This window comes from Psychroflexus aestuariivivens, from assembly GCF_004010055.1.
GTDB lineage: Bacteria > Bacteroidota > Bacteroidia > Flavobacteriales > Flavobacteriaceae > Psychroflexus > Psychroflexus aestuariivivens.
The window spans coordinates 57,672-288,357 of the sequence record NZ_RQVT01000050.1 but is presented as its reverse complement, the minus strand read 5'-3'; the positions used below and the strand labels follow the sequence as shown (position 1 = coordinate 288,357).

Sequence of the window (230,686 nt, the reverse complement as noted above, 5' to 3'; positions counted from 1 at the left end):
ACCTTCCACTTGATTGAAACCGCGTGTACGAAGTCGCCTTTTATGCAAAGGGACAGGAATTACAATATCTATTTGATTTTGCCAACCTGCCTGAAAGAGTATTTCTCCAATCCATTGGCCAAGAAAAGCACTTATAGCACGATTTTTTCTGTACTTCAAATCATGGATCAGCTGTTGAACATTGTTTTTCTTTTCAAAATAAAACAAACTTGCTGCTTGATGAAGCCTGACACGCCCGTATAAAATTTTATGCAATTCGTGATCACCGTCAAAATAATTTTGACAAAGCGGTAATTCGTTTCTACAAAATGTGCAAATTACGTCTTCAAACTTCATCAAATTTTCGTCACAACATGCACAAAGTCTAGGAAACAAGAGATTTTTGAAATCCTGGATCATGTTTTCTAAAGATTGGTTATTGTAAATTTAAAAAATATTTTCTTTCAAACGACCATTATTTGAAATAATATTTAGAGGTAAGTGTCTTAATAATTTTTAAACTAATGAAGCTTATAAACATGGTTTTTTTATTTTTGCTGAATGGCAAAAGAACAAGACAAATTCAAACAAGTAATAGCCCACGCAAAAGAGTACGGGTATATTTTTTCTTCCAGTGAAATTTATGACGGTCTGAGTGCCGTTTATGATTACGGTCAGAATGGTGTAGAACTGAAAAATAACATCAAAAACTATTGGTGGCGGAGCATGGTGCAAATGCACGAAGAAATTGTTGGTCTAGACGCCGCAATTTTGATGCATCCAAAAACTTGGAAAGCATCTGGACATGTGGATGCATTCAACGATCCAATGATAGATAATAAGGATTCTAAAAAACGATATCGCGCCGATGTTTTGGTTGAAGATTATGTTGAAAAAATAGAGCAAAAAGCACAAAAAGAAATTGCTAAAGCAAAAAAACGCTTTGGAGATAAATTTGATGAAGCTGAATTTGTTAGCACTCATCCTCGTGTGGTGAAATACAGAGCTCAGTCTAAAGAAATCTTGGGACGCCTAGCAAAATCTCTTACAGAAGAAGATTTAGACGATGTCAAAGCTTTAATTGAAGAGTTAGAAATTGCATGTCCAGTAAGTGGATCCAGAGACTGGACAAATGTAAAGCAATTCAACTTAATGTTTGGAACTAAGCTTGGCGCTTCTGCAGATTCTGCTTCAGATTTATACCTAAGGCCTGAAACCGCACAAGGTATTTTTGTGAATTTTGCTAATGTTCAAAAAACTGGTCGGATGAAAATTCCATTTGGCATCGCCCAAATTGGAAAAGCTTTCAGAAATGAAATCGTAGCTCGACAGTTTATTTTCCGCCAACGCGAATTCGAGCAAATGGAAATGCAATATTTTGTTAGACCAGGAGACGAACTAAAATGGTTTGAACACTGGAAAGAAGTGCGAACAAAATGGCATCAATCATTAGGCTTGGGCGAAGAAAATTATCGTTTTCACGATCACGAAAAAATGGCGCATTATGCCAATGCTGCCACAGATATTGAGTTCAATTTTCCTTTTGGTTTCAAGGAATTAGAAGGCATACATTCCAGAACAGATTTTGACTTGAAAGCACATGAAAACTTATCGGGCAAAAAACTTCAGTTTTATGATCCTGAAATGGAAAAAAGCTACGTACCTTACGTTATAGAAACTTCTATTGGTTTGGATAGAATGTTCCTGGCTGTCTTTTCTAGCGCCTTGAAAGAAGAAACTTTGGAAGACGGCAGCTCTAGAACAGTTTTGAAAATTCCATCGATTCTAGCGCCAGTTAAAGCCGCTATTTTCCCATTGTTGAAAAGAGACGGTTTACCAGAAATCGCTCAAGAAATTATGGATGACTTGAAATGGGATTTCAATGTTATTTATGATGAAAAAGACGCTGTCGGTAGACGATACCGTAGACAAGACGCAGCTGGAACTCCATTTTGTATTACAGTAGACCACGATACTAAAGAAGACCATAGTGTAACTATAAGACGTCGAGATACGATGGAGCAAAAACGTGTGAAAATCACTGAATTGAAATCAATTATTCAAAAAGAAATTGATTTTAGACATTGGCTGGACATTTGATTTTTTAATCGTATTTTTTAATTAATATCATGAGTTTTTTAGAAACTATGCACAATTACGCTTTAAATTTTATACAAAAACTATTCTTTTCAGGCCTGTTAATATTTACTATTTTAGCCTGCAAAAGCGATTCTTCTGAAAATTATAACCAAGAAAATACTGGTCAGAGTGAACAATCAAAGAATCTGGAAGAAACATTGCAAACTGATACAATTTCTGTCACTTCTTTAAGCAAAGCCTCTGAAGAAGTGACACGAGAATGGATGAGTTACATTGCCCTAAATTCTGAAATAGAACGTATGGACAATTACAGTTTACAAGATTTGGTTAATAATTCTGAAACGATTCTGAAAGTTACTGACTCTTTGCAACAAACCGTACCAAAAAAAATAAACACTAATGCGTTGCAAGCCAGAATTAGAACACTTTATACGCATGCCAGATTATTGGAAGAAAATGCAAAGCGCAATAAACCAAATCCTGATCAACTTAAAGAATTGGGCACCAAATTAAAACTTGATTTTAATAATTTCAACATTCAAATTAACGAGGTTTTTATTCAACAAGAAGATTCTATTCAAACAAGAAATCGATTATAATTTGAATTTCAAAATTTGTTTTAATCGAGAATAAGTAAATCTTTTTTGGTGTAATTTTGCAGCACAATTATTTGAAATAATTAATGAGCGCAAACTTATTAACCGATGCTATTCCTACTACGGAAAACCCATTATACGAGCAGATTATCAGTGATTTGGTATCTCAAAAATTCAGTATAGTTGACCACTTTTTCCCTTCAAGTTTGATTTTAGAATTAAGAGAAAAACTGAATTTTAAATATCAAAATGAGGATTTGAAAAAAGCGGCAATTGGTAACCGGGTCAACGAAGCAATCATAGAAGAGATTCGCGGTGATTTTATACGCTGGATTGATGAAAAAAATGCTGATGATACTGAGATTAAATTCTTCCAATATATTAATCAATTTATAGAATACCTGAATCGAACTTGTTTCTTAGGAATTTTACATAGAGAATTTCATTACGCTGTGTACCCTAAAGGCAAATTTTATAAAAAACATCTGGATACTTTTCAAAATGATGATCGTAGAAAATTATCTATGGTCTGTTACCTCAACGACGATAATTGGTCATTGAAAAATGGTGGTGAATTGGTGATTTACCCAAAAGATAATGCTGAAATTGTCATCAATCCTATTCCAGGTCGTTTGGTGATTTTTGAAAGTCAAATTTTGGAACACGAAGTGAAACCAGTAATATTTGGAGACCGCTTGAGTATTACTGGTTGGCTGAAAACTAGATAAAATTTTGTGACTACATTTTCAGAATAAACATTTATGTTTTCATCTAAAAACCAAATCTATATGAACCTGATTTCAAAAATATATATGAATCAATACAAAATTCTAGCTTTTATAGTGTGTTGTATACTTTTCAATTCCTTTAAAGCATCTAATGAGTCATTTTTGGAAATATCCAACACTACATATCCTACTTCAAAATTTGTGCTTAAATATTGACCTAAAATATTGACGTTTAATTTTGAGATTTTAGAATTAATCTCGGAAAGTACACCTGAAACGTTTTTATGAATATGTAAAATTCTATGCGTTTCTTCCATCTTAGGCAAGGATAATTCTGGTATAGAATGGCTACCAATGCTGGCACCATTTTCAATATATTTTATCAATTTTGCAGAAACATCCAAACCTATATTCCATTGGGCTTCTTCCGTAGAACCACCAATATGTGGCGTTAAAATTACATTAGAAAGATTTTGTAATGGTGAAGTGAATTTTTCAGCTTTGCTTTTAGGTTCTTCAGGAAAAACATCCAATGCTGCACCACTAATTCTTTTTTCCTCTAAAGTTCGTTTTAAATTGTCAATATCGATGACATCTCCACGACTCATATTGATCAGTATTTGTTCATTTTGAAACCAACCCAAGACTTCTTTATCAAATAAATTTTTAGTTTGTTTTGTGCCAGGAACATGAATTGAAATGATGTCACAACTTTCTATCAAAGCCTTGAGACTGCTTACTTCTTCAGCATTTCCAAGTGGAAGTTTGTTTTCTGTGTCATAATAAAAAACACGCAAGCCAATAGCTTCTGCTAATATGGAAACCTGAGAGCCAATATGTCCATAACCTACTATTCCCAAGCGTTTGCCACGAATTTCATGAGCATTTGTAGAATCTTTCTCCCATTCACCGGCGTGAGCTGCTTTGTTCTTGTCAGGAATTTTTCTTATCAACATTATTGCAGAAGCTATAACCAATTCTGCCACAGATCTTGTGTTACTGAATGGCGCATTAAACACACAAACACCAGCTTTATTCGCTGCTTCAAGATCTACTTGATTTGTGCCAATACAAAAACAACCAATTGCCACTAGCTTTTTTGCTTTATCAATAACTTCTTTTGTCAGTTGAGTTTTAGATCTTATACAAACTACTTTTGCATCCTTCAAAACGCGTTCTAGCTTTTCTCCAGAAAGCGCACCAGAATATTCTTCGATTTGCGTATAACCTGCATCCTTAAAAGCATTTATAGCTGATTGGCTGATGCTTTCTAAAAGAACGATTTTCATTTTATCTTTTGGAAATGAAGTAGTTGATGTTGTCATAAAGTTTAGGTTAAAATTTAATCTACTAAATTATTAAATCAAAACGAGGCATTATCCATATCTTTTCACTTTTAACTGAAAATATTTTGAACACTTCACTATTCAATAAAATTTGATGCTTAAATTATCCTAACCCATTTCCATCTGAAGTTGAATTAGCTTTTGATATAAGCCACCTTCTTTTTGAACCAAATCCTGATGCGTTCCGGTTTCTAAAATTTCACCATGTTCTAAAACTAAAATTTGATCTGCATTTTTAATTGTAGATAAGCGATGTGCTATGACAAATGAAGTGCGGTTTTTCATAAGTTTATCCAAAGCATCTTGCACCAGTTTTTCAGATTCAGAATCCAAAGAACTCGTGGCTTCATCTAATATTAAAATTACAGGATTTTTGAGTACAGCTCTGGCAATAGCAACGCGTTGTCTTTGCCCGCCTGAAAGTTGAACACCACGCTCACCAACCATTGTATCGTAAGCTTCGGGAAAAGACATAATGAAATCGTGTGCGTTGGCTTTTTTTGCGGCTTCAAAAATTTCATCTTCCGAAGCATCTGGATTTCCGTAAGCTATATTTTCTTTAATTGTTCCACCAAAAAGCAAAATATCTTGCGGAACGATTGCCATCTGATTTCTCAATTCATGCAAACTAAATTCTGAAGCCGGTATGCCATCAAACTTTATTTGGCCTTTTTGCGGATCGTAAAATCTTAGAATTAAAGCAGCCATGGTAGACTTTCCAGCACCACTTGGACCAACAATAGCTAAGGTTTCGCCTTGATTGGCTTTCAGACTGATTTGTTTCAAAACTTTCGATTCTGGTCGAGATGGATAGGAGAATTCTAGGTTTTTAAACTCAAGGTTTCCTTGAAGTTGATTTTGATTGCTTTTGGTTTGTACATCTTCGGGCGTTTCATCGATCAAATCGAAAACACGTTCGGTGGCACCAATTGCTTTTTGAATTTGCGCATATTGAATCGGTAAACCACCAATGGAAGCCCCTACAAAAATGGTGTACAAAATGAATGTAATTAATTCTGCTTGAGTAAGTTCACCAACATTTTGCAACTTAACGGCGTACCAAACCAAAAGCACGATAGCTCCAAAAATGCAAAAAATGATAAAAGATGAAAACGCACCACGAGCCAAACCGCCTTTAATAGCGATTTTTTTAATTTTTTCAACAGCAGAATTATACCTCAGTATTTCAAAAATTTCGTTAGTAAAAGCTTTCACATTAGCAATTCCTTGTAAGCTTTCTCCGACAATCGTATTGGATTCTGCCACTTGGTCTTGCGCTTGTTTGGATAATTTTTTGATGTATCTCCCAAAAAATACAGCCACAATCGCAAAAACTGGAATGGTAGCAATCATCAACAAAGATAATTTCACTGAAGTAAAAAATAAGGCGGTAATGCCACCAAAAACGATTATAATTTGTCTTAAAAATTCTGCAATTCCAGTGGTAAATGTATCTTGGATTTGCGTAATATCTGCTGCAACTCTACTGTTCAATTCATTAACACGCCGAGATGAAAAAAACTGCATCGGCATTTTAATCAAGTTGTTGTAAGTATCATTTCTAATGGCTTCCAGCATATTTTCTGTTACATTAACAAAAAGTACAACTCTGAAAAAAGAAAAAATGGCTTGGGCGGTAAACAATGCCAAAAGCAACAATCCCATTCTGTTGATATCTTCTGTAGAAAAATCTGCAGTTTGAATCAAATCGCCCATGAGTTTTGGAAATAACAAGGCTGTAACACCAGTTAAACCAAGAAAAAACATACCTAAAATTAATTTCCACTTGTGTGGACCAATGTATTTAAATAGTCTCAGGGACTTTTTAAGGTTGCTTTTGGTAAGCTTTGTTTTAGGTAAATCTGAATCATTTTTTTTTCGCTTGGCCATGCTTAGAGTAAAATTTTGTGCAAATTTAATTGTTCATACTTCTGAATCCTGAAAACTAAGCTTAAAAGTGTGACAAATTCTTATAATGTTATATTTCACTTGAAATAAAATTTCATGACTTTATAAACTATTCGTTTTTAAAATATGATAAATGTAATTTCATTAACAAAATGTTGATTTATGTTGAATATTTTTATTACTTTAATGTCAAATTAAAACATTATGGGTATTAAAAGTTTTCAAGGCAAGCATGTTGGTGAAGCAAACGTAAAAGCAGAGAAAATAACGGTCAGAGATTGTATGTCAAAAAATATGATTTTATTCACCGAAGATCAAAATATCTTGGAAGTTGTGGATGCACTCATTAAATATCGTGTTTCTGGTGGGCCAGTGGTTAACAGGCAAAAACAAGTCATCGGTATTATTTCTGAAGGCGATTGCATTAAACATATCTCAGAAAGTCGATATTATAACATGCCAATGGAAGATACAAGCGTCTCTAAATACATGTCGAAAAATGTTGAAGTAATTTCTCCTGATGTCAATTTATTTGATGCTGCCAATTCGTTTTTGAGTTCAAAACGCCGCCGATTTCCAGTAGTTGAAGATGGAATTATTATTGGTATTGTGAGTCAAAAAGATGTTTTAAGAACAGCTTTAATGCTGAAGGGTGTAAGTTGGAAACGCTAATTCAGAAAAACATATATTGTGCAACTCTATAAGTATTGGCATGAGCATCTATAATGGTTTTGATGTCTTTTGAATAACCGCCTCCCATGCTTACTTCTACAGGAATTTGATGTTTCTGGCATGTTTCAAATACAAACTCATCTCTTTGTTTGCAGCCTTTTACCGTGCATGCTAATTTTCCTAATTTATCCGTTTCTAAAATGTCTACACCAGATAAGTAGAAAATAAAATCTGGTTTCACTTTATCAATTAGTTTCGGTAAATTTTGTTCCAATTCAGAAAGAAATTCATCGTCTTTACAAGAATCTGGAAGTGGAATGTCCAAATCTGAAATTTCCTTTTTGAATGGGTAATTACTTTTGCCATGCATAGAAAATGTAAACACACGATCATCGTTTTGAAAAATTTCGGCCGTACCATTGCCCTGATGAACATCTAAATCTACAATTAGAATTTTGTTGAATCCTCTTTTGGACAACACATAATGTGCACCAATCGCTTGGTCATTAAGCATGCAAAAAGCTTCGCCTCGATTGGAGTAGGCGTGATGTGTTCCGCCTGCAATATTCATAGCAATGCCATATTCTAAAGCAAAATCGCAGGCTTTCAAAGTGCCATCGGCAATAATTCGTTCCCGTTCCACCAATTCCTCGGAAAGTGGAAAGCCTATTTTTCTGGCAACCCTTGGTTCAATTTTTAAATTGTAAAGTGCTTCAACGTAAGATTTGTCATGCGCTTTCAGAATAAATTCATCTTCAGGAATTTGTGGCTGGAAAAAATTATCTTCCACACAAGTACCTTCGTATAACAATTGTTTTGGAAGTAAGTCATATTTTTCCATCGGAAAACGATGTCCTTCTGGCAAAGGATGTTTGTAGATGGGATGAAAAGCGATTTTGAGCATAAAAAGCAAATTAGCTTGTCAAAGAAAACATTTTTGAGAAAAAATAAGTTTTCAATACATTCTAAATAAATGTGAAAATTGCATTTTCAGAAAGACTAAAAATGCAATTTCCACAAAATATTGAAATTAGAATTTATTTGAAAAAATTACTTTTTCCAATTGTCGCGTAATGTCACAGTTCTGTTGAAAACCAAGTGGTCTGAAGTAGAATCTTGATCTACACAAAAATAACCAATGCGCTGAAACTGAACTTTGTCTTCTGGTTTTGCGCTTTTCAAACTTGGTTCTACATAAGCTTTGGTAACTTCTAAAGATTCAGGATTGATAAAATCGATGAAATCTTTGTCTTTGTCTGCGGTTGGATCTTCTACGCTAAACAAACGATCGTACAATCTAACTTCAGCTTCTACTGCTTCAGGAATAGAAACCCAATGCAATGTGCCTTTCACTTTTCGTTTAGAAGCTTCTGTGCCGCTTCCGCTTTTACTTTCAGGATCGTAAGTGCAGTGAACTTCTAGAATATTTCCATCTTCATCTTTCACCACATCTTCAGCTTTGATGATGTAGGCGTTTTTCAAACGGACCTCTTTACCAAGTTTCAATCGGAAAAACTTACGATTGGCTTCTTCTCTGAAATCTTCTTTTTCGATGTAAAGTTCTTTGGAAAACGGCATTTCTCTTGAACCAGCAGATTCATCTTCAGGATTATTTTCTGCTTCTAACCATTCAGTTTGGTCTTCTGGATAATTGGTAATAACGAGTTTTAGAGGATCTAAAACGCCCATTACACGTGGCGCTTTTTTATTCAGATCGTCTCTAACACAAAATTCCAAATGCGCCACGTCTATCATATTTTCACGTTTGCCAATTCCAATACTATCGGCAAAATTTCTTATAGATTCCGGCGTGTATCCACGACGACGCAATCCAGAAATGGTTGGCATTCTAGGATCGTCCCATGACGACACGATATTTTTTTCTACGAGTTGGGCAAGTTTTCTTTTACTCACTACAGTATGACTCAGATTTCTACGTGCAAATTCACGTTGTTTTGGTTTCAAATCTTCGGGTTTGCCAACACGCTCTACAAACCAATTATACAATTCACGATGAGGCAAAAACTCCAAAGTACAAAATGAATGAGAAATCGATTCTATAAAATCAGATTCACCATGTGCCCAATCGTACATTGGGTAAATTTTCCAATCGTTTCCTGTGCGGTGATGCGCTTTGTGTAAACAACGATACATTACAGGATCACGCATAATCATATTTGGTGAAGACATGTCGATTTTAGCTCGTAAAACGTGAGCTTTTTCAGCAGTATCTCCATTTTTCATGTCTTCAAAAAGCGATAAATTCTCTTCAACAGAGCGCGATCTATATGGACTGGCAGTGCCAGGTTTTGTTGGCGTACCTTTTTGTTCAGCAATGGCTTCAGAGGTCTGGCTGTCAACATAAGCATCGCCAGTTTTAATCAAATCTACCGACCAATTGTATAACTGTTCAAAATAATCTGAAGCATAACATTCTTCAGCCCATTTGAAACCAAGCCAAGCCACATCTTTTTTAATAGAGTCTACATAAACAGTTTCCTCTTTAATCGGGTTGGTATCGTCGAATCTCAGGTTTACTGGCGCTTTGTATTTTTCACCTAAACCGAAATTGAGACAAATTGAAGAGGCGTGTCCTATGTGAAGAAAACCATTGGGTTCTGGAGGAAAACGAAACTTTAAATCGCTGATTTTATAATCGTTTTTCAGATCTTCTTCGATGATTTGCTCTATAAAATTCAAAGGTTTTTTCTCTGTTGACATAATTGAAATTTAGTTTACAAATTTACTTAAATTCGTTTCACAAAAAACAGATATTAATTCTATTATTGAATTGGTAAAAGTTTAAATGAAACACCTAATTGAAATTGTTTAAAATTTAAAATATGAAGTTATTTTTTCAGATTTTATTGATTCTTGGCTTTGCAAGTGCAAGTCAAGCACAGGAAGAGAATTCACAAATTAACCAAGTCATCGACGCTTGGCATGAAGCTGCTTCTGAAGCTAATTTTGAAAATTATTTTGGGTTGATGACCGAAGATTCTCATTTCATAGGCACAGATGCGTCTGAAAATTGGTCTTTTGAAGAATTTAAATCTTTTTCAAAACCATATTTCAACAAAGGAAAAGCGTGGACATTTTCACCTGTAGAGCGTCATGTTTATATAAGTTCTGCTCAGAATTTTGCTTGGTTTGATGAATTGCTCAATTCTGACCATATGGGGATTTGTCGTGGTTCTGGCGTTTTGGTTTTGAAAGATGGGCAGTGGAAAATTCAACATTATGTTTTATCCATTGTCGTTCCTAACGAATTGGTGAAAAATCTAAACGAATCGAAATCTGAGCACGATCAAAATTTCATGAAAAATCAACAAAACTGAAATTCATTATTAATTTAATAAAAAAGCGTATTTTTATCAAAATATTTCAAATAAAAATAAGTATGAAAAAGCTTAAACTATCGCTGATGTCAATGACAGCAGCAACTTTACTGTTTTCTTGTCAAAGTAATGATAAAAGCAAGGAAACAAAGGAGGAAAAAACCCACGGTATTCAGGTTAAATATATGGATACAACGGTGCAGCCACAAGACGATTTTTATAGTTATGTGAATGGCAATTGGATGAAAACTGCTGAAATTCCTGACGATAGAACGTCTTGGGGTGGATTTCAAATTTTAAGAAAAAATACAGATAATGATGTTTTAGAAATTTTGAAAAAAGCAGAATCTTCTGGTAAATATGATGCAAAATCGGACCAAGGCAAAGCCATTCAGGTGTTCAATTCTATCATGGATACTGTGTCTAGAGATGAAGCTGGTGTGAAACCAATCATGCCAACTTTAGAAAAAATTGATGCTGTTAAAAACGTAAAAGATATTCAGAATTTACTAGCTGAACATCCTTCTACTGTTTCTGCACCATTTTTTGGTTTGTCTGTCTATTCTGACCCAGATGATAGTAATATGAATGTTGCTTACATCGGGAATGGAAGTTTAGGCTTACCAGATCGTGATTATTATCTTGAGGATGATGAGAATTCTAAGGAAATACGAGAAAAGTATAAGTTACATATAGCAAAAATGTTGCCTTATTTCGGTATTTCTCAAGAAGAAGCAAATAAAAAAGCAGAAACTATTTTGGCTTATGAAACCAAATTAGCTGAACCAAGATTAGACAAAGTTGCTAGAAGGGATTTTAGAAATTTCAACAATAGATATGCGGTCAAAGATCTAGGAACTGTTGTATCTTCTATAGATTGGCAGGATTTCATAACCCGATTGGGGATTGAAAAACAACCTGATACAGTTTTGGTTATGGAACCGAAATACATGAAAGCACTTGATCAAATAATGATGGAAAGTGATATTGAAGATTTAAAAACTTTGATGCAATGGGCAACTATCAATGATGCTGCAAGTCAACTTTCTACGGAATTAGCAACCAGAAACTGGGAGTTCTACAGTAAGACTTTGAGTGGTGCAAAAGCACAAAGACCACTTGATGAACGAGCGCTTTCTGTAGTCAACGGGACAATTGGTGAAGCGGTTGGAAAACTTTATGTTGACCAAAAATTTCCACCAGAAGCCAAAGAAAAAGCAGAAAAAATGGTAGACAATGTGATTCTGGCTTTTAAAAATAGAATTAACAACTTAGATTGGATGACTGAAGACACTAAAGTACAAGCCATAGAAAAGCTAGATAAATTTACTGTAAAAATCGGCTATCCTGATGAATTTGAGGATTACAGTGAATTGGAAGTAAATCCTGAAAACACTTTTTACGAAAATATGTTGGCTGTTTCTGAATGGAATTATAGAGATAATTTAAGCAAAATAGGCAAACCTGTTGACAAAACTAAGTGGGGTATGTCACCACAAACTGTCAATGCGTATTTCAATCCTTTGTATAACGAAATTGTTTTTCCTGCGGCTATTTTACAACCTCCGTTTTATGACTATGAAGCAGATGATGCTGTTAATTATGGTGGAATTGGTGCCGTTATCGGTCACGAAATATCTCACGCATTTGATGATAGTGGTGCTAGATTTGATGCAAACGGTAACTTGAAAAATTGGTGGACAGACGAAGATTTAGAAAAATTTACTGAAAGGGGTGAAAAGTTAGCTGAACTCTACAGTAGTATTGAAGTTCTAGATAGCGTTTACATCAATGGAAAATTCACTTTAGGAGAAAATATTGGTGATTTAGGTGGTGTTTTAGGCGCTTACGATGGTTTACAAATGCACTTGGAAAAAACTGGCAAGCCAGGTAAAATTGATGGTTTCACACCTGAGCAAAGATTTTTTATGTCATGGGCAACTGTTTGGAGAACCAAAATGAGAGACGAAGCTTTGGAAACAAAAATCAAAACAGATCCACATTCTCCAGGAATGTACAGAGCTTATGTGCCGTTACAAAATGTAGATGCATTTTATGATGCTTTCGATGTGAAAGAAAGCGATGAGCTTTACATTGCTCCAGAAGATCGTGTGAGAATTTGGTAGTTCCAAAAATTAAATTAACTTTACTTAAGTTATGATACAAATCAATTTAAATAATAGCAATAATAACAATTCAAATTTTGAATTGCGGATAGGCTATTGATTTAAATAAAGTATAAATTTATTAAAAGCCTTTCCGATGTGGAAAGGCTTTTTTTGTTGAAAAAAAATGAGAAACGCAATCAATTATAATGTAAACTTCAGTAATTCACCACCGTGAAACGAGCAAATATTGTCAAAATTTTCCAGCTCGTTTTTAGTAAAACGGGCTTTTTTTATACCTCAAAACAAATAATAATTTAAAAACAAAAGTCATGATTACACAAACTCAAACCTCATTTTTAGTTAAAGAAAAAGCCATCCAATTAGTCAAAGATGAATTTTCAAAAGCCTTGGCAGAAAAGCTACATTTATCGAAAATTTCTGCTCCGATAATTGTTCAAAAACACACAGGAATCAACGATGATTTATGTGGCGTTGAGCGTCCAGTAAAATTTCCCATAAAATCTATGGGGGAAGAATCTGGCGAAGTGGTACAATCTTTAGCCAAATGGAAACGCCAAATCCTTGGCAAATATGATATTCCAGTAGGACAAGGTATTTGGACAGATATGCGTGCTTTAAGAACCGACGAAATCCTTTCTCCAATTCATTCACTTTATGTTGACCAATGGGATTGGGAAAAACACATCTTACCAGAACATAGAAATCTTCAAACTTTGAAAACTACTGTACAGAAAATTTATGAAGCTATAACCGAAGTTGAAAAACTAGTAGAAATACAATTTCCAGATTTAAAATCAACTTTACCGAAAAATATTACATTTATTCATAGCGAGGAATTACGCCAACTTTATCCAGATTTGACCCAAAAAGAAAGGGAAGATCGAATCACCAAAACTCACGGCGCAGTATTTATTATCGGAATTGGCGGTAAGTTGGGCGATGATAAAATTCATGACGACCGAGCACCAGATTACGACGATTGGAGTTCAACCAGTGAAACTGGGATGAAAGGACTCAACGGTGATATTTTAGTTTGGCATCCTAAACTAGAAAAAGCTTTTGAAATCTCTTCAATGGGCATCCGAGTCAATGCTGAATCATTAATGCATCAATGCAAATTACAGGAAAAAACTGACCGTCTGAAATTCCCTTTTCATCAAATGCTTTTGAAAGATGAATTGCCCCAAAGCATCGGCGGCGGTATTGGTCAATCCAGACTTTGTATGTTTATGCTGAAAAAGCATCACATAGGAGAGGTTCAAGTCAGTATTTGGCCAGAAACTATGCGCAAAACACTAGCTGAACAAGGCATTCATTTGCTTTAAATTAAAAAAGGTCTTTAAAAAAGCCTTCATAATTCAAAAAATGAAGGCTCTATTTTTTGGGATTTTCAACTAAAAATTAAACCCAATTTTTTGGGGATTTTAAAACTTCTAAAAGTTTGGCTTCATCAGAATTTGGCTCTGGATGGTGATTATATTGCCACTGAACATATGGCGGCAAACTCATCAAAATACTTTCTATTCTGCCATTGGTTTTCAAACCGAAAAGTGTGCCTTTGTCGTGAACTAAATTAAATTCAACGTAACGGCCACGTCGTATTTCTTGCCAGTCTCGTTGCTTTTGGTGGTAAGACAAGTTTTTCCGTTTTTCCACAATTGGAACATAAGCTTCCAAAAACTGATTGGCAACTTCAGTGACAAAATCATAAATATTTTGTAGAGATTTATTTTCAGTAGGTTTCAAATAATCAAAAAATAAACCGCCAATTCCTCTGGCTTCATCTCGATGTGAATTCCAGAAGTAGTCGTCGCATTTTTCTTTATAAGTTTCGTATAAATTATCGCCATGTTTATCACAGGCATTTTTAGAAACTTTATGGAAATGAATGGCATCTTCTTCAAATAAATAATACGGTGTTAAATCTTGACCACCACCAAACCACTGATCTACAATATTATTCTGCTGATCGTACATTTCAAAATATCTGAAATTAGCATGAACAGTAGGAACCATTGGGTTTTTAGGGTGTAAAACCAAACTCAATCCACAAGCAAAAAAATCGCAATCCCTAACGTTGAAATAATTTTGCATGGCTTCTGGCAAATGACCATGTACAGCAGATATATTCACGCCTCCTTTTTCGAAAACATCACCATTTTCAATCACTCTGGTACGACCGCCACCGCCTTCTTTTCTTTTCCAAATATCTTGTTGGAATTTCACTTTACCATCTACAGCTTCAAGTTTTTCAGTGATTTCGTCTTGCAGGTTTTCAATATATTTATAGAAAGTGTCTCTCATGGTTTCAAATTAAAATATAGTTGCAATTTAAATTTTGCTTTTGAAAATACCAGCATTTTGTTAATAATTGACTAAACTAAATTTCATAACTTTATTTAGTCTATTCTAGCTTAAATTTGTGTAAAAGCGTTTCTATGAAATTCAATACTAAAACAATACACGGCGGTCAAGAAAATACAGATCCAGCTTACGGCTCAGTAATGCAACCCATTTACCAAACATCAACTTACAGTCAAACCTCGCCAGGTCAGCACAAAGGTTTTGAATATTCAAGAAGTGGAAATCCAACGCGTTCAGGTTTAGAGCAAGCCTTGGCTTCTATTGAAAATGGCAAACATGGTTTAGCTTTCGGTTCTGGTTTAGCTGCGATTGATGCTGTTTTGAAAATGCTAAAACCGGGTGATGAAGTTGTTTCTACAAGCGATTTATACGGCGGAACTTATAGATTATTCAATAGTATTTTTAAGGGTTTTGGTATTAAATTTCATTTTGTTGGGATGCAAGATTCCGAAGCTATTGAAAAATATATAAATCCAAAGACTAAGTTGATTTGGGCAGAAACACCATCTAATCCTTTGATGAATATTACTGATATTTCAGCTTTGTCAGAAGTGGCAAAAAAACACAAAATTCTTTTGGCGGTAGACAATACTTTTGCAACAGCATATTTACAAAAACCGCTAGATTTAGGCGCTGATATTGTGATGCATAGCGCTACAAAATATCTTGGCGGTCACAGTGATTTGGTACTGGGTTCTTTAGTTGTAAATGATGAAAAATTGGCTGAGCAGTTATATTTTATACAAAAAGCAAGCGGTGGAATTCCTGGTCCGATGGATTGTTTTTTAGTTTTGCGAGGTATTAAAACTTTACATCTTAGAATGCAAAGACATTCTGAAAATGGACGTGCCGTTGCTGAATTTCTGAAATCACATCCTAAAGTAGAAAATTTGTATTGGCCTGGATTGGAAGACCATCCAAATCATGAAATTGCTAAACGGCAAATGAAAGACTTTGGAGGAATGGTTTCCTTCACAACAAAAGGGAATTCTAAGCAAAATGCCATCAGATTTGTTGAAAAATTGAAAATATTTACCTTGGCAGAATCTTTAGGCGGTGTAGAGTCTTTGGCCGGTCATCCAGCAACAATGACTCATGCCAGCATTCCAAAATCCGAACGTGAAAAATTAGGCGTGGTTGATTCTTTAATTAGATTGAGTGTCGGGATTGAAGATGAAGAAGATTTATTAAAAGACTTAGAACAAGCTTTGGCTTAAATATTGTGTTGAATTAAATTCTTTGGAATAAAAATTTCCAAAATTTATGAGTAAAATTTAAACAACATTTGAATTCTAAGCTGTTGGTAAAAATTATATCAAAGTCTCTAAGCACTGTTAAAAATTCATTACAAATCCTAAAATTATCTGTGAATTAATACCTTAGCAAAGCCTAAAAACAGATTCATCAATAAGCATGCAACAATTTAAAATAATACAAGAAAAGTTAGAACAATTTATACGCAGATTTTATGTCAATGCATTAATTAAAGGATTAATCATCTTTTTTGCAGTTGGCATATTAGCGTTTCTGGCTATTCTAGCATTGGAATATTTTCTCTGGTTGAATTCAACTGGACGCCTTATTTTATTTTACCTAGCCATCACTTTTGAAGTTTTATTGTTTTACAGGCTAATTCTGATTCCTATTCTGAAACTAACCAGAATTTCAAAAGGCATCGATTATAATAAAGCATCGCAAATCATCGGTAAGCATTTTCAAGAGGTAAGCGATAAATTGACAAATATTCTTCAACTTAAACAAGAAGACCAAGATAATGACTTGATTATTGCCAGTATAGAACAAAAATCTAAAGAATTGAAACCTGTACCGTTTCAACTCGCCATCGATTTTAAACAAAACCTGAAATACGCCAAATTTGCGATTATTCCAGTATTGATCATTTTAGCTATTTGGATTTCTGGACAAGGCGAATCTTTTTCTTCTAGTTACGAACGTGTCGTGAATTACAAAAATTTCTACGAACCTCCAGCACCTTTCAAATTTGTGATTCTGAATAAAAATTTGAATGCTGAAGAAGGACAATCATTTCAACTGAAGGTGTCAACAATCGGTGATATTGTTCCAGAAGAGGCTAAAATTCACATTGGAGACGAAGCCTATTTTTTGAAATCAACTTCTGGAAATGAATTTGTATATGAATTTAAAAATGTAGTAGGAAACCAAACATTTCACCTTACTGCAAACGAAGTGAAATCGAAAAATTTCAACCTTTCTGCTTTGGAAATTCCCATCATAGAAGATTTCAAAATGAATTTGGAATTCCCAAAATATACACGACAAAAGGACAAAAGTATCTCTGGCACTGGAAACGCAGTTGTTCCAGAAGGGACCAAAATTACTTGGGAAGTAAAGGCAAATTCTACTGAAAAAATTAAATTTCAATCTAAAGACACAACCCAATTTTTCAAATCTGAAGGTTCACAATTCAGTTTTGACTTTTTAAGTCGCAAAACTTTGAATTATCAAGTCTCAACCTCAAATTCACATTTTGAAAATTATGAAAATTTAAATTACAATATCAAAGTCATAAAAGATGAATACCCAAAAATTAAACTCTCAAAAAAACAAGATAGCATTGATTTAGATCAACAATATTTTTACGGCAAATTGACTGATGATTACGGCTTAACACGCTTAAAATTAGTGTATTACCCGATTAATAACAGAGATTCTATTCAACGTGTGCAACTGCCTGTTTCTAATAGCAATTATTCTGAATTTACCTATGCATTTCCAAATAATGATTTGAATTTTGAACCTGGGCAAGCTTATGAATATTATTTTCAAGTTTATGATAATGATCAATTTAACGGTCGCAAATCTTCTAAATCTGAAATCTTTAATTTTCGTAAAAAAACTGAAATAGAAGAAGACGCAGAAAATTTGGATAGACAAAAAAAGTCAATTGAAAAACTTTCAGAAGAACTCAAAAAGAAAAAAGAAGATAAAAAGGAGTTTAAAGATTTGAAAAATTTGCAAAAGCAAAATTCAAAATTAAACTACAGTGAAAAACAGAAGCTGGAAAAGTTTGTCAAAAGACAAAAACAGCAAATGCAAATAATGAAAGACTACAATAAGCAACTGAAAGAGGATCTCAAAAATTTAGATGAAAAATCTGAAGATAAAGAGAAAGAACAACTAGAGGAACGCTTAGAAAAAAACCAAGAACAACTAGACAAAAACAAAGAACTTCTTGACGAGTTAGACAAATTAAGAGAAAAAATAGACCAAGAAGAATTAAATGAAAAGCTAGATGAATATGAAAATGAAAGTGAGAAACAAGAAAAAAATCTAGAGCAATTATTAGAACTTACTAAAAGATATTATGTTGAAAAAAAGACAGAAAAATTAGCTCAGCAATTAGATAAACTTTCTAAAAAACAAGACGATTTATCTAAAGCTGAAGAGAATAATTCTGAAAAGCAAGATGAACTAAATAAAGAATTTCAAGAGCTAAAAGAAGAACTAGAAAATTTAGAAAAGAAAAATCAAGAACTAGAATCGCCAATGGAAATTGGTAAAGATGAAGATTTAGAAAAGGAGGTTGAAGAATCACAATCTGAAGCCAAAGAAAAACTAGAAGATTCTGAAGAAGAGGAAAACTCTGAAAAAGAGCAACAGAATAGCAAGTCTGATGCCCAAAATAAGCAGCAAAATGCGGCAAAAAAAATGAAAGAAATGTCGCAAAAAATGCAACAATCTATGATGGCAGGAGGTATGGAACAAACTGCTGAAGATGCAGAAATGCTAAGGCAAATTCTTGAAAATCTAATTACATTTTCTATTCAACAAGAGGAATTAATGAATGAATTTGAAGGTATTTCAAACAGCAACCCGTCTTATGCTAACAAATTGCGCCGACAAGCTGAATTGCGAGAAAATTTCAAGCATGTTGATGATAGTTTGTATGCTTTAGCAATGCGTACTCCAATGATTACTGAATCTGTAAATAATAGAATCTCAGATATTAATTTCAATATAGAAAAAACCTTAGAAAGACTTGCTGAAAACGAAGTCAGGTTAGGAACAAGCAATCAGCAATACACGATGATGTATGCAAATGAGCTGGCCAACATGTTAGACGGTGCACTAGATCAAATGCAGATGCAAATGAGTGCCTCAGGTTCTGGTAAAGGGAAAAGCGGAAAGGGTAAAAGTGGTGATAAACCTGGCGACCAACTTTCTGACATTATAAAATCTCATGAAGAATTGCAAAAACAAATGCAAGGTCAAGGTAAAAAAGGTAAAGGAGAAAAACCCGGCGAAGGTGAGAAATCTGGTGGAAACCAAAGCGGCGGACAAAGTGGGAAATCTTCTGAAGGTGAAAGTGGAAAACAAGGTGAAAATGGCGAAAGCTCTAAAGGAGAAAACGGCAATTCAGGAAGCAATGGTGGAGATGGAAATAGCGGAAAAGATGGTGAAGAAGGTTCGAAAATGGGAGATTCTGAACAAATGAGTGGAGAAATCTATGAAATTTACAAAAAGCAACAAGAACTTAGGAATCAGCTTGAAAATGAAATTAAGCGTCTCGGTTTAGATGCAGATAGTCGAAATCTAAATAAAAGTCTGGATAAATTAGAACAAGAATTATTGATGAAAGGTTTCAGTAGTGAAGTTTTGAAACAAATGGAAAATGTCAAGCATCAACTTTTGAAACTTGAAGAAGCTGCCAATCGTCAAGGTCAAGATAGCAAACGACAAGCAGAAACAAATCGGAAAGAATTTATTCCTAACCAAAAAGATTGGGAAGAAAAAGCTAAAGAATACTTTAACACGACTGAAATTTTAAACAGACAACAATTACCTTTGCAACCAGAATACAAACAATTGATAAAAAAGTATTTTAATGGAGAAAACAATTGATTTTTATAGCACAAATGATTTCAGCTTTAACAACGAATCTAATTACAAAAAAGCTTTGCAAGAAGTTATAGAAAGTGAAAATTTTGAGCTAGAAAGCTTAACTTATATCTTTTGTACAGATGAATATCTTTTGGAGATTAATAGGGATTTTTTGAACCATGATACTTTGACAGATATTATCACATTTGACTATTCTGAAGATCAAAAAATTTCAGCTGAAATTTATATCAGCACAGAACGCGTTGCTGAAAATGCAAAAACTTATGAAGTAGGATTCGAACAAGAATTACAACGCGTTATGGTACATGGCGTTTTGCATTGTTGCGGTTACAAAGACAAAACAGAAAACGAACGCCAATTGATGAGAGCAAAAGAAAACGAAAAAATTAAATTGTTCCACGTGGAACAAAACTGAGATTTATGTTTACAAATACTTATGATGTAATAGTAGTTGGTGCCGGGCATGCCGGTAGTGAAGCCGCTGCGGCATCAGCAAATATGGGTCAAAAGACACTTTTGATTACCATGAACCTACAAAATATTGCACAAATGTCATGCAATCCGGCGATGGGAGGAATTGCTAAAGGTCAGATTCTGCGAGAAATTGATGCATTAGGCGGTTATAGTGGATTAGTTTCTGACACAAGTGCAATACAATTCAAAATGCTTAACAAATCGAAAGGACCTGCGATGTGGAGTCCAAGAGTTCAAAGTGATCGCATGATGTTTTCTCAACATTGGCGTGATCGTTTGGAGCAAACTGAAAACTTGGATTTTTACCAAGAAATGGTATCTGGTATTATAGTCAAAAATAATAAAATAGAAGGTGTCAGGACTTCGCTTGGTTTAGAGATAAAGGCAAGAACAGTTGTGTTAACCAACGGAACATTTTTGAATGGATTAATTCATATAGGAGATAAGAATTTTGGTGGTGGTAGAGCAGGAGAACGGGCTTCTACGGGAATTACAGCAGAATTAATCAATTTAGGATTTGAAGCTGGCAGAATGAAAACTGGAACACCTCCAAGAGTCGATGGACGTTCATTAGACTTTTCGAAAATGGAAGAGCAACCTGGTGATGAAAATCCTTGGAAATTTTCTTTTTCTGATGAAACAAAACCACTTCAAAAACAAAGATCTTGTTGGATGGCTTATACGTCTCCTGAAGTTCATGAAATTCTGAAAGAAGGTTTTGATAGATCGCCAATGTTTAATGGTGCAATTCAAAGTGCTGGGCCAAGATATTGCCCAAGTATTGAGGATAAAATTCACAGATTTGCAGACAAAAGCAGGCACCAAATGTTTGTAGAACCAGAAGGCTGGACAACAGTCGAGTATTATGTCAATGGATTCTCAACTTCATTACCTGAAGACGTTCAATACAAAGCATTAAAAAGTGTTTCCGGATTCGAGAATGTAAAATTTTTCAGACCAGGTTATGCCATCGAATACGATTATTTTCCACCAACACAACTTAAACATACTTTGGAAACAAAGTTGGTTGAAGGATTATATTTTGCTGGTCAAATCAATGGAACAACAGGATATGAAGAAGCCGCATCTCAAGGATTAATGGCAGGAATAAATGCAGCTTTGAAAGTTCAAGAAAACGATGAATTCATTCTGTCAAGAAGTGAAGCTTATATTGGCGTTTTAATAGACGATTTGATTACAAAAGGAACAGAAGAACCATATAGAATGTTTACTTCAAGAGCTGAGTATAGAACTTTATTGAGACAAGATAATGCCGATTTTAGATTAACTGGTAAATCTCATGAAATAGGTTTGGCTTCAGATGAACGCTTAAAGAAAATGGAAGAAAAGCAAAAAAAATCAAATGACTTTGTAGAATTCTTTAAAAACCAAAGTGTAACAACAGATGAAATTAATCCAATTTTAGATTCTAAAAAATCTGCAAATGTAAATCAACAAGGAAAGCTTTTTAAAATATTTGCTAGACCAAACATTGAGATGACAGATATGCAAAATTAAAATCTGTGGATGAATATGTGAAGAAAAACAAGCTTGACAATGAAGTCTTAGAACAAGTAGAAGTTCAAGTTAAATATGCTGGTTATATTGAAAAAGAAAAACAAAATGCAGACAAACTTAATAGATTAGAAAATGTTAGAATACCTAGCAATTTTGATTATAGTCAATTGAAATCAATGTCATTTGAAGCTAGAGAAAAATTAAATAAAATACAACCTAGAACTGTCTCGCAAGCCTCACGTGTAAGTGGTGTAAATCCAAGTGATGTTTCAGTGCTTTTAGTTCATATGGGCAGATAATGTTCCACGTGGAACAATGAGAATGAAACTAGAAAAACTGAAAATAGTAGATTTTGCAAATACAGGTGAGATATTTCATCTTGTAAAATATAAAGATGGTATTTACAGAACTCAACCTAAACCAGAAAATTTAGATAAGTACTACGAGTTTGATGACTATATTTCACATACAAATAAAAATAAGACGGTAACTGAAATTGTTTACAGTTTTGTAAAACAAATAATGTTTTCAAAAAAGTACAAACTCATAAAAAAACACAAACCTGAGATAAATAGTGTTTTAGATTATGGTTGTGGAACTGGTGATTTTGTAGATTTCCTGAAATCAAAGAAAATAAAAGCGATTGGTTTTGAACCAACCAGTCAAGCTTATGAAATTGCAAGGAAAAAAAATAGAAGTACATATCAGTCCTTAGAAAAAATAAAAAGTAAAGTTGACGTTATTACACTATTTCATGTTTTAGAACATGTAGAAAATTACAATGAGGTAATTCAAAATTTAAAAGAGTATTTAAATCCGAATGGATTAATTTGTATAGCAGTTCCGAATCATAAATCTTACGATGCTGAATACTATGAAGAACACTGGGCTGCATGGGATGTTCCTCGGCATGTATGGCATTTTTCAATAGAAGGAATGATTCAAGTGGCTAATGAGAATAATTTAGAATTGAAACAAATAAAACCAATGCCTTTTGATGCGTTTTATATTTCAATGGTTTCAGAAACATACAAAGGACAATCCAAATTGAAAGGAATTTGGCATGGATTAGTTTCTAACTTAAAAGCTTTACATACACAATCATATTCATCAAATATTTTTGTCTTTAAGGTTAAATAAGCGCTTCTAATGTAGTTTTAGCAAAATAAGGTAAAGTTTATTGCTTTATCGAAAAAAGTACCTCAAAACTGAAATAAATAGTACAAATAATATTTGATAATATTATAATTATTCTAAATTCAATAAGCTAAATCAATTAATAGAAAGACTGTGCTAATTGATTAACTTTTATACATTTGCTTAAAATTTAAACTTATGAAAAAAATTATTTTATCATTAGCTGTCGTCGCTTCACTGATGTCTTGTCAACAACAAAAAACCGCTTATGTGGATAATACTGTTCTAATTCAAGATTATTACAAAATGGAATCCACGGAAGCAAAATATGAGGAAAAAAGTAAAAAAATGTCCGATGAGCTTGATGCTAATGTGATGGAATTTCAAAAAGAAGTTCAGGAATTTCAAAAAAATGAAGGTTCAATGTCTAAGGCAGAACTAGAAAGAGAACAAAACCGTTTGATGCAGAAACAACAAATGTTACAGCAGCAACAGCAACAGCAAAGCCAGGCTTTAAGACAAGAAAGCGACCAAGCCATTGATTCACTGATCAAAGAAGTTCGCGATTTTGTTGAAGATTACGGTAAAGAAAATGGTTACACATATATTTTCGGTTCAAATGAATCTGCCAATATCATGTACGCCAAAGAAGGTCTTGATATCACTGATGATATTCTTGAGGAATTAAACAAGGGACATGAAAGTGATTCTGAAGAAAAAGAAAGTACTAATTCAGAAGAATAGTCAAATTAAAATATATTCTAATAAAATTGAGTCGATTCTAATGAGTCGGCTTATTTTTTGTGCAAAAGTCTGGTCAATTCAAAGGACAAATCTGAAAAAATTATCTTAGCGTTCCCGTTTCTTTCAATATGAAAAATGGCGGTTTCTAAAGCAGAAAATATCTTACTGATATTGGCGCCATGTATGAATTGACTAAAAGCATCAAATTTGAAACCTGAATCGTAGGTTTCAAGAAACACAAGAGAATTAGCTTTATAATTTTTCAACAAAGCCTGTCTAAAAAAATTTATACAATAGTGTAAAAATCGCTTCTGGGTTTCTCTAGTTTCATTTGACAAAGTGTCCGACCAATTCAATAATTCTAACACAACATGTTTATTACCCTTAGCACGAAAAGCTGATCTGACCCAAGTTATGAACCACTTTTCAAAATGTTCATCATCCGAATTGTGTTCAGCAATATGAAGTGCTTTGGTAAAACTGGCATCAGATTGTTGAGCAAATTTTGTGGCTTCAGCTTCAGAAATATCAAATTTATCCAAAAGACCTTCAATGATATCAGCTTCACCAAGTGGAGGAAAGTCCAAAATCTGACAACGCGATTTTATAGTCTGCAGAATATCGGAAGGATGTTCTGTAATCAGAATAAAAAAAGTATTGGTTGGTGGCTCCTCAATAAGTTTAAGTAATTTATTTGAAGAAGCAGTATTCATCTTATCAGCACACCAAATAATCATGACTTTAGCGCCACCTTCATAAGACTTTAAAGACAAGGATTTTACAATATCGGTAGCTTCATCGACGTTGATATTGCCTTGCTTTTTTTCAATTCCGATAAATTGATACCAATCATATAAACTTTGGTAAGTATTCTGAACCACAAACTTGCGGAAATCTTTTACAAAATCTTTAGAAACAGGTTTTTTAGGCGAATCTGGAGTTTTATTTATAGGATATACAAAATGCAAATCAGGATGCGTTAACTGGTCAAAACTATGGTGAAGATATTTTTGCTTGGTTTCTGGCAAAGAATCAGAAATTAAAGCTCTTGCAAAGGCAATAGCCATCGGCAAAGTACCAGAACCAGATTGACCTACAAACAATTGAGCATGAGCTACACGTCTGTTTTCTATACTGGAAATCAAATGGTTTTTGATATGTTTTAATCCTAGAATATCATCGAAATGCATCTGGCTAAAATAACAAAGCTTAGCATGATTTGAAAATTATTTGACTAAATTTGAAAACGAAAAAACAAAATTCAATTGATATGAAAACAATCAAAGATTTTAATTTTAAAAACAAAAAAACACTGATCAGAGTTGATTTCAATGTGCCACTAGATAAAGAGTTAAAAGTTGGAGACCGAAGTAGAATTATTGGCGCTAAACCAACAATCATAGAAGTACTTGAAGAAGGTGGAAGCGTAGTACTAATGTCGCATTTGGGTCGCCCTGAAGGTAAAGAAGATAAATATTCGTTGCGTCATATTGTTGCTGATGTCTCTGATGTAATCGGCGTAAAAGTAAAATTTGCAGAAGATTGTATTGGTAAAGTTGCAGAAGAAGCGGTAAAAAATCTAAAACCTGGTGAAGTTTTATTGTTAGAAAATCTGAGATTTCATGATGAAGAGAAAAAAGGTGATGAAGAATTTGCTGAAAAACTCTCTAAATTGGGTGACATTTACATCAATGATGCATTTGGAACAGCACACAGAGCTCACGCTTCTACAACAATAGTTGCCAAATATTTTGAAGATAAAGCAGTTGGTTTGTTACTTCAAAAGGAAATAGAAAGTTTGGATAAAGTACTTCATTCCGAAGAAAAACCAGTTACTGCGGTTATTGGTGGTGCGAAGGTTTCTTCAAAAATCACCGTAATTGAAAATATCTTACCAAAAATTGATCATTTGATTATTGGGGGCGGTATGGCATTCACTTTTATAAAAGCCAAAGGCGGAAAGATCGGAGAATCTTTAGTTGAAGATGATAAGCAAGATTTGGCTCTGGAAATTTTAGAAAAAGCAAAAACACAAAACGTTCAAGTTCATTTACCTGTAGATACAATTTCAACACAAAAATTCGATAATGATGCCGAAACTAAAGTTGAAGACATCACGGCAATTTCTGATGGTTGGATGGGTCTAGATGCTGGTCCAAAATCAAGAGAAAATTTTGCAGAAGTCATCAAAAAATCTAAAATAATTCTTTGGAATGGTCCTTTAGGTGTTTTCGAGATGGAAACATTTTCTAAAGGTACAATTGCATTAGCAGAAGCTATTGCAGAAGCTACGGAAAAGGGAGCATTTTCGTTAGTAGGAGGTGGAGACAGCGTTTCAGCAGCAAAACAATTCGGTTTTGATAAAAAAGTAAGTTATGTATCTACTGGTGGTGGTGCCATGCTAGAAATGTTAGAAGGAAAAAGCTTGCCGGGAATAGAAGCTCTAAAATAATATTCGCATACATATTTCACTTACAAAGTAATATTCGATATTCGGATATTACTTTGTTGTTTTAAAGCAAATCATGTCTAGTCAAAATTTAACGTTCAATTCTTCAGAAAAACTGAAATCCAGAAAATTAATTCAAAGTCTTTTTGAAAGTGGACAAAGTTTGAAAAAGTATCCAATTCTAATTCGTTTTCAAAAAATAGAAACAGAACTGAATTCAGTTGGAGTAAGTGTTTCAAAGAGAAATTTTAAATCTGCTGTGGATCGCATAAGAATCAAAAGGCAACTTAGAGAAGCCTACAGACTGAACAAACATAAAATTTATAACAGAACAGATTCAAGGTTTGCAATAATGATTATATTTATTGGTCGAAAACATTTGCCTTCAGAAACAATTCACGAACAAGTAGCACATTTGCTTCAAAATATAGAATAAAATGATTCAGAAATTAAAAATAGCCTTATTGACAATAGTTGTTGCCAGTATAACTTTTGGGTTTACAACTTATAAAAACGACTTTTTTGAAATTGCAAAACAAATTGAAATTTTCACCAATTTGTACAAAGAAGTCAATATGAATTATGTGGACGAAGTCAGTCCTTCAGAATTGATGGACACTGCGATTGAAGCCATGTTGAAAGATTTAGATCCGTACACGGTTTACTGGAATGAGCAGGAAATCCAGAATGCTAGAATTCAGAATTCTGGGAATTATACAGGTATTGGAGCTGATATTCAAACTGAGGCAGAAGATATTTTAATTATAAATATTATAAAAGATTCGCCTGCTGACAAAGCTGGATTGAAAATCGGAGATAAAATCACTAAAATCGGTAATATTTCAGTTGAAAATTATAATGAAGACGCCGGAGAATTACTAAAAGGTGCACCAAATTCCGAAGTTCAATTGGAATTTTTTAGAAATGGCAATAAACAACAAACTACTCTGAAAAGAGGCGTTGTGAAGATAAAAGCAGTACCATATTATGAACTTTTAGAAAACAAAACTGCTTATATCGTATTGTCACAATTTACTAGAAGCGCTTCAGCAGAAGTTATCGATGCTTTTCAAGAATTGAAAGAAAAGGGAGCTGAACGTGTGATTTTAGATTTAAGAAATAATCCTGGTGGTTTGCTTTCAGAAGCCGTGAATGTAAGTAATATTTTCATTGAAAAAGGAACAACAATTACGTACACAAAGTCTGTTATTGAAAAATACAATAAAACCTATCCAACTCGAAATAAGGCTATAGATACTGAAATTCCTGTGGCAGTATTGATCAACGAAAAAAGTGCTTCTGCAAGTGAAATTGTATCTGGTAGTATTCAGGATTTAGACCGTGGCGTGGTGATTGGCAGCCGAAGTTTCGGAAAAGGTCTGGTACAACGCCCAAAAAAATTGAACTACGGCACGCAAGCTAAAATTACTATTTCTAGATATTATACGCCAAGTGGCAGATGTATACAAGCGCTAGATTACAAAGATGGAGAATCGGTTAGAAAAGACGAAAGTGAATACACAGAATTCAAAACAAGAAGTGGCAGAAGTGTTTACGATGGTGGCGGTGTAAAACCAGATATTGAAATTGAAGTTGAAAAAGAAAGTGATGTAGTGAAAGCGCTTCAACAAAAAGATATGATTTTTGATTTTGCTAATAAGTTTTACTACGAAAATAAAGATCTTAAAATCGATGATTTCACTTTCGAAAGTAACTTGATAAAAGACTTTCAAAAGTTTTTGAAAAAAGAGAATTTCATTTATGAAACTGAAACTGACAAGGCTTTAGATGTTTTAAAAAACAAAGCTAAAACTGAAAACAACACTTGGCAAAATATTTCTAAATCCGTAGCAGATCTAGAAAAAGAACTTCAAAAAGAAAAGGAAAAAGCCATTGAAAACGAGACTGAAACTATTCAAAAAATGCTTACTGAAGCCATAATTCGACGATATGGATATGACGATCGGGTATATCAATATTATACTGAAAAGGGTCAAAATATTCAGACCGCAATAAAAATTCTGACAGATAAAGATCAATATAACAGTATTTTGAAAATTTAGTTCAGTTTCAAATCAGTTGAAAAAATTTCAATTTCAGGCTAATAATTTCAAAATATGAAAAGTTTATACAATCAAAAAGATTTTGAAGGAATTTTGAATCGATTAAATGATCTGAAACCAGATGCTGATAGAAAATGGGGAAAAATGAATATAGCGCAAATGTTAGCACATTTGAACACAGCTCTGGAAACTGCTTTGGGATTGAATTTCCCTAAACGAATTTTTATTGGTAGAATTATTGGAAAATATATGAAAAAGAAGTTTTTTGATGAAAAGCCAATGGCTAAAAATTTACCAACCGTAAAAGAGTATACTTTTACAGATTTTAAAGATTTTGAAAAAGAAAAATTGAAAACAATAGAACTTGTAAAACAATTTTATAAAAAAGGTCCTAAAGAATGTACAACACATCCACATTCTTTTTTTGGTAACTTAACTCCTGAAGAATGGGCAATCTTGCAATGGAAACATTTTGACCATCATTTGAGACAATTCAGCAGTTAAAATTAAAATTTATTGCGTTTGATTTATAAATATAAAATTATTTAAATAACTTAGCTTAAATGCTTTGATAAACGAAAATAAAAAATGAATACAAATATCATAATACATGACGATTATATAGAATTTACAGACAAAACATGGACTAAAAAATTATTGTTTATTATCGTTTTTATATTAGGAACTGCTACATTAGTTTCTGTTATTAAAAGTGGTTTTGATGATTATTTGAAAATATTTTGGAGTACTGTTTATTTGGCATATTCAATTTACTATTCTTTAACTTCAAGTTATAGAAAGACTATAAAGTTTGAAGACATCGAATCTGTACATATCAATAAAACTTGGAATCAAAGAATAAAATTCAAATTGAAAAATGGCAAAAGCCGCAGAGTATTTATAAAATGTGATTCAAAAAGTTATGAACTCATCAAAGAAAGCTTGAATGTTGATGTGAAATACTCAAAAATATAAATAATTGATAATCAATATTATAATTTGTTTTTTTTCAGAATTTAAGTCTACTTTTAGAATAAGTAAAAAAATCCTTTAAGAATCAAAATATTAATTATATTTGTATCTTTATGGATACATTTTTAAATGATAATTACGGAAAAAACATCTGAATTTGACAAGTGGATTAGAAAGCTGAAAGACATTCGGGCAAAATCTAAAATACTTTTTCGAATCCAAAAACTTGAAGCGGATGAATATTTAGGAGATTGTAAGCCTGTAGGAGACGGAATTAGCGAAATGAGAATTAATTACGCTAAAGGCTATCGAGTTTATTTTAAGGAAAAGGAAAAAAAATTGTAATTCTTCTAATTGGTGGAGATAAATCGACTCAACAAAAGGATGTTGAAAAGGCGAAAAAAATTTGGAATAAATTAAAAAAAGATTGAAATGGAAACCACAAAATTTGACATTGCGGACTATTTGGACAGCGAAGAAATGATTGCTGAATATCTGAATACAGTTCTCGAAGATGGGGACAGTTCTGATTTAATAGTTGCAATCGGACATATAGCAAAATCAATCGGAATGACTAAAATTGCGGAAAAAACTGGGATGAGCAGACCAAGCCTTTATAAAGCATTATCCGACGGAGCAACACCACAATTTGGAACAATAATGAAGGTATTAAAAGCCATTGGCGGACAAATCAATGTGAAACCAATGTCAGCGTAAAAAAAGACACCTCACTAATGGCTAAGTGTAATTGCTTATTCTTACGTACTTCTGAATACCGAAGCCTTAAAGACTTGTTAGTATTCAATTTGGTGTTATTTCATAAACCCTATAAAATTCAAATTGAAAAATGGCAAAAGCCGCAGAGTATTTGTAAAATGTGATTCAGAAAGTTATGAACTCATCAAAGAAAGCTTGAATGTTGATGTGAAATACTCAAAAATATAAATATTGATGATTTAGAAAATTTCAGTATTCCTGAAAACAAACACAAGCAAATTTTAAAGAATCATAAGAAAAAAATGTGGTTGGCCTTTGTATTCGGATTACTTATAGGTTATGGATTTGTATCATTGATTTTTTGGGAATTCGAATTAGATTTGCTAATTATCCTGATTCTCACATCAATAATTATGTTCTTGGTTTCGCTCGGTAAAATTAAAAGAGATTTAAAATCTATAGAATTGAGTATCCTCGATGAAAAAGTGCATTTCTCTAGCAGAAATCAAAATCATGTTTTCAAAAACCGTGAGGATATTTTAGTAAAAGACAAGAAAAACGTTTTGGTTTTAGAAGATAAAAATGTTTCAAATTTCAATAGAAAAATGTGGGGAACAGGAGTAGTAAATATTCCGAAAGAAATCCAAAATTATGAAGCTCTGAAAACTTATTTGAGAATTTAAATTAGTATTTCAATCTCATTTTAATGTGTGGAATATCATCTTCCAAATAACCTTCACCTTCAATTTTAAAAGCATGTGATTCGTAGAATTTAATTAAGTATTGCTGGGCAGAAATCACAATATCCTGATTAGGATATTTTTTTTGGGCAAAATCGATGCTTTCTTTCATTAATTTATGACCAAGTTTTTGACTACGAAAACTAGATTTTACAATCACTCGACCGATACTCAATTCATCGAAATATGCATTTGCTGGCAGAATTCTAGAATAAGCCGCCAAAACTTTGCCTTCATAAAAAGTTAGATGAAAAGCGGCTTCGTCGTGGCCATCAATATCTTGATAAACGCAGTCTTGTTCAACTACAAAAACTTCTGAACGCAGTTGCAAAATGTCATAAATTTCTCTTGTAGAGAGTTCCTGAAAACTTCTTATTCTTGTTGTCATCAATCCTGAACAATTATGTTTTTATTATCTGACTTATTATATTCTGGCTGAATAGTAATGTGATTGATACCAAATTTATCTTTCAATATAGATTCAATTTCTAATAAAATATCATCGAATTCTGAAAGCGAAATATCATTCATAAAGTCAATTTCAGCTTCCAAATGTACTTCTTCTTCATTGAGTTGCCACAAATGAACATGGTGCATATTTTTCACAGATTCCATGGCATTTATGGTTTCCACAATTTTGTTTATATCTATATCATTTGGTGTGAAAAGCATCAACACTTTAAAGGAGTTTCTGAACAATTTGTAACCCACAATAATGAGGTAGACGGCAATAGCAAAAGTCAATACACTATCTAACCAATAAATCTGATAATATTTCATCAAAATTCCACCGATCAGAACAGCAACCGAAGCCATTAAGTCGGTCAGTAAATGAAAATAGGCTGAAGACAAATTCATATTGTTTTTACGGTCTTTCATCAAAAGAAAAACACTAAAACCATTGCCTAAAATGGCTAAAATGGATAACCAAATCACTAAAGTAGAATCTATGGATTGTGGATCTAAAAAACGCTCGACAGATTCCTTAATTAAGATTAAAGCAATAATAATAAGACTCGCAGAATTGACAAATGCTGCAATTATCTCAGCACGTTTATAGCCAAAAGTTCGATCAGAAGTGGCATTTTTTCTACTGAATTTAGAAGCAACATAACTGATAACTAGAGAAACTACATCGGTGAAATTATGTAAAGCATCAGATAATAATGCTAAGCTTCCGCTCATTAAACCTCCAATAATTTGTGCAAGCGTAATTCCTACATTCAGAAAAATAGAAATCAGTAAATTCTTTTGACTTTTTGGATGTGCGTGTTGATGGCTCAAAATTAAATTATTGACAAGCTATTTTGTCGATACGACGTTGGTGACGTCCACCTTCAAATTCAGTATTGATAAATAATTTTACAAATTCCAAAGCTTCCTCTTCGGAAATAAAACGAGAAGGAATACTCAGTATATTTGCATCATTATGTTCTCTAGCCAAAGTGGTTATTTCTTTGTTCCAACACAAAGCAGAACGTACAAATTGGTGTTTGTTGGCGGTCATATTTGCCCCATTACCACTTCCACAAATTATAATTCCAAAATCTACGGATTTGTCTGAAACATCTTTAGCTACTGGATGTACAAAGTCTGGATAATCAACACTTTCGTCAGAATCTGTACCATGATTGATTACTAAATGACCCAAAGATTTTAGGTATTTAGAAATTAGATTTTTGTAATCTGTGCCAGCGTGATCATTTCCTATAGAAAATTTCATAAATTCAGTTTTGAGTTGTGAATATGCAAAGTTAAGATAATCACACTTCTAAAATGAAAATTTAAAAAACAAAATATAATTGAGTCAATATTTATAATAAAAAAACTAAATCAGTTAGACACCAATACTTTAGATGAAATCAACAGTTTTATACACGATTGTGGATAACTTTTAAGTAACATTTGATTTCCAATTGCTTAACAATTCAAAACTTTGTGGATAAATAGACTGTAAAAAATAGAGATTAAATTTTGATTCTAAAGTTTAAAATTCAGATATACGAAAAGTCAAATAAACAAAATTTATTTAGCTGAAATTTCAAAAAACTTATCAGCACTTTTTAAACAGTTTTCCACAAGTGTGAACAGAAAAGTTTTCATTAGAATTGAAATTATAAAAGAAAGTAAGATTGTGGATAAGATTTAAAAAACATTTAAATTTCAAAGACTTAGATTCAAAATAGACACGCATAACTTGTGGATAAAATCTTTTTCCTGAAATTCAAAACAAAAAATGAAAAACTTATCCAGTTTTCCACGCTATATATTAATGCTGTTTTAGATTTAAAATTTATTAAAAAAGAAAAATAATATAATATTAATTGTGGAGAACTATTTTGAAAACCATTTCTGAATTCTGATTTTAAAAATAATTTGAAACGAATGAAGAATTGATTTAAAAATCAGAAATAAAAAACTATTAGAAGTCAGATAAAAACTATTTAAACTGAAAATCTAAACAATGCTAAGATGATTTTGATAGTTGTGATCCTCAAGAATTTTTTTAGCCTCTACAAGATCGTCTGGATGCACTTTAAGGAAAATTCCACCTAAGGCATTGGAATAAAAAGGAATGACGCCAATCACCGTTTCATTTTGAAAGAAATAACGAATATTTGCTTGTTCCAAAAGCAATCTTAAAACAGCATATTCATTTTGAAATGTAAACACTGCGATTTTTATAAATTCTTGCATTTTCTTTCAAAAATAAGAATTTTTAGACAGATATTTTTATAAATATTTAAATTGAAGATGAAAATAATGTAGAAACCAAATTGACACCTTTCACAGCTTCAATCTCGTGAGTAACTTGCTGGTTCAATAATAGTTTGAGATAAAGGTACACACCAAGAGTCCCAATCAAAAAGATAAGAAAAAAGACAAGATATATTTTGGTGATTTTCGACATTGTAATAAAGTATAAAACAAAAATATAAAAATTTTTAACATAATTTTATAAATTGACAATAAATTTAAGTAAAGTTTAGATTATTTATTCTTTAAGTCTTTGTAACTAGCGACTTAACAAAGATTTATTATACTGAAGTTGAATTCAATTTATAATGTGTTACATTTATCCAAGATTTAAATAATTTATGAGTAAAAATAATAAGCGTAAGAAAAGCACGCACGCCAGACCAGGAAACGACGATGGTCTATCAAGAAAAATTTTAAATATTTTCAAAAATAAGCCAGATCAGGCTTTCGATTTTCAATATATTTCAGAAAAATTAAATATTAAAGATACCAAAACGAGAAACAAAGTTATCCGTTTATTAGGTCAACTTACCGCCAAAGATCAACTGAAACAAGTTGACAATAAAAAATTTCAAATCAATGCTACTGATAACTTCTACACCGGCACTTTAGACATGACGTCCAGAGGCGATGCATATGTTGTGGTAGAAGATTTGGAACATGATATTTACATTTCAAATAAAAATCTAAACCATGCTTTAGACGGCGATGAAGTTCGTGTTTTTGTATTTAAAAAACGAGAAAAAACGAAATCTGAAGGTGAAGTTACCTCAGTTTTGACACGTCACAAAACAGATTTTGTCGGTGTGTTGCACAAGAAAGAAAAATTCGGTTTTGTAGTTGTCGCTGGTACAAAAATGTACACAGACATTTTTATACCAAACAATAAAATGCACGATGCTGAAGATGGTTTATTGGTGAAAGTCCGATTGATCAGATGGCCAGAAAAAGACGATTCTCCGATCGGAGAAATTACTGAAGTTTTAGGAATTCCTGGTGAACACCAAACCGAAATGCACGCCATTTTAGCTGGTTACGGATTGCCAGAACAATTTCCACCCGAAGTTGAAGAATACGCCAATCAAATTGACACTAAAATTGATAATTCTGAAATTAAAAAGCGTCGCGATTTACGTGACACGCTAACCTTTACGATAGATCCGGCCGATGCCAAAGATTTTGACGATGCCTTGAGTTTTAAAAAAATGGATAATGGCAATTTTGAAATTGGTATTCATATTGCCGACGTGTCGCATTATGTGAAACCTGGGACTATTCTTGATGATGAAGCATTCAACAGAGCAACGTCTATTTATTTAGTAGATCGTGTGGTACCAATGTTGCCAGAAGTGCTTTCCAATGGCGCATGTTCACTTCGACCTAATGAAGAAAAATATACCTTTTCAGCGCTTTTTGAAATGACGCCAAAAGGTCAAATAAAAAGCGAGTGGTTTGGCAGAACGGTAACCTATTCCGATGCTCGTTTTGCTTACGAAGAAGCCCAATATATTATCGATTCTGGCGATGGGCAAATTCCTGCAGAAACATCCTTGACGAACAAATCTTATAAGGTAGATGAAAATATTGTAGAAGCTGTGACCACATTGGATTCCATGGCTAAACTGATGCGAAAAGAACGCATGAATCAAGGTGCTATTTCATTTGATAAAGTTGAAGTTAAATTCAATTTGGACGAAAACAACAATCCACAAGGCGTATTTTTCAAAACAAGTGAAGATGCCAACAAAATGATTGAAGAATTTATGCTTTTGGCCAACCGAAAAGTTTCAGAATTCATCGGCAAACAGAAAACTAAAAAAACTTTTGTGTATCGTTGTCACGATGAACCACAAGAAGATCGTCTAGATGCTTTGAATACGGTGGTTTCTAAATTCGGTTATAATTTGAATTTTCAAAATAAAAAAGAAGTTACCAAATCTTTGAACGATTTATTGGAAAAAGTAAAAGGCAAAAAAGAACAAAATCTTGTCGATACTTTGACGATTCGTACCATGAGTAAAGCATATTATTCTACAGAAAACATTGGTCACTACGGCTTGGCATTCGACTATTATTCGCACTTTACATCGCCTATAAGACGTTATCCAGATGTTATGGTACACAGACTACTTCAGCAGTATTTGGATCAAAAAGAAAGCGCCAATGAAGCTGAATACGAAGATAAATGCAAACATTCCAGTGAAATGGAAAAACTGGCGACCAATGCAGAGCGCGATTCTATAAAATATATGCAAGTTAAATATATCCAAGATCAGGAAGAACAAGAATACAAAGGCGTGATTTCTGGCGTTACAGATTTTGGCATTTTTATAGAAATCATAGACAACAAATGCGAGGGCATGGTTCGTCTGAAAGATATTTCTGACGATCATTACGATTTCAACGAAGAACATTACGCCATCATTGGTCGAAAAACAAAAAAAATGTACCAATTGGGCGATGAAGTTTACGTCCGAGTAAAAAAAGCAGATTTAGTAAAACGCACCATTGATTTTGAATTGTTAGGCAGCGTGGAAGAAGTGAAAATGATGGACTAAATTTTTATATAGATTTAATTGAAAAATCCTGCTCATTGGCAGGATTTTTTGGTTTAAAAATGTTAAAAACTAGAATTATAGTTTTATAACTATTTTTATAGTTTACATTTGAATCAAAATTGAATTTATGTCAACGATTGAAAAATTAACTGCCAAAGAAGAAGAAATAATGAGTGTGTTGTGGCAACTCGGTCATGCTTTTGTCAAAGACATTGTCGCAGAGCTGGACAAAGAATTACACTACAACACCGTGTCTACCATTGTGAGAAATTTGGAAGACAAGGGTTTTGTGGCGCACAAAACCTTTGGCAAAACGCATCAATATTATGCTATTGTAGATCGTGAAGTTTACAGTGGTGAAGTTTTAAAACAAAATTCGCAGCGATTTTTTGACGGTTCTTATAAAAATATGGTTTCGTATTTCGCTAAAGAAAATAAAATTTCCCAAACTGATTTGGAAGATATTCTGGAACTCATCAAACACCAAAAATAATGGAACTTTTTATATATCTTGGTAAAGCTTCGCTCCTACTCACCGTCTTTTGGTTGATTTATAAACTGTGTTTAGAACAGGAAACTTACCACAAATTCAAACGGATTTATTTGAATACTGGATTTGTTGCCAGTTTGATTTTGCCTTTGATTTATTTCACGAAAATTGAAATTGTAAAGAGTTCAAAATTTTTCTCACCTACAGCCTTTTCCAATACAGCAGAAATTTCGGAAGTTGAAGTTACTACTTCACAAAATTTCATTGATTTCATATTGAATTATTCACTTTTGGAAGTGCTTTATTTTAGTGTTGTGGCGGTGTTTTTAATTCAGTTTTTAGTGAAATTCTTTAAATTGAAAGCTTTGCTAAATGCACAAGAATTCACAGAGTCAAACGGGATAAAATACATCCAAACAACAAGCAAAATCGGTGCTTATTCATTTTTGAATTATGTGGTTTTCAATCCAAAAATGTATTCAGCAAAAGATTTAGAAAGCGTTTTGGCACACGAAGAAGCGCATGTGAATTCTAAGCATTCCTACGACATTATTTTTGGCAATATTTATAAATCTCTATTTTGGTTCAATCCGTTTGCGTGGTTTTATCAGCAAAGTTTGAGTCAGAATTCAGAATTTGAAGCCGATGCTTTAGCGACGGAAAATCATGAAGTAAAAGCTTATCAAATGGCATTGTATCAGATTACCAAACAACAAGTAGAACATCAATTAAGCCATTCATTTCATCAATCACCTATTAAAAAACGTATTATTATGTTGAACAAAATTGAAAACAGAACCAAAAATTTTTGGAAGTTATTTATCATTTCACCGCTATTATTAGGTTTCTTTATGTTGTTTCAAATAGAAACGAAAGCTCAGGAAAATAACATTGAAGTTGTAAGCACTGAATCTGAAATTACCAAAATTGAAAGCACCTATAATGGAAGTTCAACCAAAGCGAATTTGGAAGAAGACATCAAGTTTTTAAAATCAGAATTGAACATTGATTTGACTTATTCAAATATTAAATTAGAGTCAGACGGAACCATCAAATCAATAACTTTGAATGTAGATTGCAACGACGGTTTTAGCGGTTCGGTTAGTTCTCCAGATTTGGAGACACAACCCATTTATTTTTATAGGGATTTTGCTGAAAATTCAAAAAAACCATTTGACATTGGGATACAGACAGCAAATACAAATACAACAGAATTCAACACTGAAAGTATAAGTTTTGAGAACTTTGAAAATGTAGAAACCATCATTATTAATGGAAATTCTTATGCTAAATCCGAATTAAGAGACACTTATATTTCAGTAGATCAGATGAACTATGATGAAGCTTCTAAAACTTTGAAAATACAGACCATCGAGAAATTACTTAGTGAATTTTATGTCGATATTTCGTCTTTATTTGATGAAGTAAAATCTCTTTATGGAGATTCTTTAAATGAAAAGATAAGTTTCATTCGGATCAATAATAATTTAGAAATACTACAGATTTCTCTCAACGAATGGAATATTAACTCATCTTCAGAACCTGCTTTTGAAAACTACAACCAAAGTTTTTCCTATTTCAGTAGCGATGAAAATATTCTGTTAATTGTCAACGGAAAAGAAATTGATCGAAAGACATTAAAAAACTTATCTTCAGATCAAATTGAATCGGTCAATGTCATCAAATCTCCATCCGAAATCAAAGCCCTAGGTTACAATCCTAAAACTTACTCTAGCGTGATACAGATTCAGATGAAGGAGTAGGAATTAAAATTCTAAAAACCCACAAGTTTTCCAAAATCTTGTGGGTTTAGTTTTTTCTAATATTAATTTTCTATATTCCTTTGATTACTTTCTCATGAAAACTTCCTTTGTCCGTTTTTACTTTCAAAATATAAATTCCATTTTCAATTTGACTAACATCTAAAACTTTTTGATTTTCAAAAGTTTTGATAAGTTTTCCATTGAGGTCATAAAGACTTATAGACTCTACATTTAAGTGTGAAGACCAATCAAAATGAAGCATATTTTCAACTGGATTTGGATAGACATTTATTTCACCTAGGTTAAAATTCTCTACACTCAACTCATCAACCACTGTTGTTGTGGCGGTGTTGGTAACAATCGGTAAATTAAAATCAAAATAGATATAAGCCGTATTTTCTATAACATCACTGATTTGAACATTCGATTTGGGTTTGATTTTGTAAGTGATATAGCCGTTACTACCTTCTTCGTCTAAATCTTCGTACGGTAAATTGATATTATCAAAATAATAATTAATTTGCTCACCATCCACAATTTCTACTCGGAAATCATGACTTGAACTGATCGGCTGAAAAGTCGTCCAGTCTAACTTATCGCTGATTGTATCTGTAATCTTGACGTTAAGCGCATTAGCCGTCCCTAAATTTTGAAAACGAATTCTGTAATCGAGATATTGGTTGATGTCTTCATCTACAATTTCCTCACCTTGAACCACCATTTTGTCATTAGGGTCATAAGAATTAACAACAGTTTGATCGTAAATAGCTGTATTATCTTCAGCATTCTCATCATTTACATCTGGCGTTACTTGCGCTGTAAAGGTCAAGATTTCACCGCCATTTAAGGTTGGCGGCACAACATTAATTAAGGTGATTTCAAAGACTTCCTGAGAAAAAGGTTCAATATCAGTAAAATCGAAAGTTAATAAATCAGTAGTATTTCCTGAAGGTGTTTCAGTAGCAGACATAAAACTTTGGAAATTTCCATCATAGGCAAAAGTAACTTGAACATTAGGAACCGTTTGCGTGCCATTATTGCTGACTACAATTTGATAATCCGTTTCAAAACCTGGAATTGCATCTTCAAGCGGGAAAATATCTACAGATAAATCTTCAAATTGCTGGTTAGCGGTAATACAGAAGTCTATATTTTCTATAATTTCATTTTGACCAGAGAAGTTGATAGATTGACTGGAAGGTGTCGCGGTAAAATTAGAATTTAAGTTTAAAATACTTAAGGTATAATTTCCTGAATTTAATGGAATAAGAAATTGACTATTTTCATCTATGGCAAAGCCTAGATCTTCAGTTCCATTATTGACATTGATCAAATAACCCGACAAATTGTTATCACTAGCATCACAGCCATCATTCATTTCATCATACAATATTTGACCAGAAACATAATTTAAATCACATCCATCAGCTGTGCCAGCATCTGTAATGGTCCAACCAGCATTAATAAGTTGCTGACGTGAAAAAGCATCACAGTATTCTATATTTTCTGCTCCTAAAGTGCCATTATTTATATTTAGTTCAACAAGTCTATCGATAAGTAGGTCATAATTTGAACTACTCATACCAGACTCACTTATAAAATCAGTTAAATCATTTGTTGCAAAATCCCAGTTTGATAAATTTTGATTAAAACTTTGAGCATTTTCAAACATATCCTCAAAATCAATCACATTAGCTGTGTCCCAATTGCTGATGTCTTGATCGAATTCCCAAGCAGAACCAAACATACTACCCATATCAGTCACATTAGCCGTATTCCAATTACCGATGTCTTGATTGAATGCAACAGCATCAAAAAACATAGCATACATACTAGTAACACTAGAGGTGTCCCAAGAACTGATATCTTGATTGAATGCATTTGCACTAGAAAACATTCCAAACATATTAGTAATATTAGAAGTATCCCAAGATCCGATATCTTGATTGAACAAAAAAGAAAAAGAAAACATACCTCTCATATCAGACACATTAGAGGTGTCCCAACTGCCGATGTCTTGATTAAATACATTAGCATCTTGAAACATATAATTCATATCAGTTACACTAGAAGTATCCCAATTGCCGATGTCTTGATTGAACCAATAAGCCCAAGCAAACATCTCACTCATATCCGTCACATTAGAAGTATCCCAATGGTTGATATCTTGATTAAAATCAGTTTGTTGAAATAAACTGTTCATATCCGTAATCCCTGATGTACAGGTCAGTGCAATTTGTGGGTCAGAAATATAATTATCTATTAAAGCATCAAGTTGAGCTCTGGTTCTTTTAGTAAAGGTGTTGGTTTCGCCATTTATGGTCAATGTTCCCGTATCGCCAATTGCAGCATCCGGGCATTTACAGGTGCCGTTTTCTACATAAAAATCTGGATTGTTCTGAGCCTTTAAACTGGTTGTTGTCAATAATAGGAACAGGATGGAAGAAAAAAATAATTTAAAATTCATAATAAATCGTTTTGCTTTGCTTTTCAAATTTTAATCAAAAATAGATATTTTTTAACAGACATTAAGATTTTATAGTATTGGTTTTAAATTTTTTTAAATGCCTGTTCGATTTTAAACTATGGATATAAAAACTTACTAAAATATAAAGCATAAAAAAATCCAGCTCATTGCTAAGCTGGATTTTTAATGAAATAAACAAATTTTTATAAGCTTAAGACCCGCACATCAGGCAATCATCACCTTCAGATTCTTTAGATTGCTGTATCAAAGCTTTCAGCTCTTCTGGACTCAAAGAAGAATCGTCAGAGACTTTGACTTGCTGTTGTTGTGCATTTTGATAAGTTTCTGCCGCATGTTCTGCCACTTGACTTGGCGCTACTTTTTCTTTCTTTTCATTTTTCAATGTAAACTTAATTGCATCTACTGCAGATTTTGTTCTCAGGTAATACATGCCGGTTTTCAAGCCACTTTTCCAAGCGTAGAAATGCATAGAGGTCAGTTTTGCCATCGTTGCGCCTTCCATAAATAAATTCAAAGATTGCGATTGGTCGATGAAATAGCCACGATGTCTGGACATGTCAATAATATCTTTCATGGACAATTCCCAAACCGTTTTATACAATTCTTTGATGTCGTCTGGAATAATATCGATGCCTTGTACAGAACCATTAGCACGCATAATGGCGTCTTTCACATCGTCGTTCCAAAGTCCTAATTTTACCAAATCTTTCAATAAATGTTTGTTGACGACAATAAATTCACCTGAAAGTACACGTCTGGTGTAAATATTGGATGTGTAAGGTTCAAAAGCTTCATTATTTCCAAGAATTTGAGACGTTGAAGCTGTTGGCATTGGTGCCATCAATAATGAATTACGAACGCCGTGTTTCATCACTTGTTCTCTCAATTTGTTCCAGTTCCAACGACCACTCAAATCATCGTCTTTCAATCCCCAAAGGTTATATTGAAATTCACCTTGGCTAATTGGCGAACCTTCGTAAGTAGAATAAGCACCTTCTTTTTGTGCCAATTCCATAGACGATTCAACAGCGGCGAAATAAAGCGTTTCAAAAATCTCCTGATTTAGCGTTTTAGCTTCATCTGAAGTAAATGGCAAGCGCAACATAATAAATGCGTCTGCCAAGCCTTGAATTCCCAATCCAACAGGTCTGTGACGCATGTTAGAATTTTCAGCTTCTTTAACCGGATAATAATTTCTGTCGATCACTTTATTCAAGTTTCTGATAACTTGTTTGGTGATTTTGTATAATTCTTTGTGGTCAAAACTGTTGTTTTTCACAAACATTGGCAAAGCGATGGAAGCCAAATTACAAACCGCAACTTCATCTGGACTGGTGTACTCCATAATTTCTGTACACAAGTTGGACGAACGGATGGTACCCAAATTTTTCTGGTTGGATTTTCTGTTGGCAGAATCTTTGTAAAGCATGTAAGGCGTCCCCGTTTCGATTTGAGATTCTAGGATTTTCTCCCACAATTCTCTCGCTCTTACTGTACGTCTGCCTTTATTTTCACTTTCGTATTTTAGGTACAATTCTTCAAATTCTTCGCCGTGAACGTTAAAGAGATTTGGACATTCATTTGGACACATTAAAGTCCAATTGGCATTTTCTTCCACACGTTTCATAAACAAATCTGGAATCCACATGGCATAAAACAAATCACGCGCTCTCATTTCTTCTGCGCCGTGATTTTTCTTCAAATCCAAAAAGCTAAAAATATCGGCATGCCAAGGTTCTACATACATTGCAAAAGAACCTTTGCGTTTGCCACCGCCTTGGTCTACATATCTTGCGGTATCGTTGAAAACTCTCAACATAGGAACAATTCCGTTAGAAGTTCCATTGGTGCCGGCAATATACGAGCCTGTAGCACGAATATTGTGAATTGACAAGCCAATGCCTCCTGCCGATTGTGAAATCTTGGCGGTTTGTTTCAGCGTGTCGTAAATGCCGTCGATACTGTCGTCTTTCATCGTTAATAAAAAGCAAGATGACATCTGCGGTTTTGGTGTGCCAGCATTGAAAAGTGTTGGCGTGGCGTGTGTAAAAAACTTTTTAGACATCAACTCGTAAGTTTCTAACGCCGAGTCCAAATCTTCACCATGAATTCCTATAGAAACACGCATCAACATGTGTTGCGGACGTTCTGCAATTTTACCATTCAATTTCAATAAATAAGAGCGTTCAAGTGTTTTGAACCCGAAATAATCATAATTGAAATCGCGACTGTAAATCAATCTAGAATCTAACAAATCTTTGTTTTCTTCGATAATTTTATACACATCATCAGCGATGAGTGGTGATTTTTTGTTGGTTCTCGGATTCACATATTTGTACAAATCCGTCATCACTTCACTGAAAGTTTTCTTTGTGTTTTTGTGAAGATTAGAAACCGAAATTCTTGCAGCCAAATGTGCATAATCTGGATGACTAACAGTCATTGTCGCGGCAATTTCTGCAGCCAGATTATCCAATTCGCTCGTGGTTACGCCATCATAAAGTCCTTCGATAACGCGCATTGCCACTTTTGGCGGTTCTACCAAAGGATTGAGTCCGTAGCATAATTTTCTAATTCTGGCGGTAATTTTGTCGAACATTACCGGTTCTTTCTGACCATTTCTTTTGATGACGTACATAGTAGATATTATTTTGGGCGCCGAATATTTCAGCAGTTATTGTATGATGATTCTGATTTTAAGTGATTTATGTGAATGGAATAAATTAAAAATCAGCGTCAAAACTAATTTGATCTTCTTCTTTATTCTTGTTCATCACCCCAGCTTTTTGGTACTCTCCTACTCTTTTTTCAAAGAAATTTGTTTTCCCTTGGAGTGAAATCATATCCATAAAATCAAATGGATTTTTGGTGCCATATTCTTTGTCGCAACCTAATTCTAGTAATAATCTGTCTGTAACAAATTCCAGATACTGCGTCATTAAATTTGAATTCATACCAATTAAACTTGCTGGTAAAGATTCTGTAATGAACTCACGTTCTATATTTAGCGCATCTACAATAATACTTCGGATGCGTTTTTTAGGAACTTGATTGACTAGATGTTCGTTGTGCAAATGCACAGCAAAATCGCAATGTACACCTTCATCTCTAGAAATCAATTCGTTAGAAAAAGTAAGTCCTGGCATCAAACCACGTTTTTTCAACCAGAAAATAGAACAAAATGCACCAGAAAAGAAAATTCCTTCCACAGCAGCAAAAGCGATCAATCGCTCGGCAAACGAGTCAGATTCTATCCATTTCAAAGCCCAGTCGGCTTTCTTTTTAATTGCAGGAAAATTTTCGATGGCTTTAAACAATTGGTCTTTTTCTTTTTCATCATCGACGTAAGTATCGATAAGTAAAGAATAAGTTTCAGAATGAATATTTTCCATCATAATTTGGAAACCATAGAAGAATTTGGCTTCTGTATATTGAACTTCGTTGACGAAATTTTCTGCTAAATTTTCGTTCACAATACCATCTGAAGCGGCAAAAAATGCCAAAATATGTTTGATGAAATATTGCTCATCTTTATTCAGTTTGGTTTTCCAATCTGTCAAATCTTGATGCAAGTCAATTTCTTCTGCAGTCCAAAAACTCGCTTCGCATTTTTTGTACCATTCCCAAATATCGTGATGTTTGATAGGAAATAACACAAATCTGTTTTCATTTTCTTCTAAAATAGGCTCTACCTTTGACATATTCTTATGGTTTTGAGAAGGTTATTATGTAAAATAATTCTAAACAAATATCAAAATAAATCACCTATTTTTTTTCGAATTCGACAGAAAGTTATCCACAGAGTTTTCCACAATTTGGTTTGTTGCCTATTATCAAAAGCTTTATGGAAATGGAAATGAAAAGTTTTATGAATTGTTGAATTTATCTTCTAAAAAATAGATCAAAATTCTCTACATTTTTTCTGCAATAGTTTCTAAATCTTTATACCATTCATGTCCAAATTTGCGAATTAAAGCATCTTTTGTAAAACGATACACTGGCATTTCTAAACTCTTGCCGAGCGTACAAGCATCGCTACAAATCTCCCAACGGTCGTAATTGACAGCCTGTAATTCCGATAATTTCTGAACGCGAATCGGATAAAGTTCGCAAGACACAGGTTTTTTGAAATCGATCTCACCAGCTCTGAATGCTGATTCTATACCGCACAATGCAGTGCCGTTTGCAGCAAAAGTGACGTAAGCACATTCTTTACCGTCCACAAGTGGCGTTTCTGGTTCGCCGAAATCCGACATGATGTGTTTGCCTTGCGCTTCAATGGCATTGATTCCTTCTTGACGCAAAAAGGGTTTGACTTTTGGATAAATATCCTCCAAGATTTGCAATTCTGACTCTTCTAATGGCGCGCCAGCATCACCAGCGACACAACATTCACCTTTACAAGCTGAAAGATTACAAGCAAATTCGTTGTCGATTATTGAATCTGAAATAAGTGTTTTTCCAATTTGAATCATGTTGCAAATTTAGTGAAATCTTGCTTTGAACGATATAAAATTACATCTATTTCAAACCTGAAAATATTAACTTTTATTTCATATTAAAAGGCAACTAAGCATGATTTAAAATCAATTTTCAAGAATTACTTTTGCAAAAATTTTTGAGTATTTTATTATGTTTGATTTTAAACAAATTTTTACCGCTGGAATGATTCTTTTTGCTGTAATAGATATCATTGGCAGCATTCCTATTATTGTTGATTTGCGAAAAAAAGCAGGCCATATTCAGAGTGAAAAAGCTTCTATTGTGGCTTGTATTTTGATGATTGCATTTCTGTTCGTTGGCGAAACTATTCTGAACCTAATCGGTATCGATGTGAATTCGTTTGCTGTTGCTGGAGCTTTTATTATTTTCTTTTTGGCTATCGAAATGATTTTGGGCGTTCAGCTTTACAAAGATGATGCGCCAGAAACTGCAGCAATTGTTCCGCTTGCTTTTCCATTAATTGCTGGTGCTGGAACAATGACGTCTATTTTGTCTTTGAAATCTGAATTTGAGACGCCAAATATTATTGTAGCAATAATTCTGAATGTGATTGTAGTTTATGCTGTCTTAAAATCTTCTAAAAAAATTGAAAAACTTTTCGGAAAACAAGGAATTTCTGTAATTCGCAAAATATTTGGTGTAATTTTGTTAGCCATAGCAGTGAAATTGTTTGCAGCTAATATTCAGAATTTATTTAATTAAAGTCATGAAGTATTTTATTTATTTCCTTATTATATCTGCCGTTGGACTAATGATCTTAAGTGCTACTTTTTTGAATTTTGAGAATCTACTCGGCGATGAACAAAGTTTTACAGCATTAGTTGGTGTTTTGGTTTGTCTTTGCACCATCATACTTTTATTTATTCTTTTGTTGTCTAAACAAATCAAAGAAAAATACGACGGCTAAAAATCCGTATTTAACCTTATTATAAAATTAAAAAACACTTCAGAAAAATGAATTCTGAAGTGTTTTTTTATGATTTATTATTTAATAAATTATTCTTCTGAAATCTCTACCCGATTGTCATCAGAATCAGTGTCAATTAGTTTGTTGTAAGGATCAATCCCAACTTCCACTGGTTTTTCATTTACAATAATACTGAATTCATTTTCAATTTCAGAAATCAAATGCTTTTTCAGATAAAGCACATTTTCTTTTTTGATGCCATCGATGGTGTCGTTAACTTCTCCAAAAACACCAATTTCAATATAATCTTTCAATGGCAAGGATTCTAAAGTTTCATTTTCCTTTTCAATTACTAAACTTTCACCTTCTGAATTTGTGTATTCTTTTTCTCCTTTTTCTGAAGATCGATATTTCATCGCTTTAGCTTTAAAAGTAACTTCGTATTTGCCATTCTCCAAAGTTTCATAATTAGCATGAAAAGCGCGATTATCATAAAGCGTAATGGTTTCAAACATATCTTTAACCAAATACTGAAGCGAATCTGGCGTTTTTGTTTTCAAAAGGTTTACAAATTCAACGGAAGTCGTGTACGGCGGTTCCTGAAAAGCGACTTTATCAATATAATCTTTTAAAATACTGTTCATCCGTTTTTCACCTAAATAATCACTCATGGCGTAAAGCACCAACGAACCTTTGTTGTAATGGATGTATTGTTGATTCTCGTTATACATCAAAGGCAATTCTTTTTGGCGTTCAAAACGGCGACTTCTTAAATACTTATCCAAAGCATCTTTCAAAAAAGTACGCATTTGTCCTGCACCATACTCTTTTTCAAGAACTTTCAGTGAACTGTATTCAGACATGCTTTCAGAAAGCAGAGTTGCACCGCGAACATCTGCGCCAATCACTTGATGCGCCCACCACTGATGCGCAACTTCATGTGAAGTTACACTAAATGGATAATCCACACTTTCATTGTCTTCTTCATCAACTTTAGCAATAAAACCAATCGCTTCAGAATACGGTACAGTGTTGGCAAACGATTGTGCAAACGAGCCGGAAGTGAGCGGAAATTCCAAAATCCGGAGTTGATTGAACTGGTACGGACTGAAATTTTCTGAATAATAAGCCAAAGATTTTTTGGTAGCATTCACCATTCTTTCAATGTTATAATCGTGCGGTTTATGATAAAACACCTGAATATCGACATCCTTCCACTGATCTTCATAAACTTCATATTCGGCAGAATTGAAGGCATAAAAATTCAATATTTTCTTATCCATTTTGTAGTGAAAATATCTTCTATCGCCTTCTGTCCATTCTTTTTGAAGATAACCAGGTGCAATGGCTGTTTGATTTTTGGAGGTCGAAACCGTGGTTTCAAAATCAATCCAATCGGCATCACTAGAAATATAAGTGTTGCCTAAAGCCGTAGAATCATGTGGTGATTTCATGCGTTCTTTTGGCTCCAAGCCGTATTTTTCACGGATTTGATTACTGGTAATTTCATAATTCTCATTGTAACCAAAATTGGGAAAAATGCTGTTATTGATAAAAGTGCCATTTGCCCGTATTGGTGAATTTGAACGCAAAATGGTATTGGGTTCATTTTCCATTTCAAAAGTAAATGTAACTTCTTCTCCCGGTGCTAATGATTCATCGAATTTGAATATTTCAAAATTATAAATGCTGTCTTCAAATACTGACTTTCCAGTTTTATTGAATGCATAAGATTGCGGATAGTCATTCATTTCAATAAATACTGAATCGATTGGGTTTTCAGTTTTATTTTTTAAAATGAATTCACCTTTAACTTTGAAATCTCTGGTTTCAGGAAACAATTCTAAATCGATATTAACATCCGTAATTCTAGGATTTTCTAAATTACCATATTTTGAATATTGTTTTTCAAAATCGACCCTGAGCTGTTCAAATTCATTTCCAGAATATCTCTTGTTGGCGATATTGTCGGTATAATAAATCCAAGTGCCGATACCAACAAATATAAGTAAACAAACGGCAAGCACAGATTTTTTCAACGGGCTGAAATGTTGTTTAGCACGCTGAATGCGTTGTTTTGCTGAATAAGATTCGCCTCTGCGATAAAACAAAAGGGCGATGATATACAAAGCTACAGCTAAAGCCAACCAATAAATTCTATACACATAAAAAACTTTCAGTCCTGGACCATAACCAGCCATATCAGAATAGGTTGCGCCGCCGCCAGAATTGAATCTGAAAATACTCTGCTCGATGCCAAAATCTGGAAAAAATCCAAGCAGAATCATAAACGCCAAAAGCGATACAAATCCAACAATGTGATTTTTGATAAGCGTGTGAAAGAAAAACGCCATGACTGTCCAAGCCAACACACGCAAATAATCTATAGCGAAAAATTGAAACAGATACAAATCGATTTCCAATTTGTAATATTCATTATAAATCTGAACGCCAACTGCTAAAATCAAGGCCATGATGTAGAAGAAAGCTTGCATTTTGAAAATAGCAATAAACTTTGCCAACATAAATGACCAATTTGGAAAAGGTGTCACATCAACCAATTGATTCATATTCGTATTTTGAGCACGATTGATGAGCATTCCGGCGATTAAAAATGTAATGATAATCATAAAACCACTGATAATGCCTGAAGCAGTTTGCATCATTTCTCGAGTAACTGGATAGGTCGATGTTCCATAAATAGGAAAACGCATGGAAAGATTAGACAAAGTTACCAGTAAACTCACCAAAGCAAACGAAATAAATACCCAGTTTTTGAAAATATATGCAACTTCAAAACGGCTGTGTTTCCAGGCCATTTTCAACCAATGTTTGAAATGATAAGTTTTGCTAACTTCTGGCAATTTAATGCGAATCACGATACCAAAATTCTTTTTGATGACACGTTCAGCTTTGCTTTTGAAAAGTTTAAATTGTATGGCTTGCTGGTTAAATTTAAATTTCCAAAATACAAATGCAAAAATCAAAACACTGACTCCAGCCCATAATAAACGGTTATAAAGTACGTAATTTTCAAAAGGCAAATAGTTATTGTTTCTATCGAAAACAGTCCAGTATTCAGTTTCATAAGACAATGCTTGAGAGCCAAGCGGATCAATTAGTGCAGCGAGCGTTTTATTATCAATATCTGCAGTTAAAGATTGTGCAAAACCCTGAATGACAATTAAGATCAAAACGCTAATAAATCCTATAAAGATATTTCTTGAAAAAGTCACCACAGCAAACACAAAAGCACCGAAGAAAATGATGTTTGGTAAAATGAAAATTAACAGCGGTTGAAGATAATTCCAAATGTCAAAATCCATAAAAAGTTCTGGATTTGTTCCTGGGAAAATAGTACCGAGATACAGACCAAAACATGCAAATACAATAATCATTACGACAATACTCAAAGAACTCAAAAACTTTCCAAAAAGATAACTGAATTTTGAAATCGGATAAGAAAACATCACTTGATGCATATCGTATTTGAAGTCTTTACTCACAGAAGCGCCAATGATGGAAGGCAGCAGAAAATATAGAAAGACAGATAATCCATTAATCATACTATTAATGGCTAAAGCAGAATTCTGAAAAGTAGGCGAAGTAGTCATCACCGTAAAATTGTCGAAAAGTCCACCTGAAGATGCCATCATAATCATGGCAAAAACAAACATGACTACTGTGTAGATATATGTAATTGGTGTTTTAAACCAAGTTTTGATTTCGAATTTAAATATACTTGAAAACATGAGGATTAAGATTGAAGGTTAGTGGCTTCAGTTTCGTCGGCTTTAAGATGCACAAAATATACATCGGCCAAATCTGGCTGTACTTTTTGAAAACCTTCTCCGGGTTGAGAATCGCCATAAACCCGAATATTCAAAGAATTATCTTGGTTATAATTAGAAGAAATCAAATTGAAACTAGACTCGTAAGTTTCCAAGTTTTCACGATCGATCGTCATTCCCCAGATTTTACCTTCCAAATCTAAAACAGCATCAATCGGTTTTTTATGGCTCAATAATTTTCCACCGTTCAGAATTGCCATATCTGTGCACAATTCTTTCACATCGTCCACAATATGTGTTGAAAGAATAACGATGTGGTTGGTTCCAATTTCTCTTAAAACATTTAGGAAACGGTGGCGTTCCGCAGGATCCAGACCGGCGGTTGGCTCATCGACAATAATTAGTTTTGGATTATTCAACAACAATTGCGCAATTCCAAAACGTTGTTTCATCCCGCCAGAATAGCCAGCGACATGTTTATTTTTAACCGTATAAAGATTCGTAACTTCAAGCGCATAATCTACAATTTTATTTCGCTCAGCTTTGCTGGACAAACCTTTCAGTTCAGCAAAATAATGCAATAATCTTTCTGCTGAAAGTTTTGGATACACGCCAAAAGATTGTGGCAAATAGCCCAAAACTTTACGTAATTCCATTTTTTGATTTAAAATATCAATATCATCCAAGTAGATTTCACCAGAATCTGGTTGTTGCAGAGTTGCTATGGTTCGCATTAGTGTAGATTTGCCAGCGCCATTTGGACCAAGCAAACCAAACATGCCCGAATTAATTTCTATTGAAATATCGTCAAGCGCTTTAACGCCATTTTTGTAGGTTTTGGAAACATTGTGTAGTTGAAGTTGATTCATGAGTCTAGTTTTTGATGATAGAAAATGTTTAACTTATTTGTAGTAAACTTATTAAAATGTTACAAACAATCATCAATTTCTAGTAATTCAAATAAAAACTCAACTAAATTCAAGAGTCAAAAGATTGACAATCTATTGATCAACGTCAGCAGCTTCGCCTTCGTATTGCGTCGCTTCCGTCCTGGCGTCGTAACCTATTTCTCGTAAATATTTAGAAAAAATTTCAGTGTAGCCGTGTGTGCAAATTACTTTTTCGCACTTTGTAGCTTTTATGCTGGAAAGTAATCCATCCCAATCGCAATGGTCGCTCATTACAAAACCTTTGTCGATGGCACGTCGTCGTCTTGCGCTACGAAATGTCATCCAGCCACTTGCAGACGCAGTGACAAATGGGACCATTTTACGAATCCAGGTACTACCATGTGCGCTTGGTGGTGCTAAAACTAAATTTCCGTTCAGTTCTTTTTTAGTGGTTTCCTTTGTAATGAGTTTTGTTGACGGAAAATCAATCATTAGGCGCAAAACATCAGTCATATTTTCAATGGCGCCATGCGTGTAGATTTCTCCAATATCAGTGTCCAAATGTTTCAATAAGCGCTGCGCTTTTCCAAGAGAATATCCAAACAATACCGACGTTCGCTCTTCAGTTTTATTTTCTTTCCACCAGTTGTTAATTTCTGACATAACTTCAGTCTGTGATTTCCATTTGAAAGCTGGTAAACCAAAAGTACATTCAGTGATAAAAGTGTGACATTTTATGGGTTCAAAAGGTGTAGAAACGCCGTCATCTTCAGTTTTGTAATCACCAGAACATACCCAAACTTCACCTTTGTATTCAACTCGAACTTGTGAACTTCCAACAATATGTCCGGCAGGATGCAAACTGAACTTTACATTGTTGATCGTAAATGTTTCACCATAATTTTTGCCTCCAACATCAATATCACCCAAACGATGTTTCATAATTGGAATATTATGATGGTGTGTGATATATTTTTTATTACCCCATCTGGAATGGTCGGCGTGTCCATGCGTAATAATCGCTTTATCTACGCGTTTCCACGGATCGATATAAACATCTGCTACAGCGCAATAAATCCCATTTTGGTTGAAAGCTAAAAGGGGTGTTTTCATAATTTTATTTTACTCCATTTCTTCAATATTTCCGCCGAGTTTTATGACCTGAGTTAATTCTTTCGGTTGTCCAAAAATTTTAATATTTCCGCCTGCTGTAACTTTAGCATCACATTTTTTGCTTGCAAATATTTTTGCTTCACCACCATAACTAACTTTTACCTCTGTATTTTCGGATTCAACCGCTTTGCTGTCATAAATCCCTCCCGAATTGATTGTAATGTCTTGAGAAACCACCTCTCCATAAAGATTGAAAATACCTCCGGTGACGGCTTTAATATTGAGTTGCTGCAAATCGATTTCACCAGAAATAAGACTGCCTTCAGAAGATTCTAAATCTAATGTTTTCCTATTGATTTTATTTTTGAATTCAACTTCAGCACCTTGATTGGCGTTGATTTTTGAAAAATCTATAAGCGATAAAACGATGCTGATATCCGATTCAGAAAAAATATGATTTATCGGTAAGCTGAGTTTTAATTTCCCATTTTTGATTTTAACTTTTACATCACCGCGATCCTCACCTTTAATTTCGATTTTGTTTTCTGAAGCATCAGAAACAATTTCAACAAAAAGACCGTTGAAAACTGAAACTTCATTTATATTTTCTGAAATTTTTTCAATTCTGATTTGGGCAAATATTGAAAACGGAATAAGCCAAAAAACGAGAAAGGAGAATGTTATTTTTGAATACATTTTATTTGAGTTTAGTTGAAAATTAACTTCAAAAATAAAGTATTCTGAGTTGCGATGATTTTAAAATTTCGCCAAAACTGAAAATCCTGATGTTTTCAGATGTTTAGTATATTTGACGCAGAATTTGAAGTATGACAATTCCCGAAAGCAAAAAAGTTTATTTTTCCAGTGACAACCATTTGGGTGCGCCAAATCATGAATCTAGTTTGGTGCGCGAAAAGAAATTTGTGGCTTGGCTGGATGAAATTAAAAAAGATGCACACGCTATTTTCCTTTTGGGCGATTTGTTCGATTTTTGGTTTGAATACAAAGAAGTTGTGCCGAAAGGATTTGTTAGAACTTTAGGGAAATTGGCTGAAATCCGTGATCAAGGGATTTTGATTTATTTTTTTGTCGGCAACCACGATTTGTGGATGAATGATTATTTTGAAAAAGAATTGAATATTCCTGTTTTTCATAAACCTCAAGTTTTCCATTTGAATAAAAAAAAGTTTTTGATCGGTCATGGTGACGGGCTCGGTCCTGGAGATAAAGGTTACAAACGCATGAAAAAAGTGTTTACAAATCCGCTATCTAAATGGCTGTTTCGTTGGTTGCATCCAGATTTGGGCGTGCGTTTGGCAAGACATTTATCAGTAAAAAACAAACTGATTTCTGGCGATGAAGATGCCAAATTTTTAGGCGAAGACAATGAGTGGCTGGTGCAATATGCAAAACGAAAATTAAGCCAAGGACATTATGATTATTTTATTTTTGGTCACCGACATTTACCGATGAAAATTGAAGTTGACAACAAGGTTTTTTACCACAATTTGGGCGATTGGATTTCTTATTATACCTACGGTGTTTTTGATGGTGAAAATTTCGAGCTTAAAACTTGGACATAAAAAAACCTGAGTGTTTCAACTCAGGTTTTGTATATAATTTATTGAAATTTTTTATTTCAAAGATTTCGATTCTGCATTATTTTTGTCACCATCTTCATCCTTGGAAGCATCTTTGAATTCTTTGATGCCGCTGCCCAAACCACGCATCAATTCTGGTATTTTCTTACCGCCAAAAAGGAGCAAGATAGCAACGCCAATAATCACCCATTGCCAAGGACCAACCATTCCCATTATTACATTCAGTATATTCATGACTAAAAATTTGCTACAAAAATAATAATAAAAAACTAAACCAAAGGTTTATACAACTAAAACCTGCATAAATTAACTTTATTCTATCTTTGCAGAAGTACAAATTTATGGAACAACCAAAAGAAAATAAACGCAAAGTCAAGCAGAAGCTGCTTCATAAGTATCGTTTAGTCATCCTCAACGAAGACACTTTTGAAGAGCGTGTCTCTTTCAAATTATCTAGACTCAACGTGATTTTACTCGTGGTTTTTTCGTCTATAATTTTAATTTCAGGAACGGCACTATTAATTGCTTTTACACCAATTCGTGAATATATTCCAGGATATTCCTCCACCGCTTTAAAACAAAAAGCTACAAGATTAGCTATTACTGTAGATTCTTTGGAAACAGAGGTGCGAAAAAATGAAGCTTATTTCAAATCTATACGGAGAATGCTCACCGGAGAATTGGATTCTGTAAGTCGTCAGGATATTGAAATTTTAGATGAAGCTAATTCTTTAGAATCAGAAATTGTTAACCTTCAGGCTTCCAAGGAAGATTCTCTTCTGCGTGCAGAAGTTGAACAAGAGGACAAATATAATTTATTAGAAAAAGCAACTTTTCAACCTAATTTCACATTATTTCCGCCTGTAGATGGCGAAATTTCTGAAGGATATGATGCGGACAAAAAACATTATGCAGTCGATATTGTTACTCAAAAAGATGAACCAGTAAAAGCAACTGCAGATGGTACAGTTATTTTTTCTGAATGGACCGCAGAAACAGGTTACGTTATAATTATTGAACACAGTTTCGGATTAATTTCTGTTTATAAACACAACGATTCTCTGTTGAAAGCTCAAGGCGACTTGGTCAAAGCTGGCGAAGTTATTGCTATTGTTGGTAATACTGGAGAGTTTTCTTTTGGCCCACATTTGCATTTCGAACTTTGGGTCGATGGGTATCCGATTAATCCAGCCGATTATTTAAATTTTGAATAAAAAACATGTCTATAAAATCTATAGGAGCAAAAATATTTGCTAAAATAAAAAAATATCAAATTGATAAGTGGGCAGAAAAACCGCTTCAAACTCAACAAAAAGTCTTTGAAAATCTGATAAAAAAAGGCAAAAAAACACATTACGGTAAAGATTTCAATTTTGAAAATATCACAGATTTCAAATCTTTTTCAGAACAACTTCCAATTCAAGATTATGAAAGCCTTAAACCTTACATAGAAAAATCTGTAGAAGGCGAAACGGATATTTTATGGCCAGGAAAACCACTTTATTTTGCCAAAACTTCTGGCACAACTAGTGGTGCCAAATATATTCCTTTGACCCGAGATTCCATTCCGACACACACCAAAGCTGCTAGAAACGCCATTTTATGTTATGTCGCAGAAACAGGAAATGCAGATTTTGTGAATGGGAAAATGATTTTCTTGCAAGGCAGTCCCAAGTTAGACAAAAAAAATGGTATTTACTTTGGCCGATTATCTGGAATTGTGGCGCATTTTGTTCCAAACTATCTTCAACAAAATAGAATGCCTAGTTGGAAAACCAACTCTATTGAAGATTGGGATCAAAAGTTGAAGGCAGTTGTTGAAGAAACCTACAAAGCGAATATGACACTCATTAGTGGAATTCCGTCATGGGTTCAGATTTATTTTGAAAAGTTAAAAGAAAAGTCAGGAAAGAAAATCGCAGACTTATTTCCTAATTTTCAACTTTTCATTTATGGTGGCGTCAATTACGAACCTTATCGCGCTAAATTTGAAAACCTAATTGGAAAACCAGTCGACAGTATAGAATTGTATCCAGCTTCAGAAGGATTCTTTGCCTTTCAAGATTCACAAAAAGAAGACGGGATGTTACTGCAATTAGATTCTGGAATTTTTTATGAATTTATCAAATCTTCAGAATTTTTTGACGAAAACCCCAAAGTTTATACCATTCAAGATGTAGAAAAAGACGTCAATTATGTCATGATTGTGTCCACAACTGCCGGTTTGTGGCGTTATAATGTTGGTGATACAGTAATGTTTACATCTTTGAAGCCCTATAGACTTAGAGTTTCTGGAAGAATTAAACATTTCACTTCAGCATTTGGTGAGCACGTTATTGCACAAGAAGTTGAATATACAATTCAAAAGGCTTCTGAAGAATTTGAAGCTCAAATCAACGAATTTACTGTTGCACCACAAATCACACCCGAAAGCGGATTACCTTATCACGAATGGTTTATAGAATTTGAAAAAACACCTGAAGATTTGGAAGATTTCGCTTTGCGTATGGATCAATTGCTTCAAAAACAAAATTCTTATTATAAGGATTTAATTGAAGGAAATATGTTGCGAACTCTTGTGATTACTAAAGTTCCTAAAAACGGATTTCAAAAATACATGAAATCAATAGGCAAATTGGGTGGACAAAATAAAGTGCCACGATTATCCAACGATAGGAAAATTGCAGAAGCTTTACACAAAATTATATCTTAAATAATTACATTTACACCAATGATAGATCAATTAAATTTAGGAAGAAACAGAGCGCAGGAAAGCACAAACGCCATCGAGCGAATGTACATCACAATGCGACATCTTTTTATCCGTGGTTTTTATAAACCTATGGGTGTTTCGGGTGAAACTCTAAGAGAAGCTTTGTTAACTCTAAGACCTGAAATATATGGTTCTATAGCTGAATCTAAAGTTGAACTGAACGGTTTGCAATATATTATTGAACGTTTACCAGAAGGCATAGAAGAATGTAGTTACATCAATTTAACTAGCGACGAAGGCTATTCTAATTCTCACTTCAAACCTATCGTACCACCAAAACGTCGCAGAAATTGCTATCGTATCGATGATGAACAGATGAATATCGAAATCACTCGAGGACGTTCAGAGATTTATGATATTCTTACTCATTTGACTTTCTTGTTTATAGAATCTCATAAAATAATGCAAAGTGTCGTGATAAATGACAGCGGGCAAACTTCTAGAGATTGGGAAAAACTTAGAAGTGCGGTTACTCAAAAAGGGCAACTTAGTCAACAAGATAAAGAAATCGCCATTACACATACAGCCAATATTTTAGGTCGAACTTTTGCTGAAATAAATGCCGTTTACAACAGGTTTTCAACAGAAAAGAATCCTGATAAATTCCTGCACATTATCTATAATTTAGGAAAATTAGCAATAAAAGAAACAATTCAAGGTGAAAAACGAATAATTACTTTTAGTCCAGTAGTTCGTGAGCGTTTGGGGCACCACATTCATGGTGAAATCTGGGCTAACAAAATTAAACAAACTCTTTTCGAAAACGATTTAATGGACAGAAAGATTCATATCATCAGTGCAAATATGCATAGTGTAATGAATACATTGTATGCATCCTTGTCACTACCGAAAATGTGTGAAGAAAAATCCAGATTTCAGGTATATGAAGCACTGAGTAGTGCAACCAATCAAAAATTAAGACAAACTGTGACCGAAAAAGCTTTGTCTAAAGGCATGATTTCTATCGATGACCAAAGTGGAACAAACATAGATGTTCAAATTTTCGATTTGGCAAAACTGAATCATCCTGAAGAAAAATTTAAGTTGAAAACTAAAGATGCGCCCGTCATTATAGTGATGGATTATGCTTTTGGAGAACAAGCATATGAGACGATGGACGAACTGCTGAAGCCTTATAAAAAGGAAAACAAGCAAGTCTATATGAATGTCGATTCCATATCAATTATGGGAAAAGCTGGGATTTTGCAAGGAGGAAAAGGCGATTTGATGATTCCAGACGCCCATTTATTTGAAGGCACAGCAGACAATTATCCTTTTCATAATGAATTGAAAAAAGACCAATTTGAAGGCGAAGGACTTCAAGTTTTTGACGGTTCTATGGTTACTGTTTTAGGAACGTCACTTCAAAACAAAGATTTGTTGAAGTTTTTTCACGATTCTACATGGAATGTTATCGGTTTGGAAATGGAAGGCGCACATTACCAAAAAGCCATTCAAGCCGCTTCAAAATTGAGAGGAAACATCAATGCAGACGTCAAAGTCAGATATGCCTATTATGCCAGTGATAACCCTTTAGAAACAGGAAGCACTCTGGCTTCTGGTGGTCTTGGTACAACTGGTGTAAAACCAACTTATTTAATTACAGAAAAAATTCTTGAACAAATTTTTAACGACGCCAGAAACTAACATCTCTAAATAAAAAACAATGCAAAATATTCTTGTCACAGGTGGAGCCGGATTTATCGGTTCAAATTTTATCAATCATTTTGTACCACAAAATAAATATCATTTTGTCAATTTAGATTTGCTTACCTATGCTGGCGATCTCGATAATATAGAAGTTTCAGATGCAGAAAATTACACTTTTATAGAAGGTGATATTTGCGACAAGTCACTTTTAAAATCGCTTTTTGAACAATATGAATTTCAAAAAGTAATTCATTTTGCAGCAGAATCTCATGTGGACAATTCAATTTCCAATCCAGATGCTTTCATCAAAACAAACATTACAGGAACTTTTAATTTGCTTCATGAAGCCTATCAATTGTGGATGTCTGAACCATTTCAATTCAACGCTGAATTTGAAAATGCCAGATTTTTACACATTTCTACAGATGAAGTTTACGGCACTTTAGAAGACGACGAAAGTTTGTTCACAGAAGAAACAGCTTATGCACCAAACAGTCCGTATAGCGCATCCAAAGCATCTTCAGACTTTATTGTTCGGAGTTTTTTTCACACATACGGCATGCCCGTAATTACTACAAATTGTTCCAATAATTACGGACCGCATCAGCATGATGAGAAACTCATTCCAACCATCATCAGAAAAGCTATTCATGGTGAAGATATTCCGATTTATGGTGATGGTAAAAATATCCGTGACTGGTTGTATGTTTTGGATCATTGTAAAGGTATTAATTTGGCAATTCATGAAGGTAAAATTGGTGAAACCTACAATATTGGTGGTAAAAATGAAAGAAACAATTTATACATAGCTCATAAAATTTGTGAAATCCTTGACGAGTTGAAACCATTAGATTCAAATTATAAAGATCAAATATCTTTTGTTAAAGATCGCCCAGGACACGATTTTAGATATGCTATTGATGCCAGTAAAATCGAAAATAATTTAGGTTGGAAAGCAGATGAAAACTTTGAAAGCGGAATTAAAAAAACCGTAGATTGGTATTTGAAAAAATACGAAAAGTAGAATTGTAATAATGAGAAGTGAAAAAATGACAATAGAACAGACCACACTAAAAGATTGCTTTATTGTAATACCTCTCGTATTTAAAGACGAAAGAGGTAGTTTTTTTGAAATATTCAACAAAAAAGAATTTTCGGCAGCTACAGGATTAGAAATAAATTTTGTTCAGGATAACCAATCGGTTTCTCAATACGGTACAATTCGCGGACTTCACTTTCAAGTCGGAGATTTTGCTCAGGCGAAACTCATTCGAGTTGCCAAAGGCGAGGTTTTAGATATTGTCGTAGATATGCGACCAGATTCTGAAACTTATTTGAAACATTTTAGTTGCCTGCTAAATGACGAAAATAACCACCAACTTTTTGTGCCACGTGGATTTGCACATGGATTTGCCACTTTATCAGAAGAAGCAATTTTTGTTTATAAGTGCGATAATTTTTATGACAAAACTTCTGAACGCGGTATTTTATACAATGATTCCCAGTTGAATTTGGATTGGCAAATTCCAAAGGATCAGCAAATAATTTCTGAAAAAGACCAACACCAACCAACTCTAGAAACTTATTTGAAACAATGAAAGTTTTAGTCACAGGCGCAGAAGGACAACTCGGACAATGTTTGCAAAAACGTGCCAAATCTATTCCAGAAATTCAATTTTTATTTGAAAACCGCTCGACTTTAGATATTTCTTCTCCTTTTGAACTCAAAACTTTTTTCAACACACATCAACCTGATTTTTGTGTGAATTGTGCTGCTTATACCAGCGTAGAACAAGCTGAAACAGAAACTGAAACGGCTTTTGAAATCAATGCTAAAGCGGTGAAAAATTTAGCTGAAATTTGCAAAACCCACCACACAAAACTAATTCATATTTCCACAGATTACGTGTTCAATGGCGTTTTGAATCGACCTTATACTGAAGACGATTCTACCCAACCGATTAATGTTTACGGGGCTTCAAAACTTCAAGGTGAAGCTCATATTCAACAAACTTTAGCGGAATATTTCATTTTAAGAACCAGTTGGTTGTATTCAGAATTTGGTCACAATTTTTTCAATACAATTTCAAAAAAAGCAAAATCAGGTGAAACGCTAAATATCACCACAGAACAAACCGGAACACCAACTAATGCAAATGATTTGGCGGTTTTTATTTTGAAAATTATTCAGAATCAAAGTGAAACATTTGGATTGTATCATTTCAGTAATTTGGGTGAAGCTACTTGGTACGATTTCGCCAGATTGATTTTGGAAGAAAATCAACTTGCAGACAAAACAATTCTGAACGCTACTTTTGCATATCCGACAAAAGCAAAACGCCCAAAATTTAGCGTTTTAGATAAGTCGAAATTACAGCAGCATTTTGAATATAAAATTCCGCATTGGCGTGAAACTTTGGTTGAACTTATTAAAAACGCTTAGTCAATTCAGCTTTCAGCCAAGTCTTTTTGTTCCAATGGTTTCAAAACTTCTAAAGCACGATTGACCGAAGTGATTTTTTCAAAAGTCAATAATAAACGCAATCCGTTTCTGGTTTCTTTTTCTTTCATTTGGCAATTGCGAGGATGCGTTTGCACATATTGAAGCACTTCTCTAAAACGTTTGGATTGGTAAAAATCCGATTGTTGATTGGACAAGAAGTAGCCAATCATTTTGCCTTTTTTGAGTACGATTTTCTCTAAACCAATACTGGCGGCAATCCATTTCAAACGGACACTATTTAGCAAATCTTCGGCTTCTTGTGGCAATTCTCCAAAACGGTCAACGAGTTCTTTTTCGAAAGCTAAAAGCCCGTCTTCGTTGTTGACTTCATTCAATTTGGTGTACAAATTCAAACGTTCTTTGATGCTATTGATATAGTCATCTGGAAATAAAATTTCAAAATCCGTATCAATTTGAGCATCTTTTACATAAACCTTATCTTCATCTTTCTCATCTTCTTGATACACCGTTTTGAACTCATTTTCTTTCAATTCTTCAATGGCTTCATTGAGAATTTTTTGGTAGGTTTCAAAACCAATATCGGAAATAAAACCACTTTGTTCACCGCCTAACAAATCTCCAGCTCCACGGATTTCCAAATCTTTCATCGCGATATTGATGCCGCTGCCCAAATCTGAAAATTGCTCCAAAGCCGTGATTCGCTTTCGGGCATCATCTGTCATCATGGTCAGAGGTGGTGTGATGAGGTAACAAAACGCTTTTTTATTGCTTCGCCCGACACGTCCGCGCATTTGGTGTAAATCGGACATACCGAAATTATTAGCATCGTTGATTAAAATCGTATTGGCGTTGGTTACATCCAAACCGCTTTCGATAATTGTGGTGGACACCAAAACATCAAATTCGTTGTTCATAAAACTTAGCATCAGTTTTTCTAACTTCTTGCCTTCCATTTGACCATGACCGATGCCAATTTTAGCATCTGGTACCAAACGCTGAATCAAACCAGCGACTTCCTGAATATTTTCAATGCGATTGTTGATGAAAAACACTTGTCCGCCACGCTGGATTTCATATGAAACCGCATCCCGAATTTGATCTTCAGAAAAACGAATGACGTGGGTTTCTATAGGATAACGATTCGGTGGTGGCGTTTTAATAGTAGACAAATCTCTGGCCGCCATCAAACTGAATTGTAATGTTCTCGGAATTGGTGTCGCTGTAAGTGTCAAGGTATCGACATTGGCTTTGATGGTTTTCAACTTGTCTTTCACGGAAACGCCAAATTTTTGCTCCTCATCGATAATGAGTAAGCCTAAATCTTTAAATTTTACGGCTTTATTCACCAGCTGATGCGTTCCGATGACAATATCCACTTGTCCGTTTTCTAAACCTTCCAAAACGGTTCGGCGTTCTTTGGCGGTTCGGAAACGATTCAAATAATCTACCGTTACTGGAAATTCTTTCAATCGTTCTGAAAAAGTTTTATGATGTTGAAACGCCAAAATCGTTGTCGGTACTAAAATCGCAACTTGTTTACCATTATCCACCGCTTTGAAAGCAGCACGAATGGCAACTTCTGTTTTGCCAAAACCAACATCGCCACAAACCAATCTGTCCATGGGTTGTTCTTTTTCCATGTCTTCTTTCACAGCTTGAGTGGCGGTACTTTGATCGGGCGTGTCTTCATAAATAAATGAAGCTTCCAATTCATGTTGCAAATAAGAATCTGGTCCGAATTGATGGCCTTTTTCCAATCGACGTTTCGCATATAATTTGATGAGATCGAAAGCAACTTTTTTGACTCGGGCTTTGGTTTTTTTCTTTAAATTTTTCCAAGCTTTACTGCCGAGTTTATAGACTTGTGGCGGTTTGCTATCTTTGCCGTTGTATTTTGAAATCTTGTGTAGCGAGTGAATGCTGAGGTACAAAATATCGCGATCGCCATAAACCAATTTCACCGCTTCTTGCTGTTTGCCTTCAACGTCTATTTTCTGAAGACCGCCAAATTTTCCAATGCCGTGGTCGATATGAGTAACGTAGTCGCCAATTTCAAGACTCGTCAACTCTTTGAGCGTAATGGCTTGTTTTTTGGCGTAACCGTTTTTTAGATGAAATTTATGATAGCGATCAAAAATTTGATGATCGGTGTAGCAAACAATTTTGTTCAAATCGTCTATAAAACCTTGATGCATCGATAAAACCAGCGTTTCGTATGGCACGGTTTTATTGTCATCCAGAAGTCCGCTTTCTGGATCGAAAATATCTTTGAAACGCTTAGCTTGTTGTTCACTGGTACAACAAATATAATTTTGATAACCTGATTCGTGATTTTTGTTCAAATCTTCAATCAGCAAATCGAATTTTTTATTGAAAGACGGTTGTGGTCTTGTGGGATAATCAATTTTAAGATCTGATTTGAAAAAGTTTTGTGTGCCGAATTCTACCAGGTGAAAATTGAGCAATTGCCGTTTTAGGACTTCACTTTGGCAAAATAATTCTTCAGGTTTACTGTGTTTGATATCTTCAGACAATTCAGAAAATGCGGTTTCTGCTTTGGCAAACAAGTTGTCTAAAGTGTTGGACAGAAAATCAATATTTTTGATGAAAACCACCGCTTTGTTGCTGATGTATTCCAGAAAAGTTTCTCGGACTTCATCAAGCTGTTTTTTTTCAACATTCGGCATAATGCCGATTTTCTTTTTTTGGTCGGTAGACAGTTGGGTTTCAACATCAAAAGTTCTGATGCTGTCCACATCATCGCCAAAAAATTCGATCCGGTAAGGCTCGTCATTACTGAATGAAAAAACATCTATAATGCCGCCTCTCACTGAAAATTCGCCAGGTTCTGTGACAAAATCTACACGTTTGAATTTGTATTCAAACAGTACTTCGTTGACAAAATCTATGGACAATTCGTCGTTGAGTTTGATTTTCAAAATACTTTTGTCCAGTTCTTTTTTGGTCACTACTTTTTCAAAAAGTGCTTCGGGATAGGTAACAATTACCGAAGGTTTTTTTCTGGAATTAATGCGGTTAAGTACCTCGGCACGCAACAATACATTAGCATTGTCGGTTTCTTCAATTTGGTATGGTCTGCGGTAACTTCCAGGATAAAACAACACGTTTTTTTCGTCTAAAAGTTGCTCTAAATCGTTGAGGTGGTAAGCAGCTTCTTCCTTGTCGTTGAAGATTAAAAGAAAAGGTTTTTCAGTTTTTCGGAAAACTTCGGCTTGCAAAAACGACACTGCCGAGCCGACTAAACCTTTGACGAAAATAGATTGCGCTTCTGCTGTTGAAAGCGCTTCAATTAGTTTTTTGGTGGCTGCGTTGTTAGAAAACTGCTCTGTGATTGCTGTTTTTGTCATCGCGCGCAAAGATAGTAGAAAAAGCTGGAAAATTCTTCAAAAACTGTCCTGCGGAAATAAGCTTTAGGGATCTTTTTGCTTTTGTTTTTTCTCATAAAAATTTTTCCTAAAATTTCTTTTGTCACGATCAAAGCGTTTGCTTTTATTGCGTTTGTTGTTCCAAAACACTAATAAAAACAAAACGGCCAAGCCAACAATGATCAAAATAAACTGCATTTCTGGCGAGAGTTCTTCAAGCATAATTTATTTTTCTATAAAATTAAGTTTAAAATTGGAATTTGAAAATTATAAACGGATTTTAAAATTCTGTTTCACTTGTTCGGTTCTAAAAAATACGAGTCCCCAACGAAAAGTATCGATGGTTACACGAACTTCTGGATGACTTTTGATGTTGCTCCAGACATTTTGCATAGCTTCTGAAGAATAAATGGCATCGAAAATAAAAACGGTGTCGTTGTGGTAGTGTTTGAGAAGTTTCTGAAAATAGGCTTGGCAAATTTCAGTATTTTCACATTGATTGACAAAGACCAAATCGAAAGTTTTGCTTTGGGGAATTTGCGCTGCATATTCCGAAAACTTCTGTTGAAGAACTTTTATATTCTGAAATTGAATTTGAGTATTTTTTTTGCTTAAAAAATCAAATGCAGCGTTTGAACCATCTATTTTTCTAACTTCTGAAGCAGATAAACTCATTGTTAAACTTGAAATTCCACTGGATTTTCCAATTTCCAAAACAGAAGAGATGTTCAAATAATTGACTAATCTGAATAGAAATTTCAAACGTTTCAGACTTGGTGTTTTGGTGAATTTTGGTAGTGATTTTTTTAGACTTGAAATGTCTTTATAAGCTTCATATTGGGTTTTGTCATAAAAACATTCAGTAATTAATTTGTATACAAATGGCGAATGAATGCCATGTTGATTCTTGGAACTGAGCAGAAATTTGAGGTATGAGAAATTTTTCATTTTTCAATATTTTACATCAAAAACTGATTTTTGTCATTAATTTGAAATCTAGGCTTGTTTATTTTTGATAAAAATTTAATCATGATGACACTTCAAACTTTATTTGTAAACTGGTCTAATGGTGCGTTTATTATGACCATCATTTTTGGATTGGTAATTTTGGGTTTAATCGCTGCTGTGTTGATTTTCATCAATAATGCTTCAAAAAAAGACCGAAAACGAAGGGATGACAATCAAGATTAAAATAGCTTTCTTTTTTTAAAATTTTAGTGATGTATTATAGGGCTTTATTTATCAATGTTTAGTAACTGTTCTAAATTTTTAGGGTCACTTTTATTATTCCAAAAAAGTAATAAATTAATCTGATAATTATCTTCTAAGAGTTCATAAAATAATGTTGTTTGCTTAGAAATGACAAGACTTTTAAAACCAGTTTTTTGTGAATTTTTGCCAGCTACCATTCCTGATCTAAGATTGATAATACAGTGATCTACCAAATCCATAAACTTAAGGACTTCTTTCGTATTCCACTTTTTGTATATGAATTCAAGTTCCTGATTATAAGAAGTATCTGCTAATTCAGTCCAATTTATCTCGTAGAGTTTACTGTTAGACATTATATTTATTTCTGTACTTCTCCATGACTTGTTGGTGAGAAGCTAACTTTCCTTCTTTAGCTTGTTTTCTACTCAGAATTAGTAAGTCTTGAACATTTTTAGGTAATTCATCGAAAAAATCATCTTTCACCTCTTTATTGTATCTTTCATAAAGCGCATCAATCATGAGTAAAAATTCATCATCAACTTCAGAAATTGATTTTTCCCATTTATCTCTTAGTTCTACTATTTTCATAACATTTTCCTTTATGTCAAATATAGTTATTATTACCAACATTTTGAAACACAAAAAACTAAGAAAACCTAGACTAGCTTTCATTTTTCATAGACAACTCGAACCATTCTTCGGTCTTAGCGTCTATGTTTTGTTGAATTTCCTGAAGCTTGATTGTGTTGTCTTTAATTTCTTCTGGCGATAAATCTTTTAGAAATTCAGTTTCTAAATTTGCTTTTTGTTGCTCTAAATTCTTGATATCCTTTTCTAATTTTTTGAAAGCTTTTTGCTCATTGTAAGTAAGTTTGTTGCTTGGTTGAGTCTTTTGTTTGGGTTTGTCCTCAACTTTTTCTTTGGTTTTAGGCGCTTCGTTTTGCAGACTTTCCAATGACTTCAACTCTCTATAATCGGAATAATTGCCAGGGAAATCTTTAATTTCTCCTTCACCAAATACAAATAAATGATCTACAATTTTATCCATGAAATAACGGTCGTGACTCACCACTATCAAGCAACCTGGGAAATCCAATAAGAAGTTTTCCAAAACATTGAGTGTGACAATATCCAAATCGTTAGTCGGTTCATCCAGAATCAAGAAATTCGGATTTTGAATTAAAACCGTACACAGGTAGAGGCGTTTTTTCTCGCCACCACTTAGCTTTTCCACAAAATCATATTGCTTCTTACGATCGAATAAAAATTTCTCCAAAAGTTGTTGCGCAGAAATTTGCCTGCCTTTAGCCAGTGGAATGTAATCGCCGTAATCTCGAATCACCTCAATTACTTTTTGACCTTCTTTTGCCTGAATGCCGCCTTGTGTGTAGTAACCAAATTTCAAGGTTTCGCCGTGAACAACTTTACCTTGATCTGGTTGAATATTTCCAGTAAGAATATTTAGAAAAGTTGATTTTCCAGAACCATTTTTACCAATAATACCAATCCGTTCTTGCTTTTTGAAATTGTAACTAAAACCTTGAAACAATTGCTTGTTTTCAAAAGATTTGGAAACCTGATGCATTTCAACAACTTTGGAACCCAAACGTTCCATATTGATTTCCAACTCTACTTTATGGTCTTTTCGCCTTTGGCTAGCTCTGGCTTTTACATCGCCAAAACTTTCTATTCTAGATTTGGATTTGGTTGTTCTTGCTTTAGGTTGGCGACGCATCCAGTCCAATTCTTTCTTATAAAGTTGTTTAGCTTTGGCCGTTGTGGAAGCTTCTATTTCCATACGTTCGGCGCGCTTCTCTACATAATAGCTATAGTTGCCTTTGTAATTATATAACGTTTTATCCTCCAATTCTATGATATGGTTACACACGCGATCTAAGAAATACCGGTCGTGTGTGACCATAAATAAAGTCAGGTTTTCACTTTTCAAAAATTCTTCCAGCCATTCTATCATTTCCAAATCCAGGTGGTTGGTTGGCTCGTCCAAAATGAGCAAATCTGGTTTGTCCAACAACAAATTTGCCAACGCTAAGCGTTTTTTCTGTCCGCCTGACAAATCCCTGACTTTTTTAGACATATCATCCAATTTTAATTTGGAAAGAATTTGCTGGTATGTCGTTTCAAAATCCCAAGCTTGCTTAGCTTCCATTTGGTCAAAAGCGGCTTGATAGGCTTCAGAATCATCAGGATTTTGAAGCGCTTTTTCATAATTATTGATTATTTGAAGCACTTCGTTATCAGACGCCAAAATTGTTTCCTCAATGCTCAAGCTCGGTTCTAAATTCGGTTCTTGTGGTAAAAAACCAACTTTCACGCCTTTTCTGTACACCACTTGACCGTTGTCTGGGGCTTCTTTGCCAGCAATAATGTCCATCAAAGTGGTTTTGCCAGTACCGTTTTTGGCAATCAATGCTATTTTCTGACCTTGACTGATGCCAAAAGATAGATTTTCAAATAATACTAGAGTTCCATAAGATTTGGAAACCTCTTCAACTGATAAATAATTCAATGTGATAAATTTTTTGCTAAAGTACTTAAGAAAGCTTGAAATTGCTAATTCTACCAAACTTCAGTTTTATACCAAACGCAGATAAATATTTGTAAAATATAGGACTTCAAAAATGCATTATCTTACTTTTGCGACAAAATTCAAATAATAAATTTAAAACGATGAAAGTAGCTGTAGTTGGTGCCACCGGAATGGTTGGCCAAGTGATGCTCCAGATTTTGGCGGAGCGTGATTTTCCTTTAACTGAATTGATTCCCGTAGCTTCAGAAAAATCTGTGGGAAAGAATATTGAATTCAAAGGAAAAACTTACAAAATAGTAGGTCTTGAAGACGCAGTGAAACGAAAACCTGAAATCGCTTTGTTTTCTGCTGGAGGTGAAACTTCCTTAATTTGGGCACCAAAATTTGCTGAAGTGGGCACGAGCGTGATCGATAATTCTTCAGCTTGGCGCATGGATCCAAGCAAAAAATTGGTGGTTCCAGAAATCAATGCTAATGAAATTACTAATGAAGATTTGATTATTGCCAACCCAAATTGTTCTACAATTCAGTTGGTGATGGCATTGAAACCGCTTCATGATGCTTTTCAAATTGATCGCGTGATTATTTCAACTTACCAATCCATTACAGGAACTGGTGTGAAAGCTGTTCAGCAATTAGAAAATGAATATACTGGCAGCAAAGGCGAAATGGCGTATCCGTACCCAATTCATAAAAATGCCATTCCACATTGTGATGTATTTTTGGAAAACGATTACACCAAAGAAGAAATGAAACTGACTCAGGAAACCAAAAAAATTCTTTCAGACGAAAGCGTGAAAGTTGCGGCAACCGCGGTTAGAATTCCTGTGGTTGGCGGGCATTCAGAATCTGTGAATATTGAATTTAATAAACCTTTTGAGGTTTCTGAAATTAAAAAAATATTGAGTGAAACACCTGGAATTACTTTACAAGATAATCCAGAAGTAAACACCTATCCGATGCCGATTTATGCTGAAGGTAAAAACGATGTGTTTATTGGCAGAATTCGACGAGATTTTACTAGAGAAAATGCATTGAATTTGTGGATTGTTGCCGATAATTTGAGAAAAGGCGCTGCCACAAATGCAGTTCAGATTGCAGAATATTTGGTGGAACACCGTTTCAATAATCAATAATTTTTTTGTGAATCTTATAAAAGCTGTTCAGAAAAGGACAGCTTTTATTGTTTTACGATTTAATAAATAGATTCTGAATGATTATATTTACATCAAAATCAAAACAATGAAATATAAAATTATACCTGTGGCTATTGCTGGCATTCTGATAGCTTGCAATGAAAACACAGAAAAAGAAACCGCTTTGACATACCCAGAAACTAAACAAGTAGATTCGGTAGATTCATATTTTGATACCGAAGTAAGAGATCCATATCGTTGGTTAGAAAACGACCGAAGCGATGAAACTGAAGAATGGGTGAAAGCACAAAATGCATTGACTTTTAACTATTTGGAAGATATTCCATATCGTGATTCATTGAAAAAGCGTTTAACCGAAGTTTGGAATTATGAAAAAATCGGTGCACCGTTTAAAAGAGGAGATTACACATATTTCAGCAAAAACGACGGTTTACAAAATCAGGCCGTCTACTATCGCTACAAAAATGAAAAAAGTCCAGAAGAGGCTGAAGTTTTTTTAGATCCTAACAAATTCAGTGAAGACGGAACAACTTCCTTAGCTGGGATGAGTTTTACTAAAGATGGAGAAATGCTGGCTTATTCAATATCTGAAGGCGGTAGCGACTGGCGAAAAATAATCGTGCTCGATGCTGAAACGAAAGCACAAAAAGGAGACACTTTAGTTGATGTGAAATTCAGTGGTATTTCTTGGAAAAGCAATGATGGGTTTTATTACTCAAGCTACGATAAGCCAGAAGGCAGTGAACTTTCCGCCAAAACAGATCAGCACAAATTGTTTTATCATAAATTAGGAACTGCACAAAGTGAAGACAAATTAGTTTTTGGTGGGACTGAAGCAGAAAAACACCGTTATGTTTCTGGAAATGTTACAGAAGACAATAAATACTTGGTGGTTTCCGCATCCATTTCTACATCTGGAAACAAATTGCTAATTAAAGATTTGACACAGTCAAATTCAGAATTCATAGAAGTTGTGGATCATTATGACAACGATGTTTATGTGATTGAGAATCAAGGGTCAAAATTATTTATCGTCACAGATAAAGATGCACCCAACAAACGCATTGTAAGCGTAGATGCTAAAAATCCACAACCAGAAAATTGGGAAGATTTCATTCCTGAAACAGAACACGTTTTGTCTCCCTCAACTGGCGCTGGATATTTCTTTGCGGAATATATGGTAGATGCAGTTTCTAAGGTGAAACAATATGATTACGACGGCAATTTGGTTAGAGAAGTTGAATTACCAGGCGTTGGATCTTTTGGCGGTTTTGGTGGTAAAAAGGAAGCTGAAGAATTGTATTATTCATTTACAAACTATACCACACCTGGTACGATTTATAAGTACAACCCTGAAACAGGAGATTCTGAAGTTTACCAAAAACCAGATATTAATTTTGATACTGAAGATTACGAAAGCAAGCAAGTGTTTTATAAATCTAAGGACGGAACAGAAATTCCAATGATTATCACCCATAAAAAAGGCATCAAACTAGACGGCACTAATCCAACTATGCTTTATGGTTATGGCGGTTTCAATATTTCGTTAACGCCATCTTTCAGTACAGCAAACACAGTTTGGTTGGAAAATGGCGGTGTTTATGCTGTCGCAAATCTTCGTGGTGGTGGTGAGTACGGCAAAAAATGGCATAATGCTGGTATAAAAATGAAAAAGCAAAATGTTTTTGACGATTTTATAGCCGCTGCAGAGTATTTGATTGATGAAAAATATACATCTTCAGAAAAACTAGCCATTAGAGGTGGTTCCAATGGCGGGCTTTTAGTAGGAGCAACAATGACGCAAAGACCAGATTTAGTTCAAGTTGCTTTGCCAGCAGTTGGTGTTTTGGATATGTTACGTTATCACACATTTACTTCTGGTGCAGGTTGGGCTTATGATTATGGTACATCTGAAGATAGTCCAGAAATGTTTCATTATTTAAGAGGATATTCGCCTTTGCATAATATCAAAGGTGAGACGGAATATCCAGCAACTTTAATCACTACTGGTGACCATGATGATCGTGTTGTACCGGCGCACAGTTTTAAATTTGCAGCAGAATTGCAAAGTAAACAGAGCGGTAATAATCCGACTTTGATTCGTATAGAAACCAATGCTGGACATGGTGCTGGAAAACCCACAGAAATGATTATTCAGGAATACGCAGATATTTTTGCCTTTACTTTTTATAATATGGGATACGAAGAATTGTAGAAATTAATTTTTAAAACAAATAAACCCGTGTTTTGCATAGCTTAACACGGGTTTATTATTTTGAAACTAGCTGAATAAAGCTTTGATTTGAGATCAAAATTTACTCAATCCACCACAATTTTGAAAGAATGCGCCAGATTTTTGAAATTATCCAATTCTGCCACAAGTGAACCAACAGCAAGCTGGGCTTCAATTTTTATAGGTATTTTATTTTGATCGTCAGAGACCCAAAAGGTCAGACTTTCTTCGGCTTCAAAAACTCGATCTGCCATAACATAAGGACGGAACTTTAGACACTTTACTTTTCCAAATTCAGTTTCAATAACCTCCGTTCCTAAAAACTTGGTTTTGAAGTAATAATTTTCATTGTCAAAAAACATATTGAGGTTGAATTCTTGTCCTTTTTTCAAATCATCATTACCAATTATATTTCTCAATTTATAAAAAGCGGACAACATGTCTTGAGAGTTTGGTTCGATTTCAAAATGATCGGTTGTGTTGTGTTTGAAATCTTGCACTTTCACCGTGTTTTTTTGATGGTCAAAGTACAATTCTTTGTGTTTCTTGTAGCCACCTTCATTGATATCTCTGACAAACTTATGCGGCAAACCATAGGCATCTATAAAGGTTTCGTACTGGTCACGGACTTTAAAAAATACATCCAAAAGTCCTACGCTTTTTCCTTTACCAATGACATGAAATAATTTCTTGCCATTATAAATTGTATCGTTGATTTCCAACGTTGCGGTACTGGCTTTAAACCAGCCATATTTTATTTTAAAACTCAACCATTCACCATCCTTGTAGGCATTTTCATTTTGTGCCTGAAGAACACTCACGGAAAGTAAAAAAGAAAAAATGATTAGTTTCATAAAATTAGTTTGTGTCATACTGAATTTCAAAATTTGCGAAAAAATACACATTAGCTTCAAGTTTAATGTTTTTTTGTGATTAATATTATTTGATATTCACTTTATCTTTTTCAATCCTTTAAATTTAAAACAAATATCATCAAGAAGTTCCCAATAAAGCATAAGTATGAACCAGTTTTCAAAATCAATTTGAAATCAGAGAATTAGCAAAAAAACTTAGGTAAAAAATTTGTAAAATACTTGATAGTTAATTCAAAAAAATTACATTTGCAAAAATTATAAATGACGTTATAAGATGTATTGGACCTTAGAACTAGCATCCTACTTAAGTGATGCGCCGTGGCCTGCCACCAAAGACGAATTGATAGATTATGCCATAAGAACGGGTGCACCATTAGAAGTTGTAGAAAACTTGCAATCCATAGAGGATGAAGGCGATACATATGATTCTATAGAAGAAATCTGGCCAGATTATCCTACAGACGAAGACTATCTTTGGAACGAAGACGAATATTAATTCCTCGTTCAAATAAAAAAATCACTCTAAAAGTCTCGTAAAGGGACTTTTTTTTTTCGTTACCTTTGACTATTCAAAAAATAAAATCCAAATATGGGTGTTTTAGATTCAGTATTAAAAGTATTTGTTGGCGATAAAGCCAAAAAAGACGTCAAGGCTATTATGCCAATCGTTGATAAAATAAAAAGCTTCGAAAAAGAATTTGAAGCGCTAAGTATAGACGAGCTCCGTTATAACACAGTAAAGTTCAAATCGAAAATCAATGAGGCGACAGAAGAATTTCGAACAGAAATTGCAAGCCTTAAGGACAAAGCAGAAGCTGAGCAGGATATAGACGTTAAAGAAAATATCTACACAGAAATAGATGATTTGAAATCGAAGATTTACGAGGTTTCAGAATTTGTACTTAACGATATTTTGCCAGAAGCCTTTGCAACCGTTAAAGAAACGGCTAAACGCTTTTTTCATAATGAAACAATGGAAGTTTCAGCCTCAGAATTTGACCGTACGATTTCTGCAACCAAAGATTATGTCACTTTAGAGGGCGAAAAAGCCATTTGGAAAAATTCTTGGGATGCTGCAGGAAAACCTATCACTTGGGACATGATTCACTACGATGTCCAATTGATTGGCGGAATTGCCATGCATCAAGGAAAAATTGCAGAAATGCAAACTGGAGAAGGGAAAACCTTGGTCGCTACTTTGCCGATGTATTTAAATGCGCTTACTGGCAACGGTGTTCATCTAGTTACGGTCAACGATTATCTTGCTAAACGAGACAGCGCCTGGATGGCACCAATTTTTGAATTTCACGGACTGCGTGTCGATTGTATAGATTATTACAAACCAAATTCTGCCGCAAGAAGACATGCTTACAATGCAGATATTACATACGGTACTAACAATGAATTTGGTTTTGATTACTTAAGAGATAATATGAGTCATGCACCAGGTGATTTGGTGCAGAAACCACATAATTTTGCGATAGTAGACGAGGTCGATTCTGTGTTGATTGATGATGCGAGAACACCTTTGATTATTTCAGGACCAGTTCCTAAAGGAGATGTTCACGAATTTGAAGCTTTAAAGCCACAAATCTCAAAAATTGTTGAAGTTCAAAGAAAGTATTTAACTGGCGTTCTAGCAGAAGCCAAAAAACTTATCAAAGCTGGTGATACCAAAGAAGGCGGTCTACAATTACTAAGAGTTTACCGTGGTTTACCAAAAAATAAGGCATTGATTAAATTTCTGAGTGAAGAAGGTGTAAGGCAATTACTTCAGAAAACAGAAAACCATTACATGCAAGACAATAATCGTGAAATGCATAAAGTTGATGCGGAATTATATTTCACGATTGAAGAAAAAAGCAACCAAATAGACCTCACAGATAAAGGTATTGATTTTCTATCTGGAGAAGAAGATAAAGACTTTTTCGTGATGCCAGAAATTGGTTTAGAAATTGCCAAAATTGAAAAGGAAGGACTTTCAAAAGAAGAAGAAGCCGAGAAAAAAGAAGAATTATATAGAGATTTCAGCGTCAAAAGTGAAAGAATTCATACACTAAGACAACTACTGAAAGCTTATACTTTGTTTGAAAAAGACACAGAATATGTCGTGATGGAAAACAAAGTAAAAATCGTTGACGAACAAACTGGCCGTATTATGGACGGCAGACGTTATTCTGATGGACTTCACCAAGCGATTGAAGCCAAAGAAAATGTCAAAATTGAAGACGCAACTCAAACTTTCGCTACGGTAACGCTTCAGAACTATTTTAGAATGTACAACAAACTGTCTGGGATGACAGGTACAGCCGTAACTGAAGCTGGCGAATTTTGGGAAATCTATGAATTGGATGTGGTAGAAATACCAACCAATAAACCAATTGCCAGAGACGATAAACAAGATAAAGTTTATAAAACTAAGCGTGAAAAATACAACGCTATTATCGATGAAGTCGCCAATCTTTCTGCACAAGGCAGACCAATTTTGATTGGTACAACTTCCGTAGAAATTTCAGAATTGCTTAGCCGAATGCTGAAATTGCGCTCAGTAAAGCACAATGTTTTGAACGCGAAACTTCACAAACGTGAAGCCGATATTGTAGCCGAAGCTGGGAATAAAGGCATCGTTACAATTGCAACCAACATGGCGGGTCGTGGTACGGATATTAAATTGTCCAAAGAAGTTAAAGAAGCCGGTGGTTTAGCGATTATTGGTACAGAGCGTCACGATTCTAGGCGTGTAGACAGACAATTGCGTGGTCGTGCCGGACGTCAAGGTGATCCAGGAAGCTCTCAGTTTTATGTGTCTTTAGAAGACAATTTAATGCGACTTTTCGGAAGTGAAAAAATTGCCAAACTGATGGATAGAATGGGCTTGGAAGAAGGCGAAGTCATTCAGCATTCCATGATTTCAAAATCCATAGAACGCGCCCAGAAGAAGGTTGAAGAAAACAATTTCGGCATCAGAAAACGATTGTTGGAATATGATGATGTTATGAATGCTCAACGCGAAGTTATTTATAAACGTCGTTACAATGCATTATTTGGTGAAAGATTACGAATCGATATTGCCAATATGATTTTCGACACAGCGGAAGTAATTACAGAATCCAATCATAAAGCCAATAATTTTGAAAATTTCGAATTTGAATTGATTCGTTTTTTCTCAATGAATTCTCCAGTAAGCAAAGCTGAATTTGAAAAACAAGCAATTCAGAAAACAGCAGGAATCGTTTATAAACAAGCTTATGAAAATTATAAAAACAAAATGGAAAGCAACGCCGAAGAAGCTTTTCCAGTAATAAAAGAAGTCTATGAAAGACAAGGCGAAAAATTCGAACGTATTGCAGTACCCTTTACAGACGGACAAAAATCGCTTCAGGTTGTTACTAATTTGAAAAAAGCCTATGAAAGTGAAGGTAAAGAGCTCATTACAGATTTTGAAAAAAATATTTCTCTAGCCATTATAGACGAAGCTTGGAAAAACCATTTACGAAAAATGGATGAGCTGAAACAAAGTGTTCAGTTGGCGGTACATGAGCAGAAAGATCCACTTTTGATTTACAAATTTGAAGCTTTTGAATTGTTTAAAGTTATGTTGGAGGAAGTGAATAAAGATGTTATTTCATTTTTATTCAAAGGTGAATTGCCACAGCGAGAAGCTGAGCAAATTACCGAGGCCAAACAAAGGCGACCAAAGGAAAATCTTGAAACTCAAAAGGAAGAAATTCAGAATTTAGACCAACGTGCGGCACAATCTAGACAAGCTGGTGCTCAAGCTAGTCAACCACAACAACAAGTCACAGAAACGATTGTTAGAGATCAACCAAAAATTGGTAGAAATGATAAAGTAAACATCAAGAACGTGACCAATGGTGAAGAAAAAACAGTGAAATATAAACAAGCTATTCCGCTTTTAGAAAAAGGCGAATGGGTGTTGGTAAACCAATAATAAGAGATGAAAAAGTTTGAAATTGAACTGAAATGGGCGACGGCTTTTACAGCCATTAGTATAGCTTGGGTTTATCTTGAAAAATATTTTGGTTACCATGACGAATTTGTTTCCAAGCAAGCTTTGTTCAGCTTGTTTCTGATTATTCCACAAGCTTTAATTTATATAGTATCTATTCGTCAAAAAAGAGAACGATACTATAATGGCACAATTACATGGCAAAAGGCTTTTTTGTCTGGTGTGGTACTTTCTGCGGTTATAGCTGGCTTGTCTCCAGCTGCAATTTATTTGATGGTAGAAATTATCTCACCAGCATTTTTTTCTAATATTGTAGAATATCGAGCTGCTGAAGGTGTGCCAAGAGAAGGTTTGGAACAAATTTATAATCTCAATTCTTATATAACTCAAGCTATTTTCAATAATTTGGCTACAGGTGTATTTTTATCTGCGATTATAGCTTTGGTTTTAAAGAAAAAGGAGAAATAGAAAACACTTCAATTTTCAAACATGAAGTGTTTTATATTTTTTATAAGTGTAGGAAAGGGAAAATAAGCTGTAAACGGAAGCGATTCATATTTTCATTCATGCTGTTGGAAACATTTGCGTATTCAGATTCCCAGTCATTTTCACTAATATTGATATCGTAAGACAATTGAATTCTTAATTGTTCTTTTTTTGGTTTGTCTTTATCTCTAAACACGTAGCCAATTGTGGGACCTATCATAAATTGTTGATGATTTATTTTTGCGATTTCTCCAAAGCTATTCGGATCGTCCAAATCGATATTTGAACTTTTATTGAAGAACTCTAGACTACCATTAAAAGAACTTAAACCCAAACCTACATTTAAGAAGTTTATGCCTTTGGTTTCAAGAATGTTTCTGGTATAACGTACGCCAGCTGAAACATTTCTGATTTCATGTCCAAAATTACCGTCTTCCCTAGACATATTGGCCACACCTAAGTCTATTTCTATTTTGTTTTTTTCTTTGAAATAGAATCCTAGACCAAATGAAATTTCAAAAGGAAAACGCCTTACAGTTGGTACACCAATTTCACTGAGATGTGGGTTTATATTCAGGGCATCGGTGTAATTCATACCTACTCCAAAATAGTATTCTAAGAAAAAATTATTGTCTTCTTTAGTATCAGATTTTTCACTGTCTAAAGTCAAGTTTTGTGATTCATTCTCGCTTTGACTAAATCCTGAAGTTATACAAAATAGGAAAACGAGCGTTAAGTAGAATTTGTTCATTGCATTTTTGGTTTTTTGTTCTAGTGAAATCAACAAAATCGATGCCACAAAATCATTCTTCTTCAAAGGATTCAATCAATTCATCTGTGATTTCTAAATTATGATACACGTTTTGAACGTCGTCATCGTCTTCAAATTTTTCGATCAGGTTCATAATTTTCTTGGCATCTTCTAAAGGGAGTTCTGAAGTATTCAGAGGAATGCGCTGGACTTCAGCGTTTTTTGGCTCTATGTTGAGATTTTCTAATTTGGTGGACATTTTACCAAAATCTGTAAATTCAGTAAAAACAGTAATCAAATTGTCTTCTTTTTCAATATCCGTAGCGCCACCATCGATCAATTCCAACTCTAATTCATCTTCTTCAAGTTCTAAATTCTCGGTATTTATTACAAAAACTCCTTTGCGGTCAAAAAGAAATTCCAAAGAGCCGTTTGTGCCTAGACTTCCACCATTTTTAGTAAAAATGGATCGTACAGAAGCAACTGTTCTATTGGTATTGTCGGTTGTACATTCTACAAAAATAGCAATGCCATTTGGACCATAACCTTCAAAAGTAACTGTGTCGTAATTTTCAGCATCAGCGCCTGAAGCTTTTTTGACCGCTCGTTGTATTGTGTCTTTTGGCATATTGACACCTTTGGCGTTTGAAATAGCATTTCTTAAGGTCGGATTGGTTTCGGGGTCTGGCCCACCACCTTCTTTTACAGCTACTGTGATTTCTTTGATTGCTCGGGTAAATTCTTTTGCTCGCTTTTTATCTTGAGCGCCTTTTCTGTGTTTGATATTCGCCCACTTACTGTGTCCTGCCATTAGATTTTTATTTAAAAATTAATAGAAAACAACAATATATAAAAATGAAATTTAATACAAAAATGCGTTTAATGTTCTTACCAAGTCAGTTTACTGCTAATGAGTTCAGCAGTTTTCTGCTTTAACAGTTTTCTGTTGGCAAGGTTCAATTCTAAACCTTTTGTGTGAATCATCGGGTGTACATAAGCGCGAAGTTTTCCTGGCTTTCCTGTCAAAAACTCATATCTAAAATGGGTTTTATTATCTGGAAATGAAATTGGAACGATAGGGATTTGGTGCTCTATAGAAAGTCTAAATGCACCATCTTTAAATTCATCTAGCTTTTTGTTAATATCAGCAGGAACACCGCCTTCTGGGAAAATACAAATACTAGTGCCATTTTTCAAACGGCGCTGGGCTTCCTCAAATGCTTTCTTTCTACTTCTTGGATTTTTGCGATCTACCAAAATACAAGAACGACGATATACCAAACCAAAAACGGGAAGCTTAGCCAATTCTTTTTTACCAATAAATACAAACGGATATTTGGACACATAAATCATCATCATGATATCGATCATACTTGTATGATTGGCTGTCAACATATAGCTTTCTTCTTTTTTTAGCTTTGTTGCGTAATAAGTTTTTGGGTAAAACCCCATGCCATAAAGCACAACTTTAGCCCAGAATCTGCCTATTTTGTATGTGCTTTTATACCATTTTTCTTTGGAAGTGGTTATTAGTAATACAGGCAATAGAATAATAATCGGTACAATGACCAAGATGTAAAACCAAATTCGCCAAATGAAGATCAATATTTTTCTATACCATTTCATAGTCGGCAAATTTAATAAATAGAATGGTTTCAGTTGAACAAAAGATTTATCTTTGGTCCTTTTGATAAAAATTGCAATTATGTCTAGAATTTTGACCGGTATTCAAAGTACAGGAACGCCGCATTTAGGGAATTTACTGGGTGCAATCATCCCTGCTATAGAAATGGCCAATACGCCAAATAATGAATCTTTTTTATTCATTGCTAATTTGCATACACTTACGCAAATTAAAGATGCTGAAGTGCTTAGAAATAACACTTATGCTACAGCAGCAACTTGGTTAGCTTTTGGTTTGGATGTTGAAAGAACAACTTTTTATAGACAAAGCGATGTTCCTCAGGTTACTGAATTAAACTGGTACTTAAGCTGTATGTTTCCATACCAACGCCTAACTTTAGCTCATTCATTCAAAGATAAATCGGATCGTCTTAGTGATGTTAATGCTGGATTGTTCACGTATCCAATGTTGATGGCTGCAGATATTTTATTATACGATGCGGAACAAATTCCGGTGGGCAAAGATCAATTGCAACATATTGAAATGACAAGAGATGTTGCCGAACGTTTCCATGCTAAATTTGGTGAAACTTTCGTTTTACCAGAATCTTACATTTCAGAATCTACAAAATATGTTCCTGGTACTGATGGTGAAAAGATGAGTAAATCCAAAGGAAACATTATTAATTTGTTTCAAACTGATAAAAAGTTGCGTAAACAAATTATGAGTATTGAAACAGACAGTACTCCTTTGGAAGAACCAAAAGACCCAAATACTTGTAATGTTTTTCAGATTTATAAATTGATAGCATCAGACAATCAGGTCGCTGATTTGAGATCAAAATATATAGCCGGCGGTTTTGGTTATGGTCATGCCAAACAAGCTTTATTTGAATTGATTTGCGATACATATAAAGAGGAACGCGAGAAGTTTGAATATTTCATGAATAATAAACCAGAAATTGATAGATTATTATCTATTGGAGCAGAAAAGGCTAAAGTGGTTGCCGATGAAGTACTGAAACGTGTTCGGACCAAAATAGGTTACTAACTTAAAATAAATATTATCTACGCATCTAATCTTATTCAAGGTTGCATGACCTGGGGAAAGTGGGGAAGGCAATTTTCTACTAATCAAATGACAAGCAAAATCGAAGACTGTTTAAGTCTTGGAGTTTCCACATTTGATCATGCAGACATTTATGGCGGATATACTACTGAAGCTGAATTTGGAAAAGCCTTTGCGCAAAGTGATATTGATCGAGAATCCATTCAATTGATTTCTAAATGTGGAATACAACTTGTTGATGACGTTCGTGGAAATCGCGTGAAACATTATCAGTATGATTTTGATTATATCAAAACACAAGCTGAACAATCTATTTCTAATTTGAAATCGGATTATTTAGACATTTTTCTATTGCACAGACCCAGTCCACTCATGAATCTTGAAGACATTGCTGAAGCGATAACTCAATTGAAAAGCGAGGGCAAAATTAAGCATTTTGGCGTGTCTAATTTTAGCTTAAGACAAATAGAATTATTAGCTAAACTCATACCTGTTGAAGTAAATCAGTTGGAATGCTCAATTACCCATTGCAATCCTTTTATGGACGACACACTACTTCAATATAAATCTGATAACATTCTACCTATGGCCTGGAGTCCCTTGGGTAAAATAAATACTCTGAAGAAAGAAAACTCAACTTTAGATGAGATTTTGACCACTTTAGAATCAAAATACAAATGCACCAGATCTCAACTTGCAGTAGCATTTTTAAGAAAGCATCCCGCTGGTATAGTTCCTGTAGTTGGGACAACACAATATTCAAGATTGAAACAACTTCACGAAGCTTTATCTATAGAGCTAAGTTTGCAAGACTGGTTTATTCTTTTAGAAGCAAGTAGAGAAAGTGAAGTTGACTAATTTTATTAATTTAGAGCAAATTCAGAAAAATTATGAAAAATGTATTAGGTTCAGCGCTAAAATCTTGTTCTTACGACCCTATGACTGGTGCGTTTAGAGATGGGTTTTGTAAGTATTCTGAACAAGATCCTGGTTTGCATATCGTGGCAGCTAAAGTTACAAAAGAGTTTTTGGATTGGAATAAATCTAGAGGTAATGACCTTATATCTCCAAAACCACAATGGAGTTTTCTTGGATTAAAACCTGGAGACTGGTGGTGCGTTTGTATGGGCGTTTGGTTGAAAAGTAAGGAAGCTGGATATCCACTATATCTTAAATTAGAATCTTGCCATGAAAAAATGTTAGATTATACTTCTTTGGAGACTTTAAAAAAGTGGGAATATAAGGAATAAAAAAACTCCCTTTTGAATTAATTTTCGAAAGGGAGTTTGGTTTTTTCTAAAAGGGTTTCTTAGCTTTTCAAGGATTGCATATCAATAACAAATCTGTACTTAACATCAGAATTAACGACTCTTTCGTAAGCATTATTGATGTTTTGAATATCTATCATTTCTACATCTGAAACAATATTATGTTCTCCACAAAAGTTCAACATTTCTTGGGTTTCTTCAATCCCACCTATAAGTGAACCAGCTAAGCGTTTTCTTTTAATAATCAAAGCGCCACCATTCACCTCTTTAAGTGGTTCTATAGCACCAACTAAACACATTGTTTTGTCGCGTTTTAGTAAATTCAAATATGGATTAACATCATGACCAACTGGGACTGTGTTCAATATAAAATCAAATGAGTTGGCGTGAGCTTTCATCTGTTTTTCATCTTTTGAAATCAAGACTTCATCAGCACCTAGTTTTTCAGCATCTTCACTTTTGTTTGGGGAAGTGGTAATCATTACTACATGTGCACCTAAAGCGTGAGCAAACTTGATTCCCATATGTCCTAAACCACCGAGACCAACAACACCAACTTTATCTCCTTTTTGAACATTCCATTGTCTTAAAGGTGACCAAGTTGTAATTCCTGCACAAAGTAATGGAGGTGTGGCTTTGATGTCAATATTTTTAGGAATGCTTAGCACAAACTTTTTGTTAACAATAATGTTTTCAGAATAACCACCAAAAGTATGTCCACCCAAATGTTCATCTTTACCATTGTAAGTGGCTACCATTCCATTTTCGCAGTACTGTTCTAAGTTGTCTTTGCAGGCTTCACATTCCTGACAAGAATCAACTAAACAACCAACACCGACCACATCACCTTTTTTGAAGTTCTTTACATTGGAACCAATTTCAGTGACACGTCCAATAATTTCATGCCCTGGAACAACAGGATATCTTGAGTTTTTCCAGTCGTTTCTGACCTGATGAATATCACTATGACAGACACCACAATAGTCGATTTCAATTTTGATATCATCTGCTAAAACATCTCTTCTTTTTATTTCTAATTCTGCTAAATCAGCATCACTAGACTTAGCTCCATAAGCTTTAATTTGATCCATAAATTTTTCTTAGATTTGATTGAAATTTACTTAAAAGTGGTGGACAATTTATATGATTTAACCTTATTTAACTTGCGACATCTAAATCGTTATAGTTTTCGTGTTCATTTACCTATACAAAAACCAAACATTGGACAGATTCTAAAAATATAGACTATACAGTCTGTAAAATCTTATTACTTTGCTAACTTAAAATTAACAATAATGAACAGGAAGTTATATTTAATACTAATCACATCGGTTTCAGCTTTGGGAGGCCTATTATTTGGTTTTGATACTGGAGTGATAAACGGTGCTCAATATTTTTTGAGTCAGTATTTTGATTTGGATTCAACTATGAAAGGTTGGGTTGTTGCAAGTGCGCTTCTTGGATGTTTATTTGGAGCACTTGCCGCTGGATACATAAGTGCTAAAATAGGTCGAAAATATGCACTTATAATTTCTGCGGTTTTGTTTACACTTTCTGCTTGGGGTTCAGGTTTGCCAGCGTTTTTACCTGAATCTGTATCATTGTTAGTCTTTTTTAGAATTCTAGGTGGTTTAGGAATTGGAATTGCTTCCATGTGTGCGCCTATGTATATTGCTGAAATTGCCCCATCTAAGAAACGTGGAATTCTTGTTACCTTTTATCAACTGGCAATTGTGGTTGGTTTTTTCATAGTTTTTCTTGTGACTTATTTAATTGGGAAAAATTTGAGCGTCGCTGAAAATATTGAATTTGGTTGGCGCAGAATGTTTTGGTCAGAACTCATTCCTAGTACCATGTTTTTGATTTTATTATTTTTCGTTCCTAAAAGCCCACGTTGGCTTTATTTGAACGAAAAACCTGAAGAAGCTGAAAAGACATTGGTTAAGATACATGGTGAAAAACTTGCTGAGTTAGAATCTAAACAAATTAACGACTCAATTAAAGAAAACAAAAAAAAGAAGAATGTCAATTTCTTTTCTAAAACAATACTATCAATCATCATAATAGGTACTGTTTTATCTATGCTTCAGCAGTTTACAGGAATTAACGCTGTATTATATTACGGAGCAGATATTTTTGAAAAAGCGCTTGGTTTTGGCAAAGATGACGTACTTCAGCAACAAATACTTCTGGCAACGGTTAATCTAGTTTTTACATTTATTGCCATGTTTTCTGTAGATAAGTTTGGGCGAAAACCTTTGATTTATATTGGATCTGTTGGTATGATTACGGGTTTTCTCTTGCTTGGCGTATCACTTCAACAAGAAAGTGTAGGAATAATTTCTTTGATAGGTGTCCTGCTTTTTATTGCTTCATTTGCGATGTCTATGGGACCAGTGGTTTGGGTATTATTGTCAGAAATGTTTCCCAATAGAATTAGAAGTACAGCTATGTCTATAGCAGTTGCAGCGCAGTGGGCAACTAATTATTTGGTTTCACAGTTTTTTCCAGTTATTTCTGAAAGCGAAACCAATATGAATTCTTTTTGGAATGGTTCACTGCCGTATTTCATTTTCATTGGGTTCATCATATTTATCATCATTTTTACTTATAAATTTATACCTGAAACTAAAAATAAATCACTTGAAGAACTTGAAGACATATGGGAAAAATAATGTTGATCTTTTGAATCAAAGTATTTTATTACTTATCAAGAGCTGTTTCTTATTATGCTTGACAGCAAATATGGTAGCTCAAGAACTGCCGCCTGTTTCAAAATATTCGACTGGTGATTATGGTGCTGATAATCAAAATTGGTCTATTACTCAAACTGCAGAAAAAAATATTTTTTTTGCAAATAGCAAAGGTTTACTAAAATTTGATGGTGAAAAATGGGAATTGAAAGATTCTCCTAATAAAACAATTTTACGGTCTGTTTTTGCTTTAGAAAATAAAGTTTACAGCGGAGCGTATATGGATTTTGGCGTATGGACAAAAGACAGTTTGGGTGATTATCAATACCAGTCACTTTCTAATGATCTTGACTTATTAGAAGACGAACAATTTTGGAAAATTGATCAACTTGAACATTATATCGTTTTTCAATCACTTAACTCGATTTATCTTTATAATACTTTAGACAATAAGTTTGATATAATCACCTCGAATTTTGGAATTAGCAAAATGGTGGTGATTGATAATATTCTTTATTATCATAAAATCAATAAGGGAATATTTAAACAAGTAAATGGTGAAGAGGTCGCTGTAAATACTTCTGAAATTTTTAAGAATAGCTTACTTATTAATTTGTACAAAATTAACAATGAACTTTATGCTCAGACCCAGTATAATGGAATTATAAATCTAGAAACTAATGAGGAATTTATACCAGACAATTTCGAGGAAATTTGGTCAAAAATTTCTATTTATAGTAGTATTCAACTTGACAATGGTGAAATCTATTTAGGAACAATTTCACACGGATTGCTAAAGCTGCATAATAAACAAGTAGAATACCAACTTACACAAGAAAATGCATTAACAAACAATACTGTTTTAAATTTGTTTGAAGACCAAAATTCTAATATATGGCTTGGCCTTGATAACGGTATTAATTGTGTTAATAAGAGTTCAAGTATTTCTATCTATAATGATGATAATGGAGAACTTGGTACGGTATATTGTTCTGTCAATTTTAGGGATACAATATATTTAGGCACAAATCAAGGCTTGTTTTATCGTGACATTTCAGAAAAGAAATTCAAATTTATAAAAGGTACAAAAGGTCAGGTCTGGTCATTATTTAAACATGATAACATCCTACTCTGCGGTCATAATGTAGGGACATTTCAGATTGAAGGAAATAAAGCAAAACTCATTAAAAACTTGCAAGGAACATGGATGTTTAGAGCGGCGAATGATTCAACGATCATATCTGGAAATTATAATGGATTACACATTTTAAAAAGAGAAAGTAATGATAGTCTTACCTATGTCAATAAAGTTAAAGGCTTTGATATTTCAACTAAATACTTCGAATTTATAGATAGCACCACTATCCTGGTTAACCATGAATATAAGGGCGTCTATAAACTTACTTTAAATCAAAACTTAACAGAAGTTATTGATTTAAAAAAGGATAGCTCTGTACCAAAAGGTTTGTACTCTTCAATTATAAAATATCAGGACAAAATTTTATATGCTTTTAAAAATGGAATATTTACTTACGATGAAAGTAGTTCAACCTTTATAAAAAATGCAAAATTATCATCTGTTTATGATCCAGAAACATATACTTCTGGAAGGTTGGTTAAAACTGAAGATGATAGGATTTGGGTATTTTCTCAGACTGATATTACCTTACTTATTCCTAGTTCTGTTAAAAATGAATTTATAATAGAACATATTCCTTTAAACCATGGAAATCGTGAGCAAATTTCAGGCTACGAGAATGTTAGCCTTATTTATCCGGATACTTATTTGTTGGGAAATAGCAATGGATACCAGCTTTTAAATTTGAAGGATTTCACACAACCTAAGCCAGAGGTGTTTATTAACTCTATAAGTGTACAAAATAAATGGGATGAAGTAATTTCTGGTTTGACTAATAAACATGAATTAAAATATAAAAACAACAATCTAAATTTTGATGTTAGTTCATACAATTTCGAAGCGTCTTTTGAAACAGAGTATCAATATAAACTCGAAAATTACACACCTAATTGGAGTAATTGGCAAAAAGAAAGTGAAGTTAGCTTCAAAAACTTACCACACGGAGATTATGTTTTTAAAGTGAGATCAAGAATCGGTAAAAATAATATAAGTGAAGTCCTTACCTTTTCATTTACAATTTTAAAACCATTTTATTTAAGTAATCTCATGATTGCATTTTATATACTGGTTCTAATAATCTTAGGAATAGTGATTCACGTTTTCTACAAACAATATTATAAAAAGCAGAAGCGTAAACTACAAGAAAAAGCCAATAAAGAACTTGAGCTAAAAGACTTAGAAAGCAAGCAGAAAATCATGAAGATTAATAATGAAAAACTCAAACAAGATATAGAGAATAAAAATAAAGAATTAGCTATTTCTACTATGAGTTTAATTAAAAAGAATGAATTTCTTTCAGGTATAAAAAGTGATTTGAAGATGGTCAAAACTAAGGACGACAAGCTAGACAAGGTTCTTAAAGTAATAAACCGTAATTTGAATAATTCTGACGATTGGAAATTTTTTGAAGAAGCATTTAATAATGCGGATAAAGACTTCCTGAAAAAAATAAAATCTAAGCATCCATCACTAACACCTAATGACCTTAAGCTATGTGCTTACTTGAGATTAAATCTTTCATCTAAAGAAATTGCACCACTATTTAATATTTCAACAAGGAGCGTTGAAGTTAAGCGATATCGATTGCGAAAAAAAATGGATTTAAGCCGAAATGATAGCTTGACAAATTATATCCTTGAATTGTAAAACCAGTTGTGTATTTTAAAAAATGTTGATTTTAATGTTATTGATATTTCTATCAAAAGTAAATTTATACAAACTAAATCAATTTTATAAGTAAAGCTTGAGGGAAGTCTTCTGAATAAGTCAATTTTTACTATTTATGCCTACAAATTTAGTAGTTGAAAATAAGCTTATAAGCTCTAAGTCACTCAGTTTTGGACGTCGTCGGTGTTAAATTAGTAGTGGTTGTTTTGATATCTTTTGTAATACTTCAAAAATTCTTTCGTAATTTGTATTTAAGTTGTTCATGTTTAAAGTTTTGTAGCTAAAAACAATTCATAGATTATTAGTAACATGAGCAACTTTATTTATTTTAAATCAAAATGCACAACTGTTTATGAGATTAATTTTATTGGGTTTTGTTGGCATTCTTTTTTTTAGTTGCCAGCAAAACCCTTCTTTAAATAATAAAACAGAAGAATTAAAAATTGACCAAAAAGTGGAAGAACTTCTGTCGAAAATGACTTTACAAGAAAAAATAGGTCAGATGAATCAATATAGTGGTTTCATGGATTTCACAGGACCACAACCTGACAAGGGAAGAACAGCCAAAAAGTTAGAACATATCAAAAGCGGTATGGTAGGATCTATGCTCAATGTTCATGGGGTTAAAAATGTAAGGGCTGTACAAAAAATGGCTGTGGAAGAGTCTAGACTTGGTATTCCACTCTTGTTTGGTTTTGATGTTGTACACGGTTATAAAACCATTAGCCCAATTCCTCTTGCTGAAGCTGCAAGTTGGGATCTCGAAGCCATGAAACGTTCTGCAGAAATTGCCGCAGAAGAAGCTTCAGCTGCAGGAATAAATTGGACATTCGCTCCAATGGTAGATATTTCCAGAGATGCCAGATGGGGTAGAGCCATGGAGGGCGCAGGAGAGGATCCTTATTTAGGTAGCCAAATTGCAAAAGCCAGAATTAATGGTTTCCAGGGTGACGATCTGTCTTCATTAAATACAATTGCTGCTACTGCCAAGCATTTTGCTGCTTATGGTTTTGCAGAAGCAGGTAGGGAATATAACACTGTAGATATTGGTACTTCAACTCTGTACAATGTTGTTTTTCCTCCTTTTAGAGCAGCAGTCGATGCAGATGTAAAATCTTTTATGAATGCCTTTAATGTCCTAAACGGTGTTCCTGCTACGGGCGATGAATTCCTTTTAAGAGAAATTCTAAAAGAAAAATGGGATTTCGAAGGCTTTGTGGTTTCAGATTGGGATTCCGTTGGTGAAATGGTTGCTCATGGTTTTGTTAAAGACGGTCGAGAAGCAGCTAAACAAGCAGTAATTGCTGGCTCTGATATGGATATGGAATCTTATCATTATATTGAAGAGCTTAAAACTTTAGTAGAAGATGGTGAAATTGATGAAAAATTAATTGATGATGCGGTAAGACGAATATTGAAAGTAAAATATGAACTTGGTCTTTTTGATGATCCTTACAAATATTGTTCAGTTGAAAGACAAAAAGAGACTTTATACAATACAAAATTTAGAGACGATGTTCTTGAAATGGCAAAAAAGTCAATTGTTTTACTTAAAAATGAAAACGATTTACTTCCTTTAGAAACCTCAGGTCAAAATATTGCCGTCATTGGAGCTCTAGCCGATGACAAAACGTCCCCATTAGGAAGCTGGAGATTAGGTGCAGACGAAGGTACAGCCATCACAGTTCTTGAAGGTTTAAAAAAGTATGATAAAAACAATTATACTTATTCAAAGGGAGCAGATGTTGTCACTGGTGAAGTTTCTTTCACAAGAGAACTTAATGTGAATAATATAGATAAAAGCGGCTTTGCAAGAGCCATTTCAGCAGCAAAATCAGCAAATGTTGTAATTATGGTTTTAGGTGAACATGGTTTACAAAGTGGAGAAGCAAGAAGTAGAACTAGACTCGATTTACCTGGCGTTCAGCAGGAGCTCTTGGAGGAAGTTTATAAAGTCAATAAGAATATTGTTTTGGTTTTGCAAAACGGAAGACCGCTTGCTTTACCATGGGCAGACGAGCATATTCCCGCTATTGTAGAGGCTTGGCATCTAGGTACTGAAAGTGGAAACGCTATTGCTAAAGTACTTTATGGAGCATATAATCCTAGCGGAAAATTACCGATGACATTTCCACGTCATGTCGGACAAGTTCCTATTTATTATAATCAAAAATCTACAGGAAGACCTAAACTTCCTTCTCCTGGTGAGGTATTTTGGTCACATTATACAGACGAAAAAAATTCACCTTTATATCCTTTTGGTTATGGTCTGAGCTATACTACTTTTAGTTTTGAAGATCTAAAAGTTAAAAATACTTATACTGAAGATAACACTGTTTTAATTTCAGTAAAAGTGACTAACACAGGAAAGCGAAAAGGAAAAACTACTGTTCAATTGTACATTCAAGATGAATTTGCTAGTGTTACAAGGCCTTTAAAAGAATTGAAAAGCTTTGAGCAAGTTGAATTAGAAGCTGGTGAAAATAGAATAATCAACTTTAAACTTAAAGACGAACATCTGGGGTTTTACAACACTAAAGGAGAATTTTTAGTTGAAAAAGGCAGCTTTAATGTATTCGTTGGTGAAGATTCTCAAGCTGACCTTTCCAATTCATTTGAATTATAAATACATTAATCTTATTTCAACTTCTATCTATCACATTTAAAACTAAGTTTAATCCTGCTTCATTTTAAACTTAGTTTTAAAAACCAAATAATTTCTAAAATTTTTGAATTTAAATAGCTTTCAGAATCGATTTATATAGTTTTTACTCTAAAATTTCAGTTTTAATTTTATCGACAACGATTTCGAAGAGACACGAAAATCATCATAAAAAGCGATTTTTGACCTGCATATTAAAAAAAAAGACCTTTACAACAACTAAAAAAAACCCTACAACACCTATACAAACCTGATAATTGTTTTTTTATGCCTGTTTTTATGATGGCTTTAACATCCCAGTATTGTAGCTATTTAGAATATTTTTATGAATAATGTATAAAAATTGATATAATAATACAGTGTATGTTTTTTGTAGTGTATTTTTTTGAATATTTAACAACTAAAACCTTTAAGTTTGAAAATAATGAATTTACAATATTCTAAAATATGAAAAAATTTCTAATTGCAAGCACACTATTGCTTTTCACATCACTGAGTTTTTCTCAAGCACAAAAAGTAAAAGTTGTAAACGAAAACCAAGACATGAAGCTACAGGTAGATGGTAAAGACTTCATCGTAAACGGTATGAACTGGGATTATTTTCCTATTGGAACAAATTTTAATTACAGTTTATGGAATCAATCAGATGAAGTAATTAAAGCAGCCCTTGACTCCGAGATGGGTTTACTCAAAAATATGGGAGTCAACACAATAAGACTTTATACTGGTATTCAACCAAAATGGATAAAATATATTTATGAAAATTATGGCATTTACACAATGCTTAATCATTCTTTTGGTAGATACGGTTTGACTATCGATGGTGTTTGGACACCAGTTACTAAATATGATGATCCTGCTACCGAAAAATTACTTCTTTCCGAAGTCACTAAATTGGCTAAAGATTATAAAGGAACACCAGGTCTTTTGCTTTTCCTTTTAGGAAATGAAAATAATTACGGTTTGTTTTGGGCTGGCGCTGAAACTGAGGATTTTCCTGACGAAGAAGATCAAAAACAAGCTGTTGGAGAGAATAGAGGACGTCCGATGTATCGATTAATGAATGAAGCTGCTATTAAAATGAAAGAGATTAACAGCTCATTACCAGTAGCAATTTGTAACGGAGATGTTCTATTTCTAGAAATTATTGCTGAAGAATGTCCTGATGTAGATATTTATGGAACAAATATGTATAGAGGAAAATCTTTTGGTGATGCATTTGAAACCATCAAAGAAGTCTATGGTAAACCAGTATTATTTACAGAATTTGGAGCCGATGCATTTAATGCTATTGAAAATCAAGAAGATCAGAAATCTCAGGCTTACTACATGGTAAACAATTGGAAAGATATCTATGAAAATGCTGCCGGACTTGGAAAAGCTGGTAATTCCATAGGTGGTTTCACTTTTCAATTTAGCGATGGCTGGTGGAAGTATGGACAAACCAAAAACCTTGATGTTCATGATAGCAACGCATCTTGGTCAAATGGAGGTTACGACAGAGACCATGAAGAGGGTGAAAATAATATGAATGAAGAATGGTTTGGGATTTGTGCAAAAGGTGCTACAAATGCAAGAGGTTTGTACGACTTATATCCACGTGCATCATACTATGCATTAAAAGAAGCTCATAAATTAGACCCATACGCAGAAGGAGTCGATGCTGATTTTGTCGATAACTATTTTAGTAATATTTCCTTGATGGATGCAGTTTTAAAAGCTAGAGGAGATAAAGCAGCAATGGGAGGTGGAAATGCTAAAAAAGTTGAAATCAGTAGAGTTGCAGCGCATTTATCTACATTTTATACTGGTGGTAGCTTAATTACTACTCCAGATAATCCAAACCCTGATGATAATACTTATCCAAATCAACTTGGATTTGACCAAATGCAGTCATATTTTATTGGCGTAGGTGGAAAGCCTGCTCCAAATGTTAGGTTTAATGCCGATTTCAATATTATAGGTGAGATTGCTGAAAATCCGATTAACGAAATTTTCTATGAAAATCGTGCAAGACCAGTTACACTTCAAACTAACGATGGTCAGATTATTCAAGATGATATTAATAGAGTAGCACTTTATCAAGCAGAATTTGAATGGAATAACGAATTATTTGACTTAAGAGGGTTTTATAGAACAGGTCATTATCACTGGGGTTACGAAGGAGATATTTTCGGCTTGTATCCTGAAGCTAACTATGGTCCAAATTTAGATATTTATGGTGGTGTTATATCAGGAATAGAAGTTGACGCAAAAGGTGAATTAGACGGTCTGAAAGCTGCGTTTGGTCCTCAATTGTGGTGGGGAGCTAATCCAACAATGCTTTTTAAATATAGTAAAACTATAGAAAAATGGGATATAACAGGTATTTATCACAGAGATGTCGAAACATCTTTAGAATTTGACGAAAATGGCCGACGAATTCTCGATCCAAATCAAGTACGAAGTGGTGTTATTCCACCATGGCCTACTGAAAGAGCAACTTTGGCTTTCGAACGCGACCTTGGTAGTTTTGGAATTACATTGGGAGGTATTTGGGCAGGAAGACCATTGAATGGTAGTACCTATCAAGATATTAATGATAATGGAGAAGTAGTTGTAGATAAAGTTAATTCAGAAGATAATTGGGGTGGTAAAGCGAAGTTAACTTATTCTGCAGGAAAATTTAACTGGTACGCACAAGGTTCTGTGATGGGACTTGTTGCAAATGGTGGAGCTGATCCAACCTTAACTTTTACTGGATGGAAACTGAAAGATAACGGAAGCGGCAACCAAAGCAACTTTCTCACAGGTTTAACTTACAACATTGGGAAATGGCAAATAGCTCCTAATTTTTTATGGCAAAAACCTTTGGTAGATCCAATGCCAAATAACGTTGACGCTCCAGGTCGTTTAAGAAATGTTATTGATGACCCTTTTGCTGTAAGAGGAAACAGAGAGACAACTGCTGCAGAAATTCTATTTACCTACGATCCTACTCCTGGAACTTACATGTATGATTGGGATAACAATAAAGCTGAGGATGCAAAGTTTGCAATGAGTGCTGGTTTTGTTTTCAGACATTTACCAACAACAATGGATGCGCATATTGGTTTTCTTGACACCAGAGAATTTTTTGCTTTTGGAACCTCTGTTCCAGCAGAAGACCTTTGGGAAGCACACGCTAGATTAGTATCAAAATTAAGTCCTGATTTTGGAATGGTAGGCTCTTTTTATTATGGTAATGGTCAAGCTCAAGGTGATTCTGATAGGTTACTTACAAACAGAATGGGTGCCAATATTAATGTTTTCTACAAAAAATTTATTATTAATGGTGATGTAAAAGTAAACGATTGGGGACCTTTCGATTATCATAGAGATTTTAACTTGACTTTCCCTCTACAATTAATGCTCGATTTATCTACGACTTTAGGTAAGCCAGAATGGTATATTTTACCAAGCACACAAATTGGTATTAGAGGTATTTGGAGATCTTTAAATGAATTTTCTCCTAGATATTCTCCAAACGCTACACCAATTGGATCTTTCAATGCTGAACCAATAGTAAGTCCTGTTGGCTTTCCAAATGGTTCAGAATGGGAAATAATGACATATATTAGATTCAACATAGGTAAATAATTATAAAAAAATAAACAAAATGAAACTAAGTAAAATAAAATATTCTCGATTAATGGGGCTTCTTTTGTTAGTCGTAGTTACAACAAGCTGCGAGAGAGAAGTTTCTGAAGATGCCGTACCAGCAACTTTCCCAAGTAATGCAGAAGTCTTTACAGATAACCCAGTTGGACTCACAGATGAGTTTTTCATTTCCTTTGACCCAGCTGTAGGAGCTAATACAAATGGTTTTGGTACGGATCAAAATGAAGCTTACCTAGGTAATACTTCTATTAGAGTTGATGTTCCTGCTCCTAATGATTCAGACGGAAACTTCATAGGAGGCATTTTTAGAGATAGAGGCGAAGGAAGAGATTTGACTGGTTATGATGCACTGACGTTTTGGGCAAAAGGATCTACAACTGCAGTTTTTGAAGCTGGCTTTGGGACAGATTTTATTGAAGATAAATATCCTGTCTCTAATTCTAATCTTCAATTATCAACAGATTGGAAAAAGTACGTACTTCCTATACCAGATCCTTCAAAATTAGTTCAAGAAAGAGGAATGTTTTTGTTTTCAGCTGGAACACAAAGCACAAATGGTATGGGATACACGATTTGGATTGATGAAATAAAATTTGAAAGTTTAGGTACAGTTGCTCAACCTAGACCTAGAATTCAAAATGGTGAAGAAGTTGTTGTTCAAAATTTTATAGGGGGAACTGTCAATATTACTGGACTCACACAAACATTCAATACGGTTGCTCAAGGAGACGTAACTGTTAATGCTGCTCCAGCTTATTTTGAATTTGAATCTTCAGATGTCGAAGTTGCAACAGTGGATGAAAATGGTTTAGTAAATATTATTGGAGCAGGTATATCTCAGATCACAGCTACTTTAGGTGGTACTGAGGCTCAAGGTTCAATTACAATTGAATCCTTAGGAGACTTCACTCCTGCACCTACGCCTACAAGAGATCCAGAAAATGTGATCTCTATTTTCAGTGATGCATACCCAAATGTAACTGTTGATTATTACAATGGATTTTTTAATGCTGACGGTCAAACAACTCAAGGTGGAACAGGTCCAGGTGGTGCTGATCTTAGTGTTGACGGAAACGGTATTATTAATTATACTAACCTTAATTTCGTTGGTATTGGAACGTTTATGAATGTACCAACCATTGATGCATCATCGATGACACATATCCATGTTGACCTCAACGTAAATGAAACCTTAAATGCGGGCGACAACATTCAACTTCAACTTCTTAATGACGTAGGTGGTAATGAAACATCTGCAACAGTAACAATTACTTCAGCAAATTTAGCTCAAAACGAATGGAGAGGTTTTGATATTCCATTGAGTGATTTTAATGGACTATCTAGTAGATCACAAATTGGATTAATATTTTTTATATCAAATTCGATTTCGAATATATACGTTGATAATATTTACTACTATAATGAACAATAAAATAAATAATTTTATGAAAAAGATAATTTTAAATAAAAAATTAAATCATTGTAAAATAGCATTATTCACGTGTGTTTTATTAATGACTTTGAGTTGTGACTTAGATGAAACTCAAGAAGTAGCTACACTCAATAATTTAGTTATGGCAGATGAGTTTGATGAAGACGGAACGCCTGACTCAAGCATTTGGGGTTATGAAATTGGAGATGGATCTGCACAAGGTATTCCAGGTTGGGGTAATAATGAATTACAATATTATACAGATCGACCAGAGAATGTAACTGTAGAAAACGGAGTGCTTATTATTACAGCAAGAGAGGAAGCATATCAAGGAGCAAGTTATACTTCTGCGAGATTAATTACAAGAGGTTTGTTTGAACAACAATATGGACGTTTTGAAGCTCGCATTAGAGTTCCATATGGACAAGGTTATTGGCCAGCATTTTGGTTATTGGGAAATGACTGTAACGTCAACCCTTGGCCGCAATGTGGAGAAATTGATATTATGGAATATTTAGGTGATGAACCTGCATCTATGTTTGGAACTTTACATGGTCCTGGATTTTCTGGAGCAGAGTCAATTTCAAAAGAATTTACACTTCAAAATGATCGTTTTGATACCGGGTTTCATGTTTTTGGTGTAGAATGGACTCCGTCATACATAAATTATTATGTAGATGGCAATATTTACCACTCACTTACTCGTGAAGATGTTGCTGAAGAAACAGATGGTGAAGGTGAATGGGTTTTTGATAATCCATTTTATATCATACTCAACGTGGCTGTTGGAGGTAATTTACCTGGTAACCCAAATCAAGATACAGTGTTTCCACAAAGCATGTTGGTAGATTATGTAAGAGTTTATAAATAAATAATAATACCTAAAAATATGAAATTTTTCGAAAATAAAATTTGTTTACTTTTTGTCCTTTTATTAGGAATAACTTTTACGAGTTGTGAGGAAGATGATTCTGGTTCAACAGATGCAGGTGAACCTTTGGCTCGATTTACATTTACGATAGATGTTCAGACGATCAATTTTATCAATATCTCTGAAAACTCTAACACTTACATGTGGGATTTTGGGGATGGCTCAACCTCTAATCTTATAAATCCAGTGAAAGAATTCGAGAATGGTACTTACACTGTAATACTGACAGCCTATGATAATAATGGAAATTCAAGTACTTTCCAAGATACTATTACCATTGATGTACCTGTTTGTGTTGATGAAACTAGTGAAAATCTAGATCCTGCAAATGGAGACCTCAACTGGACTTTTCTCACTGAAAATGAATCTGCACTTTTTAGTGCTTTTGGAGATACTTCTGGTGAAATTGTTGCAAACCCTATTCTAGATGATGTAAACTCTAGCTGTAATGTTGAACAATTCATTAAAGTTTCTGGTTGTCAAACTTTTGCTGGACTCGGTAAAGAACTAAACACACCTTTAGATTTTACTGACCCAAATACAAGCAAAATATTTAAAATGAAGGTGCTTGCTCAGAGCCAAGTTACAGAAGTTACACTTAGGTTAGAATTCATGCCTTTTCCTAATGTAAATCCTTTTCAGGAAAGAATAGCCAGTATCACTCAAGTTGGAGAATGGCAAACATTGACTTTCGACTTCTCAGAAATCAATGTAGGAACTTATAAAAGCGTCATAATTTATTTTGAACGAGACGCTCCTTGTGATGGAGATATATATTATTTTGATGACTTAAGACAAGAATAAATAATTTAATGTAAGTAACAATCAATTATAATCTAGTTACCAAATTTTTTTACAATAATTTTTTATGATTAATAAAATTGAAAATCAAACTTCTAAAGAAAGTCACTTAGAACAGGTTAGGCTTCATGGTGAAAAGTTTTTAAAAATCACTAATAACGATGCTTTACGACCATTTTTTATGAGTATTGTTAGTGATTCTAACCACTGGATGTTTATTTCCAGTAATGGTGGCTTAACTGCAGGAAGGAGAAATGCAGAGTATGCATTATTTCCATACTACACAGATGATAAGATTACTGAATCTGCTCATTATACAGGAAGTAAGACGATTTTCAAAATTCATTTTGATGAAACAATCAAATTTTGGGAACCTTTTTCTAATAGATTTGTAGAGCAATATAAGATTACAAGAAACATCTACAAAAACATCTATGGTAATAAGCTTCTTTTTGAAGAAATAAATCATAGTCTAAATCTTTGCTTTACCTACCAATGGTCGAATAGCGATAAATATGGTTTTATCAAAAAATCTCAAATCAGTAGCCAGAATCCCTCACCTATTTCAATAGAAGTTTTAGATGGACTTCAAAATGTACTGCCAGCTGGAGTTGTTAGTGATTTGCAAACCCAAAGCAGTAACTTAGTAGACGCTTATAAACGAAGTGAACTCGATAACCAAACAGGCTTGGGGATTTTTGCGTTAAGTGCTGTTCCTGTTGATAAAGCAGAGCCTAGCGAAGCATTAAAAGCTAATGTGGTATGGTCTTTAGGTATCGAAAACCCGAAACATCTACTTTCTTCATTACAACTTGAAAAATTTAGAACAGGCCAAAGTATTTCAGAGGAAAATGATGTCAAAGCAGAAAAGGGAGCTTATTTTATCAACAAAACATTTAGTCTGGAAGCAGAAGCTAAAAAATCTTGGCACATTATTGCAGATGTAAACTACAACCATGCATCAGTAGTAAAACTTCAGAAAGAGATAAAGAAAGATAATATTTTAAGTGATTTAGAAGAAGATATCAAAGTCGGTACAGAAAAGTTAGTTCAGCTAAATGCAGCAGCAGACGGTCTCCAAAGATCTAACGACAATTTAAGAGATATTCGCCACTATTCAAACACGATGTTCAATATTATGCGTGGTGGTATTTTCGACAATAATTATCAAATTGAAAAGTGGGATTTTACGAAATACCTCAATAAAGCTAACAAACCATTAGCTAACAGTTTTGTTAATAAAATTGAAGAGTTACCAGAAGTTTTTTCTCTTTTTGATTTGAAAAGTTTAATTTCTAGTATTGCTGATGAAGACTTTACACGACTATCGATAGAGTATTTACCTTTAAAATTTAGTCGCAGACATGGCGACCCAAGTAGACCTTGGAATCAATTTTCGATAAACACCAAAGACGATGATGGTTCTAAAATACTAGATTACGAAGGCAACTGGCGTGATATTTTTCAAAACTGGGAAAGTCTTGTACATTCCTACCCTGAATTTATAGAAAGTATGATCTATAAATTTTTAAACGCTACAACTTTTGATGGCTACAACCCATATCGCGTGACCAAAGATGGCTTTGATTGGGAAACCATCGAACCGGATGATCCTTGGTCTTATATTGGTTATTGGGGAGATCATCAAATTATTTATTTACTTAAATTTTTAGAATTTTATGAAGATTATAAACCGAATAGCTTAGCTGGATTATTCAGTAATTCTCAATTTGTTTACGCTAACGTACCTTATAAAATAAAACCTTATCAAGACATATTAGAAGATCCAAAAGATACTATAGAATTTGACCACAATGCCGACACTAAAATTCGTAAAAAACGAAATGAAATCGGTGCTGACGGAGCTTTGCTATTTGATAAAAAAGGTGAAATTCTTCATGTCAATTTTATTGAAAAAATATTATCTACAACTCTAGCAAAACTGTCAAATTTTATTCCAGAAGCTGGAATTTGGATGAATACACAGCGACCAGAATGGAATGATGCTAATAATGCATTAGTGGGCAATGGTGTTTCAATGGTTACATTGTCTTACCTAAGACGATTCTTAGCATTTTTCAAAACTGTTCTTGAAAACGTTGATGATTCAGAAAGCTATGAGGTTTCAGAAGAATTGTCTAAGATGTTTTCTAAAATGCATGTGACTTTTGATAAATACCAGAATTTAACTGAAAATAAATTTAATGATGCTCAGCGCAAAGAAATTTTAGATGAACTTGGTGAAGCTGCAAGCTTATTTAGAACTGAAGTTTACAAGTCAGGTTTTTCAGGTAGTAAAACTAAAATTTCAGCTGGGGAAATCAGTGATTTTATAAGCACAAGTTTAGGATATCTAGAACATGCTATAGAAGCAAATAAACGTACAGATAATTTATACCATGCGTATAATTTAATGACAGTAAATAAAGACAAGGTTTCTATAGATTACCTTTCTGAAATGCTTGAAGGACAGGTGGCTGTGCTAAGTTCTGGATACTTGAATTCTAGCCAATCTTTAAGTTTACTAGACGCTCTAAAACAAAGTGCATTGTTTAGACCAGATCAGTACAGCTATTTATTGTATCCAAATAAAGATTTAAAAGGCTTTTTAGAGCGTAATAATATACCAGAAGCTTCAGTAAAATCGTCAGAATTACTTCAAAAATTGGTTGAAGACGGAAACCGAAAAATTATTGAAAAAGATGCAGAAAATAATTATCATTTTAATGCAAATTTCAATAATGCTAAGAAGTTAAAAAAAGCTTTATTGTCATTCGATAACAATGAATATTCAGCTTTAGCAGAAAAAGAGCTCGATGACATTCTTAAGGTTTATGAAGAAGTTTTCAATCATAAATCTTTTACTGGTCGTTCAGGAACTTTTTACGGTTACGAAGGCTTAGGCTCGATTTATTGGCACATGGTATCAAAACTTCAGCTAGCAGTTTTAGAAACCTGTATTCAAGCAATAAATGCAAATGCTTCTGCTGAAATAATTGGTGGTTTACTCGAACATTATTATGAAATAAACGAAGGTATTGGTGTTCACAAATCACCAAAATTATACGGAGCATTTCCAACTGATCCATACTCTCATACACCACTTGGAAAAGGAGCACAACAGCCAGGTATGACTGGTCAGGTGAAAGAAGATATTCTTAGCAGATTTGGAGAGTTGGGTGTAAGCATTAAAAAAGGAATGCTTCAGTTTAAACCACATTTATTAAGAAAAACAGAGTTTTTGGAGGAGGAACATGTTTTTAGATATGTGAATATCCATAATCAGAAACACAAACTTCAACTCCAACCAAATTCACTTGGTTTCACTTTCTGTCAAATTCCAGTAATTTATTCTATTTCTACTCAAAATAAAGTTGAGGTCGAATTTAGCGATGGTAGTTTTCAAAATATAGATGGATTTAGTTTGTCTAAAGAATTAAGCCAAGAGGTTTTTGATCGATCTGGAAACATAAAAGTTATTCACGTTCAGATAGAAGATAATATTTTAAAATAAAACCATATGAAGTCAGCCATGCAATTTTTATTAGTAGTGAGTGTAGTTGTGCTGGCTTCATGTCAACAAAATACAAAAGAGCAAAAATCGATGCAAGACAAACGCAATTTAACAGCTGAAGAAATACTGAATAAACCCGATTATTTAGCAATATCATACGGAGGTTATCGAAAAAAAACACGAGATTCTCAGCCTTCCATTTCACAGCTTAAGGATGATTTGAAAATTCTTTATGCTATGGATATTCGCGTTCTACGTACTTATAATGTTCGCCTACCTCATGCTTCCAATATTCTAAAAGCCATTAAAGAGCTTAAGCAAGAGGACGATAATTTTGAGATGTATGTTATGCTTGGGGCTTGGATTGATTGTAAAAATGCCTGGACAGAACTTCCACTTAATCATAATGAAGGTAGCATTCATAATGCTTCTGAAATAAATCGTGCGGTTGAATTGGCTAATCAGTACCCTGATATTGTAAAAATTATAGCAGTAGGCAATGAAGCTATGGTAAAATGGGCTAGTGCTTACTACGTTCAACCACATATTATTCTTAAATGGGTAAAACATCTTCAGGATTTGAAATCTAAGGGCGAAATAAGAAAAGATCTTTGGATTACTAGCTCAGACAATTTTGCATCATGGGGCGGTGGAGAGAGCGAATACCACACTCCAGAACTCGAAGAAATTATTGAAACAGTTGATTATCTTTCTATTCATACTTATCCAATGCATGATACGCATTATAACCCTGTATTTTGGGGAGTTCTTCCAAAAGAAAAAAAGCTCAGCAATACAGAAAAACTCGATAAAGTTATGAATAGATCATTAACTTATGCAGTATCACAATATGATAGTGTGGCGAGCTATGTGAAATCTTTAGGGATTAAAAAACCAATTCATATAGGTGAAACCGGATGGGCCAGTTTTTCCGACAGGCATTATGGTCCAGCAGGATCTAAAGCCACAGACGAATACAAACAAGCCTTATACTATCACAAAATGAGAGAATGGGCTACAAAAAATAAAACAAAATGTTTCTATTTCGAAGCTTTTGATGAGCCTTGGAAAGACGCTGAATATCCTAATGGATCAGAAAATTACTTTGGATTATTCACCGTAGATGGAAAAGCAAAATATGCATTATGGGATGCTGTAGATAAAAAAACCTTTGAAAATCTAAAGCGTGACAAAAATGAAATTACAAAAACCTACGATGGAAAATTAGAAGACCTACTTCTGGATGTGCATATTCCTCCAGTTAAAAATGAAATAATGCTCAATCATTAGTTAACTATGAAATACCGATTTTATGAAAAATTTGAAAATTTTATCTATAAATTTATTTGCGCTTATGCTGGTTAGTTCTTGTGCAGAGATAAAAGAAGAAAAAAGTTTAGATTTAGAAGTTGTAGAAACTTCAAGAAGTGGTCATAAACTTACAAAGCTAGATTCACTCAGTAAGGAGGAAGCAACTTCGAAAATTACACTAAATCCTAAGAAAACCTTTCAAACTTTTACTGGTTTTGGTGGCTCTTTTACTGAATCTTCAGCTTATTTGTTAAACCAATTGGGTACGGAAAATCGTAAGAAAATTATTGATGCTTATTTTGCTGATAGTGGAGCTAGATATTCATTAACTAGAACTCATATGAATTCTAGTGATTTTTCTTTAAGTCAATATTCATACGCTCCAGTAGAAGGAGATACTTTATTAAATAATTTTTCAATTGAAGAGGATAAAGATGACATTATTCCTATGATTAAAGATGCTATGTCGACTTCGTCTGAAGGCTTCAATATTATAGCTTCACCTTGGACAGCTCCGCCATGGATGAAAACCAATAACGATTGGGTTGGAGGAAAGTTAAAGCCAGAATATTACGATACTTGGGCACTTTTCTTTTCAAAATATGCTGATGCATACAAATCTGAAGGTATTGATATATGGGGCTTTACGGTAGAAAATGAGCCACACGGAAATGGTAATAACTGGGAAAGCATGCATTATACACCAGAAGAAATGACTGAATTTGTGAGAGAGCATCTCGGTCCTCAACTGGAAAAAGACGGGAAAGGAGATTTGAAAATACTTGGCTATGATCAGAACAGAGAAGGCATAAAGGAATGGGTAGATGTAATGTATAAAAATGAGGCAAATGCAAAATATTACGATGGTACTGCAATACATTGGTATGAAAGTACTTTTAAGGTTTTTGAAGAAGCCCTGCAGTATGCTCACCAAAAAGCACCAGACAAATATTTGATTCAGACAGAAGCATGTGTAGATGCTGAAGTCCCTAAATGGCAAAATGATGATTGGTACTGGCAAAAAGAAGCCACTGACTGGGGTTGGGATTGGGCTCCAGAAGATCAAAAACACTTACATCCAAAATACCGTCCAGTTTATCGCTATGCCAGAGATATTATCGGCTGTATGAACAACTGGGTAGACGGTTGGGTAGATTGGAACATGGTTCTGAACCGTCAAGGTGGACCAAACTGGTTCGAAAACTGGTGTGTTGCACCTGTTATCGTAGATCCGGACCAGGATGAAGTTTACTTTACACCATTATATTACACCATGGCACATTTTAGTAAATACATTAGACCAGGAGCAAAACGCATAGATTTTGAATCAACAGATAAAGATTTACAAGTAAGTGCAGCAACCAATCCGGACGGAAGTCATGTTGTGATTGTATTTAATCCTTCAGAAGAAGAAAAAATATTCGATCTTAATTTGAATGGTGCTAAAGAAACAATTTCAATTAGCCCACAAGCTATTCAAAGTATTACAATCACTAACTAATTCTTACTCCCATGTCTGAAATTAAAACTCCCGAAGATTTTAAAGTACCTGTAGGTCAAAAAGCAGCTTTTGGAGCTGGACATTTTATTCTAAATGTATTACCTGGTACTTTAGGAGTCTTTATTCAGTTTTTCTTATTAACTGCTTGGGGAGTGGATCCTTTATGGGCTGGGTTGTTAGGAGGGTTGCCAAGAATTTTTGATGCATTTACTGACCCAATCATGGGTTTTATTACAGATAATACTAAATCCAGGTGGGGAAGAAGGAGACCTTATATATTCTTTGGTTCTATTTTAAGTGGTATACTTTTCTTCTTGATGTGGCAAATCGATGATAATGCTTCTCAGTCTTATATCATTTGGCATGTTATGATTCTTCAGCTTTTATTTCTGATAGGTAATACAATGTTTGCTACCCCGCTTGTCGGTTTGGGTTATGAAATGACTCCGGATTATCATGAACGCACTAGATTGATGGCCTTTTCAAATACCATGGGGCAAATCGCTTGGATGATAGTGCCTTGGCTTTATGTTATAATTCCAGACTCAGAAACCTTTAGTACAAAACCTGAAGGTGTCAGGACTATGGCCTTTATCGTAGGAGCCATGACTATTGTTTTTGGGCTATTGCCTGCTCTATTTTGCAAAGGAATGGATGCTGGCAATATGGAAGATCGGGAGAGGATTAGTTTTAAAACATTGGCTAAAAACATAAAAAAACTTATTGAAGGAATTGTACAAGTTTCCAAAAATAAGCCATTTATGAAGCTCTGTGGTGCTACATTTTTAGTCTTCAATGGCTTTCAGTTGGTAGCTGCTTTTGGAGTATTCATCATCGTGTTTTATATGTATAATGGTAGTTATGATTTGGCAGGAACTTGGCCAGCTTGGTTTAATACCATCAATGCTATTATAACCGCTTTTATTGTAATTCCTATCATATCAAAAATTGCAACTAAAATTGGCAAACGAAATGCGTTTTTACTTTCTACATTTTTATCTATAGTAGGCTATATTCTCAAATGGTGGGGTTTTGATGTAGAATTAAATGCAAAATTTAACGAAACCGCTTTAGGTGAAGGTTTAACAGAAGGACTTGGAGCAGTTTTTAACTTTCTTAACCCATACTTAGACAGTATTGGTGCATCGTGGTTTACTATTAATGTAGAAAATGGAGTTCCATGGCTAATTTTCTTACCGATACCTTTATTTGCATTCGGAATGGGTGGCTTATTTACTCTAATGATGTCGATGACTGCAGATGTTTGTGATTTAGATGAATTAGAAAATGGCTCACCTCGAAAAGAAGGAACCTTTGGTGCGATATACTGGCTAATGGTCAAACTTGGTCAATCTATTGCGCTTGTCCTTGGCGGTGTTATTCTAAGTATAGTGGGATTCAATCCCGATTCTGACATTCAAACCATAGAAACCATGAATAACCTTAGGATTGCTGATATTATTGTGCCAGCATCAACAGCTGCCATTGCTTTTTTAGTTATGTGGGGTTATAGGTTAGATGAAAAAAGAGTGAGAGAAATTGGTAATGAGCTAAAGAAAAGAAAAGCTTTGCCTAAAGGAACGAGTTCTTCTTTTGGTACTAAAAGTTTACATTCTTTAATTTCTTCTGAAATAGTTCCAGATTATAAGTACGATTTAGATTATTCATCAAAAACAATGGATAACATTCAGGAACTTTTCTCTTCAAATCTTAATAAAGGAATGCATGGACTATGTTTTAGCCCTTATACAGACGAACAGGATATAGATGACATTCTCACCAAAGAACAAATCATAAGACGTATCGAAATAATAAAACCTTACACAAAATGGCTACGATCTTTTTCGTGTACAGGAGGAAATGAGCACATTCCTAAAATAGCGAAACAAAATGGGTTGAAAACTATGGTTGGCGCATGGATAAGCGAGGATAAAACCCAGAACCGTAAAGAAATTAATAAATTAATAGAACTAGGTAAAGCAGGTCATGTGGATATTGCCGTGGTAGGGAATGAGGTTCTACTTAGAGAGGAGCTTTCAGAAAAAGATTTACTAGATTATATTCAGGAAGTTAAAAAGGCTTTACCAAATATTCAAATAGGCTATGTCGACGCCTACTATTTGTATAACGAACATCCATTACTAATAGATGCTTGTGATGTAATTTTAATCAATTGCTATCCGTTTTGGGAGGGTGCAGATATAGAAATTTCAACAGCCTATTTACGCGAAATGTATGCTTTAATTGAATCTAAAGCAAAAGGTAAACAAATCATAATTGCTGAGACTGGATGGCCTAGTCAGGGAGAAGTCAATGAGAAAGCAGTTCCAAGCAATATCAATGCTATGAAATACTTTATCAATGTAAGCAATTGGATTCAACAAGAAAACATAAAATTATTTTATTTCTCATCATTCGATGAATCTTGGAAAGCACGTCACGAAGGTGATGTAGGCCAACGCTGGGGAATATGGGATAAACATGAAAAACTTAAATATAACTAACTATGACTTATAGAAAAGAACACGAATTAACGAAACAGCAAGAACAATTTCTGGCTTCAATTCAAAATTTAGATTTTGTGCCAGAAGTTTCTTCTGAAGAACTCCATGATTTGTTCAATTCAATTATGAAGAAAGGGATACATGGTATCTGTTTTAGTATGTACGAGGACGGTCAAGAGCCTGGAGATAATATTACTGAGGAACAAGTTAGAAGACGACTGACTATTTTGAAGCCTCACGTTAAGTGGGTGCGTTCTTTTTCCTGTATTGAAGGTAATGAATTTGTACCCAAAGTTGCCAAAGAATTAGGTATCAAGACACTAGTAGGTGCTTGGATTAGCGATGATAAAGAAAAAAACCGTCAAGAACTAGACGCCTTGATAGACCTATCAAATAAGGGCTTAGTTGATATTGCCGCTGTTGGAAATGAAGTTCTTTACAGAAATGACATTCCATTAGAAGAATTGAAAGAACATCTACTTGAGGTGAAAAGTTCAATTCCATCGAATATTCCTGTAAGCTATGTTGATGCTTATTATGAATTTACTGTTCATCCTGATTTAACAGAAATGTGTGATGTGATTTTAACCAATTGCTATCCATTTTGGGAAAGTTGTCATCACGACTATTCTCTCACACATATGCAGCAGATGTATGGTCAAGTCTTATCTGCAGCAAAAGGAAAGAAAGTAATAATTACTGAAACGGGTTGGCCGAGTAAAGGAGAAAATTTGGGTGCTGCCAAGCCATCTTATGAAAATGCACTCAAATATTTTATCAATACTCAATTGTGGTGTGAAAAAGCAGGAATCGAAAGTTTCTATTTCTCTTCTTTTGATGAATCTTGGAAAGTAGGAGACGAAGGAATTGTTGGTGCTTATTGGGGAATTTGGGATAAACATGAAAAAATAAAATACTAAATATTTATACAGGACGACTAAGAAACTATACATCAGCCATACAATCTTAAAAATTAAGCTTTTAAACCCTTCAAATGACAAGGTTTCTTTACTACAAATAAAAAGTAAAGTTTAATAAAACTTGTATGATTTTTGTTGTGTATGGAATTATTAAATCGTCAAAAAATATACTTATATTTATATAATTAATAATTTAATAACTAAAAATTTAATATGATGAAAAAAATTACAACTTTTTTAATGATGTTTCTTGTCGCATTAACTTATGCACAACCAACAACAAACCCAGGCACACCTCCTGCTAGAGATGCAAGTGATGTCATTTCAATTTACGGTGGAGGAAACGATGGTAATCCTTATACAGATGTAGCAGGTACTGATTATGCTCCTTTCTGGGGTCAACCAGGTGCTTATGTCGCACCTGTGTTTGTTGATGTAAGTGGAAATGAAGTTCTTTTTTACGAAGATTTATCATACCAAGGAATGGTGTTAGGCTCTAACCAAAATGCTGCTGCGATGGAGTTTTTACACGTCGATGTATGGTCACCAATAGATGATGTCTTTCAAATTACCCCAATTAATGGTGGTGGAGTTACTGAGGCCTTAGTTAATGTTCCAGTAACAGGTGGCCAATGGACGAGTATAGACATCCCCAAAGCTAATTTTACAGGGATGACTTGGGATAATGTTTTCCAATTTAAATCAGAAAAGCAAGGTTGGGGTGCAGATGGTCCAAGAGGCGATTTTTACATCGATAATCTATACTTCTGGAAAGAAGCTGTAGATCCTACGACTGATGCTACCTTATCTTCAATTGAAATTGATAATGCAGCTTTACCAGGTTTTGCGCCAGGAACTACTGAGTATGATTTTGGCGTACCTTCAACTTCTACTTCTGTACCTGAAATTACCCTTGCTGTGCCTACTAATACAAATGCAACAACAGTTATTACAGATGCTGCTGCTGTGCCAGGTAACGCAACAATCGTAGTTACTGCAGAAGATGGCGTGACTACTGAAACGTACACTATTTCTTATGAATTTGTTGGTCCTACATCAGCTGCTCCAACACCAGCAGAAAGAGATGATGAAAATGTAGTTAACTTTTATAGCGACGCTTATTCCCAAGAACCTTTTACAAATTTTGATGCTGAATTTTGTGGCCCCAACTCGTTTACTGAATTAGATATTAACGGAGATAACTTGTTACAATGGAATAACAATGCATGTCAAGGTATTCTATTACAAAATACTTTAGACGTTACAAGTTTTACGACTTTACATTTTGACTTTTGGGTAAATGATGGTACAGATTTAACAGGTGCTGTAATTGACCTAAAATTTAATGAAACACAAGGGAATGGAGACCCGGCAGATGACACTTTTTTAAGTATTACTCTAACAGGAGGATCAACTCCTGCCATAGTTACAGGACAATGGGTTTCAGCTGAAATTCCTGTAGACTTATCAGCCTTTGATAACTTAGATGAATTGGTAGTTACTATTCCTACGGGTCCAATGAAAAACAATACATACTATGACAACTTCTTTTTATCAGGTGGTACTTTAAGTAATGCAACTTTTACAAAAGCTGAGCTTACTACATACCCAAACCCTACAACTGATGTTTGGAATATAGAAACAAATGTAAATATTTCTAAAATTCAAGTTTATAATGTAATGGGTAAGCTAGTATCTGAACAGAAGGTTGACGCAAATCAAGCTACAATTTCTTCTGAAGGATTGTCGTCGGGAGTTTATTTTGCTAAGATTGAAAGTGATACTAAGAGTTTGCAAACAATTAGATTAATTAAAAAATAAAAGTTTTATTATAAATTTTGTAAAGGCTTGTACTATGTACAGGCCTTTTTTATTAACTGAATTTAAAAGTTTTACAATAAATACATATCTTAGATTTATCAAATTAACGTATGTTTGATAGACTTTAAGTTAAGCTTTTCCACTATGATTACACTAAAAGAACTTGCAAAACAACTGAATGTTTCTGTATCAACAGTTTCTAAAGCCCTGCATGACGCCAAAGATATTGGACCAGATACAAAAAAACGTATCAAAGAAGCAGCAGAACTCTATAATTATAAACCCAACCGTACTGCTTTAGCTCTAAAAGCCAATAAAACCCAAACCATTGGTGTAATAATTCCTGATGTTCTCAATCAATTTTTTGCAAAAGTTTTGCATGGAATAGAAGAATATGCTACAACGCATAATTATGATACCATAGTTTGTGTTAGTCATGACCAAATGGGCAAAGAAGCTAAAAGTGTAGACTTACTTACACAAGGCAGAGTAGATGGGTTCATTATTTCGTTAGCTCTAGAAACTCTTTTGAATCAAGAATTTTCTCATATTGAAAGCATTCAAAAGAACAAAAAAAAATTAGTATTATTTGATAGAACAACAGAAAAAGTAAACTGCGATAAAGTAATTATCAATGATGAAAAATCTATTTTCGATGCTACAAAAGTATTGATTGATAGTGGAAATCGGAAAATTGCTTTTGTTAGTAATATTGAAGATTTAGGAATTGGGCAAATGCGAAAAGAAGGCTATAGAAATGCCTTAAAAGCTAATAATATAGAAGTAAATAACCAATTGGAAGTCGATTTGACCAATAAGGAAAACCCACACGAAATAATAATCAACTTTCTGAAAGCAAACAAAATTGACGCAGTCATCTCAGCGGACAATACATCAGGCCTAATGTTTCAAAGCATCGTAAATAAAGAAATGCCAAAAGTAAGTTCAAAGATTACCATTATTGGATTTTCAGATGAAAAAACTGCTCAACTCAGTTATCCACCTATGGGTTACATCGATCAAAATGCAATGAAAATCGGTGAGAAGTCAGCAGAATTGTTAATCAATAAGCTTGAATCTAAAACCAAAACAGATATTCGTTTTGAGATGCCATTCAATATCAATATAAGATCATAGTTTTCTTACCAAATCAAATTTTAGTTAGGTTAAAAGTCTTAATGTTAAATTAATACATGTTTGCCTTGTTTTAACTAACTTAGCATCAACTAACTAAATTACCTTATATGAAACGCTTCAATTTATTGATGCTTTTTGTGTTTGTATTGAGTCTAAACGCAAACGCACAAGAGATCATTCACTGCTGGGATTTCAATGGTTCAGCACCCGGAGGAAACTTCAACACTTCACCTTTAGAATTAGATAATAGAGTTAGCGGCAATGGAAGCATTACGCACAACCTTACTAACGCTGAGGACTTTGGCGGAAACGCTTCCAACGCATGTTCAGGAAGTAATATCGGTAACGCTTTTAGCCCAAGAAACTCTGAGAATAATGGAAATTATTTTGATTTGAATTTTCCTTCCTCAGGTTATCAAGATTTAATTTTATCTTTTTGGGTAAGACGAACAGGAACTGGATTTAACAATAACCAAATTCAGTATTCAACAGATGGTGGTTCGAATTTTTCAAACTTAGCTTCAGGTAGTTTTTCTCCAATAAATTCTACAGCAGGAAGCGTTCACTCTTTTGATTTTTCTTCAATAACTGAAGTCAATGATGTGGAGAATTTAGTCATCAGAATCATTATAGATGGCGCAACATCTGGTACAGGAAACAATCGATATGATAATATTAAACTCGCTGGTTCACCGATTGAAAATAACACCACAACCGAAGTTTCAGCTCCGCAAAACCAAGTTGCTAGCGCTTCAATTGTTGCAGATGCAACTACAACATCAGCCAATGCGCAAGACGTTTTTAGCTTTAGTGTAGACGATTTGAGTAGTGGGGATAACTTGCCAACTGAAATTACAAGAATGCGCTTTGTTTCCGGTGTGAATAATACATCAAATTGGGCAACACAACTTCAAGGCATCAATTTAATAGATGAAAATGAAAATATTTTTTCACCTACAGTCTCTATTTCAGAGAATGAATTGATTTTAGAATTTGTAAACCCAATTTCCATACCAGACGGAACTTCAACAGAATTTACACTTGCAGTTTTTCTAAGTGAAACAAACATTCAAGATGGTGAAACCATTCAGTTTGAAGTTGAAGGAAATAACAGTGGTTTTGAAGCTGATTTTTCTTCTGGTTCAGATTTTTCTAATGCTTTTTCTGGTGGAGATGTTACTGGAAATCAGTTTACAATTGATGTTCAAGCCTCTAATATTCAATTTTCTCAACAACCAGTAGATACGCCACTAAATTCAGCAATGACACCTGCTGTAGAAGTCAGCTTTGTAGATACTAATGGCAATTTAGATACATCTGCTTCAGAAGAAGTTACCATAACTTCTTCAGGAAGTTTAGCCAATTCTCCAGCTACTGAAAATGCTGTTGATGGCAGAGCTGTTTTCAATAACATCACCCACACCAGCCTGGGGAATAATTTAACATTAACGGCATCGTCTGTAGGGTTTTCAAATATTACTAGTCAAAGCTTTAATATCGGCACAATGTTCATCGCGGTTCAAAATTTTGATAATGCAACGCCAAATTGGAATTATTCTAAAAATATCAACTTTTTTGACGATTCTTGGGGTTCTGCTTATTTTGGCATAATAAATATAAGTAATGCTTCACCTCTAAACTTTTCTGAATTTGATAATAATATTTTAGGAGAAAACGATTTAGATTCACCTAATGGCACATCAAATTTTGCTGAACTGGAATTTGAAAATATCAATATTTCAGGATATGAAAATGTGAACTTATCATTGGATTGGCAGGCGGTTGGTTACAACACTGGATCGGATTTTTTAAAATACGAATTGATTTACGATGGTGAAAATCAAGGTGAAGTTTTTGTGTTTGATGGTGGTCAAACTGGTGAAAATGGTTCAGGAACAATTTCTGTAAATGTGCCAAATTCAGTAAATCAAGTTGGGCTCAGATACATAATTAGCAGTAACGGTGCTACAGGTTATTCTGGTTTGGATAATATTGAATTGAGTGGAACCTCCAACGATACAGATTCTCAAATTGTAGCACCAAGCACGCCAATTCCTTCAGGAACAATCGTTGCAGATGAGGCAATCAATGTGTCAAATTCCGTCAAAGTTTTGCGCTTTGATGTTACTGATTCTGGAAGTTTGGATGGAGTTTCCACCGAAATCAATACTTTAAGATTTGTTCCCGGAAATGCCAACACTGCCAATTGGTCTGAAATTATTGAAGGTGTTCGGATTGAGTCTGGAAGCTTTCTCGCCCAATCCAACCAAAATCTAACAATTACAGACCAAGAATTGATTTTGGAAATTACAAATAATAGTGGTGGCTTAATGACAGTAAACGATGGCTCAACTAAAACATTTGAGTTAAGTATTTTTATAAAGTCAAGTGACATAACGGATCAAGAAGTTATCCAAATGGCAATTGAAGATGGAAATTCAAATCAATTTGTGAATTCATCTGGATCTTCATTTTCTAGAAATATTTCAGGTTTTGAAGGGAATATTTTCAATATTGATGTGCAAGGTGATGGTTTGGAATTTATTACTGAAGCTTCAAGCACAATTTTAGGCGAAGCAATGTTTCCGGTTCAAATTGCCAACACTGATACAGAAGGCAATATTGATTTGAGTCTTACAGAAACCATTAGCATAACATCCACAGGAGTCTTACAGAATTCTCCAGTAACCGCATCACCAGAAAGCGGAATTGCTACCTTTGACAATCTTATTCATACCGAGTTAGATTCGGGTATTCAACTTACGGCAAATGCAAATGGTTATACTTCTGTAAACAGCCAAAATTTCAATATTATTGAAACGCCAAGCTTGCTAATTTCTGAAGTCGCCGATCCTGGAGATGATTTCAATGGTCGATTTGTAGAACTTTATAATACCGGAACTGAGGCGATAAACTTTTCAGAAAACACTTATTTTCTTCACAATGCAACAAACAATAGCAGTGTTCAACTTACAGGAAACTTACCTGCAAAATCACATTATATTGTCAGTTTAAGCGACGATGCCACTTTCAATTTTACCGTGAATTACGGCACAATTTCAGACTTGGTTAGCGGTGTAATTTCCGGAAATGGTGACGATGCTTATTTCTTGTCTACTAACGATTCACAAGCAACATTGGTGGATGTTTTTGGTGTAATTTCAGAAACCAATCAGTCCGGAATTTCTTGGAGTTACGAAGATGCAAAAGCAACTAGAAATATCCCAACCGTAGATGCACCAAGTAGCTCTTTCAACCTAAATGAATGGAGTTTTTCTACCGCTAACGTTTCAGACATGACGCCAAACGAGGGCGACAACGATTATATTTATAATAATTCTTGGACAGCTGAAGGGCTTGGAAATGCGCCAAACATGCAGAGTTCTGATGCACAAAATATCTTTGTAAAATCTGGAACAGCAACCTTGACTAGCGATATTGATATTAACGATGTGGTAGTCAGAGAAAATGCTACACTTTTAATAGAACGCAGGCTCAATATTTCTGGCGATTTCATCAACGAAGGTGAAGTGATTTTTAAAAGTTCAAATGCAAGAACAGCCGTACTTGGACAAGTGAATCCCAATTCAGAAATAATAGGAAATAATTTTGTGTCCGAAAGATTTTTCAGCAATTCAAATCGAGCGTTTCGGTATATTTCACCTTCCATAAATTCAACAGGAAGCATCAATGAAAATTGGCAAGAAGGCGCCAATGATGTTAGTGAAAATCCAAATCCAGGCTACGGAACGCACATTACAGGTTCACAAAGCGGTGCAGATGGTTTCGATGCTACAGCAACAGGAAACCCGTCATTATTTCAATGGAATGCAAATACGCAAGAATGGAACGCTGTTCCAAATACCGACACAGAAACCTTACAAGCTAATGAAGCTTACGGTATTTTGATGCGTGGTGATCGCAGTATTTCCCTGACTTCTAATGATGCTATAGGAAATTCTACAGTTTTAAGAACTAGAGGAGATTTACTACATGGCAATCAAATTGTACCCAATTTAGCACAAAATGAAGGCGAATTTAGTTTAGTTGGAAATCCTTATCAAGCTAAAGTTGATATGGATGTTTTACTGAGTAATGCCGAAGGCTTAAGTTCACAATTCAGTTATATTTACGATCCAACTTTAGGCAATCGTGGCGGTTATGTCACCGTAGAATTCCAAAATGGTAACGCCACAGTTACGCCTGTGGGATCGACTGTCAACAAGAATCTGCAAGTTAATCAGGCTTTTTTTGTTCAGAATATATCTTCAAACCCTAGCTTAACCTTTACAGAAAACAGTAAAGTTGAAACATCGACAAATAACGGAACTTTTAGCGATGAGACTTCAAATTTAGAAAGTATAAAAATCGACTTGAAAAACGCTGAACTTGATAAAATCGTTGATGGTGTGAAGATAAATATCAGTTCAGATTTTAGTGAAACTGTCAATTTTTCTGACGCTCCGAAATTTTGGAACGAGGCAGAATGGTTTGCAATTGATAAATCTCCAGATTTTTTATCTGTTGAATCTACCAGTATTTCTGAAAACAATGATGAAATTCAACTGTATTTAGATAATTTTCAAACAAATGAATATGCATTTCGTGTAAATCTAGAAGAATTTGAAGCTGCTGAGGTTTCACTTTACGATGCTTATACTGGTGGAAATTACAATTTGACCAATACACAAGTCAACGTGATTGCATTTGTTACAGATGAAAGCATTCCAGAAAGTATAGAAAGCGATCGTTTTAAATTGAAATTCGACAACATAACACTAGATCAGCAGGAATTTAATTCCGAAAAATTCAGCGTGACGCCGAACCCTTTAACTGAAAATTTTTTCAGAATCAATCTGAATGAAAGTTTTACAGATTCTGAAATAACTGTTGAACTTTACGACTTACAAGGGCGAAGCGTTTTTGAAAAGCATTCAAAGGCACAAAACCCTATAGAAATTCAAGTTGAAGACCAACTGAATTCAGGAGTTTATATTTTGAAAGTCAGCAACGCTTCAAAAAGCTTTACACAAAAACTAATTGTTCAGTAGAAAGCCCCAAAATAAAAAAGCAGTTGAAATAAAAGTTTCAACTGCTTTTGGTTTTAGTCTTCAATCAAATGTTTGATGATATCTGTAGTGGTTACAATTCCGACTAATTTGTCACCTTTAACTACAGGAAGCGCATGAAATTCTTTTTTAGTGATAATTTCAGCAGCGGTTTTGATATCTGCGGAATCTTCAATGCTTTCCACATTTTTAGTCATCACTTGCTCTAGTGTGAACATGTCATAAACCATAGATTCTACTTCTTCGCCATTATCGTCAGTCGCATCTGCAAACGAAATTCGCATCAAATCCGTATAGCTAAGTATGCCAGTTATTTTCTCACCTTCTACAACAGGCAAGTGTCTTATTTTGTGTTTTTTGAATAAAGATTCAGCTTTGGTTAAACTATCTTCAATATTCAATTTTACTAAGTTCTTGGTCATTATTTTAGAAACTGTTGCATTTGCTTTCATGGCATTTTATTTTAAAATTATACCGTAAATTTCATCAAATTTCTAAAGTTCAACTATGATAAAAGTCAGTTTTGTAAGAATGGTTTTTTTAGAACTAAAATGGTAATTTCAATTGTTCATCTTTAGGTTTTGCTTGCAGTTTTTGCGTTTTGTCTGTATTCAAATTTGACAAAGAAACGCCCAACAAACGCACAGAATCTTTTAGTGATTCTTGAAAAAGTAAAGTTTTGGTTTCTTCCATAATCAAAGCTTTGGATGAAATATAAAGCGATAAAGTTTTACTCCTGGTTTGAATGCTGAAATCGCTGTATTTTATTTTCAAAGTAATGGTTTTGCCAGCAACTTTGTTGTTTTTCAGACGTCGTTCCACTTCTTCTGCAATTGCTTCTAGCTTTTCCAACATGTAGATTTCAGAGGAAATGTTTTCAGAAAATGTGCGCTCTGCGCCAAGTGATTTTCTAATTCTTGTTGGTTTTACTTCACTAAGATGAATGCCGCGCACGACATTGTAATAATGCAAACCACTTTTACCAAAAGTTGATTCTAGAAATTCCAATGATTTTGATTTTAAATCTGCTCCAGTGAAAATCCCAAGCCGGTACATTTTGTCTTGTGTTACTTTTCCAACACCGTAAAATTTCCTGATATCCAAGTTTTCTAAAAATGAAATCACTTCATCAGGTGGAATGGTTTTTTGTCCATTTGGTTTGTTGATGTCACTGGCAACTTTGGCGATAAATTTATTAATAGAAATCCCTGCAGAAGCATTCAAACCAGTTTTTAATTTAATTTTTTTACGAATTTCTTTCGCAATTAAAGTCGCACTAGGAAAGTTGATTTTGTTGACACTTACGTCCAGATAAGCTTCATCCAAAGAAAGCGGCTCAACCAAATCGGTGTATTCAAAAAATATTTTTCTGATGTCTTGAGAAAAGGATTTATAACGGTCGAAACGCGGTTTTACAAAAATCAAATCTGGACATAATCTGGCGGCTTGTCTTCCACTAATGGCACTTCTCACACCAAATTTTCTTGCTTCGTAACTTGCCGCTGCGACAACGCCTCTTTTGGAACTTCCGCCAACAGCAATGGCTTTGCCTGCCAACTCGGGATTGTCTAATTGCTCTACCGATGCATAAAAAGCATCCATATCGACATGAATGATTTTGCGGATATGTTCACGAAAATCCATAATTTCAGAATATTTAAATCCCTTTTGGAATGGCGGCAATCAAGTTTTGGGTGTAGGTTTTTTGAGGGTTTGCATAAATATTGTCTGCTTCGCCATGTTCTACAATTTCACCTTGATGCATAACCAACAATTGGTCTGCCATATATTTTACAACTGCCAAATCATGTGAAATAAAAATATAAGTAAAGCCGAAATCGGTTTTCAACTCGTTGAGTAAATTCAGAACTTGGGCTTGTACAGAAATGTCTAAAGCAGACACAGATTCGTCGCAAACAATCAGTTTGGGTTGCACAGCAATCGTTCTGGCAATGCCGATGCGTTGGCGTTGTCCTCCACTAAATTCGTGTGGATAACGATTGAAATGCGCTTCAGACAAACCTACTCGCTCCAAAAGTGCGATGGTTTTTTCTTTTCTCAGCTTGTCGTTTTCATAAAGTTTATGAACTTTCATCGGTTCCATAATGGCTTTGCCAACAGAAATTCTTGGATTCAAACTAGAAAATGGATCTTGAAAAATTAGCTGAATATCTTTTCGTAATTCGCGCAATTGATCACCTTTAAGATTTGTGATATTTTGATTTTTATAGAAAATTTCACCTGAAGTGGCGTCATCTAGACGTAAAATAACATTGCCTAAAGTAGATTTACCACAACCGGATTCGCCCACTAAACCTAGTGTTTCACCTTCATAAATTTTGAAACTGACGTCATTGACAGCTTTTACTATTTCCTTACTTTGAAACCATCCTGCGTTGCTAATAAACTCTTTATGAATATTTTTGACTTCCAAAAGTGGCTGATTTGCATAAATTTTATCGTGTCTGTTTTGGCGTTCTGCTGAAGTTTCAAATTCAGCATTAGGTAAATCTTCCAAAAAATCTCTGACAGTCGGCAATCGCTTCAAACGCTGCTGTGTCGTGGGTTTTGAAGCTAAAAGCGCTTTTGTATAATTGTGTTGTGGATGTTTGAAAATTGAAACTACATCATTTTGCTCTACAATTTTTCCACGAAACATTACTGCAACCCGATTGGCAATTTCTGAGACCAAAGACAAATCGTGAGAGATGAAAATAATGCTCATATTGGTTTCTAACTGAATGCTTTTCAACAGTTCTAAAATTTCTTTTTGAACAGTAACATCTAGTGCTGTTGTTGGTTCATCGGCGATGAGTATTTTGGGTTTGCAAGCAATTGCCATGGCAATCATGACACGTTGTTTTTGTCCGCCGCTGATTTGGTGTGGGTAACTTTTGAAAATGGCTTCTGGGCGTGGAAGTTTTACTTTGTCAAACAGGCTTAAAACTTCGGTTTTAGCTTGCTTTGAAGATAATTTTTTGTGGCGAATTAGAATTTCTGCAACCTGCTTGCCGCAAATCATTGACGGATTCAGTGAGCTCATTGGTTCTTGAAAAATCATCGAAATATCGTTGCCTCGAATATTTTGAAATTGTTTTTCAGAATACAGATTCAAATCTTTTGATTCAAATAAAATTTCACCTTCAACTTTCGCTTTTTTGCTTAACAAACCTAAAATTGCTAATGTAGATACTGATTTTCCCGAACCCGATTCGCCAACAATACCGAGAATTTCATTGGGTTGAAGCTCGAAATTCAAATTCTCGATGACGTGTTCATCTCCAAATTTTATGTTCAGATTTTTTATGTTCAGCATATTTATACAGAAATAATTTCTTCGTTTTTCAAAAGTGGTTCTTGTCGCATTTTCAAAATAAGTTGTGCTACGGCAACCACATCTTTTTCGCAGTACACTACAATTCTATCAATATTTTTGTCTTCATAATAAACTTCTCTGACTTGGCTGCCATCAATGTCGTCTTTTGGAGACGGAATATCGAAAATCTCGGTGAGCAATTTCAGTGATGTGTAATGCTTATAATCTCCAAATTTCCATAATTCTAATGTGTCCAAATGCGGAATTTCCCAAGGTTTTTTGCCAAATAACTGCAATTTTTCTGGCAGAGCAATGCCGTGAATCAACATTCGTCTGGCAATGTAAGGGAAATCGAATTCTTTGGCATTATGACCGCAAAGCAAATGTTGAGGTAAGCTAAAATATTCCTCCAAAAGTGTTTTGAATTCCTGAAGTAAATCGGCTTCATCACCATAAAAACTCTTGGTTCTGAAGTTTCGTGTGTTGTCTTTAGAATTGAAAAAGCCTACAGAAATACAGACAATTTTACCAAATTCAGCCCAAATGCCTGCCCGATTGTAAAATTCACTAGCAGAATAGTCATCATGACGTTGGTATTGAGTTTTGTCAGCAAAGAGCTTTTGTTTGTTTTCTGACAAATCTTCAAAACGCTCTAATTCAGGAACAGTTTCGATGTCAAGAAAAAGGATGTTTTCTAGGTTGAGTTTTAATATCATAAGAATTGGTTTTTGATTTCAGTTTACAGATTTCACATTTTAAAGCTAGTTTTTTTATAAATCTTTATTTTAGAACTCGAATATCCTTTAAATATTCATTATTTTTGAATTAAATAATTTTTTGTACATGAAATTTAAACCGGAACTATCTGTGATTTCCATCGTGTTTTGGCTATTGATTATTGTGGCGTTTTTTTTAATTATTTTCTACAGCAATCTTTCACATTATTTTGTTGGTTTCATTCCTTTTTGGTTCTTGATTTTAAGTTTATCAAGAAAAACTATAACTTATAAGGTTTCTGATGAAGAGCTCAATATTGACTCTCCGTTCATTCATACTAAAGTTAGGTTTTGTGCCATCAAGTCTTTCAAAGTTAAAACATCTAGCTTTCTGAAGCAACTTATTATTGGATATCCCAAAAAATATTTAATTATAGAATACAATAATTACGACAGTATTGATGTCCTAAATACGGATACTTCACTTTTAAATTCTCTAGAAAAAAGCCAGAAAAACTAGACAAATTTTTTGTTTATATTTTGAAAAATGAAGACTTCAATTTTTGAAGTTTTAACTTTGTATTATTCAAAATATAAAATCATGACACACACTTATAAAGTTTCAGGAATGACTTGTCAAAACTGCAAAGCCAGCGTTGAAGATAGTCTTAGCGATTTGGAAAATATCACTTCAGTAGAAGTGGACTTGGATCAAGGTGAAGCTAAATTAGAAATGCAGAAACACGTGAATTTGGAGACGCTTCAAAATGCACTTTCTGATAAATATAAAATTTCTAAAAAATCCGATTTTCAGGATTCTTCAGGAGAAAATATTGATGAAAAAACCAAATTTCAGCAATTATTCCCATTATTTTTAATTTTTGCTTATATCAGTATTGCATCAGTTTTACTGAACTACAGTTCATGGGAAACCAGTCAGTTCATGTTCGACTTCATGGGCTTGTTTTACATTGTCTTCAGCTTTTTCAAATTTCTAGATTACAAGGGTTTTCCAAACTCTTTTAGAATGTACGATCCATTGGCGAAAACCATTCCGGCCTACGGCTGGATTTACCCATTTATAGAAACTGCTTTGGGCTTAATGTTTTTGTTTAGGTTTGAAATTGACGTGGCTTTGGTCGCAACGATTATCGTACTTGGTATCACGACTATTGGCGTGACAAGATCTTTGTTTTCCAAGAAAACTATAAAATGCGCTTGTCTTGGCACAGCTCTGAATTTACCAATGACTGAAGCTACTTTTATAGAAAACAGCATCATGCTTGTTATGGCAGTTTGGATGCTCTTGGTTTAGTTTTTTGGAGACGTTAATCAAATAATAAACCTATCTTAAAGATGGGTTTTTCGTCTATTTTCACGATATTTGTGAAAACGCTAAAAATTATGCCTTTTTATCATAAACTCGGTAAAATACCACACAAAAGACACACGATTTTCAAAAAACCCGATGGGTCTTTATATCATGAACAATTGTTCGGAACGATTGGATTTGACGGTATGTCATCCAACAGTTACCACGAATATCCACCAACACAGGTGAAAGAAATTTTGGGTCACAAAAATGTTGCGCCAAAAATTGCTGTGGAAACCAATTTGAAATCTTATAAATTTCATGGTTTCAAAACAGTGCCACAACCAGATTATTTGGACAGCCGCACAACTGTAATGCACAATTCCGATGTCAGTATTATTTTGGCAGCACCGACCGCTCCTAGTCAAGATTATTTTTATAAAAATGCCGATGCCGATGAACTTTTATTTATTCATAAGGGCAAAGGAAAATTGCGTACTCATCTTGGTAACCTCGATTTTGAATACGGCGATTATTTGTTGATTCCGCGCGGAATTATTTACAAAATCGATTTTGAAACCGAAGATAATCGCTTGTTTATTGTAGAATCTCGAAGACCAATTTATACGCCAAAACGCTATCGAAATCATTTTGGACAACTTTTGGAACATGCTCCATTTTGTGAACGAGACCTTAGACAACCTTATGAACTGGAAACGAATGATGAAAAAGGGGATTTTTTAATTAAAATAAAAAAGGAAAATGAATTATTTGATACGGTTTATGCTTCACATCCGTTTGATGTAGTTGGCTACGACGGTTTCAATTATCCTTATGCATTTTCCATTCACGATTTTGAACCAATTACGGGGCGAATTCACCAACCACCACCGGTGCATCAAACTTTTGAAACCGATGCGTTTGTAGTTTGTTCTTTCTGTCCGCGATTGTACGATTATCATCCAGAAAGTATTCCAGCACCATACAATCACAGTAATATTGACAGTGACGAAGTATTGTATTATGTCGACGGTGATTTTATGAGTCGAAATGACATTGAAGCAGGACATATTTCGCTTCACCCAGCTGGAATTCCTCATGGACCACATCCTGGCGCTGTAGAGCGAAGTATTGGACAAACAAAAACAGAAGAATTGGCCGTGATGGTAGATACTTTTAAGCCGCTTCAGATTACTGAAGAAGGCATGGAAATCGTCGATGATTCTTACCACAAATCCTGGTTAAAAGAGAATCATTGAAAATCGGAATAATTTAATTTATAATAATAAAGTATAAATGAGAATTTGTTAATTGGTGGAAGAAAAAAATATAAATTTTGAATTCTACAATTAGCAAATTTCCAAATAAAATATTTTAAAATGAAAAAAGAAGTAAAATCAGTAAACTACGGTTTAGAAAAAATATTTGACGGTGCGCAAGACTTTTTGCCACTTCTAGGAACCGACCACGTTGAACTTTTCGTAGGGAATGCAAAACAAGCCGCCCATTTTTATAAAACAGCTTTTGGGTTTCAATCTTACGCTTATAAAGGTTTAGAAACAGGAAGTAAAGACAGTGTTTCCTATGTGTTGAAACAAGACAAAATCAGATTAGTTTTAACTTCACCTTTAAGTTCGAAGAACCCGATTAATGATCATATTGTAAAACATGGTGACGGTGTGAAAGTAATTGCACTTTGGGTGGAAGACGCTAAATTGTCTTGGGAAGAAACCACCAAACGCGGTGCTAAATCCTTTATGGAACCAACGGTAGAAAAAGACGAACACGGTGAAATTGTAAAATCTGGAATTTATACTTATGGCGAAACTGTTCACCTATTTGTTGAACGTAAAAATTACAAAGGCAAATTTATGCCTGGATTTGTGGCTTGGGATTCAGATTATAAACCAGAGCCAGTTGGTTTGAAATACATAGATCACATGGTTGGCAATGTCGGATGGAACGAAATGAATACCTGGGTGAAATGGTACGAAGATGTCATGGGATTTGTCAATTTCTTATCTTTTGATGACAAACAAATCCACACGGAATATTCTGCCTTGATGAGTAAAGTAATGAGTAATGGCAACGGTCGAATTAAGTTCCCTATTAACGAACCTGCTGAAGGCAAGAAAAAATCTCAAATTGAAGAATACTTAGACTTTTATGAAGGCGCTGGTGTGCAACACATCGCAGTTGCCACGGATGATATAATTCAAACAGTATCTGACTTGCGTTCACGTGGTGTAGAGTTTTTGTCTACGCCGCCAGAAACGTATTATGACGCAATTCCATTAAGATTAGAAGAATTTGACCATGAACTTAGTGAAGATTTGAAAACTTTGCAAAGTTTAGGTATCATGGTCGATGCAGATGATGAAGGCTACTTGCTACAAATTTTCACAAAACCTATCCAAGATCGTCCAACATTATTTTTCGAAATTATTCAAAGAATGGGCGCACGTGGATTTGGTGCAGGAAATTTCAAAGCTTTATTTGAATCTATCGAAAGAGAACAAGGTTTGAGAGGAACTTTGTAAGGAATTTCAATTTAATATAAAAAGGTCTAGTTTCAGAATTTTGAAACTGGATCTTTTTTTTTAAAACCAATACCCAATACTAATATACCAAATGCTTTCTTTGGTTTCTGGAGAATACGCATATTTTAAATCAATAGGGCCTAAAATAGTTTTGCTACCTAAACCTATAGAATAGCCAGAAAATTCAGGTGTGCTTAGCCAGTTTCCTGTAGATAATAAGTCGTCTTCCACATTGGCATAATTTGCAGAAAGCAGTAAATGGGTTTTGTTGTAGAAATTATAATCCAATTGTAACTTACCTTTGATATAAGAATTGGCGGTTAAAGCAAAAAAATCGTATCCCAAAAAGTGACTGAAATTATTTATAGTTTGGTTGCCAAAACCACCTAAAAAGAAATTCAATCCAGCTAAGTTTTCGTTGCCAGTTCTGAAACCTAATTCAGAAGAAATGAAAGCAGAAAAATTAGGAAGCAAATTTTTTGCATACGCAATCTCACCTTTAGCAATGGCAAATTCAGAATAATCGCTGAAAACGGGGAAATATATATTCAAATCGCCAGAAAAGTAATACCCTGAACTTGGAAAAAATTTATCGTCCATTGTGTCCACCCGCAAATAGCCATAAACACTTGCCAGTTTGTCCCGTTCAATGACTGTTTCAAATTCATTCTCATCTGGATTATTGATAAATGTTTCTGTAGAAGCTTTTAAAAACTTGTATTCTGCTCCAAGTCCAAATTTGAAATCTTGTGATAGAAAAGTTTCAGCATAAATTCTGTTGGTAAAATCTTCATTTTGAAGCTGAACTTGATTGAGTTCACTTGGATCTAAATTACCAATATTTTGCTGAATAAATTCAAAATTCACATTATCCTCAAACCTGTTGTATCTGGAAGTAACACCGATACTCCAATACCGACCTTTGTCGATATAATAATCAAACCTGTATCTAACATTATCGCCCAAAATAAGATCGAGTGAAGCTACATCATTGGTTAGAAATAGGCTTTTTTGGGTTAGATTGGTTAAAAAACTGGTTTTGTAAAGTTGGTCGTAGTGAACACCAAACTTCAATAAGGTATTTTGTTCACTTTCAAAAACTTCCAGATTCAAAACTTGTTCACCATCTTCGTAAACTATATTATAATTGATTTTATTGAAATTTCCTGTGGCAGCTAAATTGTTCAGACCTTCATTCAATAAATTATAGGGAATCTTTTCGTTTAGATTTATTTTCAATTTACCACGAATGTAATTTCTTGGATAGTCTGTATTTCCTTTAATTCTTATTTTTTTAATTTGAAGTGAATCTATCAACTTAACAGGTTTTCTTTGAGTTTTTCGATTCTGAAGACTACTTATTTTTTTCAATTCTTCGATAACATCTTTTGCAGCTTCTTTTCCATTTTCTATAATTTGTTCACCTTCATCAAAAGATAACACGTTAAAATCATCGATATCAGGTCTTATATAAACATCAGTTTGTTTACTTTTTTCATTCATCGCTTTTATGGTTCGGAAATTATTCACTTGTGTAAGAATATCAAAACCACTGACCAACTCTTCCTTATCTCTTAAATTGTCTTGAACATCGACACCAATAATAATGTCTACATCTTTAGACCTTAGCTCATCTATTGGATAATTATTAATCACACCGCCATCTGTCAACATCATTCCATCGATGTAAACGGGGCTAAAAAGCGTAGGAATAGCACCACTCGCAGAAATAGAATTAGCCAAATTGCCATGATCCAAAATAATTTGGCTTCCGGTTTCTACATTGGTTGCTATGCAAAAAAAAGGAATCGGTAATTTACTGAAATCTTCAATGTTGATGTGAGCCAAAAGTTGAGCATATAAGTTGTAAACATTCTGCCCTTTGGATAAGCCCGACGGCAAACTGAGTTTGAAATTATCAAACGGCAATTTCAAAACATAACGTTCAGATTCTCTCTTTTCATAAAAACTTTTGGCGTCTCGTGGCAAGTCATCCTGAATTAAACTTTCAAAGTTCGTTGTCCTGAAAATGGAATCTAATTGTTTGGAAGTATAGCCTGCCGCATATAAACCGCCAATAACGGCGCCCATGCTAGTCCCAGCAATATAATCAATTTTTACACCAGCTTCTTCAATTACTTTAATAGCTCCAATATGGGCTAAACCTTTAGCTCCACCGCCACTTAAGACTAAACCGACTTTAACGTCTTTTCCGCTTTGTGCTAAAGATTTTAGTTTGGGATTTTCTAAAAACTGGCCAAAAACGAAAACAGGAAATAAGAAAAAAATAAATTTAGCTTTCATAATTGATCTTGGTAATGATTGTAAATAATTGCTGCTCTAGAAACCCCTACTACAGATTCTAAGTCTTCTCTACTGGCTTTTTTCACTTTAGAAATCGACCGAAAATGTTGTAATAATTCTACCGCTGTTTTTTCGCCAATGCCTGGTATTTCTTCAAGTTCTGTACCAATGGCATTTTTACTACGTTTGTTTCTGTGAAAAGTAATTCCAAACCTGTGGGCTTCATTTCTAAGTTGTTGGATGATTTTAAGTGTTTCGGTTTTTTTATCCAAATATAGAGGATATTGGTCTCCAGGGTAGAATAATTCTTCTAGACGCTTGGCAATTCCAATAATTGGTAGTTTTCCTCTTAGACCAAGCCTTTCAAGTGCTTTTACACCAGACGAAAGTTGGCCTTTACCGCCATCAACTATTACAAGTTGTGGTAGCGGTTCGTCTTCTTCTAATAATCTGCGGTAGCGTCTGTAAACAACTTCCTCCATAGAGGCGAAATCATCCGGACCTTCAACCGTTTTTATATTGAATTTTCTATAATCTTTCTTGCTGGGTTTTCCATTTTTGAAAACTACACAGGCAGCGACAGGATTGGAGCCTTGTATATTTGAATTGTCAAAACATTCTATGTGTCTAGGTTCTTCATGAAGACGTAGATCTTCTTTCATTTGTGCCATCAAACGATTGGTGTGTCTGTCCGGATCTACAATTTTCATTTGTTTGAAACGCTCCATTCTGAAATATTTTGCATTTCTGGTCGATAAATCTACAATAGCTTTTTTATCGCCGAGTTTTGGTGCAACAACGCTTACGTTTTCACCAGCTTCTACTTCAAAAGGAACATAAATCATCGGTGATTTCGATTCGAATCGCTGTCTGATTTCTGTAATGCCGAGTTCTAGCAATTCTTTGTCAGATTCATCTAACTTTTTTTTCATTTCTATGGTGTGAGATCGGATGATGGCACCATGAGAAATCTGAAGGAAATTCACATATCCGTAACCTTCGTCACTGACGATTGAAAACACATCTACATTATTTATTTTTGGATTGACAACTGTAGATTTCGCTTGATAATTTTCTAAAACCTTAATTTTTCGCTTGACTTTTTCAGCTTCTTCAAAGCGCATATCATCTGCTAAAGCCATCATTTGCACTTTGAAATTCCTTAGAGAATCTTTTAAATTTCCCTTCACGATATTACGAATTGCTTCAATTTGCTTGAGATATTCTTCTTCATCCTGCAAATCTTCACATGGGCCTTGGCAGTTGCCCAAGTGGTATTCTAGGCAAACTTTATATTTTCCATTTTGGATTTTGGTTTCGGACAAATCATAGTTGCAAGTACGCAATTGATACAAACCTTTGATGAGTCCTAACAAAGTTTTGACGGTTCTTACGCTGGGGTAAGGGCCAAAATATTCACTACCGTCTTTGATGACTTGTCGTGTCAAAAATACGCGAGGGAAACGTTCATTTTTTATGCAAAGCCAAGGATAAGTTTTGTCATCGCGCAGCATCACATTGAATCTTGGCTGATGTTTTTTGATCAGATTATTTTCCAACAATAGAGCATCCATTTCAGAATCCACCACAATGTGTTTAATGTTTCTGATTTTTTTGACCATCACAGCAATTCTATGACTGTCGTGCTGCTTGTTGAAATAAGATGAAACCCTTTTTTTTAAGTTTTTAGCTTTTCCGACATACAAAATGCGGTCGTCTTTATCGTAATATTGATAAACGCCCGGACTTTCGGGAAGGGTTTTTACTTGTATGTCTAAATCTGTAGATTCCATAAATTATGTCACTCACAAATTTAATGTTTTCAGATGACAAGGTTTTAAAACTACTAACCTAAACTGATTATATTTATTGCGAATTTTTTTTTAAAATTTAGAATAATATTGAAGGAAATGTTTTCTCTAAATCCAGGAAAAATTATTTGAAAATCTTAAACAGTAGTTTTTTTTCAAAAGAAACCCAGTTAAATGAAGTAACGAGTGACGCGTTGAGAAATTCTTGTAATAATTTCATAAGGGATGGTTTGTTTAGCTTTATCGAATTTTAATACAGAATGATTTTTTCCAAAGATTTCAACTTCATCACCTTCGTCACAATCGATACCAGTAACATCTACCATTAAAGTATCCATACAAACATTGCCAACAATCGGTGCTGTTTTACCATTGATGAGAACTTCTGAATTGCCATTGCCAAATATTCTTGAAATACCATCGGCATAACCTAGTGGTAAAGTTGCTATTTTTGAAGCTGTTGTCGCTTTAAATTTCCTTTCGTATCCAACGCTATCACCGATTTGAATATGTCGAAGTTGTGCAATAATCGTTTTCAGACTCGCCACAGGTTTTAGCATTTGGTGTTCTTTTGGATTGTTTCCATATCCGTAAAGTGCTATTCCAGCCCTAACCATGTCGAATTCTGCTTCCGGATAATTTATAATGCCACTAGAATTACAAATGTGACTAATAAATTGATTAGGAAATCTATCTTCAAAAAAAGTTTTGGCTTCTTTGAATTTTGAAATTTGCGTTTTAGTGAATTCAACTTCATCAAGATTTCCTGAAGCTGCCAAATGTGAAAATAGACCAGACAGTTTTATAGTTTCCGCATCTTTAATAATTTCTGAAATTTCCTGAAGTTGATCAAATTCAAACCCCAGTCGATTTAAACCGGTATTAATTTTCAGATGAATAGGGAAATTTAAGATCTCAGAAGACTTAAGCTCACAACGCAAACCATCTAAAAAGTGAATATTATACACACTAGGAGTTAAGTTGAACTCTACTAATTTATTTAATTCTTTCAGTTGAGGATAGAAAACCAAAATAGGAACTTTAATCCCTGCTTTTCGAAGGCTTACGCCTTCTTCAATATAAGCCACAGCTAGAAATTCAGCGCCGAGTTCTACCAATTTTTTCCCAATAACGATTGGATCCGTACCGTATGCAAAGGCTTTTACGACGCCCATCATCTTAGTTTTGGGGCTTAAATTTTTGGAGAGCAATGCGTAATTTTCAGCCAAAGCATTCAAATCAATTTCGAGGCGAGTTTCTTGAATTCCAGACATTTATTGGGCTTTTTTTGAAGTCATTTCCTGTGCATCTTTCACTTCAATTTGTTTCACTTTTTCTTTGAGCATTGCTCTAAAATAGGCAGCACGACTCAAAGGTTCGTATTCGTCAGTTTCACCCAAAAGCACGAGATCTTCTTTGGTGGATTTCCTAAAACTATATTGTGCTAAATTCCCTGTTCTTGTGCAAACTGCGTGAACTTTGGTTACGTATTCCGCTGTCGCCATTAAGTTAGGCATTGGTCCAAAAGGATTGCCTTTGAAATCCATATCTAATCCAGCTACAATAACACGGACGCCACGATTTGCCAAATCGTTGCAAACACTAATAATTTCGTCATCAAAAAACTGTGCCTCATCAATACCAACCACATCGCAACTATCTGCTAACAATCTTATATTTGCAGCCGCAGGAACCGGTGTAGAACGGATAGCGTTATCGTCATGCGAAACCACTTCTTGATCATCATAACGTTTATCTATTTCTGGTTTAAAAATTTCAACTTTTTGTTTGGCGAATTTCGCGCGCTTTAGTCGGCGAATCAATTCTTCAGTTTTTCCGGAAAACATACTTCCGCAAATGACTTCGATCCATCCAAATTGCTCTTCGTGATTGACTGTGTTTTCGAGAAACATTTTGTAATTTAGGGCGTTAATAAATAAAACTTGAATTCTGATTCTTCAGGATAAAATTAGCAAAAATAAAAGGGTCTTTAAAAAAGAAAATCACAAATATTATGAAGAGAGTTTTGGAAGATGAAATAATAAGTCTGGCACAGCGAATTCTGAAAATGAAAAATCGCAGTGATATTCACCAGTTAAAGAAAGAAGCGGCTTTACTTTACGATAAATTGGCGATACTTTCTTTTGCTGAAAAACATTTTGGTGGCATTCAGCCAGATGTGAGTAAACAAGAATTTTCAAAAGCATATTCATCTCAATTTAATGATATTGACGAAGATAGCGGACATTTCAAAAGTCCAGATGGCACCGAATATAATCCTGAACCTATTTCGGAACCTAACACAGAAAAAATAAAAGATATTGTCTCACAGATGCCAGTAGAATCTGAACAAGTTGATATGATTTTAGCTGAATTCCAACGTTTACGAGATGAAAATAATGCCAATTCTGAACAAAAAAAGCAAACACCAAAAACCGAGGATTCTGAAAACTTAACTGAGAAACCTTCAACAGAAACTGAATCCAAGGATGCAAACAAAGCTGAAAAGCCTTCGACTTTAAGCGAGCATAAAACTGAAAATACTGAGGAGTCTGAAAAACCTTCACCTAAGAAAAAAGAAGAACAAGGCAATTATCCTACAGAAGATGATTTCAATAGTTTTGGCGTTCATTATGATGATTTACCAGATTTTGAACCAAAACCTGAAGATGAAAATAAAGATAGTTCCAAAACTGAGTCTGAACAAAATTCGTCTCCAGAAACGCCACCAACTCAAAATCAGCCTGATATTTTTTCACAGCAATCTGAATCTGAAAAGAAATCACAAGCATCCGATTCTGCTGAAGAGAAGTCTTCACCAGAACAACATTCAGAAACTAAACAAAAACCGCAAGAACCAGAACAAATTCAAACTAAAATTAATTCACTTAGTCCAGACAAACGCTCTTTGAACGATCAGTTGAAAAAAGGCATTAAAATAGGTTTGAACGACAGGATTGCATTTACCAAACATTTATTCGATGGTAATGTGGATGATTATAACCGCGTGCTTTCACAGCTCAATACAATGTCGAGTTATGACGAAGCTAAAAGATTTTTAGATCATCAAATCAAGCCAGATTATAACAATTGGGAAGATAAAGAAGCAACAGAAGAGCGATTTTTAGAAATTTTACAAAATAAATTTGATTAATGGCAACATTATTTTTGGTGCCAACGCCTATTGGCAATTTGGACGACATGACATTTAGAGGCGTCAAAACATTACAATCTGCAGATGTTATTTTAGCTGAAGATACGCGTGTGAGTGGTATTTTACTCAAACATTTCAACATTGAAACACCGATGCAAAGTTATCATCAGCATAATGAACATAAAGTTACCGAACGGATAGTGAAAGCTATACAAAATGGGCAAAACACGGCTTTAATTACTGACGCTGGAACGCCAGGTATTTCAGACCCTGGCTTTCTATTGGTGCGAGCTTGTGTCGCGGAAGGCGTTGAAATTCAATGTTTGCCAGGTGCGACGGCATTTGTACCAGCTTTGGTTAATAGTGGCTTGCCTAACGATAAATTTGTGTTTGAAGGTTTTTTACCTCCTAAAAAAGGGAGACAGAAACGATTGGACGCATTGGCAGAAGAAGATCGAAGTATTATTTTTTACGAATCGCCTTACAAAGTTTTGAAAACGCTTCAACAGTTGAAAGAAAAATTTGGCAGCGATCGTCAAATTTCAGTGTCGCGGGAAATTTCTAAAATTTACGAAGAAACTATTCGCGGTAGTTTGGGGGAAGTGATTTCACGTTTTGAAAATCATAAACCTAAAGGTGAATTTGTTTTTGTACTTGCCGGAAAATCTTAGTCGCTATCTACAATATTTAAAGTGAAAAATATTTAAACTAAAAAACCATCCTATTTCAGGATGGTTTTTTAGTTTTTGAATGAATTGAAATATTATTGTATTTCGGACACACGTAGAGTATTGACCATACCTTTATCTTCAATTGGCATAGCAGCAAGATTAATAGTAAAGTCGCCTTTTTCTACATATTTACCTTCTTTCGCTAGAATGTTGATATCTTCAATTGTAGCATCTGTACTGCTGAATTTGTCGTAATGAAAAGCGCGAACACCCCAAAGCAAACTCAATTGTGTTAGAATTCTTTTGTTAGATGTAAAAGCCAAAATATGCGATTCTGGTCGCCAGGCAGAAATCTGAAATGCTGTGTAGCCACTGTTAGTTAATGTGCAAATAGCTGTTGCTTTAATTTCATTGGCCATCAAAGCTGCATGAAAGCAAACTGATTTAGTAATATATCTTTTAGTTTTAATGTGTGGTGCTTCGTGTGGGACTTTAATCAAAGGAGAATTTTCTACACTTTTGATAATTTGAGACATTTTTTCAATGACTTGCACTGGATATTTTCCGACAGAAGTTTCTCCAGAAAGCATCACAGCATCTGCGCCGTCCATCACAGAGTTTGCTACATCGTTAACCTCTGCACGAGTTGGTGTCAAACTATCGATCATAGTTTCCATCATTTGCGTAGCAATAATTACAGGAATTCTAGCTTGTTTTGCTTTCCTCACCAATTGCTTCTGAATCAACGGGACTTCGTGTGCAGGCACTTCAACACCCAAATCACCACGAGCAACCATCAGTCCATCACAATAAGCGATAATTTTATCAATATTTTTGACACCTTCTGGCTTTTCGATTTTCGATATAATAGGAATTTTATGGTCGCTGTGTTTTTTGATCAATTTTTGAAGCACTTTTAGATCACTAGCAAATCTTACAAAAGACAAGGCAATCCAATCGACTTTAAGTTCGCAAGCAAAAATGGCATCCTTTACGTCTTTATCTGTCAAAGCAGGTAAAGAAATATTAGTATTTGGTAAGTTGACACCTTTTCTTGATTTTAGAGGCCCACCTTGGATAACTTTAGTTTTAACTTCAGAAGTTTTGTCTGTAGAAACTACTTCAAAAATAAGTTTTCCATCATCTAAAAGGATGCGTTCCCCTGGATTCACATCCTGCGGAAAAGTTTCATAATTCATGAAAACACGAGATTTTGTGCCTTCAAATTCTTCTCCTGTGGCGAAAGTAATTTCATCGCCGAGATTTACGACAACCTCATCTTTCATGATACCAACACGTAATTTAGGACCTTGTAAATCGCCTAAAATTCCGGCATTGAATCCATATTCGTCGTTGAGGTCGCGAATCATTTTTACCCTTTCTCTGACATCATCGTAATTGGCATGTGAAAAATTGATTCTGAAAATATTGACACCGGCTTCAAGCATATCTTTCAAAACTTCTTTTTTACTAGTTGCTGGTCCTAGTGTCGAAACTATTTTTGTTTTCTTTGATGTTTTCATTAGTCTAAAATTAGATTTTCTGGGTGTTTCAATTTGTTTTGATCTATTTGAAATGCTGTTGAGATTTGTTTAATTTTCAGCAAATCATCAATAGTGATTTTTATATCGAAAATATCTAAGTCGTCATTGATTTTCATTAGAAAATCAACTTTTGGATATTCAGGAATAAGATTTTTGATACGTTCCTCGCGGTAGGTATCGAAAAGTCCATTGGCAGTTCTTGACTCTTGTTCTTCATATCTGAAGACATTTGAAATTAGGTAAGATTTAGCATCCCAATCTTGATCATAATAATGAAAAATAGGAAAGTTGGCCTTTATATCGCCAAACTTGAAATCCAAATCATTACTCATCCTTTCAAAATTAATAGTCAAATGTTTGTTGATTAAAAAGGCGAGCTTATAAGCTTCTATACTTGCGTGAATTCCTATAAGTTTGAAATTGCTAGTTTCAAAATCATTCATCAACAAGGTTTTATGTTTTGCCATGCGTCTAAAATTTTTACTGCATAAATTTTAAAAATTACGGCAGAATCTCACCAATTTAATTCAAACGGCTCGTAAATATATGAAACAAAACAGGACGTTTCAAATGTTGGTACGTTAATTATTAACAAACTAACAAGGAAAACGTTTTCGTAAAATTTAATTTTGATGATTTAAAAAAATAAGAGCAATTTATATCTTAGAAGTGAAATAAAAGGGGTTGAATATAACCAGATTTTAAATTTAATTTTTGCAACTAAACCGGAATTTCTTTCTGAAAAACGAAATATGCGCGTTGCGATGCTTTTTCTTCCGCACTTTTCTTGGAAGTTGCTCTTGCTTTAGCAATAATCTCGTTATTGATAATCAGTTTAACGGCAAAATGCTTTTCTACATCTTTCCCTAAATCATCTTCAATAATATATTCAAAATCGAATTTATTTTTCTGACACCATTCTATCATAAGACTTTTGTAGCTTACGATTCTTTTTTCCAGTTTTTCAATATCTGGATATTTGCTGATTACCTTTTTATAAATAAAATTTTCGCAAGCTTTATAACCTTTATCAATATAAATAGCACCAATGAGAGCTTCAAAAAGATTGCCAGAGATGTTTTTGCCAAGTTTGTTGACGGGCAAATAAGATGTCATAAGTTCTGTTAGTGCCAGTTCTTCTCCTAATTGATTCAGGTGTTTTCGACTAACTATTTTTGAACGCATTTTTGTGAGATAACCTTCGTCACCTTCTGGAGCATTGTTGAATAAATATGTTGAAATAACAGCGCTTAAAATGGAATCGCCTAAAAATTCCAGACGTTCATAATTTAATGAATTGCCATTTTGGTCTTTTTTCTGAGTAGATGCGTGCGTAAAAGCTTGTTGGTAGATTTGAAGATGACTAGGTTTAACTTTAATGATCTTTTGAATCTTATCAAAAAAAATCCCGTCTTCTTCAAAACGGGATTCATTCAGTATATTTTTAAAGAATTTCATAGAAAAAACGCTAATCTAAAGACTTAAATGCTACGCAAGCATTGTGACCGCCAAATCCAAAAGTGTTACTCATAACGACTTTCAATTTACGTTCTTGTGGTTTGTTCAATGTAAGGTTAAGCTCCGAATCTATATTTTCATCTGCAGTTTCATGATTGATTGTCGGTGGGACTAAGCTGTTTTGCATTGCAAGAATAGATGCAATAGCTTCTACAGCACCAGCAGCACCGAGCAAATGACCTGTCATAGATTTTGTAGAGTTGATGTTAATGTTTTTTGCATGTTCACCAAAAACCTTTTTTATTGCTTTCAACTCAGCAACATCGCCAAGTGGCGTAGAAGTACCGTGAGTATTTATGGCATCTACATCTTCTGGTTTCAGATTTGAATTTTCAAGACAATTTTTCATTACTGCAATAACGCCCGTACCTTCAGGATGTGGTGCGGTCATATGGTAAGCGTCTGATGACATTCCACCACCGATGACTTCCGCATAAATTTTAGCGCCTCTAGCTTTAGCATGTTCGTATTCTTCTAAAATTAACGCTCCAGAGCCTTCACCAAGCACGAAACCATCTCGGTTTGCGTCAAATGGTCGTGAGGCTTTTTGTGGATCATCATTTCTAGTAGAAAGTGCATGCATAGAGTTGAAACCGCCCATTCCTGCTTGTGTTACGGCAGCTTCACTACCGCCAGTGACCATGACATCGCTATAGCCGAGTCTGATATAATTTAATGCATCGATCATAGCGTTAGCTGAAGATGCACATGCAGAAACTGTAGCATAATTTGGACCCATAAAACCGTGTTTTATGGAAATATTGCCTGGAGCAATGTCTGCAATCATTTTTGGTATGAAAAATGGATTGAACCTTGGCGTACCATCACCTTTAGCAAAGTCAATAACTTCGTTTTGGAAGGTTTCTAGGCCGCCGATTCCGGCACCCCAAATTACACCAACACGATGTTTGTTGACTACGTTAAGATCAATTCCAGAATCTAAGATAGCTTCGTCTGAAGAGATGAGCGCATATTGTGCAAATTTGTCCAAACGTCTAATTTCCTTTCGATCGAAATAGTCCTTAGCGTCAAAGTTTTTTATTTCACAAGCGAATTTCGTTTTGAAAAGTTCGGTATCAAAATAAGTAATTGGGGCAGCACCACTTTTACCGTGTTTCAAACCTTCCCAATATTCTTTTACGTTATTACCGATTGGCGTCAGAGCACCAAGTCCTGTTACTACGACTCGCTTTAATTCCATGAAATAAAATTGTTTTTTTTATTTTTTAGCTTCTTCGATGTAAGAAGTTGCTTGACCTACTGTAGAAATGTTTTCAGCTTGATCGTCTGGTATTTGGATATCGAACTCCTTTTCGAATTCCATAATAAGTTCAACGGTATCCAAAGAATCCGCGCCTAAGTCGTTTGTAAAGCTAGCTTCTGTGACTACTTCATTTTCGTCAACGCCTAACTTATCAACGATGATCGCTTTTACTCTTGATGCAATGTCTGACATGATTATATTTTTTTATGTTTATTTCAGTTGGCAAAAATAAAAAACTTTGCTATAAAACAAGTTTTAAAGTCAAAAATGTGTTTAAATTTACGTAATTATATTTTAAAATTGAAAATTAATTTCTTTAGGTAACTAATTCTTAATGCTTTAATTATGAACAAAACATCGGAAAAAGATATAAAAAAAATCATCATTTTTGCTTCTGGAAATGGGACAAATGCAATCAATATCTATCACTATTTCAGGGATTTGGATGAGTATGAGGTCACGCATGTGTTTTCTAATAAAAAATCTGCAAAGGTTTTGAGACGTGCCCATGATTTGGGAATAAAAGCGGTTCATTTTGACAAGGAAGATTTGTTTGAAGAGGAAACTTTGGTTGATATAATTAAAGATATTGAGCCGAGTTTAATTGTTTTAGCTGGATTTTTGCTCAAAATCCCTAAGCATTTCCTTCAGGCATTTCCTAACAAAATAATAAACCTTCACCCGTCTTTGCTTCCAAAATATGGAGGTAAAGATATGTATGGAGAAAGAATTCATAAAAAAGTATTGAAAAATAATGATTCCAAAAGTGGCATCACAATACATCATGTCAATGAAAATTTTGATGAAGGTGAAATTATTGCGCAGTTCACCTGTGAACTTGATCAAAATGAAGATTTGAATTCTTTGGAAGAAAAAATACACGCTTTGGAGTATGAACATTTTCCAAAAGTTATTCATGATTTATTGAAATAATATGGCGAAACAAAAGAAGTTTTATGTCGTTTGGGAAGGCGTAGAACCTGGTGTTTATGATACTTGGAATGAATGCAAAATAAAAATTCAGAATTACCCAAATGCCAAATACAAGTCTTTTCCTAGTTTAACTGAAGCTAAAGATGCTTACAGTTTGGGCTATTTCTCTTATAAAAAATCAGAAAAAAAATCTACGCCTAAAAATATTCAAGATATCGATTGGAATTCTATTGCTGTGGATGCTGCTTGCAGTGGAAATCCTGGCTTGATGGAGTATCAGGGTGTGGTGACAAAAAGTAAACGCTTACTTTTCAAAATGGGACCTTTTCAGCAAGGCACTAATAATGTAGGCGAATTTTTAGCATTGGTTCACGCGCTGGCTTTTTTGAAAGAAAAAAAATCTGACATTGCGATTTATTCTGATTCTAGGATTGCAATCAGTTGGGTGCGACAGAAAAAATGCAAAACCAAGTTGAAGCATTCACCGAAAAATGAGAAATTGTTTCAACTCATTGTTCGTGCTGAAGACTGGTTGAGAAAAACCAGCTATTCTAACAAAATTTTGAAATGGGAAACCAAATCTTGGGGAGAAATTCCTGCGGATTTTGGAAGGAAATAATTTGAGTATTGTATTGAATTTGACAGAAGTGTTCAATTAATTTCAATTTTGTTTCATTTATATTTATTAATTGAGGATTTGTTGACTTAATTCAGGAGGACTCTCTTCGTTGATTAGGATGATAGTTTCTTCGACTATTTCCAGGACTTTTTCACTTCTGTTTCCCATTTCTGTATTATTAAAAGCGGCTAAAGTATAACCGTTTTTGATCGCATTATTTTTTAAACAGGTTTCAACTTCAGATTTTGAAAATTTATGATTACCATCTGGGTTTGCCCATGCATTTATTGCAGTTGAAAAATTGAAGATATTTTTATATTCCTTATAAAAAACATTTCGTAATCGTGCTTTGTATGTTCTCTTAATTCTTGAATTTGGTTGTACTGACTTTCCATTTCAAGTAAGTTTCGTTTGATTGCTTTGCTCTGAATCAAAGATAAATTCCCTGAATTGATCAATTCTCTAAAAGTTTTATCGTTTGGATGATGCACTTCCCAATACAAAACGTTTGCAAAATTAGTGTAATAGTTTTTTAAGGTATCAACTTCTCCTTTGGCATGATAACTGGCCATGTTTTGAGCTGATAATGCTTTACTTTTTCTACGTTCGATTATATTTTTCAAATCATTGCTTTCAGATTGTAGATCGCTTTTTATGTTGGAAATGAACTTCATTTCTAAATCATGTTTTTTGCGAAGTTCATTTTTATTATTGACTTGTAGTGCGATTAAAATTCCAATGACTACTAAAATTATTTCTCCAACAGCATAGATGAAATAACGCTTCAATCTATTTTGTTTTATTAGTTTTTCTCGTACTTTTTTGAAAATGGAGTTCATAAATCAAGTTTCTAATATTCATTAAAAGTACTTAAACTAATTTGTAAAGCAAAACCAACTCAGATATGAAGATTTGGCGTTTTTAGAACCTAGGACTCAAAAGTCAATAAATAAAGCATAAACCCCGCTATTACTAGAAGACATGATGAGAGTAGGATTTCAGCTAAGATTGTTTTTGATTTTTGAGATTTTATGGCTTTGGATAAAAATTTCAATCTATGGCTCAATACTAAAAAAAACAACGGTAAAAGTGCTAGTAAAGTCATTTCCATAAGATGATTTTGGACAAATTCTCTATTTAAAGGCTGACCTCGTGTTGAAATAATTCACGAAACCAATAAAAGAATTATTATGTAAAATTATAAGATTAAGCCTAGACTGAGTAATAAAGTTCGAGTTTTTTTGATTTGTCTTCAATTTATAAACACCAAATCTGTTGTTTTTTTAGTTGAAACAAACACCTTTTAAATTGGAGTAAGAAGGACTTAAAGTTGTTTCAGTTTAATAGATTTCAGAAGACTTTCTTTTCTTGATTAACTTATTGAACCTAAATTCTTTGTATTAAATTCAGGTTAAACGAATGTTTTTTCAGTCATTATTGATGTGATAACTTCAATGTAAGGTGAAACACTTTGGTTTTCATTCGATTAAAGTTTAATTGCAAACATCTCTGGTGTTGATTTAAAATAATTTTTCATGTTTTATTAAGATTAATGATTTCACTTTTCGTTATATTTTGTTAAATTCTTCGGCAAACTATATTCTTTATTTAATTTAGAGCTATAACCATTAAAACATTAAATTATGAGTATTGTAAAAGTTATAGAAGTAATTGCAAGTTCTAATGAAAGTTTCGATGACGCAACTAGAAATGCCGTAATTGAGGCTTCCAAAAGTGTGAAAAACATAAAATCAGTTTATGTGAAAGAAATGAATGCTAATGTTACGGGAGATCGTATTGTTTCCTTTGCAGTAAATGCAAAAATCTCTTTCGAATTAGAAAGTTAAATAATAGGAGTCTAATAAAAAATAGGGTAAATATTATTTGATTAATATTTACCCTATTTTTTGTTTAAAAGGTTTTAGTCATCCAATGATATTAATTCAAAACCTTAGTAATTTTCACAAATTGCCCTGAGCTAAGTTATAAATATTATACCCAAAAAGAACTATAATAGTTGCCAATGCTAAAACAGTTGGTATCGGTATGTTCAATATATTCAATGGAATATGAAAAGCTGCTTTTTGTTTACTTTTTCTATTCTTATATCGAAAAACGATTAACGAAAAATTGACAATTCCAAAGACAATAAAAATAAAAACATTACTGATGCTAGCCACCAATTTTAAATCACCAAGCAATCCAAACGCAATAGCGACGATGGTAATTGCTATAATTGCATAATTTGGAGCATTTCCAATACCAGAAATTGTAGTGAATTTTTTAAGCCAATCGATGTCACTATCTCTGGCAACATCATAAAGTAACCGGGAAGTCCCCAAAATATTACTCAAAATGGTTTTGCTGGTTGCAAATAATGCGACGACAACAAGTCCTGTTGCGCCGATTGAGCCCAATTTGGTTTCAATTACTGCGGCAAGTGGTCCTTCTGCGTTTGCAAGTTCCTTCCAGTCAAGAACGCTAACTGAACTTAGGGCAATGAGTACATAAATAACTAGTACAATCAATCCGCTTAACAAGACACCTTTAGGCATAACTTTCTTAGGATTTTTCGTTTCTTCAGCCATTTTGACCAAGTCTTCAAAACCAATAAAACTAAAGAAAATTAAAGCACTTGCAGCCACAACACCGTTCCATCCGGCATCATTGAGTTTCGTGAGATCAGTTTTACCAATTTCAGGTAGGCAAAAAGCTATTACTACTGCCAGACCACCAATAGTTATCACTGTAGCAAGGGAATTGTAATAAGAACTGTATTTGGCTCCGAAAATATTAAATATAGCCATTAGGCCAATCACACCAATTACGATAATCCATGAAGGAAATTCCCAAAGTCTTGTCAAGTAACTCGCAAAACTAATAGCAATAGCGGCAGCTGCTACAACTCCAGTAAAAATCATAAAAATTGACATGAATAAAGCTGATTTTTGCCCCAAACTTTGCTTTATATATTCAAAGCTTCCGCCAGAATCAGGGAATCTGCTGACAAATTCAGCATAACTTAGTCCAGTAAGTAAAGCTATGCAAGCCGCGATGATAAAACTAAGCCAAAGCATATTGCCGCTAAGCGCTGCGGCTTCTCCAATAATTGCGTAAATGCCAGCTCCAACAATACCGCCTATACCAAACATCAAAATGTCTAATAAACCAAGAGTCTTTTTAAGCTTTTTTTTACCCATATCTAAGATTTGAATAATCTGTTTGGAATCATCTGAGTTTAAAACCAATCATCTTCAAAAATAATATACTTTATGAACAAATTTGAATTCAGAAAAGGATTTTAGAAAATAAAGGTTTTGGTATTTTCAAAAAAAACAACTTTAATATTAACTAACTAAATTTTTTTCAAAACAGAAAGATTTTAATTCAAACTAAACCGCATCCAAACTGGAATATGATCAGAAATTTTACGTGCGGTTTTAAGATCATCAAAGCTCAAATAAAAATGAATAACGCCACAATCTAAAACTTGAATTTCAGACGGTTTCAAAAAGATGTGGTCGTATTCAGAAGCTAAGCAATCACCTTGAATGCATTTGGTGCGCAAAGAAGTTTTTTGGTTTTCCATTATTGGTAAATACAACATGGATTTTAAAGGATTGAATACTGAATGTGAAGATGGCAAGTTGAAATCTCCTAAAAAAATGAGCCGTTCTTCAGAATAAATTTTTGGAAAAAATTTAAAATATTTCAAGTCTTTTTCTGGCTGCTTACTTTTGGGTAAAGCATGCATACTGAACACAAAAAATGATTGCTTGTTGTATTCAAATTCAGCCACAAAAGGTTCACGATCGATTTCCTTAACATAGTTTTGCTCCAAAAACGCTTTCTTTTTCAATTTTACAACAGAAGGTTTCCAGAGAAAAGCGTAGCGTTCACTTCGATATGGTGAACTTTGCGTAGGATTACTGATTGCATAATCCCACTTGGCACCACTTCGGTTCAAGGCATCGGCCAAAAGTGCTACAGCTTTTGCTCCGCCAGGACCCGCAACCACTTCTTGTATTGCCACGATATCAAAATCTTTGAGAGTTTCGGAGATGAATGCTATTTCTTCCTCCGATTTCGACTGTCCAAAATCTTTAATATTCCAAGATGCCAAACTGACTTGTGCAAAGGCGATTTCAAAGAAAAAAATTGAAACTAATAATAAAAATCGAAGCGATTTCATAAGAATTATTTTCGCTAAGATAGAAGATTGCTGCTCAAATTGAAAAGAGCAAAAGAATTTTGAATCGCTCATTAGAATCCTATTAAATTTAAAATCTCAAAATATAATTTTTGGCTACCGAAAATGAGTAGAATCAGGAGTTATAAATATATTTTTGTAACTTCATCATTATGTTAAAGATTTTCTATCTCAAACCAAGAATATTAATGAATTTTTAAGCTATCTCTAATAATGAAATATTATCTTTGCGAAAATTTTAATAATTCAACCTATAAATAAGAATTTGAAAATGGATACAGAAATCAAAGGCTTTTTAGATAAAGTTTCCGAGAGAAACCCAAATCAACCAGAATTTATCCAAGCTGTAGAGGAAGTTGCTGAGGCAATTATTCCATTTATGGCAAACAATAAAAAATACCAAAACCACAAACTTTTGGAGCGCATGGTTGAACCAGAACGTGTCATAATGTTTCGTGTCACATGGTTAGACGATAATGGCGAAATTCAAGTAAATCGCGGTTATAGAATTCAAATGAATTCTGCAATTGGACCATACAAAGGTGGTTTGAGATTTCACCCATCGGTGAATTTGAGTATTCTTAAATTTTTAGCTTTCGAGCAAGTTTTCAAAAATAGTTTGACCACTTTGCCAATGGGCGGTGGAAAAGGCGGAGCAGACTTCGATCCTAAAGGAAAATCTGACAACGAAGTGATGCGTTTTTGTCAAAGTTTCATCACAGAACTTTATCGACATATCGGTAATAATACTGATGTTCCTGCTGGAGATATTGGTGTTGGCGGCAGAGAAGTCGGATATATGTTTGGACAATACAAAAGAATTCAAAATGAATTTACTGGAATTCTAACAGGAAAAGGTCATTCTTTTGGTGGCTCTCTAATTCGTCCAGAAGCCACAGGTTATGGTAATGTGTATTTCACAAAACACATGCTTGAGACTCAAAATGACACTTTAGAAAATAAAACTGTTTTGATTTCTGGCTCAGGAAATGTAGCGCAATATGCTGCTGAAAAAGCGATAGAGTTGGGTGCAAAAATCTTGACGATGTCAGATTCTAGTGGTTATATTTATGACGCCGAAGGAATAGATCAGAATAAATTGTCTTTCGTTATGACATTGAAAAATGAAAAGCGAGGTCGAATCAAAGAATATTTGAATGCTTATCCAAATGCCCAATATGTAGAAGGCAAAACGCCTTGGCATGAAATAGCAGATATTGCTTTGCCATGTGCAACTCAAAACGAACTAAAAGAAGAAGATGCTAAAGTATTGGTCAAAAACGGCTGTATTTTAGTCGGTGAAGGTGCAAATATGCCTTGTACACCAGAAGCTATAGAAGTTTTCCACAAAAATAAAATATTATTTTCTCCAGGAAAAGCTTCAAATGCTGGCGGTGTAGCAGTCTCAGGTTTGGAAATGTCACAAAACTCTATGCGTTACAATTGGACCGCAGAAGAAGTGGATGCTAAACTCAAAACCATTATGGGCGATATTCATGAAGCTTGTGTCACTTTTGGAAAAGATGAAAGCGGTTATGTTGATTACGTGAAAGGCGCTAATATCGCTGGATTCGTAAAAGTTGCAGATGCTATGATAGCACAAGGTGCTGTATAAATATATCTAAGAAATTTTAATATTAAAAGCCTGTTGAATTAATTTTTAACAGGCTTTATTTTATTAGAAAACTCGCCTTACTTTTGCAATAAACCAAACATTTATCAGTTTTGAACCATGATGAATTACTTATGAAACAGATTATTTTTTTATTATTTTTTTTCACCATTGGCATTAATGCGCAAGACTTTTCACAAAACTGGAAAGGTCATTTCTCTTATTTAAACATTACGGATCTTACTGAAGGAGATGATAGAATTTTTGCCGCTGCTGAAAATGCAATTTTCATTTACAACCCATTTTCTCAAACCACAGAAATTTTATCTTCAATTCAAGGAATTTCTGGAGAACAGATTTCTAAGATTCATTATTCTGAAGATTATGGTTTAATTTGTGTCGGTTACGAAAATGGTCTGGTTCAAATTGTAATGGAGAATAATCAAAATATTTTGAGTGTTGTAGATATTTTAGAAAAAGTATCGATTTCTCCGAACCAAAAACGCATCAACCATTTTTATGAATATGAAGGTCGATTGTTTATTTCCACAGATTTTGGTATTTCTGAATACGATTTGGCTAATTTAGAGTTCAATGATTCTTATTTTATTGGAGAAAATGGTGGTCAAATTGAAGTGAAACAAACAACGGTTTCCAATGGAAGAATTTATGCGGCAACTACTCAAAATGGTATAAGAAGTGCAAACGTTAATAGTCCAAATTTGATAAACTTTCAATCTTGGCAAACCGATTTTGTTGGAAACTGGAAAGGAATTTTGAACTTTAATGATCAAATTTTTACTTTACGAAATGACAATCGCATCTTTAGAATCAATAATTCAAACCTTGTGCAGTTAACTTCTTTTAGCAGTGAAGTTACTGGTTTCAATGTAAGTGGAGGTCAGTTGGTTATTTCATCTTCAAATTTAGTTCAGTCCTATAATTCGCAACTCAATCTTGAAGCTTTTGTGAATAATTTGCTGAATGAAGACTTAGAGTTAAACACAGCTATTTCTAACAATAATCAAATTTATCTTGGTCATAAAAACTTAGGCTTATTACAATTTCTAAATAACGGATCAGATCAATTTATACCTCTTAGTCCAGATGGACCATTATTCAATCGTGTGTTTAGTTTAAGCGCTATTCCCAATGAATTATGGGTGACTTACGGTGAGTATTCGCAATTTTTAAATCCGTATCCTGGTGGAATTAATGAGCGTGGTTTAAGCCATTTGGTAGGAGAAGATTGGATTAATATTCCTGTAGAAGACTTGAATAATGCTAGTGAACTTTCAGATGTTGCTATCGACTCTTCTAATCCGTCTAGAGTATTTGTTAGTAGTTATTTTGATGGCTTATTGGAGATAGAAAATAATACTTTAATTCAACAATATGACTCTTCAAATAGTAATATAGAAGGTGTGCCAAGCAACGAAAATGACAACAGAATTGGGGCCAGTGCTTTTGATAGTCAAGGCAACTTGTATTTTTCAAATTCACTCACAGAACACCAAATTAAAAGACTGAATGCAGACGGTAGTTTTTTTACGCCAGATACTTCTGAAGGCGTGACAAATCCTACGCAAACACTTTCTGCTAAACTCGTTGTAGACAGAAATAACAATGTTTATTTAGGAACATTGAAAAAAGGAATTATAGCTTACAACAGTAGTACGAATTCTGCTGCTGCCATTGCAAGTAGCGTTCAAGGGGTCGATTTTCCGGATACCTTCAACGAAAATCCAAATATTACGGCTTTAGTATTCGATCAAACTTCTAGATTGTGGATTGGTACACAGGCAGGTTTGCGCGTGATGTCCAATCCTTCTGGAATTTTCAATGAAGAACCTAACGTAAACGTTTTCCCGATTATCATAGAAGATGTTGACGGGCTGCCACAAGAATTACTTTTTGAACAATTCATAACTGATATTGCGGTTGATGGTGCGAACAATAAATGGATAGCTACTGCAGATTCTGGAGTTTTTCAAGTGTCTCCCAATGGGCAAGATATTTTGAATATTTTCAATCAAAACAATTCTCCTTTACCAACGAATAGCGTTAGAAGTGTAGCCGTAGATCAAGTTTCTGGTCGTGTGTATTTTGGCACCACAAGCGGTTTGTTGTCCTATTCCAGTAGAATAACAGGAACTAACGAAAACTTAGACAATTTACGTGCTTATCCTAATCCGGTTCGACCGAACTACACAGGCTTGGTAACTATTGACGGGCTAATTGACAACGCGAATGTAAAGATTACCGATATTACGGGCAATTTGGTTTATGAAGATTTTGTAGATGGCGGAACTTTAGAATGGGACACACGCGCTTTCGGTCGACACAAAGTGGCTTCTGGCGTGTATTTAATCATTGTTACAGGTGAAGACCAGGAAGAAACCAAAGTTGGTAAAATCATGATTATTCGCTGATGCAAATCAAAACCAAAGCTATTGTCATTTCTACGCTGAAGTTTGGCGAAGCAGATTTGATTGCAAAATGTTTTACCAAAGAACAAGGCTTGACTTCGTACTTACTTCGTGGTATCAGAAAATCTAAAAAAGGAAAATTGCGCACTTCCATGTTTCAACACCTCAGTTTGTTGGAGTTGGAAGCCACACATCGAGAGCAGAAAAATCTTCAATTTATTAAGGAAGCCAAAGTTTACCAACTTTACAAAACTTTGCATAGTAATATTTATAAATCTACTATGTTGATGTTTTTGTCAGAAATCTTGAAGAGTGCTATTCAGGAAGAAGAACAAAATGAGGCTTTATTTATATTTTTAGAAGAAAGTATGATTGAATTGGATGAAACACCTAATTTTGCAAATTTCCACTTATTATTTTTAGTGAAATTGAGTCGTTTTTTAGGATTTTATCCAGATGCATCAGATGAAATTGCAACCTATTTCAATCTTTTGGAAGGCAGGTTTGAAACTATTGAGATGAACAAATACTGTATTCAAAGCCAAAGTTCAGAACTTTTGAAATATTTGGTTGAAGGAAACAAATCTTATGCGAATGTTGAAACTTTAAAACTGAATCAATCTAAACGTCAAGCTTTTTTAGAATTTCTGATGCTGTATTTTGAACTTCAACTTCAAGGTTTCAAAAAACCAAAATCTTTGGAAATTCTACAGCAATTATTTTAAACTAAAGTCCACGTTCTTTCTGAATTTGCTCGTAAGCCTCCTGAACTTTGTTGAATTTCTCTTGAGCACCTTTTTGGTAGGCTTCATCCATATGTTGCAACTTGTCTGGATGGTATTTTTTTGCCATATTTCGATAAGCTTTTTTAATTTCAGAATCTGATGCTGATTTTTCAATTTCAAGAATTTTATAAGCATCATCGGCAGATTTGAAAAACATAGCTTTGATGCTTTCAAAATCAGAATGACCAATTCTCAAATTTTGAGAAATGTGAAGCAAAACTTTAAGTTCGGAATCAGAAACATGACCGTCGGCCATGGCAATGTTGAACAAAAAGTGTAAAATTTGTAATCGAACTTCATAACGAACGCGTGGACGCAAAAAAGCACAAATCCTTTCAGCAGAAATCTCTCGATTTTTTATTACTTCATTAAAAGTTCTAAAAGTTGCATTGGCGCGTTCTTTTCCATAGGCTTGTACAAAATACATCCTTACATAATCCAGTTCACGCTGAGAAGTTTTGCCATCTGCTTTGATAACTAACGATGACAATGAAAGTAAATTCAACTCAAAATCACCAGGGGAAACACTGGCTTTCTGCTCTTGAAAAATTTGTTCAAAAAAACTACCTGAGTTTTGACGACTTTTGGCGCTAGACCCACGAAAAATGCGGTCTAAAATAGAACCTAAGATAAATCCTAAAATCGCTCCACCAAAACGAAAATAAATAAAGCCAAGTATGGCACCAATCCACTTCAAATCTATAAAATTATATCTGCAAATATAAAATCCTGTGGGGTTTATCTCGGGCTAAATTTCAGAATTTTAAGATAGATTAACCTTGTGTCACAAACAATCATAATCATTGTGTTAAGACTCAGGTGGATAAATTCCATTTTTTATACATTTGTATTCAAATTAAATATAAATAAAACTAGACAAGATATGTATCCACCAGAATTAGTAAAACCAATGGCTCAGGAGCTTACAGCTGTAGGTTTTGATGAATTGAAAAGCAAAGCCGATGTTGACGTTGCTTTGTCCAAAGAAGGCACAACTTTAGTTGTGGTAAATTCCGTTTGCGGATGTGCTGCTGCTAATGCTAGACCTGGCGCAATCAAATCTTTGGAAAACAACAAAAAACCAGATCATTTGGTTACTGTGTTTGCCGGAGTTGATAAAGAAGCGACCGACGAAGCTAGAGGCAAAATGATTCCTTTTCCACCTAGTTCTCCATCAATGGCATTATTCAAAGATGGCGAATTAGTTCACATGTTAGAGCGTCACCACATCGAAGGACGTCCCGCAGAAATGATTGCCGACAATCTTATGGATGCTTACAATGAGCATTGCTAAAACCTAAGATTTTATAGAATTTATTCAAGCCGTTTTCTTATGGAAAGCGGCTTTTATTTTGTAATATTTAAAACTCACTTAAAATTTGAATGACAAATCCTCTCAAAATATTCACTTGGTGTAATTTTACATTTAGAAGCTATAAAATTTCGAGCACTTAATTTAAATCATTAACATCATTTAAAATTGTTAAGCTGAACTTTGTTTACGTATGAAAAAAATATTGACCTATCCACTTTCCATAGTATTTTACTTGTGTTTTGGTTTGACATTGGTGGTTTTTCAAGTATTACAATGGTTTTCTTTACAGCTTTTCGGATACCAAGCGCATAAGAAAAGTGTAGATATTTTTAATTTTTTCTTGATGCGCTGTCTCAATATTGTCGGGACAACTTTTCAAATTGAAAAATCTTATGATTTACGCAGAAATCGCCCACATATTATTGTTGCCAACCACCAAAGTATGTTCGATATACCACCAATAATTTGGTATTTGCGCCAATTGCATCCAAAGTTCATCAGCAAAATTGAATTGGCTAAAGGCATTCCTGGCATTTCTTTCAACTTAAGACACGGTGGTTCGGTATTAATCGACAGAAAAAACCCCGATCAAGCAGTAGGACAAATCAAAAAACTGGGACAATATATTTGTAAATTCAACCGATCAGCAGTAATTTTTCCCGAAGGCACCAGAAGTCGCACAGGCGAGCCAAAAGCATTTGCATACAAAGGTTTGATGACGCTTTTTGAGGCTTGCCCAGATGCTGTAATCGTACCAGTTAGTATTCATAATTCATGGAAACTTCAGAAATATGGGATGTTTCCCATAAATCATGGAGTCAAATTCCGAATGAAAGTGCATGAAACTTTAGAAATTAAAGATTTTCAGACTGATGTTTTAATTCAAAAGTTGGAGCAGATCATTTCTGAAGACATCAGACAAAACCCAAAATAATGACCGCAAACCAAAACCGAATAATCTCTAATACAATAGATTTTGTCAAAAAAACCTTGGAAAATGCAGAAGGTGGACATGATTGGTTTCATATTTGGCGTGTTTACAAAAATGCACAACACATTGCTAAAACCGAATCTGTAAATAATTTTGAGGTGGAATTAGCCGCTTTGCTCCACGATATTGCCGATGCGAAATTTCACAATGGTGATGAAAATCTAGGCGCACAAAAAACCGAAGAATTTCTAGCACAACAAGATTTGGATTCTGAAAGTCTAACACATGTGGTAAATATTGTTCGTCATGTGTCTTATAAAGGTGGACACAATAATTTAAAATTCAATTCTTCGGAATTGCAAGTTGTTCAGGATGCCGATCGACTTGATGCCATTGGCGCCATAGGAATTGCGCGTGCTTTCAATTATGGTGGATTCAAAAATAGAAAAATTTACGATCCTGAAGTTTCACCAACAACCTATGAAACAACCGAAGCTTATAGACGTTCAGATGCGCCTACCATCAATCATTTTTATGAAAAATTATTGTTACTCAAAGACCAAATGCATACGACATCTGCCAGAAAAATTGCTGAAGAACGACACGAATTTATGAAGAATTTTTTAGCGCAATTTTATGCTGAATGGGACGGGAAACGATAACTAAAACACAGGAAAAACCTCGTTATCAGCCACAACATAAACTTGGTCTTCAGGCTCTGGAAGCATGAGTGCTTTTCCTGTGAAAGTACCAAATGCTGGCAAGATTAATTGATTTTGACTTCGGAAAAAACAAGCCAATTTCATTTGTTGTTTGCCTTCACCATTCAGTCGAAATCCTGGATGAAGATGACCACAAATATTGAATTTATCTTCGGTTTCTGTAGGATGATGTGTCAAAAGAAATTTTTCTGTTTCTATATTTTGTTCAAGACTGATATCGATTTTTTCAAATTCTTCTGGCGCTAAAATATCATGATTTCCGACAACCAATGTGAAATTTTCTGAACGTTGCTCTATCCAGTTTTGAAATTTATGCCAATCTTTATTCATCGTAGAATGAAACAAATCACCTAAGAAAATAACTTTTTTCGGCTTGAATTTTGAAATCACACGTTCCAATTTCAAAAAGTTCTGAAGACTTACAATTGCTGGAATTGGATGGCCATGTTTTCTGAAGTGGTGAATTTTACCTAAATGTAAATCAGCGATAAGCAACACATTTTTGGACGTCCAATATAACGCACCAGACGGATCCAGGATGAATTCATCGTTCTGAATTTCAATTTTCACTTTAGAAACCTTGTTTTAGAATTTGAATAGAATTTTTTTGACAAAAAATTCGTCAAGCAATTTACAAAGATTTACTTTTGAAGCCACATCAAATTCTGTAAAAATGAAGGTTTTAATACTTGGAAGTGGCGGTCGCGAACACACCATTGCACAAAAAATATATGAAAGTCCTAATTGCGATCAGATTTTTGTAGCACCAGGAAATGCTGGAACTTCTGCTATTGCTGAAAATCTAACGCTAGATATTGGCGATTTTGAAGCGGTTGGCAAATGTATTTCAAATCATAATATCGGGATGTTAATTGTCGGACCGGAAGCCCCGTTAGTAGATGGAATAAAAGATTATTTTGATGACAAAAACGAATTTTCAGATCTATTAATCATCGGTCCATCTAAACGCGGTGCATTGCTAGAAGGCAGTAAAGAACGCGCTAAAGAATTTATGCGAACGCACCAAGTACCGACGGCAGCTTACCAAAGTTTCACTGCAGAGACTTTAGATGCAGGCAAGTCATTTTTGGAAACACTTCGACCACCTTATGTCCTAAAAGCCGATGGTTTAGCAGGCGGGAAAGGTGTTTTAATTTTAAAACATTTGCAAGAAGCTCAGGATGAACTTGAACAAATGTTGACTAACAGTAAATTTGGTCAAGCTTCAGAAAAAGTAGTGATTGAGGAGTTTTTGAGTGGCATAGAATTGAGTGTTTTTGTGCTTACAGATGGCGAAAATTATTTAACTCTACCAAATGCTAAAGACTACAAACGTATCGGTGAAGGCGATACTGGACTGAATACTGGTGGCATGGGTGCAATTTCTCCAGTGCCGTTTGCAGATGAAACTTTTATGAAAAAAGTTGATGAAAAAATCATAAAGCCAAGTATAGATGGTCTCACCAAAGAAAATATTGATTATACAGGTTTTTTGTTTATCGGTTTGATGAAAGTTGGTGACGAGCCTTATGTGATAGAATATAATGTAAGAATGGGCGATCCAGAAACCGAAGTTGTAATTCCAAGAATCGAAAATGATTTTCTGGATGTGTTGATAAAAACAGCGCAAGGTAAAATTTCAGAAGTAGATTTAAACATAGATAAAAGAAGCGCAACTACAGTAATGTTGGTTTCTGGCGGCTATCCAGAAGCTTACGAAAAAGGCAAAACAATTCATGGCTTGGACAAAATTAAAAATACTGATGATGTCTTTATCTGTCATGCTGGTACCAAAATAGAAAACGACCAAATTCTAACCAATGGAGGCAGAGTGTTGGCCGTGACAACTTTCGATAGTAATTTTGAAAGCGCATTAAGAAAAGGCTACAAAATTGTGGATCAAATTGATTTTGATAAGAAATATTTCAGAACGGACTTGGGTAAAGACTTAGTCTAATTCTGCGTTTTTACCTAAAAAAGGATGTGCTTTTACGCTTCTGTCTTCTTCGTCGTTCTCGTTGTATTTTTTCAATTCTTTCATCCAGTATAAAAAAGCGACAAAAACAACTAAAACGAAGATCCAGTTCAGACCATTTGCAGCCCACCAAGACTCGTCTTGCAATTCGCGCAAAGCGTCTAATGGCAAGAATAATAAATCATCAAAAAGAGATGCAATGCCTTCAAAAAAATCTTTCATATCTAGTATAAATTATATTTACCTTGCAAAAATAACAAATTAGGCTATGATTACAAGGTTTTTTAATCATTCTAAACCGATTGCTTACATTTTAGTAAGTTTAATTTTTGGAATAGCGTTTTTTTTTGAAAATTTCATCAGCTTAGATTTTGAATTTGATAGCGCATATGTGCTTAGAAAAATAGGAATCTTCATAGTGTTTTTGTTGTTACTTTTTGTATTGAATTTCATTCTGAAACGCAATAAAATTCAGAAACAAAACACCTATACACTTTCTATATTTGTACTTTTACTTATTGCTTTTCCTGAAGTTCTTAGAGCAGAAAAACTTATAATTAGTTATATTTTTTTACTATTTGCGGTAAGAAGAATTATAAGTTTAAAAAATAACAAATTTTTTAAGCAGAGAATTTTTGACGCTGGATTTTGTCTTTTTTTTGCTAGTGTTTTAGAGCCTTCCCATCTATTATTTGCAGTTGTAATTTATTATGCTATTTTACTTTATGCGTCCCAAAATTATAGATATTTCATTCTACCAATTCTTGGATTTTTAGTTGGTTTGGTTTTGCATACAACTTATATGTTAATTACAGAAGATCAGTTTGTGAATTATATTGAATACCTTCCAGAAATTAGATTAGAATCTCATATGTTTGCTGATTTCAAATACGGTTTTTTGTTAGTTCTTAATCTTTTATTCTTGATTTGGAGCTTATTCCAAATGCCAAAAGTATTCAGTCAAGCTAAACTTCATCAGCGTAAAAGTTTAAATGTTTTCAATGTGATATTGGTGATTTCGTTGGTGATTTTAATTTTCAATCATCGAAGTTTCTACGAAGATGCTTTGTATTTTGTCCTGCCAATTTCAATTTTTATGGGAAATTATTTTCAGCTGAAAACAACAAAAACTTATATGAAAGAAATCATTTATGCTTTGATGATTATTGGTATTTTGGTATCAGCCTTGTATTGATTTCTGCAAAGCTTTTTCACTCTAAAATTCTCTATTTCTTAATACTTGTTACAAAAATACCTAAGGACTTGGTATATTTGTCAAAATTCAAAACCAAGATTATGTTTTCAGAAAAAGCCAATAGAATTTTCAATCAAGTTATCGAAACTTATCATATTAAAGACAGCGTCGATCAGGAATTCAAAAATCCGTTTGACAAAAAGGAGACTTTAATCGAACATTTGTTATATCGAAAATGTTGGATAGACACTGTTCAATGGCATTACGAGGATTTAATTCGCGATCCCAATATCTCGCCAGAAGATGCTTTAGTGTTGAAGCGAAAAATTGATGCTTCCAACCAAGATCGTACCGATACTGTCGAATTTATAGATAGTTATTTTTTAGATTTATTCAATAATATAGAAGCGAAACCTAAAGCGAAAATCAATACTGAAAGTCCAGCTTGGGGCATCGATCGCTTGTCTATTTTAGCTTTGAAAATTTATCATATGAATGAAGAAGCTAACAGAACAAATGCTTCACAAAAACATCAAATGGCTTGCAAAGCAAAATTGGAAGTACTTTTAGAACAACGCACCGATTTGTCTTTGGCGATCGACCAATTGTTGGAAGATATTAAAGTTGGCGATAAGTACATGAAAGTTTATAAACAAATGAAAATGTACAATGACGACGAAATGAATCCAGTATTGAGAAGTAAAAAATAACAATGAGGCAGCCGACTCACATTCTAGTGATTCGCTTGTCCGCCATGGGTGATGTAGCGATGACTGTGCCGGTGTTGGAGCGATTGAGCGCTACTTATCCAAACTTGAAAATCACTGTTTTAACCAAATCTTTCTTTGCCCAATTTTTTGGTCATTTAGAAAATGTTGATGTTGTGGTTGCCGATGTCAAACTGAAACATAAAGGCATTTCTGGGTTATGGCGATTAGCTAAAAGTTTGCAGAAATATAATTTTGAAGGTGTTGCTGACTTACATAATGTTCTAAGATCTAGAATTTTATGTGGTTTTTTAAAAATTTTAGGTCAAGAATACTACAGAATAGACAAAGGGCGAAGTGAGAAAAAAGCGCTGACTCGACCAAAAAATAAAATTTTTAAACCATTGAAATCTACACATCAACGCTATGCGGATGTGTTTCGAAAAATGAATTTACCGGTGGATCTTAGCTTAGAAATCTCACCACAAAAACTAGAATTGTCTGAAAACTTACGTCAGGATTCCACATTAAATACTCAGAAAAAATGGATCGGAATTGCACCTTTTGCGGCACACAAACCAAAGCAATATCCATTAGCTTCAATGAAGGAAGTTTTAAGGAATTTGGCAACTTATGACGATTATCAAATCTTGTTATTTGGTGGCGGAAATAAAGAAGTCAAAAAATTGAAAAAGTTATCGAAAGATTTTTCTAACTTTATTTCTGTTGCTGGAAAATTCACGTTTAAAGAAGAACTTCAGTTGATTTCTAATCTAGAAGTCATGTTGGCTATGGACAGTGGCAACGGACATTTGGCTGCGATGTTTGGTGTTGAAGTTGTGACCATTTGGGGCGCCACCCATCCATTTGCTGGTTTTGCACCATTTGGACAAAAAGATTCACAACAAATTCTTCCAGATTTAGAAAAATACCCACTTTTGCCAACGTCTATTTACGGCAACAAGCAAGTGAAATCTTATGAGCATGTGATGAAAGATATTTCACCAGAACGGGTTTTGGCAACTTTGAATCAATTTATAAAGTAAAGTTTTTGTTTAGAATTTTTCAGAATTTCAAACTTTTCATTTTTATAAAAAAAAGCCGTTTCAATTAATTGAAACGGCTTTTAAAATTTAGTAAGTTCTGAAATTATTTATTTTCAGAATATCTTTTTGAAACTTCTTCCCAGTCGATAACATTAAAAAATGCATCGATATAATCTGGACGTCTGTTTTGGTAATTCAAATAATAGGCGTGTTCCCAAACATCTAATCCAAGAATTGGCATGCCACCGCAACCAACGTTTGGCATCAATGGGTTATCTTGATTTGCTGTTGAGCAAACTTCTAATTTACCGTCTTTATGGACACAAAGCCAAGCCCAACCAGAACCAAATTGTCCTGCAGCAGCTGTAGAAAATGCATCTTTAAAAGCTTCAAAAGAACCAAAAGAGTCATCAATGGCTTTTGCCAATTCTCCACTTGGCTCTCCGCCGCCATCTGGCGACATCACTTTCCAAAATAAGCTGTGGTTGTAAAAGCCACCACCATTATTTCTAACTGCGGTATTAGACAAATCAAGGTTGATTAAAATATTTTCGATAGTTTTACCTTCTAAATCTGTGCCTTCAATGGCAGCATTCAATTTTTTGGTATAACCAGCATGATGCTTGCCATGGTGAATTTCCATTGTTTTTGCATCAATATGTGGTTCTAAAGCATCGTGTTTGTAATCTAATTCTGGTAATTCGAAAGCCATAATTATATGTATTTTAGTTGTTATTATTAAATTGAACTCAAATGTAAAAATTAAGCTTCACAAGTGAAACATTTTCATGTTATTATTTACTTAAAAACAGATAGTTTTCTAAAGTGAAGGTGTTTTATTTAAGATTTAAGTTAATTTACTAATAAAAAAAGATTTGGTAGTTTTGAATTTAAAAATGTTTTCAGTCTCTTTTTTCTATTCTGAATTTAATATCTTTCCCTAAAATTTTTCCATGTCTGCTTCATCAACATTTACAATTTACGACGCTTCAGCTGGCTCGGGTAAAACCTTCAAACTCACTGAAAAATATTTGAGTTTACTTTTGAAATCACCAAAAAACAATGCTTTTCAAAATATTTTGGCAATCACTTTTACCAACAAAGCTGTTGCTGAAATGAAACATAGAATTGTAGATAATTTAGTCGATTTTTCAAGAACAAGTTCAGCGTCAGCACCTAATCCGATGTTGGCGGAAGTTCAAAGCAACACTGGGCTTAGTATTGAAAAAATTCAGCAGAAATCGAGATTAATTTTGCACGAACTTCTGGTGAATTATGCAGCATTCGAAGTGTCAACCATCGATGCGTTTACTCACCGAATTATCAGAACATTTGCCAAAGATTTGGGTTTGTCTATGAATTTTGATATTGAAATGGATACCGAAGAAATTTTGGAATTAGCTGTAGAACGCGTCGTTGATCGCGCTGGAACTGATGATTTGCTTACCGAAATCTTGATTGACTTTGCTTTAGAAAAAGTAAACGACGATAAAAACGGAAACATTTCCCTGGATATTTTGGAGGCTTCAAAATTGATTTTGAATGAAAAGGATGAAAGTTATTTAGCTGCATTTCAGGAGTTTGATTTGGAGGATTTCAAAAGTGCAAAAACTAAAATCCTGAAACACACACAAATTATTGAAAATGAGTTGGCTAAAATCGGACTCAGATTTTTAAACAAACTCGAAGAGCAACAATTAAAACCTAGCGATTATACGAGAAGTTCAATTCCGAATTATTTCAAAAAGCTAACCAAAAAAGATTTCAACATAAAATTTGATGCCAAATGGCAAGCTGAAATTGAAGATGAAAGTACACATGTCACTAAAAAATTGGATGAGGACAAGAAGTCTAAAATTTTTGCGCTAAAAGATGTGGTAATTACTGGTTTTTTTGAAAGTAAAGCCTTAATTCAACAATATAATTTTTATAATAAAATTTATAAAAACATCACTCAATTATCTTTGATTAGTGCAGTGAAAGATGAAATTGAAGAGATTAAAACCGAGCGAAACATTCTGTTGATTTCAGATTTCAATAAAAAAATTAGTGAAGAAATAAAAAAACAACCAGCACCATTTATTTTTGAACGTTTGGGTGAAAAATTTCAACATTATTTTATCGATGAATTTCAGGATACTTCTCGAAGACAATGGGAGAATTTAGTTCCGCTTTTGGAAAATGCACTAGCTTCCATGTTTGACGACCAAAATCCGGGAACACTAACTTTGGTCGGTGATGCCAAACAATCTATTTATGCTTGGCGCGGTGGAGATGCCTTACAATTTATCGATTTATCGGACGGAAAATCGCCGTTCCCAATTCAGTCGAATTTAGAAATCTTGGAAACCAATTACAGAAGTAGTCGCACTGTGGTTGAATTCAATAATGCATTTTTCAATTTTATTGGCGAACAATTGAATTACGATAAACTACAGCAATTGTTTTCTGGCAAAAGTGTGTCTCAACAAATTGCTAGAGAAAGTGAGGGTTTTGTCAATATAAAATTTCTGGATGTAGAGAATAATGACGAACGCGATGAAGCTTATCCAGAAGAAGTTTTAAATATTATTCAGCAGAAACAAAATCAAGGATTTCAGCTAGGTGACATTTGTATTTTGGTACGGAAAAAAGATCAAGGTGTTGCTGTTGCTGAATATTTGAACGCAAATGATATTCCGATTATTTCATCAGAAACCTTATTGATTCAATCGGATGGAAAAGTTCAGTTTTTGGTGAATATTATGCAAGCTTTAGATTTTGAAGATGACCAAGAAGCCAAGTTCAGAATCGTAGATTTTTTATTGTCTGAGGAAGAGATTTCAGAAGACAAACGATTTTTAAAATTGCAACAAATTTTGAAATCTTCGGCTTCAGGGTTTTGGCAAGAGATTCATAAATTAGGTTATGATTTTCAACCAGAATATTTTCATGCTTTACCGCTTTACGATGCCATAGAATATATTGTGGCAACTTTCAAATTCAGTAAAAAAGCCAATGCATATTTGCAATTTTTCTTGGATGAAATATTTGTATTTACTCAAAAAAAGCAAGGCGATTTGTCTTCATTTTTGAAATATTGGGAAATTCAATCTCAGAAAAAAAGCATTGTTGCGCCAGAAACCAAAAGCGCTGTACAAATTATGACCATTCATAAAAGTAAAGGCTTGCAGTTTCCAGTTGTGATTTTTCCATACGCTAAAGAGCAAACCGACTATACAAACAACAGTCATTTTTGGGTGAAATTGCCGCTAGAATTTAAATTGCCTTTTGGATTGGTAACAAAACCTTCCAAAAGTATTGAAACTGATGATTACACAGTTCAGTACGATTCGCTATTGGAAAATTTAGAAATGGAAAGTATCAACATGCTTTATGTTGCACTAACGCGAGCTTCAGAAGAAATGTACATTATCTCCGAAGATGACAGAAATAAAGACAAAAAGATAAAACCAACAACCTATAGTGGATTATTAATGATGTACTTGGAGCATAAAGGTTTGCCGATAGAAACCGACAGAAATTATGAATTTGGTAAAAGTTCTGTGCCAGATTATAAAACAGAAATATCTGAAAGTCAGAATTTAAAAATTCATTTTCATACCAAATCTGAACATCTCAATGTAGATTTGGTTACCACAGCTGGAAAAATTTGGCAGGACGACAATTCAGATGCGCTTCAAAAGGGAAATATGATGCACTCTATTTTAGCTGAAATTAATACGGAAAACGATATTCAAAATAGCATTCAGAAACATATCGATTTAGGTTTGTTGGAATCTTCTGATAAAGAAACTATTGAAAATATGCTTCAAAAGATTGTTAGTCATCCTGAATTGAAAAATTATTACAGTCCAGTTTGGAAAATTTTCAATGAAAGAGACATAAGTTTTATGGGAGATATTATCCGTCCTGACCGAGTTTGTTTAAAAGATAAACAAGCGGTAATTATTGATTATAAAACAGGTGAAATTTCAGAATTTCATCAAGCTCAATTAAAATTATATGCTGAAGCTTTAGAAGATTTGGACTATAAAGTAGAGAAAAAAATACTCGTTTACATCAACGAAAATATAGACGTAAAGTTTGTTTAAATTTGTAAAAAAATAAAAGATATGTATTCAGATCAGTTTAAAAATCAACTCAAAGAAGAAATTCAAAATATCAAAGACGAAGGTTTGTTCAAAAAAGAACGCATTATCACTTCCCCCCAAGGAGCAGAAATTACTTTAGATTCGGGCGAGAAAGTTTTGAATTTTTGTGCCAATAATTATTTAGGCTTGTCTTCGCATCCTGAAGTTGTTCAAGCAGCAAAAGACACTCTAGATTCACATGGTTTTGGAATGTCAAGCGTAAGATTCATTTGTGGAACACAGGATATTCATAAGCAACTTGAACACAAAATTGCCGATTTTTATAACACAGAAGATACGATACTTTATGCGGCTTGTTTCGATGCAAATGGTGGCATTTTTGAACCTTTGCTTACAAAAGAAGATGCGATTATTTCCGATTCTTTAAATCACGCTTCAATTATCGATGGTGTGAGACTTTGTAAAGCAGCCAGATATCGTTATCAAAATGGTGACATGTCAGATTTAGAAAACCAGTTGAAATCCGCTAGAGAAAACGGCGCAAGGAATATTTTAATTGTGACTGACGGCGTATTTTCAATGGATGGCTTAGTCGCACCATTAGATGAAATTTGCGATTTAGCTGAACAATATGAAGCTTTAGTGATGATCGACGAATGTCATGCCACTGGATTTATTGGAGAAAATGGTATTGGCACTTTAGAAGAGAAAAATGTCATGGGCAGAGTAGACATTATTACAGGAACTTTAGGAAAAGCTTTAGGTGGCGCTATGGGTGGTTATACGACTGGTAAAAAAGAAATTATAGAATTGCTGAGACAGCGTTCAAGACCATATTTATTTTCAAATTCGCTAGCACCATCGATTGTTGGCGCTTCTTTAAAAGTTTTTGAAATTTTAGAAAATGATAACACTTTAAGAAAAAAACTAACAGAAAACACAAAATATTTTAAGAAGCAAATTCAAGATGCCGGATTTGATATTATTGATGGAGAATCTGCCATTGTACCTGTGATGTTATACGATGCTAAATTAGCTCAAGAAATGTCCGCAAGACTTTTAAAAGAAGGGATTTACGTCATTGGTTTCTTCTATCCTGTTGTGCCAAAAGAGAAAGCTAGAATACGAGTTCAACTTTCTGCTGCACATGAGCAATCACACTTAGATAAAGCTATTTCTGCATTCATTAAGATAGGTAAAGATTTAAAAATCATTTAAAATTTAGTCTCAATACTTATATTAATGATACATTTGTTAAATATTGACACAAAAAAATAAAGATATGAAACATTTAAGTAAAATTACTTTTTTAGCATGTATGTTATTTGCTGCGTTTTCTGCGCAAGCTCAAGATGAAAATAACCCTTGGGCATTTACGCTAGGAACAAATGCTGTTGATTTCTACCCTACAGATAACGGAAATGTACCTGGTGAATACTCTAGTGGATCGCTTTTTAGTGACTTTACAAACGTAGAAGATCATTGGAATATTTTGCCAGCATTCTCATCCTTAGAAGCTATGAGATACGTTGGTGATGGTTTTTCCGCTAGATTGAGCGGTTCTATGAACGAGATTGAAAAAATAGGCGATGTTTCAGCTGACGACTTAACATTCTATAACTTAGGTGCAGGTGTTCAATATAATTTTAAAACTTTATTGAATTCTAAAGTTATAGATCCTTTTCTTGGCGTAGGCGCAGGATACTATTGGCTAGATGATAGTGGTGACGCAACTTTTGATTCAGATTTAGGTTTGAATTTTTGGTTCAATGATAATTTTGCTCTAACTCTTAAAACCTCATACAAAACTGCATTCGAAGAGTCTGGTTTAGACTACTTTCAACATTCAGCTGGTTTTACTATCTCTTTCGGAGGAACAGATTCTGATGGCGATGGTATTTATGACAAAAATGATGAATGTCCGAATGAGCCTGGCTTAGAAGAATTTAATGGATGTCCTGATACAGATGGCGACGGAATTGCAGATAAAAATGATGAATGTCCTACCCAAGCTGGAAGTGAAGAATTCAATGGATGTCCAGATACAGATGGCGATGGCGTAGCTGATAAAAACGATGACTGTCCAAACGAGGCTGGATCTAAAATGATGAATGGTTGTCCAGATTCTGATAAGGATGGCATTGCAGATAAAGATGATGAGTGTCCAAATGAAGTTGGTCCAGAAGCCAATAACGGTTGCCCTTATCCTGATTCAGATAACGATGGCGTTTTGGATAAAGACGATATGTGTCCTGATGTAAAAGGAACAAAATCCAACAACGGTTGCCCAGAAGTTACTGAAGAAGTTCAAAGTGAATTAAATGACTACGCTAAAACAGTTAACTTCAATACTGGAAAAACAACGATTACTGAAGATTCTGAAGAGGCTTTAACTGCAATTATCTCTATTCTTGAAGAATACCCAAATGCTAAATTTACTGTAGAAGGCCACACAGATAGTGTTGGTAGCGCAAGTAACAACATGAAATTATCTGAAGCTAGAGCGCTTTCAGTAAAAACTTATTTAGTTGAAAACGGCGTTGAAGAATTCAGACTTTCTTCTAAAGGTTACGGCGAAACTAAACCAATAGCAAGTAATAAAACCGCTAGCGGTAGAGCTGAAAACCGAAGAGTTGAAATTAATTTGGCGAAATAGTCCAGATTAAAATATAAATCTGAAAAGCACTCCAATTTGGGGTGCTTTTTTTATTTTTGAATATATGAAAAGTTTTATCCAACAAGTGGTTGAAAGTCTTAACGAAAAAGACCTCAGCAAACATATTTTCGTACTTCCTAGTCGACGTGCTGCGAATGCGTTTAAAAAAACGCTTTGCCAATCACAAAGCGAAACCTTCTTTTTACCACAAATTGAAAGTATTGAAGAATTTATAGAACGACTATCAAATTCACAAATTATAGATCATTTAGAGACGGTTTTTGAATTTTATAAAGTTTACAAAGACATTACGAACCCGAGTCATCAAGAAAGTTTTGACAATGTTTACACTTGGGCAGAAACCATAGTTCACGATTTCAACGAAATAGATCGGCATCGGATTGATGCTGAACAATTTTTTGGAAACCTGAAAGATATCAAAGACATAGAACATTGGTCCAAATCACCTATAAAAACTGAAATTGTTGAAAATTATCTTGATTTTTGGCACCAACTTCCAAAATACTACGAGACTCTGAAATCAGCTTTATCCTCACAAAACAAAGCATACCAAGGTATGGCTTACGATCAAGCTGCAAACAAAATTGAAACCTTTCTTCAGCAAAATGAAGAGAATTTAATTTTTATCGGTTTTAATGCTTTGAATACTTGCGAAGAACATATTTTCCAAACTGTTCTGAAAAAAAAGCGTGGTGAAGTATTTTGGGATATCGATGAATATTTACTTAAAAATAATCAAGCTGGAAAGTTCATTCGAAATTATAAAAAAGACTGGAAATACTACCAAAATCAGCCACTTCAAGCTTCCACAAAATCTTTTTTAAATGAAAAGCAAATAAAGAATTATGGTGTGGCTAAGAAAATTGGCCAAGCCAAATTAGTTGGCGATTTGCTTTCTAAATTGTCGGATACAGAAATTCAAAACACCGCACTTGTCTTGGGCGATGAGGCTTTACTTCAGCCAATTTTGAATGCTTTGCCAGAAAATATTTCCAAAGCCAATGTCACGATGGGTTTGCCACTAAACCAAACCACTTTTGCGACTTGTTTCGAATCGATGATCAAATTCAAAACCCAGCCAGAAGACAAATTATATTTCAAAACAATTTTGGAAATTTGCGGTCATCCAATGTTCAAACAAGCCTATCAAACACCTTTTTTCGAGATTAAAAAACATATTACAGCAGAGAATATAATCTTTCAAACCAAAACTGATTTCTTTGAATATTGTCAAAAATTTAGTTCAGATTTTCAAGAATTAATGCAGATTTGCTTCGGTTCGACTCCAGAAAAAATTGATGATTTTATTTCAGACTGCCTGAAACTCATCGAAATTCTGAAGCCGGGTTTCGAAAATAACAGACTTCAACTAGAATATTTATTTGCATTTAAACAGTTGTTTATCAAAATTCAAAATCTGATTTTAAAGAATGGTTTTGTGGATAATTACAAAGCCTTTTACCAGATTTATTTAGATTTGTTATCTTCAGAAACTTTGGATTTTCAAGGTTCTCCATACGATGGTTTGCAAATTATGGGAATGTTGGAAACTCGTGTTTTAGATTATGAAAATATCATTATCACCTCCGTGAACGAAGGCGTTCTGCCATCAGGAAAATCTCAAAACAGCTTTATTCCATTCGATTTGAAAATGGCATTTGGTTTGCCAACATACAAGGAAAAAGACAATGTTTATGCTTATCACTTTTTTCGTTTGATGCAACGCGCAAAACGTTGTCATTTTATTTATAATAATGAAACTTCTGGCATCGAAAAAGCCGAAAAAAGCAGATTTTTGACACAATTGGAAATTTTCAAAGCCAAAAGGCATGAAATTGAAAATTATACTGTTGTCGCCGATGTTACACAAAACAAAGTAGACTTAAAAAGTGTTTCTAAAACACCCGAAATGCTTCATAAATTGAAGGAGTTATTTCAATACGGAATTTCACCTTCAGCGTTAACGACTTATATTCGAAATCCAATCGATTTCTATCAAAAATATGTTTTAGGCATCAGAGAAATTGAAGATGTAGAGGAAGAAGTATCTTATAGAACTCATGGAAACGTAGTTCACGATACGCTGGAGAATTTATATAGTGAATTTGTCGATAAAAATTTAACAGTAGAAAATTTAGATGAACTTCTCAAAAAATATCCAGCAGAAATCACAAGACAATTTGAAATTCATTTTAATTCTGAAGCGATAAAATTTGGGCGAAATCTGATTAATTTTGAAATTGCCAAGCAACAAACTAAACGTTTTTTGCTTCAAGAAAAAGAAAGCCTTCGTCACCATAAGCTGAAAATTCTTCATTTAGAAACCAGCCGAAAAATAACCATGGAAATTCCTGATTTAGATTTTAAAGTGGCGCTGAAAGGCAAAGTTGACCGCATTGATCGCTTAGATGGTCAATTGAGAATTATTGATTACAAAACCGGAAAAGTTGAAGCAAAAGACCTGAGAATTAAAGAAGATTGGACAGATTTTACATCAGACTACAAATACGGCAAAGCTTTTCAAGTTTTGTTTTATGCCAAATTATTTGAAAGTGAATTGGATGCAGAAAGCCAGGCAGGCATCATTTCATTCAAAAATTTAAACCAAGGATTTTTAAGTTTTACACAAGGAAAAAATAAATTCATCAATAAAGATATTTTGGAAGCTTTCAGTTTGCAATTGAAAAGTTTAATTTTAGAAATTATGAATCCAGAAATTCCGTTTCAAGAAAAGCAAGTTTAAGCCATTATGCGTTGGACAAAAACCGAAATACCAGACTATTCAAAAGTTGAACAATTGCAGACAGCACTTGGCGTGGACGCTAAAATTGCAGAATTGCTTGTTCAAAGAAATATAGAAAATTTTGAAGACGCCAAGCAATTTTTCAGACCGAAATTGGAACATTTGCACGATCCATTTTTGATGAAAAACATGCAGACTGCTACAGAAAGAATCGTCAAAGCTTTAGAAAGCAAAGAACCTATTATGGTTTACGGCGATTATGATGTAGATGGCACTACCAGCGTGGCTATGATGAGCAGTTATCTTAGTCAACTTTCAGAAAATATAATTAGCTATATTCCAGACAGATATTCAGAAGGTTATGGCGTTTCATACCAAGGAATTGATTATGCTAAAAGCCAAAATATAAGTTTAATCGTGGCTTTGGATTGCGGTATTAAAGCCGTCGAAAAAGTTGAATATGCTCAAAAATTGGGGATTGATTTTGTAATCTGTGATCACCACCGACCAGGAGATAAAATCCCTGAAGCTGTGGCTGTTTTAGACCCAAAACAAGACGATTGCAACTATCCTTATGATGAATTATGCGGTTGCGGCGTGGGTTTTAAATTGATTCAAGCCATTCAAAAAACTTTAGGTAGAAGTGAACGGAAAATATACCAATATTTAGATTTGGTAGCGACCGCTATAGGTTCAGATATTGTTCCGATTACTGGTGAAAACCGAATTTTAGCACATTTTGGTTTGAAGCTTATTAATGCTAGAAAACGTGCCGGTTTTAAAGCAATTTTAGACAATGTAAAAAAACAACATTTGTCTATAACTGATGTCGTTTTTATGATTGGACCTCGAATAAACGCAGCTGGACGAATGAAACACGGCCTTTTTGCAGTTGAATTATTGTCAGAAAAAGATGTAGAAAAAGCTAAATTACTGGCGAGTTCCATTGAAGATTTCAATACAGACAGAAAAGATACCGATCGCCAAATAACATCTGAAGCTTTGGAAATGATTTCAGAAAATAAGGAAGAAAACCGATTTACAACCGTAGTTTATCATCCAGATTGGCACAAAGGAGTGATTGGCATAGTTGCATCTAGATTGACAGAAACTTACTATCGACCAACTTTGGTTTTCACAAAAAATGGCGATAACTTAGCTGCTTCCGCCAGATCGGTCAAAGGTTTTGATGTTTATAATGCTTTAGAAACTTCGTCAGAATTTATTACACAATTCGGGGGACACAAATATGCAGCGGGTTTAACGCTTACTGAAGATAATTTTGAAAATTTCAAAGCTAAATTTGAAGAAGTGGTTCAAAAAACAATAGATCCAGAATTACTAATTCCTGAAATAAAATACGATACTGAAATTCAATTTGAAGATGTTACACCAAAATTCATTAGGATTTTGAAACAATTTGCACCTTTTGGACCCGGTAATATGAAACCGACTTTTGTAGCAAAAAATGTTACTACTTCTGGATATGTGAAAAAACTTGGCGAAGACGAAAAACATTTGAAATGTAATATTAAATCAGGAAATTTAGTATTCGGAAGCATTGGTTTTAGGCTTGGCGAAAAGTACGAAGTCGTTCAAAACATGGCTAAATTCGATATTATTTTCAATCTGGAAGAAAACGAATGGAACGGAAATGTCAGCCTTCAGCTGAATCTTAAAGATCTGAGAAAAAGTGATTCGTAACAATTTAGTAACTTTGGTCGCCAAAAATAAAATTCGCTAAATGTTAGAAGACATATTTTCAGCCATACCATTAGGTATATTTTTGGCTTTCATGGTTGGTCCTGCTTTTTTTGTCTTGCTAGAAACTGCAGCTATGCGTGGCTTTAAAGCTGCTTTTTCATTTGATATGGGTGTCATATTAGCAGATATCGTGTTTATTCTTATCGCCTATTTCAGTACAAATCAGTTATTGAGAAGTATCAAAGACGATCCTGCTTTATTTATTTTTGGCGGTTCTGTTTTGACTATTTACGGTGTGATTTCTTATTTGAAAATAAAAAAAGCAACTTATACAAGAGCTGATTTTGAAGTTCAGAAATTAAAACGCAAAGATTATTTAGGAATTGTTGCCAAAGGTTTTCTACTGAATTTTATCAACATTGGCGTCCTAGGGTTTTGGCTGGGCTTGCTTATTATTTTTGGACCTTCTATGGAAATGCAAGGTTCTAGACTAACAGTTTTTTTTACTACAATTATTCTCACTTATTTGTTAGTCGATATTTTGAAAATTCTTTTAGCTAAAAAACTTAACAAAAAATTGACACCAAAACGCATTGCACTTTCTAAAAAAGGCATCAGTCTGCTATTGATTATTTTTGGAATAATCTTGATTTTACGAGGCGTAATTCCTGATAAAATTGAAAAGTTTGAAACTGACATTGAAAATGACATCACGAAGATTCAGTTGAAATAAATTTAAAAAACTAACTTGATTTCAATGATCTGTTCCTGAAAAAGGACTTTTTAAAGAATGTAGAAAATTCTACGAAAGTAAAAACCTTTTTTAGGACGAGAGAAAATTATTTTTCAGAAATGTGAACAAAAAAGCCTAAATTGCTAAAATTCAGGCTTTGATAGGTTAAATTTTTGAGGTGTCGAGCGGATTCGAACCGCTGTAGATGGTTTTGCAGACCACTGCCTAGCCACTCGGCCACGACACCATTTTAATGAATTGCAAATTTAGAAAATTATTCTGCATTTCTGCAATATAATTGTGATAAGTATCTGAAAAATTCTAAAAAACCAAAACTATCTAGTTTTTGAAAGAATAATACTTACACTTTCCACGTCTCCACCAAGAGGTGGATTCATTTTGGCAACCGCAATTTCAGCCATTTTGACCATAGAGAGTTCGTTCATGATTCGGTCAAGAATCCGTTTGGCAATATGCTCCAAAAGTTTGGAAGGTTCTGCCATTTCTTCTCTTACGATTGAATTTAAATGAACGTAATCTACAGTATCTTTCAACTGATCTGAGATTGCTGACTGATCTAAATCGGCTTCAACTTTTAAATCCACACGATAATCACTACCAATTTTGGTTTCTTCAGCCAAGCAGCCATGATAGGCGTAAACTCTAATGTTATTAAGTTTTATAAAATCCAAACTATATTTTTTACGCAAATATAATACGAATGTTTTTCAATGTAAGTTTTATATAGTTCAAAGTGGTTTTTTAAAATTTTAACACTCTGATAACAAATCAATTTGTAACATTTTAATCATTCAGTTGTCATATGTCTAGTAAATCAATTCACTATGATAGAAATTAAAGATCTTCATAAATCTTACCAAATAGGAAAGAATTCCTTACATGTATTGAAAGGAATCAATTTTAATGTTAAAGAAGGTGAGTTGGTTTCTATTATGGGTTCATCAGGTTCTGGAAAATCTACTTTATTGAATATTTTAGGCATGTTGGATGAAGCCGATTCGGGTTCGTATACTTTAGATGGCGTGCCTATTAAAAATTTAAATGAAAAAATTGCCGCCAGATATCGCAATAAATTTCTGGGCTTTATTTTTCAATCTTTCAATTTGATCAATTATAAGTCAGCTCTAGATAATGTTGCGTTACCTCTTTATTATCAAGGCATGAAACGCAGTGAAAGAATGGAGCGTTCCATGTCATATTTGGAAAAAGTTGGCTTGGCAGATTGGGCTTCCCACAAACCCAATGAACTTTCTGGCGGACAGAAACAAAGAGTTGCCATTGCAAGAGCTTTAGCAAGTGATCCAAAGGTTCTACTCGCTGATGAGTTGACAGGTGCTTTGGATTCTAAAACCTCCTATGAAATCATGGATTTGATCCAGCAAATTAATGATGAAGGCAAAACGATTTTGGTGGTAACCCACGAGGAGGATATCGCTCAAATGACCAAAAGAATAGTTAACTTGAAAGATGGCGTCATTATAGATGACTCTCCAACAAAACAAGTAAGAGCAATACAACATGTTTAGTATAGAACGTTGGCAAGAAGTTTTTGAAACTATTTCTAAGAATAAACTTAGAACATTTCTTACAGGCGTTTCTGTGGCTTCGGGGATTTTTATTCTTGTGATATTGTTGGGTGTTGGCAAAGGCATGCAAAATGGGGTAGAAGAGCAGTTTGAACAAGATGCGACAAATAGAATCTCTATTTACACTGGTGTAACTAAGGTGGAATACAAAGGCATGAATCCTGGTCGTCGTATTCAATTAAAAAATGACGATTATCAATTTATAGATGAAAATTTTGGAGAAAATTTAGAGTATCAATCTTCGGTGTATAGAATCTGGGGTAGCTTAGCAAGTTATAAAAACAATTCAGGAAATTACCGTATTGAAGGTGTTTACCCTGATAATCAGTTTTTGGAAAATGCTTCTATCATTCAAGGAAGATTTATCAATCAAAACGATCTTAAAAATAAGGAAAAACATATTGCCATCGGTCGAAAAGTTAGAGATGATTTATTTAAAGACGAAGATCCGGTTGGCAAGCTTGTAGAAATTTCGAATCTGAAATTTAAAGTTGTTGGCGTTTACACAGATCCTGGCGGAGAACGTGAAGAAACTCGATTGTTTTTGCCTATAACAACAGCACAGTCTGTTTTCGGTGGGGGAAATAATATCAGTTATCTTGCTTTCACTTTGCCTAAAGAAGATGATTATGAAGTCGCTTTGAAAAAATCTAATGCTTTTGTAAACGAAGTTAGTACAAATCTAAAAGCTAAACACACAGTTGCGCCAAACGATGATTCTGCAATCAGTATTAATAATTCTTTAGAGAATGCTAAGCAATTCTATGATTTGAATAACATCATACGTTTGTTTTTTTGGGGGGTTGGTGTAATGACTTTATTGGCTGGAATTGTTGGTGTTAGCAATATTATGCTAATCATTGTAAAGGAACGAACCAAAGAAATTGGCATCAGGAAAGCAATTGGCGCACAACCTATGTCTATTGTAGGAATGGTGCTTCATGAATCTATTTTTGTAACTACAATATCAGGATTTTTCGGACTTATTTTTGCGCTTTTTCTACTTGAATTTGTTGGTCCTTTTATAGAGAGTGAATTTATTACAAACCCAAGTGTAGATTTTAACGTTGCTATTTCTACCGTTATATTATTAGTTATTTCGGGAGCAGTAGCTGGTTTTTTTCCAGCTTGGCGAGGCGCCCGAATCAAACCTATAGATGCACTAAGAGACGAATAATATGTTTAGCAGAGATAAATGGAATGAAATAATAGAGTCGTTGAGTTCGAATGTTTTTCGAACAGTTTTGACGGCTTTTGGTGTATTTTGGGGAATTTTCATTCTTGTAATTCTTCTAGCCGCAGGCAATGGACTTGAAAACGGGGTCACACAAGGATTTTCTGGAATTGCTACAAATTCCATGTTTATGTGGTCGCAAACAACTTCTATTTCACATAAGGGATTTTCAAAAGGAAGACGATACAGTTTCAAGCTTGATGACGTTCCAGCAATCGAAAGAAATGTGAATGGTTTAAAATATGTTTCACCCAGAAATCAACTCGGCGGATTTGGAGGAGCTAATAATGTTGTTCGTGGTTTAAAAACTGGTGCGTTCAATGTTTATGGTGATTATCCCAACATTATCAATCAAGAACCGATGGACATTACTCAGGGTCGTTTTATCAATATGAACGACATTGAAGATAAACGGAAGGTTGCTGTAATCGGGCAAGGTGTAATCGATATTTTATTTGATGCTAACGAAGAATATTTGGGAAAATACATCAAAATCAACGGAGTAAACTTTATGGTAGTCGGGAAATATAAAAAGAAAGGCACCACTAACAGAAACCCAGAAGAAGCTCAGAAAGAAATTTACGTCCCATTTACTACCTTTTCTCAAGCTTTCAATAGAAGCAATAATGTAGGCTGGATGGCAATTACCGCAGATGATAACCATTCTATTACTAATCTCAAAAAAGATGTAATTGATTTAGTAAAAAGCAGACATAGTATTCATCCTGATGATGATCGTGCAGTTGGAAATTTTGATCTTTTTGAGATGTTCAACAAAGTCAATGGTTTGTTCTTAGCACTCAATTTCGTTGCTTATTTTGTAGGTATTTTGGTGCTTTTGTCAGGTGTCATTGGAATAAGTAATATAATGCTAATCGTTGTTAAAGAGCGTACTCAAGAAATTGGTGTTAGACGAGCACTTGGCGCTTCTCCATGGTCTATTCGTGGACAAATCTTGATGGAAGCTGTTTTTTTAACTTTAATTGCTGGAATGACAGGAATTATTTTTGCCACCTCAATTTTAGCAATTGTTAATATGGCTTTAGACAATATGGACACATCCGAAATGATGTTTGCCAATCCTTCAGTGGATTTAGTATCAGTTTTAATAGCATTATCAATTCTTGTCATTTCAGGACTTTTGGCTGGCTTTATTCCAGCACAAAATGCTATTAAAACAAAACCTGTAGACGCATTACGAACAGAATAAAATTTATAATTTAAAAATCAACCCTAATACAATGAAAAAGACTCTAACAATTATCATTTTGCTTGCTATCATTCTAGGTTTTGGTGGTGCACTTTACTATTTGTGGCAGAAAAACCAAAGTGACCCTGTGACCTACAAAACGGAACAAGCTAGTAAAAGAACGATCGTAAAGAAAACGGTAGCCACAGGCACAATCGTGCCTAGAGAGGAAGTTCCTATAAAGCCTAACATCTCTGGAATTATTGACAAAATATTCATTAAAGCAGGCGATACTGTCAAAATAGGAGATATGATCGCAAAGTTGGAAGTTGTTCCTGATATTACTAGCCTAAACAGTGCTAGAAACCAAATTAAAAACGCCAAGATCAATCTTAATAATGAAGAACAAATATTCGAGAGGCAAAAAGAACTTTATGAAAATGGGGTGATTTCTGCAAACGAATACGACCAAGCTGAAACATCTTACAAAGTTGCAAAACAGAACCTAGAATCGGCAAAAGAAAATTTTGATATTATTCAAACAGGAACCACCGCTGCTATTGGAGATGCAGCAACAACATCTGTAAGATCTACTATTTCAGGAATGGTTTTAGACGTTCCTGTAAAAGAAGGAAGTCAAGTCATTCAAGCAAATAACTTCAATGAAGGAACTACAATTGCAACGATTGCTAATGTGGACGAAATGATTTTTGAAGGTAAAGTTGATGAATCTGAAGTTGGAAAACTTGAAGTTGGATTGCCTTTGGAAATCACTATTGGTGCTATAGAAGACAAAACATTCGACGCTATTTTAGATTATATAGCTCCAAAAGGAGTGGATGAAAATGGAGCTGTTCAATTTGATATTGAGGGCACTTTGAAAAGAGATAGAGATATTTTTATTAGAGCTGGTTTAAGTGCTAATGCTTCTATTATATTAGAAAAAGCTGAGGATGTTGTTGCTGTAGAAGAGTCGTTAATTCAGTTTGATAAAGAAACTCAAGATCCTTATGTAGAAGTGAAGCAAGACGATGGAACTTTTGAAAGAACCGATATTGAATTGGGCGTCAGCGATGGTATTTATGCAGAAGTCATTAGCGGAATAAATACAGAAGATGAAATTAAAGTTTGGAATAGAGCAAAAGAAAGTGAGAACCCAAGACGTGGAATGTAAATTTGACATTATGAAATCGACCTTACCAATTTTTATTATTCTAAGTTTACTTTTTTCACTCACATCTAAAGCTCAAGAAAAGCCAGATGAATGGACATTAGAAGCTTGCGTAAAATACGCCATTGACAATAATATCAACGTCAAACAATCTGAACTAGATCAAGAAAGTGCAGATATTAGTAAGAGTGAAGCTATCGGAAACTATTTGCCATCTCTAAATGGAAGCGCTAGCAATAGCTGGAACTCAGGTTTGACTCAGAATGTAACCACAGGTGTTTTGGAAAATCAAACCACAAGAAACTTGTCCCTCAACGCCACTGTTGGTGTGACTATTTTTGATGGCTTACGAAACCTAAAAACACTTCAACGAGCTAAACTTGAGCAGTTATCAGCGCAATATTCACTTCAGCAAATGAAAGACGATATTGCTTTAACAGTTGCAAATTCATATTTGCAAGTTTTGGTCAACAAGCAACAAGTAGATTTGTTGAAAGAACAAAACAAAGTTACGCTAGAACAAATAGATCAAACCCAAAAATCTGTTGATGCTGGAACAGCTCCTGAAGGCGATTTACTTGAAATTGAAGCCACAAATGCAGACGAACAACAGCAAATCATTGTTGCTGAAAATTCAGTGAGAATCGCTTTAATCAATTTGGCTCAGACACTTCTAATCGAAGACTATAGAAATTTTGACATTGCCGATGAAAGCTATGATGTGCCACTCACCGATATTTTGAATAATGAACCAGAAGAAATTATTGCAAAAGCTAAAGAAGAACGTTATGAAGTAAAACTTGCTGAACAAAATGTAGAATTGGCAGAAAAAGATGTTGAAATAGCCAAAACACAATTATATCCTTCTATCAGTGGTTTTTTCAATTATAATACTAGAGAAACAGGAGCTGAGAGAATTGAACAATTTGCATCTATAGATGAAGATCAGCCAACTAGAGTTATCGGGCAAGTTGCTGAAACGGGGCAGGATGTGATTGCAGACAATTTCACCACAGGATTCAGAACAATATCACCACGACCTTTCATCGATCAATTGTGGCGGAATGATGGGATTTCTTATGGATTGCAGTTGAATGTTCCTGTTTTTAATGGTTTTGCAACGCGTAATCAAATCAAAAGAGCAGAAGTAAACACAATGCGTGCAGAATTTCAATTAGAGCAAGCTGAATTGGATTTAGAATCTAATGTCTACCAAGCGTATGTTGATGCACAAGCTGCTGCTAAAGCTTATGAGGCAGCAGAAAAAGCTGTTGAATCTCAACAACTAGCTTTTGATTATGCACAGCAAAGATTTAATGTCGGCGTGTCTAATGCTTTTGAATTAAGCCAATCTAAATTCAGGCTGACCAACGCACAAAACAGATTAATCAATGCTAAATACGACTATATTTTCAATTTAAAAGTCTTAGAATTGTATTTTGGAATACGAGTTGTAGAATATTAAAATTATATATTTTGAGTAGAATACTTTGCTTAGAAACTTCAACGACGAACTGTTCTGTTTGTATTGGAGAATCCAATCAGATTCTTGCATTGAAAGAATTCAATAGTGTAGAATATTCTCACGCAGAAAAACTACATAGCTTTATTGATGATGTTTGTAAGGAAAACCATATTGTTTTAGAAAGTTTGGACGCCATTTCGGTAAGCAAAGGACCTGGGTCTTACACAGGTTTACGAATTGGTGTTTCTGCAGCCAAAGGTTTAGCGTTTGCTTTAGACAAGCCTTTAATTTCTGTACCTACGCTCTTGGTTTTAGCGAAACAGATTGAAATAGAATCAGGGCTAATTGTTCCTATGTTGGACGCTAGAAGAATGGAAGTCTATTCTGAAATATACACCTCAGATTTTGAGATATATCGGTCTATAGAGGCTGAAATTTTGGATAAAGATTCTTATTCTGAAGAACTTCAAAATCATCAAGTTCACTTTATAGGTTCGGGTGTTGAAAAGTTCGAAAGCATTTGTAGAAATCCAAACGCTATATTTTACAAAACAAAACTTCCGTCTGCACAGGAACAATATTTCGCTGCACAACGGAAGTTTGATTTAAATGATTTTGAAGATGTGGCTTATTTCGAACCTTATTATTTGAAAGATTTTGTGCCAGGGCGATAATTATTATAAAGTGTCATAATAATAAATTACTCTTTGAAGTTGATTTTCAACTTCTTTTTCATCGCCTCTAAACTTCATATCTTTATCTTTAATGTAAGATTTTATTTCACTTTTCTTATCCTCAAAAGAATCTAAAATTCTTCTTTTGTGTGGGTCTATTTCTTCAAATGTTAAACCATTATCTTTCGAAATAAAATAGTCAAATTCAGTAGAAAGTCTAGCTGGTGTCGGATCTTGATAAGACGTTCTAGCGGGTTGTTGAGGAGTGAATTTTTGCCAATATCTTTTTACAATCATAGCATCTCCTGATTTACCTATTAATTCTACAAACCCATTATCTGCATTTTCAAAAAGAAAATCATTTTTCAAAAAGATAAATTTTTTGCCTTGAATTTCGTATTCATATTGAGTGGTTCTATCTAAAACACTCACTTTATCTTCATAATCACTGATATTGATTTCCATTTGATCTTTGAAAATATTGTATCTGAGTGGAGCTTTAAAAGATTCATCATTTTTAGTGTCAATGACTTTACCAAAAATAAAACGTTCTTGCAGGTATGGAGATCCTTCAACTTTATTCAAGTTTATCTTGCCTTTTTTTGTATCCAAGAATCTAAACATCTGAACTTCTGTTAACCTTTCAGTATTTAGAGTGTTATTAAGCTGAGCCGAAGAATTAAAGATGAACAATAACAATGTCGAAAGTGTAAGTATAGTTTTCATATTATATATTTTAATAATTTAAATCAATAATCATTCCAAGTTAATCTTCCTTATCCATATTAAACAAATGTACATCGCGTTGTGGAAATGGAAAGGAAATTCCTGCGTCTTCTAGTTCTATTTTGAATTTTTCTATTGTGTCAAAATGCAATCCCCAGTAAACGTCCAAATTTGCCCAGAAACGAACAGATAAATCAACTGAATTATCTCCTAAACCTCCAACAAAAACGACAGGCTCTGGATCTTTCAGAACACGTTCGTCATTATTTAAAATATTTAAAATAACTTCACGAGACTTTTTAATATCACTATCATAAGAAATACCGACTGTCATTACATTTCTTCGTGTAGGCTCATAACTGTAATTGGTAACCTTGTTATTAGATAGTTGACCGTTTGGAATAACGATGCGTTGGTTGTTGACAGTGGTCAAAAAAGTATAGAAAATACTAATTTCTGTGACTGTTCCAGACTCACCCTGAGCTTCAATAAAATCACCAACTTTAAAAGGCTTTAAAACGATGATTAAAACACCGCCGGCAAAATTGGACAGCGAACCTTGTAAAGCTAAGCCTATCGCCAAACCAGCAGCAGCAAGTATTGCAGCAAAAGAAGTTGTTTCAACGCCAAGTTTTGTGATTATTATTATGAATAACAAAATCTTTAAAACGATATTGATAATATTCAATGCAAAACCACGAACTCCAGGATCTACTTCCTTTTTTTCCATTACTTTTCGCAGTCTGCCAACGATAAGTTTAATTAACCACCAGCCTAAAAGTAAAAGGACAAGTGCAGCGATTACACTTGGTAGATAAGATAAAATTTTATCTAAAAAATAATTGGCATATTCAGAAATACTGTCGATAGAAATAGAATCCATAAATGAGTTTTTATTATTTTTTCACGTAAATATATAAAATATGGGCTAAACTATAGCCATGCCATTAGAAATATTATTTTCGTCAGGGTTGACAAATGCCAATTTACCAGCTTTGGTTTTTGTCATCAAAATCATACCTTCACTTATTGTGCCTTTCAGTTTTATCGGTTTTAAATTCACGACCACCGAAACCTTTTTACCGATAATATCTTCTGGTTTGAAATCTTCTGCAATGCCTGAAACAATGGTTCTTTGGTCAATTCCTGTATCTACTTTCAAAACCATCAATTTTTTGGTTTTTGCCTTTTTTTCAGCTTCCAGAATTGTACCGACACGAATGTCCAATTTGGTGAAATCTTCAAAGTCGATTCCTTCTTTTTGCGGTTCGACGACTTCAGCTGCGTTTTCAGTTTTAGTAGCTTCTAACTTTTCTATTTGCTGTTGAATGATATCATCTTCAATTTTACTAAACATAAATGTAGCCGTATTGATTTGATGATTTTTCGGAATTAAAACTTCTAATTTTGAAATATCATTCCATAATAATGGATGAGTAAAAGCTTCGAAATTCAACATATTTTTGAGTTTTTGCGCAGTAAATGGCAAAAATGGTTCGCTGATAACAGCTAAGGCCGTAGCCACTTGAAGAGCAACATTCATAATAGTTTTGGTGCGTTCAGGATCGGTTTTCTGAAGTTTCCACGGTTCTTCATCGGCCAAATATTTGTTTCCTAACCTAGCTAAATTCATCATTTTGCTTTGGGCTTCTCTAAAGCGGTATTTTTCTATAGATTCTGAAATTTGCTCTGGAAAAGTTTTAATGTCTGCCAACACGTTTAAATCTGTTGCAGTCATTTCGCCTGCCTCAGGGATTTTTCCTTCATAATATTTGTTAGTCAAGACCACGACTCTGTTGATGAAATTTCCGTAAATAGCTACCAATTCACTGTTATTTCTGGTTTGAAAATCTTTCCAAGTGAAATCGTTGTCTTTAGTTTCTGGCGCATTGGCCGTAAGTACATAGCGCAAAACATCTTCTTGACCAGGGAAATCTTCTAAATATTCGTGCAACCAAACCGCCCAGTTTCTTGAAGTTGAAAGCTTTTGACCTTCCAAATTCAAAAATTCGTTGGCTGGTACATTGTCAGGCAAAATATAACTGCCTTCAGCTTTCAGCATACACGGAAAAATAATACAGTGAAAAACAATATTGTCTTTCCCAATGAAATGCACCAATTTTGTATCTTCATCTTTCCAGTACGGTTCCCAATTTTTGCCTTCACGCTCTGCCCATTCTTTTGTTGAAGAAATGTAGCCAATCGGCGCGTCAAACCACACGTAAAGCACTTTGCCTTCACCGCCTTCTACAGGAACAGGAATGCCCCAGTCCAAATCTCGTGTCACAGCACGAGCACGCAAACCTTCGTCGATCCAAGATTTACATTGTCCGTAAACATTCGGTTTCCAATCTTTTTTATGAGATTTCAGAATCCAATCTTTCAAAAAACCATCATATTGATCGAGTGGCAAAAACCAGTGTTTAGTTGATTTTAAACTCGGTACATCGCCAGTAATGGCAGATTTTGGATTGATTAAATCTGTAGCATTCAGCGATGAACCGCACTTTTCGCATTGGTCGCCATAAGCTTCTTCGTTGCCACATTTTGGACAAGTTCCAGTCACAAAACGATCGGCTAAAAATTGATTGGCTTTTGCATCGTAAAGCTGTTCTGTAGTCTCTTCTATAAACTTACCTTTTTCATGCATATTCATAAAAAAATCTGAAGCGGTATCGTGATGAACTTTTGCTGAGGTTCTGGAATAATTATCGAATTGAATTCCAAATTCAGCAAAAGATTGCTTGATCATGGCGTTGTATTTGTCTACAACATCTTGTGGCGTTATGCCTTCTTTTTTAGCTTTAATGGTGATAGGAACGCCGTGTTCGTCGCTACCACAAACAAAAACAACATCTTCACCTTTTTGTTTTAAATACCTTGTATAAATATCTGCTGGTACATAAACGCCTGCCAAGTGACCAATATGAATCGGACCGTTCGTGTAGGGTAAAGCAGCGGTAATTGTATATCGTTTTGGATTTTTCATGAATTTTTATTTTGAAAGTGACAAAGGTAATAAAGTGTATTGCATTAATTCTAACTTCAGTTTAAACTTCAATTTGTTGAATTGAAAAATTATTTTTTGTGTACATATATATTGTTATGTTTGCAAATATTTTTAAGAAATGCTTAACTCTTTAAGTTTTTAAGATTAATGAAAAAATATCTCTCAATAATTTGTATTCCAGTTATCTTTTTTATTGGAATTTCAAATTCAAATGCTCAAGAAGGAAAATATTCAAGTGATGATGTGCCACGTGTTGAAAAATCTATTTATGATATTCAAGTAGGGTTTTTAGGTGCTTGGATTACCAATGAAAGGCGAATTTTTCACGACCAAGTGGCTTTGCGTACAGAAATTGGTTTTATTGGTGGTTTTGGTGAAAGCCCTTTTGTGGAAACCGTTCAAAATTCTGATAATTTCTACTTTTTTATTCCAGATATCAGACTCGAACCGAGAGTTTATTACAATTTTCACGAGCGCTTAGAAAAAGGTAGAAGAATCTCCAACAACAGTGGAAATTTCTGGGCATTCAGTATTCGGTATAATTCAGATTTTATGAAAATTACAAATGCCACAAATATTTCAGCTATAGACCAAGTTGCTTTTATTCCAAAATGGGGCATTCGAAGAGATACAGGAATGGGAGTTACATATGAAATTGGATTTGGTTTAGGATATGTAAAATATCTGAATTATGATTCTTATTTGAATAATGATTCCGGTGCTATTTTAGACTTGCATATCCGATTTGGCTTTACTTTCAATAGTTTTAAAAATCAGTATTAATTTGAAAAAATTAAAACAATGAAAAAAGTATTGAGTTTACTAATCTTAAGTATAGCATTTATTGCTTGTAGCGACGACGATGATAATGCTGGAGAAAATAATAATCCAGCAATTGAAGCTGAAGGCTATTTGGAAATCGGCAATGATGAATACAACTTGAAAGCAGGAACTCTAGAGAATTTAGGTTCTTATGAAGGTAGCATTTTCGATTTTGTACTAAACCTGTACAGTTCAAATTTAATAACAGGCAACCCAATAACTTTAGAAGATGATGTCGTTACTGCAATCTCAATGGATTTATACGTTAACTCTCCTTTTGATTTAGTAGAAACAGATTATGAAAAAGTTTCTTTTGATGAAATCAGTGGGAACACATTTCAAGCAGCAGACATAGTATTAAATTTTGATGTTGAAAATGAAACTGGAACAACTAGACAAATCGTCGAAGGTACATTAACTGTAGTAAGTGTTGACCCAACTTATGAATTAGAATTCACTGGAACAGACAATGAAGGCGAAAATGTCACTTTTTACTATAAAGGTGAATTGGAACAAATTGATAGCACAGAATAATGAAAAACTTCAGCCGCTGACTTTTAAAATAAGTTTGGCTGAAGTTATTTTAAAAGTTTAAAAACAATGAAAAATATACTTTTAATATTCTTTTTCCTTCTATTTGGTTATTCTGTTTTTAGTCAAGAACAAGATAGTTTAAGTTCTTATAAAACCGAACAAGTTTTAAGAATCAACTTGATTAACCCTGGTGTTGAATTTGAAATGCCAACTGGAACTTTCTCTACATTTTCTGCTGGAGTAGGCGTTGGTTACGGCGGCAGTTATCCTGATTTAAACGAAAGTAGCGGAACAGGAATAATATATGTCATTGCTCCTTTTTTGGATCTTCAACACAAATGGTTTTATAACTTGAACAAGCGTTTGGATAAGGATAAATCCATAAAAAACAATTCTGGTAATTTTGTGTCTGCCCGTATTTTAACTCGTGGACATTCTATCAAAGATAATATTCAACGTACTTCAGATTTCGATTTTGTGATTAATCCAACTTGGGGATTTCAAAGAAGTTATAATGAGAAATTCCACTTGCTATTTGATATGGGGCCTATTTACTATTTTGACACCAAAGGAAATGGTAGCTTTTTCCCATTTTATTTCCAACTTAATTTAGGTTTTGATTTATAAAAAATGAAAATTTTGATTTTCACAAAAAACGCGGTTTCTTTTTAGAAATCGCGTTTTTAGTTTCAATACAAAAAAATGCTTAGTTTTATATTTTAAAATAAATTTATCATCGCATGAAACGTCCCAAAACCTTATCCCAAGGAGATCAAGTTGCCATTGTAGCCACTGCCAGGAAAGTCAAACTTGAGGCTTTGCAACCGGCAATTGATTTGCTGAAATCTTGGGGACTTGTTCCAATCATTGGCGATAGTATTGGTTTAGAAAATCATCAATTTGCTGGCTCAGATGAAGCCAGAGCTGAAGATTTTCAAAAGCAAATGGACAATCCGAAAATTAAGGCCATTTGGTGCGCCAAAGGCGGTTATGGAACGGTAAGAATGTTGGATTTATTAGATTTTTCAAGATTCAAAAACAATCCAAAATGGATTATTGGTTATTCTGATATCACCGTTTTGCATGCGACTGTCAATCAAATGAACATCGCTTCACTACATGCGCAAATGGCGATTCAAATTGACACAAAATCCGAACAGAGTCGGGAGAGTTTACGGGATGTTTTATTTGGAAAAACACTTCAATATGAATTAGAAACCACTTCAAAATACAACAAAATCGGCAAAGTTTCAGGAAAAATTGTTGGTGGGAATTTATCTGTAATTTATTCGCTTTGCGGAAGTTCAACAGCTTTAGAAACCCAGGATAAGATTCTTTTTTTAGAAGATTTGGATGAATATTTATACCACATCGATCGGATGATGCAAAATCTGAAACGCAACGCTTATTTCAACAATGTGAAAGCGATTATCGTTGGTGGATTCTCCAGTATGCGCGACAATTCTATTCCTTTTGGACAAACAGCCGAAGAAATTATTTCAGAAACACTTTCTGGTTATGATTTTCCATTGGTATTCGATTTCCCAGCAGGTCATATTAAGGACAATCGCGCTTTGATTTTTGGGCAAACTGCAACTTTAACTATTGAAAACCAAAAGGCTTCATTAATTTATTAGTTATGGCAGAACACAATGAATTAGGGAAATCTGGCGAAAAAGATGCCATTCAACTATTGCAAAATAAAGGTTACAAAATTTTAGAAACCAACTTTGTTCATCAAAAGGCAGAAGTAGATATTATTGCTCAAAAAGAAGGGTTTTTAGTGGTTGTAGAAGTCAAAACGCGTAGTACTCCGGATTTTGGTGATCCGCAAGATTTTGTAAAACCCGCACAAATCAAAAGATTGGTGAAAGCAGTAGATTTTTATATCAATGACAAGGATTTAGATTTGGAAGTTCGATTCGACATTGTGGCAATTATTAAAAACAAATTTGGTAAGAAAATCGAGCATCTTGAAGATGCGTTTTATTATTTTGAATAATTTAATTATAAAATGATAAACCTTCAAAATCCTTACATTTGCCAAAAAAATAAATTATGCCAAGCTGGGAATCTTTACTGTCGCTGAAACGCTACGGCGATCAATCCAAAAGAATCAGAAAAGAACAAGATGACACACGTCTTGGGTTTGAAGTCGATTATGACCGAATTATTTTTTCAGCTGGATTCCGCAGCTTGCAAGACAAGACACAAGTTATTCCGTTATCCAAAACAGATTTTGTACATACCAGATTGACGCACAGCTTAGAAGTTTCTGTAGTTGGTCGATCTTTGGGTCGAAAAGTTGGCAAGCAGATTTTAGAAAAACACCCACATCTAAGCGCGACTTTAGGACATCATTTCAATGATTTTGGCGCAATTGTCGCTGCTGCTGCCTTGGCACATGATATCGGCAATCCGCCTTTTGGTCACAGTGGCGAACGTGCTATTGGTGATTATTTTAAATTTGGGAATGGCAAACGCTTCAAATCTGAAATTTCTGAACTTGTGTATCAAGATTTGTCGAAATTTGAAGGGAACGCCAACGGTTTCAAATTATTGACCGATGAAAAGTATGGAAATCCAGGTGGTTTGCGAATTTCATACGCCACTTTGGGTGCGTTTACAAAATATCCTAAAGCGTCTTTGCCACAGAAACCAACTAAAAATGTGGCCGACAAAAAGTTTGGGTTTTTCAAACAGCAGGCAGAAATATTTGAAGATTTAGCCAATGAATTAGACCTAGATCAGACAGATATAGAAGATAAATTTCGTTTCAAAAGACATCCACTAGCTTTTTTAGTTGAAGCTGCTGATGATATTTGCTACACCATTATAGATTTTGAAGACGGCATCAATTTAGGCTTGATTCCTGAGGAATTCGCCTTAGAATATTTGTCCAAGATTGTTTCGAACACCATCAACACAGAAAAATATTCAAAATTAACGACTACAAAAAACCGCATCAGTTATCTCAGATCTTTAGCCATTGGTGTTCTCATAGAAGACGTTGTTGAAATCTTCATGCAGAATGAAGATCAAATTTTGAAAGGTGAATTTCATACCGCTTTATTAGAAAAATCGAAGTACAAAGCACAGATTGAAGAAATCATCAAAATTAGTGTTGACCGAATTTACCAAAGTCAAGAGGTTTTGGACAAGGAAGTCGCTGGTTATAAAATTCTGACCAAGATTTTGGACGATTTTACCACTGCTGTTGAAAATAAACAACTTGGAACGGCAAATAATTTTGATGAATTAATTTTGAGAAACTTCCTTAAAGATTTTGATTTTTCTGAATCCAAAACCGAAGATTGGTTGATTGATATTTGTTCTCATGTCGCTTCTTTAACCGACGGCAACGCGTTAAGAACCTATCGTAAATTGACCGGCAGCGATTTATGATTTTATAAAAAATCTAAACACAAAGATTTCAAAACGTCTGGATGTTCAATATGACTCATGTGACCGCCGGGTAGAATTTTCACTTCTATTTGATTTTTTTCAGCGATTTCATTTGTTTTTTCGATATCTATGACCTGGTCATCTTCACCTAAAATAATCAAGGTTTTTTCATTGATTTCACTTAAAATAGAACTTCTGTCTTTCCTATCACGAAGTCCTTTCAATGTGTTTATGATGCCTTGTTGCGAACATTTTTTAGCTTCTGAAATTGCTAAATTAATCTCAGTTTCAAAACGTTTTTGATTTTTGGGTAGAAATAAATTTTTGACTGCCATATTTACAAAAGCATCAGGAAATTTCTGAATCATTTTGATGGCTCGATTTCGGTCTTGTTGACGCATTTCAGTATCGGGAGCAGATGTAGAATTCAATAGAATTAATTTTTTGAGTTTTTCTGGAAATAATTCTGCAAACGCTAAAGCCGCATACCCGCCCATAGAATGCCCGATCATGGAAGCTTTATTGATATTTTCCACTGCCATCAAATTTTGAATAATTTCGGCGTACATTTCCATAGCGTGGATGTAGCCAATAGCATTGGTGTCGCCGTGTCCAGGTAAATCTATCGTGAAAACACGGTAGGTTTTTGAAAATTCTGGTACTAAACTTTTCCACATGTTTTTATTTCCCAAAAAACCGTGAACTAATATCAAGTTTTCACCTTCACCTTCTGCTGAATAGTGAATTTTGCTTTGTTTATAATAGAATGTCATAAGCTTAAAAAACCTTGCTTCTAAAGAAAAGAAACAAGGTTTGGTTTTATAATTATAATTATAAATTTATGAATTCATCAGGTCTTCAATTTCTTCAATTTCAATAGGAATATTGCCCATTAAATTTTTTGGTTCGCCACTTTCTTGAATGACGACGTCGTCTTCCAGACGGATGCCCATATTTTCATCTGGCAGATAAATACCTGGTTCTACGGTGAAAACTTGGTTGGCTTTCATCGGTTCGTGAAGCAAGCCGTAATCGTGTGTGTCCAGCCCGATGTTGTGTGAAGTGCCGTGCATAAAATATTTTTTGTAAGCAGGCCAATCTGGATTTTCGTTTTTAACATCGGCTTTGTCTAATAATTTCAAATCCAACAACTCCGAAGTCATCATTTTGCCGACTTCAACGTGATAATCTTTCCAAATTGTTCCCGGAACTAGCATTTTTGTTGCCTCTTTTTTAACTTTATTGACGGCGTTATAAATTTGTTTTTGGCGGTCGCTATATTTTCCTGAAACAGGAATAGTTCTAGACATATCGCTTGCATAATTTGCATATTCTGCACCGACGTCAAGAAGAATTAAATCACCGTCTTTCAACTTTTCTTTGTTTTCTATATAATGCAAAACTGTTGCATTTTTGCCGCCTGCAATAATTGGTGTGTAGGCAAATCCTCGTGAACGGTTGATAAGGAATTCATGCATAATTTCAGCTTCAAGCTCAAATTCCCAACGTCCTGCTTTGGTTGTTTTCAAGATTCTTCGGAAGGCTTTTTCAGTAATATTGCAAGCTTTCTGCATGACTTCGAGTTCCAATTCGTGTTTCACGGAACGCAAACGCTGCAAAATCGGATTGCTTTTTGAGACTTGGTGTGCAGGATAGTTTTCCCTTAGCCATTTGTTGAAACGATCTTCGCGAGTTTCGGTGGCGTGAGCGGCACGATAATGTTCATTGGTATTTATGTAAACCGTGTCGCATTGTGCCATCAATTCATTGAAAACTTTATGAAAATCTTTCAGCCAATACACGGTTTTGATTCCAGAAGTTTTAAGTGCTTTTTCTTGGTCGAGTTTTTCACCTTCCCAAACAGCGATATGTTCGTTGGTTTCAGTTAGAAATAAAATTTCGCGGTGTTTTTTGTCTGGTGCATCTGGGAAAAGTACCAAAAGGCTTTCTTCCTGATCCACACCACTCAAATAGTAAATGTTGCGGTCTTGCTGAAACGGAATTGTGCTATCTGCACCAATCGGATAAGTGTCGTTGGAGTTGAATACTGCCAAACTATTTGGCAACATTTGACTCATAAAATTTTTTCTATTTTGAATAAATAAATCTGAAGAAATAGGTTCGTATCTCATAAATTTTGAATTTTTTCAAAGATAATTAAACCTATTTGAATAAGTCGTTCAGCTTGAATTGCTTTTTGATATGAGATTTCATTCGTTCATTAGAATTCTGCCGTAAGATAGTCCTACTTCATCGATCATATGAAAAGTCTTCCCGTACATTTTTAGAATAAAAATTATAATCTTGGATATAGTCTAAGCCTTAAGAAATATTTTCATAGAGTTGATGATTTTATTATTTAAAACTTACACTTCTTTATCATTATCTAATTTTAAATTTAAAGAACTCGATTGGTCGTAATTTTTTAATTCAACGATTGAGGCTGGCAGACTAAATCCTTCTGTTATTAGCGCGCCAATCACTTGATCCATAACATGGGATCTTATATTGATATGATGAGATCGTTTCTTAGTGATAAATGTATTTACCCAAAATAAAACTTTTATATTGATAGTGTTTGTAGCGAATTCATCAATAACTATAGCAGGCTTTCTGTCTCCTTTTAAAACTGGTTCTATCTCATTGAGGGTGTCACGAATAACACCAATCGCTAAATTTGGATTATTTTCATAAGCTATACCTACTATAAATTCGTATCTCAAAAAACCATCGATCGTATAATTATATAAAGGGTTTTTGAGAATTATAGAGTTTGGCAAGAAGACATCCTTTCCGTCTGGCGTTTTGATGAGTGTCTCACGAATGTTGATATCCTTGACAAAGCCAACAATTTTATCCACTTCAATCATATCATTAAGCTTGAATGGACTTTTAAAGGCTAGAATAATTCCAGCTAAAAAGTTTTCTCCAATATCTTTTAAAGCAAATCCAATTACAAAGGTTAAAAGTCCTGCTCCTGCTAAAACTTTATTAGTAAAAGCATTTAAGCCAAGTAAGTAAAGAGTGGTTAAAATTACAGCAGTTTTAATAGTAAAACTAATAATCTGTGAAATGAAATTAGCTGTAATTTGATTTGGTGATTTCTTAATTAAGCGGAGTTTAATCCTATGTTTGATAAAATTAGCTATCAGAAATCCTGCTACCAAAAACAATAGGGTAAACGCCAAGTTAACGTAATTCGTTTCAAAATAATGAAATACATTATCATTTATTTCACCAAAGCCATCCATAAAATTATTTATTAAATTAAGAAACCTCTAATTTACCAAAACATTTTATTCCAAAGAATTTTAACTTTTATCTTTTTTGTGTCTTGAAATATTTCACCTAAGTCAGTTTGAATTTGAAAGTTTTCTTATTCAGCTAAAGTTAATCATATAGACCGAGCTAATCTTAAATTATTAAAATGAACTATATGAATTTCAGAAAAAACAAGGTATTATTTCATTGTGTTATGATAAATTAAAAGCACTTACGCTCTAAATTCATTCATCTTGTTCAGTTTATCATAAGTACGATCTGACGTAATCTCATAGTTTTGTCAAGGAATACAAACTAAGGTGAAGAATGTAGCATTATCATTTTTCATACATTTATCTTTTTAAAATTTCAAGGTCTCAATCACAAAAAGCATCATTTTTTTGATTATCACTCAATAAGTTTTAAAACTATTCTAAATTGAGTCTAAAAAACATGCATAATTTGTCAGTGATACATTTGAAGTGTATTTTTGTCCAAAATCAAATTCAGAATAATGGCTGGAATAAATAAATCAACAATAGCAAGGAAAGTTGCTATGGCTCTTTCAGGACTTTTTTTGGTCCTTTTTTTAGCTCAACATCTTACAATTAACTTTACAACTGTAGTAAGCCCATCAACATTCAATGAGCTTTCTCATTTCATGGGAACTAATTTTGTAGTTCAGGCAATATTGCAACCTATTTTAATTGCGGGAGTTATTTTCCACTTTGTAATGGGTTTTGTACTAGAAATCCGTAACAGTAAAGCAAGAGCTGTAAGCTACAAGAAATTTAATGGCGCTGCGAATTCAACCTGGATGTCAAGAAATATGATAATTTCTGGAATAGTAGTTTTAGCTTTTTTAGGATTACACTTTTATGATTTCTGGATTCCAGAGTTGGTTCACAAATATGTAGAATCACATCCAGATGATCCTTATCGATATTATGATGAAACTATTGCAAAATTTGCTGGAGATCCTATAAGAACAGGACTCTATGTATTTGCTTTTATTTTTTTAATGTTGCACCTACTTCACGGTTTTGCGTCATCATTTCAAACTTTAGGAGCTAAAAATAAATACCAAAAAGGCTTAGCGGGATATAAAAGCGGCACATCTAAACTAATTCGTAATCTTACCACAGCTTACGCAATTGTTGTTCCTATGGGGTTTGTATTTATAGCTCTATATCACTATTTTAATAACTTATAAGCGAAAGGATTATGTCAGTTTTAGAATCAAAAATACCAGAAGGTCCAATTGAAAAAAAATGGACAAAACATAAAAATGAAATCGATCTCGTTAACCCAGCCAATAAGCGTAATATAGATATTATTGTCGTTGGTACTGGATTAGCTGGTGGAAGTGCAGCTGCAACTTTAGCGGAACTTGGTTATAATGTAAAAACATTTTGTTACCAAGATTCTCCGCGACGCGCGCATTCCATTGCAGCCCAAGGAGGAATTAACGCATCCAAAAACTATCAAGGCGACGGTGATTCAGATTACCGATTGTTTTATGATACTGTAAAAGGTGGCGACTATCGCTCTAGAGAAGCAAATGTTTACAGACTTGCAGAAGTTTCTGGAAACATTATCGATCAATGTGTAGCTCAGGGTGTGCCTTTTGCTCGCGAATATGGCGGACTTTTAGATAACCGTTCTTTCGGTGGCGTTTTGGTCTCAAGAACTTTTTACGCTAAAGGCCAAACAGGACAACAGCTTTTACTCGGTGCTTATTCTGCTATGAATAGACAAATCAACAGAGGTAAAATACAAGCATTCAACAGACACGAAATGATGGATTTGGTTCTTGTTGATGGAAAGGCGAGAGGAATTATTGCACGTAACCTTGTCTCTGGTGAGATAGAACGACACTCGGCTCACGCCGTTGTTTTAGCTTCTGGTGGTTATGGAAACGTATTTTACTTGTCCACTAATGCTATGGGAAGTAATGTGATGGCTGCCTGGAGAGCTCATAAAAAAGGAGCTTTCTTCGCTAATCCATGCTTTACACAAATTCACCCAACCTGTATTCCTGTATCTGGAGACTTACAATCCAAGTTGACCTTAATGTCCGAATCTTTAAGAAATGATGGACGTATTTGGGTGCCCAAAAAAGAAGAAGATGCAAAAGCTATTCGTGAAGGTAAGTTAAAACCAACCGAACTTGGTGAAGACGATAGAGATTATTATTTAGAACGAAGATATCCAGCTTTTGGTAACTTAGTTCCTCGTGATGTAGCTTCTAGAGCTGCTAAGGAACGTTGCGATGCAGGTTACGGTGTCAACAAAACTGGACAAGCAGTTTACCTTGATTTTAAAGCTGCTATAGAACGCTATGGAAAAGAAAAAGCCTTTACATCTGGTCATAAAAACCCAAGTGAAGATGAAATAATAAAATTAGGAGAAGAGGTTGTAGAGTCTAAGTATGGTAATTTATTTGAAATGTATGAGAAAATTACAGATCAAAACCCATACAAAACACCTATGATGATTTTCCCCGCAGTTCATTATACGATGGGCGGTCTTTGGGTTGATTACAACTTAATGACTACAATTCCTGGCTGCTACGCTGCTGGAGAAGCTAATTTTTCAGATCACGGCGCTAACAGACTTGGAGCTTCTGCATTGATGCAAGGCTTGGCTGATGGTTATTTCGTTCTTCCATATACTATCGGAGACTATTTGGCTGATGATATCAGAACAGGTGAAATTTCCACAGATACTGAAGAATTTGAAACTGCTGAGAGGGAAGTCAAAGAAAGAATTCAAAAACTCTTTGATGCTAACGGCAAAAATCCTGTTGATTATTACCACAAAAAATTAGGTAAAATCATGTGGAACAAATGCGGTATGTCTCGAAATGAGAAAGAACTTAAAGAAGCCATGGAAGAAATCAAAGAATTGAGAGATGACTTCTGGGCAAATGTGAAATTAACGGGTAAAGCTGAAGCAAAAAATCAGGAACTTGAAAAAGCTGGTCGAGTGGCAGATTTCCTTGAACTTGGAGAATTATTTGCTAAAGATGCTTTAGAAAGAAATGAATCCTGTGGAGGTCACTTCAGAGAAGAATACCAAACTGAAGACGGTGAAGCTTTAAGAGACGATGAAAATTATAAATTTGTTTCTGCTTGGGAATTTGTAGGAAATCCAAGAGACGCTAAACTTCACAAGGAAAAATTAGAATTTGATAATATTGAATTAAAAACAAGAAGCTATAAATAATTGAATTATGAAGCTTAAACTAAAAATATGGCGTCAAGAAGATGCCCAAGATCAAGGAGGATTTCAAGACTATACTGTAGACGGAATAGATGGCGATATGTCATTTTTGGAAATGCTAGATGTTTTGAATAATGATTTGGTAAATGACGGTAAAGAACCTGTTGAATTTGACCACGATTGTAGAGAAGGAATTTGCGGCTCATGCTGTCTTCAAATTAATGGTGAACCTCATGGACCAGACAGACTCATAACGACATGTCAACTTCACATGAGAAAGTTCAATGATGGTGATGAAATCGTGATTGAGCCTTTTAGAGCTACTGCTTTTCCTGTCATTAAAGATTTGGTAATAGATAGATCCTCATTCGATAGAATTCAGCATGCAGGAGGTTATATTTCAGTAAACACTTCTGGAAATACTCAAGATGCTAACTCTATTCCTATTGAAAAAGAAAAAGCCGATGACTCCTTTTATGCTGCAACATGTATAGGATGTGGAGCCTGCGTGGCAGCTTGTAAAAATGCAAGTGCTATGCTGTTTACTTCAGCAAAAGTGTCTCAGTTAGCATTATTACCCCAAGGTGAAATCGAAGCGCATGACCGTGTATTGAATATGGTTCACCAAATGGATAAGGAAGGTTTTGGTAATTGTACAAATACTGGCGCTTGCGAAATAGAATGTCCAAAAGGCATTTCTTTAGAAAATATTGCAAGAATGAATAGAGAATACCTAAGTGCAAGTGTCGCTGGTTAGTATTCTATTTTTAGAAGTATTATAAAACAAAAGAGCAGGAATTTATAAATTCCTGCTCTTTTGTTTTTTGATATTAAATTAATACATCAATATTTGTCTTTCTTATTTTTAGTTTCTTTACCCTCCAAAGCCTTACGATCATTCTGCTTTTTCATCTCTTCCCCGATTTGACTGGACGCTGTAAAAGAAGCTATCATATCATTCAGCATATTACTGCCGGCTTCAGGAGAATTAGGTAATAGAATTAGATTCGAGTTAGTTTGACTTCCTACAGATTGTAAAGTGTCGTAATGTTGAGTAACCACGATAAGTGCCGAAGCTTCTTGTGAGTTAATTCCAACATTATTCAGAACCTCAACACTTTCTTCCAAACCTCTGGCAATTTCCCTTCTTTGGTCAGCAATACCTTGTCCTTGCAGACGCTTGCTTTCAGCTTCAGCACGTGCAACAGCAACAATCTTAATACGTTCTGCTTCACCTTCAAATTCAGCAGCAACTTTTTCACGCTCAGAAGCATTAATTCTGTTCATAGAATCTTTCACTTTTTCATCAGGATCAATGTCGGTGACCAAAGTTCTAATAATATCGTAACCATAATCTAGCATGGCATCATTTAATTCAGCTTTTACAGCATTCGCAATGTCGTCTTTTCTTTCAAAAACATCGTCGAGTTTCATTTTAGGAACTTCAGCACGTACAACATCAAAAACATAAGAAGTGATTTGAGCGCTTGGACTTTCTAATTTGTAAAATGCATCATAAACTTTTGCTGAAGTCACTTGATATTGGACGGAAATTTTCAGATGAACAAAAACATCATCTTTGGTTTTGGTTTCAACATTTACATCAAGCTGTTGAATTTTTAGGTTTATTCTTCCTGCAATACGATCTACAATCGGAATTTTAATGTGTAATCCTGAATTTCTGATGCTCAGGAATCTGCCAAATCGCTCAACAATTGCTGCAGTTTGCTGTTTGACGGTAAAAATACCAGTAATCACGATAATGAAACCGATAATAAGAATAAATACAGTGAAAAAAGTTCCCATAAATTGAATTTAAAATTTATCTAAATGTAAAACAAAAATTTGAATTTTTAAGATGTGATTTAATCTAGATTATCAATCGCAAATTCTAATCTGGCTATGGTTTTATCCTTGCCAATTGATGTGGCAATATGGAAAACATCTGGACCACGCATTGCACCAACTAAGGCTAAACGTAATGGTTGCATGATTTTGCCAAATCCTAAATCTTGAGTTTTAATCCAAGTTTTGACTTCATCTTGAAGATTAGTCTGTGAAAAATCATCTACACTTTGTAATTTTCCAATCAATGCGCGCATCCAAGAAGAAGAGTCTTTTTTCCACACTTTTTTTGAAGATTTTGCATCGAACTCCTTTGGCGCTTCAAAGTAGAACCAAGACAATTCCCAGAAATCTGAAACAAAAGTTGCACGCTCTCGGATGGTTTTTACGACTTCTTCAATATATTGTAACGAGACTTCGATGGACTTTTCAGCTAAAATATTTTTGAATTCCTTGACAAGTTTTTCAACTGGTGCTTGTTGTAAATAATGTTGTTGAAACCATTTGGTTTTTTCAGGATCAAATTTGGCACCTGATTTATGAATGCGTTTCACTTCAAATTTTTCAATCATTTCGGACATGTTGAAAAATTCCTGATCGGTACCATCGTTCCAGCCTAATAATGCCAACATGTTGATGACAGCTTTAGGTAAATAGCCTTCTTCTCGATATCCAGCAGAAACATTGCCATTTGCTGGATCTTTCCATTCCAAAGGAAATACTGGAAAACCAAGCTGATCGCCATCACGTTTGCTTAATTTCCCTTTGCCGCTTGGTTTCAGGATTAATGGTAAATGTGCAAATTTAGGAACCTCCCAGCCAAAAGCTTTGTAAAGCGAAACATGAAGCGGTAAAGAAGGCAACCATTCCTCGCCACGAATGACGTGACTAATTTCCATTAAGTGGTCATCTACAATGTTCGCCAAATGATAAGTCGGCATGCCATCACTTTTAAATAAAATTTTGTCATCCAAAACTTCAGAATCAACTTCGATATGTCCACGAATTTCATCTTGCATAAATAAAGTTTCTGAGGCAGAGGTTTTAAATCTGATGACATAGTCTTCTTCGGCATCAAGTTTTGCTTTCAATTCATCTGAAGACATATTCAGAGAATTTTTCAACTCATGCCTGTTTTTTGGACCATAACTAAATTTGGAACCTTCTTTTTCTGCAATTTTCCTTTGGTTTTCTAATTCTTCTGTGGAATCAAAAGCGTAGTAAGCTTTATTATTCTGAATCAATTCGTCCACATATTTTTCATAAATTGATTTCCGATCACTTTGCCGATAAGGACCAAAACCACCATCTTTACCTGGGCCTTCATCATAAGGAATGCCACACCAATTCAGCGTTTCTATAATATAATCTTCTGCGCCTTCCACGTACCTTGTCTGGTCAGTATCTTCTATACGCAAGATGAAATCTCCATCATGTTTTTTAGCGAATAAATAGTTGTATAAAGCGGTTCTTACACCACCAATATGAAGCGGTCCGGTCGGACTTGGGGCAAATCTTACTCTTACTTTATCCATGTCTAGAATTTTGTACAAATATAAAATTTATTGCCGCTTAAAATCCTTTTTTAGAATTTAAGCGTTTTAGAAATGATGTTAATTTTCAGTTTAGGTGGAAAAAGAAAATTACGGTAAACCCGTAATATTTTTGCGGTTGAACCGTAACAAAAAATTGACTTGCCTATTTATTTTTACTCAAAAAAACATCAGCAATATGATGATTCTATCAGTTTTATGTTTTTCAATTTTAGTATTAGATGTTTTGCTGGTGTTCAAATTACGGCTGAAATCAGAGACTTTTAGGTTTCAAAATAAAAGTACTTTTCTCATCCAGGATAAATTTGCGTTTATTAATAAATTGAATTCTTTTGTAGATAAAAAGAAATGGGAAATTTACTACGAAAATGGGATTTATAAAGTTGAAACATCATCACAAACTTGCAACCACCTTATAAAAATTGAAGTGTCTTCACAATATGTTTTTATCAAAAGTGATTTTATATTTGATTCACTGTCTAACCTTAATCAAGCAGAACAAAAGGTTTCCGAAATTGAATCTATACTCAGATAATGAACTAGTTTTAATTTATTTTGAAATAAAATCTACGGTTTGTCTTATAAGTTCTTCAGCGGGTTCGGGCAAATCTTCTTCATTCCATGGATGCTTGGTGTTGTAGACATGGTTTGCATTGGCAATTAGCGACAATTCGCTATTACTGCAGTATTTGTCTAAAAGGTAAGCTTCTTCAATTTTTACAGATTCATCGGCTTGTCCATGGATTATTTTGACAGGAATCTCAAGTTTTTCACATGCTGATTTAATATTCAAAATCTTTTCGTTGGCTTGAAAGTCTTCAAAAAATTGAAAATTATGAGGCATCATTTGTCCTGTTCTTCCATTTTTCACATAATAAACACCTTTATTTTTCCAGTTTTCAAAGTCTTGACCTTTAGGAAATCTAGACTTAAAATCAGAAACTCCAGACCAAGTTACAACTTTAGAAATATTAGAATTTGTAGCGGCTTTCAACAAAATGATACCGCCACCTCTGCTATGGCCGACTAAAGAAAGTTTATTCAAATCTAAGTAAGCGCTATTGTCAAAATAAGATTTAGTCCATTCTATAATGCGTTCCAAATCGTATAGTTGTTTTGAATAATTGTCGTTTGCGAAATCTTCTAAATTTGGAAAGTCAATAGGCTTTTCAATAGTGCCACCGTTATGAGAAAAATTGAATTTTATAACTGCAATACCTGTTTTTGCGATTTTATCGAAAATAAGATTCCAAGCGCCCCAATCTTTAAAACCTTTGTAACCGTGGCAAAAAATCATGATGGGTTGATTTTTTTCATCAGTTTTATAACGATAGTCTATTAAGATTTTCTTTTTTGAAGAACCTTCAATTGTCAATGTCTCTTTTTTCAGCATAAAAAACAATGTATATATTTAGAGTAGCTTCGCTAGGAATCGAACCTAGATCTAAAGTTTAGGAAACTTTTGTTCTATCCATTGAACTACGAAGCCTGAAAATTTATGTATTAATCTTTATCAGATTTTGGATGATCTTCATACCAATCTTTAAATTCTTTGTCAGTTTGATAATCTTCTCTAAGTATTTTATAAACACTAATAACTAATAAAATTTGTCCCAAAATGCTCAGATAAAATACCCAAGAAAAACTAAGATTAAGCGATGCGAAAATCGTAACCGTAATTAATACTAAAGTGGTGATTGCCAAAAATATAAAACCTAAATTCTTCATTTTTTATTTAAAGTTAAGCTTTAAAATGAAGAATTTAGGTTTAAAAAATTATAAAATAATCTTATTAACTTAAAAAGTCAAATTGTAGAATGCGATTATTTTTCTTTTATTAAATAAAGAAATACTGGAAAGTGGTCACTATAGCCACCTGTAAAACCGCCATCGGCAAAGGCTCGAAATGGATAACCTTTGTATCTGCCTTGTGGATTTTGTAAATAAAAAGGATTGAAAATTCCGGCTTGGTAAAACTTATAATCAGAATAATCGTCTTTTTCTAAAAGGGGTCTTGTCATAAGAATTTGGTCAAAAACATCCCAAGTATCTCTCCATGCTATTGTACCGAGTCCTTTTTTAGCTAAAGATTCAAATGGGTTGTAAAGTCCTTTCAAACCGACATCTTCTTTGTTTTCTTTTGCATTAAGCACCTCTTTTATACTTTCATTATAAGGACCATCATTAAAATCTCCCATGATCATAATCTTAGCATACGGATTTTCATTTTGGATAGAATCTTTTATTTTTTTCGTCAATTTTGCTGCACCAACTCGTAAATATCTAGACTTGCTTTCACCGCCACTTCTCGATGGCCAGTGATTAATGATAAAGTGCATTTCTTCACCATCTAAAAGTCCTTTTACATGTAGTTGATCTCGAGTGTAAACTCTTTTGCTGTTGTCATCTTTCCTGAACATAACCAATTCATGCGCTTTAGAATGTGTTGGTTTAAAGACTGCTTTTTGATATAAAAGTGCCACATCAATGCTTCTGCGATCCGGAGAATTGTAGTGGATTATGCCATAATTATATGGTCGGAGTTTAGGGTCATTGACAAGATCTTCCAAAACCTTGAAATTTTCTATCTCACAAACACCAATAACTGCAGGTGGCATTTTCGTGACTTCAGAGCCAATATCAGCGATAGCATCTGCCATGTTTTTCACTTTTTTAGGATAAGCGATATCCCTAGCGCCCTGAGACATTTCCATTAATGGAGAAGCCTCATCATTTTTATCCGGGTCATTTTCAGTGTCGAAAAGGTTTTCTAAGTTGTAAAATGCAATGGTATTGACTTTAAATTCTTTCTTCTCTTGCGCATTGATTCCTAAGGAAATAAAGAATATTATTGCATAGATTAAATTGCTTTTTCTCATAAATTCAATATTAAAAAATTGTAAAAAGTTATTTTTTCAGTTGACAAAAATAAGCAATAAAGATAATTTGCATACATTTGCAGCCTGTAAATAATAATTTCTTAAAATTAGATCAATTTAATTTAAATTATGATAATGAAAAAACATTTTATTTTTTCAGTTTTCTTTATGTTTTTTAGTCTCGCAATGTTTGCACAACAAACAGATGTGACTGGTAAAATTTTAGAAAGCACTACCGAAGAGGCAATTCCCAATGCCATAATTTCCATTGAAGATTCTGGTATAGAAATCAGAACAAATGCAAACGGTGAATTCAGTTTTGCTGAAACGGATTTGCCTTTGGGAGAACAAATGTTGAGAGTTGCAATGTCAGGTTATGAAACTAAGCGCTATCCAATTATTATTAATGAAGGTGAAGTTTTAGACCTGGGAGAATTATATTTAGATGTAGACTTTAGTGAACAAAATAGACAAATAGGAGTAATTTCTTTGTCTGAAGATGAATTAGATGGTGATGATGCCACTTCTTTCAATATTTCAGGTTTACTTTCATCATCTCAAGACACATATTTAAGAGCGGCAGCTTTTGATTTTAGCGCAGCCTTTTTTAATCCTCGTGGATTGGATAATGCTAATGGTAAAGTATTAATCAATGGTATAGAAATGAACAAATTGACAACAGGACGTCCAAACTGGGCGAACTGGGGTGGTTTGAATGATGTACAAAGAAACCGAGTTTTTACTAAAAGTACTGAAGCTAGTGATTATAATTTCGGCGGTGTTGCTGGAACTTCAAATATTATTATGCGAGCTTCTAAAATGCGTAAAGGTGGAAGAGTGTCTTATGCTAGTTCAAATAGAAGTTATCAAGGTAGAATCATGGGCGGTTACAATTCCGGTGCTTTAGACGGTGGTTGGTCTTATTCTGTGTTGATGTCTAGACGTTTTGGTGAAGAAGGCTTCAGAGATGGAACTTTATATGATGCCAATTCTTTTTTCCTTGCTGTTGAAAAACAAATTAGTGAAAAACACAGTTTAAACTTTACTGGTTTTTATGCACCAAACCGAAGAGGAATGGGAACGGCAGTGACACAAGAAGTTGTTGACTTGAAAGATATTGCCTATAATCCAAACTGGGGTTACCTTAATGGAGAAATGCGAAATACAAGAATTAGAAAAACAGAAGAACCTGTGTTTATGTTGAATCACTATTTGGATATTTCAGATAAAATATCTTTAAATACCAATGCAGGTTATCAATTTGGGTTTTTCTCAACAACGAGAGTTGATAATGGAGGGACAAATTTATTTATAGATCCAAATACTGGAGATCAAGCATATTTAGGCGGTGCCAGAAACCCATCTCCAATATATTATCAAAATTTACCAAGTTACCATTTGAGATTTCCGACTCCAACACCTGCTAATTATCAAGCTGCATATATTGCTGAACAGGAATTTAGAAATGATGGTCAATTTGATTGGAATAGTCTCTATTTGGCAAATCAACTTAATCAAAATAGAGGAGGAAATTCGATTTACGCTATACAATCAGACAGATCTGAAGACAAACAGTTTATGGCAAATACTATTTTGAATGCAATAGTTAATGACAATATTACAATAAACGGAAGTTTGAATTACCGTAATTTAGAAAGTGAAAACTTTGCACAAATGGAAGATTTACTTGGTGGGCAAGGCTTTTTAGATGTTGACTTCTTTGCTGAAGAAACAGATTTAATTACTGGTTTGTCATCAGACTTAGCACAAAGTGATAGAAATAATCCAAACAGAGTAGTTACTGAAGGCGATCGTTATAAATACAATTACCGCATAGACGCTGAAGTTTATGATGCTTTTGGACAAGCACAATTTCAATACAGTAATTTTGACCTATACTTAGGCGGAAATTTCGGAAAGACTAAGTATCAAAGAACAGGACTTTATGACAATGGGTTTTTCGCTGGTGAACGATCATTTGGAAAAGGCGAAGAACTTGATTTCACTACACTTGGTGCTAAATTTGGAGGAACTTATAGAATTACAGGACGTCACGTTTTGGGCTTGAATGCTGCTTATCTTCAAAATGCACCAACTATACGGAATTCTTATAATAATGCAAGACAAAATCATGATATTGTAGATGGTTTAACTGAAGTAAAAATACAATCTGCAGATTTTACTTATAATTATAAATCACCAATAGTTAGTGGACGTGTAACAGGTTTTTACACTGGATTTCAAGATGAAACCAACGTTGGTTTTTACTATACAGAAGATCTTACCGGTTTGCCAGGTGGGAATTTAGGAAATGCTTTCGTGCAGGAAGTCATGACAGGAATAGATAGAAAACATTATGGCGTAGAGTTTGGCGTTGAAGCACAAGTATTATCAACTTTAAAACTTAAAGCTGCTGGATCATTTGGACATTATATTTACGACAGTAATCCAGATTTGTACTTAACTAGCCAGTCATTTCCTGATAAGCAACTTAGCTTTGGAGATGGTAAAACAGATATGAAGAACCTTAGAGTTCCTGGTGGACCAGAGCGTGTATTCCAGTTAGGATTTGAATATAGAGATCCTGATTTTTGGAATGTAGGCTTAACTGCAAACCATTTTTCTAACGCTTTTATCAGTCCTAGTGGTCTTTTACGCTCAGATAATTTTGCACTTGATAATGATGGGATTGCCTTCCCTGAATATAATGAACAAATTGCAAGACGAATATTAAAACAAGAAAAATTTGACGACTATATGTTGTTCAATGCCGTTGGTGGAAAATCTTGGAAAGTTGATGATTATTATATAGGATTCTTTGCTGTAATCAATAATATTTTCAATCAAGAGTATAAAACTGGAGGATTTGAACAATCAAGACGCTCTAATTATAGAACTCGTGGGGTAGATTTGTTAGCTCAAGAGAATGGTCCACTTTTTGGTAATCGCTACTTCTTTGGATATGGTACAACATATTATTTGAGCGCTTACGTAAGATTCTAAAAAAAAATACTTTAAAAACAAAATAAATACACCGATGAAAACAATAAAAATCAATTTCACCTTCTTATTTCTTCTCTTAACGCTTGGAGCAATAACAACTTCATGTGTTGAGGACGATGATTACAATGCACCTGAATTTTTGGAAACACCTCCAAATATAGATCCTAATGATGTGATCACTTTATCATCTGTCTATTCAGAACTAGCCCAAAATGATAATGAAAACTTTACTTTTCAACAAACAGGAAAGTATGCTTTAGCTTATGTTGTTTCTTCAGATATAGGCGGGAATTTCTTCAAAGAGTTAGTAGTTCAGGATAAACCAGTAAACCCAACAATTGGAATATCGATTCAAGCCAATTTAAACCCTCTATTTACCCGATATAATTTTGGAAGAAGAGTATTTATTAAACTTGACGGTTTGACAATTAGCCAAAGACGTGGAGGTCCAACTCAATTCAACGAACCTAGACTTGGTATAGATGATGGTGAAGATGTTGCTCAAATTCCAGAAGCTTTAGTGGAAGAACATATTATTAGAGATGTCGTAGTTGAGGGTATTGTTCCAACAACTCTTGATATTGCTGACTTAAGCGAAGAAAATTTGAATACTTATATCAAGTTAGAAAATGTTCAATTTAATAGAACTTACTTTGGTAATGAAGAGCCACCAACATATGCATCGGATGCAGGAGATGATTTTGATGGTGAAAGAATTCTAGAAAGTTGTGAGACAAATGCAAGCACAATTTTAAGTACAAGTACATTTTCAGATTTTAAAGGCTTGACTTTACCTTCTGGTTCTGGTTCTTTAAATGGTATTTTAACTAGAGATTTCTTTGGAGAATTTTATACTATTTATCTCAATTCTCCAGCAAATGTTGACATGACAGGAGAAAGATGTGATCCAGAAGTTTTTGAATGTGAAGGACCAACGAGTTCAGCAGATGAAATTTTCAACGAAGATTTCGAAGGGATTAATAATCTTAATCAACTTACTGACTGGGTGAATGTTAATGTTACAGGTGGAGATACTGATTATTTCATTGGCAGCTTCAATAATAATAATTATGCTCAGGTTTCAGGATTCAATAGTGAGGAATCTGATATTGAAGCATGGTTGATTACTCCTGAAATTAATCTTGACGCATCGACTCAAGAAGAATTTACTGCTAGAATTGAAGCCGCCTTCGATAATGGAAACTTGCTGAATGTATTCATTACAAGTGCTTACACTGGAGATCCAACGACTACAGAATGGGAAGGTTTGGACGTTAATGTTCCAAATGGTCCTGCTCAAGGTTTCGGTGGTTTACAAGATGTTGGACCAATTAATATTTCTTGTGTGGAAGGCGAAAGTATCAGAATTGGTTTTAGATATATAGGTTCTGCGCCATCTTCAACAACAAGATACCACATCGACGATGTTAATATTTCTGGATTGTTAGACTAGAAAATAGAATCCAATTAATTTATATCAAAACTGCTTAGGTATTTTTCCTAAGCAGTTTTTTATTTCAACAAGGTTCCTAAGCTATTTTTACTAAATTTGACCAATTGAAATCTGTCCGTGAGCGTTTATAAAAAACTTTTCCAACAAACTTTCATTTACGGCTTGGCTACGGTTTTGCCGAGAATGATGAGTTTTTTATTGGTGCCAATTCACACCGAATATTTACCTGATGAATCTATTTATGGCGAAATATCTGTCATTTTCGCTTATTTTGTTCTCTTCAATGTGGTTTTGTCCTATGGTATGGAAACTGCTTTTTTTAGATTTTTCAATAAACAAGAAGCCAAAAATCAGGTCATGTCAACTTCCGCTTGGTCGCTTGTCTTATCTACGCTTATCTTTCTTGGTTTAGGCATTGGTTTTCAAAACCAAATTTCTGGTTTCGTTCAGATTCCCTCAGAATACATCAATTTAATAATTTGGATTTTAGCATTAGATGCATTTGTCATTATTCCATTTGCATATTTGCGTGCACTCGGTCAACCCAAAAAATACGCAATCATCAAAATCATCAATGTGTTCATCAATGTATTATTAAATATCTTTTTCCTAGTTTGGCTAGTAAATTGGTATTCAGAAATCAGTGTTTTTGAAAAAATATACATCCCAGATTTTGAAATCAATTACGTGTTTATCGCTAATCTAGTTGCAAGTGCAACGACTTTAGTTTTATTATTACCATTTTATTTTAAATTGAAATTTTCTTTCAATATTCAATTATGGAAGAAAATGATGCGTTACGGAATTCCAGTACTTATTGCTGGTGTAGCATTTTCAATCAATGAAGTTTTCGATAGAATTTTACTGAAATATCTTTTGCCGGCAGAAACCGCAGAAGCTCAAATTGGCATCTATTCAGCGTGTTATAAACTCGCAGTATTTATGACCTTATTTGCCACGGCTTTCCGATTGGGCATCGAACCTTTTTTCTTTAGCCATGCCAAAACACAAAATCCACAGAAAGCTTATGCGCTGATTACCAAATATTTTGTCATTACAGGCTCACTTATTTTTTTAGGCGTTATCGCATTCATCGAACCTTTGAAACTTCTAATTATTAGAGATGAAGCTTATTATGACGCTTTAGAAATTGTTCCCATTATACTTTTAGCCAATTTATGTTTAGGAATTTATCACAATTTATCGGTTTGGTATAAAATTACAGATAGAACTAGATTTGGCGCTTACATTTCTGTCATCGGTGCAATAATCACATTAGCAGTCAATTTTATTTTAATTCCAGTTATTGGATATTTAGGCTCCGCCATAGCTACGCTTATGGCATATTTTACCATGATGACTTTGTCATATATTTATGGTAAAAAATATTATCCTATTCCATTTCAAACCGGAAAAATCATGATGTATCTTTTGCTTTCCACAGCCTTAGGTGCAATATCTTTTTATTATTTTACAGAAAACTATATCTTCGGCATTGCAAGTATTTTGGTTTTGGCGAGTCTTATTTACGCCAACGAACACAAAGAAATCAAAAGCATGCTGAAGTCATAAAATTGAAATTGAAATGAAAGTTAAAATAAAAAACACATCTCCAAACCAATTACCAACTTACGCTACAGATTTTTCCGCAGGCGTCGATTTGAGAGCGCATTTGAACGAAAAACTAATTCTGAAACCATTTGAACGCGCTTTGATTAAAACAGGGTTATTTCTAGAAATTCCTGAAAATTACGAAGCACAAGTTCGGCCAAGAAGTGGTTTGGCACTCAAAAAGGGCATCACTGTTTTGAATTCACCTGGCACAATTGATGCCGATTATCGCGGTGAAATCGGTGTGATTTTAATTAACTTATCTCAAGAAAATTTTGAAATCGAATCTGGTGACCGCATCGCCCAAATGGTATTTGCCAAATGTGAACAAGCCGATTGGGAATCCGTAGATTTACTTTCTGAAACCATCCGCGGAGAAGGTGGATTCGGAAGCACTGGGAAATAAATAATTTTTAAATTTACTGAATATCATTTTTTAAGACATAATACTATGAAAATAATTGTACCAATGGCAGGTCGTGGCTCTCGTCTACGCCCACATACACTTACTATTCCAAAACCGCTTATTCCTATAGCTGGAAAACCTATTGTTCAACGCTTGGTAGAAAGTATAGCAGATGTTTTAGAAGAAAAAATCGATGAAATTGCTTTTATAATTTCAGAAGATTTCGGCCTGGAAATAGAGAACAAACTCAAATCTATCGCCAAAAATTTAGAAGCCAAAGCCAGTATTTATTATCAAGATAAGCCTTTAGGGACCGGACATGCTATTATGTGTGCCAAAGGTTCTTTGGAAGGTCCGGCGGTAATTGCTTATGCAGACACACTTTTTAAAGCAGATTTCACTTTAGACAAAGATGCGGACGCCGTGATGTGGGTAAAGCAAGTCGATAATCCAGAAGCTTTTGGTGTTGTAAAACTCAATGAAGAAGGTCAAATTACAGAACTGGTAGAAAAGTCGAAAGAATTCGTATCAGACTTGGCGGTAATTGGCATTTACTATTTCAAAGATGTTTCCAAGCTTAAAACTGAATTGGAATCTGTAATAGAAGAAAATATCATTCGTGGTGGCGAATATCAAATCAACGATGGTATTGAGAAAATGAAAACTAAAGGCGCAATTTTCAAACCTGGCAAAGTTGATGAATGGATGGATTGCGGCAACAAAAACGTAACTGTTGAAACCAACAGCAGAATGCTGAATTTCATCAAAGCCGATGCTGAAGAAAAACTTATTTCTGAAAGCGTTCAAATAGAAGATTCTGAAATCATAGAACCTTGTTTCATCGGTGAAAATGTTTTTCTGAAAAATGCTAAAATAGGACCAAATGTTTCTATTGGCAATGGAACTGCTGTAAGAAATTCTGAAATTAAAAACACATTGATTCAAGAAAATGCTGAAATTAGCAATGCAAACTTAAACAATGCCATGATCGGAAATTTCGCTAAATTTGATGGAAACTTCACAACCGTAAGTATCGGCGATTACTCAGTTTTAGAATAATAAATAATGAAAAAAAAACTCATTTGCATTGCATTAATGTCACTTTGCTCGGGAATGTTACCAGTTCTTTCCCAGGAAAAAGATAAAAACAATCTCACAGACGAAGTAAATGTTGATGATTTAGGCAATAATGACGATGAGTTTCAAGAGTATTTTTTTAAAGCCATTGCCGAACGTGCTGTTGAAAATCAAGATAAAGCCATCCAAAGTTTGCAAAAATGCTTGAGTTTGGATGAGAATAATCCTGCCGTTTTTTTTGAATTGGCAAAGAATTATTTCGACATTGAATCTTACAAACTAGCTGAAGATTATTTGTTGAAAACTTTAAACAATAAAGAGTTTGCCAAAAATATCAATATTCATAGACAACTTTTTGACTTGTATTCAGTCACAAAAGACTATGAAAAAGCCATAGAAAAAGCCGAATATTTATCAAAATTTGAAGTTTTCTATTTTCAAGAACTAGCTAACTTATATTTAATTCAAGATCAGTATCAAAATGCTTTAGAAGCGCTTGATAAGTACGATCAGCGTGAAGGGATTGATGAATTTCGAGACGATTTCAGAATGGTAATTTACAAGGAAAGCAAAAATTACCAAAACGGCATCGAGTATTTTCAAAATAGAATTTCAGAATCGGAAGAAGATGTTCGTGCTTATCTCAATTTGATGCGCTTGTATAGACAACAAAATGAATATGAGAAAGCGATTTCTACAGGTAAAGCTTTAGAGAAAATCGATGCGCAAGTTCCAGAACTAAATGCTGAACTAGCATTAAATTATATAGCAACCGCAAATCTATTTGAAGCCAAAAAGTACAGCAAAAAAGTTGTACAAAGCTTGACTCTAGAAGAACAAGACAAACTTGAAGTGATTAAGGCGTTTAAAGATTTTGCAGTAGAAAATGCCGCAGCCCAAAATGCTTTTATTGAAGTTTTGGATTCTGCGCTGGATTCAGAAAAAGCCACTTCCAGTAAAGCAGAATTGGGCGAGTTTTATAAATCGCGTGACAAAAACAAGGCTTTGGATAATTATCGTCAGGCTTTGCGCAATAAACCCAATGATTTTAAGTTGATTAAAAACATCATTCAACTAGAAATAGAATTACAGGAATTTGAAAATTTGCTAGAAACCAGTACGAAAGCCTTGGAACTTTTCCCAACGCAAGCGGTACTATTTTACAGCAAAGGTTTGGCGTTAAGAAATCTTGGCAAAGCCGAACAAGCCGTGCAAACTCTGGAAGAAGGTGTAGATTATATTATTGATAATGAAACTTTAAAATTGAATTTTTACAAAGAATTAGAAAAGGCTTTTCAAGCATTGGGAAAAACTGATCTGGCTGAGAAATATCAGCAGAAAATAAATGAAATGACTGAATAATGAAGATGAAACTATTTTTATTGATATTATGTTTGTCCTTTGTGGGCTGCAAATCATCAAAACAACTCAGCGAGTCTAGTGCTAAAGAAAAATCGGCACGCGTAGTTTTAAAGAATTTTGAAAAAAATCAATCTGATTTCAAAACAGTAAATGGAAGAATGAGGGCGAGCTACAAATCCGAAGATCAATCTCAATCCATCAGCATTACATATAGAATCGAAAAAGATAAAGCCATCTGGATGAGCGCCAAGTTGATGGGCGTTTTGCCTTTAGCCAAAATTTATATCACGCCGGATCGGGTTCAGTATTACGAAAAATTAGAAGGAACTTACTTCGATGGTGATTTTTCCTTAGCAGAAAATTTCTTAGGAATTAAAGTTAACTTTCAAAATCTTCAGAATTTATTGATCGGTAATGCAATGTTCGAACTCGATAAGAAAGCAATGCTATTTGATGAAAACGACTACGTTTTCACCCAAATGATAGAAAATACTTTAGCTTATGCAGCCAAAATCAATGCAGATAATTTTAAAATAAAATCGCAATCTCTATTGAATACAAAACAGGAAAGTCTAGAAATAAATTATCCGAGATTTCAGGAGGTCAACGGTCATAATTTTCCTTCAGTAATAGAACTAAAAGCCAAGAAATTAGACGAACACATTCAAATTGATATTGAATATAAAACCTTGACATTTGATGAAGATTTGACTTTTCCTTTTTCAATTCCTAACAATTATATAGAAATCAAACTTTAATGCGATATTTCAAAATCTCATATTGTATATTATTTTTGTTCTGCGGGCTTAGCGTTTTAGGACAAACACGTAAGGAGCTGGAAGCCAAACGTCAAGAGATTCAGCAAGAAATTAATAATATCAACAAAGTTTTAAAATCCACTGAAGCAGAGAGTAAATCTGCCTTAACGGAATATCAGGATCTTCAAAAGCGAATCCAAGCTACAGAAAGGCTTATTCAGGTTAATAATCAAGAAGCGAATTTGCTGACAAGGGAAATCAACGAAAACGCCAATAAAATAGACCGACTTCGTAAAGAATTAGAGAAGTTGAAAGCAGATTACGCCAAAATGATTGAAAAATCTTACAAAAGCAAATCTGACCAAAGCCGAATTATGTTTCTCTTTTCTTCTGAATCCTTTTTGCAAGCTTATAAGCGGATTCAGTATATGAAACAATACACCAGTTATCGAAAAAAACAAGGTGAAGAAGTCAAAAAACAAACCAAAAAATTACAAGAACTCAACGAAATTTTATTTGAACAAAGAAAAGATAAGGAACAGATTCTGGCTGAAAACCGGAATACCCGCAATGATTTGGTCAAAGACAAGAAAAATCAACAACAACTTTTGGCAAGTATCAATCAGCAAAAATCAAAATACGCCAAAGAACTCAATGCCAAACAAAGAGAAGTCAACCGAATAGAAAAAGAAATCGACAGAATTATAAAAGAATCTATTGCTAAAGAAAATAAAAAAGTTGGCTCAAAATCTAAAACTACTTTCAAATTGACACCAGAAGCCCAAGCATTGGCAAATGACTTTCAAGAAAACAGAGGGAAATTGCCTTGGCCAGTAGAATCTGGTGTGGTTTCCATGCGTTTTGGGGAACATCCACATCCTATTGTGAAAACTGCCAAAATTATGAGTAATGGCGTAAGAATCGACACCGAAGAAAACGGAAAAGCCAGAGCTATTTTTGAAGGTTTTGTAAGCCAAATTAGTAAAATTCCAGGCGCAAATTTGACTGTTATGATTAGACATGGTGACTATATTTCAGTTTATAATAATATTGAAAAAGTGTACGTAAAATCAGGCGATAAGATTTCTAGAAACCAGGAAATCGGTGAAGTCGCAAGAAATCCCTCTTCTGGACGAACCACTTTATTTTTTCAACTTTTCAAAAACATGACCAAATTGAATCCAGAACAGTGGATTTACAAGATGTAATTGAGTTGCGAAAATCTACTGAAGTAAAATAAAACATTAAAATCACCTTAAAATTCATAAGCTTTGCGTTAATAAATGATTTTTAACCAAGCATTAACAACAGATAATCGATTAAATTTTCAATTTGCAACCAATTATAAGTTACCGTTATATAGCTATAAGAAATTCATTATGGAACAACAACAATCAAATGTAGACATTGCGTCTATAAATGCAAAAATTGAGCAGGAAAGCGCCTTTGTAGATATTCTTACCAACGAGATGAACAAGGTAATTGTAGGGCAAAAACACATGGTAGAACGTTTGTTGATTGGACTTTTAGGACAAGGTCACATTCTTTTGGAAGGTGTGCCAGGATTGGCTAAAACATTGGCTATTAACACGCTTGCAAAAGCTGTTCAAGGCAGTTTTAGTAGAATTCAATTTACGCCAGATTTGTTGCCGGCCGATGTTATTGGTACCATGATTTACAACATGAAAGAGAATGATTTCAGTATCAAAAAAGGCCCGATTTTCGCCAATTTTGTATTAACGGATGAAATCAACCGTGCGCCGGCTAAAGTTCAATCTGCGTTGCTGGAAGCTATGCAAGAGAAACAAGTCACGATTGGTGACGAAACTTTCATTTTGGACAAACCATTTTTGGTGATGGCGACTCAAAACCCAGTAGAACAAGAAGGAACTTACCCGCTGCCAGAAGCACAAGTTGACCGTTTTATGTTAAAAACAGTTATAGATTATCCTAAAATTGAAGACGAACAATTAGTAATGCGTGCTAATCTAAATAACAGTTTTGGAAAAGTGAATCCAGTCATTACAACCGAACAAATTTTGCGTGCTCAAAAGTCTGTTCGTGAAGTTTATATGGACGAAAAAATTGAAAAATACATTTTAGATATCATTTTTGCAACGCGTTATCCTGAAAAATACAAGTTGAAAGAAATCAAGCCACTCATCAGTTTTGGTGCGTCTCCTCGTGGTAGTATCAATTTAGCAATTGCCGCCAAATGTTACGCATTTATCAAACGTCGTGGTTATGTAATTCCAGAAGATGTACGCGCTGTGGTTTTTGATGTTTTGAGACACAGAGTAGGAATCACTTACGAAGCTGAAGCCGAAAACATTAAATCTGAAGATCTTATTAGCAAAATCATTAACGAAGTTGAAGTTCCTTAAACCGATTTATTTTAGTTAACCCTATAAATCGAAAATAATTACCCCAGGAAAATTTTAAAATTGATTTTACTGAAAATATTCGGAGAAGTAATATGGATACGAAAGCGCTTCTAAAAAAAGTCAGAAAAATAGAAATCAAGACCCGTAGACTGAGCGACCACGTTTTTGGTGGCGAATATCATTCTACCTTCAAGGGTCGTGGTATGACTTTTAGTGAAGTTCGGCAATACCAATTTGGCGACGATGTCCGTTCTATAGATTGGAATGTTACCGCTAGATACAACGAACCATTTGTGAAAGTTTTTGAAGAAGAACGAGAATTGACCATGATGCTTTTGGTCGATATTTCAGAATCAACCGCTTTTGGAACAAGTTCTACTTTCAAAAAAAATATTATCACAGAAATTGCAGCAACTTTGGCGTTCTCTGCAACTCAAAATAATGATAAAATAGGTTTGATGTTATTTTCAGATCAAATTGAACTTTACATTCCACCGAAAAAAGGACGCACGCATGTGTTGAGGATTATCCGTGAATTGATAGAATTCAAACCAGAAAACAAAACAACCAACTTGAGCAAAGCTTTTAAGTTTTTGATAGATATGATGAAGAAGAAAGCTATTGTTTTTGTAATGTCAGACTTTCTTACGGATGAATATGAACACACTTTAAAAATCTTGGGTAATAAACACGACGTGACTGGCATCAGAATTTATGATGAAAAGGAAACAGAAATGCCAAATCTCGGCATGGTTCAAATGCAAGATGCTGAAACGGGTGAAGCTTTATGGGTAAATACTGGAAGTGCTTCAACTAGAAAGAAATATAAAAATTATTATCACGATCGAGTCAGCTATTTTGAACGCGCATTTAAATTGAGCGGTTCAGGATATTTAAGCTCACGCGTAGATGAAAATTATGTAATCAAACTACTTGGATATTTCAAATCCAGATAATTGAATATGAAAAGCATGAGTACATTTTTAAGGCATAAAACTTTAAATTACAGCAAAACAGTATTTTGTTTGGTGGTTTTGTGTGTCTTCAATTTTCAAGCTTTTGCTCAAGAAGTTACTTTTGAAAGTAGTCGTGATAGCATCAAAATTGGTGAACAAATAGATTATAAGATTGAAGTTTCAAAAGTCAGCACCGGTGATGTGGTCACATTTCCAAAAGATCAAACATTTGTGCCTTTGGAAATGGTGGAAGTTTTGAAAATAGACACAACCAATCTGGAAGCAGAATTTTATAAATTGTCAAAAATTTATAAACTCACGCAATTTGATTCTGGGCGTTACACTATTCCGCCACAAATGGTGAAAATCAATGACAAAGCTTTTTATACTGATAGTCTAAAGATTCAAGTCAATGATGTTGTGGTAGACACGACCAAGCAAAAAATGTATCCTGCAAAACCTGCTATTCCATTCGAAAAACCCTTTCACATTCCGTCAATGGTTTGGTGGGCACTTTTAATTATTCTGATTTTGGCAGGTTTGTTTGTATTATTTTTCAAATTGAAAAAGAAAAAGGACGAAGCCAAACGACGTATTCCACCTTTTGAACAAGCAAAAATATCTCTGCTAGAACTTGATAAGAGTGAAGCTTTGGAAACCAGAGAATTAAAATACTACATCTCTGAATTGACAAATATTTCTAGACGTTATCTTGAAGAAAAAATTGAAGTTAGAGCTTTGGAATTTACCACCAAAGAACTTATTGATGCCTTGAAGTTGAAAAAATCTAAGAGAAAACTACACCTGAAAGACAAAGTTATAACTGAATATGAAGCGATACTTCAGCGAGCAGATTTGGCGAAATTTGCTAACATACAACCAGATGTTATTACATTGAAAAATGATAGGAAAAATGTAGAACGTTTCATTAGGCAAGTACAAAGTTCCATTCCAGAACAAACTCAAGAAGAGCGTAAAAAAGACAAGGCTTTTCAGGAAGAATTAGCACAAAAACGTAAAAAGCAAAAATGGATTATTGCAAGTATTTCAGTTTTAGTTTTGCTTATTGCCGCTGCAACTTCACTTGTTGCAACCAAAGGTTTCGACTATGTTCAAGACAAAATTTTTGGCAACCCCACCAAAGAAATGTTGGAGGGCGAATGGATTACTAGCGCATATGGAGCACCGCCAGTTCAGATAACCACACCCGATGTTTTGGTGAGAACAGAGCTGAATAACAATGCCGACTCGAGTCAAGAAATTGCCTCAATAGAAACATTTGTAGATGGCTCTTTGTATCAAGACTTGTATATTATTTTTAGTCAAATTCAATTCAAACAAAATCGAGAAATAGATTTAGATCTTGCTGTTGAAGGGGTTTATAAAAATCTGGAAAGTAAAGGCGCTTACAATATTATTTCTAAAACAGAAGATTTTAAAACCATCAACGGTGTAGATGGCGTCAAAGTTTTTGGAAGCTTCGCTATTGAAAATCCAATCACCAAAGAAGATATCAAGAAAGAATATCAAATATTAAATTTCAGTGAAGGCGGTTATCAACAGATTACTATAATTCACAAATCTGATGATGAATATGCCAATAAAATTGCACAACGTATTCTTGATGCTGTTGAATTCAAAAAATCTAAAAGATGATGTTGGAAAACTTCACGTTTGAAAACCCAGCTTGGTTTTGGCTCTTGTTATCCATTCCATTGGTGATTTTATGGTATTTTGTCAATAAAAATCGTCAAAATGCGACCTTAAAAATTTCTTCAGTTCAGGGTTTTGAAAAAAGCACATTAGCTAAACTAAGACCCTTGCTTTTTATATTTCGAATGTTGGCTTTGGTGTTTTTAATCATTGCAATGGCAAGACCAAGGACAGTCGATGTAACAACAAAAGTCAAAAAAACAGAAGGAATTGATATTGTTCTGGCAGTAGATGTTTCTGCCAGTATGTTGGCACGAGACCTGAAACCAAATCGTTTGGAAGCCTTGAAAGAAGTTGCAACTAACTTTATAAAAGGTCGACCAAATGACCGCATAGGTCTAGTCGTGTATTCTGGAGAAAGTTATACAAAAACGCCTTTAACAAGCGATAAAACAATTATTTTAAAATCAATAAACGATTTGCAATAATCGCAAACCATACAAGGTGGAACAGCTATTGGCATGGGTTTAGCAACAGCAGTAAACAAGTTGAAAGACAGTAAAGCCAAAAGCAAAGTAATTATATTATTGTCAGACGGAGAAAATAACGCAGGATTTATAGATCCAACCACAGCCACACAATTGGCAACAGAATACGATATCAAAACTTATACAATTGGTGTGGGAAGTAATGGGAAAGCACTTTCTCCAGTCGCTCTTCTGCCAAATGGTCAGTTTGAATTCAGAAGTGTTGATGTGAAAATAGATGAAGAATTGCTTAAAAGCATAGCTGAAAAAACTAAAGGGAAATACTTTAGGGCTACTGATAATGAAAAATTCAAATCTATTTATGAAGAAATAGACAGCTTGGAGAAAACAGAAATCGAAGAGTTCAAATTTTATAATTACGATGAAAAATACAGGTTATTTTTGATAATTGCCGGCGCTATTTTATTGTTAGAATTACTATTGAAATTCACCTTATTTAGAAGTTTTGTGTAATGATAATATTTGAAGAAAAATACTATCTTTGGTTTTTAGCGGTTATTCCAGTATTGGTCGTTATTTTCTTATTTTACATATTTTGGAAGCGTAAAACTCAAAAAAAATTTGCCGATCGTGACTTGTTCAATCTACTAGCACCAAAGCGCTCAGCATTTAAGACAAATTTGAAATTTATCGTTTTATTATTAGCCTTGGCGTGTTTTGTTTTGGCACTTGTTAACCCCAAAATCGGTAACAAGTTAGAAACAATAAAGCGAGAAGGTGTGGATATCGTCTTTGCTTTGGATGTCTCCAAAAGTATGTTAGCAGAAGATATAGCACCCAACAGGTTAGAAAAGTCCAAGCGAATTATTACAGAAATTATAGACAATTTAGCGGCAGACCGCATTGGTTTGATTGGTTATGCGGGCAGTGCATTTCCACAAGTTCCAATTACCACAGATTACGCCAGTACCAAAACATTTTTGCAAAGCATGAACACCGAAATGGTTTCATCTCAAGGAACTGCAATTTCTCAAGCTATAGATATGTCGCGGTCTTACTATAATGATGATGACCAAACCAATAAAGTTTTAGTGATTTTATCTGAAGGTGAAGACCATGATGAGAATGCCACAGATATTGCAGAAATTGCTAATGAAGAAGGCATCAAGATATTTACAATTGGTGTCGGAACAGAAAAAGGCGGGCCAATTCCTATTAAACGAAATGGGATTATTCAATCTTATTTAAAAAACAATCAAGGTGAAACTGTAATTACAAGAAAAGACACACAAACTTTAACCAGAATTGCTGAAATTGGCAACGGACAATATATAGATGGTAGCAGCACTTCAACTGCAGTTGAAAAATTCACCGAAGCCTTACAAAAAATTGAAAAAACAGAATTTGAAGCTAAGCAATATGCAGATTTTGAAAGTAAATTTCAGTGGTTATTAGGCTTTGGTATATTTTTGGTATTACTAGATATTATGTTTTTAGAACGTAAAACAGCTTGGGTACAACGCCTAAATTTATTCAATGAAAGAAAGAACGAAGATGAGAGATAAAGCTATATTTTTTCTAGGTTTTGCTTTGGCTACTCTTAGCCTTAGCGCTCAATCTTCTTCAGAAGAATCTAAAGAAGTGCGACGCTTGTTGGCAGAAGCTCAAGCCAATTCTGACGATTTTTCAGAAGCTGAAGCTCTTTATAGAAAGGCGCAAGCCAAATCTGAAAATGATGCAGAAATTGATTATAATTTTGCAAAACTTTATATGGAAAATGATAAAGTTGAAACTGCTAGACAGCGCTTGGTAGATGCAATAGAGTCTTCAGAAGATAAAGATTTGAAACATAAAAGTTACCATAATTTAGGAAATACTTTTATGGAGGAAAAACAGTATGATAAAGCAGTTGAGGCATACAAAAGTGCATTAAGAAACAATCCTACGGACGAGGAAACCCGTTACAATTTGGCTTATGCCAAGTCGCTTTTAGAAGATCAAAAAAATGATCAAAATGAAGAGGGCGACGAGAATAAAGACGAAAATCAAGATAAAAGCGAAAAAGAGAAAGACGAGAAAGATCAAGATAGTAAAGATCAAGAAGGCGAGGACGAGGAGAAGAAAGATCAAAATAAAGACAATAAAGATCAGCAAGATCAAGACGGTGATCAGGACGAGAAAAAACAAGATGAGCAGAGTGATGATGGTGAAAAAGATCAAGAAGAAAAAGAAAGTCAACAGAATAAAGGCGAAGGCGATGAAGATAAAGAGCAACCTTCTCAGCCACAACAAAAACAAGGACAAATTTCTCCTCAGCAAGTTCAGCGTTTGTTAGAAGCCATAGAAAATCAAGAAAAAGATGTTCAGGAGAAAATCAATGCTCAGAAAGCTAAAGGACAAAAATCTAAAACTGAAAAAGACTGGTAAGCGATGAAATATAAATGTTTACTTTTATTTATACTTTTTAGCTCGGCAAGTTTTGCTCAAGTTAGCTTTACGACTGAAGTTAGTCGGGAGAAAATCGGCATTAATGAAGTGGTCAAAGTACAATTCAAGGTCAATGAAAATGGCGATAATTTTCGACCGCCAAATTTCAGTGGATTCCAAATTGTAGGCGGACCGATGCAGTCTATTAACCAAGCCTACAGGAATGGAAAAAGTTCATTCGAAAAAAGTTATACTTATTCTTTAAAACCTGAAAAAAGAGGAAAACTTACCATAGGTCAAGCAGAAATTACTTTTGATGGTAATGTTTATAAAACCTCACCAGTTGAAATCGAGGTTACAGCTGCTGTTGATAAACCAAATGAAAATGATGCTGGAGCAGCCGCAGCAGATGGCATTCATCTAATTGCCGAAGTCAGTAAATCTAAACCATACCTTAATGAAGGTATTTATGTGGTGTACAAACTTTATGTTAGCCAAACTACAAATGTGAGAAACTGGAGACCTAAAGATGATCCAAAATTTGAAAACTTTTGGAGTCAAAACATCGACATTGACCGTTTGGAAGTAAAAAAAGGCGAGTTTGGAGGCGAACCTTATCAATATGTTGAATTACGAAAAACAGTGCTTTATCCACAAAAAACAGGCGAGCTGAAGATAGAACCACTTTCACTATCAGTTTCTGTTGAAGTTCCTACAAATCGACGTGATTTTTTCGGCAGACGACACTACGATGTGGTTGAAAAAGATTTTTCTGCCAATACCAAAATCATCAATGTTCAGCCTTTGCCAGAGGAAGGTAAACCAGCAGATTTTACGGGCGCAGTTGGCGAATTCAATTTTTCGGTAAATGCCAATAAGAGTGAATTGGATGCCAGAGAATCTTTTGAACTCAAAACCAAAGTTTCTGGAACAGGAAACCTGAAACTATTTCAACTGCCTAAAATTCAAACACCTTCATCATTCGAGGTTTATGATCCAGAACGGCAAGAAAATATTAACACAACTATACGTGGTATGCGTGGAAGCGTAACTGAGAATTACACAATAGTTCCTGAATACAAAGGAGATTTTGTCATAAAGCCAATCACCTTCAGCTATTTCAATCCACGAACAAAATCTTACGAAAAGGCCACATCCTCACCAATAAATATTAAAGTAAATTCTGGACCAGTGCCGCCAAAAGAAACTTCAACTTCAGAAAGTGATGAAAGTCAGGTTGTTCAGAATAAAATAACGTCAAGAAATAATTTCAATTATATCAAACTAAATTCCAATTTGAAACCTATTGAGGATAGTCAGTTTTTCAAATCTACCTGGTATTGGGTGTTATTTCTAATTTCACTTTTAGTTATTCCAGTGATGTTAATTTTGAAACAATTTCAAAGCAGAGAAACAGATGAAACTTTGTTGAAACAGAAAAGAGCCAACAAATTGGCAAAAAAATATTTGACCGAAGCTAAAAAGAATATCGGCGAAAACACTTCCTTTTATGAAGCTTTGGAACGTGCTTTACATAATTTTTTGAAAGCCAAGCTGAAAATTCAAACAGCAGAAATGAGCAAAGACAAAATCAAAGAACTTCTGAAAAACAAATCTGTTAGTTTGGACGCTACTACAAAGTTTTTAAGGATTCTTGAGGATTGTGAAATGGCAAGATATACGCCATCGGCAAGAGAAGATATGAAGTCTGACTATGACAACGCAGCCCAGGTAATTTCAGAAATAGATAAAGAATTATAACGATGAAACAGTTTTTCTACATATTTTTTCTATTGATGAATCTCGGCAGTTTTGCCCAAGGTCAAAATGCATTCGAACTTGCAAACGAAGCCTATGCAGATGAGAATTATGAAAAAGCCATCAACGCTTATCAGGGTATTTTGGAAGAAGGCTTAGTCTCATCAGAATTGTATTACAATCTAGGTAATGCCTATTTTAAAAAACAAGATTTGGCCAATGCAATTTATCATTATGAAAAAGCTTTGCAAATCAATCCTGGCGACTCCGATGTAATTGAAAATTTGAACATTGCCAAAACCCAAACAATAGATAAAATAGAAGAAGTTCCGACTTCCAAAATCGATAAGTTTTTTCAATCTGTCACAGGTTGGTTTAGCTTACAGTCTTGGGCTTGGATTAGTATAGCATTTTCATTAATATTTGGTTTATTTTTGGTTTTATATTTCAAATCTATTTCATCTAAGTCTAAGCGTACTTTTTTTGGAATAAGCTTGCTGAGTTTCATACTTGCAATAGCTAGTTTTAGTTTTGCTAATTTTCAACTTTCAGAAACACAAGATGAAAATTTTGCTATTGTTTTTGAAAATCAAGTTGAGGTTCGTGCCGAACCAAATCCCAAAAGTGAAGTTGATTTTGAGCTAAACAAAGGCACCAAAGTAGAATTGGGATCGAATTTTAGAGACTTTCAACAAGTTATTTTAGCCGATGGAACAAAAGGTTGGCTTAAAAGTAATACTATTAAGAAGTTGTGAAATAGGCTAATTCTTCAATAATATTATTTATTTTTGCATAAAATTTTCTAAAATTGAAGACCAAACTTCTAGTTGTACTGCTTGTTTTTGCCAATCTTATTATCACGCCAACGGCGGTAATGTTGGTCAATCAAGATGCGGACATCAGTTTTGTTTTCAGTATCAATGAAGAGGAAAATTCTGAAAAATCTTCTACAACTTCAGAATATATTTTAGATAAGGATTTGTCTTTGGTTTTTAGAGCTTTAGAGGCTTACGAGGAAATTAAATTACCTTATTTTTTAACTTTTAAAACTGTTCACCAAAAAATCGTTTCTCCGCCTCCGGATGTTAGACCAATAAATTTTGCGTAATTATTTACTTATTTATTGTCTAACAATTTAGGTGCATTTTATAAAATGTATCTATTCATATTTTTTTTATGTTTAAACATCTTAATAAAGACTTACCGGCTAGTATAGTCGTCTTTTTTGTAGCCTTACCTTTATGTTTAGGAATCGCTCTTGCGAGTGGAGCGCCACTTTTTTCAGGATTAATTGCTGGTATTGTTGGCGGAATTGTAGTTGGTTCCATTAGTGGGTCTTCGCTTGGTGTAAGCGGACCAGCAGCGGGATTAGCTGTTATTGTTTTAAGTGCTATAGCCTCATTGGGTTTTGAAGCTTTTCTGGTTGCCGTAATTATTGGCGGTGTAATTCAAATATTATTAGGCTTGATGAAAGCTGGAATTATTGGATATTATTTTCCGTCCTCTGTAATTAAAGGTATGCTTGCCGGAATTGGAATTATTATATTTTTAAAGCAATTTACCGTAGCCTTAGGTCTACCAGATACTTATAAAATTATAGGAGGCAGCATTTCTGAAACTTGGGATAATTTATTTTCTGCTTTTACAGAAATGTCTATTGGATCAATCGTTGTAACTTTAGTCAGTTTAGCAATTTTATTGGTTTGGTCTAATATATTAAAAGATAAACACAAGTTTTTCAACATAGTTCCTGGACCTTTAGTGGCAGTGGTTTTTGGTGTACTTTACTTTGTATTTGTACCAGAAGGTTCAGGTCTAGCTATTCTTGATTCTAATTTGGTTAAAGTTCCTGTTCCACAGAATGCTTCGGACTTAATTAGTCAGCTTACATTTCCTGACTTTTCAGTCATCGGCAATTCAGAAGTTTGGGTTGCAGGAATTACAATAGCTGTCGTAGCAAGTTTAGAAACTTTACTGAGTGTCGAAGCTACAGACAAGCTAGACCCGCGTAAGAGAGTGACACCAACAAATAGAGAACTTTTTGCGCAAGGAAGCGGAAATATTGTTTCTGGTTTAATCGGTGGTTTACCAATAACCCAAGTTATTGTTCGAAGTTCTGCGAACATCCAGTCTGGTGGTAGAACTAAAGCTTCAGCTATAATTCATGCCATTTGGTTGTTGTTAGCGGTGATTTTTATTCCAGTATTATTGAATAAAATTCCACTCGGTGTTTTAGCCGCTGTACTTCTTATTGTAGGTTACAAACTTGCTAAACCTAGCCTTTTTAAATCTATGTTTAAGCTTGGAAAATCACAATTTTTACCATTTGTTATCACTATTATTGGGATTGTAGTTGGCGATCTGTTAATAGGAATAGGTCTTGGATTAGCAGTTGGAATTACTGTAGTTTTAATCAATAGTTACAAAAACTCTCATTTTCTTCACGTCGAAGATTCTGCAGGTGATGGTAAACACATTAAAATGACTTTAGCTGAAGAAGTCACGTTTTTTAATAAAGGTGCGATTATAAAAGAATTGAATGAAATTCCTGAAAATTCTTTTATTGAACTAGATGTTAGACAAACTAAACATTTGGATTACGATATTTTAGAGATATTAGATGAATACGCTATAAAAGCTAAAAATAGAAATATTGATATCAAAATTGTATCTAGAATAGGTACCGTAAAGAATCCTGAGAGTTACAAAGAATTCTTTACTGTTGACAATAAATTAATTAATGAAATATAATATGAAAATCGAAAAAATAATAAGTAAAAAAGAGCAGCAAAATTTATCCCCAGATGAAGTTTTAAAAGATTTAATTTCTGGAAACGAAAGATTTGTTGAAGAGAAAATCAATGATAAAGACCATAAATCTTTAGTGGAAAGCGCAACTGGAGGTCAAAATCCAAAAGCGGTTGTTTTGTCTTGTGTAGATAGTCGAGTTCCTGTTGAAACAGTTTTTGATCAAACCATCGGTGATATTTTCGTGGCACGAGTCGCAGGAAACTTTGAAAATACTGATATTTTAGGTAGTATGGAATATGCTTGTAAAGTTGCTGGGAGCAAGTTGGTATTTGTACTCGGTCACGAAAGTTGTGGCGCTGTTAGTGCGGCTTGTGATAATGTAGAACTTGGTAATATTACATCTATGTTGAGTAACATCAAACCAGCAGTAGATGCAGTTGAAATCTCAGGTGAAAGAAATTCTTCGAACAAAGATTTTGTAAAAGCTGTTGTTGAAAAAAACGTGAAACTCACCATGGATAGAGTTCGAGAAAAAAGTCCAATTCTAAAAGATTTGGAGATCAACGGTGATATCAAAATCGTTGGTGGCGTGTATTCTCTGAAAACTGGAGAAGTCAACATGTTATAGAAAACATCTTTTTATCAATACATTGAAAACCTGGCAAATTTGTCAGGTTTTTTTATTCTGTATCAGAATTTAAAATGTTATCATCTTCTAGATTATTTTCAATAAATGTCTCCAGAGATGGTAAAATTAAAGGCGTAATCTCGGCCATCGTACTACAAATCAAAGACGATTCAATTTTTTGATTATCTATAAAACGATTATTTCCATTGAAGAAACTAAAAATCATCAATAATACAATGATGATTAATCCAGTTTTTAAGACTCCAAAAATGCCACCCAAAATTCTATTGATAGTTCCTAGAGCAATGGTATTAATTATCTTTGTCAATATTTTTCCAATGATGGACACTCCGATTAAGATAATGACAAAAGTCGCTAAAAACCCAGCAATTTCAATTGTATTCTCATTCCAGTCAAACCATTTTTCAAAATAAGATTCTGCGAAGTAAGCATAATTTAATGCACCAAAAATACCAGCGAATAAAGCGATAATGCTAGTTAACTCAATGATGAAACCTCTTTGAAAGCCTCTAACCAAACCGATGATAAGAAAAATACCAAGGACAATATCTATTACATTCATGACGCCAAATATACTAAAATCGGCTAAAGAAATTAACTTTGCAAAACTATGAGAGACGAAGTATTAAAATCACGTTGGGAAGACTTACAAACTAAGTTGTCTAATCAATTTGCAGACGGCGAATTAATGGATTTAGATGCCATTATTTATTTGGTTGGTGTTCAGGAATTGGGACAACCACAAAAAAAATTCAAAAAGGACGATAAGGTCAATTTGATGCATATAGCTATTTGCAGATTATTAGAACCCTATGGTTTTTATGAATTCGATTTTGTTGACGAAGATGGCTGGCCACATTACGAAAATATCTCCAAACTTCCTGCACTTCGGCCTGGTGAACAGTCTGTCTTGATGAAAGAAGCTATTGTTCAATATTTCCTAGAGCGAGAATATATAGAGTAAAAGTTTGACTGAAATTACTTCATAACAAATATTTATTTAGTGTTTAAAATACTTTTTTGACGTTAGTGAAATTTCCTTTCATCTCAAGCGTATTAGAATTGTTCTAAATAATAAAAACACATTTATAGGCTTTAGCGAAGCAATTAGCAATATAAATGAAATGATTTTACGGGAAAACCGTAATAATCTTACGGTCGAACCGTAATTTAATTTTAAAACAAATACGGTAATTTGCAGCAACTAATCAGCGACTCGCCAATCTATTATGAATTCATCTTTTTATAGAAATCTAGTTTATTTCTTGAAAAGATAGTAAGTTGAAATTTTTTTTGTTGTCCAAGCCTAAGTTTTCAATATGAATATTTATTTTTCTAGCTGTAAAATGTTGTAATGTATTTATAATATCAGATAAGTTACGACCTGATCTTGTGATTTCATTAATAGTTATATGCTTTATAGCCTTACTATCTAAAAACTTTTGAGCCTCTGGTCTTTCAGCAAATGGAACAGAACCGCTGATGACATCAACATAAACATGGTCAAAATTATTCCTCTTGGTGAGTTGACGTTCGGTCTTTTGATTGCTCGTTGAAATCCTACATAAATAGCTTTCATGTGTATCGTTTTAGGTATTTGTTTCAAATTGAAATGAAAATACGAGATTAATATTGATTTAGCTATAAAAATATGTATTATTTTAAGTTAAAACCTATAGTGATACAGGGTTTTGGGAATATTTAATTCAATTTATGAAATTGGAATGCATTTAATTTAGTTTATGCAATGAAGGTGAAATTGGATAAATCTAGTGTTACTGTTTTTATCATAGCATATTTATTGAAGCAAATGTTATACTTCTGATTTTCATTAAAATGTTTTAAAACTCGTTATATATTGATAAATGTAGGCTTTATCTATAAATATTTAGAGAATAAGCTCATTTTATAATCTCAAACCGATTAAAGCTAAAAGCTATTCAATACCCATCAGCTTTAATTAGAGCCCTCTGAATTAAGTAAATCCAAGTCATTGAAAAAGATAAAAGCCTTGAAAAGGGCTTGAATGATTTTTTTAAACTTCAGTAGGCTTATTCATAGTGGTTCGTTATTTAGCTTTCAGGCTACATTCTATCATACATCTGTCTTGGTATTCTTTTTAAAATTACTCCAATAAGCTTCCAACGTTTCGTCACATAAGTGATTTTCTTTTTCTTCTTTATTGCTTCAACTATTTGATGGGATGCTTTATCAACGGTTGAAACCCAAAACTGTCCTTCTCCCTTAGCCATTGCAGTATCCACAAATCCTGGTCTTATGTCTGAAATGAATATTTTAGTTTTCAATTTAGTTGCTTTTTGTCTCAAGCCTTCCAAATAATTAATTTGAAATGCTTTTGTTGCATTGTAAGCTGGAGCAATTTTACTTCCCCTTAGACCACCAACTGAACTTATCGCTACTATATGACCTGATTCTTGTTTCTCAAAATAATTAAAAGCCCAATTCGCAATGCAAGTAAATCCAGTTACATTCGTTTCAATTGTTTGTTTTTCAATTTCAAAATCGAGTTTCTCGTTTAAATCGCCAGTTCCTGAACTAATAATTATTAAGTCAAGACCACCAAGTTCTTCAGTCAAGGCTTCCAAATTTTCAACGATTGAATTAGAGTCTGTAATGTCAAAGGTTTTTGTGTGAAAAGAATTTGGTTTTTGAGATTTCAACTCCCTGAGAAGTTCAGTTCGTCTTCCTGTAATTCCCACGTCATAATCGTTGTTAGCCAATTTTAAAGCAAGTCCTTTTCCTATTCCAGAAGTTGCGCCAACTATTATTGCCTTTTTCATTTATTTAAATTTTTGTTTTCTATTAGTCTTTTCTTACTTAAGTATTTTTCCTTTGAATTGCTCTGTTTAATCAAAAATTACACAAATAGTTTATAGTGAAGGATTTGATTTATTTTTTTTCTGCTTAGGCTTTATGGAATATAAGATGCTATACATACATTTTATTTTCAGAGAACTTAATCATCACACTAGCCAAGTAGAAGATTTTTTTTATTTATTGTACAGCTTTATATTCTTTGACTAAAAAAGGTTGAACCAAGTCCATTACCTGATACCAAAAAGGGCTGAAATCAAATTCTTTTTGTCTTCCATTAATAGCAACATCAATTACAACCCCTTCATTTGGAAACAGGCATAGTAGATTCATACTTCCTTTACTTACACCACCGTGATGAACCATCCAAACAGGTGTTTCCTCACCTAATAAATGTTGGGAAGCATAATCGTAGTAAGAGCGCCATCCCAGAGCATATTTTTGCTCATTGATTTCTCCATTGGATAAGCGTTGTGGTTCAAAAAATGCATTTCTAACTCTAGTGTTAACGAAGGTGGTATCATTAAGAAGGGCATTGCCCATTTTAACCAAATCACCTGGTGTTGAAAGCAAACCTCCGCCAGCCCATTTATAGCTTAGGTTTTGATCTGGATGTAAGACGCCAAAAGTATGCCACCTCCGATATTTATTCCCTGATGACGTCTGATAAAACTCTGCTTCATATTCAGGTTCTTTAACAAAATGATCGCCATAGGTGTGTTTCATTTTTAAGGTTTGGAACAAATTATTTTCCAAATAACCCAAAAAATCCTGGTTGCTGATTTTTTCAATAACCCTGCTGGCTAAAACTACATCAAAGGAGTTATATCTGAATCGATCTCCTGGCTTAAATAAAAGCGGGACATCTTTAAATACTACAAGACCTTCTTCTACCGTATGAAATTGTTTAAAATTTAGAAGGGTGTAAAATCCACCACTAATACTTAAGTCTTCATAATCAGGAAATCCCGCCGTGTGTGATAGTAATTGCCTTGTTGTGAATTTCCATTTTTTGACCGGATAATCAGGCAATAGGTTCGAAACTGATTCATCTAAATTCAATTTATTTTGTTGAACTAATTTCATTATGGCGACACTTGTTACAGCTTTAGATGTGCTGCCAATTCGATAGGTTGTTTTTGGTGTAGCGTTAATTTTTTTATCTAGGTCTGCATAGCCGATAGCTTCAGACCATACGATTTTATTATCAACTCCAATAGCAATGGAAACTGACGGAACATTCAAACTATCTAAAAGCACTTCCAATTTTTTTGAACTTAATCTTATTTGTTCACTAAAACCTGAGTCAGATATTCCTATTGTTTTTTCAAATTTTCTATTATTCGGAATTTCATCCCAACTGAATAGATCATATCCAAAATAGAATAGAGCCAGTATCAGAATAAATACTCCTGTATATTTTAATTTTTTCATTTCGGATTAGGCTTATTCATTAATTATTGAAGACATTGGTGTTATTTCCAGATTATCTTTAAACATAAATAGGTGTCTACCCAAAAAAAATCAACTATTATAAGATTTCATGTTTAAAATTGTCACTTGAAAAAAGCTAAAATCTTTCTATTGTAGAAACATTCAGCCAGATAATTTATCAAAGAAAATGAAGAATTCACTTTATTCTATTCTACTCCACTTTAGTTAAAAAAGATGAAATCGTAGCCCAATATTCTTCGGCGCCCTCCTGGTCAATCCATACTGCTCTTGAACCATGAAAACCAGTGGATTGTGGAATGAATTGTCGCTGCAAATCATTTTGCCTTACATCTTGTAATACGTTTTTTAATTCCTTTGCTTCTGTTTTTGAAGATGTTACCAAAAATGGCGTGTTAACTTTTGGTAAAACAACTGCCAGAGAAGTCATTTCATCTCCAAAATAATCTCCGGGACTGAATGAAATTACAGCTTTCACATTTTTGTTTTTTTCTGCTATATGTAAAACCAAACTTGATGAGTATGAACTTCCCCATAGGATAACTTTCTGTTTGTATTTTTTTGTCAGAAAGTCAATAGAAGATTCAATATCCTGTATGGCATCTGTAAAATCAATATTTTTAATACCACCCTCTATAGCTCTATTGTGGGTTTCGTTGGATTTGTTTGCAAATGTGCCGCCCGAACGCTGATCGATTGCCAGCGTATTATAGACCATCTCGTTTAATCGTGGCGCTATGTCGGCATATTCGTATTTATTATAACCTGCCTGATGGCATAGTAAAATAATTGGTTTGTCCGGATCAGTTTCATACAAATCAGCTGAAATTATCAATCCATCTTTTGATGGAAATTCAACTGAAGTTTTGGAATAGTCAAAAGCTATTTTATCGGGCTTTGGTTCCTGTACACTGGATTGCATTTTACGTTGCTGTTCTAATTGCTGTTGAATTAAGGTTTCAATAAATCCAACTTTTACTATTTTATGATCAGAGTTAAATAAAATTTCAGATTCACTTACTCCTAACTGTTCAAAGTCATACTTTACAATAGCTTTTCCTTTTTCTGCACTCAAAATCTCCAAGCTATTCAGCTTAGGCAGATTTGTAAGGATATTTTTCAATACCGGCAAAGTGTTCTGAGCTGGTAAAGAAGAAAAATTTAATGAATCACTTAAAAAGGGCTGAATGATTGTCATGTCTTTTTGATCAAAGCTTTTTTTGAAGGCGTTGACTTGCTGACTGTAATCTTGTGCTGCTAAGTTCACTGGAAATGACATTGACATTAACACAACAAGTGCTGTAGTTAACTTATTCAGCTTTTTTGAATAGCGGCCGTCTAGTAAAAAAATAATACAACCTATAACAAATGTGATTTGTAAAGTCGTATGAAGCCAAGTATCATTTTCTGGAAAAATGCTTAACGCCCCTGTCAAAATCAATACCGCTCCTATAATTTGAAATTTATTTTTAGTCTTTGTCTTTTTCATCTTTTGATTTAATTTTAGTATGATTTTATTTTTTTTAATTCTTTTTTTGCCATTAGCCAAGGCCAGAGGCCAAGATTAAAAAACAAGAGTTCATAATACCAGGGGTATTCATCTGGAATAACCACGAATGAGATTAACATTATAACTATCCCTAAAGCAGTAACCAATTTGAGAAAATGTGTTTTTTTCATTTCATTATATATTTATACACAGTAAGTTACTTTTCAAGCTAAAGAATTACAGTTTTTATGAATTATTTTGAAGTGACTTTAAATAATCATCTAATCTCTTTAAATAGTTACCAAATTTTAAATTTTGTATGAATCGCTGAACTAAATAGGACATCACGCCGATTGTAATCGGTAAGATAAAAAGTAAAGCAGTTTTTAAATCAAAACCTAACGAGTCGTTCTTAAAAGCATAAGCATAATACAGCCATTCAAATATTATGGGTGTGATTAAAGCATCTGAATACATATTGAACCGGATGGCTTTTTTCATTGCTTTAATAAAATTCTTAAGGTTATCTTTCAGATTTAGATTTGAATGCTGAATGTATTGTATGTGGATATAAGCCTTGTAATTAAAGAATAATACGAGCGCAATAGTAAGCGCCATAATGATGAAAAATATAGTAGATTCTAAAGTTGTAAAAACAAAATCCAAAGGATTTATGGCTGGTTTTAGATTTGTTGCAATTGCAAGAGAAATCGCTACAATAATGGAGACTGAAGCCATAACAAATTTAAAATGCAGGTTGCTTTTAATTTTTGAAATCTCTGACTTTGATTTACCATAAAGGGAGGTCATGATTTCATTTTCTTCAACTTTATCTTTATTAATGTCTTGTTGAAGCAGGTTCCAGGCTGATTTTAATTCTATTATGTCCATATTAATTTATCTTAATGTCATTAGCTAACTTTGTTCTAATCCTCGTCATTTTTACTCGCACATAGTTTTGAGAAATACCAATAATTTCAGCGATATCCTCATTAGGCACTTCGTCTAAATAAAGCATCATTATTGCTTTTTCAATTTTATCCAGTTTCGAGATTGCCTTATACAAAGCATTTATTCTTTCGTCCTTGTCATTGTTTTTTGGAGATATAGAAGGTTCTTTAACTTCAAGACTTTCTAGAAATAAGTATTTTCGTTTCTTTTCTTTTCTAAAATCCTGTATTGCTACATTTAATCCGACTCTATACATCCAGGAAGAAAATTTCGAATTTCCCTTAAAAGAGGGGTATGATTTCCAGAGTTGAAGTATAATTTCCTGAAATAAATCTTCTCTGTGTGTGTGATCATCACAGTATAATCTGCAAACTTTGTGAATGATGCCCTGAGACTCACTTACAAGTTTGATGAACTCACTTTCTTTATTTTCAAGTTTTGACACTAGTTTTTTTATTACAGTAAGTTAATTTTAATGAACAAGAATTACAGTTTTTTATTAATTACTTTTTCATCCACCAACTTTTCTTAGTTATCTCGAAACTGAGACCTTTCTTACACTTATAATATATAGTTAATCCAATAACCAATATTGCCAGTTATAATCCTAAAAATATTCATATAGATATCGCCTAGCGCATTTTCTCCAGCGGAAAACAGTTCAAAATAAAGGTTCATTAACAAGTGTAAAAAAAAACAGGAATCCAAATATTAAACTTCCATTTAGCATAAGTCCATCCAAAAAATAAAGAGTCAATACATGTAACGCCGAAAATTCCTAACATATTTATTGGATCATTATTTTGTATTATTATAGATTGAATTTTAGATTAAGGCATTCATTTAAGTAACTTATTTTATAGATGTTTAAAATGTATTGCTACAAAAAGCAACTTGCATTAGGATTTATTTTTTTAATCACTTCTATGTAATATTAAAACATTTTTCAGGTTTGAAATTTTCAAAAAAATCCGTCAACTGGCGTAAGTATTTCTTCGTAAGTAAGACTAAAGTCAATAGATGAGGACTAAAACTGCACTTTTAATTTTTGCGAGAACTGCTTCCGAAGAAAGCAAACACAAGACATTTAAGGCTTCTGAAGCTTTATTTGATTATCAAAACAAGCAAGTTTTAAAACTTGCAAAAACATCTGGACTAGACTATTTCTGGATAGATGAACATAAACAAAGAGGTGAAAATTTTGCTCATCGATATCTAAATGCTATTCAAGGGGTTTTTGATAAAGGTTTTGAGCAAGTTATTTCTATTGGGAATGACACTCCTGAGCTTAACCTTAATCATCTCCAATGTGCTGTTAAATCTTTAGATTGCAAAGACATGTGTTTTGGGCCATCTCGAGATGGTGGATTTTATCTTTGGGGAGTAAAAAAGAGTTTTTTCAATAAAGAAAAATATCTTCATTTCTCATGGAAAACAAAAGATTTACTTTCAGAAATTTTACTCTATCTAGAGCAGCAATCCTTTACTGTTGATTGTATTTCTACTTTAATGGATTTAGATTATCGTGAAGATGCTATAAGCTTACTTCAAAAATCTAGACTCACTTTCCAAATTAAGGTGATTTTATTTCAAATTTTAAATCAGAATCAGAATAATTTCACTCATTCTTCCACTGAATTCATAACATTTTCTTCCAGTGTATATTATAATAAAGGTTCTCCTTTTGGCTGCTTAAACCAGAGAAAAGAACCTTTAACAAATTATGTAATATACATCTATGAACATCAAATTCTATTATTTTTCTTGTAAACCCTCCAGGTTTTATAAGTCTAAAATTTCAAACCAAAGAATCGTAGAATTAGCCTTGAAGTCATAGACTAAACAATCACTAGAATGAAATTATTTCTCATTGCCTTCTGGCAATTATTTGTGATAACAACGTTTTCACAAAACAATGTTTATGAAGCTAGAGTTGTAGATAGCAATCAAAATCCTATACCCTACGCAGCTGTATCTGAAAAAGGGACTCAGAATTATACCACTACAGATGCTAATGGTTTTTTTAGCTTGGAAACCAACTCCAGAAATTTCATTTTAGAAATTTCTTCCATAGGGTTTGAAACTGCTCTTATAGAAGTGAAAAACAGTCAACTTCAGGATGTAATTATTTTGAAGGTTTCAGAAGAGCAACTCAATGAAGTAGTTGTAACGGCTCTGGGTATCAAAAAGGAAAAACGTTCTTTGTCTTCATCTGTTTCTACAATAGATTCTGAAAAAATGGTTGACGTACCACAAACCAATATGGTTAATGGTATGGCCGGACAGGTAGCTGGAGTGCAAATAACAAACGGATCGAGTGGTGTTGGATCTTCATCGAGAATTATCATACGTGGTGAAAATTCACTAAGTGGAAGTAATCAACCCTTATTTGTTGTAGACGGGGTTCCTATAAGCAACGAACAAATCACAAGCGATCTAGTTAATGACGGTGCTTTACAAGAAGTAGATTATGGAAATGGCGCTTCAGAGTTTAGTCCTGATGATATAGAATCTATTTCAGTATTGAAAGGTGCTGGCTCAGCTGCCTTATATGGTTCCCGTGCTGCCAATGGAGTTGTCCTCATTACGACTAAGCGAGGAAAAAAATCTGAAGGATTAGGAGTAAGCATCAATAGTAATTTCACCATTGAAACTTTGCTAACGCTTCCAGATTATCAAAATGTTTATGGCTTAGGCTCTAATGGCCAGTATGCATTTCAGAATGGTGTTGGAGCTGGTATTAATGATGGTGGTATAAGCAGTTATGGACCGCGATTGGATGCTGGCCTATTAATCCCGCAGTTCGACAGTCCATCTGTGGACATCAATGGTAATCCTGTAAGGGGTGGAGATGTCATTTCACGTACTTTACCCGATGGTTCTTTTACGCCAATTACAGCAACGCCATGGGTATCCAGACCCGATAATGTTCGCAATTTTTTTGATACTGGCATCACTTACCAAAATAATATTGCCATAAGTAAAAGAGGAGATATTGGCGGTATGAGGCTTTCTTACAGCAACTTACGCAATGAAGGTATTGTTCCTAATACAGACCTAAAGCGTGATGGAATTTCTATAAGTCTCGATCAGGAACTTAGCGAAAATCTAAAAGTCAACACGTTTCTAAATTTCATAAACACTCGAAGTGGCAACCGTCCAAATCTAGGTTATGGTTATGAAAACGTACTTTATGGATTCAACTGGACGGGAAGGCAAACTAATATAGAATCCATGAGAGATTATTGGCAGGCTGGGCAAACCGGGCGTCAACATTTTGACATCAATTATCTATGGCTGACTAATCCTTACCTCACTGTATTTGAAAATACCAACAGTTTTGATAAAAACAGAATTTTGGGAAATGTATCTGCTATTTACGAGTTTTCTGAGCATTTATCGCTTAAAGTGAGAACTGGAATAGATACTTATGACGATCAAAGAAATTTCAGAAGAGCAGTAAGTACCAACGCGAATCCCTTTGGCTCCTTCAGAGAAGATAAAGTACGCTTTACTGAAATGAATACCGACTTTTTACTTTCTTACCAAAATAAGATTGATGAAAATTGGGACTACACACTTACCGCAGGTGCCAACCGATTTAACCAGGAAATTCATTATTCATTTTCTGAAGCCTCACAGCTGGCAGTGCCGGAAATCTACACATTGGCCAACTCTCGTTCCCCCTTGCTTGGGAACAGCGAACGTTTTGAGAAACGTATCAACAGCGTGTATAGCACAGCCAATTTCTCATATAAAGACGAGCTCTACGCTGATTTCACATTTAGAAACGACTGGAGCAGTACTTTACCTTCAGAGAATAACTCATTTAGTTATTATTCTGCAGGACTAAGTTATATTGCTTCAGAACGCCTGAAGCTTCCTGAGTCCGTTTCATTCCTAAAATTTAGATTAAGTGCAGCATCTGTAGGAAATGATACAGACCCTTTTCAAAATACGCAAACTTTTCAGCTGAATGGAAATTATGGTTCTAACTTTAGAGTCACCAATGCCACGGTTTTACAAAATACCAACCTGAAACCAGAGCGACTAGATGCTTACGAAGCTGGAGTTGAAGCCTGGTTCCTAAAAGGTAGAATTCAGCTAGATGCTTCTGTATATCAAAATGTAAGTAAAGATCAAATTATCTCAAGACCCATATCAAGTGCAAGTGGTTTTTTAAGTTTTAATGAAAATGGAGGTGAAATAAGAACCAGAGGTCTTGAAATTAGACTTTCGGCATCACCAATTAAATCGAACGATTTTCAATGGAATACAGCTTTCAATTTTAGCACATTCAGAAGTATAGTTACAGAACTCCCTCAGGGCGTAGATCAATTTGTCACTGCAACAGCAAGTGTTTTTAGTGGTAGCGGCGGTTCTAATACGGTTTTTTTCATTGCCAAAGAAGATGGGCAAGTAGGTGACATGTACGGAACTGGTTTTGTTGAAATAGATGGTCAAACTCTATTTGACTCTAATGGCTTACCTGTTCAGGATCCTAACCTTAGAAAATTAGGAAATTATAACCCTGACTTCTCGTTAGGTTTCAGCAACAGCTTTTCTTATAAAAACTGGGATATGAACATACTCTTTGACTGGCGCCATGGAGGAACTATTGTCTCCAGGATTAAAGCCCTTGGAAGCACCTCTGGTGTTTTAGAAGAAACTTTACGTGGCAGAGAAGGCGGTGGACCCAATACACGTTTTGTTGATGGAAATGGTATTGTTGGAGATGGAGTGACCAATATAGGAACACCCGAAAATCCTAATTATGTCCCCAACACCACTGCTGTTGCAGCAAGCACATTCAATAATGCTTTTTTTGATAGAGGTAATGAAGCCAGTGCACTTTATGATGCTTCCTACCTTAAGCTAAGACAACTCAGCATTTACTATACATTTTCTGAAAAAATAGCCAGCTCTTTGGGTACCGAAAATTTAAAGATTGGCCTTGTAGGGAGTAATTTGTTGTTATTCACAGAAAATCCACATTTTGACCCAGAACTCAACGCTTTTCAAGACCGCAACATCGTACAAGGTGTCGAGGATTTCTCATATCCTTCTACAAGAAGTTTTGGAGTTAGTTTAAAAACAGATTTTTAATATACTTATCATGAAACATATACAAGCTTTTTTGCTTTCAGTAATTTTATTATTTACACTAAGTTGTACAGAAAATTTTGAAGACATCAACGATAATCCAAACGCTCCTCAAGAGGTAAGTCCGGAATTTTTATTAACTAATGTAATTTTGGAACAAATCGATGAACACACTTTCATTCAAGGCTTAAGATTCAATAACTACCTGGCGCAATTTAATGCCGATGTAGAATTTGAGAGAATTGATCGCTATGAATTAGGTAGTAATAGTGGCTATTGGAACATGATATTTGGCCTTTTGGCAGATTTAGAATCTATGAAAGAACTGCCAGGGTACAACGATGCCTATGATGCAGTAGCAGAGATTTACAAAGTTTACCTCTATTCTCAACTTACCGATTTATGGGGAGATGTGCCTTATAGCGAAGCTATTCAATTCAATGAGCTCAATTTCACACCAGTTTATGATAGACAAGAAGAGATATACACCAACCCTGAGAATGGTCTGCTAGCCAGATTGGAAGCTGCTGTTATTCAGCTTGAAAATACAAACGAAAGTATTCGTGGCGACATTATGTTTAATAATGATCTTACTAAATGGGCACGTTTTGCCAACTCTCTGCAAGTGAGATTTAGGATACGAATTAGCGGTAAATTTACCGACTTTAGCAAATTACAACAACTTGCAGACGGAGGTCAGCTTTTACAATCCAATGCCGATAATGCTGTCCTACCTTATTTGAGTGCTGCCCCTAATCAGTTTCCATTGTTCAATGCAGCAACAGGAATCTATCAGGGTTTAAAAATGAGTGAAACTTTTGAAAATCAATTAAAACAATGGAATGACCCCAGACTTGACGTTTTTTTTAAACCTACTCCCAAAAGCGTACTTGAGGGAAATCCGGAATTTAGAGGTTTGCAAAATGGATTAAGCAGCCAAACTATAAGTGAAAGAGGTATTGATCTGAATGATCTTTCATTGTTATCAGACAGATTTAGAGCCGTGCCAGACGGAGTAGATGCTCAAATAATGTTGTATTCTGAAGTTCAATTTGCTTTGGCTGAAGCAGTAGAAAGGGGCTTTATTTCTGGAGATGCAAATGAATATTATCAAAACGGCATCGCAGCTCATTTTGAATATTACGGAGCTTCGTTGCCGGGCGACTATTTTGCAAGAGAAGCTATTGCTTTGAATGGTTCTACTCAGGAAAATCTGGAAAAGATACTTACGCAAAAGTGGCTGAGCCTCTTTATGATAGGCCACGAAGCCTGGTTTAATATTAGAAGGACAGGTATTCCTGATCTTGAGCCAGGGCCAGATAACTTTAATGAAGATAGATACCCTGTTCGCTATTTGTATCCCGAGTCTGAGCAAGCAGTGAATAAAGAGAATTATGATGCTGCCGTAGAAAGAATCGTTGGAGATAACATCAATGCAAAAAATTGGTGGGAAAATTAATTTAATCTAAAACAAATTCAAGATGAATAAGCTTTTTAAAAATAGTTTTATCGTATTAACTATGTTAGTCATGATAAGCTGCCAGGAAGCCAGCAACAATAAAGATCAAACTAATGATCTGAGTAAGGAGGATACGTCCGAAAGTGAATTGACTCAAACTGATGCAAACATAACGCAGAACGAAAAGAAAAAAGTATGGATAGATGCCGATCTTGCAGTTGGCATGAAACGTTATGAGCGTGAAGGCTACAGCGATGTCGATGATGGCTACGCTATATTACAGCTTTTTAAAGCTGAAAATATTGATGTGAAAGGCATAAGTGCAGTATTTGGTAACACCAGAATTGATGATGCTTACCGACTTTCTCAAAAAATGGCAGACGAGTTTGCCCCTTATGAAATACCTGTTTATAAAGGAGCTGGAGAATCAATTACTCTGGATAATGTAGAAACTAACGAGGCTGTAGAGGCCTTGGCAGAACAGCTAAGAAAAGAACCTCTGCATATCCTGGCTATTGGTCCTGCCACCAATATCGCCACTTTGGTTTTATTGTATCCTGAGCTGAAATCTCAAATAAAAGAAGTCGTTCTAGTGGCTGGTCGTAGAAGTCCAACTGACTATTTTGAAATTGGTAAAACTGAAATTACGCATGCGCCAGACCTCAATTTTGACTTGGATAACAATGCCTTCCTTGTGCTATTTCAGAATGACATCCCCGTTGTACTTTGTCCTTTTGAAATTTCCAATAAAGTTTGGATCACTCAGGAGGATTTGCAAAAACTGAGCGAGGGAGATGCCGGTACCAAATGGATGGCGGAAAAATCTCAACCCTGGTTGCAGCAATGGACTTCCATAGGGGAAAATGGATTTAATCCTTTCGACGTTTTGGCAAGTCATTATCTTATTGCACCAGAAGATATTGTAAGTGAAAATTTAAAAGCTCATCTTGAAATTCATCCCAATGATATGAAGCTGGATTCTTCAGGAAATCATTTTAAAAATTATCTCATTTGTAATGAAACTGAAGGCGCTCTAGTGACTTATTGTTACGATATTGTAGAAGATTACCATGAAAAATTAATGGAAAGCCTCTTAAAATAAAATTGAAAATTTTGAAACAAGTACAGGAATTAACAGCAAATAAAAACAGTTTAGAAAGCTACCTCAAAGGCAAGGGATGGTTACAGCTAAATGAAACGATAACTGCCATAGAAATACCCGGAGCAGGTAATATGAATTTCACGATTCGAGTCAAAACTGGAAAGCGAAGTCTTATTATCAAACAAAGTCGAAACTATGTAGAAAAATATCCTCAGGTTCCCGCTCCTGAAGACCGTGCGCTTCGAGAAGCTGAATTTTATCAGTTAGTTGCACAAGAAGAAGCGCTAAGTAAAAAGATGCCAAAACTGAATGGTGTCGATAAAGAAAATCACGTCTTAAATCTGGAAGATTTAGGAAATGGAGTGGACTATACATTTTTATATCAGGAAGAAAACATTATCGACGAAGCTGAGCTTAAGCAACTAATGACTTTTATAGCAGAACTCCATAA

At 34.2% G+C, this 230,686-nt stretch carries 191 protein-coding genes, 2 tRNA genes and 3 pseudogenes (2 of these 196 only partly in view); 123 read left to right on the top strand and 73 right to left on the bottom strand.

From position 1 onward, the window contains the following. On the bottom strand, window positions 1-399 hold the 5' portion of the coding sequence (locus EIG86_RS09890; protein ID WP_127846011.1) for a ComF family protein. Its footprint begins 282 nt before the window's first position; the window shows 399 of its 681 coding nt (coding positions 1-399); it begins with the start codon at window positions 397-399; its stop codon lies off the left edge, out of view. A 141-nt stretch (window positions 400-540) separates the two neighbouring features. Here EIG86_RS09890 and EIG86_RS09885 point away from each other — a divergent pair, with 141 nt between their 5' ends. The 3 genes from EIG86_RS09885 (at window position 541) to EIG86_RS09875 (ending at window position 3,403) form a co-directional block, all read left to right on the top strand. Next, window positions 541-2,079 (top strand): glycine--tRNA ligase, encoded by a 1,539-nt coding sequence (locus tag EIG86_RS09885; protein WP_127846010.1) that lies wholly within the window; start codon window positions 541-543, stop codon window positions 2,077-2,079. Window positions 2,080-2,108: 29 nt separating this feature from the next. Beyond that, entirely contained in the window at window positions 2,109-2,678 is a 570-nt protein-coding gene (locus tag EIG86_RS09880; RefSeq protein WP_127846009.1) for a hypothetical protein, read from the top strand. Between the two features lie 83 nt (window positions 2,679-2,761). Continuing rightward, window positions 2,762-3,403 (top strand): 2OG-Fe(II) oxygenase, encoded by a 642-nt coding sequence (locus EIG86_RS09875; RefSeq protein ID WP_127846008.1) that lies wholly within the window; start codon window positions 2,762-2,764, stop codon window positions 3,401-3,403. 89 nt (window positions 3,404-3,492) lie between these two features. On the opposite strand, the gene serA is transcribed toward EIG86_RS09875, so the two are convergent. Beyond that, on the bottom strand, window positions 3,493-4,728 hold the full coding sequence (serA, locus tag EIG86_RS09870; RefSeq protein ID WP_127846007.1) for a phosphoglycerate dehydrogenase: 1,236 nt from the start codon (window positions 4,726-4,728) through the stop codon (window positions 3,493-3,495). A gap of 129 nt (window positions 4,729-4,857) precedes the next feature. Then, window positions 4,858-6,639 (bottom strand): ABC transporter ATP-binding protein, encoded by a 1,782-nt coding sequence (locus EIG86_RS09865; RefSeq protein WP_127846006.1) that lies wholly within the window; start codon window positions 6,637-6,639, stop codon window positions 4,858-4,860. 222 nt (window positions 6,640-6,861) lie between these two features. Here EIG86_RS09865 and EIG86_RS09860 point away from each other — a divergent pair, with 222 nt between their 5' ends. Continuing rightward, window positions 6,862-7,329: a CBS domain-containing protein gene (locus tag EIG86_RS09860; protein WP_127846005.1), complete on the top strand. Its 468-nt coding sequence runs from the start codon at window positions 6,862-6,864 to the stop codon at window positions 7,327-7,329. A 1-nt stretch (window position 7,330) separates the two neighbouring features. Here the strand turns inward: EIG86_RS09860 and EIG86_RS09855 are convergent, their stop codons facing one another. Together EIG86_RS09855 and EIG86_RS09850 are read right to left on the bottom strand one after the other, a co-directional pair. Beyond that, on the bottom strand, window positions 7,331-8,233 hold the full coding sequence (locus EIG86_RS09855) for a histone deacetylase family protein (protein WP_127846004.1): 903 nt from the start codon (window positions 8,231-8,233) through the stop codon (window positions 7,331-7,333). A gap of 146 nt (window positions 8,234-8,379) precedes the next feature. Continuing rightward, entirely contained in the window at window positions 8,380-10,050 is a 1,671-nt protein-coding gene (locus EIG86_RS09850; protein ID WP_127846003.1) for a glutamine--tRNA ligase/YqeY domain fusion protein, read from the bottom strand. A gap of 122 nt (window positions 10,051-10,172) precedes the next feature. On the opposite strand from EIG86_RS09850, the gene EIG86_RS09845 reads away from it, so the two are divergent. From EIG86_RS09845 to asnA, 3 genes are all read left to right on the top strand, one after another. Then, complete coding sequence (locus tag EIG86_RS09845) at window positions 10,173-10,667, top strand: nuclear transport factor 2 family protein (RefSeq protein ID WP_127846002.1); 495 nt, start codon at window positions 10,173-10,175, stop codon at window positions 10,665-10,667. A 62-nt stretch (window positions 10,668-10,729) separates the two neighbouring features. After that, window positions 10,730-12,793 carry a M13 family metallopeptidase gene (locus EIG86_RS09840; RefSeq protein WP_127846001.1) on the top strand — a complete coding sequence of 688 codons (2,064 nt, stop codon included), beginning with the start codon at window positions 10,730-10,732 and terminating at the stop codon, window positions 12,791-12,793. Between the two features lie 311 nt (window positions 12,794-13,104). Then, entirely contained in the window at window positions 13,105-14,121 is a 1,017-nt protein-coding gene (gene asnA, locus EIG86_RS09835) for an aspartate--ammonia ligase (protein ID WP_127846000.1), read from the top strand. 76 nt (window positions 14,122-14,197) lie between these two features. Here the strand turns inward: asnA and hemF are convergent, their stop codons facing one another. Beyond that, the gene (hemF, locus tag EIG86_RS09830; RefSeq protein ID WP_127845999.1) at window positions 14,198-15,100 is read right to left on the bottom strand and encodes an oxygen-dependent coproporphyrinogen oxidase; all 903 of its coding nucleotides are present in this window, start codon (window positions 15,098-15,100) and stop codon (window positions 14,198-14,200) included. Between the two features lie 134 nt (window positions 15,101-15,234). Between hemF and EIG86_RS09825 the strand changes: the two genes are divergently transcribed. From EIG86_RS09825 to EIG86_RS09800, 6 genes and pseudogenes are all read left to right on the top strand, one after another. Continuing rightward, window positions 15,235-16,377, top strand: a complete 1,143-nt coding sequence (locus tag EIG86_RS09825) for a cystathionine gamma-synthase (RefSeq protein ID WP_127845998.1) — start codon at window positions 15,235-15,237, stop codon at window positions 16,375-16,377. A gap of 196 nt (window positions 16,378-16,573) precedes the next feature. Further along, window positions 16,574-20,044 (top strand): DUF4175 family protein, encoded by a 3,471-nt coding sequence (locus tag EIG86_RS09820; protein ID WP_127845997.1) that lies wholly within the window; start codon window positions 16,574-16,576, stop codon window positions 20,042-20,044. Further along, the gene (gene ybeY, locus EIG86_RS09815) at window positions 20,028-20,459 is read left to right on the top strand and encodes an rRNA maturation RNase YbeY (protein ID WP_127845996.1); all 432 of its coding nucleotides are present in this window, start codon (window positions 20,028-20,030) and stop codon (window positions 20,457-20,459) included. Before EIG86_RS09820 ends, ybeY begins: the two co-directional genes overlap by 17 nt. A gap of 5 nt (window positions 20,460-20,464) precedes the next feature. Continuing rightward, window positions 20,465-22,335: pseudogene (gene mnmG, locus EIG86_RS09810) on the top strand (tRNA uridine-5-carboxymethylaminomethyl(34) synthesis enzyme MnmG). 22 nt (window positions 22,336-22,357) lie between these two features. Continuing rightward, window positions 22,358-23,176 (top strand): class I SAM-dependent methyltransferase, encoded by an 819-nt coding sequence (locus EIG86_RS09805; protein ID WP_240032199.1) that lies wholly within the window; start codon window positions 22,358-22,360, stop codon window positions 23,174-23,176. Between the two features lie 195 nt (window positions 23,177-23,371). Further along, on the top strand, window positions 23,372-23,917 hold the full coding sequence (locus EIG86_RS09800) for an OmpH family outer membrane protein (protein ID WP_127845994.1): 546 nt from the start codon (window positions 23,372-23,374) through the stop codon (window positions 23,915-23,917). Between the two features lie 50 nt (window positions 23,918-23,967). Here the strand turns inward: EIG86_RS09800 and EIG86_RS09795 are convergent, their stop codons facing one another. After that, window positions 23,968-25,107 (bottom strand): DNA polymerase III subunit, encoded by a 1,140-nt coding sequence (locus EIG86_RS09795; RefSeq protein WP_127845993.1) that lies wholly within the window; start codon window positions 25,105-25,107, stop codon window positions 23,968-23,970. A gap of 80 nt (window positions 25,108-25,187) precedes the next feature. Between EIG86_RS09795 and EIG86_RS09790 the strand changes: the two genes are divergently transcribed. The 8 genes from EIG86_RS09790 to EIG86_RS09755 all read left to right on the top strand — a co-directional run bounded on the left by EIG86_RS09790 (window position 25,188) and on the right by EIG86_RS09755 (window position 30,801). Beyond that, on the top strand, window positions 25,188-26,369 hold the full coding sequence (locus EIG86_RS09790) for a phosphoglycerate kinase (RefSeq protein ID WP_127845992.1): 1,182 nt from the start codon (window positions 25,188-25,190) through the stop codon (window positions 26,367-26,369). 73 nt (window positions 26,370-26,442) lie between these two features. Next, window positions 26,443-26,802 (top strand): ribonuclease P protein component, encoded by a 360-nt coding sequence (rnpA, locus tag EIG86_RS09785; protein ID WP_127845991.1) that lies wholly within the window; start codon window positions 26,443-26,445, stop codon window positions 26,800-26,802. Window position 26,803: 1 nt separating this feature from the next. Beyond that, the gene (locus EIG86_RS09780) at window positions 26,804-28,429 is read left to right on the top strand and encodes a S41 family peptidase (protein WP_127845990.1); all 1,626 of its coding nucleotides are present in this window, start codon (window positions 26,804-26,806) and stop codon (window positions 28,427-28,429) included. A gap of 54 nt (window positions 28,430-28,483) precedes the next feature. Continuing rightward, on the top strand, window positions 28,484-28,933 hold the full coding sequence (locus tag EIG86_RS09775; RefSeq protein ID WP_127845989.1) for a DUF1569 domain-containing protein: 450 nt from the start codon (window positions 28,484-28,486) through the stop codon (window positions 28,931-28,933). A gap of 84 nt (window positions 28,934-29,017) precedes the next feature. Further along, window positions 29,018-29,404, top strand: a complete 387-nt coding sequence (locus EIG86_RS09770) for a hypothetical protein (protein WP_127845988.1) — start codon at window positions 29,018-29,020, stop codon at window positions 29,402-29,404. 126 nt (window positions 29,405-29,530) lie between these two features. Beyond that, entirely contained in the window at window positions 29,531-29,746 is a 216-nt protein-coding gene (locus tag EIG86_RS09765) for a type II toxin-antitoxin system RelE/ParE family toxin (protein WP_240032198.1), read from the top strand. An 87-nt stretch (window positions 29,747-29,833) separates the two neighbouring features. After that, window positions 29,834-30,118, top strand: coding sequence for an addiction module antidote protein (locus EIG86_RS09760; protein ID WP_127845987.1), 285 nt, complete (start codon window positions 29,834-29,836; stop codon window positions 30,116-30,118). 308 nt (window positions 30,119-30,426) lie between these two features. Continuing rightward, entirely contained in the window at window positions 30,427-30,801 is a 375-nt protein-coding gene (locus EIG86_RS09755; protein WP_127845986.1) for a hypothetical protein, read from the top strand. A gap of 1 nt (window position 30,802) precedes the next feature. Here the strand turns inward: EIG86_RS09755 and EIG86_RS09750 are convergent, their stop codons facing one another. The 4 genes from EIG86_RS09750 to EIG86_RS09735 all read right to left on the bottom strand — a co-directional run bounded on the left by EIG86_RS09750 (window position 30,803) and on the right by EIG86_RS09735 (window position 33,555). Continuing rightward, a complete protein-coding gene (locus tag EIG86_RS09750; protein ID WP_127845985.1) occupies window positions 30,803-31,246 on the bottom strand; it encodes a GNAT family N-acetyltransferase in 444 nt (147 codons plus the stop codon). Continuing rightward, window positions 31,246-32,142: a cation diffusion facilitator family transporter gene (locus EIG86_RS09745; protein ID WP_127845984.1), complete on the bottom strand. Its 897-nt coding sequence runs from the start codon at window positions 32,140-32,142 to the stop codon at window positions 31,246-31,248. The genes EIG86_RS09750 and EIG86_RS09745 overlap by 1 nt, the downstream gene beginning before the upstream one ends. A 7-nt stretch (window positions 32,143-32,149) precedes the next feature. After that, window positions 32,150-32,581: an RpiB/LacA/LacB family sugar-phosphate isomerase gene (locus tag EIG86_RS09740; protein ID WP_127845983.1), complete on the bottom strand. Its 432-nt coding sequence runs from the start codon at window positions 32,579-32,581 to the stop codon at window positions 32,150-32,152. Between the two features lie 734 nt (window positions 32,582-33,315). Then, a complete protein-coding gene (locus EIG86_RS09735) occupies window positions 33,316-33,555 on the bottom strand; it encodes a DUF2007 domain-containing protein (RefSeq protein WP_127845982.1) in 240 nt (79 codons plus the stop codon). Window positions 33,556-33,956: 401 nt separating this feature from the next. On the opposite strand from EIG86_RS09735, the gene rnr reads away from it, so the two are divergent. The 3 genes from rnr to EIG86_RS09720 all read left to right on the top strand — a co-directional run bounded on the left by rnr (window position 33,957) and on the right by EIG86_RS09720 (window position 38,429). Further along, window positions 33,957-36,176 (top strand): ribonuclease R, encoded by a 2,220-nt coding sequence (rnr, locus tag EIG86_RS09730; protein WP_127845981.1) that lies wholly within the window; start codon window positions 33,957-33,959, stop codon window positions 36,174-36,176. Between the two features lie 127 nt (window positions 36,177-36,303). Next, window positions 36,304-36,669 carry a BlaI/MecI/CopY family transcriptional regulator gene (locus EIG86_RS09725; RefSeq protein WP_127845980.1) on the top strand — a complete coding sequence of 122 codons (366 nt, stop codon included), beginning with the start codon at window positions 36,304-36,306 and terminating at the stop codon, window positions 36,667-36,669. Next, window positions 36,669-38,429 (top strand): M56 family metallopeptidase, encoded by a 1,761-nt coding sequence (locus EIG86_RS09720; RefSeq protein WP_127845979.1) that lies wholly within the window; start codon window positions 36,669-36,671, stop codon window positions 38,427-38,429. The genes EIG86_RS09725 and EIG86_RS09720 overlap by 1 nt, the downstream gene beginning before the upstream one ends. A gap of 70 nt (window positions 38,430-38,499) precedes the next feature. Here the strand turns inward: EIG86_RS09720 and EIG86_RS09715 are convergent, their stop codons facing one another. The 4 genes from EIG86_RS09715 to EIG86_RS09700 form a co-directional block, all read right to left on the bottom strand. Next, the gene (locus EIG86_RS09715) at window positions 38,500-40,896 is read right to left on the bottom strand and encodes a BspA family leucine-rich repeat surface protein (RefSeq protein WP_127845978.1); all 2,397 of its coding nucleotides are present in this window, start codon (window positions 40,894-40,896) and stop codon (window positions 38,500-38,502) included. Window positions 40,897-41,107: 211 nt separating this feature from the next. Continuing rightward, window positions 41,108-43,555 carry a ribonucleoside-diphosphate reductase subunit alpha gene (locus EIG86_RS09710; RefSeq protein WP_127845977.1) on the bottom strand — a complete coding sequence of 816 codons (2,448 nt, stop codon included), beginning with the start codon at window positions 43,553-43,555 and terminating at the stop codon, window positions 41,108-41,110. A gap of 85 nt (window positions 43,556-43,640) precedes the next feature. Next, a complete protein-coding gene (locus EIG86_RS09705; RefSeq protein WP_127845976.1) occupies window positions 43,641-44,618 on the bottom strand; it encodes a ribonucleotide-diphosphate reductase subunit beta in 978 nt (325 codons plus the stop codon). 210 nt (window positions 44,619-44,828) lie between these two features. Then, the gene (locus tag EIG86_RS09700; RefSeq protein ID WP_127845975.1) at window positions 44,829-45,392 is read right to left on the bottom strand and encodes a DUF3109 family protein; all 564 of its coding nucleotides are present in this window, start codon (window positions 45,390-45,392) and stop codon (window positions 44,829-44,831) included. A 157-nt stretch (window positions 45,393-45,549) separates the two neighbouring features. Between EIG86_RS09700 and EIG86_RS09695 the strand changes: the two genes are divergently transcribed. After that, window positions 45,550-46,122 carry a MarC family protein gene (locus tag EIG86_RS09695; RefSeq protein ID WP_127845974.1) on the top strand — a complete coding sequence of 191 codons (573 nt, stop codon included), beginning with the start codon at window positions 45,550-45,552 and terminating at the stop codon, window positions 46,120-46,122. A gap of 4 nt (window positions 46,123-46,126) precedes the next feature. Then, a complete protein-coding gene (locus tag EIG86_RS09690; protein WP_127845973.1) occupies window positions 46,127-46,327 on the top strand; it encodes a hypothetical protein in 201 nt (66 codons plus the stop codon). A gap of 89 nt (window positions 46,328-46,416) precedes the next feature. Here the strand turns inward: EIG86_RS09690 and EIG86_RS09685 are convergent, their stop codons facing one another. The 4 genes from EIG86_RS09685 to EIG86_RS09670 form a co-directional block, all read right to left on the bottom strand. Further along, a complete protein-coding gene (locus EIG86_RS09685) occupies window positions 46,417-50,079 on the bottom strand; it encodes a M1 family aminopeptidase (protein WP_127845972.1) in 3,663 nt (1,220 codons plus the stop codon). A 5-nt stretch (window positions 50,080-50,084) separates the two neighbouring features. After that, window positions 50,085-50,987: an ABC transporter ATP-binding protein gene (locus EIG86_RS09680; RefSeq protein ID WP_127845971.1), complete on the bottom strand. Its 903-nt coding sequence runs from the start codon at window positions 50,985-50,987 to the stop codon at window positions 50,085-50,087. Window positions 50,988-51,119: 132 nt separating this feature from the next. Next, entirely contained in the window at window positions 51,120-52,121 is a 1,002-nt protein-coding gene (locus tag EIG86_RS09675) for a ligase-associated DNA damage response exonuclease (protein WP_127845970.1), read from the bottom strand. A gap of 9 nt (window positions 52,122-52,130) precedes the next feature. Beyond that, window positions 52,131-52,817 (bottom strand): head GIN domain-containing protein, encoded by a 687-nt coding sequence (locus EIG86_RS09670; protein WP_127845969.1) that lies wholly within the window; start codon window positions 52,815-52,817, stop codon window positions 52,131-52,133. A 131-nt stretch (window positions 52,818-52,948) separates the two neighbouring features. Between EIG86_RS09670 and EIG86_RS09665 the strand changes: the two genes are divergently transcribed. Continuing rightward, window positions 52,949-53,704, top strand: coding sequence for a UDP-2,3-diacylglucosamine diphosphatase (locus EIG86_RS09665; RefSeq protein WP_127845968.1), 756 nt, complete (start codon window positions 52,949-52,951; stop codon window positions 53,702-53,704). A 51-nt stretch (window positions 53,705-53,755) separates the two neighbouring features. Here EIG86_RS09665 and EIG86_RS09660 read toward each other — a convergent pair whose 3' ends face one another. Further along, window positions 53,756-53,956, bottom strand: a complete 201-nt coding sequence (locus tag EIG86_RS09660) for a Sec-independent protein translocase subunit TatA/TatB (protein ID WP_127845967.1) — start codon at window positions 53,954-53,956, stop codon at window positions 53,756-53,758. Between the two features lie 107 nt (window positions 53,957-54,063). Here EIG86_RS09660 and EIG86_RS09655 point away from each other — a divergent pair, with 107 nt between their 5' ends. From EIG86_RS09655 to rfbD, 6 genes are read left to right on the top strand one after another with little or no spacing between them, the layout of a single operon-like run. After that, entirely contained in the window at window positions 54,064-54,936 is an 873-nt protein-coding gene (locus EIG86_RS09655; protein WP_127845966.1) for a M23 family metallopeptidase, read from the top strand. A 5-nt stretch (window positions 54,937-54,941) separates the two neighbouring features. Next, window positions 54,942-56,435, top strand: a complete 1,494-nt coding sequence (locus EIG86_RS09650; RefSeq protein ID WP_127845965.1) for a GH3 auxin-responsive promoter family protein — start codon at window positions 54,942-54,944, stop codon at window positions 56,433-56,435. An 18-nt stretch (window positions 56,436-56,453) separates the two neighbouring features. After that, window positions 56,454-58,142: a DUF6909 family protein gene (locus tag EIG86_RS09645; RefSeq protein ID WP_127845964.1), complete on the top strand. Its 1,689-nt coding sequence runs from the start codon at window positions 56,454-56,456 to the stop codon at window positions 58,140-58,142. Window positions 58,143-58,161: 19 nt separating this feature from the next. Further along, the gene (gene rfbB / locus EIG86_RS09640; protein ID WP_127845963.1) at window positions 58,162-59,169 is read left to right on the top strand and encodes a dTDP-glucose 4,6-dehydratase; all 1,008 of its coding nucleotides are present in this window, start codon (window positions 58,162-58,164) and stop codon (window positions 59,167-59,169) included. Window positions 59,170-59,194: 25 nt separating this feature from the next. Beyond that, entirely contained in the window at window positions 59,195-59,743 is a 549-nt protein-coding gene (rfbC, locus tag EIG86_RS09635; RefSeq protein WP_127845962.1) for a dTDP-4-dehydrorhamnose 3,5-epimerase, read from the top strand. Continuing rightward, window positions 59,740-60,588, top strand: a complete 849-nt coding sequence (gene rfbD, locus EIG86_RS09630) for a dTDP-4-dehydrorhamnose reductase (protein ID WP_127845961.1) — start codon at window positions 59,740-59,742, stop codon at window positions 60,586-60,588. Before rfbC ends, rfbD begins: the two co-directional genes overlap by 4 nt. Window positions 60,589-60,593: 5 nt before the next feature. Here the strand turns inward: rfbD and mfd are convergent, their stop codons facing one another. The 3 genes from mfd to EIG86_RS09620 all read right to left on the bottom strand — a co-directional run bounded on the left by mfd (window position 60,594) and on the right by EIG86_RS09620 (window position 64,943). Beyond that, window positions 60,594-63,977, bottom strand: coding sequence for a transcription-repair coupling factor (mfd, locus tag EIG86_RS09625; RefSeq protein WP_127845960.1), 3,384 nt, complete (start codon window positions 63,975-63,977; stop codon window positions 60,594-60,596). Window positions 63,978-64,040: 63 nt separating this feature from the next. Then, window positions 64,041-64,217: a hypothetical protein gene (locus EIG86_RS14185; RefSeq protein ID WP_192901725.1), complete on the bottom strand. Its 177-nt coding sequence runs from the start codon at window positions 64,215-64,217 to the stop codon at window positions 64,041-64,043. Window positions 64,218-64,262: 45 nt separating this feature from the next. Beyond that, on the bottom strand, window positions 64,263-64,943 hold the full coding sequence (locus tag EIG86_RS09620; RefSeq protein WP_127845959.1) for a class I SAM-dependent methyltransferase: 681 nt from the start codon (window positions 64,941-64,943) through the stop codon (window positions 64,263-64,265). An 81-nt stretch (window positions 64,944-65,024) separates the two neighbouring features. Here EIG86_RS09620 and EIG86_RS14180 point away from each other — a divergent pair, with 81 nt between their 5' ends. Beyond that, window positions 65,025-65,186, top strand: coding sequence for a hypothetical protein (locus EIG86_RS14180; protein ID WP_192901724.1), 162 nt, complete (start codon window positions 65,025-65,027; stop codon window positions 65,184-65,186). Between the two features lie 44 nt (window positions 65,187-65,230). On the opposite strand, the gene EIG86_RS09615 is transcribed toward EIG86_RS14180, so the two are convergent. From EIG86_RS09615 to EIG86_RS09605, 3 genes are all read right to left on the bottom strand, one after another. Continuing rightward, window positions 65,231-65,560 (bottom strand): hypothetical protein, encoded by a 330-nt coding sequence (locus EIG86_RS09615; protein ID WP_127845958.1) that lies wholly within the window; start codon window positions 65,558-65,560, stop codon window positions 65,231-65,233. Beyond that, window positions 65,553-65,795 (bottom strand): hypothetical protein, encoded by a 243-nt coding sequence (locus tag EIG86_RS09610; protein ID WP_127845957.1) that lies wholly within the window; start codon window positions 65,793-65,795, stop codon window positions 65,553-65,555. Before EIG86_RS09610 ends, EIG86_RS09615 begins: the two co-directional genes overlap by 8 nt. Window positions 65,796-65,868: 73 nt before the next feature. After that, window positions 65,869-67,734, bottom strand: coding sequence for an ABC-F family ATP-binding cassette domain-containing protein (locus EIG86_RS09605; protein WP_127845956.1), 1,866 nt, complete (start codon window positions 67,732-67,734; stop codon window positions 65,869-65,871). Between the two features lie 161 nt (window positions 67,735-67,895). Here EIG86_RS09605 and EIG86_RS09600 point away from each other — a divergent pair, with 161 nt between their 5' ends. Further along, on the top strand, window positions 67,896-68,891 hold the full coding sequence (locus tag EIG86_RS09600; RefSeq protein ID WP_127845955.1) for an aspartate-semialdehyde dehydrogenase: 996 nt from the start codon (window positions 67,896-67,898) through the stop codon (window positions 68,889-68,891). 106 nt (window positions 68,892-68,997) lie between these two features. Continuing rightward, window positions 68,998-71,127 carry a prolyl oligopeptidase family serine peptidase gene (locus EIG86_RS09595; RefSeq protein WP_127845954.1) on the top strand — a complete coding sequence of 710 codons (2,130 nt, stop codon included), beginning with the start codon at window positions 68,998-69,000 and terminating at the stop codon, window positions 71,125-71,127. 104 nt (window positions 71,128-71,231) lie between these two features. On the opposite strand, the gene EIG86_RS09590 is transcribed toward EIG86_RS09595, so the two are convergent. Then, a complete protein-coding gene (locus EIG86_RS09590) occupies window positions 71,232-71,999 on the bottom strand; it encodes a DUF3108 domain-containing protein (protein WP_127845953.1) in 768 nt (255 codons plus the stop codon). A 295-nt stretch (window positions 72,000-72,294) separates the two neighbouring features. Here EIG86_RS09590 and EIG86_RS09585 point away from each other — a divergent pair, with 295 nt between their 5' ends. The 3 genes from EIG86_RS09585 to EIG86_RS09575 all read left to right on the top strand — a co-directional run bounded on the left by EIG86_RS09585 (window position 72,295) and on the right by EIG86_RS09575 (window position 76,458). After that, entirely contained in the window at window positions 72,295-72,516 is a 222-nt protein-coding gene (locus EIG86_RS09585; protein ID WP_073193496.1) for a DUF2795 domain-containing protein, read from the top strand. A 93-nt stretch (window positions 72,517-72,609) separates the two neighbouring features. Then, the gene (gene secA / locus EIG86_RS09580) at window positions 72,610-75,972 is read left to right on the top strand and encodes a preprotein translocase subunit SecA (RefSeq protein WP_127845952.1); all 3,363 of its coding nucleotides are present in this window, start codon (window positions 72,610-72,612) and stop codon (window positions 75,970-75,972) included. 6 nt (window positions 75,973-75,978) lie between these two features. Then, window positions 75,979-76,458, top strand: a complete 480-nt coding sequence (locus tag EIG86_RS09575) for a DUF4199 domain-containing protein (protein ID WP_127845951.1) — start codon at window positions 75,979-75,981, stop codon at window positions 76,456-76,458. 40 nt (window positions 76,459-76,498) lie between these two features. Here EIG86_RS09575 and EIG86_RS09570 read toward each other — a convergent pair whose 3' ends face one another. The 3 genes from EIG86_RS09570 to EIG86_RS09560 form a co-directional block, all read right to left on the bottom strand. Continuing rightward, window positions 76,499-77,227, bottom strand: a complete 729-nt coding sequence (locus tag EIG86_RS09570) for a hypothetical protein (protein WP_127845950.1) — start codon at window positions 77,225-77,227, stop codon at window positions 76,499-76,501. Window positions 77,228-77,279: 52 nt separating this feature from the next. Then, a complete protein-coding gene (locus tag EIG86_RS09565; RefSeq protein WP_127845949.1) occupies window positions 77,280-78,038 on the bottom strand; it encodes a YebC/PmpR family DNA-binding transcriptional regulator in 759 nt (252 codons plus the stop codon). 77 nt (window positions 78,039-78,115) lie between these two features. Continuing rightward, window positions 78,116-78,853, bottom strand: a complete 738-nt coding sequence (locus EIG86_RS09560) for a lysophospholipid acyltransferase family protein (protein ID WP_127845948.1) — start codon at window positions 78,851-78,853, stop codon at window positions 78,116-78,118. 79 nt (window positions 78,854-78,932) lie between these two features. Here EIG86_RS09560 and trpS point away from each other — a divergent pair, with 79 nt between their 5' ends. Genes trpS through EIG86_RS09545 form a run of 3 tightly spaced genes read left to right on the top strand, consistent with a single transcriptional unit; the run spans window position 78,933 to window position 81,169 of the window. Next, window positions 78,933-79,901 (top strand): tryptophan--tRNA ligase, encoded by a 969-nt coding sequence (trpS, locus tag EIG86_RS09555; RefSeq protein WP_127845947.1) that lies wholly within the window; start codon window positions 78,933-78,935, stop codon window positions 79,899-79,901. A gap of 6 nt (window positions 79,902-79,907) precedes the next feature. Beyond that, on the top strand, window positions 79,908-80,777 hold the full coding sequence (locus tag EIG86_RS09550; protein ID WP_317129931.1) for an aldo/keto reductase: 870 nt from the start codon (window positions 79,908-79,910) through the stop codon (window positions 80,775-80,777). 32 nt (window positions 80,778-80,809) lie between these two features. Further along, window positions 80,810-81,169 carry a DUF2237 family protein gene (locus EIG86_RS09545; protein ID WP_127845945.1) on the top strand — a complete coding sequence of 120 codons (360 nt, stop codon included), beginning with the start codon at window positions 80,810-80,812 and terminating at the stop codon, window positions 81,167-81,169. Window positions 81,170-81,228: 59 nt separating this feature from the next. Here the strand turns inward: EIG86_RS09545 and EIG86_RS09540 are convergent, their stop codons facing one another. Then, window positions 81,229-82,278 (bottom strand): NAD(P)-dependent alcohol dehydrogenase, encoded by a 1,050-nt coding sequence (locus EIG86_RS09540; protein WP_127845944.1) that lies wholly within the window; start codon window positions 82,276-82,278, stop codon window positions 81,229-81,231. Window positions 82,279-82,482: 204 nt separating this feature from the next. On the opposite strand from EIG86_RS09540, the gene EIG86_RS09535 reads away from it, so the two are divergent. Together EIG86_RS09535 and EIG86_RS09530 are read left to right on the top strand one after the other, a co-directional pair. Continuing rightward, on the top strand, window positions 82,483-83,862 hold the full coding sequence (locus tag EIG86_RS09535) for a sugar porter family MFS transporter (protein WP_127845943.1): 1,380 nt from the start codon (window positions 82,483-82,485) through the stop codon (window positions 83,860-83,862). Window positions 83,863-83,872: 10 nt separating this feature from the next. Next, a complete protein-coding gene (locus EIG86_RS09530) occupies window positions 83,873-86,665 on the top strand; it encodes a helix-turn-helix and ligand-binding sensor domain-containing protein (protein ID WP_127845942.1) in 2,793 nt (930 codons plus the stop codon). 77 nt (window positions 86,666-86,742) lie between these two features. Here EIG86_RS09530 and EIG86_RS14380 read toward each other — a convergent pair. Then, window positions 86,743-86,950: pseudogene (locus tag EIG86_RS14380) on the bottom strand (IS982 family transposase); the annotation flags it as partial. Between the two features lie 88 nt (window positions 86,951-87,038). Here EIG86_RS14380 and bglX point away from each other — a divergent pair. From bglX to EIG86_RS09465, 13 genes are all read left to right on the top strand, one after another. Next, window positions 87,039-89,312: a beta-glucosidase BglX gene (bglX, locus tag EIG86_RS09525; protein WP_127845941.1), complete on the top strand. Its 2,274-nt coding sequence runs from the start codon at window positions 87,039-87,041 to the stop codon at window positions 89,310-89,312. A gap of 483 nt (window positions 89,313-89,795) precedes the next feature. After that, the gene (locus tag EIG86_RS09520) at window positions 89,796-92,966 is read left to right on the top strand and encodes a glycosidase (RefSeq protein WP_127845940.1); all 3,171 of its coding nucleotides are present in this window, start codon (window positions 89,796-89,798) and stop codon (window positions 92,964-92,966) included. Between the two features lie 19 nt (window positions 92,967-92,985). Beyond that, complete coding sequence (locus tag EIG86_RS09515; protein WP_127845939.1) at window positions 92,986-94,419, top strand: carbohydrate-binding protein; 1,434 nt, start codon at window positions 92,986-92,988, stop codon at window positions 94,417-94,419. Between the two features lie 13 nt (window positions 94,420-94,432). Continuing rightward, complete coding sequence (locus EIG86_RS09510) at window positions 94,433-95,290, top strand: glycoside hydrolase family 16 protein (protein ID WP_127845938.1); 858 nt, start codon at window positions 94,433-94,435, stop codon at window positions 95,288-95,290. Between the two features lie 18 nt (window positions 95,291-95,308). Then, entirely contained in the window at window positions 95,309-96,154 is an 846-nt protein-coding gene (locus EIG86_RS09505; RefSeq protein WP_127845937.1) for a PKD domain-containing protein, read from the top strand. Between the two features lie 64 nt (window positions 96,155-96,218). Beyond that, on the top strand, window positions 96,219-99,665 hold the full coding sequence (locus EIG86_RS09500) for a hypothetical protein (RefSeq protein WP_127845936.1): 3,447 nt from the start codon (window positions 96,219-96,221) through the stop codon (window positions 99,663-99,665). Window positions 99,666-99,671: 6 nt separating this feature from the next. Beyond that, window positions 99,672-100,955 carry a glycoside hydrolase family 17 protein gene (locus EIG86_RS09495; RefSeq protein ID WP_127845935.1) on the top strand — a complete coding sequence of 428 codons (1,284 nt, stop codon included), beginning with the start codon at window positions 99,672-99,674 and terminating at the stop codon, window positions 100,953-100,955. 22 nt (window positions 100,956-100,977) lie between these two features. After that, on the top strand, window positions 100,978-102,477 hold the full coding sequence (locus EIG86_RS09490) for a glycoside hydrolase family 30 protein (protein WP_127845934.1): 1,500 nt from the start codon (window positions 100,978-100,980) through the stop codon (window positions 102,475-102,477). 11 nt (window positions 102,478-102,488) lie between these two features. Next, window positions 102,489-104,981 (top strand): MFS transporter, encoded by a 2,493-nt coding sequence (locus EIG86_RS09485; RefSeq protein WP_127845933.1) that lies wholly within the window; start codon window positions 102,489-102,491, stop codon window positions 104,979-104,981. A 2-nt stretch (window positions 104,982-104,983) separates the two neighbouring features. Next, window positions 104,984-105,901 carry a glycoside hydrolase family 17 protein gene (locus tag EIG86_RS09480; protein WP_127845932.1) on the top strand — a complete coding sequence of 306 codons (918 nt, stop codon included), beginning with the start codon at window positions 104,984-104,986 and terminating at the stop codon, window positions 105,899-105,901. A gap of 240 nt (window positions 105,902-106,141) precedes the next feature. Further along, on the top strand, window positions 106,142-107,722 hold the full coding sequence (locus EIG86_RS09475; RefSeq protein WP_157983127.1) for a T9SS type A sorting domain-containing protein: 1,581 nt from the start codon (window positions 106,142-106,144) through the stop codon (window positions 107,720-107,722). Window positions 107,723-107,866: 144 nt separating this feature from the next. Further along, window positions 107,867-108,859, top strand: a complete 993-nt coding sequence (locus EIG86_RS09470) for a LacI family DNA-binding transcriptional regulator (protein ID WP_127845930.1) — start codon at window positions 107,867-107,869, stop codon at window positions 108,857-108,859. A gap of 107 nt (window positions 108,860-108,966) precedes the next feature. Then, complete coding sequence (locus EIG86_RS09465; RefSeq protein ID WP_127845929.1) at window positions 108,967-113,910, top strand: beta strand repeat-containing protein; 4,944 nt, start codon at window positions 108,967-108,969, stop codon at window positions 113,908-113,910. A gap of 53 nt (window positions 113,911-113,963) precedes the next feature. On the opposite strand, the gene EIG86_RS09460 is transcribed toward EIG86_RS09465, so the two are convergent. The 4 genes from EIG86_RS09460 to EIG86_RS09445 form a co-directional block, all read right to left on the bottom strand. After that, a complete protein-coding gene (locus EIG86_RS09460) occupies window positions 113,964-114,380 on the bottom strand; it encodes a CBS domain-containing protein (RefSeq protein WP_127845928.1) in 417 nt (138 codons plus the stop codon). 94 nt (window positions 114,381-114,474) lie between these two features. Further along, the gene (gene dinB, locus EIG86_RS09455) at window positions 114,475-115,572 is read right to left on the bottom strand and encodes a DNA polymerase IV (RefSeq protein ID WP_127845927.1); all 1,098 of its coding nucleotides are present in this window, start codon (window positions 115,570-115,572) and stop codon (window positions 114,475-114,477) included. A gap of 13 nt (window positions 115,573-115,585) precedes the next feature. After that, complete coding sequence (locus EIG86_RS09450; protein WP_127845926.1) at window positions 115,586-117,244, bottom strand: ABC transporter ATP-binding protein; 1,659 nt, start codon at window positions 117,242-117,244, stop codon at window positions 115,586-115,588. Window positions 117,245-117,246: 2 nt separating this feature from the next. Then, the gene (locus EIG86_RS09445; protein WP_127845925.1) at window positions 117,247-117,960 is read right to left on the bottom strand and encodes a 3'-5' exonuclease; all 714 of its coding nucleotides are present in this window, start codon (window positions 117,958-117,960) and stop codon (window positions 117,247-117,249) included. Between the two features lie 127 nt (window positions 117,961-118,087). Here EIG86_RS09445 and EIG86_RS09440 point away from each other — a divergent pair, with 127 nt between their 5' ends. The 4 genes from EIG86_RS09440 to hppD all read left to right on the top strand — a co-directional run bounded on the left by EIG86_RS09440 (window position 118,088) and on the right by hppD (window position 121,812). Next, window positions 118,088-118,480: a hypothetical protein gene (locus EIG86_RS09440; protein ID WP_127845924.1), complete on the top strand. Its 393-nt coding sequence runs from the start codon at window positions 118,088-118,090 to the stop codon at window positions 118,478-118,480. A gap of 81 nt (window positions 118,481-118,561) precedes the next feature. Further along, window positions 118,562-119,275: a heavy metal translocating P-type ATPase gene (locus EIG86_RS09435; RefSeq protein ID WP_127845923.1), complete on the top strand. Its 714-nt coding sequence runs from the start codon at window positions 118,562-118,564 to the stop codon at window positions 119,273-119,275. Between the two features lie 89 nt (window positions 119,276-119,364). Further along, window positions 119,365-120,531, top strand: a complete 1,167-nt coding sequence (locus EIG86_RS09430; RefSeq protein ID WP_127845922.1) for a homogentisate 1,2-dioxygenase — start codon at window positions 119,365-119,367, stop codon at window positions 120,529-120,531. Window positions 120,532-120,651: 120 nt separating this feature from the next. After that, a complete protein-coding gene (gene hppD / locus EIG86_RS09425; protein ID WP_127845921.1) occupies window positions 120,652-121,812 on the top strand; it encodes a 4-hydroxyphenylpyruvate dioxygenase in 1,161 nt (386 codons plus the stop codon). Window positions 121,813-121,872: 60 nt separating this feature from the next. On the opposite strand, the gene EIG86_RS09420 is transcribed toward hppD, so the two are convergent. From EIG86_RS09420 to EIG86_RS09405, 4 genes are all read right to left on the bottom strand, one after another. Further along, window positions 121,873-124,116 carry a patatin-like phospholipase family protein gene (locus EIG86_RS09420; RefSeq protein ID WP_127845920.1) on the bottom strand — a complete coding sequence of 748 codons (2,244 nt, stop codon included), beginning with the start codon at window positions 124,114-124,116 and terminating at the stop codon, window positions 121,873-121,875. After that, window positions 124,113-125,909: an excinuclease ABC subunit UvrC gene (gene uvrC / locus EIG86_RS09415; protein WP_127845919.1), complete on the bottom strand. Its 1,797-nt coding sequence runs from the start codon at window positions 125,907-125,909 to the stop codon at window positions 124,113-124,115. The genes EIG86_RS09420 and uvrC overlap by 4 nt, the downstream gene beginning before the upstream one ends. A 188-nt stretch (window positions 125,910-126,097) precedes the next feature. After that, a complete protein-coding gene (alr, locus tag EIG86_RS09410; protein WP_127845918.1) occupies window positions 126,098-127,201 on the bottom strand; it encodes an alanine racemase in 1,104 nt (367 codons plus the stop codon). Continuing rightward, the gene (locus EIG86_RS09405) at window positions 127,202-127,840 is read right to left on the bottom strand and encodes a thymidine kinase (RefSeq protein ID WP_127845917.1); all 639 of its coding nucleotides are present in this window, start codon (window positions 127,838-127,840) and stop codon (window positions 127,202-127,204) included. Window positions 127,841-127,941: 101 nt separating this feature from the next. Here EIG86_RS09405 and EIG86_RS09400 point away from each other — a divergent pair, with 101 nt between their 5' ends. Both EIG86_RS09400 and rsmI read left to right on the top strand, forming a co-directional pair. Further along, the gene (locus EIG86_RS09400; protein WP_127845916.1) at window positions 127,942-129,081 is read left to right on the top strand and encodes a hypothetical protein; all 1,140 of its coding nucleotides are present in this window, start codon (window positions 127,942-127,944) and stop codon (window positions 129,079-129,081) included. After that, window positions 129,081-129,752, top strand: coding sequence for a 16S rRNA (cytidine(1402)-2'-O)-methyltransferase (gene rsmI, locus EIG86_RS09395; protein ID WP_127845915.1), 672 nt, complete (start codon window positions 129,081-129,083; stop codon window positions 129,750-129,752). Before EIG86_RS09400 ends, rsmI begins: the two co-directional genes overlap by 1 nt. Before the next feature lie 92 nt (window positions 129,753-129,844). Here rsmI and pyk read toward each other — a convergent pair whose 3' ends face one another. The 5 genes from pyk to EIG86_RS09370 all read right to left on the bottom strand — a co-directional run bounded on the left by pyk (window position 129,845) and on the right by EIG86_RS09370 (window position 134,270). Beyond that, window positions 129,845-131,275, bottom strand: a complete 1,431-nt coding sequence (gene pyk / locus EIG86_RS09390; protein ID WP_127845914.1) for a pyruvate kinase — start codon at window positions 131,273-131,275, stop codon at window positions 129,845-129,847. Then, window positions 131,275-131,763 (bottom strand): IPExxxVDY family protein, encoded by a 489-nt coding sequence (locus EIG86_RS09385; RefSeq protein WP_127845913.1) that lies wholly within the window; start codon window positions 131,761-131,763, stop codon window positions 131,275-131,277. Before EIG86_RS09385 ends, pyk begins: the two co-directional genes overlap by 1 nt. Before the next feature lie 253 nt (window positions 131,764-132,016). Beyond that, window positions 132,017-132,754, bottom strand: coding sequence for a ribonuclease III (gene rnc, locus EIG86_RS09380; RefSeq protein ID WP_127845912.1), 738 nt, complete (start codon window positions 132,752-132,754; stop codon window positions 132,017-132,019). 10 nt (window positions 132,755-132,764) lie between these two features. After that, window positions 132,765-134,015, bottom strand: coding sequence for a beta-ketoacyl-ACP synthase II (fabF, locus tag EIG86_RS09375; protein WP_127845911.1), 1,251 nt, complete (start codon window positions 134,013-134,015; stop codon window positions 132,765-132,767). 18 nt (window positions 134,016-134,033) lie between these two features. Continuing rightward, on the bottom strand, window positions 134,034-134,270 hold the full coding sequence (locus tag EIG86_RS09370; RefSeq protein WP_003443663.1) for an acyl carrier protein: 237 nt from the start codon (window positions 134,268-134,270) through the stop codon (window positions 134,034-134,036). Window positions 134,271-134,423: 153 nt separating this feature from the next. Between EIG86_RS09370 and purN the strand changes: the two genes are divergently transcribed. Both purN and EIG86_RS09360 read left to right on the top strand, forming a co-directional pair. Continuing rightward, complete coding sequence (purN, locus tag EIG86_RS09365; RefSeq protein WP_127845910.1) at window positions 134,424-135,011, top strand: phosphoribosylglycinamide formyltransferase; 588 nt, start codon at window positions 134,424-134,426, stop codon at window positions 135,009-135,011. Window position 135,012: 1 nt separating this feature from the next. Next, complete coding sequence (locus EIG86_RS09360; RefSeq protein WP_127845909.1) at window positions 135,013-135,630, top strand: ribonuclease H1 domain-containing protein; 618 nt, start codon at window positions 135,013-135,015, stop codon at window positions 135,628-135,630. Window positions 135,631-135,914: 284 nt separating this feature from the next. Here the strand turns inward: EIG86_RS09360 and EIG86_RS09355 are convergent, their stop codons facing one another. Further along, window positions 135,915-136,469, bottom strand: a complete 555-nt coding sequence (locus EIG86_RS09355; protein WP_127845908.1) for a DUF6090 family protein — start codon at window positions 136,467-136,469, stop codon at window positions 135,915-135,917. Window positions 136,470-137,273: 804 nt separating this feature from the next. Between EIG86_RS09355 and EIG86_RS09350 the strand changes: the two genes are divergently transcribed. Then, entirely contained in the window at window positions 137,274-137,477 is a 204-nt protein-coding gene (locus EIG86_RS09350; protein ID WP_127845907.1) for a dodecin family protein, read from the top strand. A 114-nt stretch (window positions 137,478-137,591) separates the two neighbouring features. Here the strand turns inward: EIG86_RS09350 and EIG86_RS09345 are convergent, their stop codons facing one another. Next, on the bottom strand, window positions 137,592-138,830 hold the full coding sequence (locus EIG86_RS09345) for an APC family permease (protein ID WP_127845906.1): 1,239 nt from the start codon (window positions 138,828-138,830) through the stop codon (window positions 137,592-137,594). Between the two features lie 182 nt (window positions 138,831-139,012). Continuing rightward, window positions 139,013-139,822, bottom strand: coding sequence for an endonuclease/exonuclease/phosphatase family protein (locus EIG86_RS09340; RefSeq protein WP_127845905.1), 810 nt, complete (start codon window positions 139,820-139,822; stop codon window positions 139,013-139,015). Window positions 139,823-140,111: 289 nt separating this feature from the next. Here EIG86_RS09340 and gdhA point away from each other — a divergent pair, with 289 nt between their 5' ends. The 3 genes from gdhA to recO all read left to right on the top strand — a co-directional run bounded on the left by gdhA (window position 140,112) and on the right by recO (window position 144,606). After that, the gene (gdhA, locus tag EIG86_RS09335; RefSeq protein ID WP_127845904.1) at window positions 140,112-141,455 is read left to right on the top strand and encodes an NADP-specific glutamate dehydrogenase; all 1,344 of its coding nucleotides are present in this window, start codon (window positions 140,112-140,114) and stop codon (window positions 141,453-141,455) included. A gap of 131 nt (window positions 141,456-141,586) precedes the next feature. After that, window positions 141,587-143,884: a type IX secretion system anionic LPS delivery protein PorZ gene (porZ, locus tag EIG86_RS09330; RefSeq protein WP_127845903.1), complete on the top strand. Its 2,298-nt coding sequence runs from the start codon at window positions 141,587-141,589 to the stop codon at window positions 143,882-143,884. Then, window positions 143,884-144,606 (top strand): DNA repair protein RecO, encoded by a 723-nt coding sequence (gene recO / locus EIG86_RS09325; protein WP_127845902.1) that lies wholly within the window; start codon window positions 143,884-143,886, stop codon window positions 144,604-144,606. The genes porZ and recO overlap by 1 nt, the downstream gene beginning before the upstream one ends. 1 nt (window position 144,607) lies before the next feature. On the opposite strand, the gene EIG86_RS09320 is transcribed toward recO, so the two are convergent. Then, entirely contained in the window at window positions 144,608-145,363 is a 756-nt protein-coding gene (locus tag EIG86_RS09320) for a TerB family tellurite resistance protein (protein WP_127845901.1), read from the bottom strand. Between the two features lie 186 nt (window positions 145,364-145,549). Here EIG86_RS09320 and EIG86_RS09315 point away from each other — a divergent pair, with 186 nt between their 5' ends. The 3 genes from EIG86_RS09315 to EIG86_RS09305 all read left to right on the top strand — a co-directional run bounded on the left by EIG86_RS09315 (window position 145,550) and on the right by EIG86_RS09305 (window position 147,574). Then, on the top strand, window positions 145,550-145,960 hold the full coding sequence (locus EIG86_RS09315; protein WP_127845900.1) for a BrxA/BrxB family bacilliredoxin: 411 nt from the start codon (window positions 145,550-145,552) through the stop codon (window positions 145,958-145,960). A 211-nt stretch (window positions 145,961-146,171) separates the two neighbouring features. Continuing rightward, window positions 146,172-146,915, top strand: a complete 744-nt coding sequence (locus EIG86_RS09310) for a lysophospholipid acyltransferase family protein (protein ID WP_127845899.1) — start codon at window positions 146,172-146,174, stop codon at window positions 146,913-146,915. After that, the gene (locus tag EIG86_RS09305) at window positions 146,915-147,574 is read left to right on the top strand and encodes an HD domain-containing protein (protein ID WP_127845898.1); all 660 of its coding nucleotides are present in this window, start codon (window positions 146,915-146,917) and stop codon (window positions 147,572-147,574) included. Before EIG86_RS09310 ends, EIG86_RS09305 begins: the two co-directional genes overlap by 1 nt. Here the strand turns inward: EIG86_RS09305 and pdeM are convergent, their stop codons facing one another. Further along, a complete protein-coding gene (gene pdeM / locus EIG86_RS09300; protein WP_127845897.1) occupies window positions 147,575-148,204 on the bottom strand; it encodes a ligase-associated DNA damage response endonuclease PdeM in 630 nt (209 codons plus the stop codon). 103 nt (window positions 148,205-148,307) lie between these two features. On the opposite strand from pdeM, the gene purD reads away from it, so the two are divergent. Further along, window positions 148,308-149,591: a phosphoribosylamine--glycine ligase gene (gene purD, locus EIG86_RS09295; RefSeq protein ID WP_127845896.1), complete on the top strand. Its 1,284-nt coding sequence runs from the start codon at window positions 148,308-148,310 to the stop codon at window positions 149,589-149,591. On the opposite strand, the gene EIG86_RS09290 is transcribed toward purD, so the two are convergent. Next, complete coding sequence (locus EIG86_RS09290; RefSeq protein WP_127845895.1) at window positions 149,583-149,831, bottom strand: DUF6341 family protein; 249 nt, start codon at window positions 149,829-149,831, stop codon at window positions 149,583-149,585. The genes purD and EIG86_RS09290 overlap by 9 nt on opposite strands. 46 nt (window positions 149,832-149,877) lie before the next feature. Here EIG86_RS09290 and EIG86_RS09285 point away from each other — a divergent pair, with 46 nt between their 5' ends. The 3 genes from EIG86_RS09285 to EIG86_RS09275 all read left to right on the top strand — a co-directional run bounded on the left by EIG86_RS09285 (window position 149,878) and on the right by EIG86_RS09275 (window position 152,557). Continuing rightward, a complete protein-coding gene (locus tag EIG86_RS09285; protein WP_127845894.1) occupies window positions 149,878-150,804 on the top strand; it encodes a DUF6427 family protein in 927 nt (308 codons plus the stop codon). 101 nt (window positions 150,805-150,905) lie between these two features. After that, on the top strand, window positions 150,906-151,514 hold the full coding sequence (locus EIG86_RS09280; RefSeq protein ID WP_127845893.1) for a DUF4254 domain-containing protein: 609 nt from the start codon (window positions 150,906-150,908) through the stop codon (window positions 151,512-151,514). Window positions 151,515-151,516: 2 nt separating this feature from the next. Beyond that, window positions 151,517-152,557, top strand: a complete 1,041-nt coding sequence (locus EIG86_RS09275; protein WP_127845892.1) for a glycosyltransferase family 9 protein — start codon at window positions 151,517-151,519, stop codon at window positions 152,555-152,557. Window positions 152,558-152,660: 103 nt separating this feature from the next. On the opposite strand, the gene EIG86_RS09270 is transcribed toward EIG86_RS09275, so the two are convergent. Next, window positions 152,661-153,269 (bottom strand): superoxide dismutase, encoded by a 609-nt coding sequence (locus tag EIG86_RS09270; protein ID WP_127845891.1) that lies wholly within the window; start codon window positions 153,267-153,269, stop codon window positions 152,661-152,663. Window positions 153,270-153,510: 241 nt separating this feature from the next. On the opposite strand from EIG86_RS09270, the gene EIG86_RS09265 reads away from it, so the two are divergent. The 6 genes from EIG86_RS09265 (at window position 153,511) to EIG86_RS09240 (ending at window position 164,508) form a co-directional block, all read left to right on the top strand. Beyond that, window positions 153,511-156,651, top strand: a complete 3,141-nt coding sequence (locus EIG86_RS09265; protein ID WP_127845890.1) for a UvrD-helicase domain-containing protein — start codon at window positions 153,511-153,513, stop codon at window positions 156,649-156,651. A gap of 21 nt (window positions 156,652-156,672) precedes the next feature. Next, the gene (kbl, locus tag EIG86_RS09260) at window positions 156,673-157,869 is read left to right on the top strand and encodes a glycine C-acetyltransferase (RefSeq protein WP_127845889.1); all 1,197 of its coding nucleotides are present in this window, start codon (window positions 156,673-156,675) and stop codon (window positions 157,867-157,869) included. Between the two features lie 64 nt (window positions 157,870-157,933). Then, the gene (locus EIG86_RS09255; RefSeq protein WP_127845888.1) at window positions 157,934-159,307 is read left to right on the top strand and encodes an OmpA family protein; all 1,374 of its coding nucleotides are present in this window, start codon (window positions 157,934-157,936) and stop codon (window positions 159,305-159,307) included. 64 nt (window positions 159,308-159,371) lie between these two features. Next, window positions 159,372-162,071 carry a PD-(D/E)XK nuclease family protein gene (locus EIG86_RS09250; protein ID WP_127845887.1) on the top strand — a complete coding sequence of 900 codons (2,700 nt, stop codon included), beginning with the start codon at window positions 159,372-159,374 and terminating at the stop codon, window positions 162,069-162,071. A 6-nt stretch (window positions 162,072-162,077) separates the two neighbouring features. Beyond that, entirely contained in the window at window positions 162,078-163,775 is a 1,698-nt protein-coding gene (recJ, locus tag EIG86_RS09245; protein ID WP_127845886.1) for a single-stranded-DNA-specific exonuclease RecJ, read from the top strand. Between the two features lie 40 nt (window positions 163,776-163,815). After that, a complete protein-coding gene (locus EIG86_RS09240; RefSeq protein ID WP_127845885.1) occupies window positions 163,816-164,508 on the top strand; it encodes a LysE family translocator in 693 nt (230 codons plus the stop codon). A 176-nt stretch (window positions 164,509-164,684) separates the two neighbouring features. On the opposite strand, the gene EIG86_RS09235 is transcribed toward EIG86_RS09240, so the two are convergent. Then, window positions 164,685-164,755 (bottom strand) — tRNA-Cys (locus EIG86_RS09235). A gap of 88 nt (window positions 164,756-164,843) precedes the next feature. After that, window positions 164,844-165,200, bottom strand: coding sequence for a dihydroneopterin aldolase (gene folB / locus EIG86_RS09230; protein WP_127845884.1), 357 nt, complete (start codon window positions 165,198-165,200; stop codon window positions 164,844-164,846). A 153-nt stretch (window positions 165,201-165,353) separates the two neighbouring features. Between folB and EIG86_RS09225 the strand changes: the two genes are divergently transcribed. The 6 genes from EIG86_RS09225 to tsaB are packed head-to-tail and all read left to right on the top strand — an operon-like array spanning window position 165,354 to window position 171,848. Next, complete coding sequence (locus tag EIG86_RS09225) at window positions 165,354-166,055, top strand: ABC transporter ATP-binding protein (protein WP_127845883.1); 702 nt, start codon at window positions 165,354-165,356, stop codon at window positions 166,053-166,055. After that, window positions 166,048-167,292 (top strand): ABC transporter permease, encoded by a 1,245-nt coding sequence (locus EIG86_RS09220; protein ID WP_127845882.1) that lies wholly within the window; start codon window positions 166,048-166,050, stop codon window positions 167,290-167,292. Before EIG86_RS09225 ends, EIG86_RS09220 begins: the two co-directional genes overlap by 8 nt. Window position 167,293: 1 nt before the next feature. Then, the gene (locus EIG86_RS09215; protein ID WP_127845881.1) at window positions 167,294-168,559 is read left to right on the top strand and encodes an ABC transporter permease; all 1,266 of its coding nucleotides are present in this window, start codon (window positions 167,294-167,296) and stop codon (window positions 168,557-168,559) included. Between the two features lie 31 nt (window positions 168,560-168,590). Next, a complete protein-coding gene (locus EIG86_RS09210; RefSeq protein ID WP_127845880.1) occupies window positions 168,591-169,712 on the top strand; it encodes an efflux RND transporter periplasmic adaptor subunit in 1,122 nt (373 codons plus the stop codon). A 10-nt stretch (window positions 169,713-169,722) separates the two neighbouring features. After that, window positions 169,723-171,174, top strand: coding sequence for a TolC family protein (locus EIG86_RS09205; protein WP_127845879.1), 1,452 nt, complete (start codon window positions 169,723-169,725; stop codon window positions 171,172-171,174). Between the two features lie 11 nt (window positions 171,175-171,185). Then, window positions 171,186-171,848: a tRNA (adenosine(37)-N6)-threonylcarbamoyltransferase complex dimerization subunit type 1 TsaB gene (gene tsaB, locus EIG86_RS09200; RefSeq protein WP_127845878.1), complete on the top strand. Its 663-nt coding sequence runs from the start codon at window positions 171,186-171,188 to the stop codon at window positions 171,846-171,848. A gap of 3 nt (window positions 171,849-171,851) precedes the next feature. On the opposite strand, the gene EIG86_RS09195 is transcribed toward tsaB, so the two are convergent. Genes EIG86_RS09195 through metG form a run of 3 tightly spaced genes read right to left on the bottom strand, consistent with a single transcriptional unit; the run spans window position 171,852 to window position 175,563 of the window. Beyond that, window positions 171,852-172,574, bottom strand: coding sequence for a hypothetical protein (locus EIG86_RS09195; RefSeq protein ID WP_127845877.1), 723 nt, complete (start codon window positions 172,572-172,574; stop codon window positions 171,852-171,854). A 40-nt stretch (window positions 172,575-172,614) separates the two neighbouring features. Further along, entirely contained in the window at window positions 172,615-173,457 is an 843-nt protein-coding gene (locus tag EIG86_RS09190) for a mechanosensitive ion channel family protein (RefSeq protein ID WP_127845876.1), read from the bottom strand. 45 nt (window positions 173,458-173,502) lie between these two features. Next, the gene (metG, locus tag EIG86_RS09185) at window positions 173,503-175,563 is read right to left on the bottom strand and encodes a methionine--tRNA ligase (RefSeq protein ID WP_127845875.1); all 2,061 of its coding nucleotides are present in this window, start codon (window positions 175,561-175,563) and stop codon (window positions 173,503-173,505) included. 168 nt (window positions 175,564-175,731) lie between these two features. Here metG and EIG86_RS09180 point away from each other — a divergent pair, with 168 nt between their 5' ends. The 6 genes from EIG86_RS09180 (at window position 175,732) to dgt (ending at window position 180,345) form a co-directional block, all read left to right on the top strand. Beyond that, complete coding sequence (locus EIG86_RS09180) at window positions 175,732-176,367, top strand: hypothetical protein (protein WP_127845874.1); 636 nt, start codon at window positions 175,732-175,734, stop codon at window positions 176,365-176,367. Between the two features lie 18 nt (window positions 176,368-176,385). Next, a complete protein-coding gene (locus EIG86_RS09175) occupies window positions 176,386-176,940 on the top strand; it encodes a hypothetical protein (RefSeq protein ID WP_127845873.1) in 555 nt (184 codons plus the stop codon). A 66-nt stretch (window positions 176,941-177,006) separates the two neighbouring features. Further along, a complete protein-coding gene (locus EIG86_RS09170; RefSeq protein WP_127845872.1) occupies window positions 177,007-177,567 on the top strand; it encodes a hypothetical protein in 561 nt (186 codons plus the stop codon). Between the two features lie 113 nt (window positions 177,568-177,680). Further along, window positions 177,681-178,577 (top strand): S66 peptidase family protein, encoded by an 897-nt coding sequence (locus EIG86_RS09165; protein ID WP_127845871.1) that lies wholly within the window; start codon window positions 177,681-177,683, stop codon window positions 178,575-178,577. 2 nt (window positions 178,578-178,579) lie between these two features. Beyond that, window positions 178,580-178,942: a YraN family protein gene (locus tag EIG86_RS09160; protein WP_127845870.1), complete on the top strand. Its 363-nt coding sequence runs from the start codon at window positions 178,580-178,582 to the stop codon at window positions 178,940-178,942. Between the two features lie 56 nt (window positions 178,943-178,998). After that, a complete protein-coding gene (gene dgt, locus EIG86_RS09155) occupies window positions 178,999-180,345 on the top strand; it encodes a dGTP triphosphohydrolase (RefSeq protein WP_127845869.1) in 1,347 nt (448 codons plus the stop codon). Between the two features lie 2 nt (window positions 180,346-180,347). Here the strand turns inward: dgt and EIG86_RS09150 are convergent, their stop codons facing one another. The 3 genes from EIG86_RS09150 to EIG86_RS09140 all read right to left on the bottom strand — a co-directional run bounded on the left by EIG86_RS09150 (window position 180,348) and on the right by EIG86_RS09140 (window position 183,596). After that, on the bottom strand, window positions 180,348-181,118 hold the full coding sequence (locus EIG86_RS09150) for an alpha/beta fold hydrolase (RefSeq protein WP_127845868.1): 771 nt from the start codon (window positions 181,116-181,118) through the stop codon (window positions 180,348-180,350). A 66-nt stretch (window positions 181,119-181,184) separates the two neighbouring features. Next, the gene (locus EIG86_RS09145) at window positions 181,185-182,477 is read right to left on the bottom strand and encodes an aminopeptidase P family protein (RefSeq protein ID WP_127845867.1); all 1,293 of its coding nucleotides are present in this window, start codon (window positions 182,475-182,477) and stop codon (window positions 181,185-181,187) included. Window positions 182,478-182,711: 234 nt separating this feature from the next. Further along, on the bottom strand, window positions 182,712-183,596 hold the full coding sequence (locus EIG86_RS09140; protein ID WP_127845866.1) for a mechanosensitive ion channel family protein: 885 nt from the start codon (window positions 183,594-183,596) through the stop codon (window positions 182,712-182,714). Between the two features lie 524 nt (window positions 183,597-184,120). On the opposite strand from EIG86_RS09140, the gene EIG86_RS09135 reads away from it, so the two are divergent. From EIG86_RS09135 to EIG86_RS09125, 3 genes are read left to right on the top strand one after another with little or no spacing between them, the layout of a single operon-like run. Next, entirely contained in the window at window positions 184,121-184,819 is a 699-nt protein-coding gene (locus EIG86_RS09135) for a succinate dehydrogenase cytochrome b subunit (protein ID WP_127845865.1), read from the top strand. A gap of 11 nt (window positions 184,820-184,830) precedes the next feature. Continuing rightward, window positions 184,831-186,834 carry a fumarate reductase/succinate dehydrogenase flavoprotein subunit gene (locus EIG86_RS09130; protein ID WP_127845864.1) on the top strand — a complete coding sequence of 668 codons (2,004 nt, stop codon included), beginning with the start codon at window positions 184,831-184,833 and terminating at the stop codon, window positions 186,832-186,834. Between the two features lie 7 nt (window positions 186,835-186,841). After that, window positions 186,842-187,588, top strand: coding sequence for a succinate dehydrogenase/fumarate reductase iron-sulfur subunit (locus EIG86_RS09125; protein ID WP_127845863.1), 747 nt, complete (start codon window positions 186,842-186,844; stop codon window positions 187,586-187,588). Window positions 187,589-187,674: 86 nt separating this feature from the next. On the opposite strand, the gene EIG86_RS09120 is transcribed toward EIG86_RS09125, so the two are convergent. Both EIG86_RS09120 and gltX read right to left on the bottom strand, forming a co-directional pair. Further along, entirely contained in the window at window positions 187,675-188,637 is a 963-nt protein-coding gene (locus tag EIG86_RS09120; protein ID WP_127845862.1) for an SPFH domain-containing protein, read from the bottom strand. Between the two features lie 59 nt (window positions 188,638-188,696). Then, window positions 188,697-190,211 (bottom strand): glutamate--tRNA ligase, encoded by a 1,515-nt coding sequence (gene gltX, locus EIG86_RS09115; protein ID WP_127845861.1) that lies wholly within the window; start codon window positions 190,209-190,211, stop codon window positions 188,697-188,699. A 196-nt stretch (window positions 190,212-190,407) separates the two neighbouring features. On the opposite strand from gltX, the gene EIG86_RS09110 reads away from it, so the two are divergent. After that, entirely contained in the window at window positions 190,408-190,764 is a 357-nt protein-coding gene (locus EIG86_RS09110) for a hypothetical protein (protein WP_127845860.1), read from the top strand. A 15-nt stretch (window positions 190,765-190,779) separates the two neighbouring features. Here the strand turns inward: EIG86_RS09110 and EIG86_RS09105 are convergent, their stop codons facing one another. The 4 genes from EIG86_RS09105 to EIG86_RS09090 form a co-directional block, all read right to left on the bottom strand. Then, a complete protein-coding gene (locus EIG86_RS09105; protein WP_127845859.1) occupies window positions 190,780-191,622 on the bottom strand; it encodes an alpha/beta hydrolase family protein in 843 nt (280 codons plus the stop codon). Between the two features lie 24 nt (window positions 191,623-191,646). After that, window positions 191,647-191,718: transfer RNA gene (locus tag EIG86_RS09100), tRNA-Arg, on the bottom strand. A 14-nt stretch (window positions 191,719-191,732) separates the two neighbouring features. Beyond that, a complete protein-coding gene (locus tag EIG86_RS09095; protein WP_127845858.1) occupies window positions 191,733-191,957 on the bottom strand; it encodes a hypothetical protein in 225 nt (74 codons plus the stop codon). Window positions 191,958-192,052: 95 nt separating this feature from the next. Beyond that, a complete protein-coding gene (locus EIG86_RS09090) occupies window positions 192,053-193,108 on the bottom strand; it encodes an endonuclease/exonuclease/phosphatase family protein (RefSeq protein ID WP_127845857.1) in 1,056 nt (351 codons plus the stop codon). 135 nt (window positions 193,109-193,243) lie between these two features. On the opposite strand from EIG86_RS09090, the gene EIG86_RS09085 reads away from it, so the two are divergent. The 19 genes and pseudogenes from EIG86_RS09085 to EIG86_RS08995 all read left to right on the top strand — a co-directional run bounded on the left by EIG86_RS09085 (window position 193,244) and on the right by EIG86_RS08995 (window position 215,823). After that, window positions 193,244-196,111 carry a carboxypeptidase-like regulatory domain-containing protein gene (locus tag EIG86_RS09085; protein WP_192901723.1) on the top strand — a complete coding sequence of 956 codons (2,868 nt, stop codon included), beginning with the start codon at window positions 193,244-193,246 and terminating at the stop codon, window positions 196,109-196,111. A 34-nt stretch (window positions 196,112-196,145) separates the two neighbouring features. Continuing rightward, window positions 196,146-197,564, top strand: coding sequence for a DUF5689 domain-containing protein (locus EIG86_RS09080; RefSeq protein ID WP_127845856.1), 1,419 nt, complete (start codon window positions 196,146-196,148; stop codon window positions 197,562-197,564). Window positions 197,565-197,681: 117 nt separating this feature from the next. After that, window positions 197,682-199,136, top strand: coding sequence for an oligosaccharide flippase family protein (locus EIG86_RS09075; RefSeq protein WP_127845855.1), 1,455 nt, complete (start codon window positions 197,682-197,684; stop codon window positions 199,134-199,136). 13 nt (window positions 199,137-199,149) lie between these two features. Beyond that, on the top strand, window positions 199,150-199,581 hold the full coding sequence (dut, locus tag EIG86_RS09070; protein ID WP_127845854.1) for a dUTP diphosphatase: 432 nt from the start codon (window positions 199,150-199,152) through the stop codon (window positions 199,579-199,581). 45 nt (window positions 199,582-199,626) lie between these two features. After that, window positions 199,627-200,640 carry a sugar phosphate nucleotidyltransferase gene (locus EIG86_RS09065; RefSeq protein ID WP_127845853.1) on the top strand — a complete coding sequence of 338 codons (1,014 nt, stop codon included), beginning with the start codon at window positions 199,627-199,629 and terminating at the stop codon, window positions 200,638-200,640. Window positions 200,641-200,646: 6 nt separating this feature from the next. Further along, window positions 200,647-202,020: a tetratricopeptide repeat protein gene (locus EIG86_RS09060; protein WP_127845852.1), complete on the top strand. Its 1,374-nt coding sequence runs from the start codon at window positions 200,647-200,649 to the stop codon at window positions 202,018-202,020. Then, entirely contained in the window at window positions 202,020-202,778 is a 759-nt protein-coding gene (locus EIG86_RS09055; RefSeq protein ID WP_127845851.1) for a DUF4292 domain-containing protein, read from the top strand. The genes EIG86_RS09060 and EIG86_RS09055 overlap by 1 nt, the downstream gene beginning before the upstream one ends. Next, window positions 202,778-203,986: a murein hydrolase activator EnvC family protein gene (locus EIG86_RS09050; protein WP_127845850.1), complete on the top strand. Its 1,209-nt coding sequence runs from the start codon at window positions 202,778-202,780 to the stop codon at window positions 203,984-203,986. The genes EIG86_RS09055 and EIG86_RS09050 overlap by 1 nt, the downstream gene beginning before the upstream one ends. A gap of 171 nt (window positions 203,987-204,157) precedes the next feature. Then, window positions 204,158-205,162 (top strand): AAA family ATPase, encoded by a 1,005-nt coding sequence (locus EIG86_RS09045; RefSeq protein ID WP_127845849.1) that lies wholly within the window; start codon window positions 204,158-204,160, stop codon window positions 205,160-205,162. A 92-nt stretch (window positions 205,163-205,254) separates the two neighbouring features. Beyond that, the gene (locus tag EIG86_RS09040; protein WP_127845848.1) at window positions 205,255-206,118 is read left to right on the top strand and encodes a DUF58 domain-containing protein; all 864 of its coding nucleotides are present in this window, start codon (window positions 205,255-205,257) and stop codon (window positions 206,116-206,118) included. Window positions 206,119-206,133: 15 nt separating this feature from the next. Continuing rightward, window positions 206,134-207,774 carry a BatD family protein gene (locus EIG86_RS09035; protein ID WP_127845847.1) on the top strand — a complete coding sequence of 547 codons (1,641 nt, stop codon included), beginning with the start codon at window positions 206,134-206,136 and terminating at the stop codon, window positions 207,772-207,774. Continuing rightward, a pseudogene (locus tag EIG86_RS09030) lies at window positions 207,774-208,772 on the top strand (vWA domain-containing protein). Before EIG86_RS09035 ends, EIG86_RS09030 begins: the two are co-directional and overlap by 1 nt. Continuing rightward, window positions 208,772-209,824 carry a vWA domain-containing protein gene (locus tag EIG86_RS09025; protein ID WP_127845846.1) on the top strand — a complete coding sequence of 351 codons (1,053 nt, stop codon included), beginning with the start codon at window positions 208,772-208,774 and terminating at the stop codon, window positions 209,822-209,824. The pseudogene EIG86_RS09030 and the gene EIG86_RS09025 overlap by 1 nt, the downstream one beginning before the upstream one ends. Beyond that, window positions 209,796-210,686: a tetratricopeptide repeat protein gene (locus tag EIG86_RS09020; protein ID WP_240032197.1), complete on the top strand. Its 891-nt coding sequence runs from the start codon at window positions 209,796-209,798 to the stop codon at window positions 210,684-210,686. Before EIG86_RS09025 ends, EIG86_RS09020 begins: the two co-directional genes overlap by 29 nt. 3 nt (window positions 210,687-210,689) lie before the next feature. Further along, window positions 210,690-212,447, top strand: a complete 1,758-nt coding sequence (locus EIG86_RS09015; protein ID WP_127845845.1) for a BatD family protein — start codon at window positions 210,690-210,692, stop codon at window positions 212,445-212,447. Window positions 212,448-212,449: 2 nt separating this feature from the next. Then, entirely contained in the window at window positions 212,450-213,199 is a 750-nt protein-coding gene (locus tag EIG86_RS09010; protein ID WP_127845844.1) for a tetratricopeptide repeat protein, read from the top strand. 53 nt (window positions 213,200-213,252) lie between these two features. Continuing rightward, a complete protein-coding gene (locus tag EIG86_RS09005; protein ID WP_127845843.1) occupies window positions 213,253-213,552 on the top strand; it encodes a hypothetical protein in 300 nt (99 codons plus the stop codon). A gap of 68 nt (window positions 213,553-213,620) precedes the next feature. Then, entirely contained in the window at window positions 213,621-215,195 is a 1,575-nt protein-coding gene (locus tag EIG86_RS09000) for a SulP family inorganic anion transporter (protein WP_127845842.1), read from the top strand. 1 nt (window position 215,196) lies between these two features. Continuing rightward, complete coding sequence (locus tag EIG86_RS08995; RefSeq protein ID WP_127846100.1) at window positions 215,197-215,823, top strand: carbonic anhydrase family protein; 627 nt, start codon at window positions 215,197-215,199, stop codon at window positions 215,821-215,823. Window positions 215,824-215,875: 52 nt separating this feature from the next. Here the strand turns inward: EIG86_RS08995 and EIG86_RS08990 are convergent, their stop codons facing one another. Next, window positions 215,876-216,406, bottom strand: a complete 531-nt coding sequence (locus EIG86_RS08990; RefSeq protein ID WP_127845841.1) for a CvpA family protein — start codon at window positions 216,404-216,406, stop codon at window positions 215,876-215,878. 48 nt (window positions 216,407-216,454) lie between these two features. On the opposite strand from EIG86_RS08990, the gene EIG86_RS08985 reads away from it, so the two are divergent. Beyond that, window positions 216,455-216,808 carry a hypothetical protein gene (locus EIG86_RS08985; RefSeq protein ID WP_127845840.1) on the top strand — a complete coding sequence of 118 codons (354 nt, stop codon included), beginning with the start codon at window positions 216,455-216,457 and terminating at the stop codon, window positions 216,806-216,808. 289 nt (window positions 216,809-217,097) lie between these two features. On the opposite strand, the gene EIG86_RS14360 is transcribed toward EIG86_RS08985, so the two are convergent. The 6 genes from EIG86_RS14360 to EIG86_RS08955 all read right to left on the bottom strand — a co-directional run bounded on the left by EIG86_RS14360 (window position 217,098) and on the right by EIG86_RS08955 (window position 223,016). After that, complete coding sequence (locus EIG86_RS14360) at window positions 217,098-217,403, bottom strand: recombinase family protein (RefSeq protein ID WP_127846099.1); 306 nt, start codon at window positions 217,401-217,403, stop codon at window positions 217,098-217,100. Between the two features lie 525 nt (window positions 217,404-217,928). Next, window positions 217,929-218,645 (bottom strand): SDR family NAD(P)-dependent oxidoreductase, encoded by a 717-nt coding sequence (locus EIG86_RS08975; RefSeq protein WP_127845839.1) that lies wholly within the window; start codon window positions 218,643-218,645, stop codon window positions 217,929-217,931. A gap of 214 nt (window positions 218,646-218,859) precedes the next feature. After that, window positions 218,860-219,939 carry a serine hydrolase domain-containing protein gene (locus EIG86_RS08970; protein ID WP_157983126.1) on the bottom strand — a complete coding sequence of 360 codons (1,080 nt, stop codon included), beginning with the start codon at window positions 219,937-219,939 and terminating at the stop codon, window positions 218,860-218,862. A 385-nt stretch (window positions 219,940-220,324) separates the two neighbouring features. Continuing rightward, a complete protein-coding gene (locus EIG86_RS08965) occupies window positions 220,325-221,620 on the bottom strand; it encodes an alpha/beta hydrolase (RefSeq protein ID WP_127845837.1) in 1,296 nt (431 codons plus the stop codon). A gap of 246 nt (window positions 221,621-221,866) precedes the next feature. Continuing rightward, complete coding sequence (locus EIG86_RS08960) at window positions 221,867-222,511, bottom strand: hypothetical protein (RefSeq protein WP_127845836.1); 645 nt, start codon at window positions 222,509-222,511, stop codon at window positions 221,867-221,869. 1 nt (window position 222,512) lies between these two features. Then, the gene (locus EIG86_RS08955) at window positions 222,513-223,016 is read right to left on the bottom strand and encodes an RNA polymerase sigma factor (protein WP_127845835.1); all 504 of its coding nucleotides are present in this window, start codon (window positions 223,014-223,016) and stop codon (window positions 222,513-222,515) included. Window positions 223,017-223,591: 575 nt separating this feature from the next. Between EIG86_RS08955 and EIG86_RS08950 the strand changes: the two genes are divergently transcribed. From EIG86_RS08950 to EIG86_RS08930, 5 genes are all read left to right on the top strand, one after another. Then, a complete protein-coding gene (locus tag EIG86_RS08950; RefSeq protein WP_127845834.1) occupies window positions 223,592-224,341 on the top strand; it encodes a TIGR04282 family arsenosugar biosynthesis glycosyltransferase in 750 nt (249 codons plus the stop codon). A gap of 84 nt (window positions 224,342-224,425) precedes the next feature. Beyond that, on the top strand, window positions 224,426-227,677 hold the full coding sequence (locus EIG86_RS08945) for a SusC/RagA family TonB-linked outer membrane protein (protein WP_127845833.1): 3,252 nt from the start codon (window positions 224,426-224,428) through the stop codon (window positions 227,675-227,677). Between the two features lie 10 nt (window positions 227,678-227,687). Continuing rightward, window positions 227,688-229,133: a SusD/RagB family nutrient-binding outer membrane lipoprotein gene (locus EIG86_RS08940; protein WP_127845832.1), complete on the top strand. Its 1,446-nt coding sequence runs from the start codon at window positions 227,688-227,690 to the stop codon at window positions 229,131-229,133. Window positions 229,134-229,155: 22 nt separating this feature from the next. After that, complete coding sequence (locus EIG86_RS08935; RefSeq protein WP_240032196.1) at window positions 229,156-230,235, top strand: nucleoside hydrolase; 1,080 nt, start codon at window positions 229,156-229,158, stop codon at window positions 230,233-230,235. Between the two features lie 131 nt (window positions 230,236-230,366). Next, window positions 230,367-230,686, top strand: the 5' end (the start) of a protein-coding gene (locus EIG86_RS08930; protein WP_317129924.1) for a phosphotransferase. The gene runs 559 nt beyond the window's last position; the window shows 320 of its 879 coding nt (coding positions 1-320); its start codon is at window positions 230,367-230,369; the stop codon falls past the right edge of the window.

What these genes read in the sequence shown, in the direction of transcription:
- EIG86_RS09060 (WP_127845852.1), top strand. Translation starts at nt 200,647, where the DNA reads ATGAAAAAAAAACTCATTTGCATTGCATTAATGTCACTTTGCTCGGGA.
- EIG86_RS08940 (WP_127845832.1), top strand. Translation starts at nt 227,688, where the DNA reads ATGAAACATATACAAGCTTTTTTGCTTTCAGTAATTTTATTATTTACA.
- EIG86_RS09160 (WP_127845870.1), top strand. Translation starts at nt 178,580, where the DNA reads ATGGCAGAACACAATGAATTAGGGAAATCTGGCGAAAAAGATGCCATT.
- EIG86_RS09610 (WP_127845957.1), bottom strand. Translation starts at nt 65,795, where the DNA reads ATGAAAATAGTAGAACTAAGAGATAAATGGGAAAAATCAATTTCTGAA.
- uvrC (WP_127845919.1), bottom strand. Translation starts at nt 125,909, where the DNA reads ATGGAATCTACAGATTTAGACATACAAGTAAAAACCCTTCCCGAAAGT.
- EIG86_RS09615 (WP_127845958.1), bottom strand. Translation starts at nt 65,560, where the DNA reads ATGTCTAACAGTAAACTCTACGAGATAAATTGGACTGAATTAGCAGAT.
- bglX (WP_127845941.1), top strand. Translation starts at nt 87,039, where the DNA reads ATGAGATTAATTTTATTGGGTTTTGTTGGCATTCTTTTTTTTAGTTGC.
- dgt (WP_127845869.1), top strand. Translation starts at nt 178,999, where the DNA reads ATGCCAAGCTGGGAATCTTTACTGTCGCTGAAACGCTACGGCGATCAA.
- EIG86_RS09050 (WP_127845850.1), top strand. Translation starts at nt 202,778, where the DNA reads ATGCGATATTTCAAAATCTCATATTGTATATTATTTTTGTTCTGCGGG.
- EIG86_RS09510 (WP_127845938.1), top strand. Translation starts at nt 94,433, where the DNA reads ATGAAAAAGATAATTTTAAATAAAAAATTAAATCATTGTAAAATAGCA.
- EIG86_RS09240 (WP_127845885.1), top strand. Translation starts at nt 163,816, where the DNA reads ATGTTAGAAGACATATTTTCAGCCATACCATTAGGTATATTTTTGGCT.
- purD (WP_127845896.1), top strand. Translation starts at nt 148,308, where the DNA reads ATGAAGGTTTTAATACTTGGAAGTGGCGGTCGCGAACACACCATTGCA.
- rfbB (WP_127845963.1), top strand. Translation starts at nt 58,162, where the DNA reads ATGCAAAATATTCTTGTCACAGGTGGAGCCGGATTTATCGGTTCAAAT.
- EIG86_RS14185 (WP_192901725.1), bottom strand. Translation starts at nt 64,217, where the DNA reads ATGCTTGAAGAACTCTCGCCAGAAATGCAGTTTATTTTGATCATTGTT.
- EIG86_RS09360 (WP_127845909.1), top strand. Translation starts at nt 135,013, where the DNA reads ATGGCGAAACAAAAGAAGTTTTATGTCGTTTGGGAAGGCGTAGAACCT.
- rnc (WP_127845912.1), bottom strand. Translation starts at nt 132,754, where the DNA reads ATGAAATTCTTTAAAAATATACTGAATGAATCCCGTTTTGAAGAAGAC.
- EIG86_RS09000 (WP_127845842.1), top strand. Translation starts at nt 213,621, where the DNA reads ATGTTTAAACATCTTAATAAAGACTTACCGGCTAGTATAGTCGTCTTT.
- EIG86_RS09180 (WP_127845874.1), top strand. Translation starts at nt 175,732, where the DNA reads ATGAAAAAATATCTCTCAATAATTTGTATTCCAGTTATCTTTTTTATT.
- EIG86_RS09670 (WP_127845969.1), bottom strand. Translation starts at nt 52,817, where the DNA reads ATGTATTCAAAAATAACATTCTCCTTTCTCGTTTTTTGGCTTATTCCG.
- metG (WP_127845875.1), bottom strand. Translation starts at nt 175,563, where the DNA reads ATGAAAAATCCAAAACGATATACAATTACCGCTGCTTTACCCTACACG.
- EIG86_RS09825 (WP_127845998.1), top strand. Translation starts at nt 15,235, where the DNA reads ATGAAATTCAATACTAAAACAATACACGGCGGTCAAGAAAATACAGAT.
- EIG86_RS09205 (WP_127845879.1), top strand. Translation starts at nt 169,723, where the DNA reads ATGAAATCGACCTTACCAATTTTTATTATTCTAAGTTTACTTTTTTCA.
- EIG86_RS09750 (WP_127845985.1), bottom strand. Translation starts at nt 31,246, where the DNA reads ATGACAACAAGAATAAGAAGTTTTCAGGAACTCTCTACAAGAGAAATT.
- EIG86_RS09545 (WP_127845945.1), top strand. Translation starts at nt 80,810, where the DNA reads ATGAAAAATGTATTAGGTTCAGCGCTAAAATCTTGTTCTTACGACCCT.
- EIG86_RS09120 (WP_127845862.1), bottom strand. Translation starts at nt 188,637, where the DNA reads ATGGGAACTTTTTTCACTGTATTTATTCTTATTATCGGTTTCATTATC.
- recO (WP_127845902.1), top strand. Translation starts at nt 143,884, where the DNA reads ATGCAAATCAAAACCAAAGCTATTGTCATTTCTACGCTGAAGTTTGGC.
- EIG86_RS09275 (WP_127845892.1), top strand. Translation starts at nt 151,517, where the DNA reads ATGAGGCAGCCGACTCACATTCTAGTGATTCGCTTGTCCGCCATGGGT.
- EIG86_RS09270 (WP_127845891.1), bottom strand. Translation starts at nt 153,269, where the DNA reads ATGGCTTTCGAATTACCAGAATTAGATTACAAACACGATGCTTTAGAA.
- EIG86_RS09800 (WP_127845994.1), top strand. Translation starts at nt 23,372, where the DNA reads ATGAAAAAAATTATTTTATCATTAGCTGTCGTCGCTTCACTGATGTCT.
- secA (WP_127845952.1), top strand. Translation starts at nt 72,610, where the DNA reads ATGGGTGTTTTAGATTCAGTATTAAAAGTATTTGTTGGCGATAAAGCC.
- trpS (WP_127845947.1), top strand. Translation starts at nt 78,933, where the DNA reads ATGTCTAGAATTTTGACCGGTATTCAAAGTACAGGAACGCCGCATTTA.
- EIG86_RS09130 (WP_127845864.1), top strand. Translation starts at nt 184,831, where the DNA reads ATGTCAGTTTTAGAATCAAAAATACCAGAAGGTCCAATTGAAAAAAAA.
- EIG86_RS09215 (WP_127845881.1), top strand. Translation starts at nt 167,294, where the DNA reads ATGTTTAGCAGAGATAAATGGAATGAAATAATAGAGTCGTTGAGTTCG.
- EIG86_RS09095 (WP_127845858.1), bottom strand. Translation starts at nt 191,957, where the DNA reads ATGAAGAATTTAGGTTTTATATTTTTGGCAATCACCACTTTAGTATTA.
- EIG86_RS09315 (WP_127845900.1), top strand. Translation starts at nt 145,550, where the DNA reads ATGTATCCACCAGAATTAGTAAAACCAATGGCTCAGGAGCTTACAGCT.
- hemF (WP_127845999.1), bottom strand. Translation starts at nt 15,100, where the DNA reads ATGAGAGACACTTTCTATAAATATATTGAAAACCTGCAAGACGAAATC.
- EIG86_RS09675 (WP_127845970.1), bottom strand. Translation starts at nt 52,121, where the DNA reads ATGAAAACACCCCTTTTAGCTTTCAACCAAAATGGGATTTATTGCGCT.
- EIG86_RS09220 (WP_127845882.1), top strand. Translation starts at nt 166,048, where the DNA reads ATGTTTAGTATAGAACGTTGGCAAGAAGTTTTTGAAACTATTTCTAAG.
- EIG86_RS09765 (WP_240032198.1), top strand. Translation starts at nt 29,531, where the DNA reads ATGATAATTACGGAAAAAACATCTGAATTTGACAAGTGGATTAGAAAG.
- fabF (WP_127845911.1), bottom strand. Translation starts at nt 134,015, where the DNA reads ATGGAATTAAAGCGAGTCGTAGTAACAGGACTTGGTGCTCTGACGCCA.
- EIG86_RS09090 (WP_127845857.1), bottom strand. Translation starts at nt 193,108, where the DNA reads ATGAGAAAAAGCAATTTAATCTATGCAATAATATTCTTTATTTCCTTA.
- EIG86_RS08990 (WP_127845841.1), bottom strand. Translation starts at nt 216,406, where the DNA reads ATGAATGTAATAGATATTGTCCTTGGTATTTTTCTTATCATCGGTTTG.
- EIG86_RS08935 (WP_240032196.1), top strand. Translation starts at nt 229,156, where the DNA reads ATGAATAAGCTTTTTAAAAATAGTTTTATCGTATTAACTATGTTAGTC.
- EIG86_RS09370 (WP_003443663.1), bottom strand. Translation starts at nt 134,270, where the DNA reads ATGTCAGACATTGCATCAAGAGTAAAAGCGATCATCGTTGATAAGTTA.
- EIG86_RS09020 (WP_240032197.1), top strand. Translation starts at nt 209,796, where the DNA reads ATGAAAGAAAGAACGAAGATGAGAGATAAAGCTATATTTTTTCTAGGT.
- EIG86_RS09485 (WP_127845933.1), top strand. Translation starts at nt 102,489, where the DNA reads ATGTCTGAAATTAAAACTCCCGAAGATTTTAAAGTACCTGTAGGTCAA.
- EIG86_RS08945 (WP_127845833.1), top strand. Translation starts at nt 224,426, where the DNA reads ATGAAATTATTTCTCATTGCCTTCTGGCAATTATTTGTGATAACAACG.
- EIG86_RS09150 (WP_127845868.1), bottom strand. Translation starts at nt 181,118, where the DNA reads ATGACATTCTATTATAAACAAAGCAAAATTCACTATTCAGCAGAAGGT.
- EIG86_RS09465 (WP_127845929.1), top strand. Translation starts at nt 108,967, where the DNA reads ATGAAACGCTTCAATTTATTGATGCTTTTTGTGTTTGTATTGAGTCTA.
- mfd (WP_127845960.1), bottom strand. Translation starts at nt 63,977, where the DNA reads ATGACAAAAACAGCAATCACAGAGCAGTTTTCTAACAACGCAGCCACC.
- EIG86_RS09405 (WP_127845917.1), bottom strand. Translation starts at nt 127,840, where the DNA reads ATGTTTCTCGAAAACACAGTCAATCACGAAGAGCAATTTGGATGGATC.
- EIG86_RS09475 (WP_157983127.1), top strand. Translation starts at nt 106,142, where the DNA reads ATGATGTTTCTTGTCGCATTAACTTATGCACAACCAACAACAAACCCA.
- EIG86_RS09840 (WP_127846001.1), top strand. Translation starts at nt 10,730, where the DNA reads ATGAAAAAGCTTAAACTATCGCTGATGTCAATGACAGCAGCAACTTTA.
- EIG86_RS09690 (WP_127845973.1), top strand. Translation starts at nt 46,127, where the DNA reads ATGAAGTATTTTATTTATTTCCTTATTATATCTGCCGTTGGACTAATG.
- EIG86_RS09105 (WP_127845859.1), bottom strand. Translation starts at nt 191,622, where the DNA reads ATGCTGAAAAAAGAGACATTGACAATTGAAGGTTCTTCAAAAAAGAAA.
- EIG86_RS09575 (WP_127845951.1), top strand. Translation starts at nt 75,979, where the DNA reads ATGAAAAAGTTTGAAATTGAACTGAAATGGGCGACGGCTTTTACAGCC.
- EIG86_RS09860 (WP_127846005.1), top strand. Translation starts at nt 6,862, where the DNA reads ATGGGTATTAAAAGTTTTCAAGGCAAGCATGTTGGTGAAGCAAACGTA.
- EIG86_RS09045 (WP_127845849.1), top strand. Translation starts at nt 204,158, where the DNA reads ATGGAACAACAACAATCAAATGTAGACATTGCGTCTATAAATGCAAAA.
- EIG86_RS09445 (WP_127845925.1), bottom strand. Translation starts at nt 117,960, where the DNA reads ATGATATTAAAACTCAACCTAGAAAACATCCTTTTTCTTGACATCGAA.
- EIG86_RS09355 (WP_127845908.1), bottom strand. Translation starts at nt 136,469, where the DNA reads ATGAACTCCATTTTCAAAAAAGTACGAGAAAAACTAATAAAACAAAAT.
- EIG86_RS09515 (WP_127845939.1), top strand. Translation starts at nt 92,986, where the DNA reads ATGAAACTAAGTAAAATAAAATATTCTCGATTAATGGGGCTTCTTTTG.
- gltX (WP_127845861.1), bottom strand. Translation starts at nt 190,211, where the DNA reads ATGGATAAAGTAAGAGTAAGATTTGCCCCAAGTCCGACCGGACCGCTT.
- EIG86_RS09350 (WP_127845907.1), top strand. Translation starts at nt 137,274, where the DNA reads ATGAGTATTGTAAAAGTTATAGAAGTAATTGCAAGTTCTAATGAAAGT.
- EIG86_RS09015 (WP_127845845.1), top strand. Translation starts at nt 210,690, where the DNA reads ATGAAATATAAATGTTTACTTTTATTTATACTTTTTAGCTCGGCAAGT.
- EIG86_RS09790 (WP_127845992.1), top strand. Translation starts at nt 25,188, where the DNA reads ATGAAAACAATCAAAGATTTTAATTTTAAAAACAAAAAAACACTGATC.
- EIG86_RS09345 (WP_127845906.1), bottom strand. Translation starts at nt 138,830, where the DNA reads ATGGGTAAAAAAAAGCTTAAAAAGACTCTTGGTTTATTAGACATTTTG.
- EIG86_RS09620 (WP_127845959.1), bottom strand. Translation starts at nt 64,943, where the DNA reads ATGAAAAATTTCTCATACCTCAAATTTCTGCTCAGTTCCAAGAATCAA.
- EIG86_RS09035 (WP_127845847.1), top strand. Translation starts at nt 206,134, where the DNA reads ATGAGTACATTTTTAAGGCATAAAACTTTAAATTACAGCAAAACAGTA.
- kbl (WP_127845889.1), top strand. Translation starts at nt 156,673, where the DNA reads ATGTATTCAGATCAGTTTAAAAATCAACTCAAAGAAGAAATTCAAAAT.
- EIG86_RS09400 (WP_127845916.1), top strand. Translation starts at nt 127,942, where the DNA reads ATGAAGAGAGTTTTGGAAGATGAAATAATAAGTCTGGCACAGCGAATT.
- EIG86_RS09645 (WP_127845964.1), top strand. Translation starts at nt 56,454, where the DNA reads ATGATAGATCAATTAAATTTAGGAAGAAACAGAGCGCAGGAAAGCACA.
- rfbD (WP_127845961.1), top strand. Translation starts at nt 59,740, where the DNA reads ATGAAAGTTTTAGTCACAGGCGCAGAAGGACAACTCGGACAATGTTTG.
- porZ (WP_127845903.1), top strand. Translation starts at nt 141,587, where the DNA reads ATGAAACAGATTATTTTTTTATTATTTTTTTTCACCATTGGCATTAAT.
- EIG86_RS08975 (WP_127845839.1), bottom strand. Translation starts at nt 218,645, where the DNA reads ATGAAAAAGGCAATAATAGTTGGCGCAACTTCTGGAATAGGAAAAGGA.
- rfbC (WP_127845962.1), top strand. Translation starts at nt 59,195, where the DNA reads ATGACAATAGAACAGACCACACTAAAAGATTGCTTTATTGTAATACCT.
- EIG86_RS09570 (WP_127845950.1), bottom strand. Translation starts at nt 77,227, where the DNA reads ATGAACAAATTCTACTTAACGCTCGTTTTCCTATTTTGTATAACTTCA.
- EIG86_RS09085 (WP_192901723.1), top strand. Translation starts at nt 193,244, where the DNA reads ATGAAAAAACATTTTATTTTTTCAGTTTTCTTTATGTTTTTTAGTCTC.
- EIG86_RS09145 (WP_127845867.1), bottom strand. Translation starts at nt 182,477, where the DNA reads ATGAGATACGAACCTATTTCTTCAGATTTATTTATTCAAAATAGAAAA.
- EIG86_RS09385 (WP_127845913.1), bottom strand. Translation starts at nt 131,763, where the DNA reads ATGGCAAAACATAAAACCTTGTTGATGAATGATTTTGAAACTAGCAAT.
- EIG86_RS09470 (WP_127845930.1), top strand. Translation starts at nt 107,867, where the DNA reads ATGATTACACTAAAAGAACTTGCAAAACAACTGAATGTTTCTGTATCA.
- serA (WP_127846007.1), bottom strand. Translation starts at nt 4,728, where the DNA reads ATGACAACATCAACTACTTCATTTCCAAAAGATAAAATGAAAATCGTT.
- EIG86_RS08950 (WP_127845834.1), top strand. Translation starts at nt 223,592, where the DNA reads ATGAGGACTAAAACTGCACTTTTAATTTTTGCGAGAACTGCTTCCGAA.
- EIG86_RS09490 (WP_127845934.1), top strand. Translation starts at nt 100,978, where the DNA reads ATGAAAAATTTGAAAATTTTATCTATAAATTTATTTGCGCTTATGCTG.
- EIG86_RS09065 (WP_127845853.1), top strand. Translation starts at nt 199,627, where the DNA reads ATGAAAATAATTGTACCAATGGCAGGTCGTGGCTCTCGTCTACGCCCA.
- EIG86_RS09855 (WP_127846004.1), bottom strand. Translation starts at nt 8,233, where the DNA reads ATGCTCAAAATCGCTTTTCATCCCATCTACAAACATCCTTTGCCAGAA.
- EIG86_RS09885 (WP_127846010.1), top strand. Translation starts at nt 541, where the DNA reads ATGGCAAAAGAACAAGACAAATTCAAACAAGTAATAGCCCACGCAAAA.
- gdhA (WP_127845904.1), top strand. Translation starts at nt 140,112, where the DNA reads ATGGATACAGAAATCAAAGGCTTTTTAGATAAAGTTTCCGAGAGAAAC.
- EIG86_RS09450 (WP_127845926.1), bottom strand. Translation starts at nt 117,244, where the DNA reads ATGCTGAACATAAAAAATCTGAACATAAAATTTGGAGATGAACACGTC.
- EIG86_RS09055 (WP_127845851.1), top strand. Translation starts at nt 202,020, where the DNA reads ATGAAGATGAAACTATTTTTATTGATATTATGTTTGTCCTTTGTGGGC.
- EIG86_RS09140 (WP_127845866.1), bottom strand. Translation starts at nt 183,596, where the DNA reads ATGGATGGCTTTGGTGAAATAAATGATAATGTATTTCATTATTTTGAA.
- EIG86_RS09460 (WP_127845928.1), bottom strand. Translation starts at nt 114,380, where the DNA reads ATGAAAGCAAATGCAACAGTTTCTAAAATAATGACCAAGAACTTAGTA.
- EIG86_RS09110 (WP_127845860.1), top strand. Translation starts at nt 190,408, where the DNA reads ATGATGATTCTATCAGTTTTATGTTTTTCAATTTTAGTATTAGATGTT.
- EIG86_RS09125 (WP_127845863.1), top strand. Translation starts at nt 186,842, where the DNA reads ATGAAGCTTAAACTAAAAATATGGCGTCAAGAAGATGCCCAAGATCAA.
- EIG86_RS09665 (WP_127845968.1), top strand. Translation starts at nt 52,949, where the DNA reads ATGACAATTCCCGAAAGCAAAAAAGTTTATTTTTCCAGTGACAACCAT.
- rnpA (WP_127845991.1), top strand. Translation starts at nt 26,443, where the DNA reads ATGTCTAGTCAAAATTTAACGTTCAATTCTTCAGAAAAACTGAAATCC.
- EIG86_RS09865 (WP_127846006.1), bottom strand. Translation starts at nt 6,639, where the DNA reads ATGGCCAAGCGAAAAAAAAATGATTCAGATTTACCTAAAACAAAGCTT.
- EIG86_RS09560 (WP_127845948.1), bottom strand. Translation starts at nt 78,853, where the DNA reads ATGAAATGGTATAGAAAAATATTGATCTTCATTTGGCGAATTTGGTTT.
- EIG86_RS09780 (WP_127845990.1), top strand. Translation starts at nt 26,804, where the DNA reads ATGATTCAGAAATTAAAAATAGCCTTATTGACAATAGTTGTTGCCAGT.
- EIG86_RS09310 (WP_127845899.1), top strand. Translation starts at nt 146,172, where the DNA reads ATGAAAAAAATATTGACCTATCCACTTTCCATAGTATTTTACTTGTGT.
- EIG86_RS09340 (WP_127845905.1), bottom strand. Translation starts at nt 139,822, where the DNA reads ATGAAATCGCTTCGATTTTTATTATTAGTTTCAATTTTTTTCTTTGAA.
- EIG86_RS09700 (WP_127845975.1), bottom strand. Translation starts at nt 45,392, where the DNA reads ATGATTCAAATTGGAAAAACACTTATTTCAGATTCAATAATCGACAAC.
- EIG86_RS09025 (WP_127845846.1), top strand. Translation starts at nt 208,772, where the DNA reads ATGATAATATTTGAAGAAAAATACTATCTTTGGTTTTTAGCGGTTATT.
- EIG86_RS09685 (WP_127845972.1), bottom strand. Translation starts at nt 50,079, where the DNA reads ATGTTTTCAAGTATATTTAAATTCGAAATCAAAACTTGGTTTAAAACA.
- EIG86_RS09740 (WP_127845983.1), bottom strand. Translation starts at nt 32,581, where the DNA reads ATGAAATTTTCTATAGGAAATGATCACGCTGGCACAGATTACAAAAAT.
- EIG86_RS09170 (WP_127845872.1), top strand. Translation starts at nt 177,007, where the DNA reads ATGAAAAATATACTTTTAATATTCTTTTTCCTTCTATTTGGTTATTCT.
- EIG86_RS09225 (WP_127845883.1), top strand. Translation starts at nt 165,354, where the DNA reads ATGATAGAAATTAAAGATCTTCATAAATCTTACCAAATAGGAAAGAAT.
- EIG86_RS09305 (WP_127845898.1), top strand. Translation starts at nt 146,915, where the DNA reads ATGACCGCAAACCAAAACCGAATAATCTCTAATACAATAGATTTTGTC.
- EIG86_RS09290 (WP_127845895.1), bottom strand. Translation starts at nt 149,831, where the DNA reads ATGAAAGATTTTTTTGAAGGCATTGCATCTCTTTTTGATGATTTATTA.
- EIG86_RS09725 (WP_127845980.1), top strand. Translation starts at nt 36,304, where the DNA reads ATGTCAACGATTGAAAAATTAACTGCCAAAGAAGAAGAAATAATGAGT.
- EIG86_RS09430 (WP_127845922.1), top strand. Translation starts at nt 119,365, where the DNA reads ATGCCTTTTTATCATAAACTCGGTAAAATACCACACAAAAGACACACG.
- EIG86_RS09875 (WP_127846008.1), top strand. Translation starts at nt 2,762, where the DNA reads ATGAGCGCAAACTTATTAACCGATGCTATTCCTACTACGGAAAACCCA.
- EIG86_RS09420 (WP_127845920.1), bottom strand. Translation starts at nt 124,116, where the DNA reads ATGAAAGCTAAATTTATTTTTTTCTTATTTCCTGTTTTCGTTTTTGGC.
- EIG86_RS09435 (WP_127845923.1), top strand. Translation starts at nt 118,562, where the DNA reads ATGACACACACTTATAAAGTTTCAGGAATGACTTGTCAAAACTGCAAA.
- EIG86_RS09715 (WP_127845978.1), bottom strand. Translation starts at nt 40,896, where the DNA reads ATGAATTTTAAATTATTTTTTTCTTCCATCCTGTTCCTATTATTGACA.
- EIG86_RS09250 (WP_127845887.1), top strand. Translation starts at nt 159,372, where the DNA reads ATGAAAAGTTTTATCCAACAAGTGGTTGAAAGTCTTAACGAAAAAGAC.
- asnA (WP_127846000.1), top strand. Translation starts at nt 13,105, where the DNA reads ATGATTACACAAACTCAAACCTCATTTTTAGTTAAAGAAAAAGCCATC.
- EIG86_RS09080 (WP_127845856.1), top strand. Translation starts at nt 196,146, where the DNA reads ATGAAAACAATAAAAATCAATTTCACCTTCTTATTTCTTCTCTTAACG.
- dut (WP_127845854.1), top strand. Translation starts at nt 199,150, where the DNA reads ATGAAAGTTAAAATAAAAAACACATCTCCAAACCAATTACCAACTTAC.
- EIG86_RS09135 (WP_127845865.1), top strand. Translation starts at nt 184,121, where the DNA reads ATGGCTGGAATAAATAAATCAACAATAGCAAGGAAAGTTGCTATGGCT.
- ybeY (WP_127845996.1), top strand. Translation starts at nt 20,028, where the DNA reads ATGGAGAAAACAATTGATTTTTATAGCACAAATGATTTCAGCTTTAAC.
- EIG86_RS09760 (WP_127845987.1), top strand. Translation starts at nt 29,834, where the DNA reads ATGGAAACCACAAAATTTGACATTGCGGACTATTTGGACAGCGAAGAA.
- EIG86_RS09590 (WP_127845953.1), bottom strand. Translation starts at nt 71,999, where the DNA reads ATGAAACTAATCATTTTTTCTTTTTTACTTTCCGTGAGTGTTCTTCAG.
- alr (WP_127845918.1), bottom strand. Translation starts at nt 127,201, where the DNA reads ATGTCTGGAATTCAAGAAACTCGCCTCGAAATTGATTTGAATGCTTTG.
- EIG86_RS09540 (WP_127845944.1), bottom strand. Translation starts at nt 82,278, where the DNA reads ATGGATCAAATTAAAGCTTATGGAGCTAAGTCTAGTGATGCTGATTTA.
- EIG86_RS09165 (WP_127845871.1), top strand. Translation starts at nt 177,681, where the DNA reads ATGAAACGTCCCAAAACCTTATCCCAAGGAGATCAAGTTGCCATTGTA.
- EIG86_RS09535 (WP_127845943.1), top strand. Translation starts at nt 82,483, where the DNA reads ATGAACAGGAAGTTATATTTAATACTAATCACATCGGTTTCAGCTTTG.
- EIG86_RS09805 (WP_240032199.1), top strand. Translation starts at nt 22,358, where the DNA reads ATGAAACTAGAAAAACTGAAAATAGTAGATTTTGCAAATACAGGTGAG.
- EIG86_RS08985 (WP_127845840.1), top strand. Translation starts at nt 216,455, where the DNA reads ATGAGAGACGAAGTATTAAAATCACGTTGGGAAGACTTACAAACTAAG.
- EIG86_RS09285 (WP_127845894.1), top strand. Translation starts at nt 149,878, where the DNA reads ATGATTACAAGGTTTTTTAATCATTCTAAACCGATTGCTTACATTTTA.
- recJ (WP_127845886.1), top strand. Translation starts at nt 162,078, where the DNA reads ATGCGTTGGACAAAAACCGAAATACCAGACTATTCAAAAGTTGAACAA.
- EIG86_RS09440 (WP_127845924.1), top strand. Translation starts at nt 118,088, where the DNA reads ATGAAATTTAAACCGGAACTATCTGTGATTTCCATCGTGTTTTGGCTA.
- EIG86_RS09040 (WP_127845848.1), top strand. Translation starts at nt 205,255, where the DNA reads ATGGATACGAAAGCGCTTCTAAAAAAAGTCAGAAAAATAGAAATCAAG.
- EIG86_RS08995 (WP_127846100.1), top strand. Translation starts at nt 215,197, where the DNA reads ATGAAAATCGAAAAAATAATAAGTAAAAAAGAGCAGCAAAATTTATCC.
- EIG86_RS09565 (WP_127845949.1), bottom strand. Translation starts at nt 78,038, where the DNA reads ATGGCAGGACACAGTAAGTGGGCGAATATCAAACACAGAAAAGGCGCT.
- EIG86_RS09655 (WP_127845966.1), top strand. Translation starts at nt 54,064, where the DNA reads ATGGAACAACCAAAAGAAAATAAACGCAAAGTCAAGCAGAAGCTGCTT.
- rsmI (WP_127845915.1), top strand. Translation starts at nt 129,081, where the DNA reads ATGGCAACATTATTTTTGGTGCCAACGCCTATTGGCAATTTGGACGAC.
- EIG86_RS09770 (WP_127845988.1), top strand. Translation starts at nt 29,018, where the DNA reads ATGAATACAAATATCATAATACATGACGATTATATAGAATTTACAGAC.
- EIG86_RS09255 (WP_127845888.1), top strand. Translation starts at nt 157,934, where the DNA reads ATGAAACATTTAAGTAAAATTACTTTTTTAGCATGTATGTTATTTGCT.
- EIG86_RS09795 (WP_127845993.1), bottom strand. Translation starts at nt 25,107, where the DNA reads ATGCATTTCGATGATATTCTAGGATTAAAACATATCAAAAACCATTTG.
- EIG86_RS09480 (WP_127845932.1), top strand. Translation starts at nt 104,984, where the DNA reads ATGACTTATAGAAAAGAACACGAATTAACGAAACAGCAAGAACAATTT.
- EIG86_RS09195 (WP_127845877.1), bottom strand. Translation starts at nt 172,574, where the DNA reads ATGAAAACTATACTTACACTTTCGACATTGTTATTGTTCATCTTTAAT.
- purN (WP_127845910.1), top strand. Translation starts at nt 134,424, where the DNA reads ATGAACAAAACATCGGAAAAAGATATAAAAAAAATCATCATTTTTGCT.
- EIG86_RS09695 (WP_127845974.1), top strand. Translation starts at nt 45,550, where the DNA reads ATGTTTGATTTTAAACAAATTTTTACCGCTGGAATGATTCTTTTTGCT.
- rnr (WP_127845981.1), top strand. Translation starts at nt 33,957, where the DNA reads ATGAGTAAAAATAATAAGCGTAAGAAAAGCACGCACGCCAGACCAGGA.
- EIG86_RS09595 (WP_127845954.1), top strand. Translation starts at nt 68,998, where the DNA reads ATGAAATATAAAATTATACCTGTGGCTATTGCTGGCATTCTGATAGCT.
- EIG86_RS09650 (WP_127845965.1), top strand. Translation starts at nt 54,942, where the DNA reads ATGTCTATAAAATCTATAGGAGCAAAAATATTTGCTAAAATAAAAAAA.
- EIG86_RS09735 (WP_127845982.1), bottom strand. Translation starts at nt 33,555, where the DNA reads ATGCAAGAATTTATAAAAATCGCAGTGTTTACATTTCAAAATGAATAT.
- pyk (WP_127845914.1), bottom strand. Translation starts at nt 131,275, where the DNA reads ATGAAAACATCAAAGAAAACAAAAATAGTTTCGACACTAGGACCAGCA.
- EIG86_RS09600 (WP_127845955.1), top strand. Translation starts at nt 67,896, where the DNA reads ATGAAAGTAGCTGTAGTTGGTGCCACCGGAATGGTTGGCCAAGTGATG.
- EIG86_RS09850 (WP_127846003.1), bottom strand. Translation starts at nt 10,050, where the DNA reads ATGTCAACAGAGAAAAAACCTTTGAATTTTATAGAGCAAATCATCGAA.
- EIG86_RS09775 (WP_127845989.1), top strand. Translation starts at nt 28,484, where the DNA reads ATGAAAAGTTTATACAATCAAAAAGATTTTGAAGGAATTTTGAATCGA.
- EIG86_RS09845 (WP_127846002.1), top strand. Translation starts at nt 10,173, where the DNA reads ATGAAGTTATTTTTTCAGATTTTATTGATTCTTGGCTTTGCAAGTGCA.
- EIG86_RS09010 (WP_127845844.1), top strand. Translation starts at nt 212,450, where the DNA reads ATGAAACAGTTTTTCTACATATTTTTTCTATTGATGAATCTCGGCAGT.
- EIG86_RS09720 (WP_127845979.1), top strand. Translation starts at nt 36,669, where the DNA reads ATGGAACTTTTTATATATCTTGGTAAAGCTTCGCTCCTACTCACCGTC.
- hppD (WP_127845921.1), top strand. Translation starts at nt 120,652, where the DNA reads ATGAAAAAAGAAGTAAAATCAGTAAACTACGGTTTAGAAAAAATATTT.
- EIG86_RS09705 (WP_127845976.1), bottom strand. Translation starts at nt 44,618, where the DNA reads ATGTCAAAGGTAGAGCCTATTTTAGAAGAAAATGAAAACAGATTTGTG.
- EIG86_RS09280 (WP_127845893.1), top strand. Translation starts at nt 150,906, where the DNA reads ATGTTTTCAGAAAAAGCCAATAGAATTTTCAATCAAGTTATCGAAACT.
- EIG86_RS09585 (WP_073193496.1), top strand. Translation starts at nt 72,295, where the DNA reads ATGTATTGGACCTTAGAACTAGCATCCTACTTAAGTGATGCGCCGTGG.
- EIG86_RS09660 (WP_127845967.1), bottom strand. Translation starts at nt 53,956, where the DNA reads ATGAATATACTGAATGTAATAATGGGAATGGTTGGTCCTTGGCAATGG.
- EIG86_RS14180 (WP_192901724.1), top strand. Translation starts at nt 65,025, where the DNA reads ATGATGACACTTCAAACTTTATTTGTAAACTGGTCTAATGGTGCGTTT.
- EIG86_RS09710 (WP_127845977.1), bottom strand. Translation starts at nt 43,555, where the DNA reads ATGTACGTCATCAAAAGAAATGGTCAGAAAGAACCGGTAATGTTCGAC.
- EIG86_RS09505 (WP_127845937.1), top strand. Translation starts at nt 95,309, where the DNA reads ATGAAATTTTTCGAAAATAAAATTTGTTTACTTTTTGTCCTTTTATTA.
- EIG86_RS09210 (WP_127845880.1), top strand. Translation starts at nt 168,591, where the DNA reads ATGAAAAAGACTCTAACAATTATCATTTTGCTTGCTATCATTCTAGGT.
- EIG86_RS09500 (WP_127845936.1), top strand. Translation starts at nt 96,219, where the DNA reads ATGATTAATAAAATTGAAAATCAAACTTCTAAAGAAAGTCACTTAGAA.
- EIG86_RS09175 (WP_127845873.1), top strand. Translation starts at nt 176,386, where the DNA reads ATGAAAAAAGTATTGAGTTTACTAATCTTAAGTATAGCATTTATTGCT.
- EIG86_RS08960 (WP_127845836.1), bottom strand. Translation starts at nt 222,511, where the DNA reads ATGGACATAATAGAATTAAAATCAGCCTGGAACCTGCTTCAACAAGAC.
- EIG86_RS09190 (WP_127845876.1), bottom strand. Translation starts at nt 173,457, where the DNA reads ATGGATTCTATTTCTATCGACAGTATTTCTGAATATGCCAATTATTTT.
- EIG86_RS09820 (WP_127845997.1), top strand. Translation starts at nt 16,574, where the DNA reads ATGCAACAATTTAAAATAATACAAGAAAAGTTAGAACAATTTATACGC.
- EIG86_RS09880 (WP_127846009.1), top strand. Translation starts at nt 2,109, where the DNA reads ATGAGTTTTTTAGAAACTATGCACAATTACGCTTTAAATTTTATACAA.
- EIG86_RS08965 (WP_127845837.1), bottom strand. Translation starts at nt 221,620, where the DNA reads ATGAAAAAGACAAAGACTAAAAATAAATTTCAAATTATAGGAGCGGTA.
- EIG86_RS09680 (WP_127845971.1), bottom strand. Translation starts at nt 50,987, where the DNA reads ATGAATCAACTTCAACTACACAATGTTTCCAAAACCTACAAAAATGGC.
- dinB (WP_127845927.1), bottom strand. Translation starts at nt 115,572, where the DNA reads ATGGATTTTCGTGAACATATCCGCAAAATCATTCATGTCGATATGGAT.
- EIG86_RS09265 (WP_127845890.1), top strand. Translation starts at nt 153,511, where the DNA reads ATGTCTGCTTCATCAACATTTACAATTTACGACGCTTCAGCTGGCTCG.
- EIG86_RS09520 (WP_127845940.1), top strand. Translation starts at nt 89,796, where the DNA reads ATGAAAAAATTTCTAATTGCAAGCACACTATTGCTTTTCACATCACTG.
- EIG86_RS09495 (WP_127845935.1), top strand. Translation starts at nt 99,672, where the DNA reads ATGAAGTCAGCCATGCAATTTTTATTAGTAGTGAGTGTAGTTGTGCTG.